This is a genomic window from Jeotgalicoccus sp. S0W5 (assembly GCF_011634875.1).
GTDB classification, from domain to species: Bacteria; Bacillota; Bacilli; order Staphylococcales; family Salinicoccaceae; genus Jeotgalicoccus; species Jeotgalicoccus marinus.
Genome location: NZ_SIRQ01000003.1, coordinates 170,665 through 401,350, shown reverse-complemented (window position 1 = coordinate 401,350; position 230,686 = coordinate 170,665). Strand labels below are relative to the sequence as shown.

The following is a 230,686-nucleotide window of genomic DNA, read 5'->3' as shown; positions in this document are numbered from 1 at the left end:
CTATTAGTGTTTTCTACAATTGTATCGAAGTCATAAGAGCCTTCATCTATTACTTTACCAATCTGTGTCACACGAGAAGTAATTTTAATATCTAGACTGTGTAAGAGTTCCTTACATAGTGCACCAACAGCTACGCGTGCTGTCGTCTCTCTTGCTGAAGAGCGCTCGAGTATATTTCTAAGATCACGATGGTTATACTTCATGCCACCGACTAAGTCTGCATGACCTGGGCGAGGTTTTGTTATAACACGCTTCATTTCTTTTTCTTCATCTTCTGAAATAGGTTCTGCACCCATGATGTTGACCCAATGTTTAAAGTCATCGTTATTGATCTCCAACATGATGGGACTGCCGAGTGTTTTACCATGTCTTATACCTGCACCAAACTGGAAGGTATCCTTTTCAATTTGCATGCGACGACCTCTACCGTACCCACCTTGGCGTTTAAAAAGTTCCTCTTGCATGCGGTCCTTATCAATTGGAAGATTGGACGGAAAGCCCTCGACTATAGCGCTGACCTTAGGACCGTGTGATTCACCTGAAGTTAAAAATCTCATAGTAAGCACCTCTGTTAATTTTTTTTGTATATGAAAAAAAGACTGAGTAATTTCTTACCCAGTCCGATTGATCATTTTAGTAAATCCAAGCGCTATTAGATAGGTTGTAATCAACTAATTCAGATTGGTCAAAGAATAGATTGATTTCTCTTTCTGCACTTTCTGGTGAATCTGAACCGTGTATGATGTTTTTTCCTACAGTTAAACCGAAGTCGCCACGGATAGTACCGGGTGCTGCTTCTTGTGGATTAGTTGAACCAACAACTAAACGTGCTGTTTTAATGACGTTCTCGCCTTCAAGTACCATAGCAAATACAGGACCAGAAGTGATGAAGTCTACTAACTCACCAAAGAAAGGTCTTTCGCTGTGTTCACCGTAGTGTGTTTTAGCAAGCTCATCAGATACTTGCATTAATTTAGCACCAACGATTTTAAAGCCTTTGTTTTCAAGTCTTTCAACGATAGGTCCGATTAGGTTTCTTTGGACACCATCAGGTTTAATCATAAGAAATGTTTTTTCCATTATAATAGCTCCTTAAAAATGTTTTCGTCTTATTTTATCACTATCTATAGGCGGTTTACAAACTAATTACGCCTATTTTTTAACATATCTGCGATTTCTAAAAAATATTCCTTAATTGGAGTCTCAATCTCAGCAACAGCCTCTGTAGCTTGGGTAATGTGATCATGACTAATATCTAAGGCCTTGTTTATGGCATCTGTTTCTAATAGATAGTTTATTAATTTATTGTCATCAGTCTTATAGTTGGAATATGATTCGAGCATCGACTTAAAGGTGGGATCACTGTCTCTTAAAAGTAAGACTGGTAAAGTATAATGACCATTTTTAATATCAGCAAAACGCGGTTTACCGAGCACCTTACTAGATCCTGTAAAGTCTAGACAATCATCAGTAATTTGAAAGCTCATACCGATATGGTAGCCGTATGTGACGAGTTTTGAAATCGTCTCATCATCAACCTTACCTGCATAGGCACCAAGTTCAATACTGAGTACGATTAATAAGGCAGTCTTTCGATATATTTTTTTATAATATTCATCTAAGGTTTGATAAGCATCGAACTGACTATCAAATTGAATCAGTTCCCCTCTAACAATTTCTCGAATTCCTGTGGAATATGTTTCATGAAATTTTGAGCTCTCAATTCTCGCAACAAGTTGTAAGGCAGAAGATAACAAATAGTTTCCTGTATTGACCGCCTGGAAATAGCCGTGATTATGATAGACCGTCGGTTTACCTCGGCGTAAGGCGCTATCATCAATAATGTCATCATGAACAAGGCTCGCCATATGAAGTAATTCTAAACTTGCCCCGGTTTTTAAAACATCACTATATGCATCTGCATCGCCAAGTTGTCCTGATAGAATTGTAAATAAGGGTCTGAGTTTTTTGCCCCCAGAATTAAACAATTCAAAGCTTTGATCGTTGACTAAGATTCCATTAGGCTCAAGCTCTTTCTTTACAATCTTTTTAATTTGAGACAGCTCATCAGACATGAACTTCCTTAAACTTTTCACTCGTCTTCACCCAAAGGTTTATATCCGATGTGGGTTGCGGCAGTGCCAAATGTATGAGGGATTACTTTAACACTGATGTAACCACTATCAAAGAGCATGTCTTTTAATTGAGCTTTTGTTAAAAATTGACTCGTAGACTCGTATAACCATTCATATTCCTTACCACTTCCAGCAATTTTCTGGCCAAGGAATGGCATAATCTTACCAAAGTATATATTAAAGCCAAAGTTCATAAAGGCATTCTCAGGATTAGAAGTTTCTAAAATAACGAGCTGACCACCCGGTTTTAACACTCGGTAAAATTCTTTAATACCAACTGCATAATCCGGGAGATTACGGAGTCCAAAACCGATAGTGATGATATCAAAACTATTATCTTCGTAAGGTAGATTTAAGGCATCACCTTGAACAAGAGAAATATTATTAAACTGAGCTGTTTTTTCATCAGCAACTCTCAGCATATTTTCACTAAAATCAAGGCCGATGACATTGGCATTAGGATTTTCTGCAAGTTGGATTGTCCAGTCGCCAGTACCACAGCAAAGGTCAAGAACTTGTTGATTGTCTTTAACGAAAATCTCCTTATTTGTTTTGTTTCTCCAAATGTTATGTTGATTAAAACTTATGACGTCATTCATGTGATCGTAGTCATCAGAGATTGTATTAAATATATTTTGAATTCTGTTTTCATTTTGCATTAGTCTTCACCTTTAATATTTGTTATGTATGTTAATGCAGTCTTATCGAGTGATTTATAATATTTATCTATCACCTGATAAAGCGTTGATGAGACATAACCATTATCTATTAAATAGAAAAGCGGTGCAAACAACAGATATTTTAATTCATGTTCATCAATCATTCTTGTATTTGCATAGATATCAGATTTTTTTGAGGCAAGGTCCTTTGATATCGTGACCATATCGTAAACGATGTCCATGTGACCACCCTGTGATAAGGCGAAATAGAATTCAGAAAAATAATAATCACCCATCAAAACATGTTTCTCTCGTGCTTGGTTATCTGGTATAATATCGAGCGTATTTAATGCGTATGTAAATAAGAGGACAGCTTCAGCGATATATGTTTCACCGATAATATTATTATCGTCGATAAAGAAGTCTGTGATTTCGTTCGCTTCGAGTGCTTTGACGAGATCGGACAGCGTCTTATAGTCATTTTGCTGTTCCTTTAAATATTTCATAAATATCACCTTATAAATGAATAGACCTAACTCGCGTTAGGCCTAGTAAATGGAATTATTTAACTGCGTCTTTAAGTGCTTTACCAGCTTTAAATGCAGGTACTTTTGATGCTGGAATTTCAATTTCTTCACCAGACTGTGGGTTACGGCCTTTTCTTGCAGCACGTTCACGTACTTCAAAGTTACCGAATCCAATTAATTGTACTTTTTCACCTTTAGAAAGTGAACCTTGAATTGATTCGAAGACTGCGTCTACAGCAGCTCCTGCTTCTTTTTTCGTCAAATCAGCTTTATCGCTGACAGCGTTGATTAAATCTGTCTTATTCATCTGATAGACCTCCTATAATCTGTATAATGATTTTATCATTATGTTTTGACTTTACCATACGACACTAGTGACTGCAACGCATTTAAGTTATTTTTCCTGTAAAAGACACCGAGAAATCAGTTTTTATGAACACTTGTCATGAAAATAGCCTCGTTGTTTTCATCGACAGTCATTTCTGGCGAATAAATCGGCACTATTGGTGTATATTCATATAGGATTTCTCTGATGTCATCGCCTGTTTCAAAGTCTAAGTTTTCATTTTCTATCATCTTATCTAAATCGGGGCGATAATCGATTACAAACTCTTGTCCCCCACTGTAGTATACATTTAATTCCTCACCTGTATAGGGGCTGATTACTGTTGGGTTTTCCTGCAAATTATAAAAGTCTAAATCGAGCTGATAGACGTTTGGTCCAACCTGTTCACCGAGTTCTACATGTTCACCCATACCATTGATTCTTAGAGATAAAGAACGTAGCTCCTCTATTAAGGCAAGATCTGCAAGTTTAACTGTTGGGTTCTCTTCAGCATCTAAAATTACATATTGGAAATTACCCCCATTCTCATATGCAGTTGTGGGGATATCACTTAAGTATTCCGGAACTATACTATTGAAATCAATCTGATATTCAAGATATTCTGCTGTATCAGATTTTGTTTGTATAGGTAGTACCCCGCCTTCATTCTCACTGAAGTTCTCTACCGCACTTTGAACGTTTTGTATATCGGCTTCTGGTGGTATATTATGACCTGCTCTCTCTTCTTCAGGATACAAACAACCTGTTAAAACAAAGAGCGCAATAGTTAATGTGAAAATATAGCCGAACTTACGCATGGGACGATCCCCCAATGACAAGAATCATAAGTAAGAATGCAAGTATGAGAATGAGCCACGCAATAATAGAAACGATTACACTTATAAAGCGAATGGTGATGACAAATCTTGATAAGTAGATCAAAACTGCTGCTAGTGCCATGAAGCCCATTGAGACAAAGGACACCCACATTAAATCCATCCTGGAAATATCAAACATATTTATACCTCAACCTATTTACTATTTTTAATCTGATTTTCTAATAATTGTTTCAATCCTTCAGATTCAGATGTCTTCTCTCTTTGCATTAATGCAGCAAAAGCTTCATCTTCACTGATACCATCAAAGAGATAGCCGTATAAGGTCGTCGTTATCGGCATCTCGATATCTTCAGCAATTGCAAGTTCATGAGCGGCTCTAGTTGTGTTGACGCCTTCAACAACCATGCCCATTTTCTTAGTCGCTTCCTCTAGAGTTAAGCCACTTGCCAACATTTGACCACAGCGGTAATTTCTAGAATGTTGACTGGTTGCTGTAACAATTAGATCTCCCATACCTGTAAGGCCTAAGAAAGTTAATGGATTCGCACCTAATTTTGTGCCAAGACGTGCAATTTCGTGTAAGCCACGTGTAATTACAGCTGCCTTTGGATTGTCCCCAAAACCATAGCCAGATAAGGCGCCAACTGCTAAGGCAACGATATTTTTTAAGGCACCACCGATTTCTACACCGATTAGATCGTGGTTGACATAGACCCTAAAGTATTCAGTCATAAAGACATCTTGAAGTAGCTCTGCACCAGTAGAATTAACTGAGGCAACACTGACAGTTGTCGGTTGCTTTTCTGCTACTTCTTCAGCATGGCTAGGTCCACTAAGTACACCGATGTCGGACACAGTCGAGTCATCGAACACTTCTGTTAGTACTTCAGAAACACGTTTATAAGTATCTAATTCAAGTCCTTTTGCTACATGGACAACTAAGATACGTTTATTAAATGATTTTAGAAGTTCATGAATGTCAGTCGCCATTTTTCTCATGGCAATTACAGGTACTGCTAAAACGATAATTTCACAGTGTTCAACCGCATCACTTAGTGAGGTTGTCGCTTGGATACCATTATCGAGTTGAATATTTTTTAAATATTTCTCATTGGTCTTTAAGTCATTGATTTCCTGAACGGTCGCTTCATTTCTACCGTACATTAAAACATCATGTTTGTTGTCATTTAGTACGATTGCGAGGCTTGTGCCGAAACTACCTGTTCCAATAACCGATATGTTCATGTGAAAACCTCCTAATTTCTTCTACGACTGATGATGTGTATCGGCGTTCCTTTAAAACCAAATGCTTTTCTTAATTGGTTTTCAATATAACGACGGTAGCTAAAATGCATCAGTTCAGTATCGTTAACAAATAATACGAAGGTCGGTGGTTTAACACTAACCTGTGTACCGTAGTAAATACTTAAACGGCGACCAGCTGAATCTGTTGGTGTTGGATTCATGCTGACACTATCAACAAGTACCTCATTTAATGTACTTGATTGAACGCGTTTTATACTCTGATCATATGCTTCCTTGATAAGTGGGAATAAGGTCTTCAATCTGACTTTAGTCATCGCAGAAACAAAAGTAATAGGTGCATAGTCTAAGTATTGGAAGTTATCCTTAATATCCAGTTCAAACTCACGCATAGTTTTTTCATCTTTTTCAACTGCATCCCATTTATTAACTACAATGACAATGGCCTTACCTGCTTCGTGTGCCAGGCCAGCAATTCTCTTATCTTGCTCACGAATACCCTCTTCACCATTTAAAACAACAAGTACAAGATCTGAACGTTCAATGGCACGGCTCGCTCTTAAGACAGAATATTTTTCAGTCGCCTCATAGACTTTACCGCGCTTTCTCATACCTGCAGTGTCAATAAGTGTATATTCTTCATCTTCATAAGTATATTGGGTATCAACAGCATCTCTTGTAGTACCTGCAATATCAGAAACAATGACGCGCTCTTCACCTAGGATAGCATTTACAAGACTAGATTTACCGACGTTTGGCCGACCAATTAGTGACACTTTTATTGAAGTATCTTCTTCTAATTCAGCTTCAATATCTTTAAAGTGTTTAACAACTTCGTCCAATGCATCACCTAAGCCTAGGCCATGACTGCCTGAAACAGGCCATGGATCGCCTAAGCCGAGTTGATAAAATTCATAGATTTCATTTCTCATTTCAAAGTTATCAATTTTATTAACGACTAAAACAACAGGTTTATTAGATTTTTGTAGAATCCTAGCGACGAACAGGTCATCGTTACTCACAGTCTCACGTCCATCGACGACCATCATGATAACGTCTGCTTCTAATATTGCGATTTCAGCCTGCATTTTAATTTGTTGTTGGAAAGGTTCATCTTTAATTTCAATTCCACCAGTATCGATTAAGTTAAAGGTATGGTTTAACCACTCACCTTCTGCATATAATCGGTCCCTTGTGACCCCTGGTGAATCTTCAACTATAGCTTTTCTTTCACCGATAATTCTATTAAAAAGCGTGGATTTCCCCACGTTTGGTTTACCCACTACTGCGATTGTTGGTTTATACATTGTTACCCTCCCTGTATGCACATTTATTTTAACACAAATAAAATAAAGAGCGATAGTAACATCGCCCTTTAGTCATAGAACAAAATTTTATTAATCTACTTATTATAAGTCTAAATTTTTGAATCGATCGCCAAAAACATCACCAAGTGTTGGTGCATCATCTTCGTCATCGTCAGTATAAACTTGAGTATTCTCTTCTTTTCTAGCTTGTTTAGGTTTAGCAGGTGCTTCCTCTAATGCCTTAATAGAAAGTGAGATTTTTTCATTATCCTTATCTAAGCCAATAATTTTAACTTCAATTTCCTGCTCTTCTTTTAGGACATCTTGTGGTACGTTGACGTGGTCATATGAGATCTCTGAAATATGTACAAGACCTTCAACACCAGCTTCAACCTCAACAAATGCACCAAAATCAACAAGGCGTTTAACTGTTCCACTCAATGTATCTCCCACATCGTGGTTATCGATGAATGTATCAAACGGTGACTCTCCAGCTTGTTTAAGGGATAAGCTTATACGCTCTTCATCTGGATTAACGTCAAGTACTTTAACTTTAACTTTTTGACCGATTTCAACTGCATCTTCAACACTTTCAACACGGCTATAGCTTAGCTCAGAAATGTGAGCAAGGCCATCTACGTTACCGATGTTAATGAAAGCACCGAATGAGGTTGTACGTACGACTTCTCCGTCAATAATACTGCCAATTTCTAAATCTTCTAACTCAGCTTGGCGTTGTTTTGATTTTTCACCTTCAACAATGCGTTTTCTATTTAAGATGACTCTGTTCTTCTCTTGGTCAATATCTTCAACTTTAACATCTAAGACTTGACCAGTGAACTGTTCTAAATCTTCAACGTACTCATCAGACAATAGTGATGCAGGGATAAATCCTCTAACACCTACGTCTAATACTAAACCAGCTTTAACTGCTTCTACTACAGTACCTTGAAGTGTCTCGTCATCTGCTTGTTTTTGTTTTAATTCATCATATGCCTTTTGTTCATCAAGTTTTCTAATTGAAACAATGATGTTTTTAGCATCGTTTTCCACTTTGATTACTACTGCTGTAACTTGATCATCTAAAGCGATGATATCGTTTGGATGTTCGATGCGTTTATTTGTAAGCTGACTAATTGGAATAATGCCTTCGTAGTCAGAATTATCCACCTGAACTTTGACAAACTTATCTTCGATGCTAGAGATAGTACCAGTTACTTCATCACCGACTGCGAATGGACCATCTGCAGTCTCAATATCATTCTGTAAATCATCGTTGTTGTCTGGTGCATCATTAACCTGAGTTTCTTCGATGTTTGAATCTTCGTTCTTAATGTCTTCTGTCGCCATGTGCTTGCCTCCAATTACTTTACAATATATATTTAACTTCTTATAATTCGATCGTTTTGTCAAGTGATTATTCTGAAAATAGTAAATTCTTTAGCTGATTTTCTATTTTCAAAGTTAAATCTTTACGATTATTGCCTTCTTCTAAAAATGCTTTAGTGTCAATCGGTTTACCAAAAATGACCGTGACACCTTCTTTTTTATTATAGCTTCCTTTAATGACACATGGTACTATAGGTGCTTCTGATTTTGAAGCAATAAAGCTTGCACCTTCTTGTAAAGGCTGTAATTGAGTCTTATCCCCTTTATTACGATGACCCTCAGGGAATATTAAAAGACAACGACCATCTTCTAATGCCTTAATTGAAGTTTTTAATGCAGCGCGATCACTCTTTCCTCTTGATACAGGAATGGCATTGAATTTAGGGAAAATCTTCCCGATTACGGGTAAGTCAAACAATTCTTGTTTTGCAAAGAAAGATAGCTCTCTTTTAAGACTTACACCGATTAATGGAGGGTCGAAATCATTGATATGGTTTGAACAAATCATTACAGGTCCACTTTGAGGAACTCTGTCTTGTCCAATAACCTTCACTTTAAATCTGAATTTGTAAAATTGATGGACCACAACTTTTGCAATGTTGTATAACATTTATCTAGCCTCCATTTTGATGTTTACGAGTTCTATAATATACTTTTCGACTTCATCAATTGTTAAATCGCTCGTATCTAAAACAATCGCATCATCGGCTTTAACAAGTGGTGATATTTCTCGAGTACTATCGATTTCATCTCTCGTAATAATCTCTTGTGTGAGTGTTTCGAGGCTAACATTGTTCCCTCTAACTTGTTCTTCTTTTAAACGTCTTTCTGCACGCACTTTTGGATCAGCCTGCATGAAAACTTTAATTTCTGCATCTGGTAGTACTGTTGTACCGATATCTCTACCATCCATAACGACGTTAGCATTTTCACTTATCTTACGTTGCATGTTTACAAGATAGGTTCTCACCTTTTCTAAACTTGAGATTCGGCTAACATTTTGGGTCACTTCTTTCGATCGAATTTCTTTACTTACATTAACGTCATTTAAGTAAACTTCATCATTCTCATCGAAGGTTATCGTGACATCTTCTTCAATATTTTCGATTGAATCATCGCCGTGTTTTAAAGTGTGTAAAGTGACTGCACGATACATGGCACCAGTATCAATGTAGAGGTACCCTAGTTTTTTTGCGACGCGTTTTGCAATCGTGCTCTTACCAGCAGCAGCTGGGCCGTCAATGGCTATTCTTAACGTTGTCATGTTGTGTCCTACTTTCATATTACGGTATTATCAATTGTTGGCCGACAGAGATTTCATTTTCACTTATGCCATTTGCCTCTCTAATTCTCTGAACGTTTTCTGAACTACCATCACCATAGTATTGAATGGCAATTCTATAAAGGTTATCCTCAGTGGTTACTGTATGGGAGGCATTGGCATTAGTTGTCTGATTTTCTTCTGTTTCTTGGTTGGCTACTTCTGTTTCTTGATTTGCTTCTGTATTTGCTTCAGTCTGGTTCTCATTGTTTGTTGAATCTTCAGTTTGAGTATCTTCGCTCGCTGACTCTGACTCATTTGAGTTTTCTTCAGTATTACTATCTTCTGTATTCTCCTGGTCGTTACTGCTTGACTCATCAGACTCTTTGTCTTGAATAGCATTTCTAGATTCACTTTCGAGTGCTTCTAGCTCTTCTTCAGAATAATTGACTTCTAAGTCTTCAGAACTTGAAGTATTATTTCGACCTTCGGCTAATCGTCTTTCATGTTCTTTCTTTTGTTCTTCAAGTTCTGCATTGAACTCAGCTGTGTTATTATTTTCTTCGGCTTCATTCGTCTCTTCTGATTCAGAACTTGCGAGCTCAATTTCATCATCTAATGATGGCCAGAAGTTAGAAAATATTAAGAATGCGAGTAATAAAGTAATTGGAATCAATACTAAGAGACCGAGAATCCAAGGTAATTTTCTACCTTCATTGTTATCACTTTTCTTTTTAGTATTCGCTTTTGCTTTAGTTTGGTTACCGATGCCACCTAATTTTTCTTTTGACACTTTAAGCTCGTTCTTAATACGATTTTGATAGCCTTTTAACGTGCCGATAAAAGCAGCTTTTCTCTTTTGATTATTTTCCGAGCTGAAATAAGCCTGAATTTTATCAGTGAGGCTATCTTCATTCTTGTTCTTTTTTTCTTTTGCAGAATTATTTTTCTTTGGATTTCCTTCTTTTTGATTATCTTTATTTTTGTGGCGTGCACTACGACTGAGCGTTTGTCTTTCGCCATCCTTGTTACCATTTTTAGAATCGGTCTTGTCAGGCTTTTCTTCATCTGCCCGCTTATGGTTCATATCTTTATAAAAATCATCTTTCATACCGCATTCTCCTAGTCACAGAATTCTAATTTTAATTATATATTGTTTGTACCAACATTTAAAGAGTTATCAGTCTTTAGTCGTATTGTTGTATGTTCAATTATTGTTCATTGATATATTTTTGATTTTCTCTTAAAATAACAATGAACAATCGTAAAGGTTAAGAGGTGAAATTTTTATGTGCGCTAAGAAATACACAATCGTTGACCAAGATACTTGTATCGCATGCGGCGCCTGCGGAGCAGCAGCACCAGATATTTATGATTATGATGATGACGGTATTGCTTATGTTATCTTAGATGACAATAAAGGCATTACTGCTGTACCAGAAGATCTTCTGGAAGATATGGAAGATGCATTTGATGGCTGTCCGACAGATTCAATTAAAGTTGAAGAAGAACCATTTGATGGTGATCCATTGAAGTATGAATAGATAATATTAAATAAGGATGAGAAATCAAAAGATTTCTCATCCTTATTTTTTCTTTCTTAATTTTGTTTTTGAATTACTGGAATCACCTTAATGTAGATGATATAACATATAATACTCAAAATAATTCCTTTGACTAAGTTGAATGGAATTATTCCGGCAGTAACGACCACTCTTAAGTTATTTATGATGTCTGTTTGATCGACAATCAGACCATAAGCAGGGAGTAGTACAAAATAGTTCAACACTGCTAAAGAAAGAATGAGCATTAAAGTACCTGTTACAAAGCCGTAAATGAGGCGTTTGACTGTTTTCTTCTTGTAGTAAAAAAAGAAGACAGGCAGTAAAAATGAAAATGCTGCTAAAAGGTTCGCAATTGGGCCTATTGGCTCACTGGCAACCAGCAAACTGTACAGCACAATTTTCATAATAATAATTAATGAGCCGCCTAAACCACCAAAAAGTATGAAGCCTATAAAGGCAGGTATATCTGACAAATCAAGCATCAGAAATGGTGGTAGGAATGGTAAAGGAAACTGAATGAGCATTAATATAAATGATAATGCACTCAGGATACTAATATTGATGATTTTTCTTAGTCGTTGTCTATCTATTGATATCAATCCCTTCTAGTTCTAGGCATGGTAATAATAAATGTTGTACCTTTTCCGAAATCGCTCTCTACTGATATTTCACCACCGTGTTTTTCGATGATATTTTTTACAATATACAAGCCTAAGCCGGTTCCGTGTTTACCTCTTGTACGTGCTTCATCGACCTTATAGAAACGGTCAAATATATGTTTCATGTTTTCACGTTTAATGCCAGTTCCCGTATCTGATAGCTTGATGGTAACATGGTTTTCACTATTCTGTTTTGCAGAAATAGTAATCGTATCATTAGCTTTAGTGTAACGGATGGCATTGTCTAATAAATTTGTCAGTACTTGATTCATCTTATCTGCATCGTGTGGGAAAATAATCGGCCCATCTTCAACATCGAAAAGTAGTTTAGTTTCTTTTTCTTTTAATTCGTAGTCAAAGCGGTGACGTAGTTTATCGAGAAGTGGTTTAAAGTCCTGATCGACAATATCATAAAGGACTTCGTCCGAATCCATTCTCGCTATAACTAAAAGTTCGTTTACGAGTTTGTTCATGCGGTCCGACTCATCTTTAATAATCGACACCATTTCTTTTACTTCCTCCGGGTCAGTCACGATGTCATCTAAGAGTGCTTCAGAGTATCCACTAAGCATGACCATTGGTGTTTTTAATTCATGGGAGACATTGGAAATAAATTCTGAACGCATCTTCTCTGTGTTAATTTCATCTGTAATATCCCAAATCAAGACCGTTACACCACTTTGTTCCTCGTTTGATTCCACTGGAGACATAGCAAGTTGTAAGTGCATATCATCTATGTCGAGACGTTCTAAATGTGGTCTATTGTCTCTCGCAACAACTTTAATTAAGGATGAAAAATAACCATTCTGCTCATTCTCTTCGAATAGGCTATAATAATTTAATCCTGCCTGATTACTATAGATTAATTCCGCATTGGTATTTAGGTAAAGAATACCATTCGTTAGTGATGAGAACACATTCTCTCTTAAATTTTTCTCATGTGTCAGCTCTGAAATGGTGCTTTTAATATTATCATTCATCTTATTAAATGCGAGTGTTAACTCCCCTATTTCATCTCGAGATGTTACTTTTAAATTATTGTATTCACCAGTAGCCGTAGAAAAAGCTGAGTTCTTTAAGGCGATTAGCGGCTTGGTAATCCTAGAAATCAAGAAAAATGCAAAGAAGGTTGTAATCAAGAATAAGGTAATTGCACTAATTAGAATAATCATTAATACGGTAAAGAATGACTGATTCAAGGCATCTAAATCACTAAACATAATGATCGCTGTGTCTTCATTAAAATACCGACTTAGATCAGAAACTTTTACCATGAGTTCGTGATTATCTTCATCTCTAAAAATAAAGGTATTTTCTGCAGAGTCTGAATTAATGATTTCTTCATAGATGTTTTCAGCAGTAGATTGGTCTCCAGTAATAACCTGACCATTAGAGTAGATGATTAAATTTTCCTCTGCAGCTAAATATGTTTCTTGTGAGGTTAGAGAATGATTACTTAAGATGACATTCTCTACTCGGCTCACTTCTTTTTCTAATTGTCTCTCTGTAATATCTAAAGAATAATTTCTAAAAAAAAGACTTAAAACGATGGACAATATAATTAAAACTGTAGTCACTATCATTAAGATAGTAAACCACAGTTTTGTTACGACACTGGAGAAAAAACTCATTTGTCGTTTACCTCAAATTTATAGCCGATTCCCCATATTGTATGAATCATCTGGCTTGCCTCTGGAGATACTTTATTCAATTTCTCTCTCAGTCTCTTGACATGTGTATCTACAGTTCTTAAGTCACCGTAGAAATCGTAATTCCAAACTTCTTTAAGCAGTTCTTCACGATTGAACACCTTATCTGGACTTTTAGCCAGGAATAATAGGAGTTCATACTCCTTAGGTGTTAAGTTTACACGCTTATTATCAGCTAATACTCTGTGTGCATCATTGTCGATGACCAAGTGTTCAAAGACGACAATATCCTTTGCAGAAGTATCTTTTTCGATAAAGGCAGTTTCTGAAGAACGTCTCAAAATCGCTTTGACTCTAAGCACAACTTCTCGTGGTGAGAAAGGTTTGACAATGTAATCATCAGCACCGACTTCTAAACCTTCAACACGATCTGCTTCTTCCCCCTTAGCTGTTAGCATAATAATAGGTGTAGATTTTTCCTTACGAAGCTCTCTTGCAACTTCTATTCCATCCATCTCAGGCATCATTAAATCCAATAAGATAACATGGAAATCTTCATTCATTGCAATTGACAAGGCATCTTTACCATTGTCAGCTTCAACTATTTCATAATCTTCTCTTGTTAAATATAGGTTCAGTAACTTTCTAATCCGTTCTTCATCATCAACAAGCAATATTTTTTCTGTCATTGTAACCCTCTTTTCGTATTATGCATATGAATGTAGGCCGGACACAATCATATTGATTGCAATTAAGTTAAACAGAATAAGTAGGAAACCGCCCACTGCTAACCATGCAGATTTTTCACCTTCATAACCTCTGTTAATTCTTAAGTGAAGGAAAATCGTATAGAACATGAAAGTAATAAAGGCCCATGTTTCTTTCGGGTCCCAGCCCCAGAATCTACTCCATGCCATCTGTGCCCAAATTGCAGCGAAGAAGATGCCACCTAAAGCAAATAGTGGGAAGCCGATAATAACCGAACGATATCCAATCTCATCCATTAAGACAAGATCGACCTTCTTAGTTAATGGTTTAAAGAGTGAAAAGATTCGTCTTCTGAGTATTAATCGAACGATTCCATAGACGACGATACCTAAAATAATTGACCACAGGACAGTATTAAGTGAGTCCGCTTTAATTACTGGAGGTAAATCAATACCTAGATGGAAATGTTCAGTTGGTTCAAACTCATTGTTTCCAACGTGTTCTACAGGAATTGCGTCCTGGTAGTTAATTAAACTTGGTAAATGATATTCGGCGATTACTTGTTGTCCAGTTTGATCTGTGTAGTAAAATTCATCATTGTAACCGACGACTTCTTTCATCACGAGTGTTGTTACAATATATGTTGCAACAATTACTAATCCGACCATTATCATTTCTAAACATCTTGCGCGCCATGATTTTTCATCTGCAGGAATGGCTTTAAGTAAGTAAATCAATCCTGCTACAGCACTCATTGAAAGTATACCATAGGATAAGGTTACAGTAATAACGTGAATGGCTAGCCAGCTACTCTGAAGTGCTGGTATTAATGGTTGAACATCTGTTGAGAACAGACTACCGTATCCAAGTAATAATAAGGAAATCGGTATTGCAAATAAACCGAATATTTTAGTTTTAAAGTAATGGTACGTAATTAGATAACCACCGATGAGCATGATTGAGAACATGGCAATAAATTCATACATGTTCGATACCGGTGCATGTCCCGTCGCCATCCAACGGAAAGCGAAATAGCCTAATTCTAAGATAAAGGCAATAATAATCATCCAAAGCGCAATTTTTTCATACTTTTGGGTCTTTGACTTTGACTTGATACTGATACCGAGTGGAATCAGTGCGACGAGTAGCATGATAAACGCGATGAATATGAGTGTATTACTTATTGATAAAAATGTTGCATCCATATATTAAACACTATCCTTTCGAATTCGATTCCTCTTCTTCTTTATCTTTCATAGCCTCGAATTCATATGATTCTAATATTGTATTCATTTCTTTCTTCATACCGTAATAGTTTTTATTCGTATGTGCAGCGATGTTCATTGTGTCACCTTCTGCATTAATCCAAATTCTACGGTGATTGATATATGAACCAATAAAGAGTCCGATTAAGAAGATGATAAAGCCAGCTGCCATATAAGGCATTGCTAAGTCTTTTTTCAAGGTCAGTACACTTGCCATATGATCTTCTGCTTCTACAAAGCGAATGTTGTACTCATTATCTTGTGTAATATCAGTCGAATTCATAATTTGAAGTAGGCTCAGCTCTTGTTTTTCACCATCATCTACTTCAAATACAAAGGCAGGGTTTGTAGGTACAGGTGTTGCCGTAATCAATGTACCGTTGTCATCTATTTCTAAAAAATCTGGTGCATAGGCACGCATATCGATACTAACGTCTTCGGTAATTTGATAAGAATCTTCTGGGTCATCAAGTTCTACCGTGAAGTTGTCACCTAGCGTGTTACCTTCACTATCTTCTAGTCTAAAGGTCATCGATTTCATCTGTGAATTATCGTAAGAAGATTGATAAAGTTGATAATCTTCAAATACATAAGGATGGTTTACTCTAATACTATATTTGTCAACCTCTTCTAGCTCAGGAGATGATCCTACAACATCAGCTGTTTGGTTTTCATAAAATGTAATGTCTGTTTGGAAGTTACTGATGGTCATTTCCATGTTGTTTTGTAGAGATTCATCAAATACTGTTCCACTTTCCTCATCATACGTATCGATTGTGAAACTTTCGTTTTTGACGTAATATTTACCGTTCGTTGTCGGGACACTTACAGTCTCACCTTCTTGAGCGTAGATAATTTCATCAACATATACCCCTGGGAAGAATCTAAGCATACTACCGATGAGTAAAATAATTAAACCAGTATGGTTAATGTATGGGCCCCATCTAGATAAACGACCTTTTTCTAATAGGTAATGATTCCCGTCCTGAGTTAATTTGTATTTTTTGTTTTCAAACGATTTAACAATTTCAGGTGCTTTACTAACATTGTCATAGTTGTTGTTTAAACGTTGGCGTCTAAAGAATGAATCGTGTTTTTTCGCACGTTGATTTTTTAATGATTTGTATAGAGGTACACCTCTATCGACACTCGCTGCAATAATAGATAAAGCCAATAGACCGTTAAGTAAAACAAACCACCAAGAGGAATACAGCTGAGTAAAGCCAAGTTTGTAATACAACATACCAAATGTTCCATATTGTTCGGTGTAGTGCTCTAGTGGGTCTGCACCAATCGGAATAAAGTATTCCTGTGGTAAGATTGTTCCAATAGCAGCAGCAATTGCGATTATTGCAATGATACCGACACCCACCTTAATGGATGTGAAGAAGTTCCAAATCTTATCAAAGATACTTTTAGACTTCACTTTGGAACGTACTGCACTACCGTCATAGCGCATTAAATCTTTAATTTTCTTCTTGTCATAGTTTTCATTAATCATCTTACCGCAGGACTGACAAAGTTGCGTCCCCGGTGGATTGACATGGCCACAATGACTACATGTAATATCATTCTTATTTTCTTTTACTTCTTCATTATTATCTTTAGTGTTCATTAAGTTCATCCTATTCTACAGAAGACTCTATAAAGGCATGTATGTCCTCTTTAGTTAGTTGATACTCCTGTTTTTTCACAACTTCACCATCTTTATTAATCGCTATTGTTGTTGGTAAAGGGCCGATATTATAAGCCTTTGTGACACTACGATTTGGATCGAGTGCAATCGGATAATCCAAGTCTTCAGATAAGCCTGAAATAAATTGTGAAATTTGCTGAGGATTTTCAGAAACGTTGACAGCAATTATTTCATAGTCTTCATGGCCTTCATTATATACTTGGTTCATATCGGGCATTTCTTCGCGACATGGTTTACACCATGTGCCCCAGAAATTTAAGATAACCCCTTTTTCATCAGTAAGTTGTGATAGTTGAATTTCATCCCCATCTAGCGTCTCAAGCTTGAAATCCACTGCTTCGTCACCAACATTTACTGTTTGGGAACCATCTCTTAAGTTTAGGTAAAGTGTTAAACCTAATAGTGCTGCTATTGTAATAATCGTTCCTGTACGAACGACTTTCCTTGTACTTTTTTTCAAAGTTAGGCTCCTTTCAATATATTATAAAACCGCTATAAAATGCGTGCATAGTGCCAATTATAACACAACTCATTTTATGGCGGTTTGACATTATTATGACATTTACGACTTACTTTTTACTGTTAGCGATGAGCTTTTTAACTTCATGTGGTTTTAAGTAGCGATAGTCGCCTTCTTTCAATCCTTCAAGTGTTAGAAAGTCAAAGCGGATACGAGTGAGTTTTGTCACGTTTAAGCCGAAATGTTCGAACATACGTCTTACCTGTCGGTTACGTCCTTCGTGGATAGAAATTTCTAAAATCATGTCCTTACCACTCTTATCTCTGATCACTTTTAAGTCACACGGTGCTGTCTTACCATCACTTAAACGTATACCTCGTCGCATTTCATCTTGTTGATGACGAAGTAAAACGCCATCTATTTTTACTCTGTAAGTTTTCTTCATTTCATATTTAGGATGTGTCATGTGTTGGGTAAACTCACCATCGTTAGTGACGAGTAAGATTCCAGAAGTGTCATAATCTAAACGACCAACTGGGTAGAGTCTCGCATCAATGTCATCAAAGGCATCAATGACAGTTTCACGGTCTTTATCGTCTTCGGCAGATGAGATTTCACCTGTTGGCTTATAGTATAAAATATGCACAGGTTCTTCTTTAGTAATGATGACACCATCGACTTTCACCTGGTCCTTATCTGTTACCTTTATACCAGGTTCTGTAATTTTTTTACCGTTGATTGTTACTCTACCTTCTTCAATTAGATTATCTGCTTTTCTACGGGAAGTAATTCCAGCATCAGCAATTTTCTTATTAATACGTGTACTTGTCATGTGTTTTACTCCTTTAGACTATTGAAGAATAAGTCAATCTCTTCTTGTTCACTAATCATATCATCACTAGGTAAATCACTTAAAGATTTAAGGCCAAATACCTCTAGAAAGTGTTGGGTGGTTTCAAAATGACTAGCGCGTTCATCTTGAATGTTCTTCTTTTTCACTAGTCCCTTATTAATCAATGTTGAAATTGGTCCATCTGACGCAATGCCACGTACAGTTTCAATACCATTTCTTGAAATTGGCTGGTTGTAAGCAATAATAGCTAGAACTTCGAGAGATGCTTGGGACAATTTCTTTTGAGGACGATCGGCAAGTACCCGGCTAATATATTTCTCCATTTCTGGACTCGTCTTCAAATAGTACATATCCCCATGTCTTTCAATAACATACTGTTCTTTACTATATGCATTTACTTCATTTTCAAGTTGGATCTTTGTGATTGGCACGTGCATGATTAAAGCTTCTTCACTTAAACCTAAGTCACCTGCGATATATAAGAGCCCTTCAATAATGTTAATTTTCTCCAAGCTTAAACCAACCTTTCAAGTTCAAAATCATCACTCGTAATCGTGTTGATACGATATAAGTTCTGACTGATGTATTCTAAAATTGTAATAAATACTTGTACAACCTTTGTTTTCGGTTCGTTAAAAGTAAGCAATTCAGTCATTTTTAGTATTTTACGACCACTAAAACTTTTATCGATAAAAGCGACAGCATCTTCTTTTGAATACTCATCAGGACTGACCACAACATATGCGTCTTCAGAAAGGCTCACGCGAGACTTTACTTTGTTATAAGCGTCTAATAAGTCATTCAAGTTAAATGTTAGGTCTTCCCTTTCGTCCCTATCATCTGAAAAATCATGCGGTGCTTTGATGAAATACTTACTCTGTTCTTCTTTCATCTTGTTCAATTCCTCTGCATATTGCTTATAGTTTTGATATTCTATAAGTTGAGTCATCAAGGGACCACGTGGATCCTCATATTCCTCGTCAACATACTGAGGTTCAGGTAGTAGCATATGACTTTTTATTTTAACAAGCTCACTTGCCATAACTAAATAATCACTGGCAACATTGAGCTCTAGTACTTTCATCTGATTGATATATTCCATATACTGTTCAGTAAGAAGTTTCATAGGAATATCGTATATATCAATTTCTAATTCTTTAATAAGGTGTAAAAGTAAGTCCAAAGGACCTTCAAAAACATCCAATTCCACTTTATATGATGACATTATATAACCTCTATTTCAGGAGTGATACCAATTAATAAAAACACTATCATTGAATTCTTTAACGAATTAATTATAAAGCAAGATTACTTTGAATGCCATGAAATCATGGAAGATGTATGGAAAGATAAAGAAAATTTCACAAAAACGGATGCTGAAGTATTCATTGTCTTGATTGTTACAGGTGAATATCACTACAGAAGAGATAATGTAATCGGCGCCACAACGTCATATAAACGCGCATTAAAACTATATGAAGATAATCAATATGATTTGAGTGTATTCGGATTTGAAGATGGATTTATCAATAAAATAGAGAGACGCTATCAAGAGATCCCCAAAAAATCTTTTGTGCCCATGCAATTTCCTGTTCAAGACTGGGTCTGGGAGGCATTATACAATGCGCATGAGAACGAGTTCGATTCCTTTAGTCAATTTATGACAACAATGCTGGCAAATTTCGAAACCAATGTGCAGATCACACACAAACACAGCATGCGAGATCGATCAGACGTGATCCAAAAACGCTTAGAAGCACTGAACAATAAGGTGAATTGAGTTGATTTGATTTTGAGTGGTGATGAAGGATCGTCGTCCCTATCCTAGAGTGTTTGAATGGTGATGAGAACTCAACGTCCCTGTTCTACTTGTTAATCATCAATAATTATCTTTAGGAGGACAGTATTTTTAGTTTTTAGAACAATTATACATATAGTTCTAACACCAGAATTGAAAAATAGTGCTATTAATATATCAAGTCATAAGTTAAAATTTAATTGAGTCATTTCATATCTCTCCCATCAATGTTTGTCTGGTAACTACATTGTATTATAGAGATCTGATTTGACTCATTTCTTTATTACACAATATTATGGACTTAATCCAAAAAAGAGGAATCTCATATACAAGATCCCTCCCTGACTAAAAACCAAAATCAAAAACCAATATTATCTATACAATTACAAACCAGTAAACAAATCCCCAGATTAGACACATCAATAGTATGCCAAAGAAAATAATGTATTTTGCCTTGTTCATTATTTCAGTTCCCCAAGGAAGCTTTTACCGTGTGTTTTATAGTCAACATCGAAATTATCTGCAATCGTTGCAGCGATGTTAGAAAATGTTTGACACTGATTAATTTCACCGTAATTCAAGTCTTTACCTGAAGTGATTAATAGTGGTACATATTCCCTAGTATGATCTGTACCAGTATAAGTTGGATCATTACCGTGGTCTGCAGTGATGATGAGTAACTCATCTTCACCTAATTTAGAAGTAATTTCAGGTAAACGATCATCGAATTCTTTTAAGGCATTACTGTAACCTACTGGATCTCGTCTATGACCATACTCAGCATCAAAATCCACTAAGTTTAAGAATGATAAACCATCAAAATCTCTATTCATAACAGAAAGTAGCTTATCGACACCGTCATCGTTGCTTTTAGTACGCACAAAGTCAGTGATACCGCTACCTGTGAAGATATCGTTGATCTTACCGATCGCAATGACATCCTTGCCTTCATCTTTTAGGGCATTTAAGACTGTTTGTCCAAAAGGTTTAAGGGCATAGTCATGGCGATTTTCTGTGCGCTTGAACTCACCTTTTTTCTTGCCAACAAATGGACGTGCGATGACTCTGCCGACTAAGAATTCAGGATCTTTTGTCATCTCACGTACCTTTTCACAGATATCATAGAGTTCTTCAAGTGGAATCACTTCTTCGTTTGCTGCAATTTGAAGTACTGGGTCATTTGAAGTATAGATAATCAGGTCACCTGTTTCAATTTGATGTTCCCCAAACTCTTCAATAATATCCGTACCTGAAGCAGGCTTATTACCCACAATGCCACGACCTGTTGCTTCTTTAATCTTGTCTAGTAATTTGTCAGAGAAACCATCTGGATATACTTTAAAGGCTGTATTAATATTTAAACCAGCGATTTCCCAGTGGCCAGTCATTGTATCTTTACCTTTTGAAATTTCCTGCATTTTTGTGTAAAAACCTGTTGTTTGATCAACTTGATCTACGCCTGGTAAGTCATCGATATTACCTAAACCAAGTTGTGAGAGGTTTGGCAAAGTATTTGGATGAGATTCTAAAGTGTGACGTAAGGTATGTGTACCCTCATCTCCAAAGTCTTTAGCATCTGGTGCTTCTCCAATTCCAACTGAATCTAGCACGATTAAGTGAATTCTCTTAAACATAAAATTTACCTACTTTCTTGGATGAAACTGCTTATACATCTCTCTAATTTTACCTGCAGAAATTTGAGTATAGATTTGTGTTGTTGAAATGTCAGAGTGTCCGAGCATTTCTTGAACCGCTCTTAAATCCGCCCCATTTTCAATTAAATGTGTTGCAAAGGAATGTCTAAAAGTATGCGGTGTTATATTCTTATCAATACCGCTGTCTCTGACATACTTTTTAATTGCTTTCCACAAGCCTTGTCTCGTGAAACCTTTCCCACGATTCGTTAAAAAAAGTGTATCGATATTTTCGTCTTTTAGCAACTTAAGTCTGTAATTTTTTATGTAATTCGTTAATTTTTTTGCAACATATTCTGTAGTGGGTACAATTCTTTCTGTTTCACCCTTACCATAAACATGTATAAAGCCCATCTCTAAATTTAAATCAGATATATTCAAATTAATCAGTTCACTGACTCTGAGTCCACTAGCGTACAACAGCTCCATCATCGCATTATCTCTAATACCTTGAGTCGTTTGGTCTGGTGACTGCAATAAACGTTCCATCTCTTCAATCGTTAAGACGACTGGCAAAGCTTTTTCTTCTTTTGGTGTTTGTAAGCGGAGTGCCGGATTATTTTCAGTGATGCGTTCAATTTGTAAAAACTGATGAAAATTCTTTAAGGTCGATTGCATGCGTCTGATTGTTTTGGCACTCTTATTTTCTGAAGTCAAAAACTGCAAAAAAGTTACGAGAGTCTCTGCAGTAATTGAGTCTACCCTCGTAACATTTTGATCTTCTAAAAATTGACTATACTTTTTTAAATCTTGATTATAGGAAGATATAGAAGCATCACTAAGTCCTTTTTCTATTTTCAAATACCTTAAATATTCGTCAATATGCGTTTTAAACATGACTATTGCCATCTCTCTCTTGACAGTTTCTGCAAATACCATGGAAAGTTAAACGGTGATCGATAACATGGAAGTTAAATTCATGAGCGATAATCTTCTCCACCTCTGGTAGTAAATCTTCTTCTACTTCTTCCACTGAGCCACATTGTGTACAGATTAAGTGATGATGAAAATGTTTCGCACCTTCTTTACGAAGATCATATCGTGCGACACCATCTCCAAAATTCACCTTATCTAGTACATTTAATTCATTTAATAATTCTAAGGTACGATAAACTGTCGCTAGTCCAATTTCAGGGTACTTATCTTTTACTTTCATAAATACATCTTCAGCACTTAAATGTGAGCTTTCGTTTTCTAATAAGACTCTCACAGTCACTTCACGCTGTGGAGTCAATTTATAGCGAGCCTCATGCAATGCTTCTTTAATTCTCTCTATTCGTTTTTCCACAACAGCACCTACTTAATTTCAATTTCTTATTTATAACAATTATACATGATTGAGAAAGATTTTCAATACTATTTAGAATTATTATAAATAACCTTTTTCGGCGAGCACATGGTGAACTGCAACTAAAGTTTTTCCATCTCTAAATTCACCGTTATGCATACATGTTTTTAGTTCTTGAAACGGTATTTTTACTAGGTCTAGAAATTCATCATCTTCAAGTTCCATATTATCAAATGAAACATTTTTTGTACTATATAAATGAATCAATTCATTAGAAAATCCAGGAGAGACATAAAATTCATATAATTTATCTAATGATTCTGCCGTTGCACCTGTCTCCTCTTTGAGTTCTTTTCTTGCTGTGTCGTCAGGGTGTTCGCCAGTTTCAACCTTACCAGCTGGGATCTCTAACAGTACTTCATCTGTCGATATTCTAAATTGGCGGACAAAGTACATTGATGTATCATCCGTTACGATTAGTGCAACAGCACCTTTATGATAGACGACTTCTCTAAAAGCCTCACTGCCGTCAGGAAGTTCTGCGGTTAGTTTTTTTACATCGATGATTTTACCTTGGTAGATATCTTCCGCTGATTTTGTTTTTTCAATTAAATGTTCATCCGTCATTATAATCCCTACCTTGTAAAAGTTATTATAAATATATCACAATCCCTGTCAAAAAATAAAAATTTATATTTCTAAAACTGATGATATAATAATTGTTGTGAAATGTGAGGAGGTAAGAATTTGAAACAGTATAAATCCTGGTTTTTTATATTGATCTTATCAGTGTTAACTATACTAACTTCTGTTGCTTATTATGCATCAAGTCAGATTATGTTTTTCAAATTAAGAGAAATTGAAATCATAATCAGAAGAGAAACACGCGGTAAGAGAATGAATTTAGAAGTCTTAAAGAATATGCCAAAGAATGAATTGAAAATACCGTCTAAATTTGGTTACGACATTCACTCGACCTTTTACCATCCACATGAGACGAATCATTGGATGGTCCTCCTACATGGTGTATCTGAAAACAGCATAAGTTCAAGTAAGTATGTACATATGTTTACAGATATGGGCTACAATTGTGTGGTTTATGATGCTAGAAGGCACGGGAAAACTGGTGGAATAGATTCAACTTATGGGTATTATGAAAAATTTGATTTAGAATCTGTTATAGAAAGATTGAAGAAAACATATGGGTCAGATATTCGCTTCGGTATTCATGGTGAATCTATGGGTGCTGCAACAATGTTACTCTATGCAGGAGAGCTTTCTAATGAAGCAGAATTTTACATTTCAGATGCGTCATTTGCTCGCTTTAGTGAGCAATTAACATCTGTCTATCAATCAATATCTAAGACTGCCACCGCACCTGTCTTGTTCTTTACCTATCTGATACTTAAACTTAGAAGCCACTATAGTATTTATGAACTCTCACCTATTAAAGTCATCGATCAGATTGAGCAGCCCATTTTGTTCATTCACTCTAAAAAAGACAAATTCATTCCGTATGAATCTACCTTAGCCCTATATAAAAAGAAGAAAGGACCAAAAAAAGCTTGGTATCCAGAACGCGGCGATCATGTAGAATCATTTAACCGCAATCAAAAAAAATACCGCAGCACTGTTCAATCCTTTATTGAACAGTACGCGGGATGGGAAGTTCGAAGTAATCATGAGCAATAAAGACGTTGTCAGGTAATTGTGATTTAACAACTTCGATATCCTGATCGGTATACCGGCTGCTAATATGAACAAACACTAGCTGTTGATAATTTAAATCTTTAAAATTTTGGAGCACTTGATTTAATTCCGAATGGAAATAATCATGTGCTTTTTCTATTTCATTATTTAAAAATGTGGCTTCATGGACAATAAGATTTGCTTGGTACAAATCAGCTAAATAAAGTGGATTATTTATAAGTCTCGTATCCCCATGAACAGCGATTTTTATGCCTTTAGTATCTTCGCCAATGAAATCTTTGGACTGATAAGTAACATCGTCAAAGGTGAACGTTTCACTAGCTTTTATGTGTCCATATATGGGGCCAGGTTTAATGCCAAGGTCAAGCAACTTATCCTTGTTCAAGCCGCCTAACTTGTCGTGCTCATTAAAGAAATAAGCGTAGGACTCAATGCCATGATCTAAAGCGTGTACAGTGACAGTAAAGCCATTTATATCGTAGTTAGCCTTATCTTCAACTTCGATAATCGTTAACGGGTAGTTTAAAGTGCTCTCAGACAATCTAAATGTAACTTCTAACCATTCAGCCAACCCTTTTGGTCCATAGATTGTTAAAGGAATATCTGCCCCACCCTGAAATGCCCTAGACGATAGAAAACCTGGCAAGCCGAATATGTGATCGCCATGTAGATGGGTTATAAAAATATTTTTGATTTTAGCGGGCTTTATATGTGTATGAAGAATCTGGTGTTGTAAGGCTTCTCCAGCATCGATAAGGATATATTCATTATATTCGCTAACACAGTTTATAATAATGCTCTGTGTATTTCTATCTTTTGACGGTAAGCCTGCACCGGATCCAAGAACAGTTAATCTCATTTTGACACCTCAATTTTTCTTGTTTAATTATATCACAATATGACTTGTGGTATGATATTAGGTGGTATGATGAGCAATTTAAAAAAGGTGATAATATGGAAACTATTAGATTTGTAGAAAGATTTATCGTATACATAGAAGATCATTTAAGAGAGAATATAGATTTTTCAGATGTACTAGATAAGATGGGGGTAGAACCAAAGTCTTTTCTCACCATTTTCACTTCCCTAGTTGGTATGACACCTGCTGAATATCAGGAAAAACGTCGTCTGACTGAGATTTCATTTGAAGTATATGAGGGCCACCGCCGGCTTATTGATATTATTAAGTACTATGGTTATAGAGATTTAGAAAAATTTAAAGCGATGTACAAAAAAACATTTGGGATATCAGTGCATGAAACAGATCGTTATTTTAAAGAGATGGATCAACTTGAGCAAATTGCTTTTGAGGTTGTACCATCAAAAAAACCAAAGTATCCATCATATCGAAGTTTTGTAGAAAGTTTTAGGCTCACTGGCATTGCTCAATATTTCGACCTAAATACCTACCGTCCGGAATATAAGCATAAATTTTTGAGAGTCCTAGAAAGAGATGGCTTAATTGATGAACTTTTGAAATACAATGATGGCTTTATAAAAGGTATCTTTGTTCAAGAAAGAACGATTGATGATGAAATGGAAATATTTGTCGGGGTCACAAGTAATCAAAATACACCGTTTGATGAAACTTACACTGAATCTATGAACTATGAGATTTTTGACACCAAAGGCTATCCTTCAACAGTAATTGGGGACGTCTATAAATACATCTTTCGACGTTGGCACTTTAAAGAAGATGTCAATTTGACTTGTGACTTCTCATTAGAATTAATCAAACATACTTATGAAATTGAGGATCCAACAACCAAAATTCAAGTTTGGCAAGCAATCGATGATTAAAATTAAAGAACCGTATATTAAGTTACTTGGCATCATTAACGGCCTATAAACTTAATGTACGGTTCTATTTATAATTTATTTACTTTCATTTTTATGATGAACTTTAACAATCTCAACAATTAAATCTGTCATTTTATAAAGTTCTTCTAATGGCATGCGTTCACTTGTTGTATGGATATATTCGTATCCAACTCCTAAAATAGCTGTCGTCACACCATTTCCATGGAAGATATTACCGTCACTACCGCCACCAAGACTGATGACATTAGGCGTACGGCCAATGTTTTTAATCGCTTCTGAAGCAGTTGTTATAACTACATCGTCTTCTTTTGCATATAGAGATGGATACATCAATTCAACATCAACCTCTGCACTACCACCAAGTTCTTTTGCGGTTTCTTCAAAAGCAGTTTTAATCTTATCTGTCTCACTCTGTAACTTCTCATCAGACAATGAACGAACTTCTGCTAAAATTTCGCAATGGTCACTGACAATATTTGTTGCTTGACCACCCGTAATTGTACCAATGTTTGAAGTTGTTTCTTCATCAATTCGACCTAGGTTCATCTTTGCAATTGCCTTAGCAGCAATGTTGATTGCACTAATACCCTTTTCTGGTTCAATTCCAGCATGTGCTTTTTTACCAAAGATTTGTGTTCTAACTTTTGTCTGTGATGGTGCACGGTTAACCACTGTACCTACTTCACCTGTGCCATCAACCGCATAACCAAATTTACTTTTTATGTTCTGAATGTCTAAAGCCTTAGCACCAACTAAACCAGTTTCTTCACCCACTGTAATGATGACTTCTACATCACCATGTGGAATGCCTTCTTCTTTTAGAACGCGAACAGCTTCTATAATAGATGAGACTCCAGCCTTATCATCTGAACCTAGTATTGTTGTACCATCACTGTAAACATAACCATCTTCAATATGTGGTTTAACACCATTACCTGGTGTCACTGTGTCCATGTGAACCATGAAAGCAACTGGTGGAATGTTACTGTCCCCTTTTAATGTATAAATCAGGTTACCAGCACCATAACCGGTTGTCTTTTGTGAGTCATCTTCAAAACCTTCAAGTCCAAGTTCGTTAAGAAGATTGATTAAATAATCTGCCACTTGTCTTTCTTGGCCAGATTCTGAATCGATTTGGACAATTTCTAAAAATTGCTCTGTAAGACGTTCTTTATTCATAAAATAATGCCTCCAAGTGTTGATATGTTGATTTACCTTCATGTATAGTTATTATAACAATAAATACCGAGGATGGTTGAATAATGCAAAATAAAAACGTTCAAAAATTCATCATATGGTTCATGATTATACTGATTGTTGTTTCAGGACTAATGATGGGCATCTCATATTTAACTTCATTTTAAAAATGAGAAACACCGGTTTGTATCCTAGGACACAAACCGGTGTTTTTTAAACTTCTTTACCGTGTTCTTCAAACCAAGCTTGAATTCCAGTCATTACACTCATTATTTCGTGACCTTCTATTTCATGTCTTTCAATCATATCGACAATTTTTCCATCTTTGAAAAATGCGAATGATGGTGAGGAAGGTAAGTAATCTGGTGCTCTATCTCTCATTTGTTCTGTTGCTTCCTTATCTTGACCAGCAAAAACCGTTAACAATTGGTCTGGACGTTTGTCATAGTTTAAGGAATGGATTGCAGCAGGTCTTGCGATACCACCTGCACAACCACAAACAGAGTTCACCATAACTAAGGCAGTACCTTCTTTATTTAAAGCTTGATCTACATCTTCAGGTGTACGTAATTCTGTGTACCCAGATTCAGTTAATTCATTTCTAGCATTTTGAACGAGATCTTGCATGTATAGGTTAAAATCTAAATCCATACTAAAACTCCTTTTTTGACTCAAGACGAGTCTAGTAATTACTTTTATTCTAGACCGCTAAAAGAAGTTTGTAAAGTTAATAAACTGACGAATGATCTGGGTCAATATTTTCAATTCGTTGTTTAACTGCTTGTAAGAAGTTTCCAGCCATGAGACCATCTAAAACTCTGTGATCAATCGATAGACATAGGTTTACCATGTGTCTTGCTGCTAACATATCATCTATGAAGACTGGTTTCTTTACTATGGATTCAACTTGTAAAATCGCAACTTGCGGTTGATTGATAATACCCATAGACTGCACAGAGCCAAAGGCACCAGTATTATTTACAGTAAATGTACCACCAGCCATGTCTTCACCCGTTAACTTTTTCGTTCTCGCCTTAGTTGCAAGTTCGTTGATAGACTTAGCGATGCCTTTTAATGAACGATCATCTGCATTTTTTATGACCGGTACAAAGAGCTGGTCTTCGTCTGCAACCGCAATAGATAAGTTGATATCTTTATGAACTGTAATTGTGTCACCGTCCCAAGAACTGTTTAACAGCGGGAAATCTTTAAGTACTTCAGAAACAATCTTAACGAAATAAGAGAAGTAAGTTAAATTAACACCTTCTGTTTCTTTAAATTTTGCCTTGTGTTTGTTACGTAAATTTACTAGATTTGTCGCATCGACTTCCATCATGAGCCAAGCATGTGGAATTTCAGTTTTTGATTGTACCATGCGTTTAGCAATTTCTTTACGAACACCTTTAACCTTGATTTTCTCACCAGCTGTTACGCCTGTTTCTTGTGTAGATATATGAGGCGTCTCTTTTGGTGCTGAATCAGTTTTATTTACAGTTTGCTGTTGGTTGTCAGAAGCAATGAATTTTTCTACATCTTTCTTAGTTATTCGTCCCTCAAAGCCTGTGCCTTCTATACTATTGGCATCCAAACCATGTTCACTCAACATTCTCATCACTACAGGTGATAGTCGTTTAGAAGAATTGTTATCTGAACTAGCTTTAACTGATTCTTTATTTTCTGAAGGTACATCATTTATCTCTGAATCATCAGTTTCTTCATCAACTTCTTCTTTAACTGCTGCATTGTCAGGTTCAATTTTATAGATTGGTGTTCCCACCTCTACAGTCTCACCTTCATTAATGAGGATTTCTCTAATTACACCGTCGTAAACAGAAGGAACTTCTGCAGTTACCTTTGCCGTGTTAACTTCACATACTGCATCATATTCATTGACATGGTCCCCAACTTTGACCAACCAATTTTCAATTGTACCTTCTGTGACACTTTCCCCTAATTTAGGCATCGTAATTTCAATCATTATTTCACTCCCTAGTATTCACTTAGTGTGAGCATTTTATTGTATATTTTTTCTGGGTTCATCATAAAGAAGTCTTCCATAGGTGGTGCATATGGCATAGATGGTACATCAGGACCAGCTAATCGCGTAATTGGTGCGTCTAAATCATAGAGGCAATTTTCACCGATGATTGCAGAAACTTCACTCATTACGCTACCTTCTAAATTATCTTCTGTTACAAGTAGCACCTTACCTGTCTTAGAAGCTGCTTTAATAATTGATTCCTTATCAAGTGGATACAATGTTCGTAAGTCTAATATCTCTGCTTCATATCCATCTTTAGATAACTGTTCAGCAGCTTGTACAGCATAATTAACACATAAGCCATAAGTAATGACGGTAATATCATCCCCGCTCCGGACAGTATTCGCTTGTCCAATAGGTACGATATACTCCCCTTCTGGCACCTCACCTTTTAAGAGACGATAAGCTTTCTTGTGTTCAAAATATAAGACCGGATCGTTATCTTTAATGGCAGCCATTAATAAACCTTTTGCATCGGCAGGATTCGATGGCACAACGACTTTTAGACCTGGTGTAGAAACAAAAATTGATTCGATGGACTGTGAATGATACAGTGCGCCGTGAATTCCACCACCAAATGGTGCTCTGATGACAAGTGGCGCATTCCAGTCGTTGTCTGAACGGTATCTAATTTTAGCAGCCTCGTTTAATATTTGATTGACTGCAGGTAAAATATATTCTGCAAACTGAATTTCAGCGACTGGTTTTTTGCCCACCATCGCTGCCCCAATGGCAGTTCCTGCAATATTACTTTCGGCAAGTGGCGTATCTAAAACTCTCATTTCACCAAATTTTTCTTGTAGGCCTTCCGTTACTTTAAAAACGCCACCTTTTTTACCTACATCTTCTCCAAGTACAAAAACATCATCGTCTTGTTCCATGGCAGTAAATAATGCATCTTTTATAGCATCGAGATAAGACAATTTAGCCATTGTTTACCTCCTCATAAACGTGTTTAAGCGCATATTCTGGTTCTGCATAAGGTGCAGCTTCAGCTCTTTTTGTTGCTTGATTGACAGTTTCTTTAATTTCTTTTTCTAATTCTTCTAACCAAGACTCATCGACGATAGATTCACTTAGTAAATATGTTTTAAACGAGTCTATACAATCATTTTTCTTATCTTTCTTTAATTCTTCTGGATCTCTATATTTATCATCATCATCAGAAGAATGTGGGGTTAATCGAATGGATAAGGCTTCGATTAAGGAAGCACCATCGCCGTTAATAGCACGTTCACGGGCTTCTTTCATTACTTTATATACCGCAATTGGATCGTTACCATCTACTTGTTCACCATGCATACCATAACCAATTGCACGGTCAGACAACTTTTCTGCTCCATATTGAAGGCTTGTCGGTACACTAATGGCATACTTATTGTTCTCAATTAGACATATAAATGGTAAATCGTGGACACCTGCGAAGTTTAAGCCTTCATGAAAATCCCCTTGAGAAGTTGAACCTTCCCCTAAAGTGGTTAAGGCAACAGCTTTTTTACCATCCATTTTAAAGGCGTAACTCGCACCTACAGCATGAATCACTTGAGTCGTTACGGTAGAACCTTGAGTTAAAATATTACTTTCCTTTTTAGAAAAGTGTCCAGGCATCTGACGTCCACCACTTTGTACATCAGCACCTCTTGCGAAGGCAGATAACATCGTTTCTTCTGGTGTAATACCGAAGTGTGTCACTAAGGCTAGATCTCTATAGTAAGGGCTTAGAATGTCAACTTCCTTATCTAAAGCAAAGGCAGTACCAGCTTGGGTTGCCTCTTGACCTTGACAAGAAATAACAAAGGGTAGCTTACCTGCACGGTTTAACAACCACATACGTTCATCTAGTCGCCTTGATAAGACCATTAATTTATACATTTCTTTTAAATCCGATTCTGTTAAATCTGTTTCTTTATGTGATAACAATATGTCTCACCTTCCTATACATGGATTGCGATGTCTTCTGCATCGAGTCCGACTTCTTTTATGATTTCACCAACTGATGGATGCGCAAATGTAGCACTAGATAATTCTAGCGTTGATGCATTCATAAATGCTGCAATAGATATACTGTTGATTAACTCAGTCGCATGTGCACCGACAATTGTCGCTCCTAAAATATCACCTGATGGTGACACATTTAGCTTTATAAAACCTTCTCCACCATTTTCAATCACAGCTTTTGCGATTGTTTGTAAAGGTAACTTATGGGTTTTAAAATCTATTCCATTCTCTTTTAGAGCTTCAGTGGTCATACCAATTGATGCAATCTCTGGTGAGGTATAGACACATCTAGGGATCTTATTATAGTCCAAAGTCAGTGGTTTCTGATCTGCTATATGCTCTGCAGCGATAACCGCTTCTTCAATCGCAACGTGTGCAAGTTGAGGCGTATTTATAACATCTCCGATGGCATAAATATGAGATTCTTTAGTCTGATAGTACTCATTAACCTCAATCGTACCTTTACCAGTCACTTGAGCTTTCGTATTTTGAATGCCGAGTTGATCTGTATTAGGTTGTCTTCCAACAGCAACGATAATTTTATCATAGCTTTCTTTTTCACTATTCACCACTATTTCACCATGGTCATCTTTAATCTCTATATCGTCTGGATCCAGTGTAAAACCGGTTAACACTCTGACACCTTTGTCTTTTAAGGATTTTTCAACTGCTTTTGAAGCATCTTTTTCTTCTTGAATTAAGAGTCGGTCAGCCGCTTCAATTAAAGTCACTTCACTACCGAAAGATGATAGGATAGTCGCAAATTCAACGCCTATGACGCCGCCGCCAATCAGTGCAACTTTTTTGGGTATATTTTCAAGATGCATTAAGTCGTTACTAGATAGGACAACCTTATGATCAAATGAAAGGAATGGTAATTCTATTGGCCTTGAACCACTCGCTATAATCACTTGGTCATTGACAAGGACTTCACTTTCCATAGATTCATCTTCATAGGATACGCTGACTGCACCGGCAAGCGGTGAAAAAAGTGAGGGCCCAAGAATCGTTGCCGTACCTTCAATTACATCCACCTTATTCTTATCAAGTAAGTATTTAATGCCATTTTGCATCTGGTTTACAACCTTGTCTTTTACACTATTAATATTTTTAATATCAAAAGATGGTGTATGATTCTCTAAACCAAAACGAGATGCTGTTTTCATATTCTCTATCATTTCTCCGCTCTTTAAAAAGCTTTTTGTAGGAATACATCCTTGGTTCAAACAAGTACCACCGAGCTTACTTTTTTCAACAACAGCAACACTCTGACCAAGTTGACTGAGTTTAATTGCTGCCACATAGCCAGCTGTTCCACCACCGATTACGACGGTATCGTAATTTTTAGTCATTATTGACCACCTGCTTTATAGTATTTTAGCTTGTTATTATCTTGAATTACGGAGTATGCACCGTAGGCTAATGCATCCATCTCCAATTCACCTGGGTAAACGGTCACTGGTCCAATGTAGGCAATATATTCTTTAATGCCATTGATAACATAGTCACTATAACTGACTCCACCTGTTAAGATGATTTGGTCAACCTGCCCTTTTAGAATGGCAGCTTTTCCGCCGATTTCTTTGGCAATCTGGTAAATCATTGCATCAAGTACTTCTTTACTATGCTTATCTCCATTTTCAATATTTTGAACGACAGTGCGTACATCTTCTATACCAAGGTGGGATATTAAGCCACCTGCTTTAGAAGCAGTATAAATAATTGCTTCATCACTTAAATTATTATCGGCTTTATATTTCAATAGTGCATTGACTGGAACTGAACCGACACGTGTTGGACTCATTGGTCCGTCACCATTTAAACCATTATTAACGTCGATAACCTTGCCGTGTTTATGAGCACCAACAGTAATACCTCCGCCCATATGTACGACAATAAGCTTCAAGTCTTTGTAGTTTTTATCAATTGAATCTGCATATTTTCTGGCGACTGCTTTTTGATTAAGTGCATGGAAGATTGATGTTCTTCTAACACCTTTTAAACCTGTATATTTTGCTTCGTCACACAGTTCATCCACGACAACAGGATCAGTAATTACTGCCTTAATACCGTACTGTTTTGTAAATTCATTGGCGAGTATACCACTTAGATTAGAAGCATGATCACCGTATCTCTTAGAAATGAGGTCATCTAACATTTCTTCATTAATTAAATAAGTGCCGCCTTCAATGGGTCTTAATAGGCCACCCCGTGCTGAGACGATATCCAACTCTTCTGCAGTTACATTACACTCTCGTAAAAAGCCCATCACTGTGTCAAAGCGAACTGACTTTTGGTCTATGAGAGGCATTAAAATTAGAGCCTTGTCATGCGAGTAGGTCTTAACTTCTAGGCAAGATAAATCTCGATAGAGCGCGACTTTTGTAGTCGTGCTCCCGAGATTGATTACTAATGATAAAATAGACATTATTTTCTTCTACCACTTAGAATATTTTTATCTTTTTGAGTGAAGACACTTTTGACGTTTTGAATGGCTTCAATGCGACTCTCAGCAAGATGATCAGCTGCGTGTTGAGGTGAGATATTTTGCTCTTTTGCTATCGTAAAAATTTTGTCGATTTGATTGTATACATTGTTAACTTTAGATGTCGCACGTTCTTTGTCATAACCTTCTAGCTCATCAGCAACATTGATTACCCCACCAGAGTTAACGACATAATCTGGCGCATACATAATTCCTGCATCCGTTAACATTTGTCCATGTTTCTCAATGTCTAATAGCTGGTTGTTTGCACTACCACATACTGCTTTAACCTTCAGTTGTGGTATCGTGTCATCATTTAAAATTCCACCAAGTGCACACGGTGCAAAGATATCAGCATCTACACTATATATTTCATCTAAACCTACTGCCTTAGCACCGAAGTTATCTACAGCTCGTTGAACTGCTTTTTCATTAATATCTGTAACAATTAAATTTGCTCCTGATTCATGTAGTAACTCACATAAGCTGTAAGCAACGTTTCCGACGCCTTGAACGGAGATCGTTTTTCCTGAAAGATCATCACTACCAAATGCTTCTTTAGCAGTACGCTGCATTGCTCGGAATAATCCAAGCGCTGTAAATGGGCTCGGGTTACCAGATGAGCCGTATGCCTCAGAAATTCCGCAAACATAATCAGTCTCTTGGAAGATATAGTCCATGTCTGATACTGTGGTACCGACGTCTTCAGCAGCAATATAACGACCACCAAGGTTTTCAATGTAACGTCCTAAAGAACGGAAGAAGGCTTCAGACTTATCTTTTGAAGCGTCACCGATTACTACTGTTTTACCACCACCGAGGTTTAAGCCAGCTGCAGCATTCTTGTATGTCATGCCTTTAGCAAGTCTTAACACATCAGTGATTGCATCTTCTTCCTTATCGTAGTTCCAAAATCTAATACCTCCAAGGGCTGGACCGAGTGTTGTATCATGTATACAAATGATCGCCTTTAAGCCACTTTGTTTATCCTGACAAAATACAAGTTGTTCGTAATCCCCATGTTCCATTTCCGTAAATATCATCTTAAACATCCTCCTAAATTTAGTTGAGCATTTGTAGTGCGAGTTTGATTGAATTGTATTTTTCTACTTTAGTATCTGCCCGAGATGTGAGTACAAATGGGACTTTTAAACCAGTAATTATACCTGCACTATGTGCACCAGCTGATACTGTTAATGCTTTATATAAAACGTTGCCTGCATCAATGTGAGGCATGATGAGAATATCCGCATCACCTGCAACTTCAGATTTATAGCCTTTAATTTCACTAGCAGTAGCTGACATTGCTAAGTCATATGACATTGGTCCATCGACGATCGCATTTGAAAATAAATCAGCTTTTACAATTGTATCATTTGTGACTGTAGAATGAATCTTCTCATTCACTTTTTCAACTGCAGAAATTAAGGCTACTTTTGGTTTATTGATATTGAGATTTTCTGCGACCTCTATTGCATTCTCTATAATATTAACTTTCTTTTCATTGTCGACATCAATGTTCATAGCTGCATCACTGATAATAATAGGCTTGTGATACGTCGGTATGTCGAATAAGGCAACATGTGATAGTACCTTCTTATCTAATAAATCTAATTCCTTATTAAGCACTGCTTTGAGTATTGTTCCTGTCGATATTAATCCTTTCATTAACACACTGGCCCGACCACTGTGAATATCTTTAGCAGCTAGGTCAGCCGCTTCGGTATCCCCTTTAACATCATGTATTTCTATGTCGTAAGACTGATAGTCAAAAGCCATATCTTTAAATGAATTCACTAATAACGATTCATCATCATAGAGGTGCCATTTTATTTCATGTTTTTCGACTGTTTCTCTGACTATTTCTAAGAGCTCATTTGAGTCTGCACGAACCAAAGCTATAGACTGAGAAGGACTCCTGTTGTGATTTAACATGCTGTCAAAATTAATAATAATCCCTCCTACATTCATTATACAATATTTAATATAAAACGCTTGTATCATCCATTGTTTGTAAGCCCTTACATTAAGGATAACTTTAAAATATATAAAAGAAAAGTGTATTACGAATGTTTAATTATTAAGAATATTAGAACTAATAATTTCATAAATTCTTAAATTTTTAAGCTATTATTTAATGTATAATATAACTAGTATTTTAGATTAGGAGCATGTTAATGCAGAAAATTATCGCTTTATTAATACTTGTTATCCCATTTATAATTGCTGGGGTCGGAATCAAATTGATGCGAGACAGCATATTCGGTATCGTAATCGATCCCTTTACTTATACAGCCCTCCAATTTATAGTTGGTTTAATTATGACTATTGTTGGTGTTTGGTTCATTGGGGGTTACCTCCTTCATAGAGAAAGAAAAAATAAACGTGCACAAGAAAGATTTTTAAAAAAACTTAAAGAAAATGACGAGACAAATTAATAGTTTTTTATGGCCTCCAACGGTTACAGACGAGTATGTTAATTGTAACTTTTGGGGGATTTTTATATTACAATTGTATTAAATTCTGTAAATTTTGATAATTTTGTGACTTTACTCTTCTATAATTGCCTTATAAATTAATTGATGGAGGTTACTTTTAATGAAGTACAAGAATCGTTTAATTATCCCAACCCTACTTTCTACAAGTTTACTTGCCTCAACGATGGTCGCTAGTGCAGATGAGATTGATCAAGAAGAGAAAAGTTACGAACAAAATTTAGAAACTTACTATGAAGAAGACGGTGAAGTTGATAATTTACCAGATGACGATACGGATGAAAGTGACGATTCAGAAGAAATTGTTGAAGAAGAAAATACAGAAGAAACTCTAGAATCGGATGAAGAAGCCGCTCCTGAAGATGAAGAAAGTGAAGTTAATGAAGATGTTGACGAGTTAGAGTCAACTGAGTCAGAGAATAGTGAGACAGCGGAAGAAGAAACGGTTGAAGAAGATGTCCAAAGTGAAGAAGAAACTGTTGAAAACACGGCGTCCACTAATGAAAATGTAACAGCAGCTTTTCAAGAATCAGAAGTGACTACTGAGGCAGTAACTGAAGTACCTTCACAAGAAGAAAGTAATCCTGAGACTGAAGAAGAAACGGATACTACATTAGAAAGTACAGAAACCACTGTTGAAGAAACCACAGAAGAAAACTCAGATTCAACGACTGTAAGTGAGCCAGTAGAAGAACCAGCACAAGATGTTGAAGAAGTGACATCAGAAATTGCTGATTCAGAAGCAACTTCTGAGGAAGTAAATGAAGCACCTTCACAGGAAGAAAATAATACGGAAACTGAAGAAGAAACGGATACTACAGAAGTAGAAATCGCTAATTCAACTGTTGAAGAAACTCTAGAAGAAAACGCTGAGTCTACCCCTGAAGTTAAAGCAGAAGAAAACGTAGAATCAGATGAATCTACTGAGGAAGAGACTGTAGAAACCTCAAAAGAAGAAAGTAATCCAGAATCAGAAGAAGCTACTGATGCTACAAAAATAGATGAAACTGATACAAATATTGAAGAATCAATAGAAGAAGCTGAAGAAATTGAAGAGACAGTTGAAGATGTAGAGATCAACAAATCAGCAACTGACGAATCAGAAAAAGCTACATATAAATATGATTCTGAAACACTTACGAGTGAATTAGAAAATAAATCTGCTGAGGAACGTACAGCGTTTATAGAAGAAAATGCTGACAATATTGAAGCTGATGAAGAAACACTGAAGGAATTGACACAAGCCGTTGAAGATGAACATGGTGTTGAGATTGATGAGAATCAGGTCTTTAGCACAATGAGTGCAATGTCAATGTCTCAAGCAATTACGGATATTAATAGTTATATTGCAGAAAATAATTTTGAAGTAGCAGAAATTCAATACGATATTATTGATCATCTACCTCAATATGCTTATGAATCTAACATTGGATGGGAGCCTGAAAACGGTAAAGTTGGCCAACCTTCAGGTGTGGTGTTACATGATGTTGGTAATGATAACTCAACGATACATGGCGAGATTAGTTACATGTCCGAGAATTGGGAAAATGCCTTTGTACATGCCTTTGTAGATGCTGATAACATCATTCAAGTTGCAAATACAGATTATCTCGCTTATGGTGCGGGTCCTGTATCAAATGAAATTCATTTACAAGTAGAACTTGTACGACACGATAACCAACATGACTTCGCAAGATCAATTAATAACTACGCAGACTATATTGCTAATCTACTTTATAAATATAAACTTCCAGCTGAAAGAGCGGATAGTTCAGGAAATGGTACATTATGGTCTCACGTAGAAGTTTCAAACATTTTAGGTGGAACAGCTTCACCTGACCCATATGAATATTTCCAATCACATGGATATGCTTATGAAGATGTGATTAGCTTAATCCAAGGTCGTTACAACAACCTCTATAATAAAGTCACTACGCCAAGCATTTATATGCCTACTTTTGAAGGAGATAAATCAAATCTTGCCGGAAGTATCACTAACCAAAATAGAGGGATTTATGAAAGTATCACAGATGTTAAAACTGCCGATGCCAGCAACTACTTAGGAGAAGATGTTCGAGTGGTTCGCTCTGAAATTTACAATTATGAAGAATACTACCTACTTGAAAATGTCGCAGACGGGTCAACAATCGGCTGGATGTATGCAGGTGATGTTGCCACATCAGCACTACCAGAAGCACCAATTGAAGATGACGATGAAGGTACTGATAACTCAGATGATGATTCTACTCCAGAAGCACCAGTAGAAGATGACAATGAAGCTACTGATAACTCAGGTGATGATTCTACTCCTGAGTCACCTGAAGAAGATAACGATGAAGGTACTGATAATTCAGGTGATGACTCTATCCCTGAAGTACCTGAAGAAGATAACGACGAAGGTACTGATAACTCAGGCAACAGCTCTACACCCGAAGCACCAGTAGAAAATGATAATAAAGGTACTGATAACTCAGATGATGGTTCTACTCCAGAGGCACCTGAAGAAGATGACGACGAAAGCACTGATAAGTCAGGAGATGACTCTACACCTGAAGTACCAGTTGATGATGACGATGAATCTGCTGATGATTCGAATGAAGATACATCTACAGATGAGAATCAAAGAGACGATGATTCTGATGATAGTACTGAAGTAGATTCACCGAGTGATAGTAATGATGAAAATGGCTCAGATGACGAGTCTCCAAATGATTCAAATAGTGATAATATCTCTGATGACAGTACTGAAGATCAACCAGAACAACCAAGTAATGGAGATAATGAATCAGATGATGAATCTGAAGAAGTTGTAGGAAGAGATGAATCAACTGACTTAGATGATGATAATGGTGAAGCAACTGATGATGTTTCATCTTCATTAGAAGATCCAGATACTGCTATTAGAGTTTATAGTGTGTCTGATGAGCTAGTTGGCAAGCAGTTAGAAGTAACTGTACTTAATCCTTCAAATGCCATTGATGCAACACATGATTTATATGATATTCATATTCTAAATAGTGATGGTTCATTATATAACTTGAACAACCCTGTTACAGTTTACCTACCTGCTAATGGATATGTATCAAATCTATATTATCTAGGGGATATTGGTGAAACGCTAGAGGCCATTTCATTCAGAACTGACGATGACTATGTCGTATTTGAAACTTCTAGCTTCAGTCAATATGCTGTAGTTTACGGTGAATCTAACAAAGAAAACACTATTATCCCACCAACATCTGAAAAACATGGTGGAGATTCATCTGATGGTACAAATACTCATTCTAAAGTCTACACAGAAAATGTAGGTCAAGTTGATCAGGCTGAAGGGTCTATATCTAAAAATGAAGTAAAAGAAATTACGCAGAAAGATAGTAATCCAGTGGTAGAAACTACAGATGATCAAGTAGCAGTGTTACCAAATACAGGTGTTAATGAACAAGGCACAACTGTATTTGCAGCATTACTTGCAGCACTAGGCCTAGGCTTCTTAGTTAGAAGAAGAAAATCTGGTGATGAGAAATAAATGTAGGTCTATGTGACTACAGCGTAAATAATAAAGAGGGTGGAAATCTAATTTTTAGATTTCCACCCTCTTCTATTTAGGAAGAAACTTATTCTTTTCCAGTTCTCAGCAATTCTTCTGCATTCAAACGTGCAGCTTCTGTGATCTTAGATCCACTAATCATACGTGCAATTTCTTCGACTTTCTCCTCTTCAGTTAAATAAGATGCTGTAGATTGTGTTCTGTCATCGACATTAGATTTCTCTACGTGAAGGAGGAAATCTGCAGTTGCAGCGGCTTGTGGTAAGTGTGAAATAGCGAGTACTTGTCTTTGCTTACTCAACAACTTCATCTTTTCTACCATACGCGCAGCAACTTGACCACTCACTCCAGTATCTATTTCATCAAATATTATAAGTGAATCATGTTCGAAGTCAGAGAAAATCGTTTTAATCGCTAAACTTACACGGGACACTTCCCCACCGGATGCAATTTTATTCAACGGTTTTAGTGGTTCACCTTTATTGACTGCGATCAAGAATTCAGCGTCTGTGTATCCTAAAGGATTAAATTGTGATTCTTTTAAATTGATTTCAAACTGTACATCTGGCATTTCAAGCTCTGACAATTCATGTCTTAATTTACTTTCAAGAAAATGTTTTCTGTCCCATCGATATTGATGCAATCGTTCTGCTGATGCTTCCATCTTGTCGTAAAGCATTTTTTCTTCTTTTTGAAGTCGATCAAATGACTGTGAAATATTCTCTAAATCATCAATATCTGATTTTAATTGCGTTTGAAATTCTAACAATCCTTCAAATGTTTTAGTATATTTTCTCTTTAATTGATTAATTTGATTTAATCTCGATTGGATTGCATTTAAACGGTCACTGTCATAATCGAGTGATGACAAATCATTTGATACTTGTGAATTCAACTCTGTCAGTAGGTAATATGCATCTGTCAATGTATCTTTATAAGAAATGTATGACTCATCATAACGAGTAATCGTTTCTAACGACTGATTGATATCGTAAAGCATACCTTGAGGTGGATATTCACTGACAAGTAAGGACTTAATCTGATTTAATGCGTCATTAATATTTTCATAGTTCGATAAAAACTCAAGCTCATTTTCTAGTTCTGTCTCTTCGTCCTCTTTTAATTCTAATGTTGATAGTTCACTATATTGATGCTTTAACAATTCAAGTTGTGTCAGTCTATTTCTATCTTTATATTCTAACTCTTCCTTACGAGACTTTACAGATTGATAAGCTTGGTAATCATGAGTATATGTTGTGAAAATATCCTCCTTGACTAAACCAATATATCGATCCAAGTAATCCAACTGCTCGGACTTATCTAACACTTCTCTATGTGTGGATTGAGAATGTATGGATAAAACATGTTCCATAATGTTTTTAAGCTGATTTAAAGTGATCATCTTATTATTTATTTTAATCAAGCTTTTACTATTCGTCATAATTTCTCTACGAACAATATACAACTCATCTTCTTCAATACTTGAGTCAGCTAATAATTGATTTAATTTTTCATTACTTGGAAAATCAAATACACCCTCAATGACAGCACCGGACTTTCCATGCCTGATATCTTCTTGAGATGCACGTTTCCCCTCTAAGTATCCGATCGCTTCAATAATTTTTGATTTTCCGGCACCAGATTCCCCCGTCAATACTGTCATGCCCTTTGAAAAATCAACTTCTATATTTTCTAATACAGCAAAGTTCTGCACACTGAGTCTTAGTAACACATTCAACACTCCAATTAAATGAGATTAAAAATTCGATCTTTAATTAATTGCTGTGATTCTTCATCTCTACAAATGAGTAAGCATGTGTCATCGCCACAAATCGTACCAACGACCTCTTCCCACTCTAGTTGATCGATAATCGCACCAATTGATTGTGCATTACCTGGTAAGGTTTTTAAGACAAGTAAGTTACCAGTAAAATCCAACTTAACGAAACTATCCATTAGATATCGACCGAGCTTTTCTAGTGGATGATACTGTCTATCCTTAGGCATACTGTATACATATTCTCCGCCTGGAGATGGTACTTTAATTAACTGCAATTCCTTGATATCTCTTGAGACAGTTGCTTGTGTAACATTGAACTTGTGTTCATTTAACTTATCTACAAGCTCTTCCTGTGTTTCAATTTTGTTGTTAGTAATAATTTCTCTAATCTTTATTTGCCTGATTGACTTGTTCGACATTGAATATCCCCCTTGGTTAAAATCATGTGTATATTTATACATCATATTATCATAAGTTTATATTCTTGGAAAGCAAAAACAGAAGACATCAACTATTAACAATAGTAGTGATGTCTTCTGTTCTGACTTGATTATTATTTATATCTACATTGCTAAGGTAGCATAAATATTCTACATTACCTTTGGTACCTTTAATCGGTGATTTGTCAAGTGAATACGCATATAAACCAATCTTGTTCGCTTCATCAATCACCCGATTTATAACACTTTCATGGGTCTCTAAATTCGTTATAATCCCATGCGCTTCTCGCTCTTCAAGATAACTCTCAAACTGGGGCTTAATTAAGGCGACAATACTATAATCATGTTTAAACAACACTTCAATATGTCTAAGAATTGGAACAATAGAAGTAAAGGAAACATCAATAGTAATCAATTCAGGTAAACGAGTGAAATCATTAATATCTGTATCTTTAAAGTTAGTCTGTTCCATGACCTTAACACGTTCATCTATTCTAAGGCTATAATCCAGTTGATTTGTACCTACATCCACAGCATAGATATATGAAGCCCCGTGCTTCAATCCACAATCCGTAAAACCACCCGTAGATGATCCAATGTCCAACATGATTTTATTGTTTAAATCGATATTAAAATGACGAATTGCATGTTGTAACTTCAAACCACCACGAGACACATACTCTTTAACATTTTTAAATCTAATATTTGCTTTAGCGGGATCTAACTTATCAGAAGCTTTATAGACTAACTCATTATTATTTAATACTTTTCCCGCCATAATCATACGCTGGATGTCTGTTAATGAGCCGATATTAAAATGTTCAAAAATATACTCATCAGTTCGCATTTTTTTCATGACTATCCTCAACAATACGACGACTTTTATTTACGATATTTTCAACACTGATTCCGATATCATTGAGTAGTAGATCAACATCACCATGTTCAATATATTCGTTATCAATACCTAATCTTTGAATAGTATTTCTATACTTATTATCAGTAAAATATGATGCAATCATAGAACCTAAACCACCTGTCAGCATTGCTTCTTCAATAACAAAGATTGGCATGCTGTTGGCACCTAATTGATCTAAGCAGTCAAAATCTAAAGGCTTAATGAATCTAGCATTAATAACTTTAGCATTAATTCCAAGGTCTTTAAGTGTTGTCGCTGCTTCAGTGAGCATCTGTAAAGTTGGGCCGTAGGAAATTAAAACAATATCATTTCCTTCTTCTAACACTTCCCAACTACCGTATTTAATTGGCGCTCTTTCTTCACTTGGATCTAAACCAAGGACATTACCTCTAGGATACCTAATTGCCATAGGACCATTAGTGTTGAATGATAAATCAATCATGGCTGCAGCTTCTATCTCATCTCTAGGCATCATTAACGTAATATTTGGTAATGGTGTAATGAAGCTAATATCAAAGACGCCTTGGTGTGTTTCACCATCTGCACCAACTAAACCACTACGGTCTATACCAATTAAAACGTCTAAGTTTTGACGGTCAACATCATGTAAAAGCTGGTCGTAACCGCGCTGTAAAAAGGTCGAATAAATCGCTAGATATGGTTTTAAGCCTGCTGCAGCTAAACCACCTGCCATAGTTAAAGCATGTTGTTCAGCGATACCAACGTCAAAGAAACGTTCTGGTAATTCATTTTGGAACTTAGTAAGTTTACTACCAACAGGCATAGCAGGCGTTAAGGCAACAATACGTTCATCTTTTTTTGCATGCTCTAAGACAGTGTTGGACATAAAGCCACTCCAAGACTCCGTTTCCTTTTTACCAAGCACTTCTCCAGTTTCCATCTTATATGGACCTAAGCCGTGCCAAACACCTAACTTATCATGTTCAGCTGGGTGGTACCCTTTACCTTTTTTAGTAATCACGTGAATGATAACGGGGCCATCATACTCTTTTGAAGTTTTAATTGCGGCACCTAAGTCTTCGAAACTGTGACCATCGACTGGACCAATGTATTTAATGCCCAGTTCTTCAAAGAAGACGCCATCAACAAACATGTACTTAGTACTATCTTTTACGCGGTCTGCTAAATCTCTTAAAGTCGTTCCAACTTGTGGTAATTTCTCGATAAAACCTTCAGCACCGTGTTTTAATTTATTATACTGTGTATTCGTACGCATGCGTCCAAGCATGTTGTGTAAGGCACCAACATTTGGTGCAATACTCATTTCATTATCATTTAAAATAATCGTCATATTCGTCTTATCACTACCGATATGATTTAATGCTTCTAAAGCCATACCGCCAGTTAAAGCACCATCACCAATAATTGGGACGACATGACTGTTTTCACTTTTAATATCTCTCGCTTTGGCAAATCCCATCGCTGCAGATAAGGACGTTGATGAATGGCCCGCTTCCCATACATCATGTTCACTTTCTCGCATTTTAGGAAAACCACATAAGCCTTCGTATTGACGAAGTGTAGGAAACTTATCGATTCTACCTGTTAGGATCTTGTGTATATATGCCTGATGTCCGACATCGAAAATCAGTTTGTCAGTTGGCGAATCAAAGTACTTATGAAGGGCAATTGTTAATTCAACAACACCTAAGTTTGCTCCGATGTGGCCGCCTGTAATTGCACATGATTCTATTAGGAATTCCCTAATATCACTTGCAAGTTCTTCGAGCTCCTTATCATTTAAGTTTTTCAGAAATGAAGGCTCTTCAATACTATATATATTCATATAGCAACCACCTTTAAATTTACTATTACTCATTATAACACTATATAGTACTCCCAAAAAGAAAAATGATAATTCATATACCTATGAATTATCATTGGTTTCTGTCAGCAAATATAGAGACAATTTGTCTTAATCCCTCTATGGAAATGTCTCTTTCTAAAGTTTCAAGTATCATATTAGCCTGGTCAACTTTTTCTGCTAATGCCGACTTCGCACCATCTAATCCAAGTTCACTCACATAAGTAACCTTACCTTTTTTAACATCTGAACCAGAATTCTTACCTGTGAGTTCAACCTGTCCCTCTATATCTAGAATATCGTCTTTAATTTGAAAGAGCACACCGATAATTTCACTAAATCGTTCAAGTTGTAAACTAACTGATTCACTTGCATTAGCGATGATACATGCAGAAAGGACTGGCGCTTTTATTAGAGCACCGGTTTTAAAGGAATGTATAATTTCTAATTCTTCTAATGAAGTAATCTTCTCTTCTGCTTCAATATCTAACATCTGACCGCTTATCATGCCGGACTGACCACTGGCAGTTGAGATTGTCTCAATTAATTTGATTCTCACTTCAGCAGATAATGACTCATCTTTACTAATGACATTGAAACTTTCATTTAGTAGATTATCACCTGCTAATATCGCTGTCGCTTCACCAAAAACGATATGATTGGTTGGTTTACCGCGTCTTAAGTCATCGTTATCCATGGCTGGTAGGTCATCATGAATAAGTGAATATGTGTGAATCATCTCGATAGCAGAAGCAGCACTTAAGCCTTTCATAGGCGTTTCGCCAAGCGCGTCTAACACAGTAAATAAGAGTGTCGCACGTAGACCTTTTCCCCCTGCTTCAATGGAATATCGACTCGCATCAAATATAGTTGTTGAGTGTTTGGAGTATTCGAGATGAGCTAATATATTTTGTTTTACTTCATCTATATATTTATTCTTCATCTTCTGAATCTCCAACTAGCTCTTCTACTTTTAATTCTGCATTTTTAAGAATATCATCACATTCTTTGGAAAGCTTGATACCTTCCTGATAGAGTTCAAGTGACTTTTCTAAAGATAAACCATCTTCATCTAGAGATTTTACGATTTCTTCAAGTCGTGTCATTTTCATTTCGAAGGTTGCTTCATTTTTTGTCATCTTCATTCACCTCTATAACTTCGGCGGTCACACTGCCGGTACTAAATGATATATCTACAAAATCGCCCTTATTTAATTCCTTTGCATCTGAGACAATTTTATTATTAAATGTTGTAAAAGAATAGCCTCTTTTTAGTATCTGTGTCGGACTGACAGACTCTAAAACTTGAATATTATTATTTAAGGACTCCGTTTTTTGTCTATGAACTTTTCTAACACCACGATAAAGTCCATCACGATAACGATTTAAGTCCTGCTGATACTTATTAATACTCGGTGACGGACTCATATAAGATAAGCTAGTATTTAAGCGGTCCAGCTGGTGTTTAAATAGGGTTAGTTGCTTGACCATCGAACGCTCTATATTCTTATTGAAGTCATGTAGTTTTTCAGTCTGTTCAATGTACAGTAAATTAGGGTTCTTAAACTTATAATATGATGCAAGATTCTCTAGTTGTTTTCTATCAGTGGAGATTTTATTTTTTAATTGATACGTCGTCTGTCGATTAAACTCTTCTAATTTAACCTGTAAATCTCTTTGATTTGGTACAGCTTGTTCTGCAGCAGCCGTCGGTGTTGGTGCTCTTAGGTCACTCACAAAATCGACGAGTGTAAAGTCTGTTTCATGACCGACTCCGGTGATAATAGGAGTTTTTAAATTAGCAACGGTCATGGCAACGTCCAACTCATTAAAAGTCCACAAATCTTCAATTGATCCGCCACCACGGGCAAGAATAATTGTATCTACACCGAGTTTATCTGCTGCCATTAAATTATTAATAACACTCTGTTTACTAAGACCACCCTGAACATATGTATTGTAGAGCGACACTTTGACGAGAGGATATCGTCTTGTCAATGTCGTAATCATATCTTTAATGGCTGCACTCGTACTTGAAGAAACAATTGCAATATGTTCTGGAAATCTTGGAATTGTTTTTTTTAAGTCCGCTTTAAAATACCCTTTCTCCTCTAGGTACTTTTTATTCTCTTCAAGCTTTAAAAATAATTGTCCGACACCATCAATCTGCATTTCCTTGACATATAGCTGATACTGCCCTCTTTTTTCATAGATTGTGATGTTTCCAGAAAGTAAGACGTTTTGTCCTTCTTCCGCTTTAAAATCTAGTTTTTCTGCATCATATCTAAACATAACTGCATTGATTACTGATGCGTCATCTTTAACTGAAAAGTAGATGTGACCATTTGAATGGTGCTTTACATTCGATAGCTCACCTTTAAGAAAGACCCGTTGTAAATACGGGTCTTTGTCAAATTTATATTTAATATATTTTGTTAAAGATTGAACAGTTAAATACTTATTACTATCCATATAACTTACCCTTCATTTTGTACGGCAAAGTTCTTAAGTACACCATTTACAAAACGATGACTATCCTTATCTCCGTAATTTTTTGCAAGTCTGACAGCTTCATCAATAACGACTTTTACAGGTGAATCATGAACTTCCAACTCACTGATTGCGATACGTAAGATATTGCGTTCTACTTTAGATATTCGGTCGATCGTATATCCAGTTAGGCTGGATGAAATCTTACCATTTATACTTTCATCATTTGCGAAATAATAATCTACTATGGCTTTTATAAACATCTCACTCTGATATATTTCATAATATTTAGCATTCGTTAAATCTACAATATCTTTGTCCGTTTGAAAAAGTAATTGGAATGCCTTTTGTCTTTGTTCATGTCTTTTCATGCTTACACCTAAACCTATCTGTATACTATTTTATAATGTTGACAATGTGCACGTTTACTTCATTGACAGTCACTTCTAACATATCATTTACTGTCTGTTTAACATTGTTTTGGATGCGTTCAGCCACGTTATGCACATTTCGGTCAGTCGATAAAACAACATAGATAGAGATATGAATTTTGTCATCTTTTGTTTCAACCCTGACACCGCGGCCTCGAAACTTCTTACCAATCTTTTCGATATTACCACTGGCAAAGTTATTTTGCAATGAGTGAACACCTTTAGTCTCTTCTACTGCGATGCTGGCAATTACTTCTATCACTTCACTAGAAATTTCAATATTGCCTAAAGCTGTACTATGATTTTCTAAAATCATTATGATCACCTCACATCAATATTATACCATGACATTTCTGCTTATAAAAATAGTTTGACATTAAAATCGGACGCACACTACGTTTTGTAATATACGTCCGATTTTCATTTTGATTATAGTATTTATTTCATAATGTCTTCTTCTACTAAGAAGTTAGTATTGTAATTATTATCTATAAATGACTGGTTCTCTAAAAGATTTTGGTGAAATGGAATTGTTGTATCAATCCCACCAATTGTAAATTCTTTTAAAGCTCTACGTGCAATACTTAAGGCAGCGTCACGGTCTTTTCCATGGACGATAAGTTTTGCAATCATTGAGTCATAGAAAGGTGGAATCACATAACCTGAATAAGAGGCTGTATCCATCCTTACACCAAAACCACCAGGTTGTAAGAACTCTGTGATCTTACCTGCAGAAGGCATAAAGTTTTTATGAGGATTCTCTGCATTCACTCTAAATTCAAAAGCATGACCTTCAAAGTTAATATCACTTTGTTTGAATGGGAGGGGTTCGTGCATCGCAACTTGTATTTGTGCTTTGACAAGATCGACACCTGTAATCATTTCTGTGACTGGGTGCTCAACTTGTATACGCGTGTTCATTTCCATAAAATAGAATTTATGATCGTTTAAATCGTATATAAACTCTATTGTTCCAGCACCAATATAATCGATACTTTTAGCTGCACGTACAGCAGTTTCACCCATCTCTTGACGAGTTTTTTCACTGATTACGGGACTTGGTGCTTCTTCAACAAGTTTTTGCATCCTTCTTTGAACGGTACAATCCCTTTCACCTAGATGGACAACATTACCATGATAGTCACCTAGGACCTGAATCTCAACGTGCCTAAAGTTCTCAATAAATTTCTCGATGTATAAACTCTTATTACCGAACGCACTTTCAGCCTCTTGTTCTGTCAGCTTATAATTTTGTGTAAGTTCATCTCTGTTCCTTGCAACACGTATACCTTTACCGCCACCGCCATAGCTCGCTTTAATAATTATTGGATAACCGATGTCATCTGCAATAGAATAAGCATCTTCTAATGATTTTACGACGCCGTCACTACCTGGTACAGTCGGTACATTTGCTTCTATCATAGTTTGTTTAGCGACATCTTTAACACCCATTAATGAAATAGTTTCAGACATTGGTCCTATAAATATTAAATTGGATGTCTCACACATTTCCGCAAAATCGCTATTTTCAGCTAAGAACCCGTAACCAGGATGTATTGCATCACATCCTGTTGACTGCGCAATAGTGATAATACCTATCATGTCTAGATAACTATCCTTCGATAATTTAGGTCCGATGCAGTATGATTCTGTAGCTAGTTTCCGGTGTAAACTATCCTCATCTGCTTCTGAATAAATACTAACAGTATCAATACCTAATTCGTGACAAGCACGAATAATTCTGACCGCAATTTCTCCACGGTTTGCAATTAATACTTTTTTTATCATTTCAATCTGAATAATGGTTGATTGTATTCAACCATTTCTCCATCATCTACTAAAATCTCAACAATTTCACCGGATACTTCTGCCTGTATTTCATTAAATAGTTTCATAGCCTCTAAAATACAAACGACTGAAGAGCTTGAAACTTTGTCTCCAACTTTAACGTAAGCATCTGCTTCAGGTGATGGTGATTTATAAAATGTTCCTACCATCGGAGCCTTTATAGTTATTCCTTCATCTACAGGCTGTGTACTGCTGGATGTTGTAACTTCTTGTTTTGGAGTTTGAACTATTTGTGGGCTTTGTACCTGAGTCGGTGTCAGCTCTCTTTTAAGTTTTATATCCACGTCTTTATCTTTATATGAAATTTCAGTAAGTGACGCACGTTCCATTTTTTCGATTAAAGAATCGACTTGTTCTAAATTCATTCGTAAACTCTCCCATAAAATAATATGTTAAATATTCTACACCGGTGGTCGTACCAATTCAAGTTAATTTTAAGAGCAGGGAAAACTGCTCTTAATTTTTTTATGCTCTAGAAACGTATGACCCTTCTTCTGTGTTAACGACTAACACGTCCCCTTGGTTAACAAAGAGTGGGACTTGTAGCGTCACACCAGTTTCAAGTGTCGCTGATTTTGAAGCACCACTTGCCGTGTCACCTTTGATGCCAGGCTCTGTTTCGACTACTTCAAGTTCAACAGTTTTAGGTAGCTCTACCCCAAGTGTTTCACCTTCATACATCATAATTGAAACAGACATATTCTCTTTTAGGTAGTTTAATTCATGTTCTAATTGGTCTGCAGGGATTTCAAGTTGATCATATGTGTTGTTATCCATAAATACATGTGAATCGCCATCTGCATATAGGTACTGCATTTTATTGTTATCTATTTGAGCACGAGCTACTTTTTCACCAGCTCTAAATGTTTTCTCTTGTGTTGCACCAGTTCGTAGGTTTTTGAGCTTACTACGTACAAAGGCAGCACCTTTACCTGGTTTTACGTGTTGGAAGTCTAAAACTTTCCATATTCCTCCGTCTGTTTCAATTGTTAAACCTGTTTTAAAATCGTTTACTGAAATCATAATATTCCTCCTATGCTATTCAATTATAAATAATTCTTTTCTGCTATGTGTTAATTTTTCTAGACCATTTTCGGTCACTACTGCGTCATCTTCAATACGGACGCCACCGAGGCCATCTACATAGATACCAGGTTCTATAGTAATACACATTCCCGGTTTTAACACTGTATTACTCTTTTGTGATAATCCAGGTTGTTCATGTACTTCTAGTCCAAAACTATGGCCAAGTGAATGACCGAAGTTTTTGCCATATCCATTAGCACTGATAACGTCTCTTGAAATTGAATCGGCTTCCTTACCTGTCATACCCGCTTTAATTTCAGCTAAAGCCTTTAGCTGAGACTCTAATACAATATTATATATGTTTTCCATTTCAGGAGAAACAGCGCCGACACCAAAACTACGAGTAATATCTGATGCATAGCCTTTATAGTATGCACCAAAATCTAGTGTGACCATATCACCTGACTCAATTACTTTATCAGAAGCGACACCATGCGGTAAAGCACCTCTATATCCGCTTGCAACAATCGTATCAAAGCTCGGTCCACTTGCACCAAGTTTAGTCATATGCGCTTCAAGTTCATTTTTAACTTCCAACTCCGTCATACCTGGTTGTACAAAAGTTAAAATGTGTTCATAAGATTGATCTGCAATCCTACATGCTTCTTTAATTAATTTCAGCTCTTCTGAATTTTTAATCATACGTATTTCTTCGATTTCACCAGTCAGTGCAATGAGCTCAAAGGAATCATTTAGTAGTTTGTATGTATTATAATTTACATGTTCCCCTTCAAAACCGACTCTTTTTGCACCTGTTTCATTAAGTAAGTTTACAATAGATTCTAATAGACCCTTTTCTTGTAAGACAAATTCAAATTCAGTCGCCTCTTGTTGAGCTTGTACATTATATCTAAAATCAGAGAGTAAGTAACGCTGATTACTCGTAATGACCAAGGCACCGCTTGAACCAGTAAATCGGCTTAAATACCTTCTGTTATGGTCACTCATAATGATTAATGCATCGAGATTTTCTCTTTCAATTAAAGCTTGAACTTTGTCAAATTTGATCATTTCCCAGTCACCCTTTCCTTTACATCTTACATTAAAATAATTTCCATTTCATTTTCTTTTTATATTTTAACGCTAACATGTTAGAATAGTCTAATGATATATAGGAGAATGTGCAATGAAAAAAAGCCTCACTGCGGCTGCATTTTTTCTGCTTCTAGCAGGATGTTCAGCTAACAGTCCAGAAGAATCTTTACAAGAACAAGAAGAATATAAAAGTGAACTCGAAAGTCTATTACAAACTGAGCAAGTCAGAAACCAACAATTATCCTTACATTTAGAAAACCTGGATACAGATATCGCGAATTTTGAACGCGACATGGATAACCCTAATGTCGAGCAATATGTTAGCATTGTTGAGACTTATAGTAATCGTTTGACCGAAGACTTAGAAAAACTCGATGCTTTTATTTTGACTTATCGTAATGATGAGGAAGTAAAAGCTGGAGAAGTGGTAAAAGTTCGGGATTCAATTAAAGAAACAATTGAAACTTTTGATGATTCAGTCAGTGACCTAGAATTAACAGATGTATTAGAAAGAGAAAATGAAAATATTGTACTTGCTAATGAAGAGATTGATGAGGCAGTTACTGATATAGCAGATGCAATTGCCAGTGACGATGTTGAGCTTTTAGACACTGCCGTCAATCAACTTAAACAGGCAACTGAATACCTATAAGAGGGATGGCTTAGATGACTAAAAATATTTATGGTGGTCAGGCAGTACCAGAAGGTGTCATGTTCCAGTCTACAGATCATATTGCAACAGCGATCAGACGCACGACTGGTGAAATTGAATACTTTGATATGCCAAGACCCAAGAACAAAAATTTAATTAAACTGAAAAAAATCCCTTTTATAAGAGGTATTGTTGCGATTTTTGAGGCAGTCGTATACGGTATGAAGCCGATGGACTTTGCAACAGATCGCTATGAACGTGACCCTAAAGACGACTACAAAATAGAGTCTGAAAAAAATAATACAAGTACAGCTAAAGTTGCGATTACTACAGCAATTATTGCAATTCTCACTTTCTTATTTGCAAAATTTGTACTCACTCTAGTACCGGTCTTTATTGCAGAAGTATTTTCAGGTGTAATTACTGGTAAATTTGGTCAAGTATTCTTAGAAACATTAATTAAACTCATCATTTTACTCGGTTATATCTATCTCTTATCATTGACCCCAATGGTAAAAAGACTCTTTCAATATCACGGTGCAGAACATAAGGTCATTAACTGTTATGAAAATGACTTAGAATTGACAGTAGAAAATGTACAAAAGCAATCACGACTTCATTATAGATGTGGTAGTTCTTTTATATTATTTACTGTACTTGTTGGCTTTGTGATTTATATGTTCGTTCCGATGGAACCCTTTCATGTAAGAATAATTAACCGAATTCTTCTCATTCCCGTTGTACTCGGTTTGTCTTTTGAGGTTTTACAGATAACAAATAAATTGCGTAGCGTACCTGTGTTAAAATATTTAGGGCAACCAGGATTATGGTTACAATATTTAACAACTAAAAACCCTAAAGATGATCAGGTTGATGTTGCGATACATTCTTTTAATCACCTATTAAGGAGTGAAAAATAATGAAAAGAGCCATTTTAATTATCATTCTCGCTATTGCTGCTATCGGTCTTTTGATGAATTTAGATGCTGTCTTAAGCATGATTGTTAGTTCACTCATATTCCTATTAGTATTAGGTTTGGTCTTGTATGGCATTTACTATTTCTTCATCTTAACTGAAGATCAAAGGAAATATAGAAAAGCCCTTAGACAGGCAAAGAGAAGAAGAAAGAAAAAATAAATATAGATTTTAAGGAGAGTTTAAAGTGGAAAGTTGGATTATTGCATTAATTATCTTAGCAGTTATTATCATCGCGCTTGTTATCAATGCTTATATTAGCATGCGTGGTGTGAACATGTTATCTGAAGAAGAATTTGGTAAAGATCTAAGAAAGGTTCAATTGATTGATTTAAGAGAAAAAGATAAATTTAACCATGGTCATATTCTTGGTGCAAGAAATATTCCCCTTTCTACCTTCCAAATGAAAAAAGGTGGCATTCGTAAAGATCAACCAGTTTTTCTGTACGATCAAAACGGAAGAACAGCACTAAGAGCAGCACGTATGTTGAAAAAAGATGGTCATAAGGATATCAATATTTTAAAACAAGGTATCGCCAAATGGACGGGTAAAATCAAATCTAAGACTAAATAAGAAAAATCCAGCGATTAAAAATCGCTGGATTTTTTATAAATACTATACAAAGATAATATATTAGTTTTTGTGGAATGGTGATTTTACAAATTTAGCAGGTACTTCTTTTTTACGAACTTGAACAACAAATTCCTTATCCAATTCGTAGAAGTCAGTATCAACTAAAGCAAAGCCAATTGAACGTTTACTTGTTGGTGACTGTGTACCACTTGTAACATATCCAACTTTGTTGCCTTCTTTATCGAAAACTTCATAGTCAGTACGAGCAATACCTTTGTCTGTTAACTCAAAAGCAGAAAGACGACGTGGTGCACCGTTTTCTTTTTGGTCTTTCAAGACACTTTGTCCGATGAAATCTCCCTTATCTACTTTAACGGCAAAACCAATACGTGCTTCAATTGGTGATATTTCAGGTGTTAAGTCTTGACCATGTAATGGTAGACCAGCTTCAAGACGAAGTGTATCTCTCGCACCCAGACCACATTCAACTGCACCATTTTCAACAAAAAGATTCCATAATGCTAGTGTATCTTCGGGTTTGCAATAAAGTTCAAAACCATCTTCACCAGTGTAACCACTTTGTGAAATAATTACTTCTTTACCATCTACTTTTCCATCTTTAATGAAATTGAACATTTTAAGTTCAGATAGATCTGAATCAGTAAATTTCTGTACTAAAGCTCTAGCATTAGGTCCTTGTACAGCAAGTTGACCATATTCACTAGAAACATTTTCTACAGTTACATTGTAACCTTCTACAGATTTCAACCATTCAAAATCTCCATCAGTGTTACCTGCGTTTGGAATAAGAAGATATTCATTGTCACCAAGTTTATAAATGACTAAGTCATCAATTACGCCACCATTTTCATTTGTGATTGTCGTATATTGAGCTTTAACGTCTGTTAGCTTAGTAACGTCATTTGTAAGTGTGTAGTTTAAGAATGCTTCAGCATCTTCACCAGTCACGCGGATTTCACCCATGTGACTTACATCAAAAATACCGATATCTTCTCTCACTGCAGTATGTTCTTCTTTGATACTTGAGAATTGTACAGGCATTTCCCAACCACCAAAATCAACTAGCTTTGCACCTTGTTCATGATAGTATTCATTTAAAGGTGTTCTCTTCAATTCACTCATTCAAAAATCCTCCTTAAATAAAATAACAGGTCAGTTTAATGCTGGCCTGTTGAAAATCTCTTCAGGATGACGTCCAAACACTGTCCTTTTGCCTGAGAGATTCACCAGTAGTGGCTTGCTCCTTCGGCGGCATTTTTATGCACTCTCCAATGTTTTTCAATCGTCTGTATATTATTGAATCCGTATTCATTATACTCATATTTTATTCATCTTTGCAAGCTGCAAAGCTTATTAGATAAGCATTCAATACAAATTAGCTAGAATAATATCAACTGTTTCATCAATAGACTTATCTGTAGAGATTTCATGATCACAAAGTGCTCTATATTTATCAAGTCTAGATTCATATAAGGCTTTTACTTTTTCCTTTTCTTGATTACCTAAGGGACGTGTTTTGTCATTATAAATTCTTTCATACATGTCATCAAATGGCGCATTCAAGAAGAATATTTTTAAATTATTTTGCTTTTTTAATAATTCAAAAGACTGATCAAAAGAGACAATACCCCCACCAGTTGAAAGGATTATATCTTCTCTTAAATTTAAACTGAGTGCTTTATATTCATATTCTCTAAATGTTTTTTCTCCAGATGCTTTAAAGATTTCAGGTATACTCTTGTTTGCAAGTTTTGGTATAACATCGTCTAAGTCCACTAATTCTTTATTGAGTGTATCAGCCAAAGCGTTACCAATCGTTGTTTTTCCAGAACCCATAAAACCGATTAAAATCATTCTAAAACCCCTTAATATATTAACTTACTGATTTGATTGACGTAAATTTCGATTAGATTCATACGAATATTAAGAATTAATTGAAATCTTTCATAATAATAATAATATACACCGATTAAATAAATAAGTACAAAGTATACTGATAAACTAAAAAATCCTTTAGCGTTTAAATTCAAGTTTTTCATTTTGTACACCTTCTATATTTATGACAATACTCGACTTAGATTCTTCGACGTCAAAATTTTTAACATTATACATAAGGGTAACAAAACCACTGTTATCTATACTTTTAATGATTCTGTTAGCGGAAAAATGGTAACTTACAATTCTGTTATCACTTATAAAGTTAACGCTCTTACTATTGTTAACTTCAATATCGTCTGTTGATTGGTATGTGTTTCCAATATCTAGTATGAAGACATCGAAGTCATAATTATCTTCATGCAATTTAATATTGTTTAAGGTTGTCAGTAATTGAGGTAATGTGAATGTAATTAAAGTAATCACCATCAGTGATAATAATAATTCGACATAGCTAAATCCCTTCATGGACATAAATCACTTAATTTTTCTTTACACTTTATTTCATTTATTTTATGTTCATTCTTTGCATAGTTTATAAATTCATCCTCTTCCATTAATAAACTTTTAATATAAAGGTGTCTGTAAAACTCGACTTGGTTTTGGCTATCGTCATCTATTTTTTGAATATGTAAAATAGCAGGTATTAGCATTAATAAGGTGCTAAAGATGACTAAGGATAGTATGCTGTCAAAAAGTAAGAAACCATCATTTTTCAATTCTAAACCTCCCCTTTTGAATCTGCATCACGATTTTGACATTTTTCTTATCACATATCATATAAACTGTGCCAAAAGCTGTAGTATCACCTAAAGTATTATAGGAGAACTGCTCTAATCCGTAATTTTGCAGTTTACAGATATCCAATTTATAGCCATTCACTTCGTTTCTCTTTGCGTCTCTTACAATAATTTTATTGTTTTTCCTATCAAAATTTACTGTAAATGAACTGGACTCAGCCTGTGCCTTCATCTGAGTCCCTTCTAATAGGTAGCTCATATTTAACAATTCGTCATCAACCGACTTGACCTTGTATTTTGGTAGACTACCGAAAGATAAAGATACTAGAATGCTGACGACCATTAAGGTCATCAGCATCTCCACCATTGTAAATCCCTTATGAACGGACAGCTGTGCCATTAGTAATTGTAATAGAGTCACCGTTTTGGCAACTGATTTGATCTGTAGACAGATAAGTCGGCACAAGTGTATCTACACTGGTCGGCGGCGATCCTTCATTTAAAGTATAGGCTTCTATTTGACTTTGCACCATTTTAACTTGAGCATCACAACCTGTGTCTTGTACATTACGACTCTGTGCAGCGATATTGGGAATGATTAAAATAATCAGAACCGAGATAACAAGCAATACTAATAACATTTCAATTAAAGTAAATCCATCTTCTTGATCTTTAAATCTTCTTATAAATGCACGTCTCATTTTATTTCCTCCTAAGATATTGTAGATAACATATTAAAGATTGGCATAACGATTACGAGGTATAAACAGATGATCAAGAGCCCTAGAATTAAAAATATTATCGGTTGAATTTTCTGTGTCATTTTTTCAATTTTAAGAATGATATTTTCTAATGTGTATTCACTATAGATAATTAGTTCTTTACCAACATTACTGTTATACTCTCCGTGATTCACGAAGATACTCAGCCTATGATCTAAGAGTGGTATAGATTCTATGGACTTACCAAGTGTATTTCCAATTAATAGTTCTTTTTCTATTACATTAGCTGTAAAAGAGAGATATCGATTAATAGTTTGAGTCTTAAATAAAAGGATGATTTCCTTTACTTCAAGACCATTATTTAGAAAATAGCCAAATTCTCTAGAAAATCGATATGTTATATAGTATTTAAAATAAGTTTTTACAAGAGGAATTTTAAGTAGAATTGAAACTGCCATTTTAGTATTTTTTAGCTTGAATACAAACCAGATATATATAATAAAAATGAGAAGGAGTCCCACAATAAATAAAACAACGTGTGGAAGATATTTTAAAACCAGAGTTAATATATTAACTAAAAATGATTTTTCAGCCTGCATGGCTGTATATAATTCATTAAATTGGGGAATTACGGTGTAATTTAATAAGATCAACATAATAATGAATATGCCTGTGAGCACTAAAGGATACTGAATCGCCTTTATCAACTTTTCTTTTGTTTGTCTCCTCCGCTGTAAATAAGCACCAGATTCATATAAATTTTCAATGATTTCACCATGGATTTCAGCAAACGATACTTGCATGATAATTGATTTTGAAAAACCTAAACGCTTAAGTAAAGTTGATATTGATGCACCTTCTTCTAGTAAATTTAATATTCCCTCTCTATCTTTCTTTGTTAAAACCTCGTATTGCTCAAGTAAAAATTTCATAGCTTGGTACATGTTAAAACCGCTACTCAGTAAATCTCCGAGTTTAATTAAAAAGTGAGAATCGTGCTTTTTTAACTTATTGGAGGATCCGATGGTAATATTGATATTCTTCATCATTCATTCCACTTTCTTGATGGATAAGTGCTAATTTATCTATTAGGGTGTCATACTTAACCGTTTTACCTTTCAAAAAATCCTCAACATCTTTACTTTCGATATATTCACAAATAATAAAGCTTCTTTTTGCTGTATGAATCAGCCTTTGATTTACGATTAAAGAGATACTCTCAGACAATTCTTCTTTGAATAAGCCATAATCCTGAAGTCTAACTAGTGTGCCGAGCGCACTTTTACTATGAAAAGTACTCAGTACTAAATGACCAGACAAGCTTGTTTTAATAAGCTCTTCAGCAATGGTTTTATCTCTAATCTCTCCAAACATAATAATATCCGGATCACAGCGTAAGACACCGCGGATTAAAGGCGCATATTCGAGTTTTGCTTTTTCATTGATTTCAACTTGAACGAGCCCCGGTACTTCATATTCCACAGGATCTTCAATACTGATGACGGCTTTTAACCCTTCATCTGCAATTTCCTTAATCAAGCGGTACATCACTGTACTTTTGCCTGAACCAGTTGGCCCAGTAAACAATATAAGTCCCTGAGCCTTTTTCATATACTCAGATAAAAAGAGATAATCCTTTTTATCATAAAATAATTCTCTTGAAGTTTGACGATCATTATTGTTCAAAATTCTAATGACAACCGACTCCCTTAGAATTGTCATAGGTAAGGTGCTTATTCTGACGCTGATTTCACCATGTTCTAATTGAACTGTTGTTCGACCGCTTTGTGGTACTTTGTGTTCATTGATATCTAATTCTGTAATAAACTTTAAATAATTAATCAATCGCTTGAACGTATCACCGTCTAATAGTTGCAATTGAACCATCTGACCTTTGACTCTTAATTTTACTGTGCCACCGGACTCGTCCAATGTGATATGTATATCACTCGCTGAATGGGTGTGAGCTTCTGTCAGAATACTTTCAACTAAAGATTTCATAAAATACACCTCCTACCCTATATATACGAAAAAAATGCTCATTTGCTTTTTTTCAGACACTTAAATACAATCTTTATAAAACCGCTTTACTTTTTACACAGTTTAACTGACAATTGTAATTAAATGACTAGAGAAAATATTGAAAGATGCTTAATTCCTATTTACTTTATTCGAGTACTTATCTATAATTATATTTAATGATATGTGAAATTATTCAGGTGGGAGGACGTATCACATGGATAAAGTATTTAAAATGCTAGGCTTCTGGACAGCAATGTTTGCTATTCTTTTCTACGTTGGAGACATGGTCACAATGACTATTTTCTTTGTCGTACAAACTGGCTTGTTCGTTCTACTTGGCTATATGAAATTAACTGAAAGAATGTATATGTATATTTTTGCAGCGTACTTGATTTTATTCTTCGTTGGCTTTACATACTATACAACATTCCTATTAGAACCATCATTTGGAAACCAGCACTAAAAAAAGGCAGGAACGAAATCTCGTTCCTGCCTTTTTATAATGACTTATCTTACATACGGATTATTTTGTTTTTCTTCCCCGATTGTTGTCGGTACATTGTGTCCAGCATAGACAGTGGTATCTTCATGGAGCTTGAAAAGTTTCTCTTTAATAGAATACTGTAAATCATCATTAGAACCACCAAATAAATCTGTACGCCCTACACCATTTCTGAATAAAACGTCACCAGATACAATAAAGTCATCGAATTTATAAGACAGAGATCCTGGTGAATGACCTGGCGTATGAATGACTTCAAAATTAAAGTCTGCAATAGAATGCTTGCCTTCATTCAGTAACTTAGGTGCTGCTTTAGAAGTAATTGGATACTTATAACGTACTGAACCATTCTTTTCGATATCAGTAAGCCAAGTGCGTTCTATATCAGACATATAAACATCTGCTCCACTGTACTCAATCACATCATCTAAAGCACCAAAATGATCATAGTGAGTATGCGTCAGTAAAATTGCACTGACTGGTAAGTTGATGTCTTTAAGTTTACTAAGAATTACTTCAGGTTCTGCTGATGGATCAAAAACTAACAACGATTTGCTATCACTTAAAATATAGCAGTTCGTTGCAAGATCACCTAAAGGTAAACGTGTAATATTCATATAATCATCCTCCAAAAATATACTCGACAAATCTATTTATTAATTATACAATATTCTTAAGTGATTGTTTAATGAGAAATATTAGGGGGTCAATTCAATGCCTTTCTTCGATACTGGAGAATTATTCACAATTGGTGGCGTAACAATAAGAATTGGTATTAATGCGCTAGCAATCTTAATGGGCTTAGTAGCAGTATTTGGTATCATTGGTCTTTTAAACTCAATGAAAGCTAAAAACTTCTTAGCTGCTGGATTCAGTGGTCTTACATTTGTCGTTTTTGGATTATGGACAGTAGCTACTATATTTACATTTGGTTATCCTGACTTAGGGTACTAAGTTCAAAAAAGCCGTTCCATTTAAAAAATGGAGCGGCTTTTTTATGTGATTCTTTCTCTTGCAAGTTTTAATTGCACTTTAACTGCTTCAGTACCAGTTGAACCATAAGATATACGACGATTAACTGAGACTTTTGCGGATAAAATATCATAAATATCGTTCTCGATGACTGAGGACGCTTTCTTATATTCCTCAAACGGTAAATCTTTTAAGTAAATTCCTCTGTTAATACAAGTCAGGACTAATTTCCCTACAATTTCATGTGCATCCCTAAAGGGAATCTCTTTTTCAACTAAATAGTCTGCTAGTTCGGTAGCATTTGAAAAATCATTAGACACAGCTTCCTCCAGTACATCTTTATTAACGGACATTGTACTTAACATGCCATCCATTATTTTAAGCGCGCCCTTAATGGTCTTCACTGCATCAAATAACCCTTCTTTATCTTCTTGCATATCTTTATTATATGTTAACGGTAAACCTTTTAAGAGCATTAACATACTCATTAAGTAACCACTCGTACGTCCACTTTTACCTCTAATCAATTCAGCCATATCTGGATTTTTCTTTTGAGGCATCATTGATGAGCCTGTCGTAAATGCATCACTTAAAGTAATGAAGTTCGCTTCATCTGTCGACCAAAATATGAGTTCCTCCGATAATCTTGATAAATGAACCATCGTTAATGAAATGTTAGATAGTGTTTCAACAATATAATCACGGTCACTAACTGCATCCATACTGTTGTGATATATATCGTTAAAGTCGAGCGCTTTTTGAGTTTGGTGACGGTCTATGTCAAATGTTGTCCCACTAATTGCACCTGCACCTAACGGTGAGATATCAATACGTTTTAAGGCATCTTTAAATCTTGCTTTATCTCTTTCTAGCATCCAAAAATACACGAGTATATGGTGAGAAAACAGTATGGGTTGTGCCCTCTGGAGATGTGTATAACCTGGCATAAGAACTTCAATGTTAGACTCTGCTAACTCGACAATGGTACCTTGCAAATACTCGATGGTTGAGATAATATCTATTACTTCTCTTTTTACATATAAATGCATATCTGTTGCGACTTGATCGTTTCTGCTACGTGCGGTGTGTAGTTTACCGCCTATTGGACCAATTTTTTCAATTAGTAGTGCTTCAATATTCATATGAATATCTTCTCTTTCAATTGAAAATGTGATCTGCCCTTTTTGGTATTCTTCAAGGATTTCTTTTAATCCTGCCTCAATTTTTTTAAATTCATCTTCTGTTAGAATACCTTTAGTTTTTAGCATATCCCCATGAGCAATACTGCCTTTAATATCTTCTTCGATCAGCACTTTATCAAAATGGATGGATGCATTAAAGTCATCCACCCATGATATTGAATCGTTAGTAAATCTTCCACCCCAAGCTTTTTTAGTCATCCACTGACACTCCCTGATCTAACATTGCTTTTACTTTTGCCGGTAGACCAAAGATTTCTATAAACCCAACTGACGCAGCTTGGTTAAAAGCATCTTCTTTTGTATAGGTTGCAAGTTTTTCGTTGTAGAGACTATTATTCGACTGACGTCCTTTAACAATAACATTACCCTTATAAAGCTCTAAACGGACTTCACCATTCACAGGTGCTTGCATATCTTTTAGCATTGCTCTAAGAGAATCGGATAATGGTGTAAACCATTGTCCGTTGTATACCTGTTCAGTATATTTTTGTTCGATTACTGGTTTAAAGTGCGCAATATCTTTAGTTAGGGTTATCGTTTCTAAATCATGCTTTGCAGTGAGAATCACTTTAGCAGCGGGTGTTTCATAAATTTCTCTAGACTTTATTCCAACCAGTCTATTTTCAACGTGATCAATACGCCCAATACCGTGCTTGCCTGCAACATCGTTTAATTGAAGAATTAATTCGTGTAAGTCATATTGTTTACCGTTCAATTTAGTTGGTAAACCTGCTTCAAAAGTGATTAATAATTCTTCAACTTCATCGGGTGCATCCTTAACATTAACGGTTAAATCATAAGCATCTTCTGGAGGTGCTGCCCAAGGATTTTCCAATATACCGCACTCATTACTGCGTCCCCATAAATTTTGGTCTACTGAGTACGGTGAGTCTAGGTCGATTGGAATCGGTATGTTATGTGCTTTAGCATACTCAATTTCCTCTTCTCGTGACCATGTCCATTCTCTAACCGGTGCGAGTACCTTGATAGTTGGATCTAAAGATTTTATTGCCACTTCAAATCTCACCTGGTCGTTACCTTTACCTGTACAACCATGCGCAACAAAATCTGCAGAAGTTTCATGGGCAATTTCTACAAGTTTCTTAGAGATTAACGGACGACTGAGCGCTGACACTAAAGGATATTTTTCTTCATACATAGAGTTTCCATATATTGTATAACTGACAAATTCCTCTGCAAATTCCTGTTGAGCATTGACTATATGACATTCACTTGCCCCCATTTTTAAGGCTTTGTCATGGATTAATTCAAGATCCTTACCTTCACCTACATCAAGGCAAACAGCTACAACGTCAAATCCTTGGTCAATAAACCATTGAATCGTTACGCTAGTATCTAAACCACCAGAATATGCTAAGACAACTTTCTTTTCGGACATATCAATCACTCCATAAGTTTATTTTTATATGATAGTTCATAGCATATCATTATAAAATTACGTAATCAAGTATATTTATACATAATATTAATTAACTTCTTCAGCAAGTATTTTAAGTCCATCATCTTGTATGGGTTTCTCAAGTTTATCTAGTGCTTCTTTCATACTATCGTAATCCTGTCTTTTTCTATAGGCGATTATCTTATCCTTAGCGGTTAGTTCATTGGAAGGATCCATCTCATAGCTCTGATCTATCAAGCTTTGCCCCTTTTCTTCGTCACCCGATTCGATATACAGTTCTCCAAGAATATAATAAGTAAGTGGTGTTTCCACCTCTTTATTAAATGAATTATTAACAACTTCTAAGGCACGTTCATATTCACCTTGTTCATAATACGTCATTGCCTCATCATCCATCGGGTGAATAGAAGTTTGCTGATTCATTGCATAATGACTATATAAAGTGAATAAAATGATAACTACGAGCGCACCAACCGAATATTTTATACCAGTCTTTTTAATATTATAAATTACACCAAGTAAGGCACCGATGATTAATCCTGCTGCATGTGCAAAATGATTTATATTTGCTGTAAGCATAGATAGTGCTGAAACTACCACGAAAATCACTAGTATCTGCATAATTAATTTAGCCTTTATCTTTCGATTAACTAAGAGATGTACAATAATTACGCCTAGTAATCCATATACTGCCCCACTTGCCCCGAGTGATATACCTTCAGTAATAAACCCTAAAGAGAACATACTCGCAATCACACCACTAATAATATAGGTGATGAGTAAATGCCAGCCTGAATATAGTCCTTCAACAAATTTACCTAATATGAATAGTGCAAAAATATTCATAAGAAAATGGCTAACACCTACATGTAAGAATGAGGACGATAAAAGCCTGTAATACTCACCAGATGTGACTTCATAATGAATCACAGCAAGTAAATGCGTTAATTCATTGCTATTAAATAAATGAATAAATAGTATATTTATTAGGAAAACTAGCGTATTTAAAGTGACTAAAAGTAAGGTCATCGGCGTAAATTTAATCATATATTTCTCAAAAGGATGTCTAGAAGTTAATCGTTTTTGATAGTACGAATCATCCTTAGATTTTTTATACTTAATGTCAATCTTATAAAATGGATTTGATATAATCTTCTCTAAGTTATTGATTGCTCTATGATTTACCTTAAGTGTTTTAGATTTAAATTTTCTAGTAAATTTCTTATCGGTTAGATGGTAGACATTAATGGCCTTAATAGTAAAACCTGCCAGCTTGTTAAGATGGTCCTGAGAATTAAAAATACTGTCTGTCACATCTTCTAATTCAGTATCTGTCAAATCGACATCCACTAAACAGAGTAAAGTTCTTTTCTTCTGATCCTTTAACCAAATAATTTCTGGATTTGTATCGTGATGGAAGAAATCGTAATTTGTGTATTTAGCTACTTCATAGGCAGCCTGCCATTTATTTCTCATCGGCTCTCACTGACTTTACATCAAATAGTGCTTGATCAGTAATGATCGTATCGACAGGAATATCATGATCATCTACTATTGTTTGGCCGATTTGTTCTGAAAAGATAAGGGATACTGTATCATTCTTAAAAGTGCTTAGGAAGCGATCATAAAAACCACCACCATAGCCAATTCTATAGCCATTAGTACTAAATATTAAGCCTGGTACAACTAGGAGATCTATATCATTATTAATAGGCTGATTAGGGTCTGGTATTGGAATATTCTTCTCATCACTTTCTACTTCATTTCTAGAGTTTAACCTATGAAAGTTCATAGATTTATCTACGTAGTTGCACTTTGGTGCATACACCTCAATATTTTCTTCTAAAAGCTTATCGATTAAAGTCCATGTATCATATTCAATAGACATAGGTAGCACTATACCAACACTTTGATAATTATTTTCTTTTATAAAACCAACAGCGCGTTCTGTAATATTTCTTGTTGCAGCGAGTTTCTTATCTGCTGGTAGATTTTTTAAAATTGAAATCATTTCTTTACGCAATTCTTTTTTTGTCATAACACTTCTCCTCACACAATATTCTTATTACTAGTTTATATGAATATAGAAAAAACCTCCAGATATCTGGAGGTTGAATATTATTCTCTTGACCCTTTTTCAAAGGGAGTTCCTGTTTCAGTGTAATAGATATGTTCAGCAATGCTCTTTATATGATCGCCGATACGTTCTAAATACTTAGCTGTTAACTGGATTTGACCGGTTAAGAATGCATCAGACTCTTCAAAGATATCTGAAGTTGTAATCTGAACGAAAACAGCATCTATATCCTTATCACGTTCTATAATTTCACGGATAAGATCCATATCACTTTCTTTAAATGCTGTATAAACATCTTCTAACATAAGTGATGCTAAACGTTCCATGGTTTTAAATCTTAAGAGTGTACGTTCATTAGTAATTTTTATACGTTTTCTAACTTCTGCAATATTACTGATGTTATCCCCTATTCTCTCAAGATCATCAGCAATTTTAATGCATGAAATAATGGTACGTAAATCACTAGCAACAGGTGCTTGAGTGGTAATTAAATTAATTGCATGGGCGTTAATCGCTGATTCTAACTGATTAATTTCTGAGTCAGCTTTTACCAGTTTTCTAGCTTCTTCTATATTATCAGTCACAAGAATTTCTACAGCCGTAGATAATCTGTTATGACATGCTTTACCAAGCGTAATGCATTCTTCAATCAGAGAAGTAAGATCTTCATGAAACTTCTCACGATAAACTGTCATCTATTAACCGAATCTACCTGATACGTAATCTTCTGTACGCTTGTCATTAGGGTTTTCAAAGATAACATTAGTATCATCTGATTCAACAACATAACCTTGGTAGAAGAAGGAAGTTCTATCTGACACACGTGCAGCCTGTTGCATATTATGAGTAACGATAATAATGCTGTAGTCTTTCTTAAGCTCTTGCATTAAGTCTTCAATCTTAGTTGTTGAGATTGGGTCAAGGGCACTTGTAGGCTCATCCATTAGGATAACTTCAGGTTCTACTGCAAGTGTACGAGCGATACAAATTCTTTGTTGTTGACCACCAGATAAGCCATAAGCGTTATCGTTAAGACGGTCTTTAACTTCATCCCAGATAGACGCACTACGTAATGATTTTTCAACGACTTCATCGAGAATAGATTTTTTCTTAATACCGTGAACTCTCGGTCCATATGCAACATTATCATAGATTGATTTAGGGAATGGATTTGGTTTTTGGAATACCATTCCGACTCTTGTTCTTAATTCTTCAACAGACATACCGCTTTTGAAGATATCGTCTCCTCTAAATTCAATGTTACCTTCTGTACGTACAATAGGTACAAGTTCTGTCATACGGTTCATTGATTTAACGAAAGTAGATTTACCACAACCTGATGGGCCGATGATTGCATTGATATCATTTTCATGGAAAGTTAAGTTGATATCCTGCAAGGCATGGTTGTCACCATACCAAAGGTTGAAGTTTTTCGCCTCGAATACTACTTTTTTGTCTGTTTGAATAATTGAGCTAGATTCAGTTTCCTTATTGTCTACTGTATCTTGTTTGTTAACTTGAACGTTTTTAAGTTCAGCCATATATAAAACTCCTTTAAAAATTAATATCTTTTAGAAAACTTATTACGGATGAAAATAGCTGCTGAGTTCATCAGTAATAGAACCACTAACATAATAATGATACCTGCAGCTGCGATATACTGAAATTCTTCATTAGGCATTTTAACCCAGCTATATATTTGCATTGGCATAGCTTGGAAAGAATCTAAGAAACTACTCGGTGTGACAAGTAAAGTAGTTGGAACACCAATTACAACTAGAGGTGCTGTCTCACCAAGTGCACGGGATAAGGCTAAGATAATCCCAGTGATAATACCAGGTATTGCTGCAGGTAAAATAATCTTAGAAACTGTTTGCCATTTCGTTGCACCCATACCGATTGATGCTTCTCTAACAGATGCTGGGACTGTTCTAATCGCTTCCTGTGAAGCAACAACGATAACAGGAAGAATCATTAGTGCTAAAGTTAGACCCGCTGCTAAAACTGAGTTACCTAGTGCTAAAGCACGAACAAACATCGCTAGACCTAGTAGACCAAATACAACTGATGGTACACCTGCAAGGTTAGAAATATTAATTTTAATGAATTCAGTAAATTTGTTTTTCGGTGCATATTCTTCTAGATAAAGTGCTGTACCAACTGAAAGCACAATAGCGACAGGGGCTGTGACAACCATTAACCAAAGTGATCCAATAATCGCACCATAGAAACCAGCACTTTCTGCTCTACTTGAGTTAAAGTTTGTTAGGAATTCCATATCTAGACTATCCCAACCATCAGCAACTGTGTCTGCAATTAACATAATGAGGACCATGAGTCCAAACATAGTACAAAGGAAGAACAACCACTTTAAAATTGAGTTTCTGGTTTGTCTACCAGAACGTTTGTTGGCAATGATATCCTTATCAATCAATGTCATTTTAGTATTCCTCCTTGAATCTGTTTGTTAACCATGAAGAAATTATGTTCATAATTAATGTCATGACAAACAATGCCATACCTACAGCGAACAAGCTGTAATATAGATTTGTCCCGAATGCTGCATCACCAGAAGTAATCTGTACGATAAAACCAGTCATAGTTTGTAATGGTTCTGTTACATCAAAGCTTGCATTAGGTGTTGAACCTGCTGCAATCGATACGATCATCGTCTCACCAATTGCACGAGAAATTGCAAGTACAAATGATGCAATTATCCCAGAGAATGCTGCAGGAATAACGACTCTAACCGCTGTTTCTAATCGAGTTGCTCCCATACCTAACGAACCTTCTCTCATTGAGGCAGGTACAGAGCTCATCGCATCTTCACTCAGACTTGCAATCATAGGGATAATCATAACACCAACAACAAGACCAGCAGATACGGCATTATATAGACCAAAACCATCATAAATAGATTGAAGGATTGGGTTAACAAAGTTAATAGCGAAGAAACCATAAACTACTGTAGGAATACCTGCCAATACTTCTAGGATTGGTTTAATCAATCGTCTAACCTTATCAGATGCATATTCACTTAAATAAATAGCGGCACCTAGTCCAATTGGAATTGCAACAATTGCTGCAATTACTACAATTTTCATCGTTCCCATTATGAGTGCCCAAATTCCCCACTCACCATCTCCTACGTATGGTTGCCAAGTTGTAGATAAGAGAAATTCAGTTATCGGTACTCTTGAAAAGAATTCAAAAGACTGTGAAATTAATGTATATAGAATACCGATTGTAGCCACGATCGATACTAAAGTTATCACTAATAAGATAATTGGAATAATTCTTTCAAACGTATTTGATTTATTTCTTGTGTTCTCTACTACTTGTTCACGAATTTTATTATTACTCATCTTAAACCTCTCTTTACTTTAAAAATGGACGGGGATATACAAATCATCCCGTCCATTGTTATAAGATTTTTACTTATTGTTCTAAGTTTGGAAGTTTAGAAAGTTCTTCTTCAAGTGCGTCGTCTTCAAGAGGTACATATCCAACTTCTTCTGCAGCTGATTGTGAATTTTTAAGAGTGTATTCCATGAATGTATGGAATGTTTCATTCTCTTCTAAAGCTGAGTTATTAGCGTAAACGTAAAGTGGACGAGATAATGGATAAGAGAAGTCCATTACGTTTTCAAATGATGGTTCAACAGCTTCTTCACTGTCTGGACCAACAATGTTTACAGCTTTAAGCTGATCAGCATTTGCTTGGTAGAAGCTATATCCGAAGAAACCAATTGCATTTTGATCTCCTACTACAGAAGAAACAACTTGGTTAGTGTCTTGGATTAATTGTCCTTGAACACCTTCTTCTTCCATAACTTCTTCATTGAAGAAATCGTGAGTTCCGTGTGATTGGTCAGGACCGTATGCAGTGATAGGTTCTTCAGGGAAGTCTTCACGAACATCAGACCAGTTTTCAGCCTCACCTGAGTAGATTGTTTGTAGCTCTTCAAAAGTTAAATCTTCTACAAAGTCGTTAGCTGGATTGACAGCAACAGTTAGTCCATCAGTTGCAACTAAAAATTCAGTGTACTCGATTCCTGCTTCTTCAAGTGCATCGATTTCTTCTTGTTCAATTCCACGTGATGCGTTAGCGAATTGAGCAGAACCGTCGATTAATGCACTGAAACCAGATCCAGTTCCGTTACCACCTAGTTCAACAGCAACACCGTGATCAGCATTGAAGTCTTCAACTAGTAAGTTTAGAATCGGGAATACTGTTGAAGAACCTTCACCAGCGATTTGCTCATCATCTTCGTTTACAGAACCTGTAACTTCTGCAGATGATCCGCTTTCTGAACTTTCATCTTCAGATCCTTCTTCAGTACTTTCGTCTTCAGACCCTTCTTCAGTAGTCTCTTCAGAACCAGTATCTTCTTCAGTACTAGTGTCTTCTTCAGAGCCAGAACCAGAACATGCAGCTAGAATGAACATTAAGCTCATTAGTAGCGCAGCAAGAAATAAATTCTTCTTCATCGCCAAAATTCCTCCAATTAAGTATTAATTATTGTTACATTCATATTCTAAGGAAGTATTGTAAATCTAAAATAAATGTAGTGTTAAGATTATGTAAATACAAAAATACCCGAATAAATTCGGGTATTAATAGCTGCCATATTCAAGTTCTTGATAAAATTCTGACGCATCGTAATTATGAAGTGGTTCTTCATCTTGACCATAGTAGATCTCGTAGTATTTTTGAACAACATCCTGTCCCATGTATTGGGCAGGGAAGAATGGTACTGTACTTGGCAATGTTGGGAAGATAATTGAGAATGCCATATCAGGATCATCATATGGTGCATAGCCTAAGTAAGTTTGGTTCAAGACAGGATCACCATCTCTAAAACTTTCCGCCGTTCCTGTTTTACCAGCGGCCTTAGGTTCCAGTTCGTGATATGCATCCCAACCTGTTCCATACATATCTCTTGCTTGGTCATGTGTGTTAAACACATCATAGAATCCTGCTTGAATTTGTTTTAGTTGTTCACTTGTAATCGGTATCGTATTCAATACGTTAGTGCCATATGAACGGATGACTTGTCCTTTATCATTTGCATTTGAACCTCTGACTTCTTTAGCTAAGTGTTGCTGGACACGTTTGCCATCATTTGCAAATGTAGACATGTACTGAGATAACTGTAGTGCAGTATATGTGTCATATTGGCCAATTGCTAAGTTTAAAAGATTTGTTGCGTTAAGCTGTGGTGAAAGACCTGTCGCTTCATTCGGTAGGTCTATACCTGTTGAAATACCTAGACCAAACTGATTGAGACCATTTCTTAAATCATAGCCTGCTTGATCGATATCTGTAGGTAATGCCATATTCTGTGAATAATCTAGACCTAGTAAACCAAGTGCTACCTTAAACATATAAGTATTGGATGATACCATTAATGCCCTTTGATCATCTACAGGTTCTCTACCATCTGGATTAAAGAATGAAGCTCTCGGTTGGTCACTCGAAATATAGAGTGGTTCATCGATAACGACTTCGCCTACTTCAAAAACATCCTCTTGATAGCCAGTCGCAACTGTTGCCCCTTTAATAGAAGAACCTGGTACATAGGTCGCTGTTAAGGTGCCATAATCGTAATCGACAATATCTCCATCTTCATTGATAGTCTTACCGACCATCGCTAAAATATCACCATTATTTGGATCTTGTACGACTAGTTGAACTGTGTCGATGTATTCAGGAATAATTGTATAATCGAGATCTCCTCTTGTTTCATCCATTTCAACAATTTCTTCAGCGAGATTTCGAATTCCAGTTAAGTGGTGTTCTGCAATCTCCTCAAGTTCCTTTTGAAGTTCTATATCGATTGTGAGATAAAGATCGTCTCCAGCTTTACCCTCTTCTATAGTTTCTTCACCGATTATCCGACCGGATTTATCTGTAGTGTATTTCACTTGAGGTTTCTTGCCGCGAAGTACATCCTCATATTGGAATTCTAAATAAGACTTACCGACCCTATCATTTCTCGAGTAACCAAGTGCCTGATAGTATTCAACGAGCTCTCTTGGCAACCCTTCTTCATTTGTTGATACTTCTCCTAGTATCGTTCTGAGAGAGTCATCATACGGATATGTTCTTTCCCAATCTAAGCCTGTTGTTATCCCGGTGAGTTGATCTAAGTCTTCATTAATAGAAGCAAATTCTTCTTCCGTCACATCTTCACTTTTTACGATGACAGGATTGAGTTCGCTTGCTGATGCCATTTCAACATAGATTGCTATAATATTTAAATCTTCTTCTCTTAAGACAGAATCAGCAAATTCTTCATCAATCATTTCATATGCTTCTTCATTGAATTCATTCTGAGAAATACCACCATTTTCTAGTAAAGCGACCTGTTCAGACATCACTTGTTCGAGCTCATTTGGATAATTATTTATAATAAAGTCTTGTTTATCTCTAAGAGATAAGCTACTCGTATCCATCGTTAGGTATGAACTTAACTCTTCAGCTACATCCATAATTTCAAAATTAGACATGTTTCTATGCCTTGTGAAATAGATTGCTTGTTCAGCCGAGTTTCCAACGAGTAAGTTACCATTTCTATCGTATATTTCTCCTCGTGGAACACTCTGATTGATTTCTACATATTGCGCATTTTCAACTTGTTCTTGATATGTATCACCTAAGACAATTTGTAAGTATCCAAGTCTAATAATGATGATTAGAAATAAACCAAAAATTACTAACATCAAGATGTTAATTCTTGCTCGAAGCACTTGTTTATTTATAGCATCTAAGCTTTTTATTTTTGCACGTTTCACACAAATCAAACCCTTTAATAAAGTCCACATCATTTTAACATATTTTTAAGTATATCCGTTAAATAAAAAAAAGACGAGGAAAAATCCTCGTCTTTAAACTATAAAATATTATTTAGCTGCTTGGTAAAGTTCGTTAACTTTGTCCCAGTTAACTACGTTCCAAATTGCACTTAAATATTCAGGGCGTTTGTTTTGATATTTAAGGTAATAAGCGTGTTCCCAAACGTCTACACCAAATACAGGTGTTTTACCTTCTGTAAGTGGGTTATCTTGGTTAGGTGTTGTAACGATTTCTAATGAACCATTGTTAACAACTAGCCATGCCCAACCTGATCCAAAGCGCCCAGCTGCAGCAGCTTCAAATTCTTCTTTAAATTTGTCAACTGAACCAAATGCTGATTCAATTGCATCTTTAAGTTCACCACTTAATTCTTTTTGTTCTGGAGATAATAATTCCCAGAATAATGAGTGGTTGTAGTGTCCTCCACCATTGTTACGAACAGCAGTCTTGATGTCTTCTGGTACAGAGTTTAAGTTTTTAACAATTTCTTCGATAGATTTAGACTCAAGATCAGTACCTTTAACTGCATCGTTTAATTTTGTTACATAAGTGTTATGGTGCTTAGAATGGTGAATCTCCATTGTTTCTTTGTCAATAGTTGGTTCTAATGCATCATAAGCATATGGTAATTCTGGTAATTCAAAAGCCATAAATAAAAATCTCCCTTCAAAATTGTTTACATCCTAAATATAGCAATTTGATGTTAGAATAACAATTAGATTGCTTAAATCAAAATAAAATAAGACCTTAGTCCTATTAAATAATATTAAGGATGATAACATGAAATATTTTGAGTTTCTTAAACGTTTACTAACGTTTAAAAAGTACCCACTCTTTAGAACTCTACCCTTTAGATACTTGCTTTTAAACATACTTTTAGTATCTATTTTAATTTCTTTACCCTACATAAGTTCTATGTTTTTGACTGCTAATACCTTTGGTGAGCTGGATGAAATTCAAAATGAAATTCCTGACTTTACCATAGAAAATGGGCAGTACCACGGCGTTGACAAAATAATTAACTTAAACGGTGACTCAGTACTATTTACTGAACAAATCAGTCAGGATAATGTTGAAGAAATTAGTGATGATGTGCTCATTGGGTTTTTATCTGATGGTTTATATATTGCTGATTTTCAAAATGGGACGTTTTCCTATAGTTTAATCGGTGATATAAATGATAAGGAAAGTTTAGAACATTTTATCACGACTCAGATGTCTAGTTTGTATTTCTACATTATTATGTATGTTACAATATATGTCATTGTAATATATTTCTTTGTCTTTACATTAATGTTGATACTATCATTTATATTTAGTGGATTAGCCAAGCTCGGTAATAAAAAGACAGACTATATGAACTGGTTTAAAATCGGCTCATATGCAATTTTAATACCCGCTTTAATTATTGGCATTATCCAAACGACCACAGGTTTGTTTCTCTGGCAGATATTTATTCTTGCTTTAATTCCTTTCGTGTATTATTATAAAAAGCTACCTGTGAAAAATAAAACACAAAGCTAAGGCTTCAAGGTTACATTCCACAGATTTTTTTATTATAATGAAATTATAAAATGAGTAAAATAGATTAGGGGCTTGTATATGTCTGAAATTACACATCGTACAAAAACTAGAAAAGTTAGAGTTGGCGATCTTACAATCGGCGGTGCCGATGAGATTATTATTCAAAGTATGACAACGACAAAAACACACGACGTTGAAGCAACAGTTGCACAGATTAAAGAACTTGAGGAAGCAGGTTGTCAGATTGTTCGTGTCGCATGTCCGAAAGAAGAAGATGCATTAGCGATTGCTGAAATTAAAAAGCAAATCAACATACCGCTAGTTGTCGATATACATTTTGACTACAAGTTAGCTTTACTTGCCGTTGAGGGCGGTGCGGATAAAATCCGTATTAATCCTGGTAATATTGGACGTAGAGAAAAAGTTGAAGAAGTTGTTAAAGCATGTAAGGCAAAAGGTATTCCAATTCGTATTGGTGTCAATGCCGGAAGTTTAGAAAGACACATCATTAAAAAATATGGCTACCCTACTGCTGAGGGTATGGTTGAAAGTGCCTTACATCACATTCAAATTCTAGAAGAATTAGACTTCCATGATATTATCGTTTCAATGAAAGCTTCTGATGTTAACTTAGCAATTGAAGCATATGAGAAAGCATCTAAAGCATTTGACTACCCATTACACATTGGTATCACTGAAAGTGGTACATTGTTTGCTGGTACAGTCAAGAGTGCCGCAGGTTTAGGTACAATTATTTCTAAAGGTATCGGAAATACAATGCGTATTTCATTATCTGCAGATCCTGTTGAAGAAGTAAAAGTTTGTAAGGAACTGCTGAAAACATTTGGTCTTGCATCAAATGCTGCAACACTTATTGCATGTCCTACATGTGGACGTATTGAAATTGACTTAATTTCAATTGCCAATGAAATGGAAGAGTACATCTCTACAGTAAAAGCACCACTTAAAGTTGCTGTACTTGGATGTGCTGTAAATGGTCCAGGTGAAGCACGTGAAGCTGATATCGGAATCGCAGGTGCACGTGGTGAGGGACTACTGTTCATGCATGGTAAAACAGTTAGAAAAGTTCCTGAAGAAACAATGGTAGATGAACTGAAGAAAGAGATTGACATCTTAGCTGAAGAATACCATGAGAAAAAGCGTTTAGAAAAAGAAGAATTAAAGAGTAACTCATAAAGAAAAGGTGGAGATCGATATTGATCTCCACCTTTTTATATACCATATTCTATGAATACTCAAAACTAGGCACATTTCTCGCATAGGCCATACAATTCAACTTTATGACTGTTTATAGTCAGACTACCTAATTCTTTTTGCCACTCACCAACAGGACAATAGTTAATTACTTTAGTTTCACCACATTTTTCACATATAAAGTGATGGTGATGATGATCTGTACAAGAAATTTTGTACTGCATCTCGCCTGAAAATGTTGTTTGTTCGAGTACATTAATATCATTTAAGGTATGAAGGTTACGATAGATTGTATCGTAACTAATACCTGGATATTCTTCATTCATGCTTTCCTGAATTTCTTTAGCGGATAAATACCGCTCATCCTCCATAAAAATTTCAATCATTCTAAGTCGTTTCTTTGTAACTTTAAAATTTGCCTCTTGTAACATCGCTTTATAATCATTGAGTTCTTTGTGCATTTTTAACAACTCCTACACGGTTTAATAATAAGGTAATTAGCAGGATTAAAATAGATACAAGTACTATTGTGCCTCCTGGTGAAATATCTAAATGATAACCTAAAAATAAACCTGCAATTACTGAAATCTCGCCAAAGATAATACTGACTATCATCAACTGCTTGAAACTTGAAGTTATTCTCATGGCACTTGCAACTGGTAAAGTCATCATGGCACTTACAAGTAAGATACCAACAATCCTCATCGAAGCACTGATGACAAGTGCGACGAGTACAATAAATATAATATGAATATATTTACTTAGTTTCATCACTCCGGCGTACTCTTCATCAAAGGAAATAAAGAACATCTCCTTATAAAGTAAGAAGACAAAAGCTAAAACAATAACACCAATAATACTTATCAGTATTAAGTCATTAAAGCTTACTGCACTAATGCTACCAAACAAGTAGCCAAATAAATCTTGATTAAAGCCATTTGCTAAAGATAAAAATAAGACACTTAGAGCAATACCAAGGCTCATAATAATCGGAATGGCAATTTCTGAATAATGTTTATATAAACCCCTTAGCTTTTCTATTCCTAGAGCGCCAATGACAGAGAATATAACGCCTGAAATCACTGGATTGATGATGATATTAAAAATCGATGAAATATACACCCCGAATGCAATACCACCTAAAGCAACGTGACTTAGGGCATCGGCAATCAATGATAATCGTCTTACAACAATGAAAGTACCTAATAGTGGTGCAATTAATCCAACTATGAGCCCACTAACAAAGGAATATCTCATAAAATCATAATTTAAAATTGCTTCTATCAATTACAGCACTCCCTTTGGTGATTATGTGAAACCAACTGAAGTGGAAAACCGTAAATTTTAGATAGCTCTGCTTCACCTAGGTTTTTAAACTCTTCGTTAGTACCATGAAAATGTAAGTGCTCATTCAAACATGCCACTCGGTCTGCATTATCTACTACAACTCCTATATCATGAGTAACAAGTAAAATCGTCACATTCTCACGTTTTAATTTAAGTAAGACATTATAAAAATCTTTTACATGTTGACTATCAATACCTTCAGTAGGTTCATCCATAATTAGAACCGAAGGCTTATTGACTAGTGCCCTTGCAATAAATACACGCTGTGTTTGACCACCAGATAAGTTAGATACATTTTGATTTTTTAAGTTCTTAATATCCAGTAACTCCAACACTTCATCTAACCGTTCATAATCTTTTTTAGAAAATCTTTTAAATAATCCACGTTCTTTAGTTAAACCACTTAAGACAACTTCCTTAACCGTCGCTGGAAATCCCTTAGCATTCGCTGCTGCTTTTTGAGATACATAACCGATCTCTTGCCAGGCATTGAATGACTTCCTCTGATTGCCATTAATTAAAATTTCACCTTCTTGTAATTTATACACCCCAAGAATCAATTTTAATAAGGTAGATTTACCTGAGCCGTTTGGTCCGACTATAGCTAGAAATTCACCTTTGTTAATGGCAAAGGAAATGTGCTTTAAAGCAGGTGTCGCTTCCAATTTATCTTTATATTGAAAACTGACATTTTTAAGTTCAAATACTGGTGTTACCATATCTACACTCCTTTATCTACCTTGGTTATTATAATGGAATGGTTACGATTTGTAAATAGGAATGATTACGAAAAAACTGTACTTGGTCATAAATTGACTAAGTACAGTTTTAGTTTCTTAATTGTTTTACTCTAACTCTGCAACCGCTGGATTGATTTTAGTGAGAAGATTTGGATCAAATTCTCCACTTCTAATCATCTCAATCTCATGTTTATATGGTGCTAAGCGATTTGACTTATCTGGACCAACAAAAGGCGTTTCTAAGATTTTAGGAATATCTTTAAACTCAGGATGATTAATAATGTAAGATAAGGCATCAAAACCTAGATATCCAAATCCAAAGTTCTCATGTCTATCTTTGTGAGCGCCAACATCATTTTTAGAGTCATTCATGTGTAAGACCTTAATACGGTCGATACCAATGATCTTATCAAATTCATTTAAAACACCATCGAAGTCATTCTTAATATCATAACCTGCATCGTGAACGTGGCAAGTGTCAAAAGTAACACTCAGTCTTTCATTGTTTGTGACACCGTCAATAATCTGTGCCAGTTCTTCAAATGAGCGTCCGATTTCGGTACCTTTTCCTGCCATGGTTTCTAAGGCAATTTGTACATTATTCTTATTTGTTAAGACTTCATTAAGTCCTTCAATAATTTTCTTAATTCCGGCTTTACTACCTGCACCGACGTGTGATCCTGGATGTAGGACAATCTGACTAGCTCCCAGTGCTTCAGTTCTTACTATCTCTTCTTGGAGAAAATCCACACCTAGATTAAACACATTCTCTTTTTCTATATTAGCGATGTTAATAATATATGGTGCATGAACGACAAAGTCACTAATACCAAGTTCTGTCATCTTTTGATGCCCTTTTTCGATGTTTAAATCTTCGATTTTTTTACGTCTCGTATTTTGTGGTGCACCAGTGTAGATCATGAAAGTATTCGCGCCATAAGATGCTGCTGTTTCTACAGATTCTTCAAGCATCTTTTTACCACTCATTGATACGTGTGATCCGAGTAACATAGTTATCCACCCCTACTTATTTTCTCTTTGTTTACGTTTCTTTTCATTTCTTGATTTAGCCTTGGCGTAACGACGTCTTTCTTGACGTTCTAACTCTTCTTTTTGGTACTTAATTTTTTTCTTATAACCTGGTTTTACTTTTTTAGGACTACGTACTTTATAGTTCTGTGTCTTATTCGTTTTAGAACGGTTGGTTCTAGACTTTCTAGTTGTACGGTCCTTGATTTCTTTAAGTTCCCCACCACGTAGGTCTTCATGATTAAAGATGTAACCTTTACTTTCCAATTCATTGATTAAGTTTTCTTCAGATGGTTCATACAAGGTAATCGCGACACCAGTGTAAGTACCACGCCCTACACGCCCTGAACGGTGTGTAAAGAACTCAATTTGTTTAGGAATATCGTAGTTAATCACATGTGAAGCACCGTCGAAATCTAGGCCACGTGCTGCTAAATCACTTGCAACGACCCAGTGATATTTCAAACCTTCAATATTTTTAATTTCCTGGCTTCTTTCACGTGGTTTTAAACCACCGTGGAAAATCCCTACATTGATACCCTCTTCTTTTAAGTAGGCATACAATTCATCTGCACGCTCACGTGAGTTAGCAAAAATTAAACCGATATAAGGCGTAATGGTACGTGTCAGTTCTAATGTCTTTTCTAACTTTGAACTACCCTTAACCGGAACTAAGCTGTAGTGAATAGACGCTTTATTTTTAGGTGTGTCAATGACGATGATTTCAGTCTCGCCAATATACTTCTCTAAGAAGTGTTTTAACGGTTCTGGAATGGTCGCAGAGAAGACTAAAAATTGACTCTGGTTAGAGATGCGATTAGAAATGTAATCCACATCATCCATGAACCCTAAGTCCACCATCAAGTCTGCTTCATCAATGACAATATTATTTGCATTATGAATATCTAAAGCTTGATTGTCGATTAAATCCCTCACTCGTCTCGGTGTACCGATAACGATTTGTGGTTGCTGATTCGCTCTATCTTCATCGCGTTTTAAATCTGTACCACCGATGAAGGCTCGGACAGTCACACCTTCAAGATGTGCTATAACTTTTTTAGCCATGTTCTCTAATTGTTTGGCTAATTCTCTAGTTGGTGCTAAAATAATTGTTTGTGTAGATTTCTTTTCATGGTCAATACCTTGAATCAAGGGTAAGAGGAAAGCGTGACTTTTACCGCTACCTGTCGCAGACTGTGCAACAACGCTTTGACCTTTCATTACTTTAGGAATTACACGTTCTTGTACTAAAGTTGGATGGGTAAAACCGATTTTCTCTATTGCATTTAGCACTGTGTCATCAAATTCAAATCTTTTAAATGCTTTGGACATATTTGCCACCTGTTCCTTTCAAACTCTACATAATTATAACTAAAATTCACTAATTACGCTATAGAATTACAATAGTTGACTTGATGATTTGAAAGTGAATCAAAATCAAGTATAATCTTTATTAAGGAGGAGTTTCATTTATGGATATTATTAAAATTTCACCGCGTGGGTATTGTTATGGTGTCGTTGACGCAATGGTCATTGCAAGAAACGCATCCTTAGACAAAACTCTACCGCGTCCTATATATATTCTCGGTATGATCGTACACAATAAACATGTAACGGATGCTTTTGAAGAAGAAGGTATCATTACATTAGATGGCCCAAACCGTTTAGAAATTCTAGAACAAATTGACCACGGTACAGTAATATTTACTGCACATGGGGTATCACCACAAGTTAAAGAGAGAGCCAAAGAAAAAGGTCTAGTATGCATAGATGCGACATGTCCAGACGTAGAATTCACACATGATTTAATTAGAGAAAAAACAAAAGATGATTATCATGTGATTTATATTGGTAAGAGAAATCACCCAGAACCTGAAGGTGCTGTCGGTGTTGCGCCCGGTCAAGTACACCTAATTGAAACACCTGAAGATGTAGGGAATTTACCAGATTTCCTTTCTGATAAAAAACTCATTGTTACTAACCAAACAACAATGAGTCAGTGGGACGTCAGCCACTTAATGGACGACCTTAAAACACGTTACCCACACATCGAAGTGCATAAAGAAATTTGTCTTGCAACACAAGTAAGACAAGAAGCAGTTGCTGAACAAGCAGGAGAAGCTGACTTACTTATTGTAGTCGGTGACCCTAAGAGTAATAACTCAAACCGTCTCGCACAAGTGTCTAAGGAAATTGCACATACTAATGCATACCGCATTAGTTCCTTAAATGAATTGGACAATTCTTGGTTAGAAGGCGTAGAGAAAGTTGCAATTACTGCCGGTGCTTCGACTCCGACACCGATTGTTAAAGAAGTTATTGATTACATTAAGAACTATAACATCGAAGAGCAAAAGACACCTGAATCTGTTGTACCGATGAGAAAAATCTTGCCGAAAATTAAAAATCCTACTCCAGTTAAAATTATGGAATAGTGAAATACGAAAGCGCTTGGGACAATGATCCCAAGCGCTTTTACTTTGTTATTCAAATGGATTAGTATTCACGCTTGATGCATAGACTGTGACATCACTATACTTTTCTATCAATGATTGTAAACCATCAACCATCACTATTTCTAAATAGTGTCCAGCATCTATAATATTCCATCCGGCTAGTTTTGCATCATATGCTTCATGATATTTAACGTCACCTGTAATTAAAACATCAACGTCTTTTTTAAATACATCATTTACATAGGACATACCGGATCCACCGATGATTGCGACCTTGTTTATTGGATTATCATTTGCTTTAACTAGGTTAACAATCTTTCTATCCATTACGGCTTCTAGTCTGTTTACTAAATCATCAAGAGATTCCCCAAATTGAAAACTCACACCAAGTCCTTCGTTCTTATTCATATCAATAGAAATAATATCAAAAGCTGGAGTTTCAAATGGATGGTACTTATAAATTGCAGAAACGACTGCTTCAGTATCTTTAGCATCGAATATACACTCTAGGACAAATTCTTCTACATGTTCTAGCTCACCACTCTTACCTATCGTTGGATTGGCATTTTGACTCGGTTTAAATTGGCCTTGGACCTCATATTCAAAACTCACTTCAGAATATTCGCCCATCTTACCAACAGGTGCATTTTTAAGCATATTTTCCTTGAACTTCTCTTTTTCTTCACGTGTAATATTAATTCTAAGCTTTTTAAAATTTCCAGCTAGTGGCAGTAACACTTCCGTGTCTTCAAAGCCAAGTTTACATGCAATCATGTGACTTACACCATTTGTCTGATGATCAAGATTCGTATGCATGGCTATTAGGTTAATATCATGTTTAATTAAATTTCTAATAATCTTCCCAATGCCAGATTCAGTTACAGATGATAATTTTGAAAAGATGAGTGGGTGGTGAGCAACAATAACATTAGCACCTAAGTCTATTGCTTCATCGACAGTGGATGTGTGACAATCGAGTGTTGTCAAAACACCCGTCACCTCGTTATTCATATCTCCGACAAGTAAACCTGTATTGTCCCAAGTTTCACTATCATTAAAGGGGGCTATTGTATCAAGAACTTTAAATAAATCTTTAACTGTGGTCATGATCAATCACCTCATTTAAAACTTGTAACTCTTTTTTTAGCTCAGTAATTTTACCTTTATTTTGTTCTGTTTCTTTAATACCAAGAAGAATTTTTTCAATATGTTGTTTTTCACGTTTTAAATCATCGATAAACAAATCTGTTCTTCTCACTAAGTTTAAAGGACCAAATCTCAGTTCTCTCTCACTATATGACGGCTTATCAGGACAATAATCAAAAACAATAATATCGTAAAAATGTGGACCATCTTTATATTGTCGTTCATCACTTACTTGGTAGTTAAGTCTAGACATAACTTGTCTTACCTTGTAAGGGTAAGTATTTGCCTGAGCGATAATTCTTGGTTTCCCAGATACGTTTTTAAAGCCAGTCTCAATAATAGATGCAATCAGTGGTCCACCCATACCACATATTGTAATAGTATCGACTTGATCCGATTCATTTAAAATTTTTAAACCATCACCAAAGCGGACTTCAATCTTATCATCCATGTTTTTTTCTTTCACATTTTTTACTGATGAATCAAAGGGGCCCTCTACAACTTCTCCACAAATTGCAGATTGACATAAACCATTTTCAATCGCATAAATCGGAAGATATGCATGGTCTGAACCAATATCAACCAATGTATTACCAATAATATAATCTGATACTAATCTCAATCGTTCATTTAACATAAATTCGCTCCTATACAGAAAAAGACTCTCAAAACTTGAGAGTCTTTTAAAAATAATTATTGTTCAGAGAAGAATTGATATAAAGCAGTAAGTTCTTCATCTGCAATTTGATCAGCTGAGAATGCAGGCATTGAACCTCTACCATCACGAACTGTCGTTGTGAAAGTTTCTTCATCTAGGCTAGTACCAGCTAAAGCAGGCCCCATACCACCAGAGAAGTCTTGACCGTGACATGATGCACAGTTATCGCGAGCGATACCCTCAGCATCTACGTCACCGCTTGATGCCTCTTCGCCGCCACCTGATTCTTCTGAAGCACCTTCTTCGGATGCTACATCTTCTTCACCGTCATCAGTCGCCCCTACACCTGAAAGTAGGAAAACAAGTCCAACTCCTAAGAAGATAATCAGTAAAAATGGAATTATAGGATTTTTATTCAATTTGTTACCCCCTCAATACATGGATTTAATCTCATATTCAATTGTATCTCAATTTGTGACAAAGTCAAAACAATTTTGAGAAAAAATTACACATATTAGTCCATAAAATCTTTTAATTTTTTACTTCTTGAAGGATGTCTGAGTTTTCTTAAAGCCTTCGCTTCTATTTGACGAATTCGCTCTCTTGTAACTCCAAATACCTTACCAACTTCTTCAAGTGTTCTCGTACGTCCATCATCTAAACCAAATCGTAGACGAAGTACATTTTCTTCACGGTCCGTCAATGTTTCTAGAACATCTTCAAGCTGCTCTTTTAATAATTCATAAGCAGCATGATCGGAAGGACTTTGTGCCTCTTGGTCTTCTATAAAGTCACCAAGGTGGCTGTCATCTTCTTCACCAATTGGTGTTTCCAGTGATACAGGCTCTTGGGCAATTTTTAGAATTTCTCGAACCTTATCAGCTGGTAAATCCATCTCTTCACCGATTTCTTCAGGTGTTGGTTCACGACCTAAATCTTGTAATAATTGACGTTGAATACGGATTAATTTGTTAATCGTTTCAACCATGTGAACTGGAATACGAATTGTTCTAGCTTGGTCTGCAATTGCTCTAGTAATCGCTTGGCGAATCCACCAAGTTGCATAAGTGGAGAATTTGAAACCTTTAGTAAAGTCGAATTTCTCAACAGCCTTAATTAGACCCATATTCCCTTCTTGAATTAGGTCTAAAAATAACATGCCACGACCGACATAACGTTTAGCAATACTAACAACAAGACGTAAATTCGCTTCAGCTAGACGTGCACGTGCAACTTCGTCGCCTTCCTCAATTTTTTTGGCAAGTTCAACTTCTTCTGAAGCTGATAAGAGATCAACACGCCCAATCTCTTTTAAATACATTCTAACTGGGTCATTAATTTTAACACCTGGAGGTGCACTCATATCATGAAGATTAAGTTTCTCATCTTTATCAGATGCATCTTTTTCATTGACCATTTGAATGTCATTTTCATTTAAATCATCGAAAAATTCATCCATGGCATCGGAATCAAGTTCAAAGTTGGCAAGCTTATCGGCTACTTCTTCGTGAGAAAGTTGACCTTCTTTCTTACCCTTATCTAACAGATAAGTTTTAACCTGCTCAATGCTAGTAAAATCAATATCTTTTGTATCAGCAATAGCTGCTTTTTTGTTCGCCATATTGTGCCTCCTAGTTATAAAAAACTACATCTTATGAATTCTATTCAGTTCTATTATTTCCTGAGTGAGCTTAAGTTGTAGTTCTACATCATTGTCACGCTCTGCTAATTCCAATTGACGAGATAAAAGCTCAATTTCGTTTTCATTATTTCTTATACCACTTAAGTCTTCTAAGTAATCATTTATTTCACTCTCTGACACATCCTGATGAATCCTCATATTATCTAAGTCAATCAGTGTGTCTGTCAGTGCGCCGTCTAGATAGTTAAGGGCTAAAGAAATATCAAACACTTCATGTGTTTCAAAATAAACACAAAGTCCTCTAACTATATCATAATATGGTTGATAAGTTAAGATATTTTCATCGAGCTTTTCACTGTATGTCTTCAAGTATTCTGGGTGAGACATCATGATGCGTGTTAGATATCTTTCTTTTTTCTGCCTGAGACTTAAAGTCCTTCTATTGACTTCAGGTTCAGTATAGGTAGCTTCCTGTGTAACCATTGTTGATGGCATTCTGTTTTTAAGCGCATCTTTGTCAATATCGAAGATAGATGATATTACAGTAACCAACCGTTCTCTAGTTAGTGAATCTCTTACAAATTTTAAATCCTCAATCACTACACTTAGGTTCTGATTGATTTTCATGTCGTTGGCTCCAGCATCCGATTTAAATTTTTCCGCCTTAAATTGAAGATAGTGCTGCATCCGTTTTTCGATAAAATTCTCAAAACTCTCAGTACCGTATTTTTCTATATATTCATCAGGGTCCATTCCCTCAGGCAGTTTTTGAACGTACACATTCAGGCCTTCATGTAAGAGTGCGTCGCCGACCTTTAATGTTGCATTTTGCCCGGCCTTATCACCATCAAACATAATCGTAGTGTTTGATGACAATCGTTTTAATAAGGTCAAATTCTCTCGACTCAACTCTGTTCCCATGGTCCCAACAATATGTTGAACATTAGTCATCTTAACCTTTAGCACGTCCATATGCCCTTCCATAAGAATGACATTATCCATTTTTCTAATGTGTTTCCTTGCATCAGACAAGTTGAAGAATAGTTCTCTTTTTTTAAATATATCTGTTTCTGGTGTGTTTAAATACTTCGGTTCACTACCATCTATGCTCCGAGCTGTAAAACCAATGTGATTACCTTGATGATTCTTAATCGGAATCATAATCCGTCCGACAAATCGATCATAGTAAGAAAAATTTTCTTCATTTCTAGACAGTAGCCCTGCTTGGTAGGCCGATTCTTCATTATATCCTTGCTCTAGCAATGCATTTTTTGCAAAGTAAGACATCGCAGGAGCAAAGCCTATTTTTTCTTGTCGAATCAGGTCCGTTGTAAATCCTCTATCAAGTAAATATTGTAGAGGTTGATTTCCTTCATTCGTATTCATTAACAGATGATGGTATAAGTCAGTCATATATTCATGCATCTTGATCTGTGACATATCACCTTGATCAACTTCAACTTCACCAGTTTCAATCTTAATGTCTAATGGTTCACCGAGTTTTTTTGCCGCTTCTGTAAAACTAATATTTTCAATTTCCATTAGGAATTGAAAAACATTACCACCCTTTTTACAGCCGAAACAATGTGCAATCTGTTTGTCCGGACTTACTGAAAAGGATGGTGTTTTCTCGTCATGAAACGGGCACAGACCAACATAGTTACGCCCGCGTCTCTCAAGTTTTATATAGCTTGAAACTAAGTCTATTATGTCGGTCTGTGTTCTTATGTTTTCAATTGTTTCCTCGGGTATTTTCAAATAATCACCCTCTGATATTACTTTCGCTATCTACATATCTCATGATAGCATTCGCAGTTTCTTCAATGGCCTTATCAGATACATCAATTACTGGACAGCCTATTTTTCCAATTATTTCATCAAAATAAGATAGTTCCTCATCTATTCTTGAGCCATTCGCGTACATCGCAGTATCTTTTAGGCCAAGCTGTGATAGTCTTTCTTTTCTGATTCTATTTAATGTTTCTGGATTAATTCTAAGGGCCACACACTTTTTAGGATTGACCTCAAATAATTCTTGAGGGGGTTTAACTTCTGGAACTAGTGGAACATTCATAACCTTATATTTTTTTAAGGCTAAAAATTGAGATAATGGGGTTTTCGATGTACGAGATACACCAATTAATATGATATCTGCCTTATCTAAGCCGCTCGTATCCTTGCCATCATCATATTTAACTGCAAATTCAATTGCTTCAATTTTTTTAAAGTAATCTTCGTCTAAGCGGTGGACTCTTCCCGGTTCATTTAATGGTACTTGGCCAGTTGCATTAGAGATTTCACGTATTAATGGGCCCATAACATCAATATAAGAAATTTCTTCTTGAACCATTTCAGCATCTATGTACTCTCTTAATGAAGGGGTGATTATAGTGTATACAACTAAAGCATCTTTACTTTTAGCTAAATCAATGACATCATCAATATCTTCAGTAGAGTCTACATAAGGGTAACGAATTATAATATTATCTGGAGCATCAAGATCGAATTGTGAGAGACAAGCTTTTGTGACTAGTTCACCTGTTTCTCCTACAGAGTCTGATGCAACGATTACTTTTAAGTTTGTCATATATAATCACTCCATTAAGTTTACGAATACTTTTGTAATATTAGTTTTAGTGATTCGACCGATGACTTCTAAATTATCATCTACGTCTTTAACGACTGGTAGAGAGTCAATTTGACGGTCAATAAGCTGTTTTGCTGCGTACAAAAGTGAATCATCAGCGTAACATACAGTTATATTAGGCTTTCTCATCATAATTGTACTAACCGAAGTGTTTTCAATATCACTAAAGCTCATCGTGCCTTTGAGTAAGTCTTTTCTTGAAACAACACCTTGCAACGTTTTTACTTCGTCAATAACATACAATGTACCAACATCCTCTAAAAACATTTTAACGATTGCATCATAGATTGTTGTTTCAGTTGTAATAACTATTGGTAAGCTTTGCACATCTTTAACGAGTAAATTATTTACCTTGAGAGAAATGACATCATTAGTTTCTTTCCCTGTATAGTAATAACCGACTCTCGGCCTAGCATCTAAAAATCCTGACATCGTTAAAATTGCCAAGTCCGGTCTCAATGTCGCTCTTGTTAAAGACAATTGTGCAGCGATATTACTTCCTGTAATGGGACCATGTTGCTTTACAATGTTTAGTATTTTTTCTTGTCGCTCATTCAGTTCCACGTTCTCACTCCCAACATAAATATTATATAATATTTATCGAGATAAAGAAATATGATCGCACTTGCATTCCAAACTAGCCGATTATATAATAGCATTAAGCGAGTTAAGGATGGTGTAAGCTTAACAACAAATTTGGCATTGAAATAACTTATAAAATAACTTTATATATAAAAGCGAGTTTTCTTACTAAATTGGGTGGAACCGCGGGCTACGCTCGTCCCTGGATAGCATATATTATTGCTGTCCAGGGATTTTTCTATATCAAAGTTAAAAATAAAAGGAGTTGCATTTATCATGAATATGGATACGATTGTAAACTTAGCAAAAACGAGAGGCTTTGTTTTCCCCGGTAGTGAAATCTACGGTGGTCTTGCAAATACTTGGGACTATGGTCCACTTGGAATCGCCCTTAAAAACAATGTTAAAAACGCATGGTGGAAAAAATTCATTCAGGAATCACCATACAATGTTGGTATTGACGCTGCCATCTTAATGAATCCTAAAACTTGGGAAGCATCAGGTCACTTAGGAAACTTTAATGACCCAATGATAGACTGTAAAAACTGTAAATCGCGTCACCGTGCAGACAAATTGATCGAAGATGTCATGCAAAAAGAAGATGACACTTTTGTTGCTGATGGTTTATCTTTCGATAGAATGAAAGAAATAATCGAAGAAAAGAATATCGTTTGCCCGACTTGTGGTGCCAACGATTATACTGAAATTCGTCAGTTCAACTTGATGTTTAAAACCTTCCAAGGTGTAACAGAAGGTTCAACAAACGAATTATTCCTCCGTCCAGAAACTGCACAAGGTATCTTTGTAAACTACAAAAATGTTCAAAGAACAATGCGTAAAAAATTACCATTTGGTATCGGACAAGTTGGTAAATCATTCCGTAATGAGATTACCCCTGGTAACTTCACTTTTAGAACACGTGAATTTGATCAGATGGAACTTGAATTCTTCTGTAAGCCAGGGACTGAAATTGAGTGGCAAAACTACTGGAAAGATTTCGCTGTTAACTGGTTAAAAGACTTAAATCTTAAAGAAGAAAACACTCGTCTTAGAGACCATGATGAAGATGAATTATCACACTACTCTAACGCAACGACTGACATCGAATATAAATTCCCATTTGGCTGGGGTGAGCTTTGGGGTATTGCAAGTCGTACAGACTTCGACCTTCGTAAGCATATGGAGCACTCTAATGAGGACTTCAATTATCATGATCCTGAAACGAACGAAAAGTATGTGCCATACTGTATCGAGCCATCACTTGGTTTAGACCGTATGACTTTAGCATTCCTATGTGATGCTTACGACGAAGAAACGCTTGAAGGTGATGAGAAACGTACAGTATTACGCTTCCACCCGACACTTGCACCGTTTAAAGCAGCTGTTTTACCACTATCTAAGAAATTAAGCTCTGAAGCTATGGAAGTTTATTCTAAACTTGCGGGCGACTTCAACATAGAGTTCGATGAATCTCAATCAATCGGTAAACGTTACCGTCGTCAAGATGAAATTGGTACACCGTACTGTATTACATTTGACTTTGATTCATTAGAAGATAAGAAAGTGACCATCAGAGATCGTGATACGATGGAACAAACACGTATTGCAATCGACGATGTCCATGACTTCTTATCATCAAGAATCAAATATTAATCAAAGGCACCTTAGGGTGCCTTTTACATATAAGGGGGCGTCACCCGTTGAAACGATACTTATTATTATTTCTTGTTATAATCCTCTCATCGTGTTCAAACGACATAGAACCCAATTCATATTATGGTAACACCTTAAAAGATTTTGAAGCAATCAATCAAGATGGGCAAAGTTTTACACGTGATAACATGGAAAACAAGGTATGGCTCGTCAATCAGATCTTTACAAACTGTGTGACTGTTTGTCCTCCAATGACTGCCAATCTAGCCGAATTAACACTAGAACTTAAAGATAATAATCTTACCGATGTAGGGCTGGTCAGCTTTTCTGTAGATCCAGAATACGACAGTCCAGAAATACTCAGTGAATATATCAGTTGGTACGACAAAGATGAAAGTATCGAATGGCAATTGCTCACTGGCTATGACTTTGAATATATTAGAGACTATGCACTTAACAATTTTAAATCTGTCATCAAAGCACCACAAGACGGTGGCAACCAGGTTTTACATAGTACAGCCTTATATCTTGTAGACGAAGATGGCGTGCTAATAAAAGATTATTCCGGTGTAGACGTTGGAGAACAAGAATTCAATTCTGATGAAATAATTAAGGATTTAAAAAAGCTAAATTAAACATATAAACGTCCCTAGCATTAGCTAAGGACGTTATTTGTCTATTAATTTTTTACTTTTAAAATATACACCACTATATTCATCATAAAGCATCTCTATAAATCGTAGTAATTGCTTACCTATGTCTTCTGAGATATGAATACTTTTTACATCTCTAATTTTAACGTGCTTTAAATATAGTGAAAAATATAGCACCTTATTCGATATTGCAACTGCCCGTTCTAGACTTTCTTCACTTAAACAACGATTGCAGATTACACTGTGGTATTTAAATGAATAGTGACTATAGTTTTGATAATTAGACTCGCCGCAAATCGCACAAGAATCAACATTAAGTTCGCCACCGTAGGCAGGTAACATTTTAATAAGTACTAAACTTGTAACTGAATAGCGTTCATTATTATCATCTAGAAGGTCATAGGCTTTCCTTAAAAGATTGTAGTAGGCACTTTCAGCATAGTCCTCATCCAGTGCTCGACTGATAACTTCTAATATATAAGAACCATGTGTATATAGCTCAAAGTTACTATTTAAATTTGTATAACGCTCGGTCACATCAACATCATTTAAAGTACCCATACCTTTGAAACGATTATATGTAAACAGCGCTTCTAAGAAACCTTGTCTCAATACAGTAAAAGGGCTTTTCGGTTTGTTAAAGCCTCTAGCCATCAAGGGAACTTGTTCCCCACTCTCTGTTAATATTGTTATGATACGGCTAGTCTCACTGTAATTTGTCTGCCTGATCATCATGCCTGTTTGCTGATAAATCATTTACTCACCTATTTTTAATATTCTTCATCCTTATAGCCGAGTGAGCGAATAAATTGTGGTTTATTTCTCCAATCTTTCTGGACCTTAACCCATAGCTCAAGGTACACCTTACTACCCAATAAGTTTTCTATGTCACGACGCGCCTCTTGTCCGATTTCCTTAAGCATCTTACCACCCTTACCGATAACCATGCCTTTTTGTGAATCGCGTTCTACAAAGATGGTTGCCTCGACGTGGACTTTGCCACCATCATCTTGCCCTTTCATCTTCAATACTTCAACACCAATTGCATGAGGCAATTCTTGACTGAGGCGATGCAAGGTCTTTTCTCTAATCAATTCACTAACAATAAAGAACTCAGGGTGGTCTGTAATTCTATCTTTTGGATAGTACATTGGCCCTTCTGGTAAATGGGTTTCGATTACACTGAGTAGACGGTCAATGTTGTTACCCTGTAAGGCTGATATTGGGACGATATCACTAAACTCTAATTTATCTTTGTACACTTCAATTTGCTTTAATAGCTCATCTGGGTGGACAAGATCAATCTTATTTAAGACAAGAATAATCGGCGTCTTTGTATGTTTTAACATATCAATAATGTATTCATCACCGCGACCAATTTCTTCTGCAGCATTTATGATAAACAAGATGACCTCTGTCTCACGTAAAGTGTTTCTAGCAACCTTCATCATGTGTTCACCGAGCTGATGCTTAGGTTTATGGATACCAGGCGTATCAATAAAAACGATCTGACAATCATCCTTTGTATAGACTCCCTGCACCTTGTTTCTTGTTGTCTGTGGTTTATCAGACATAATTGCAACTTTTTGACCGAGTACCTTATTCATAAAGGTAGACTTGCCGACATTTGGTCGACCTATAATGCTGACGAAACCGGATTTAAACCCTCCAAAATCCATTACTCCATATCCTTTCCACTAAAACCGAGTGGTAGTAAATCATCTACTGTGCGCTCGATCACTTCCCCACTTGGGCTGACTAAAAATACTGGCATGTCATCATGGCATAACTCTTTCATAACCTGTCTACAAGTACCACATGGGCTAGCAGGTTCTTTAGCATCTGTAACGACAACAATCGCCTTAAATTTTCTTTTATTATTTGCATAGGCACTAACTAGGGCCGTTCTTTCCGCACAAATTGTTGCTGGGTAAGCAGCATTTTCAATATTAGCACCGTAAATATACTCATCTTCATCTGTAATTAGTAACGCACCGACGTTAAAGTTTGAATAAGGTGTATAGGCATTATCTTTCGCCTTTAAAGCTTCTTCTAACCACTCAGATTTGAATTCCATTCGTTTCCTCCTAAAATATCTGAATTATATAAGGTATAAACACAGTAAAACCAATCACTACAGCATAAATACATGCAAGCACTACAGCAAAAGCTGCAACGTCTTTAGCGTATTTTGCAAATAAATTATAAGAATCTGTCGATAAATCTACAGCGTATTCAATAGCCGTATTCAATACTTCAACTATTAAAACCATAAAGATTGCTGAAGTGACAAATAACCATTCGACCTTAGATATATTAAAACAGAATCCAAAGCCGATCACTAGTGCTGCAATGATTAAATGAACTAAAAAATTATGATCTTTTTTTAGTAATCGGTACAATCCCTGGAGAGGATACTTAAATCGACTAGGATTAATCTCTTGTCACTCCAAAGGCAGTTAATATTTCTTCTTGTTTTCCATTCATTTCTTTTTCCTCATCGCTCTCCATGTGATCGTAGCCAAGCAAATGTAGAAATCCGTGTAAGCTTAAAAATAACAACTCTCTACGGTAGGAATGACCGTAATCTTCTGCTTGTTCTTTAGCACGGTCTGTAGAAATAATAATATCACCCAATGTACGTGGTGCATCTTCATGAATTAAGTTGAGTTCATCTTCTTCAAGTGCAAAGGAAATCACATCTGTAATACTGTCCTTGTCACGGTAGTCACGATTAATATCTTTAATCTCTTCATTAGATACGAAAGATACCGACACTTCTGCAGGCCCTTCTTCTTTTAAATGTTTATACGCAAATGATAAGAGGTCACTAATATCGTTTTGTTCTTCAGTTGTAACAAAACTACCTTCATCGATGAAATCTACATTAATCATAAGTTCGCATCCTTTTCGTAGGCAACTATAATCTTAGAAACAAGTGGATGTCTGACAACATCACTCTCGTCCATTCGATTAATTGCAATACCTTTAATATTCTCCAATCGCTTAACAGACTCAACTAAACCACTCTTTGTAGAACCAGGTAAGTCAATTTGAGTTTCATCACCAGTGACAATCATTTTTGAACCAAATCCGAGACGTGTTAAAAACATCTTCATCTGCATCTCAGTTGTATTTTGTGCTTCATCAAGTATGACAAAGGCGTCATTCAAAGTACGTCCACGCATGTACGCTAAAGGTGCCACTTCAATAATGCCTCGCTCAATTAGACGGTCTGTTGTTTCAGCACCTAATACGGCATGTAAACCATCATACAATGGTCTTAAATATGGATCTACCTTTTCCTTTAAATCTCCTGGTAAGAATCCGAGGTTCTCCCCAGCTTCAACTGCAGGTCTTGTAAGAACAATACGTTTAACTTGGTTTTCTCTGAGCATCTGACAAGCGATTACCACAGCTAAAAAAGTTTTTCCGGTACCAGCCGGGCCAATTCCAAAAGTTAAATCGTGTTTTTTAATATTATCGACATATACTCTCTGACCTGTTGTTTTTGCTTTTATACTCTTACCTTTAGAGTCTTTAGCTATTTCTTCATTATAGAGATCTTGTAAATATTCAATGGTTTTATTTTTAGCCATCATTGCAGCAGATTGAACATCTCTAAGAGAAATACTCATTCCCCGCTGAATTATTTTTAATAAATGAAGCAACACATCTTCAACAAGTTCGACTTTTTCTTCATCTTCTCCGCTCACAGTAATTTCATTACCAAGCGTGTGAATTTTTACGTCAAACTCTTCTTCAAGATAAGTGATGTGTGAATCATTTGCGCCTATTAAAGCTTGAGCTTCATCTAGGCTATCAATATTAATAATATTAGGCATTTACAAACCCCTTTTTAAGTAGTGTTATTCTATTTAAATTTACCACTATAAAAGTACTACTGCAATTAAGAAGTCGTAAAAAAACATGCAGGTGGTTACCTGCATGTTCTTAATTACTGCTTAGATTTTGGTTTACCGAGAATTTCCGACATAATAATACCATTCACAACAGATTTAGAATCAAAACTGATATCACCACTTGTAATATTTGTTTCCTTGATTCTATCTTTATTTTGTCTATTATTTTGTCGTTCCTCAATCATATCTTTTGTAAGACCTTCATCCATTGTTATACGCTCATCATAAGCCTCAGTGAGCACTTTCTCTTTAGCTTGATTTGCTCTGTTTGAATGTCTAGAACGGTCTGTCTTACGTTTTTCATAATCAGATACATTTTGTGAAGTATTTTGACGATTGTTAGAGCGTTGAATTGTTTCTCTAGCTTGTCTTTCTGCCGTTTGTGTTCTAGACTGATTTTCAGCTCTTTTTCTAGGTTCTGTTTGAGGTTGTCCCTCTATTTCTTTCTCAAAATTCTTCATTTCCTTCTCAAAATTTTCTTGTAAGTTTTCAAAAAATCCTTTATTCTCAGTTGTTTGGTTTTGTTGATCTTGACGTCTTCTTGGTGCAGTTTTTGACTTACGATCTAATTTAGAAGGATCGATATTACGTTTTTCTTCATTCTTTTTGTTTGATTGACTACTGATCATTGAAGAAATAATACCGAGTACAATTATAACGATTGGAATTAATTCCATTACTCATCACACCCTATTCTTCGTCGTTGTAGCGTGTAGGGTTCGTCATCTTATTAATAGAGTCTCTCATACTTGTATCAGCTTCTACATTTTTAAGATTGTAGTAATCTGAAGCACTGATATTGCCATCTTCTAATGCTTGAGCAAAGGCAAGTGGTACACGTGATTCTGCTTCTACTACTTTCGCTCTCATCTCTTGAACGCGTGCTTTCATTTCTTGCTCTTGGGCAACGGCCATTGCACGACGTTCTTCGGCTTTCGCTTGTGCAATATTCTTATCTGCAACAGCTTGTTCCGTTTGTAGATCTGCCCCAATGTTCTTACCGATATCAACATCTGCAATATCAATCGAAAGAATTTCAAAGGCAGTACCTGCATCGAGGCCTTTCGATAGTACAGTTTGTGAGATTTTTTCTGGGTTTTCTAGTACTTCAGCGTGTTTAGTTGAAGAACCAATTGTAGAAATGACACCCTCACCAACGCGGGCAATGATTGTTTCTTCACCAGCACCACCGACTAGACGTTCGATGTTTGCTCTAACTGTAATTCTAGCTTTAGCTTTAACCTCGATACCATCAACTGCAACACCTGCAATGAATGGTGTTTCAATAACTTTAGGGTTTACACTCATTTGTACAGCTTCAAGTACGTCACGTCCTGCAAGGTCGATTGCAGCACAACGTTCGAAAGTTAAATTGATGTCCGCACGTTGGGCAGCAATAAGCGCATCTACAACTCTGTCTACATTACCACCTGCTAAGAAGTGTGACTCAAGCTGGTTCGTTTTTAATTGAATTCCGGCTTTGTGTGCTTTAATCATTGGTTCAATTACACGTTTTGGTTTAACACGTCTTAGACGCATACCAACTAAAGTGAAAATACCAACTTTAACCCCTGCAGCAATTGCAGAAATCCATAAACCAATTGGTACAAACGATAAAATAATTGCTAGGGCGATAAAAATAACAACAATAATCAATAGTGTTATTATTGTCCCACCAGTAATAAATCCTAATGCCATATGTTTCTCTCCTTTGTTTTACTGTTCTTCTAACGGTCTAACGACAACTCTAGTACCTTCTACATAAATAATTTTCACCTTTACTCCACTCGCGATATAGGCGCCTTCAGCTACTGCATCAATCCGTTCATCACCGTGTCTAATTGTTCCAGAAGGTCTTAGAACGGTATGAGTAACCGCCTCTTCACCAACTAGGTGAGAGCGATCATCAAACGATGTATAACCTGACTCCTTATCAGTTGCATCATCTAAAATGAGCTTACTTAAAAAAGGTATTCTTCTTTTCTTATGTTTCACAAATATCACCCACTCTACTACTGCTAATATAAGTATTACAGCTAAGAAAACGGCATATAAACCGGGATCTTCGCTTACAACCAAAATACTCGCAGCAAATAAAATTACACCAAATATTCCTAGAATCATGCCGATCACAAAAAATTCTACAAGAATTAAAAATGCACTCAGCAAAATAAGAATTAAAGCAGTATAATTTCCACTACCTGTAAGAAAGTGACCTGTAAAGAATACAAATATTGAAATGATACTTAAGACACCAATAATATTAATTCTTTCAGAAAAGAGTTGGTAGATTACACCGAGGAAGAACAATGCTAATAATAGAAATGCGATGGGTGGTGATGTAATAATATCTACATAGTTGTTCAATATATTATAAATGTTAGATAAATACACATTAACCATGCACATCCCTCCTACTTTCGATTATACATGACAATTATGGAATTGCGATAATAAAACAAAAAAACAGCGTACATTTTTGTACGCTGTTTTATATATCACTTATCAGAGGGAAGAGTGATATTACTTGAACTTACGCTTACGCGCAGCTTCAGATTTTTTCTTACGTCTTACACTAGGTTTTTCGTAATGCTCTCTTTTACGTGCTTCTTGTAGAGTACCGCTTTTAGAAACTGTACGCTTAAAACGTCGTAAAGCATCTTCTAGTGGTTCGTTCTGTTTAACAACAGTTTTTGACATGTGTTTTCCCTCCCTCCGATAATGCAAAAGGCTAATTCACATAGTAGATACTATGTACTTTAGTATTATAATATATTGTGATTGTTTCAGTCAATATTTAATTAATAATCATTATCCGAAACTGCACCATTAACAATCGCTATCCCACTAGATGCACCGATTCTTGTTGCACCAACTTCAATCATTTTCTGGGCATCTTCAAGTGAGCGTACACCACCACTTGCTTTAACACCCATCTCTTCACCGACAGTTAAGCGCATCAATGTAACTGCTTCAACGCTTGCGCCACTGCCATTAAATCCTGTAGAAGTCTTAACAAAGTCCGCACCTGCTTCTTTACTTAATTTAGATGCAGTCACGATTTCATCTTCAGTCAATAAGGCAGATTCAATAATAACTTTAACTAAAGCATCATTATCCGCAGCATCAACTACACTTTTAATGTCTGTTCTCACGTAATCTTCATTTCCATCTTTAAGTTGACCAATGTTGATGACCATGTCGACTTCATCTGTACCATTTTCAATCGCATTTCGCGTCTCAAAAGCTTTTGTTTCTGAACTTGTCGCACCATGCGGGAAACCGATGACAGTACAAACTTTTACTTCACTGTCTTTTAATGCTTCACTTGCTGTACTCACCCATGATGGCTGGATGCATACACTAAAGAAGCCATACTCGTCAGCTTCCTTGGATAATTTTAAGATTTCTTCCTTAGTCGAAGCTGGACTTAGTAAAGTGTGATCAATATACTTTGCAATGTTCATAAGGACACTCCTAATAATTAATTTCGAGCATAATAATAATAGCACATTTTCTTTATTCGAAATAGTTACCAATTACAGATAATGCATACAATGGTGCAGTTTCAGCTCTCAATATTCTATGCCCTAAGCTGACATTTGAATCATTCTTAAATAATTCGACCTCTTTAGATGTAAAACCACCCTCTGGCCCGAAGATGAATGCAATATTTTTGGCATTTGAATGCTCTAAGACAGAAGTAATTGGTATACCAGAAATATTGTAATCCTCATAAGCGAAAAGTACCAAATCATAAGAAGAAAAATCGATTGTCTTTAAGCGACCATCAAAAGACACTTGGGGAATAACAGTTCTCTTACTCTGTTCTGCAGCCTCTCTTACAATTTTTTCAAACCGTTCTAAGCGGCTCTTTTCCTTCTTTTGATCTAGCTTAACGACACTTCTATCCGCCTTGTATAATACGAAATCAGAGGCACCTAACTCAGTAGATTTCTGTAAGACAGTATCCATCTTATCACCTTTTAAAAGTGGACTAAACACAGTGATTTGAACAGGTAATTCCACATCACTCGTCAATTGTTCCAACACTTTATATTCAAGCGGTTCGATTGAGATCAACTGAACAAAATAAGCGGTGTTCGTACAATCTACAACAGTGAAAGTATCATCTACATTAGAACGCATGACATTTCTAATATGATGATGATGTGTAGGGTCCATCTCATAAACTCCACCTATTGAAACTTCTATTTCAATAAAATAACGTTGCATTATTTCACCTTTTTCGCAAGTATTGCCACCCAGCCATCTTGTTCTAAGACATCTTCAATATTAAAGCCAACTCGCTCCATATGCTGAACAATACTATCTCTCTTTTCTGTAATAATACCAGAAGCAATAAAACTACCATTCTCTTTTAAGGTATTATAAGCATCATCGATCATCACATCGATAATATGCGCTAAGATATTTGCTACCACAACATCATATTTGCCATCTTCAGTAGTCAATAAGTCTGCACTTTCTACTTTGATTGCATCACTGCATTGATTCAGCTCAAAGTTCTCTTTTGAAACTTGTAAGGACAGATCATCAATGTCAGTTGCCTTAATATTTTTAGCGCCTAAAAGATGTGCCCCAATGGATAAAATCCCAGAACCTGTACCAACGTCAATAACATCATCGCCTTTTTGTACTACATCTTCCATCAAAGTTAAACACAGGCTAGTTGTTGCATGGTCACCGGTACCAAAAGCCATACCTGGATCAATTTTAATGACCTTATCCTCACTTTGGATATTCACGTCATCAAACTCCCATGATGGTATGATAAAGAAGTTTTTACCTACTTTAAAGTTATGAAAGTGTTTTTTCCATTCATTTTCCCAGTCAGCTTCATTGATGATTGTATGATTGATTGTAATATTTTCCTTGTCGAATAATGATCCAGTGGCTATAAAGGAGTTTATTTCTTCTAATTTATCATTAATATCTATGGTTTCATCAAAATAAACTGTAATAGTTATATCACTTTCAGGATAAACATTTGGATCTAGACGGAATTTATCGTCAAAATCAGTTACACCTTCACGTAGTATATCTAGAGCATATTCAATAGAAACACCCTTGGCTATTGTATTTAAAAACATAGTAAGAGTCTCTTCATTTTCTTTTTTGGTACCAATTGTGATCTCATGCCATTTCATCATTTACTCACCTTTGAAAAATCGTTTTGTTTTATCGAAAATGTTTTCTTGTTGCTCGTTGATATCTTCACCATTTACTTTTGCTAACTCTTTAAAAATATCTCTTTCTTCTTCAGAGAGTTTTGTAGGTGTCACCACAGTTACTGTTACGAATTGGTCACCATAACCAAATCCTTGAACATTTTTAACACCTTTTTCTTTTAATCTAAAGCGTCTACCTGATTGTGTACCTGCAGGAATCGTTAACATCACAGATGAATTGATTGTCGGAACTTTCAACTCGTCACCTAAGGCTGCTTGAGCAAATGAAATTTTTAGTTCGTAATGAATGTCATCGCCATCACGCGTGAATTTCTTATCTTGTTTAACTCTAAAGACAATATATAAGTCACCTTGTGGTCCACCATTAATACCTGGCTCACCTTCACCAGAAAGGCGGATCTGTTGTCCGTTATCAATACCCTCAGGAATTTTCACTTCAATATCAACATTCTTACTTAATGTACCATGACCGTTACAGTTATCACATGGATGTTCAATTTCTTGTCCTGTACCTGCACAAGTTGGACATTCTCTTTGTGTTTGAACTCGCCCAAATGGTGTGTTTTGTTCTACAGACACATGACCTGATCCTGAACATGTTTTACATGTCGATTTAGAAGTACCAGGTTTTGTACCATCACCATGACACACATCACATGTTACATCTTTTTTGATTGTCACAGTCTTCGTTGCACCAAAGACTGCTTCTTCAAAAGTAATCGTCATTGTATACTGCAGGTCGTCACCCTTACGTGGTGCATTAGGATCACGGCGTGCACCACCACCAAAGAATGAAGAAAAGATGTCTTCGAAGCCGCCGAAGCCACTACTGAATCCACCGCCGCCAAAGCCGCCTTGTGAGTTCATACCTTCATGACCAAAGCGGTCGTACTGCGCACGTTTATTATCATCAGATAGTACTTCATAAGCTTCTGAAACCTCTTTAAACTTTTCTTCAGAGCCTTCTTTCATATCCGGGTGATATTTCTTTGATAGCTTACGATATGCTTTTTTAATTTCATCCTGACTTGCATTTTTATCTAAGCCTAATATTTCATAATAGTCTCTTTTAGCCACAATTTTTCCCTCCAACAGTCAATATAATACCATTTAAAAAGTCAAAGCCAAACACATTGGCTTTGACTTTTTTGGTCAACTATATTATTTCTTATCGTCTTCGTCGTCTACTTCTTTGTAGTCAGCATCGATAACATCATCGTCTGCCTTTTGTTCTCCTGAACCTTCAGCACCTTCTGCATTTGCTTGTTGCTCTTGTGCCATTTGTTCATAAAGTTTTGTTGTGATTGCGTGTAAAGCTTGTTCTAACGCTTCTTTTTTCTCTTTGATTGCGTCTAAATCAGAACCTTCTAGAGCAGTCTTCAAGTCTTCTTTAGCAGTGTTAATTTGTTCTTTTTCTGATTCTTCAACTTGTTCACCAAGATCTTCAATGCTCTTATCAGCAGAGAAAATCATTTGGTCTGCTTCGTTTCTAAGGTCTGCTTCTTCTTTTTTAGCTTTATCAGCATCTGCATTTTCTTCAGCTTCTTTAACCATTCTATCGATATCGTCATCTGTTAAGTTAGAGCTTGATTCGATAGTGATTTTTTGTTCCTTACCAGTACCTTTGTCTGTCGCTGTAACATTCACGATACCATTTTTATCGATATCGAATGTAACTTCTATTTGAGGTTGACCTTTTGGTGCTGGTGGAATATCTGTCAATTGGAAGCGACCTAATGTCTTGTTATCACTTGCCATTGGTCTTTCACCTTGTACGACATGAATATCAACTGCTGGTTGGTTATCCGCTGCCGTTGAGAACACTTGTGATTTACTTGTTGGGATTGTTGTATTTCTTTCAATGAGTACTGTAGATACGTTACCCATAGTTTCGATACCTAATGATAGTGGTGTAACATCAAGTAATACAACATCTTGTACATCACCTGTGAGTACCCCACCTTGTACTGCAGCACCCATAGCGACAACTTCGTCAGGGTTTACACTACGGTTAGGCTCTTTACCTAATTCCTTAGTGATTGCATCTTGTACAGCTGGAATACGTGTTGAACCACCAACTAAGATAATTTCATCAATTTCTGATTTAGAAACACCAGCATCTTTAAGTGCTTGACGTACAGGGCCCATTGTTTTTTCAACGAGTTTGTGAGTTAACTCATCGAATTTCGCACGTGTTAATGTTGTTTCTAAGTGTAAAGGACCTGCTTCTCCAGCAGAAATAAATGGTAATGATACTTGAGTTGAAGATACACCTGATAAGTCTTTTTTCGCTTTTTCTGCAGCATCTTTAAGACGTTGCATTGCCATCTTATCTTTAGATAAGTCAATACCATTTTCTTGTTTAAATGAATCTACTAGGTAGTCAATGATGATGTCATCAAAGTCGTCCCCACCTAATCTGTTATCTCCTGCTGTAGCTAGTACATCAAATACACCGTCACCAAGTTCAAGAATTGAAACGTCGAATGTACCACCACCAAGGTCAAATACGAGAATGTTTTCTTCTTTTTCAGTCTTATCTAAACCATATGCAAGTGCTGCTGCTGTTGGTTCGTTAATGATACGTTCTACTTCTAAACCAGCAATTCTACCAGCATCTTTAGTCGCTTGGCGTTCTGAGTCGTTGAAGTAAGCAGGTACTGTAACAACCGCTTTACTTACTTTTTCACCAAGGTAACTTTCAGCTGTTTCTTTTAAGTTTTGTAAGATCATTGCTGAAATCTCTTGAGGTGTATATTCTTTGTCTTCAATTTTCTCTACATGCTCAGTACCCATGTGTCTTTTAATTGACAAGATTGTGTTAGGGTTTGTAATCGCCTGACGTTTAGCTACTTCACCAACTTGTCTTTCACCATTTTTAAATGATACAACAGAAGGCGTTGTACGGTTACCTTCAGCGTTTTGAATTACTTTTGGTTCTCCACCTTCTAATACTGATACTACTGAGTTTGTTGTTCCTAAGTCTATTCCAATTACTTTACTCATAATTATATAGCCTCCATTATATTAAATATTATTACTCGCTCACTTTGACCATTGTAGGTCGAATGACACGGTCTTTTAAAATATATCCTTTTTGGAATTCTTCTACGACTAAACCAGCATCCTTACCTTCCACAGCTTCTGTCATCACTGCTTGATGGAAATTAGGATCAAATGGCTGATCTAGTGCTTCAATTGCTTTAATATCATGGTTTTTTAATGTGTCTAATAAGTTATTATAGACCATTTCAACACCCTTATTTAAAGCTTCAAAACTCTCAGTATCGCCTTCGATGCTGAGTGCACGTTCTAGGTTATCAATGACCGGCAAGAGATTTTCAGCAAATTTTTGATCTTTATATTTGTTGTTAATCTCAGCTTCTTGCCTAGTACGGCGTTTGTAGTTTTCAAATTCCGCATAAAGTTTTAAATACTTGTTTTCAGTTGCTTCAACTTCATTTTTAAGTTCAGCAATTACATTTTCTTGTTTTTCTTCTTCAGATTCATTCGAGACAGCTTCTGTTGTATTATCATCAGTTTCAGTGGAAACCTCTACCGATTCTTCCTTAGCAGAATCAACTGTCTCCGTGTCAAGTTCTTCTGAAGTGACATCCTTCTTCTCTTCTGTCAAAGTCTACACTCCTTTTTTAAATGAGTGAAGTAAGTTAATGACGTGCTTGTACCCCATTAATTCCGGGCCAATCACCATCAAATTACCACTCAGTCCTTGATGCTCAAAATTAGTTGTAATGACTGAAACAGCCTTGTAACTATCATCCAACTCATCACCAAAATAAATACTTACATCATTAGATGATAACTTTTCTACAGTTTGTTGCAATGATTCTGACTCAATATCCTCGTAAATATGTTCTAAGGTCTCTACTTCATCTTTCATATCACTCAAGAGATAGTTAAAACCTGCATAGCCGACTGTACGCTTTGGCTGTTCTACAGCAGCAGCGATTTGTGCAGTCAACTGATCATATAAATTTCGGATTTCATGCGGTACAACTGTATGCTCATTTAAAATAAACAATGAATCATCTAAACGCTTATCTTTAAGTAAACTAGAAAATAGATTACTCAGTTTTGATAAATCGTCAACTGAAACATGTTTTCCCGTCCTTACTGGAAGCTGTTTTACACTCCCTGTATTCAAGACGATAATCGCAATACCCGCACTGTCGGTTAGAGGTGTGATGTACATACCTTTTACCTTTTCATCATCAGAACTTGCTGATACTTGAGTTAAATAGCCTGTTTCTTTACTTATAGATGTTGCAAGCGTCTGTGTAAAAGCCTCAATATCATCCACCGAACTGACAATTTCTATTGTCTGTGGCGGTGATGCCTTAATCATAGCTTTTTGTTCTTCGATGTAGAATTTCAAAGCTTTTCTCGATGGCATTCGTCCCGAAGACGTGTGAGCCTTTAGTAAAAATCCTGCTCTTTCAAGTGCTGCCATTTCATTTCTTATTGTTGCACTCGATACATCAAATTTGTATTTGTCTAATAAATACTTTGAACTAATAGGTGTCATTACATCCAAGAAATCATCTACGATAAATTTCAAAATGATTTGCTGCCTGTTCGTTAGCAAGTAATCACCTCATTAGCACTCTTCTCTCTTAAGTGCTAATAATAATTTATCAAATAGGTCAAAGTATGTCAAGGGTAAACGTTTCTTCTTTTTTAGAGCAAGAATTCAGCGAATACATCATTACCAATCATACGTCCTGACTCAGTTAAACTTACAAATCCACGACTTTGAATAATCAACTGTTTGGACTTCAACTTATCTATTGTTGGCCCGTAAACATCCTCTATAGTCAAACCGTACTTTTCAATAAATCTTTTTTCGCTAACACCTTTATTTAACCGAAGGCCTAAGAACATTTCTTCTTCATACTTATCATTTAAAGAAAGATCTAATTTTTCTTTAACTACAGAACCTGTTTCATTCATGCTTTTTATATAGTGTGGGACAGGCTTAATGTTGTAATATCTATACTCACCAGTGTAGCCGTGGCTACCAGCTCCTGCGCCAATATATGGTTCATTTAACCAGTAAGTCTTATTATGGGTCGACTCATGCTCTAAAGTTGCGAAATTAGAGATCTCATATTGTGGATAACCGAGTGCAGCTAAATCATTTATCACCTTATTATATTTTTCGCCCTCTTCTAAACTTCCTGCAATGGACATCTTACCTTGCCTAATTTTGTTATAGAACACTGTATGTGGTTCAATGATCAATGAATACCATGAAATATGTTTAGGTTTCAGTTCTTTTACATACTTTAAACTCATATCGATATCTTCAAATGTCTCCCCAGGTAGATTGTACATTAAATCTAAAGAATAATTAGATAGTCCAATTTTCTCTAGGTGATTTATACTTTGAAAGATATCGTCAAAGCTATGTGTACGTCCAAGTACTTTCAATAATTCATTATTAAAGGTCTGCACACCGAGACTAACTCTGTTGACACCGTAATTTTTTAATATATCTAACTTAGTACTCGTCAGCTCATCTGGATTAGCTTCAAATGTAAATTCCTCTGTCACAGTAAACTGTTCAGTAACAAAGCTGAGTAGTCTATCTAACTGAGTTTCATTTAGAGCGGTCGGTGTACCGCCACCAACATAGATTGTTTTTAAAGTTAACTTGCCATAAGTTTTCAACTCTAAAATTAATGCATCTATATATTCATCAACAGGCTGATTTTTAATTAGTACCTTATTAAAATCACAATAAGTACATATGCGATTACAAAAAGGAATGTGGATATACATGCTATCCATATGCGTCCTCCTAAAACTAAAGGAGAAATCCGTCGATTTCTCCTTTGTTCTGATTAATTTATTCGTCATCCATTTTTAAGACGGCTAAGAAAGCTTCTTGTGGGATTTCAACATTACCCACGGCTTTCATTTTCTTCTTACCTTCTTTTTGTTTCTCTAACAATTTCTTCTTACGGGTAATATCCCCACCATAACATTTAGATAGGACATTTTTACCCATAGATTTAATGTTAGTTCTAGAGACAATCTTTTGTCCAATTGCAGCCTGAATTGGTACCTCAAATTGCTGTCTTGGAATGATATTTTTTAATTTCTCTACGATTGCCTTACCTCTATCATAAGCAAAATCTTTATGGACAATAAAGCTAAGTGCATCGACTTTTTGAGAATTTAATAAGATATCCATCTTAACCAATTTAGACTCTTTATATCCAATTAAATCGTAATCTAATGAAGCATAACCTTTAGTATTCGATTTTAATTGATCAAAGAAGTCGAATACAATTTCCGATAAAGGAATTTCGTAGATTATATTTACACGCACATCATCTAAGTAATCCATCGTTAAAAAGTTTCCACGTTTCTTTTGACATAACTCCATGACTGATCCTACGAAATCGTTCGGCACCATAATTTGTGCCTTGACATAGGGTTCTTCAATCTTGGTCACTTTTTGTGGATCTGGCATTTGTGCAGGGTTGTCGACATTGATAACTTCACAGTCAGTCATTTCGACACTGTAAATAACAGAAGGCGCTGTAGCAATCAATTCAATACCAAATTCTCTCTCAATTCGTTCTTGAACAATCTCCATATGAAGTAAGCCTAAGAAACCAGTACGAAAACCAAAACCTAGCGCCTGAGATGTTTCCGGCTCATATTGTAATGATGAGTCATTCAATTCAAGTTTCTCCAATGCTTCTCTTAGGTCATTGTACTTATTGGAATCAATCGGATACATACCACAATATACCATCGGATTCATCTTCTTATATCCTTGTAGGGGTTCAGTTGCAGGGTTATCTGCATTCGTAATTGTATCACCTACTAAAGAATCCCCAACTTTTTTAATCGACGCGATGATATAGCCCACATCACCTGCAGATAGATCATCAACAGGTAATTGCTTTGGTGTATTAATGCCGACTTCTGTCACTTCAAATTCCTTACCACTCGCCATCATACGGATCTTATCCCCTGCTTTGACCGAACCTTCCATAATTCGAATGGAAGAAATTACACCTCTATAGGCATCAAAGGAAGAATCAAAGATAAGCGCCTTAAGCGGTGCATCGATATCACCGTCCGGTGCAGGCACAGCATCTACAATACGCTCTAATATTTCCTCGATACCTATATTTGCCTTTGCTGAGGCATAGATAGAGTCTTCTTGAGGTAAGCCGATTACATCTTCGATCTCTTCTGCAACTCTATCAGGTTCAGCTGCAGGTAGATCGACTTTATTGACAACAGGAATGAGTTCTAAATCGTTGTCTAAAGCCAAGTATACGTTAGCTAATGTCTGTGCCTCAATTCCTTGAGCTGCATCGACAACTAAGATTGCCCCTTCACATGCTGCCAATGAACGAGAAACCTCATATGTAAAATCGACGTGACCCGGCGTATCGATTAAATGAAAGGTATACTCTTCTCCGTCTTTAGCTGTATACTTTAAACGTACTGCGTTAAGTTTAATGGTAATACCGCGTTCTCTTTCAAGATCCATAGAATCAAGAAGTTGTGATTTCATATCTCTCGCATCAACACTTTTAGTATTTTCTAATAATCTATCAGCAAGTGATGATTTACCATGGTCAATGTGAGCGATGATTGAAAAGTTCCTTATATTCTTTTGTCTTTTTAACCGTTCCTGTTTATCCATATAAAAATCCAACTTTCCTCGTGTTTGCAATGCTATAATTATATCAATGCTGCACATTAACTTCAATTCATTTCGGATTGATTATTGCATAAGCATCGTATATTTGGTAAAATATCTTGTGTTGCAATAAAAGTTGTACAACTTTATGTCGGAGGTGACATTATGCCTAATATTAAATCAGCTATCAAACGTGTGAAAACGAACCAATCAGCACAAGAAGCAAACATTGCACAAAAAAATGCAATGCGTACTGCTGTAAAACGTGCTGAAACAGCTAAAGCTGAAAATGCTGAAAACACAGACGCTTTAGTATCACAAGCTGTAAAACTTATTGATAAAGCTGTGAAAAACAATCACATTCATGCAAACAAAGCTAACCGTGTAAAATCTCAATTAATGGCTAAATAAGCACAAAACCTTCTTATCATTAAGAAGGTTTTTTTATTTTACCTATATTTCTAATATAAATAATTCAAATAAAGTATTCCGATCTAAATACGATGACTTAAATTTATAGTCAATATCTCGGCATAGCATCATCTTAGATAAGAGATTTTCTAAAGGGAATTTTCTAACGTGTCTAAGCGCCAACTTCACCCTGTAGGGATGCACTTTTAATGCTTTGGCGATATTGTCCTCTTGATAACCCTGTTGATTTAAAATCTTCACTTGGTAAAACAAACGGAACTGTCCTATGATTAGATGTAACAATTTCATCGGCTCTTCTTTTTGAAGTATGAGTTCGCGTCCAAGTTGTACTGCTTTTTCCTTTTCATTTTTCAAGATAAATTCTGTCAGTAAAAATACATTTTGTTCAAGGGAAATACTAACAACTTCTTTAACATCCTCTAAAGTAATGTCACCATCTGTATAAAGCAACAGTTTTGAAAGTTCATTATGAACATTTTCATATTTATAGCTCGTTCTTTCTAAAAGCAGTTCCAATGCCTCACTATGTATCTCAATGTTTTCTTGGTTAAGGACACTTTCAACATATAAAGAAAGCTCACGTTCAGTCATTTCATTAATTTCAGTGACCTTACCTTTTTCCTTTAAGACTTTCGTTAGTTTTTTTCGGTTATCAAGCTTCTCTGTGTACACAGTAAAAAGAATCATTGTATCATCATTCTTTTTTGTTAAATAATCAAGTAACAAGTCGATATTATGATTGACAGAACCTGTATTCTTGTTTGCAGTAAATATAAGCGCATCATCAATGACCAACACTTTTCTATCTGTCAAAAATGGTAAGGTTTGAGCCTCTTCTACAACCGTTTCAATAGATGTTTCTTTTAGATTCAAACGAGTGAAATTGAAGTCATCTAAGTCACCTGCATAACTTTTAGCGATTTTTTTAACCTCATCTTCAATCCGTATGATATTGGTGCCGTACATTAATTGTAGCAATTCCATTTATAAGGCTCCTTTAAATTTATAAATATATTATAGCTTTTTTCTTTAATTTATCCTATACTATAGGTAAGTGTTTAGGGGGTAATTACATGAATAAATTTGAAAAAAATGTACAATCTAAAAATAATGATGTAATTGATTCAGGCCTCGGTTTTATCGTAGGATTTATTGGTTTTACTGTAATCTACATCATTCCTCAAATTTTCTCTATCATAGCAGGTTAAGCTAAGCTTATTTAGAGCCGTTAACTGGCTCTTTTTTTATGTCTTTTTGTAAGCAAGACTGTCGTTGAGTTAATTTTTCATGAGTACATATTGTACCATCTTTAATGCCGAACTTCACCATACCGCTATCAGCTGTTAAATAAGTTCTTATGCCTTCTAAATTTTCTATCACGCTATTATGCGGATGACCATAACGATTATTAACACCAGCTGAAATGAGTGCGATATCTGGCTCTACTGCCTCTATAAAATCTAAAGATGACGAAGTATCACTACCATGATGTCCGACTTTTAATATGTCACTTTCTAAATTATATTTACCAACCAAATCCGCTTCACGTTCAATTCCTATGTCACCAGTAAACAGTACTTTAAACTGATCTAAGGTCACTTTCAACACGACGGATTGGTTATTTGAATCATCAAGCACATCCATACTATACAGATGTTGAATGTATATCGTACCCACCATAAAATCCTCTATATTTCGACTATCTATTATTTTACTTAGGTATTCTTTAGGGATACTACTCGACCACTCCTCAAACTTCTCATCATTAGTATTCATAAGGATATTTGTTGAATCTATCTTAGATAAAATATTTAACAATTCACCACTGTGATCAATATCTAAATGACTGACTACAATCAAATCAAGTTTATCAATACCTTGTTCTTTTAAATAAGGTAGTACTGTTTTTTCACTTAAGGGAATTACTTGTTTGTTATGTAAGAATTGCCCTCCAGTATCAATTAAAATGGTCTTATTTGCTCTATAATCCTCAATTATAAAGGCATCCCCTTGTCCAACGTCTACCATGGTAAGTGTGTAATTTTGTGTAAAATTTTGATGATTTGTATATAAGACAATCGTCATCATTACAGTAGCAGTAAATATTTTAAAATACGATTTTTTTAAAGTGAAAATAATCAAACCATAACTTAAGATAAAGAGGACTAGCGTACTTAGAGGATGTAAATTTTTAATTGGCATTCTATGTTTAAAACTATGGCTTAGAAAATCAATCAAACGCTTAATACAGCTGAAAGTAAAATTGTAAATTTCGTCCATAAATACAGGTAGATGTATAAAGCTTAAAAAATTAAAGATGAGTACACTAGGGAAAATAATAAAAGAAAAGAACGGCACAAAAATAATATTTAATATTAAGCCACTTAAACTTATTTCATTAAAATGTAACAGTACAATAACAATCGTGGATAATTCACATATAACTGTAATAATGACAAGTTGACCAATACTTGAAAACTGCATGAACAGTGGCCGAGTTAAAAGAATAAAATAAGTGGTTACATATGATAACTGAAATCCTGCATGGTACATTACTGACGGATTTATAAGTACTTGAACCAAGGCACTTAATGAAATTATCGTCATATAAGGTTTTTTATCGAAGAAGGAGCAAACCAAAAGGCATACACCCATAAAAACAGCTCTTAGGACACTCGGACTGAAAAAATTAATTAAGAAGAAGCATAGTAAGACGATAATCAATATAATTTTAATGTAGTGCACTGGTGTTCTGATCATTTTCAATGCACCATATATAAAAGCACTTAAAAACGCAACATGCGTCCCCGATATAACATAAAGGTGATATATACCTAACTTTTGTAAAGCATCAAAAAATTCAGATGTTATGTAAGACTTATTTCCAACTGCCAATGTGAGCATGTCAAATTTATAGTCGTATTCAGTAATATTCAAAACCTTACTCATATAAATAAATCTAATTTGATTTATTTTTGTTTTTAAGTTGAGATCCGCTTCCTTACACTCTACACCAGATAAATTGTCTAAATAAATTCGTCCACTTAACTCATTTAAAATTAAAGATGTTCGACTATCCTTCTTTACAAAATTTCTTTGTTCTTCAGGAATACTAGTATTAAAACTCCCTGTACACTTAGAACCAAGTGGTATTATATCTAGACCTTCTTCAATATATAGTTCATATGTTTCATTGTTATTTTCTACTATGTAGTGAATACTATCTTTATAATATTTGTAGTCTATGATGTGCAAGTAATCAATTCTCTTTTCTTCTAACGTCACGTCTAGCTGATTAATTAATAAGATAACAACAATAATGACTATTGACAGGAAACTTAAAAATTTTAAGGAGAATCTATTCACTCGACTACTCCACATTAAAATTGCATAAAAAAAGAAGCCCAAAAATGGGCTTTCTAAAAAGATATAACCAATGACAACAGCTAAGAATATGTATAGTAAGACCATTACAAGGCTTCGAAATAAGCTTTTACTTTTTCCGTGTCTGTTTCTATCAGTTCATAGTTTATATTATTCTTTTCTAATAACTCTATCGCATAAGGATGGTTTTTATAATTTTCCCGATAATAAATGTTACTGATACCTGCCTGAATTAATGATTTTGTACAATGCACACATGGGAAATGTGTCACATACACTGATGCACCTTCAGTTGAGACACCAAATTTTGAGCATTGGAGCAGTCCATTTATTTCAGCATGGATGGTACGTATACAATGACCATCCTCTACATAACATCCTTCATCTATACAGTGAACTTCACCTGAAACCGAACCATTATAGCCGCCTGCTATAATGCGATTGTCTTTGACAATCGTTGCACCTACACTTAATCTCTGACAAGTTGAACGAAGGGATAATAACATTGCTTGGGCCATAAAATATTCATGCCAATTTATTCTCATAAAGCACCTCATTCTATTGTAATATGTGGTTCTAAAGTTAGAAACGTCTTATCACCAATACCTGGAATGTTCTTTATATCTTCCAATTTCATAAAGACCCCCGTCTCTTCACGGTATTCTATAATCGTTTGTGCTTTTTTCTCACCTATACCGTTTAAGGTCATCAATTCATCCAAACTTGCTGTATTGATGTTAACTTTTGCCTCACTCGTCTCTTCCGCGCTTGGTACAGTCATGGCATGTTTGATTTCCTCATGATTAATTTCACCCTTGAATGGGATATAAATGACCATTTCATCAGTTAGCTTTTTAGACTGATTAACGGTGAGTAGATCTGCATTTTCAGAAACATTTGCGATATCTAGGGCATTCTTTACCCTAGCATCAACTGGAAGTTCATAGACACCTGGTGAGTTAACTGCACCCTTCACTTCAACGTACACCGTCGTCTCTATGTTTTCTAGGTCAGCTACTTTAGCATCTACTTCACTGCCCTCAATATCTTCACTGACGTTCATAGAGATATCCTCAATAGCCACAGTGTCTTCTTTCATAAAGATAAAAAGAACAATGACCAAACCAATGAATAATCCCCCACCAGCAAGGTAAAATTTATACTGTTCGAAAAAGGTTTTGAGTTCCAATCCATCTCCTCCTTAAAATAGCTCTCATACTATATATATTAAAAAAAGATGGATTTACTTTTTATCGGACAAGTTATTTAATTTACCTAGAGTCGTTTTAGAATATAGAAATTCCTTTCAGCTACTTCTGTTAATGGATTATCAATATCAAAATCACTAAAAGAGTGATGGATTGTAAAGCCGGCCTCATTAGCTAACTGTAATATGTCACTATGCTTATAAGTTTGTTGATAATGTGTTTCTTCAAATTTTTCATAGAGATCATTTTGAACTTTGATGAAAAATGTCAATTCATGCCAGACACTGAGTTCCGCTTCACCCGGTATCGTCTGCCAAGTATAGAATACATCATCGTTAGAATCAGAATACAGTTCATAGTTAAAATCTGTTTTCATCTTATATTCTGTATGAACATCAAAGATAAAGACGCCGTCTTTGTTCAAATGTTTGTATGCATTTTGAAGTACATTACCAAAGGCTGTTACATCTTTTGCATAATTGAGTACATCTGCTGTTGCTATGATCATATCAAAGGATTCACTCAAGTCGAATTGAGTCATATCGTCACAAAAATACTCGGATGTTGGATCATTTTCTCTAGCAATTTCCACCATTGTTAATGAATTATCGATACCAACTTTCCTTGGTACTTTTAATGCATTTAAAACAGTCCCCGTACCTGAGCCTATGTCTAAAATTGAGTTTACATTTTCACCGTAGTATTTAATGATATCGAGCCATAAGTTATATGGCATCTCATCATTAAATAAGTCGTAAACTTTAGAAAAATTTTCGTATTTAGGCACGTCCAAGGTCATCACCAGCATCCTTGAATAAACGTTCTAAATTGTAGTATTCTCTTTGAGTTTTTATAAATACGTGAACAATCACGTCTCCTACATCACAGAGAATCCACTGCCCTTCTTTATGGCCTTCAATTTTTACATCAAGGTTATTCTTAAAAGCGACATCTCTGATTTCATCAGAAATTGCTTGCGTTTGTCGTTCTGAATTACCGTGACATATTACAAAATAATCTGTCACAGGACTATGATCTTTTACATCGTAAACTTTTATGTCGAGGGCACGTTTATCATCCACGGCCTCAACCATTAAATCTAATAGCTTATTGCTATCCATACTTTCACTCCTTAGCCATATTGTAATAATTCAAGCACTCTAATGTTTTATAATAAATGGTTTGATCTTTTTCTAGTAAATGCTGCATATTTGCTTTAGTAATCTGATATACAGCTCGGTCAATATTTTCTTCTTTATAAATTATATCCCTGATGAAATCTACACCTGGCTGACTTCTTTCGGGCTCAATATAATCCGCAACAAATATAATTTTTTCAATGATACCCATCTGCTTTGCCCCAGAGGTATGGTGGGTAATTGCTAAAAGTACATCTGGGTCATCTAGACCAAATTTATTCTTAACTTTAACTGCTGCAATCGGACCATGTAATACTTCTGATTTGTACTCTAATAATTCAGGATCTAAGCCTTCAGATTGAACAGTTTGATACATCTTGCCAAGGTCATCATACTTGGAATAATCATGTAATACACCTGCAAGATATACTTTATCTTTATCTGCGTTAAAAATCTTTGCCATTTTTTCTGCAGTTTCAGCTACCCTTTGGCAATGTTTAAAACGTTTTTTTGGTAATTTTTCTTCTGAAACTTTTAAAGCTTCCTTACGTTTCATAAATACGCTGCTCCTTTATAAACTTAAATACGTTTGGATTAACAAGGTGTTGTATTTCTGTATTCGTCTTAAGTCGCTCTCTGATTGTTGTAGATGATACTTCAACAATATTTGTTTTTAAATATTTGAATGGTGATTTAATTTCAAGGTTTGAATCATCACGATTAATGACCACAAATTGAGCTAAATTATGGAGTGCTTCTGAATGCGCCCATTTGTCAAAATTTAAATAATGATCTGTACCAATAATGAAATACAAGTCATCATTAAGATATTTTGACTTTAAAGTGCTTAAAGTATCAAAAGTATAAGTGACTTCTGCACGTTCTAATTCACTTGTATCAATAGAAACAAATTCGAAAGGTTCAACGGCAAGCCTAAGCATTTCTAAACGCTCAGAATCACTTGAATTTGCCGAATTTTTTAAAGGTGAAACATAAGTCGGAACGATAATGATCTGGTCTAAATTCAGACCAATATATGCTTCCACAAAGGCATTGATATGTCCATTGTGAACAGGATCAAAAGTTCCGCCGAAAATGCCTATTTTCATGGTAATTCTATCTCTTTATGTTCATCAGATTCTCTATATAATACGATAGTATTTCCCATAATTTGAACAATTTCAGCACCGGTTGCTGATTCTAGCGCTTTTGCAATAGAATCTTTATCTTCTAAACAATTTTGTAGTACAGAAATTTTAATTAATTCTCTTTTGATCATGACATCGTCCACTTGTGCAATAAAATTCTCAGTCACACCATTTTTCCCAATTTGAAATAGTGGTTTTTCATGATGAGCGAGTGATCTTAAGTAGCGCTTTTGTTTTCCTGTCAATGTCATTATGATTCCTCCATATATTTTTCTAATTTGTCTTTTACTGATTTAGTGTCACCAGTTTGCCCTGTCCAAATTTTATAGGCATCCATCGCTTGATTAACTAGCATATCTAACCCATTAATACTGTGCTTAAAATATGTCATGAATGGTGTTGTTTTCGGATTATAAATTAAATCCATACCCACTGTATCATCATCAATAAATGATGGATCAATGCCCATTGTTTCAAATACATCTTCATGATTTAACCCTATAGGTGTAGCATTAATGACAGCATCATAATGCCGGTTTGTAAAATCGTTTGTCACAATACCTGTAAAATCATCAGACTTAAACGTAGCAAAACTTTCAAGTCTTCTAGCAACAATTGTAACAATATCACCATGATCAATATGTGCTCTGTGGACTGCTTTTGCTGCACCGCCAGCACCTAGAATTAAGATATGACGTTCTTTTTTTTTCCCAAATGCTGCATTAAAGGCAGCTATATATCCTGTTACATCGGTATTATACCCATGTAATTCACCGTCTTTATAATGAACAGTGTTCACAGCACCAATTTTTATCGCCTTAGGATCGATATAGTCTAAGTGAGCCATGATGGTTTCCTTATGTGGCACCGTCACATTAATGCCCGATAATTCACTGTCCATGATCCATTTTTTTATATCTTTAATGTCTTCTGCTAGGACTTCATGGGCAGTATAAGTCGACTCATTTTTTAAGGCGTCAAAGTTTGTTTGGTGTATAAGTGGTGACATGGTATGTTTTATAGGATAACCGATTACAGCATAGTTCATCTTACTGCACTCCTTTAAAAATGGTCGGTCGTACGGTAACATTTACATCTTTAGGTACTCGAACACTTACCTTCGCTTTCTTTGCCACAGAAATAAAGGCTAGACCACTAATCAATACATCACTCGCACCATGTAAATCGAATTGATATTCGTCGTAATTTGACGTTAAGAAATCTTCTTCTATGGTTGGGGGTGCCAACAATTCATTGAAATGCTTACTGTAAAAGTCATAGGCATTTGTCGTTTTAGTTCGGTGAACGGTAAGGTGTTGACTACAGTAGACAGAAAAACTATTTGAGCCACCTTCTGTATAGTCTATACGTCCAAGATTACCGATAAACAGAGTTTGATCACTATTCAACTGAAAAGTCTTTGATTTAATCTCTTTTGTTGGAGATACAAATTTTAAGTCACTTGCTTTTACAAAATGTGAGATTTGTGAATCCACAACAATACCTGGTGTGTCATACATCGTTTGATTATCACCGAGAGGAATATCAATCATGCCAAGTGTAGTCCCTGGAACATTGCTTGTCGTGATCACATGTTTTAAGCCCGTATTATCTTCTAGTAGTTTATTGATTAAAGTAGATTTCCCAACATTTGTCGTACCGACAATATAGACATCCTTACCTTGTGCCATACTACTTATCTTTTTCAATAATTCATCTAAGTGTTTTCCTTTAAGTGCACTGATTGCTATCGTATCATTTGCAGTTATACCTTCGTCCTTAAGCATTTTTTTGGCACGTTCAACTAATCTAGATGTATTCGTTGATTTTGGCAATAAGTCAATTTTGTTAATGACTGCTAAGACCTGTTTTTTTCCGACGATTCGATTAAATGATGGTATAATACTACCCTCAAAATCAAATACATCGATGACCTTTACAATTAAGCTATCTGTTTCATAAAGTGAATTCAACATGGTTAAGAAGTCGCCAGAATCCATAGAGACTTCTTGTACCTCATTATAATGTCTTAAGCGGTAACAACGCTGACAAATAGGTTCATCTTTCTTTAAGCCAGACTCTGTTATATAACCTTCTTTATTCTTATCATTGGTTTGGAGTACACTGCCACAACCGATACATTTTATGTCTGTCAAATTAATCCTCCCAGGTAATCATGTTCTTTTTCTTAAAGTACTTCATTATAACACGTTCTATACGGCGGTTTAAGTAGGTCGCCCATCCATCTTTTTCTTTGACAGGGATAACGAGTACACTTTTTATGCCAACCCGATTTGCACCCAGTACGTCTGTCATTAACTGGTCTCCGACCATCACAGTATTTTTCTTTTTAGTACCTAATAATTTCAAGCCTTTATGAAAGTTTGCAAGCATTGGTTTTCTAGCACTATCAATATAATCTATACCATGCGGTTCAGCAAATGCTTTTACTCTCTCATGACGTCCATTTGATAAGATGAGCAACTTGATATTGGAAGCTTCAAGTGACTGAATCCACTTAAGCACATTATCATCTGCATCCGCTTCGTCAAAAGCAACCAAGGTATTATCTAAATCCGTCATGACAGCACTAATATTATGCGCTTTTAAAAATTCAACAGTAATATCTTCATATCTATTCACAAAATGGCTAGGTAAAAATTTATCTTCAATAATTGTCATAAGCTCTCTCCAAATTAGTGATAATACACAAAAAAAGCACCTTAAATAGTTTAAGGTGCGCATTTTACTACTCGATTATTTCAGGGTCTTCCGTTTCAGTTTCTGTGTAAACAACAAAGCCAATAATAACCGTAAATACAATTGCAAGAATCATTAAGAATAACATAGCTACCTCCACATTACAGTTCTCTTAATATTGATTTTACAACTTCAGAAGAATGAACACAAGCCCGAGCTAAAAATTCATCATAACTCATGTCCGCACTATCATCCGCTTTATCACTCATCGAACGCATAATTAAAAATGGTGTCTCAAATTGATAGCAAGTTTGTGCAATACTACTTGATTCCATATCTACACAAAGTGCATCAGCAAAATTACTAAGAATGTTATCTTTTTCTACTTTACTATCGATAAATGAATCACCACTTACAACTTGACCACATTGTCCTTTAATCTCTTCGTTATTGTCGATTATAGATAGGGCGAGTGCTTGAAGCTGATCATCACTATGATAAACCTCTGGCATGCCAGGAACTTGGCCCAATACATAACCGAAGGCAGTTGCATCCACATCATGATGTGTGACATCTGTTGAAATCACCATATCTGTTACGTTTAATTTATTTGATAAAGCACCAGCGACGCCAGTGTTTATTAAATAATCTAAATCATAGCGCTCAATCATTAATGCCGTAATGATACTCGCATTCACCTTACCAATCCCAGACTGGACTAAGACAATATTCTGCCCATTCAACTGTCCAATACAGGCAGTAGTGTGAATAAGCGATTCTTCTCTCTCTATTGTCATCGCCGTTTTTAACAAGGCAACTTCAGGTTCCATTGCACCTACGATACCGACTGTAAACTTAGTCAATTTTCACGATTTTCACTTTCATTGAGTTACCATTTGGTAAGGGTACATCGACTTCGTCTTTTAATTTTGCACCTAATAGTGCTTGTGCCATTGGAGATTCGTTCGAGATTTTTCCTTCAAACGGATCCGCTTCTGCACTACCAACGATCTGATATGATTCTTTATCACCATCAGGCACTTCAGTAAATGTTACTGTATTACCTAAACCAACAGTGTTTTTATCTCCATTATCTTCAATGATAACAGCGTGTCTAATCATTTCTTCAATTTTAGTAATCTCTTTTTCAACAAAACCTTGTTCATCTTTAGCTGCGTCGTACTCTGAGTTCTCAGATAAGTCACCGAAACTACGTGCAACCTTTATTTTCTCAACCACTTCTGGTCTTTTAACTGTTTTTAATTCCTCTAGTTCAACTTGTAATTGCTCAAAACCTTCTTGTGTCATTGGGTATTCTTTTTTGTTTTCCATCGTAATCCTCCGTTAAATATAAATCTTTTATTCGTTGATTAAAGTTCTAATCTTCGTTGTAATGATATCGATTGCCACCATATTTTCCCCACCTTCAGGAATAATAATGTCACTGAAGCGTTTGGTAGGCTCAATAAATTGAAGATGCATTGGTCTAACAACTGATAAATACTGATCGATCACTGAATCTAGTGAGCGACCACGTTCTTTGATATCACGTGCCAAACGACGTAAAATACGAATATCTGAATCCGTATCTACATAAAGTTTCACATCCATAAGATCTCTAAGCGTTTCATTTTCTAAGGCGAAAATACCTTCAATGATGATTACTTCTTTAGGTTCTACCCTTATCGTTTCAGTACTTCTTGTATGGTTAGCATAATCATAAGTCGGTATATCAATCGTTTCCCTATTTATCAGCTGGTTGATATGTTGAATCAGTAGATCATTATCAAAAGCAAATGGATGGTCATAGTTGGTTTGTAATCTTTCATCCATGGTCTTCTCACTCTGATCTTTGTAATAGTAGTCCTGTTCGATAAGAACAATGCTGTGTCCTTCAAGTGATTCCATAATTTTTCTAGTAACTGAAGTTTTACCAGAACCTGAACCCCCAGCAATTCCTATTATCGTCGGTTTTTCCATTTGCGTACACACCCTTAGTAAATGACTAGTAAGCCGTCTCCGATATTTAAGTATGAAGTCGAATACTCACTATCTTTCATATTCTGATTGAATTCCCTAACCTTATCACGAAGTTTTCTTTTGTTTTTATTCTCAATTTCATCTTCAGTGATTAGCCCACGGATAAAAATATTGTCTACAATGATCAGTGCATCATCGGATAAATAAGTCTTATATTTATCGAAAAAGAATTGATTGTTTCCTTTTGATGCATCTATAAATAGAAAATCAAAATCTTTTTGATTTAGTTCAACTGTTTTAGCATCGGCTAGGATCGTTGTAATTCTATCCTTATATGGGCTGTTGTTGATATTTTCATTTGCAATATTATGACTCGCTTCGTCCTTTTCGATCGTTGTCACGTGAATATCGTCATCAACGCTTGCAAAATGCAAAGCACTATAGCCAATAGCCGTTCCAATCTCTAAGATGTTTTTTGCACCTTTAATAGATATGTACTGTTTAACAGCATTTAAGGCATCGCCATCAATGATTGGAACATGGTGCTTAACTGCGTAGTCATATATATCTATAAATATCTCAGCCTCTGTATTCAATTCTCTAATATATTGTTTTAGTTCCATCTGATCACCATATACAAAAAATACAACTGATAACAAAGTTATCAGTTGTTCATCCATTACGATAGATAATAACACATTTCAATTAATTTGAAAAGCGCATATTATTCTCCATCAATATATTTCTCTCTATTTTCGTTATGCTCTTCATAGGTTTCTGCAAAGTGGTTATTACCTTCACTATCCGCTAGGAAGTAATAATAATTAGTATCTGATGGATTTAATGTACTTTGAACAGATTCTAAACCTGGTGCAGCAATAGGTCCTGGTGTTAAGCCGTTGTGAATGTATGTGTTATAAGGATCATCAACCTCAAGATCTTCATACAAGACCACTTCTTGGTGTTCCCCAAGTGCATAAAGTACAGTGGGATCTGTTTGTAGTGGCATTGTTGGAACGGATGCCATGCGATTTAAAAATACACTCGCGATTCGTGAACGGTCCGCAAGGGAGGTCGCTTCTTCTTCAATTAATGATGAGAACGTCAAGAATTCATGGAATGTTAAAGTACGCGATTCACCTTCATAAGTAATTGTATAATCAGGTGACGATGTATATAAGTTATAACTGTTCTCTTTTGTTGCATTCAGCATATTTCTCACCAATTGTTTTAAGTCTGGTTCTTCTGTTGTAATATCATAGGTTGCAGGATAGAGATACCCTTCAAGTGCATACTTAATATCTTCTTCCTTAATTTCATCCGTTAGCATCTCTGGGTACTCACTTATCAATTCATCAATAAATTCCTCATCATTCATGAGTTCTAGGAATTCATCTGCTGAAGCAGGTGTATTGCTTTCAATCTGGCCAGCGATTTCTTCAATTGTATAGCCTTCTGGAACTGTTAATCTATACTGAACTTCCTCATATATCGTACCGGTTTCTAATGTTCGAGCGATCTGCTCGAAATCCATTGCGGGTGACATTTGATATGTACCTGCTTGATAGCTAGAAATACTATTTAAACGTAAGTATAACTCAAACATCGTACCATTCTTAACAATGCCTTCACTTTCTAATAAATCCCCAATGTCACTAGCAGAATAGCCCTGTTCTATGGACATTTCAATTGTTTCAGTTGAATCCTCATCGACGGGTTGTAAACCACTTCTAATATATAAAAAGGCTGAAATAATACCGACGATTAAAATAACAACTAAAATAATTACGATAAAAAGTGTGAGGTAAGACGATACATTTTTTGAAAATTTAACATCATCGTATTTACTCATAGATTTATCCTTTCTGAAAAAATAGCTTCCAATATTTCTATTGGAAGCTGGAGGGTATTACTCGTCGTAATCATCCATTTGTGTGTTTACAACTTCTTCGATCATGTCCCATTCATCGTCAGTTTCCACTGGTAGGAATTTACCGCCGTCGCCTTCTTCATCGGGAACGTTAATCATTGGGATAAGCTCGATATCCTCTTCTTCGTCACTAAAGTTTCCTTCTTCAGCAAGGATAACGTAGTTCTTATCAAATTCTGGGTGATAAAATTCGAGCATTTTTCTGTAAAGTACTTCAGAACCATCCTCATCATAAAGCGTAAGTAGTTCTTCTTCTTTGTTAAATTCTGTATTCTCGCTCGTCATATTCATGCTCCTTTATGCGGATTATCTAAGTAGCCTTGTAGTATAAATACTGCAGCCATCTTATCAATAACCGCTTTTCTTTTTTTGCGTGATAAATCAGCTTCTAGTAATGAACGCTCGGCAGCGACCGTGCTTAAGCGCTCATCCCACAGAGTTATTTTAACATCTGTGAGTTCAAGAGCAAGTGATTCGGCAAAATGTTGAGATCTTTCTCCACTTTCCCCAATCGTATTGTTCATATTTTTAGGTAAACCTACAACCACTGTATCTACTTCATACTTTTTAACAATGTCTACAAGTTCATCTATGCCGTAATCATCTTGATGCGTGTCTATTTTTAGTGTAGTCAGTCCTTGAGCAGTCCAACCTAAAGCATCGCTAATGGCCACACCAATTGTTTTTGTGCCTACATCGAGCCCGAGAATTCTAACCATTTATCTCTTTGTCGACATAATTCTTCACTAAAATTTCCATAATCTCATCACTTTCAACGTGTCTAATCTGATTACGAGCTTCATTATGGCGAGGAATATAGGCAGGATCACCACTTTGCAGATAACCGACAATTTGATTAATAGGATTATAGCCGCGTTCTTCCAAAGTGTTATAAACGTTAGTTAAGACTTTTTTAACGTTCTCTTCCTTACGTTCATCTACACTGAACTTCATAGTTTTATCGAACTGGTCCACTAAAAGCACTCCTATTCATACATCTATATTTGGTTCATATTATAACATTTTACAGCGTTTTATACATTATCTTTAATATACTCTTCAACAAATTGTAATGCTGCTGTTATACTCTCAGGGTTTGTTCCCCCTCCCTGAGCCATATCAGGACGGCCGCCGCCTTTGCCGCCTACAATTTCAGCCATGCCCTTCATAATTTGTCCAGCATGGAATTTTTCTGTCAATTCCTTAGGCACAGTGACAACTAGTGATACTTTGTCACCCGTTATTGCACTAAGCGCGATAACCGCATCCTGATTTTGTGATTTTATGACGTCCATTTGTTCACGTAATTCTTTGGCATTTGATGCCTCAACTTCTTGGCGAATTACATTGATACCGTCAATTTCAACTGTTGATGCAGATAAATCATTGAGTTTGGTTTCTTGAAGTTCACGTTTTAACCCATCATAAGCAATCTGTAATTCTTTTTTATCTGTTAATAGTGTTTCTAGTTTGTGAACCGTATTTTCTGGTTTTGATTTTAGTAATTGATCAATTTGTGATAGTTTATCTTCTTCTTCCTTATAGACATTGACTGCAAATTTACTTGTAACTGCTTCAATACGACGAATGCCGGCGCCAATACCACTTTCTGAAACAATTTTAAATACACCGATATCAGAAGTATTACCAACGTGTATCCCACCACATAGTTCGACTGAATAATTATCTATATTTACCACGCGTACAATGTCACCATATTTCTCACCAAAGAGCGCCATTGCACCAAGCTCTTTCGCTTTATCGATTGGCATTTCTTTAATAACAACATCTAAACCTTCATAGATTTTTTCGTTTACAATGTCTTCAATCTGTTGTAAATCTGCCTTAGATATCGACTCTAAATGAGAGAAGTCAAAACGTAAACGTTCAGCTTGTACAAGTGATCCCGCTTGGTTGGCATGTTCACCAATAACATCCTTCAATGCTTGGTGTAATAAGTGAGTTGCAGTGTGATTTTTAATTACAAAACGGCGTTTTTCTGTGTTTACTTGAAGTTGATAACTTTCTCCTTTGGTTAAGCGACCTTCTACAACATTAATCACATGAACATTTTGACCATTTGGCGCCTTGTAAACGTAGTCGACCTCTGCTTTACCAAACTGGTTAGAAATAATACCAGTATCTGCAATTTGTCCACCACTTTCACTGTAGAATGGAGTTTCACTGAATATGACTTCAACTTTACCTTCTTCAACTGAATCAACGAGTTGATCATCTTTTACAATATAATCTAAAGTTGATTCAACATATGTGGTCTCATAACCTTTAAATACACTTGGGGAGGTAATGCTATGGAAGGTTTCAGACTGCACTTGCATAGAGTCCCCGCTCTTTCTACCTTGTCTTGCGCGTTCTTTTTGTTGAGCCATCTCTTCATTGAACACTGCTTCATCAACTGTTAAACCATCTAAGGCGGCATATTCTACTGTTAACTCATAAGGGAAGCCGTAAGTATCATAAAGTTTAAATGCATCCTTACCATCAATCACACCATTCGTTTGTTTAGCACGATCACGTAATCCTTGATAGATTTTGATACCTTCATCAAGTGTTTGCAAGAACCGTTCCTCTTCACCTTTAATAACTTCTTTTACAAAGTCTTTTTTCTCAGAAACATTTGGATAGAACCCACCCATAACTTCACTTACAACATCCGTCAACTGGTACATAAAGGCTTGGTTAATATCCAAGTCTTTACTGAATCTCACAGCTCTACGAATTAAGCGACGGAGGACATAACCACGTCCCTCATTCGATGGTAGTGCGCCATCAGCAATCGCAAATGCAACCGTTCTAATATGGTCAGAAATGACCTTAAATGCAGTATCGTAAGTATCATTTACACCGTAGTCTTTCTTAGATACCACTTCAATTTCTTTAATGATTGGTGTAAATAAATCAGTATCGAAGTTTGTTTTCGCATCTTGAATAACGCTCGTAATACGCTCTAAGCCCATACCCGTATCAATATTTTGCTTTGGAAGTGGTGTATAAGAACCGTCTTTATTATGGTTGAACTCACTAAATACTAAGTTCCAAATTTCTAGATATCGCTCGTTCTCTCCACCAGGATACATTTCGCTTTCTGGGCTTGTCGTATCGTAAGCTTCACCACGGTCATAGAAGATTTCACTGTTTGGTCCACAAGGGCCTTCTCCTATATCCCAGAAGTTCCCTTCAATACGGATGATTCGTGATTCATCTAGCCCAATCACATCTTTCCATAGATTATAAGCATCGATATCTTCCGGGTGAATCGTCACATAAAGTAAATCTGGATCGAAACCAATCCAATCTTCATGCGTTAAAAATTCCCAGGCACGAATAATTGCTTCTTTTTTAAAATAGTCACCGATTGAAAAGTTCCCTAACATTTCAAAGAAAGTATGGTGACGAGCTGTAAATCCAACATTCTCTATATCATTTGTACGGATTGCCTTTTGTGCATTAACGATTCTCGGTTTTGTAGGCACTGTACGACCATCAAAATATTTTTTTAAAGTTGCGACACCTGAATTAATCCATAATAGTGAATCATCATCGACAGGTACTAGTGACGCACTTGGTTCTACCATATGATCATGTGACTTAAAATAATCTAAAAACATCTGACGAATTTCATTACCAGTTAACTTCTTCATCATTATCACTCCTGTTATTTTATAAAATAAAAAAATCGTCCCTTGTAAAAAAGGGACGATAGTTACCGCGGTACCACCCAGTTTATGACATAGTCATCACTTTAGCATTATTAGTATAACTGGAAAGTAGCACATAGACGGGGTCTCATTGCTTGCACCAACCGCAATGTCTCTAAAAAAACAATCCGTATATTTAAAATTCCAGTAAATTTAAATCAATTATAAAATCTTAAGGTTTAAGTGTCAAACAAATTCATACGGGGTAATACCCTCCATGCCAATCATTGGATCTACTAATTCTTTGTTGACGACTTCTTCCGTTAGATAGTCTGGCAAGGCTGTCGGTTGTAAAAAGGTTTTACAATACGTTCTTAGAAATTCCTCTAACATCGTATTTCTTTCTATTCCTTCTCTATTAATTGCACTGTAAAAAGCATTAGGGTCCCCACATAAGACCAAGGACTCCTTTGCACGTGTAATACCTGTATATACAATGTTCTTCAACAACATATGGTAATAACTAGAGACGATAGGCATAATGACAATAGGATATTCACTACCCTGTGCTTTGTGAATACTCGTACAGTAGGCATGTGAAAGCTCCATCAAATCTTTTCTTTCATAGGAGATATGTCCAGTTTCAAATTCAACGACAATTTTGTCCTTGTCAGTTTCGCCGTAGGATTTTAAAAAGATGTTGGAAATTATGCCAGAATCACCATTAAATACATTATCTTCTGTTCGATTAACAAGTTGAATGACCTTATCACCTTTACGAAATACTTTATCACCAAATTCTATTTCGGTTTTGTCGTCACCTTCAGGATTTAGAATACCTTGGAGTAGTTGATTAAGGGTATTAATGCCTGCAGGTCCTCTGTAAATCGGGGCAAGTACCTGAATATCTCTCATGTCATAACCCTTTTCAACAGCTCTTGTAGCGACCTTATCTACTACTTCTACAATTTGGTTCGCATTTGCAGGGAAAAACACCCTGTCTTTAAACTTATCTGTGATATTCATAGGATTACCATTAGCAATATCGTATGCAAGACTAACGATAGACGAACCTTCGCCTTGACGGTAAACTGTGTCGAGAATTGTCGTATTTATAACATTAGACTTAATTAAATCTTTAAATACTCGACCAGGACCAACTGACGGTAATTGGTCACTGTCTCCTACAAAAACGAGTCTGGTATGTGGCATTACATTTTGCATCAACTGATAAAATAACCATGTATCGACCATGGACATTTCATCAATAATTATTAATTCTGCATCAATCTCATTATCTAAAATCTCGTCAGCTTCAGTATCTTGACCCCAGCCGATCATCCTGTGAATCGTCTTCGCTTCTATACCTGAAGTATCCGCCATCCGCTTCGCTGCACGACCTGTTGGTGCCGCAAGTTTAATAGGATATTCCCCATCTTCATATTCACTGAAATTTTTATAGTCATACATTTCCTTATACAGGGCGATAATCCCTTTAACTATTGTTGTTTTACCAGTACCCGGTCCCCCCGTAATTATCGAAACCTTTTCAGTGATTGAATTTAATATCGATGTTCGCTGTTTGTCACTATAATTTATATCGAATGATTTTTCGATTTCTTTAATGGTATGTCTAGCTTCATCCACATCAATCTCATCGATTTTAAAATCCATAATATGAGAAAGCTTATTCGCTGCTTTATACTCAGAATGATAGATATTCGGCATAGTGACACGTTGATCTTTTAAGATTAGCTTCTTGTTTAAAGCTAAGGTCTCAAGCGCCACATCAATATCACTCTTGGTAAAGTAATTTTTTGATGTATTTAAGAGTGTTAGGGTTTTATCTTGTATTAAATCAACAGTCGTATAAGTGTGACCGACCGCATTGATTTCATCGCTAATCGTATACATGACACCAGCAACCAAGCGCTCTGGATCATCCGCATTAATACCTGAATTCAATGCGATTTGGTCAGCCTTTTTAAAACCTATGCCAAAGATATCACTGACGAGTTGATAAGGGTGATTTCTCAATATATTTAAAGTATCACTCTTATATGTATCAATAATTTTAGAACGCTTAGATGGTTCTATATTTAAATTAATCATCAACAAATAAGCTTCATCTGATAGGTTAGACTGTCTAACAGTATCAGTTATCATCTGTCTTTTTTGTTTTGTTAAACCCTTAACCTTATTTAGAGCATCGTCATCATTTGTAATGATACTAATGGCTTCTAAACCAAGCGTTTCAACAATTTTTTCTGCTGTTTTAGTTCCTACACCAGGAAACTTATCACTAGAGAAGTATTGAATCAGCCCTTCATTAGTATCTGGAATTTCCTTATGAAAACTATCTGCTGCAAATTGCTCACCAAATCTTTGGTGGCTTGTTACCTTACCAACAAAACGGTAACTTTCACCTTCTTCAATTTCATGAAAGAATCCAGTGACTATACCATCATCACGGAACTTAGTATTTGTCTTTGTAATATTAACTTTCAATACATGAAACCGCGAATCTTCGCTCATGAAGATAACGCGGTCCACATCACCGATAATATAAAGTTCGTCATATATTGAAGTTTGTCCGTGATCAGCCATAGAATCTACTCCAACTCATTAAATTTTTTTAAGGCGTGATGACTTAGATGATGATCTGCTTGAATTTCAGTCGCCTTCTTAAAATGTTCAGTTGCCTTACTCTTATCCTCAGTTAGCATGTATATTGCAAGTCCTAGATTATATTCAGCATCTGCATGATCGATTTTTTCTGTCACTGCAGATAATAGTTTAACCGCAGGTACATATTGTTCGACTTGACACAATGCTAAACCATAGTTAAACAATAAATCTGTGTCATCTGGCATGCTTTGATATGCTTTTTCAAAAAATGGGATGCTCATTTTAATTTCACCGGTATTGACGTGTGTGCGACCTAGCATGAAATTTAAATCTCCATCATCCATTTTACTACCATAAGCAGTTAAATAAACTGTTCTTGCTTCATTATAACGCTCAGCATCAAAATATAAATTACCAAGCGTATATAAGGCACTAAAACTATCTGGATTAATCACTAGTGCTTGTTGTAAAAAACGTTCTGCTTCTTCTATTTTACCTATAGTTGACAAAACAACGGCACCGTTTATATAGTGTGTGTCTTCTTTTGGAGATTCATCTATCGCTTTAAAAATTTCTTCTAAAGCTGCTTCATAGTCCCCTTTTTCAATGAGCGTCTTATATGCAAACATTAAGCCAGATACTCCAATCTCTCATCATTTCTATATACTGAATCAATCGTCGCCCCGCCAATTACAGTATCACCGTCATAGAGTACAACTGCTTGACCTGGTGTGACAGCATTTGCTGAATCGTAAGTGACCTCTATCTGATCGTCGCCCATCACTCTAACAGTTACCGGCACATCTTTTTGTCTATAGCGGAATTTCGCTGTTGCTTCAAAAGTATCTTCAACTGGGTTTATAAAGTTCACTTCACTTGCAAGTAGTCTCGTTGAAGTTAAGGCATTCGACCCATCACCTTGTACAACGTACAATTCGTTTGTTTCTAGGTTTTTACCTGCAACAAAATAGGGCCCACCATCTCCACCAATACCAAGACCTTGTCTTTGTCCTATAGTGTAGTACATTAAGCCATCATGACGTCCTTTATCTTCACCAGTTTCTAAGTTAATCATTCTTCCCGGATTTGCTGGTAAATAGTTACTTAAAAATTGTTTAAAGTCTCTTTCTCCGATAAAACATATCCCTGTTGAATCTTTCTTATCTTTAGTTGCTAGATCGTATTGATGTGCTAATTCACGCACTTCTTTTTTCTCAAGGTGACCGAGTGGAAACATCACTTTAGAAAGTTGTTCTTTAGATAATTGATTCAAGAAATAAGTTTGATCTTTATTATTATCTACCCCACGAAGCATACGTACATTTTCACCATCATGCTCAACTCTAGCATAATGACCAGTTGCTACATAATCTGCTCCAAGTTTCATTGCATGGTCTAAGAATGCTTTAAATTTAATTTCTTTGTTACACATCACATCTGGATTAGGTGTACGTCCTTTTTTATATTCGTCGAGGAAATACTGGAATACACGGTCGTAATATTCCTTTTCAAAGTTAACAGAGTAGTATGGTATACCGATTTCTTCGGCAACCAACCTCACATCTTCGTAGTCCTCAGTTGCTGTACATACACCAAACTCATCTGTATCATCCCAATTTTTCATAAAAATACCGATCACGTTATAGCCTTGTTCCAATAAGAGTTTCGCTGTGACTGAAGAGTCTACACCACCGCTCATACCAACGACTACAGTTGTGTCATTATTAGACATTTGTAAATCTTCCTTTCTTTTTCTTTAGCTTAAATAAAGCCGTTTTCATTTAAATTATTATATATTTTACTTAAAGCGCTCGAGACTGTTTTTATATCTGAGGGGGATAGTTGTTCTGAGAAACTAAAACGTAAAGAATGCTTGCTACGGTCTTTGTCGTACATGGCTGTAATAACATGTGAGGGGACGACTGTACCCGCATTACAAGCTGAGCCACCAGAGGCATATACACCTTTCATATCTAAGGCAGTTAACAAGTATTCCGATTCACTCCACGGGAAATATAAATTCAATATATGTCCTGTCTGATTAGAAATGTCTCCATTGATTTCAAATGGCACCTTATCATCTTCTAGTGACTTAATGAATGAATCTTTTAATAGATTAAGTTGCTCTGTATTTCTCTCTCTATTTTCAGCTGCCTTTTCTACCGCTAAACTCATTGCATAAGCATATAAAGTATTTTCGGTACCCGCTCGACGTTCCCTTTCCTGGGAGCCACCAGTAATCATGCGTTTAATATGTGTATTGTTTTTCACATATAAGACACCTATACCTTTAGGCGCATTTAATTTATGTCCACTTAAGGTGAGGAAGTCACAAGATAATGCCTTAACATCAATAGGTAGTTGCTTAAATGCTTGGACTGCATCAATGTGGAAAAGAGCATCAGTTTCATTCAAGACATTCGCGATCGCTTCAACAGGTTGAATCGTACCTGTTTCGTTGTTTACCATGATTATCGAGACGAGCTTTGTTTCTGGTCTAAGTGCGGCCTTTAGCTCATCGACATCTATTAAACCTGTCTCGTTGACATTCAAATAAGTAATATCAACATTCTCTTTTATATCATCAAAAGTTTCCTTAACAGAAGCATGTTCAACGTTCGTTGTAATAATATGAGGTTTTTCATAAAAACCACTAATCCCACGAATGACAAAATTATTTGCCTCCGTGGCACTCCCCGTAAAGACAATTTCGTCAGCTCTAGCATTTAGATGTTTGGCAACTCGTTGTCGTGATTGTTCATAAAAAGCTTTCGCTTCTTTACCAATCCGATGAATACTTGATGGATTTCCAAACTTATCCGCATTATTTAGCATCTCTTGTAATATTGATTCATCAATTGGTGTTGTCGCTGCATAATCTACATAAATTGACATACTATCCCTCTTATCTCATACATAATTCTTATAGATTTTATCATGTTCGAGCAGATATTTATACTTTTCTGTTTGGATATAAGAAAATGTAATAAATAATATAAATTCATGGAGGTTCACAAATGTCGAAAAACATTAATATATCTGTATTAAATTTAGTTCCTGTAAGAGAAGGTTCTAATGCTACAGGTGCTTTTGAAGATATGATTACTTTGGCTAAACATGTGGATAAAACAGCCTATCAAAGATACTGGATTTCAGAACATCATAATATGAGATCTCTTGCATCCAGTGCGACTAGACAACTCATCCAACATATCTTACAAAATACTGATGAGATTAGAGTAGGATCTGGAGGGGTCATGCTACCTAACCACTCTCCTTATATTGTTGCAGAGGAGTTCGGTACACTCCATGCAATTTTTGGTGATCGTTTAGACTTAGGGCTTGGTCGTGCACCAGGTACAGATATGTTAACTGCTAATGCAATTAGACGCAGTAATCACGAAGGTGTATTTTCATTTAAAGATGAAATAGAAGAGCTCCGTCGTTACCTAGCGGATAACGGGGCTGCCTTAGTTGCATATCCAGGTGAAGGATCAAACGTCCCCTTATATGTATTGGGCTCTTCAACAGACTCTGCCCACATTGCGGCGAAACTCGGCTTACCTTATGCCTTTGCTTCACACTTTGCACCTGCTCAGATGAATGAAGCCTTTATTATATATGAAAATAATTTTGTGCCGAGTGCCCAACTCGACAAACCGTATAAAATGGCATCAGTTAATGCTATTTTAGCTGAAACGACGTCTCAAGCAGAGCATCTAGCAACGACACATTACCAAACTATTATTGGACTAATTAGAAATAAAAGAGAACAACTTCAACCACCTGTTGATTCCATGGAAGGATTATGGACACCAATGGAAGAAAATACGATTAAGCAGCAGTTCCCAATTCAGTTCTTAGGTGACAAGGCGGACGCGATGGCGAGTTTAGAAAAATTCCAAGAGAAATATAATGTAGATGAGTTGATTGTTGCTTCGTATATTTATGATATGGATGCATTATTAAAATCCTACGACCTGTTTGCTGAGGTTGCAAGCGAATATAACAAACTTTAATAAAAGACAAATGTGCACCTGATTTTAAGTCAGGTGCACATTTTTTATTTCTGATAGACATTCACAATTCTATGCTCACAGGAGTGAATAGTTTGTAGGTGTTTTAAAACAGCCCTTGTATCATTTTCTTCAACTAATGTTAGAACTGTCGGCCCTGCGCCACTGATTACTGTGGCTAAGGCACCATTTTTGAGTGCCATTTCCTTAATTTCTTCAAATTCCTGAATTAATGGTTGTCTATAGGGTTCATGAAAGCTATCTTTCATCATTAAATGACCCATTAACTGATAATCTTGGTTTTGTAGTGCGAGAATCATCACATTGGCAAGGGCATTTTGCGCCACTGCCTCTACTCTTGTATAGGCATTTGGTAATACTTCTCTAGCCTCAATAGTATTAATCTCATAATCCGGCACACTAATAATTATTCCAAGTTCCCCAATATCGATATGATAATAATACAATTCATTATTTAAGTAGTAGCCCACAAAAGCACCGCCCGTTATACATGGGCCCACATTATCTGGGTGTCCCTCTATCTGACAGCCGATTAGTACTTTTTCGTGGTCACTTAAATTTAAGTCTAAATAATGATTTGCAATTTCTATTCCTGCAACTATTGCACTAGAAGAAGATCCTAAGCCATGTGAAAGTGGAATATCACTATCCATAATCATATGGATTGGTGGCAATGTTCGCTTATAATCTTTCGCTATTTTTAATGCAGTTTCAAAGACTAGATTGGTCTCATCAGATGGCAATACTTCTAGTTCTTTAGATTTAAATTCCACTTTAAACGCATCTGCTAAAGTGGTTTCAATAGTTAAAAACAGATCAACTGCAACACCGATTGAGTCAAAGCCGAGTCCTAAGTTAGCACTTGATGCGGGTACTTTGAATGATAACTCGCTCATATTATTGACCTAAACTCTCAATATAATCAACAATCGCTTGTTCATCTAATGGTAGTTTCTTCGGTTTTTCCATAGCTGTATCAATCGCTGTATCTGGGTCTTTAAGTCCGTTTCCTGTAAGTACAGTAACGACTGTTGTGCCTTTTTCAATTGACCCGTTATTCACTGATTTTATGACACCTGCAAGAGAAGCTGCGGACCCTGGTTCACAAAAGACACCTTCAGTTTGTGCAACTAATTTATAAGCGGATAAAATTTCATCATCTGTTACAGCATCAATTTTACCTTTTGATTCATCTCTCGCTTTTTCAGCCTTAGTCCAGGAAGCTGGATTACCGATACGAATCGCTGTACCAATTGTTTCTGGATTTTCAATAACTTTCCCTTTAACAATTGCAGCTGACCCTTCTGCTTCAAAGCCAAACATCTTTGGTAAACCAGATTGTTTTTGTTCATGGTATTCTTTAAATCCTTTCCAATAAGCAGCAATATTAGCTGCATTACCGACCGGAATTGCTAAATAATCTGGTGCTTTCCCTAATTCATCAACCACTTCAAAAGCTGCAGTCTTTTGACATTCAATACGGTATGGATTCAAGGAGTTTACTAATTCTACACCCTCATTTTTCAGAGCGATCTTACGCACAATTTTTAAGGCGTCGTCGAAATTACCATCAATAGATACCGTTTTCGCACCAGCCATCATCGCTTGTGATATTTTCCCTGCTGCTACCTTACCTTCAGGTAACACAACAATTGCATTAAGTCCTGCCCGAGCTGCATAGGCTGCAGCTGAAGCTGAAGTATTTCCTGTAGACGCACAGATTACAGTGTGTGCACCCTCTTCTTTAGCTTTTGCAACTGCAAGTACCATACCTCTATCTTTAAATGATCCTGTAGGATTCAAACCTTCGAATTTAGCATATAAATCGATGCCTAAAGTATCGGAAATTTTTTCTAATTTTACTAAAGGCGTGTTACCTTCAAATAAAGTGAGTTGAGGTGTCTGTTCTGTAATTGGTAAATATGCTCCGAATGCTTTAATTAGACCTTGCCATGCCATTATAAATCAGCCCCTAATATTTGGTATGAAACTTTTAATGTTAACTTGTTTGTAACTGTTATAAAAGATGATTCATCATCAACTGTTAAAATACAAACAGAGTTTTTATCATCTAAAATCTCATATGAAACGTTTTCACCATCTAGAACATTTTGAACTGTCTTAATGTCTTCACTAAAACGAATGTAATAATCTGCTTCAACTATGCTATTATTAATAACAGCAGTCGTTGTAGGTAAAGTTAATTGATTCACATCGATATTAAAGACGTTAATCATGTCACTTAGAACTGCTGAGGCCGTCTCTAAACTCCCTGCACCTGGTCCATAAAACATTGCTTCACCGATGCCATTACCTGTAATGTACACTGCATTTTTTTCATTTTTAACACTGCTCAGTTGATGGTTATTTGATATCAGTATTGGTGAAACAGATAAGTGATAAACCTCATTTACCGCTTCAGCTACCCCAAGTAACTTTAAAGTAAAGCCATTAGATTTAGCGATGTTAACATCTTTAATATCCACACCAGATATACCAGACATTGTGACTTGATTGAAGTCAAATTTCTTATGAAAGGCTAGTCTTGCTAACAATAAGATTTTTCTTCCGGCATCTATACCTTCAACATCTGCTGTAGGATCTGCTTCTGCATATCCAATATCTTGAGCTGTAGAAAGGGCTAATTCATAATCCCAACCCTCGTCTCTCATCTTAGTTAACATATAGTTTGTCGTACCGTTTAAAATTCCCATTACTTTATTAACTTTGTTACTGTTCAAGCTATATTTCATACTATTGATAATTGGAATACCACCAGCTACTGCCGCTTCATAAAGAATCTTAGTATTCGCTTCTATAGCTTTTTCCTCAAGTTCATCTATGTGTATTGCCAACATATCCTTATTCGCAGTGACGACAGGTATGCCTAATTCTAAAATCTGTAGTAAAAGGTCTTTAGTATCATCGATACCACCCATCACTTCAACGACTAAATCAATGTTATCTAAACTAATTTCTTCAATATTATCGGTCACATGAATGTCTGATACATCTACGTCTCTTACTTTTTTCGTATCAGACACTAAAATGTGTGTAATGGTAAAGGTAAGACCTGTTGTTTCTTTAATCAAGTCTTCATTTTCTCTGAATAGTTTGATCACACCACTACCAACGGTGCCCATTCCAAGTAAGGCAATTTTCTTTTCCATAATGACCTCCAATAATCTGTTATAGATTCTCATATTAGATGCGTTTTGAAAAAATTTCAAGACATTATTCAGAAAACTCTACACTTTTCTAAACTTTTCTTGTAATATAATAAACTAATAAAAATATATAAAAAAAGGTGTTAAATATGAAAGTAGCTAAATTCGGTGGAAGTTCCTTATCAAATGCAAGTCAAATTAACAAGGTTGCAGCAATCGTTAAAGGAGACAGTGACATTAAAACCATTGTCGTTAGTGCGCCTGGTAAACGTTTTGATGATGACGTTAAAGTCACAGATCTACTTATTGCGCTTTATACAAATAAAGTCGCAAATATGGATACTTCTAAGATAATAGATGAAATCATGGATCGCTATCGTTCAATCGCTGAAGAACTTTCTTTAGAGACAAAAATAGTCGAAAGTTTTGAGGCCATCTTAAATGACCGTTTAAACAATATAGAGGAACAAGCATATTTACTCGATGCGCTTAAATCATCTGGTGAAGATTTCAATGCTCAATTAATTAGTACATACCTCAATACGCTCGGCTTATCGAGTAAGTACGTCTCTCCAAAAGAAGCGGGTATTATCGTTTCAAATACACCTGCTAACGCACGCTTACTCCAATCATCTTATGATGAAATAAAAAAACTTAAAGACTATGAAGAAGATGTCTTAGTTATTCCAGGATTCTTTGGCTATTCAGAAGATGATGACATCATCACTTTTGCGAGAGGTGGATCAGATATAACTGGTGCGATCATTGCCCGAGGACTATCTGCAGATATTTATGAGAACTATACGGATGAGTCTTATATTTTTGCAGCACACCCAGGTATTATAGATAATCCTTATAAGATTAAAGAAATCACCTATAAAGAAATGCGAGAATTAGCCTATGCAGGTTTTGGTATCTTCCATGATGAAGCGCTTGAACCACTCTATCAGGAAAAAATCCCTGTCATGATTAGAAATACAAATGATCCAACTGTTGAAGGAACAAAAATTGTTGCCGAAAGAGCTTTAGATCCAAAAGTTCCGGTAATCGGCTTTTCATGTGATGAAGGTTTTATTTCCATAAACTTACACAAGTATCTTTTAAACAAGGAAGTCGGATTTACAAAGCGGATTTTACAAATACTTGAAGATTACAACATATCTTATGAGCATATGCCTTCAGGAATTGATGATATTTCAATCATCATACGTTCCAATCAATTTGAAGGCAACGACAATTTAGAACGTGTCATTGAAGATATCGACACACAACTAGAGCCTGAATGGATTGAAGTCGAAGATAATCTTAGTCTCTTATTCATTGTCGGACTTGGTATGGCTCGGCAGGTCGGAACCGTTCAGCGAGTGACTACCGCACTTGCTGACAGCAATATAAATATTCGTATGATGAATCAAGGTTCGACTGAATATAGTATGATGTTTACCATACAGTCACAGGATCATGTCCCTGCGATTAAAGCATTATTCAATCAGTTTTTCTAAGTCCTATACTTTAACTATTACTTTAGTTTATTCTATAATAGACTTAAGCGTTTTTTCATATAGGAGTGATGGTTTATGAGTCTGCAAACACGTGTGTCTTACATTAATCGCTACAGAGAAATTGCAATTGCAATTTCAAAAAGTGGCTTTGGTTATATTATTGAGGAGCTCGGCCTAGATAAGGTAATTTCCCTACCAAGAAGATTACTAATTCGTCAAAAAGATGATGAAGTTCAAGAATTAACCTATGCAGAGAGAATTCGCTTGTTTATCGAATCGATGGGGACCACCTTTATTAAGCTAGGTCAAATTGCTTCTACACGTGGTGACTTACTCCCACCAGAGCTCATTAAAGAACTTGAAAAACTACAGAGTCACGTGCCAAGTTTTCCGAGTGACAATGTGAAGACGATTATTGAAGATGCACTCGGCGCTCCAATGGATGAAATATTTATGATCTTTGATGAAGATCCAGTCGGGTCTGCCTCAATTGGTCAAGTTCACCGGGCAATGTTATTAAGTGGTGAAGATGTTGCCGTTAAGGTGCAACGTCCAAATATTGAAAAGACTGTCCGCACAGACCTTGAAATTCTCAGGCATTTAGCAACACTCGCTGAGTCAAATCTTGAGTGGGCAAGAAACTATCAAGTTACCGATATGATCGATGAATTTTCAACCGCTTTAATCAATGAATTAGATTATACGATTGAAGCGAGAAATATGGAACGCATAAGTAAAACTCATAAGCATGACAGTCGTGTAATCATCCCTGGTATTCATTGGGATTATACGACTAAAGAAGTTTTAGTGATGGACTTTATAAAAGGTACACCTATAAACCAATTCGATAAGCTCGATGCATTAAATATTGACCGAAGTAAAGTGGCAGACACACTAGCTAAGTCAATTTTTAAACAAATCTTTGAAGATGGCTACTTCCACGGTGATCCGCATCCAGGTAATGTCAGTGTGTTAAATGACGGCAGTCTCGTCTTTTTAGACTTTGGAATGATTGGTCGCTTGACAAGTGATTTAAAAAATAACTTTGGTTCATTACTGATTTCATTAATGAAAAAAGATGCATCAGGTGTTGTTAAATCTATCGTAAAAATGGGTGTTGTCCCAGCTGATGTCTCAATGAAAAAGTTAAATCGTGAAGCGGAAATCATGAGAGATAAATATTATGATGTTCCCTTATCCAAATTGAATTTCTCTGATGCAGTCAATGATTTATTTGGCATTGCGAATAAGTATAAAATTAAGTTACCTCAAGACTTCACAATACTAGCGAAGACACTCTTAACTCTAGAAGGTGTCGTCAGTAAGCTGGATCCAGACTTTAGTATTATGGACGTTGCTGAACCGTTTGGTAAGGCTTTATTACTTGAAAGATATAACCCTAAAAACTTAATCGATTTTCAAATCGATGAGCTCCAGCAAATTGGTACAGAACTTAGAGATGTAACTTCTAATGTGCACCAGTTTTCTAAAGGCTTAAAAAACTCTAATTTACCGATTGAAATTGATGTTAAAGGCCGTTCCCAATTTTCAAAACATCTAGATAGAGTCATTAACCGACTTAGTTTCTCTATTGTTTTACTTGCCTTTAGTATTGTCATGGTAGGACTTATAGTCGGCTCAGCTATACTCGGTGAAGGTAGTATTATTTTTAGAATACCTATCATTGAAATTGCAGCTATTTTTGCAATGGGCATGTTTATTTGGCTCCTCTGGTCAATCGTTAAATCAGGTAGGTTCTAAAGAATAGGTATATAAAAAATGCCCTTAGATTTTTTAATCTAGGGGCATTTAACATTTAGATATAAAACATATATCCATCAAATTCATCTGTATCATTGTCGATAATATCGTGTAAGGTCGTGTGATCTAACACATCGTTAACGGCATTACCAATACGTTTCCACAAGAAGCTTTCATTTTTACTCTCATGATCGTCGGAATCAACCACCATGACATTTTCTTCTACTGCAGAGAACACTTGCCCTACTGTTATTTCTTTTGGTGGATAATTTAGTTCATATCCCCCGTACGCACCTCTTGTACTTTTAACTAAACCATCTTTCTTTAAGTTAGCAACAATCTGTTCTAGATATAAATCACTAATATCTCTTTCTATTGCTACTGATTTTACACTACGTTTTTTTATGCCATATTCTTTTGCTAATGTCAGCATAAAATATAATCCATATCTACCTTTAGTGGATATTTTCATTGTTACACCTCTAAAATTTAAGTTCATAAAGATTTTGTATTATAATTAAATATAACATATCTTTAAAGTAAGGTGAAAAACTATGAATAACCAACCGTTAAGCTATCGAATGCGTCCTCAAAATATTGATGAAGTCCTAGGTCAGAACCATCTCGTCGGCCAAGGTGGTATTATAAGACGTATGGTCGACGCAAAAAGATTGTCATCAATGATTTTATATGGCCCACCGGGTATTGGTAAGACCAGTATAGCAAGTGCCATTGCTGGTTCAACTAAATATAAATTCCGCACTTTAAATGCGGTGACGGATACTAAGAAAGATATGCAGATTGTGGCAGAAGAAGGTAAAATGAGCGGGAGTGTCATCTTACTCTTAGATGAAATCCACAGGCTGGATAAGGCTAAACAAGATTTTCTTTTACCTCATTTAGAGAAAGGTACGATTATTCTAATTGGGGCGACAACCTCCAATCCCTACCATGCAATTAATCCCGCCATTCGCTCAAGAACTCAAATTTTTGAACTAAATCCATTAGAAACAGAGGATATTAAAACCGCAATCCAGAGAGCTCTTAACGATAGTGAACGTGGTTTAGCTGATTTAAATATAACAATTGAAGACGATGCAATTGAACACTTTGTTTCCTCTTCACATGGTGATGTAAGAAGTGCTTTAAATGCTCTAGAGCTTGCTGCCTTAAGTTCTAACAAAGAAGATGGTACTGTTAACATCACCTTGCAAGATGCCTTAGATTGTATGCAAAAATCAGCATTCTTACACGATAAAGACGGTGACATGCATTATGATGTAATGAGCGCCTTACAGAAATCTATTCGTGGTAGCGATGTCGATGCAGCGCTTCACTACCTAGCACGTTTAATTGAAGCTGGTGATTTGGTTACAATTGCAAGACGTATACTCGTCATTGCTTATGAAGATATTTCCCTTGCAAATCCAAACATCGCATCAAGAACACTTGATGCGATAATTGCTGCAGAACGACTTGGTTTTCCAGAAGCGCGTATTCCCTTGTCACAAGCTGTAATTGAGCTCGCCTTAACACCTAAATCAAATACAGCAATTACAAGTATTGATCAGGCATTATCTGACATACGTAAAGGAAAAACCGGTGCAATACCTCGCCATCTAAGGGATGGACATTATAAAGGTGCTAAGGAATTAGGTAATGCCATTGGCTACAAATACCCACATGATTATCCTAACCATGTTGTTAGTCAACAATATCTACCTGATGCGATTAAAAATAAGAGATATTATAAAGATGATGGCATTAGTAAATACGAGCAAACTTTAACCGAAACCTATCGCAAACTTAAAAATTTAAATAAATAAAGCGGTGTGGAAAATCCACACTGCTTTTTCTCATAAAAAATAACCACCAAGAAAACTTGGTGGCTACCGAAATACCCAACATAAGCCGTGTGTTATTGTTGATTATTTTGGCCTGCTATTTGCAGGTGGGTGCCCTGTTCCCAACTCCAAACGTCCTATTGCGTTCATAGGCTTGTTTTTCGAAGGAAAACCAATTAGGCTCCCGTTTAAAAAGGTGTTAGGTCAAAATATAATTCAACACATCACGAACTCTTCAGGAATTTCTATTAATATAATAATACCACAAAATATATAGAAGTAAACTAAAAAGTCTGAAAGCGCTTTAAAATACTTGGCAAACATCTATATGACAGTCTTCACAATTAATCATATGTCGTAGTTTTTCGATGTTATGTATTGTAATTACTTTATTTTCTATTGTAATCAATTCCTGCTGAATTAATTCTCTCAATAATCTATTAACGACCTCTCTAGAGGTTCCACACAATTGCCCCATCTCTTGGTTTGTAATCTTTGTTTTAATTACAATCCCTTTTGAAGTCTTTTCACCAAATGAATTGGATAAGCGAATTAAAGTTGAACAAAGTGCCCCAATTTTACCGTACATGATATTGTCTCGCATTTTAGTAATTGAGCGTTGTCGATCAATCTCTACCCAGTGCATCCATTCTGTTTTTATATCTTCATTTTCTAATATTAGAGTCTCAAATCTCTTTCTAGAAATTTTATAGATTTCTGTATTTACTTTTGCCTTAGCGTAAGTTGCATGAACTTTCGGTCCACAAAAGAGTGTTACAGCACCAAATATGCCTTTCTCACTAATTAAATTTGTGGCCAATTCAACACCTTCTGGTTGCATACGACTAATAAATACTTGTCCTTTTTTAATGGTGCATATGTAGGTTGTTTCATCACCTGGATAATAAATATAATCGCCTTTGTTAAAGCTCATTTTTGAGCCGTGAGTTTCTATAAGACTAATGAGTTGGTCAGGATAAAAAATTGTATTATTCATCATAATTTAACCTCCAGTCATTTGAGTAAATTTTATCATAAAGTGTGACAAATATCACTTTTTTCTGAGGCCTACTCGCTTACAATTTATGTATAGAAAACATTCGTAAAGAAGGTGAAAGTATGACTGAGAAGAAAAATTTAGACAAAAAGAACGAAGAAGATAGCCATCAAAATATGGATTTAAGAGGCACATTTATGATGGTACTTTTTCTCGGAGGTTTAATGTTACTCAGTTGGTTCGGTGCATTTATTTTATTCATGGAAAGGATGTAGGTTAACACATGCACAAGTTTGAGAAAATTTGGATTACGCTTGGGACCGGTTCTCTTGCGATATTTTTAATTATTTTAGGTATATCTGCAGTCCATGGTGGGCACACACCTGCTGCAAGTGGTATTGAAACTATAAATCCTGAACATGTCAGAGATGATGAACGATTTAAAGAGCCCGGACTCGTCGAGGCAACTTCTGGAGATCATGATTATGATTTATATTTTGTTGCGAGTGCTTTTATGTATGAACCAGGTGAAGTTGAAATTCCTGTGGGTTCTAAAGTTAAAGTCCATGTCACCAGCCCAGATGTTGTTCACGGCTTTCAAGTCGTTGGGACAAATATCAACATGATGGCTGAACCGGGTCTAATTTCCACATATGATATGACCTTTGATGAGCCTGGAGAACATCTAATACTCTGCAACGAATATTGTGGTGTCGGTCATGCTGATATGACATCTAAATTGAAAATCGTAGATGGAGGTACAACGAATGACTAATTTCACAACTGCTCAAATGTTTGCACCACACACTAAGGTAGATTCTAAAGATAGTAAACTTGTTTTAGCAAACATGTTTTGGGTTGCATTCGCCTTACTTATCGGTGGATCTGCTGGTCTCCTGCAGACCTTAGTACGTTCAGGTCAATTCGAATTACCTTTTGGTATCGGTTATTATCAACTTTTAACATTACACGGTGTTATACTTGCCTTAGTCATGACATTCTTCTTTATAATGGGCTTTCAAATTGCTGCGCTTTCAAGAACTGCAGGTCCGTTAAACAACAAAGAACGTCGACTCGGTTGGATTGGCTTTTGGGTAATGACTGTCGGTACGCTTATGGCCGCGGTGATGATTGCGACTAATGAAGCTTCAGTTTTATATACTTTTTATGCACCGCTTCAAGCACATGTTATTTTCTATATTGGATTAACGCTAGTCATCGTTGGTACATGGTTGTCTGCTTTAGGCCAAATGATGCGTTACTTCCGTTGGCGCAAAGAGAATAAAGGACAAAAGACACCTTTACTGAGCTATATGACAGCTGTAAATAACCTTATGTGGTATGTCTGTACAATAGGTGTTGCAACAACAGTACTATTCCAATTTATTCCTTGGTCCGTTGGTTGGGTTGAGACAATAAATATTACACTAAGTCGTACCTTATTCTGGTATTTTGGTCATGCCTTGGTTTACTTCTGGCTCTTACCTGCTTACATGGTATGGTACGCAGTGATGCCAAAAATATTAGGTACAAAAGGATTCTCAGATAAACTAGCGCGTCTTGCTTTTGTATTATTCTTATTCTTCAGTATCCCAGTTGGTATTCACCACCAACTCGTTGATCCTGGTATTGATGCATTTTGGAAAGGACTACAAGTTGTTCTAACTTTCATGGTTATTATTCCATCCTTAATGACTGCCTTTAGTATGTTTGCTGTATTTGAAACTTATGGACGTAACAAAGGCGCCACTGGTTTATTAGATTGGTTTAAAAAATTACCATGGTCTGATGCACGATTTGTGCTGGTATTTATAGGTATGCTCTTCTTCGTTCCAGGTGGACTTGGAGGTATTATTAATGCATCCGGTCAAATGAACCAATTGGTACACAATACGATTTGGATTGTGGGTCACTTCCACATCACAGTAGGTGCACCTGTCGTACTTACCTACTTCGCAGCAATGTTATTTTTACTTCCACATATTACAGGACATAAAATCGACCGCATTGCGAACAGATTGGGACTGATGCTCGCTTACACATGGGCACTGGGTATGGGTATTATGTCTGCAGCTATGCACTTTGCAGGATTAAGAGGCGCTCCACGTCGTTCAACCTTCTCTGAATACGGCGGTGCGCCAGTCGCAGAAGAATGGATTACTTATCAGGTCATGCAAGCCGTCGGGGGTTCTTTCTTATTCATTGCAATTATTATCGCAATACTAATGTTCCTGAAATTGATTACTGGACCAAAAACAGATGAAATTGAAGAATTTCCTGTCGCAGAATTCCTTGATCAGAATGATCCGCCAGTCAGATGGGTCGATAATTGGAGGCTGCTCTTTATAATTACAGCCTTTTTAGTACTAATTGCCTACACGGTACCAATCACACAAATGTTTACAGAGAACATTCCAGGTGCTAAAGGCTTTAAGTTATGGTAGCAAAATAAAAATGGTGTGAACATCTTAAACAATGGATGTTCATACCATTTTTTATATTGCCTGCTTGTTTTTCATAAATAAAGTTTAATTTTCTTTTAATCGACTCTTTGTAATATAACGGAACATTGGTATAACTGATTGTATCAGTATGCCGACAATAACAAAACCAAACATCACACCAGAAAGTGTAATAATATAATATTCGAACTCTCCTAAGTCTTGCCAGAATGGCCGGTCAATAGTGTAGAAGTAATTACTACCTATTGATTTATTTAATAAGTGTGCAACTGTCATATATACCATAAAACCTAATGCAGAAATTATTGAACCTTTGATATTAGGTACAAAGCCATTAATGGCATGTCTGATATATGGATATACGATAATTAAACTATGCAGGATAAAGAATGTTACACCAAGCATGTGGAATGGTGATGAGATGCCTACAGGATAGATGAATGATGCGTAAGCAAAAATTCCCCAATAAAAAATAATTTGATCCAACCAAGCTTTGTTTACAAAGAACTGAATGATAATCAGATAGCAAACTAAACGGCAAATGTGCAATGGTAAGGACTCAGTTAATGAATAATCAGTGAATCCGACAAAGTAAATGACACTCAGAACGCGCTGTAAAACGGCAAATGAAAGTATTATCACCATTGCCTTTTTTGGTTCTTCTTTTACCCACCATCTGTTCTTGATTAAAAATGCAATAACTAGGGCAAATCCAATCAAATAAATGATGTGCTCTAAACTGCCGAGTTCAATTGTCGCTGCATTTGGATCAACGAATGTTTGCATTCCCCGCCTCCATAATTTTAAAAATAGACTGAGATGAATTCATCTCAGTCTAAGTGTAAACAATTTTCGTCTTATTTGCCAATGTCTAAATCAATATTTAACTCTTTTAATTGAGCTTTAGAAACTTCAGAAGGTGCTTGCATCATTAAATCACTTGCATTTTGCGTCTTAGGAAAGGCAATAACATCTCTGATATTATCAGATCCTGTTAATAGCATTACAAAGCGGTCTAACCCATAAGCAATACCACCATGTGGTGGTGCACCATATTGGAAGGCTTCAATTAGGAAACCAAACTGTCTGTCTCTTTCCTCATCAGTAAATCCAAGTGCTTTAAACATTTTTTCTTGAAGACTTGAGTCTGAAATACGAATCGATCCACCACCGAGTTCATAGCCGTTTAAAACAATGTCGTAGGCGTTTGCTTTTACTTCTTCAGGTGCTGTTTCTAGTTTATCAATATCTTCTTCTCTAGGTGAAGTAAATGGATGGTGGGCCGCAAAATAACGTTCAAGTTCTTCGTCGTATTCTAGTAATGGCCAGTCGGTTACCCATATGAAGTTAAATTGTTCTGGGTCGATCAATCCTAAATCTTTACCTAATTTATTTCTTAAGTTACCTAGGCTTGCATGTACAACAGAAGTTTTATCTGCAACGAATAGGACAAGGTCATCAGTTTTAAGGTCAAGTTTTTTAAATAATTCCTTTTGACTTTCATCATCAAAGAATTTTGCAATTGGACCTTGTAACCCTTCTTCACTGACCTTCAACCAGGCGAGACCCTTAGCACCGTAATTTTTAACGAATGCTTCAAGCTTATCAATATCCTTACGTGAATAGTTTTTAGCTTGGCCCTCTAGTACTAAAGCATTCACCATACCTCCGCTTTCTACTGCAGATGAGAATACTTTAAAGTCTGATGTCTTAGCAAATTCACTAATATCTTGTAGTTCTAAAGCAAAACGCGTATCGGGTTTATCTACCCCGTATCTCGCCATTGCTTCATCGTAAGTGATTCGGCTAAATGGTGCAGGCACATCAATATTTTTAACCTTTTTCATAACAAACTGAATTAACCGTTCATTCATCTCAATCATATCTTCTATGTTAGTAAATGATTTTTCAATGTCTATCTGTGTAAATTCTGGCTGACGGTCTGCTCGTAAATCTTCATCTCTAAAGCATTTAACGATTTGGTAATACCTTTCTAGACCAGACAACATTAATAGTTGCTTATAGATTTGTGGCGATTGTGGTAGTGCATAAAATTCTCCTGGATGTACTCTAGAAGGTACAAGATAATCTCTCGCACCCTCAGGAGATGATTTAGATAAAACAGGTGTTTCAATATCCATGAAATCTTCTTTATCTAAGAAATTTCTGACAGCTTTATTAATTTTATATCTCGTACGTAAAATATTTTGTAGTTTTTTACGACGGAGGTCAATATAACGATATTTTAACCGTGTATCTTCATTTACCTTGTCTTCGCTCACTTGAAACGGTGGCGTCTTAGCTTTTGCTAAGATTTCAATGTCACTCGCTAAAATTTCAATGTCACCAGATGGAATATTTTTATTCACTTGAGATTCATCTCGTTTGATTACTTCACCATGAATACTCACAACATATTCTGTGCGGATTGTATCTGCAATCTTAAGCGCTTCAAGAGACACATCTGGGTTGAAGACGACCTGCACTTGCCCTTTTAAGTCACGCATATCAATAAAAATTAATCCACCTAAATCACGACGCTTTTGTACCCATCCTTGTATATGAACCTGCTCACCATCCTTGTCTAAGGTCACTTCATTTGAAAATATTCTTGTCATTTATTGGTCCTCCAAAAATTGTATTAATTCGTCGAATTTCACATTTTTACTATTGCCAGTATCCATCTCTTTGATATCAACCGATTCACTACTTAACTCATCATCACCTAAGACGATGGTATAACGTGCATTTTTTCGGTCTGCGTCTTTCATCTGAGCTTTCAGTTTTCGATTTTCATAATCCATTTCTGCACTAATATTGTTTTTTCTAAGCTTGTGAAGTAAAGTACTTGCAACATCACGCGCTTCATCAGTCATTGTACAAATGTATAGTTCAATGCCACTTTCATCTGGAATTGTGATACCTTCAGCTTCTAGTGCCAAAAGTAGACGTTCAATACTTAAGGCAAAGCCAATACCCGTTTTTTGTGGCCCATCTAACAGCTCTAAGAGTCCATTATAACGACCGCCACCACATAAAGTTGTTATGGCTCCGAATCCTTCAGAATCACTCATTAACTCAAAGGCAGTATGCGTATAGTAATCTAAACCACGTACGAGATTATAATCTACTTCGTACTCGATATCTAAATCATCTAGTTTGTTTTTTACTGCCTCAAAGTATGCTTTTGATTCGTCATTCAGATAATCGTACATTCTCGGAGCCGTTTGAACAAGTTCATGGTCCTTATCCTTCTTACAGTCTAGAATTCGCATTGGATTGGTGTTAATTCTGCTTTGACAATCACTACAAAATTCACCAATTCTTGGAGAAAAATGCTCAACCAAGGCTTTATTATATTCATTTCTAGAATCGATATCACCAATTGAATTTATCTTAAGCTTAAGCTTTTTCAAGCCAAATGATTGGTAAATATTCATCAACATACTGATGACTTCAACATCGATTAATGGATCCTCTACACCAATTGCTTCTATACCAAATTGAACGAATTGACGATATCTACCTTTTTGCTTTCTTTCATAACGAAACATCGGTGCTAAATAATAAAGTTTTGTGGGTTGCTCAACATCATGTTGCATCTTATTCTCTATATAACTTCTTACCACGGGAGCAGTACCTTCAGGGCGCAATGTTAGACTACGATCACCCTTATCTTGGAAGGTATACATTTCCTTATTGACGATATCAGTTGATCCGCCGACACCTCTGACAAAAAGTTCAGTTGATTCGAACACAGGTGTGCGAATTTCTTTATAGTTATAACTTTTAGCAACTTCAGCTAGTTTTTTTTCTATAAACTGCCACTTATAAGATTCCGACGGTAAAATATCTTGGGTACCTCTTGGTACTTGAATCATATTATCTCTCCTAAATAAATTATTTAAATACAAAAAAACCTTATACCAAAAATGGTATAAGGGACGAAATGGTCGTGGTGCCACCCTATGTTCAGTACGAGTATCGTACTCTCAAGACAGATAACGGTTGTTGCCGCTTATTTTCAGATGTGTGAGCAAAGTGTCGGCCAATATCTTTTTAAGCATTCACTTCCAGCCTAGGTGAATTTCTCTATTGCTTTTTATATAGATACTCTCTTTGCAAAATTAATTATTTATAATTAGTCTCTTAATAATAGTCAGAATTATTGTTTATGTCAAGTTATCTATGAACATAAGAATTAATACCTTCTATTAACGCTGTCACCATCTTATCTTGATATTCCGTTTCATTTAAGATATAGTCATCAAACTCATTTGAAAGATAACCGAGTTCAACTAAAACCCCAGGATAATCTAACTGCCATGTGACCTGATAGTTCATCGTTTGATTCCCACGATTATAAAGGAATGAATGTCGATCTAAGGCTTCATTTAAATGTTGACCGAAGGCTTCTTGTTCTGGATAAGTATAAAAAGTAGTAAAACCAGATATAGCAGGATCATCAAAAGCATCACTATGTAAGCTTATAAATAAATCTGCTTCAACCTTCCTATCGTCTAAACTCTTCGTTTCTTCTTCGCCGCGTGTCATAATGACTTCAGCACCTGAATCCTCTAAAGTGGTCTGTAACTTAGAAGCAATCGAATAGACAACATTATCTTCATTTTCACCGTACTGACTTGGTGCACCCGGATCTTCACCGCCATGGCCAGGATCAAGCGCCACAGTGACCCCACTTAAATCATAGGTTGGTGCTTCTGTTTCATTTGAAAAATCCATTGTAATTGTTTGTTCAGGTTCATGAATCACCGTTCTGTATATATAAACAGCTAAATATAAAATTCCAACTGCAATAATTAAAATGAATAAAGGCTTTACATATAAATGTTTTTTATATTTTAAGAAATATAAAATATTCGATACTACTTTTTTAAAAAATGCTTTGATTGTATCCATCAGACTATTTTTCCATCCACAGCTTCATAGATGAGTGTAATCGGACCGTCATTCACAATTCTAACGTCCATATGTTCACCAAAGAAACCTTCTTTAACTATGAGTCCCTCATCTCTTAAACCTTCATTGAATGCTTGATATAAATCTTTTGCCACGTCACCAGATGCAGCATCGGTAAAGCTCGGTCGATTCCCTTTTTTCAATGAAGCATATAAGGTGAACTGAGAGATACTTAAGATTTGACCGCCTACTTCTTGGATTGATCGATTGATTTTACCTTCTGCGTCTTCGAACACACGAGCACTGGCAATTTTTTTAGCGAGTGCCTTGGCATCAGCTACAGTGGATGATTGACTCACACCTACTAATAAGCAATAGCCATCATTGATCTCATTATACATTTCGTTATTGCTAACTAATGCATGTGATACTTTTTGTAATACAATCTTCATCGTCATCCCTCACTTAAATACGCGTTCAACGCTGTATATATCTTGTAATTGTCTAATTCTATCTACAACACGGTGTAAGTCATGTTTGTTCGGTACCATAATCGATAAACTTACCCTAGCTTGTTTTGTTTCATCAGCTAAGCCATTTACTCTCGTAATTGGCACTTTTAAGCTTGAAATTAAATTTAGTATTTCATTGACTAGGCCATTTCGGTCATAACCAGTAATTTCTAAATCAACTTGATATCGCTTGTTCTCTTCTTTGTTTCCAACCCATTCTACATCAATTAAACGCTCAGTTTCATTGATAATGTTTGGACATGTACTAACGTGTACTTTCACACCGTGTCCCTTAGTAATGTAGCCGATAATGTCATCACCAGGAATTGGATTACAACATTTGGATAAGTTGATCAACATATTATCCATGCCTTCAACATAGACACCGGATTCAGTTGCTATATCTTTATATTCCTTAGTTCTGTCTATCTCTTCAACATTATTGGATTTAAGTTCTGCTTCTTTTGCCTTAACCTTTTCTAATAAGCGGTTAGTCACTTGGTTAGCAGTTACTCCTCCAAAACCGATCATCGCGAAAAGGTCATCAGCCTCACGTAAATTATAGCGGTCTAAGACGGCATCAATATAATTTTCTTTCCATATTTCATCAGGATTATAACCACGTTCTTTGATTTCTGCCTCTACAGCAGTTCGCCCTTTTTCTATATTTAAAGCCTTATCTTGTTTCTTAAAGAATGACCGTATCTTATTTCGAGCAGAAGATGTTTTTACCATCTTAAGCCAGTCAATACTTGGACCATATGATTGTTTACTTGTTCTAATTTCTAAGATGTCACCAGTTTCTAACTCATGATCAATCGGAACAATTTTACCATTCACCTTCGCTCCAACCATCTTATTACCCACTTCTGAGTGAACCTGATAGGCAAAATCAATCGGTATGGCACCTTTAGGTAATTCAATGACATCACCATCTGGTGTAAAGACATATACTTTATCACTCAATAAGTCAGTTTTTAAGGCTGCCATAAATTCTTCGGCATCTGGATTATCAGAAACATTTCCTACTATTTCTTTAAACCAGTTTAGCCTAGAATCTAGCGATACTTTCGATGCATCAACACCTTCTTTATAGGCCCAATGTGCAGCGACCCCGTGCTCAGCAATTTCATGCATTTCATGGGTTCGAATTTGTATTTCCAATGGATCACCATTCGGCCCAACGACCGTCGTATGTAGCGATTGATACATATTCGGTTTCGGCATAGCAATATAGTCTTTAAATCGTCCTGGCATCGGTCGCCATATAGTATGAATAATACCAAGTGCTGCATAACAATCCTTCACATCGTCTACTAAGACACGAATTGCAAGTAAATCAAAGATTTGCTCAAAATTCTTTGCCTGTTTTTGCATCTTTTTATAGATACTATAGATGTGTTTAGGTCGTCCAGACAGATTATGATTGACTTGACTATCTGTAAGCTCAAGGTCAATCTTTTCAATTGCTTCATTGATAACATTTTCTCTCTCACTACGCTTTTTCTTCATCAGGCTAACAATACGGAAATATTGACCAGGTTCAATGTATCTTAGTGAAGTATCTTCTAGCTCCCATTTAATACTTGAGATACCAAGTCGATGTGCTAGTGGTGCATAGATTTCTAATGTTTCCTTAGAAATTCTCACCTGCTTTTCCTCAGGCATTGCCTTTAGCGTTCTCATATTGTGTAAGCGGTCTGCCAGCTTAACTAAAATAACTCTTATGTCTTTAGCTATTGCAATGAAGAGCTTACGGTGGTTTTCAGCTTGCTGCTCTTGATGAGAACGATATTTTACTTTTTCTAATTTTGTTACACCATCTACAATAACCGCAACTTCTTCATTAAACATCTCTGCAAGATCATCAAATGTATACGGCGTATCTTCTACGACATCGTGAAGAAAGCCTGCGATAATTGTTGGTGCATCTAGTTTTAATTCTGTTAAAATGCCTGCAACTTGGACAGGATGTGCAATGTACGGCAGACCATTTTTACGGAATTGCCCCTCATGAGCTTCTTTTGCAAGACCATATGCTTTTTTAATAAGACGGACATCGCTGTCATCTATGTATTCACTGCACATGTTGAATACGTCTTTCGCACTATATGGGTATTCCTTATCCATGATCAGACCGCCCTTCTTAAATTAGATATAGCATAATAATACTACAAATAAACGTTGAATAAAACATTTGCTATATAAAAAAGCCTGTATAAACAGGCTTTAACTTAATCTTCGTAACTTATTAAGGAAATGGTATCATAACCTTCTAGCAGTTCCATACCATTTAAGTATTTTAGTTCAATTAAAAATGCAATTCCCGCAACAATACCACCAAGTGCCTCCACAAGTTTGATTGTCGCTAAAATCGTCCCACCTGTAGCAAGTAAGTCATCAGTAATTAAGACGCGTTGGCCAGGTTTGATTGCATCCTTATGCATCGTTAGTACGTTTGTACCATATTCTAGCTCATATTCATATTCTAACACTTCTCTTGGTAACTTACCTTTTTTACGTACCGGTGCAAAGCCAATTTCCATGCTGTAAGCGACTGGACATCCGATAATAAAGCCACGTGCTTCTGGTCCAACTACAACATCGATATCTTTTTCTTTCGCATAAAGAACAATCTGATCAGTGGCATACTTATATGCTGGACCATTATCCATTATTGTTGTAATGTCTTTAAAACTGACACCTTTTTTCGGCCAGTCTTCTACTTCTGATACATACTGTTTTAAATCCATAATTTCCTCCACATTTACGTCGTAATTAATGTCCGTAAATAATCTTTCATTTTAATCCCAGATGACATTTTTAATTTTGCTTCCGCTTCAATTTTATCAGTCAAGCGTCTTAAATGCACGCTCTGTTCAATATCAATATCATCTTCGATTTTATCCTTATATACTATACCATGTTCTAACGTAATACGGCTTAAATCCACTAAAATATCTATAATATTTTTCAAGTTCTTCATAGATATATCAAGTTTACTAGCTAGGTACGGTGCATGAATTGTAAGATCGATTGAGCCATTCTCCGCTTTTTTAATGACTGCATCTGTCTTTTCAATAATTTGTTTACTAGGTAAACCTTCAAAGAAGAGCTCATTTTTATCGTTAAAAATAACGATGATTTTAGAGGCTTGAATACCGGATAAACTTTCTTTTAGTGCCGAAAGGGAGTAAGGAATATCTCTAAGTACAAGTGTGTCCATTGCTAAAGGTAATTCCTCACCGTAAACAAAATAGTTTCCTTTTTCCGTCTCATTTACATCAGACGTTAGAAAGGTATCTTCTTTAGATACTAGTGAGAAGTCTTGGTCATTTTTCGCCCTCATATCTAATATCTGTAGGTCATCCACTCTTGCATCTGAAAGAATCATCTGAAGACTTCTCTTATGATTGAATTCATTGATATCTAAAGTGCCGATAAGAGAAATCCGGTCTCCTACTTGTACTTCATTATATAAGTGACCAAATTTAAAACCTATGATATCAATATCCGTATCATCTAAATTAATTTTAATATGTGTCTTATCTTTACCAACTTGGCGAATGCTCTTGATTGTTTGATTAGTAATCATGAATGTGGGTACGTTAAAGTCTTTACCAAACGGTTTGAGTCTAGACATTCGTTCAAAATCTTTCATGGTCAAATTATCTTTAGTAATTTTATAATCTATAAATTTAACTGGTTTTAACTTCAAGTTCAAATTGTTGAAGTGGTCAGTAACGGTCGTTTTAAATTCTTCTGCCCCACTCTCGTAAATCGCTAGACCGAGTGCCTGAGAGTGTCCACCCAGGGATTCGAAATACTCAGGGTACTTCCTCAACGCTTCAAGTAAGTTTACACCGTCTATAGACCGTGCAGAGCCTTTAAAAAGCTCAAAGTCTCGGCTTAAGACGATAGCTGGTTTTCCAAAAGCATCGGTGAGTCTAGAAGCGACTATACCTAATACACCATGATGCCAGGTCTCTCCAATAACAATATTAATTTCATTACTCTCATCTATCTGTTGTACCGCTTCATTGTATATAGTTTCTACAAGTGCCTTACGCTCCGTATTTAAACCATCAACCACACTTGACAGTTCATAAGCCTGGTTTTCATCCTCGGTGAGTAGGAGTTCTACACCAATAGAAGCCTCATCGATTCTACCTGTTGCATTCAGTCTAGGTGCGATTGTAAAACCTATCGTCTCTTCATCAATCAATCCACTGTGATTACTCGTTTTAAGTAATGATTTTAATCCAAGTGGAAGTTGTTCGTTCAGCACTTTTAAGCCTGCTTTTACTAACATTTTGTTTTCATCTGTCATTGAGACAATATCTGCCACAGTACCAATAGCAAGTAAACCGAGATATTGGTCTTTCATTAAGTCTAAACCTTCAATCACCTTGTATGTCACACCTGCTGCTGCGAGTTCCTTAAAGGGATAGGCACTCTCTTTATAGTCAGTGTGAACAATGGTTGCATTTGGAATTTCTTCTGAAAAACTATGGTGATCAATAACGACAACTTCAATGTCATTATCTCTTAATAAACCGATCTCTTCACTGTGTGCCACACCATTATCTACAGTAATAACTAAATCGACGTTGCCCACAACTTCAAATTCAAAAAAATCATAGTTCGGCCCATAACCATGTTCTATACGGTTTGGAATAAAATAAGATACATTGTCACTTTTACCTCTTAAAGCGTCATACAGCATAGCAGTAGATGTAATACCATCAGCATCGTAATCTCCATAAATTAAGATGCGACTATTATTTTCAAGATGGGTATTAATTATATTGATAGCATGCTGGATGTTCGGGATATATTGCCAATTATAAGTTTGTGGATTTAGAATTGTCTCCACTTCAACGCTTGATGTATAGCCACGATTTTCTAGTAATGTCTGCTCTAAATGGTTTAATTTATATTCTTTAATTAGCTGATCTTCAATTTGGCTCGTTCGTTCTCTTACTTGCCATGTAAATTTTGACGTAAACACTCAATCACCTCTTAAAAAACGCCCGGCGTAACCGGACGTTTGAATGTACTAATGTTATACTACCACTTTATCATCATTTTTTGGTTTATCAGTATAGACAACTAATTCTCCACCTGCTTTTCTAAGCTGTCTACGTTTAAGCACTCCCCATAGTTGAATAGCAATGAAGAATGAAGAATATACACCACTGATTAAACCAATGAGTAAAGCTAGTGAGAAGTTAAAGATTGAAGTCGCTCCAAATAGTACCAAGAGGACGACAACTATAATAACTGTCAATACTGTATTAATTGATCTTGTCGCTGTCTGTCTTAAGGAACGATTGATGACTTCATTAATTTCAGCTTCACTTCGGTATACTTTAACTTTTCTATTATTTTCCCTAATCCTATCTAAAGTAACAATTGTATCATTGATACTATAACCAACGACGGTCAATACTGCTGCAATGATAGTTATATCAACCTCAAGCCTTAAGATAGAGAAAACTGCAATAATTATAAAGACGTCATGTAAGAGCGCAAGTACTGCTGGAAGCGCCATTCGCCATTCAAAACGAATCGACGTATAAATGATAATACCAATCGAAGCAATAATTAAGGCTACTATTGCATTTTGTACAAGCTCCTGACCAATCACAGGACTCACCGTACTAATCATTGGTTCTGAACCATAAAGTTCATTAAAGTGATTTTGTAAGTCAGTGACTTCCTCTTGACTCAAATCAGTCGCATAGCGTGCTACAAATGTATCCTCACCTGACATTGTAATTGACTCTGCTGGAACCCCTAGGTCACTGAGCTCTTCTGTGACTTCACTTTCAGTCACATTACCATCTGTCGTAATATCAGCACGTGTCCCGCTTGTAAAATCGATACCTAAATTTAATTTAAAAATAAAGAGAATCACAATACCCGCTACAATCATTAAACCACTAAGGGCAAAGAACTTGTTGGCATGTTTGACAAAGTCAAAACGGTCCCAAATTGATGAAAGATCTTCAATGTCTTTACCTTCAGTAATATTATGAATGTTCTTTTTAGCTACACCAAACCAAGATATTTTTTTATTAAAGTAATTTGAATTAACGATTAAATTCATAAGTACTCTCGTTAAGACTACTGCTGTAATAAAACTCATTAGAATTGATAAGAGTAGCATTGTTGCGAACCCTTTAACACTACTAGTACCAAATATAAAGAGCACAATAGCAGCGATTAATGTTGTTAAGTTCGCATCTACAATCGTCCATAGGGATGAAGATGCTGCTTTTTTATAAGCTTGTTTTAAGCTTCGGCCAATCCTAATATCGTCTTTTAATCGCTCGTATAATATAATGTTCGCGTCCACAGCCATACCAACACCCAGTATGATTGCCGCAATACCTGGGAGGGTCAATGTACCACTGATTGCATTAAAGCCAACTAATGTAAGATAGATATAGATTGTTAGAGTAATCGCCGCAATGATGCCAGGTACTCTATAGAAGAAAATCATAAATATAAATACTAAAGCAACACCAATCAATCCAGCAGTGACCGTTTCATCTAGAGCTTGTTCACCAAACTGTGCACCAACTGAAGTCGAATAAATCTCAGTTAATTTAACAGGTAATGAACCAGAGTTTAATAGTGCTGCAATATTTTGTGCACGTTCTACACCTTCTTGACCGTCAAATCCGCCAGAAATCATGACATCTGAAGAATTAATCGGTTGTGAAACAGTCGGTGCAGAGATAAATTTAGGGTCTTCCTTTTGAACTTCTTCGGCGAATGAATCTTCACCTTCTACAAAGTCCATCCAAATCACCATCAGGTTTTCACCTTGTGGTTTAGAAGAAATTTCCTCAGTGACTTCTTTAAATTTATTACTATCACGTAGTTCAAGTGACACCATTGCATTATTCAGTTCATCATAGCCCTGAGATGCGCCGCCCTGAACTAAGTCTTTACCAGAAAGTAAAACATTATCATCAACATCACGGATGGTCAGTTCTGCCTGTGTACTTAATAATTCACGTGCTTCTTGCTGATCTTCTACACCTGCTAGCTGTATTCTAATTCTATTATTATCCTCGATTTGAATACTTGGTTCTGATACACCGAGCACGTTAACACGTGAATCTAACGTTGATGCGGTCGATTCAACAGCACTATCGTCAATCGTATCCCCCTCTTCTAAAGGATCAACTTGATAAAGTACCTCGAAACCACCTTGTAAATCCAAACCTAGATTGACGTCTTTTAAGACATCTTTTAACGTTAAACCAATTGCCGTAAAGGACACGACAACAATCATTAATGCGATTATTATTTTATTAATTTTCTTTTTCACTACTACACCTCTAGTTTCAACAGTGAGTTCATTATAACGCTAATGAAAAGAAAGATAAATATAAAAAAAGCCGACTACAGTCGACTTTATTTTCATTATTTAACTACTTCTTTTAAGGCAATACGGTCAAATTTAATGACAACTGATTCATCTGTACGCACGTACATATGTTTTTGGTCAAATGATTCAATTGTACCGTGCATTCCACCAATTGTAATGATGTCATCGCCTTTTTGAAGATTAGCTTGCATGTTTTGAACTTCTTTTTGTCTCTTCTGTGCCGGGCGAATCATCAAGAAGTACATAACAAGTACTAAGACGATTATCGGCGCTAATGTAACTAATAATTCCATCTAGCTGCTTCCTCCTGCTTAGAAATTTTTCGGATTTTCTTTATTCAATCCGTAAGATTCGAAAAATGCTTCTTTAAAATCTAGTAAGTTATCATTTAAAATTGCAGTTCGAACATCTTTCATCAAGTTTAACAGAAAATACAAGTTATGATAAGTAGTAAGTCGTAAACCGAGAATTTCATCCGCCTTGAACAGGTGACGTATGTATGCTCTCGTATAATTCTTACAAGTGTAGCAATCACAGTTCGGGTCTAGCGGTGTAAAATCTCGCTCATAGACTTTGTTCTTAACTACGACTCGTCCTTGTGATGTCATTGTAGTACCATTTCTAGCGATGCGTGTCGGTAAGACACAGTCAAACATATCCACACCACGAATGACACCTTCGATTAAAGCGTCTGGAGATCCGATACCCATCAAATATCTTGGCTTATTTTCAGGTAATAAGGGTACGGTTTCTTCAAGGACTCTATACATCGTTGGTTTGGGTTCTCCAACGGATAAGCCTCCAATTGAATAGCCTGGAAAGTCCATAGACACTAAATCTTTGGCACTTTGTTCACGGAGGTCTTTATATTCTCCACCTTGGACGATACCAAAGAGTGCCTGGTGTTTATCGTGTCCTTTTTTAATGTGGTGATTCAAGCCTCTTTCAGCCCATCGAGATGTTCTTTCTACAGACTGTTTGACGTAATCATGTGTTGATGGAATCTCAGCACACTCATCAAAACTCATCATGATATCTGAACCGAGGTCATGTTGGATATCCATAGCACCTTCAGGTCCTAGGAATAAGTTTCTACCGTCTAAATGACTTTTAAAGTGCACACCATCTTCAGTAATTTGTCTTCTATGACTCAAACTAAAGACCTGGAAACCACCAGAATCAGTAAGGATTGGCTTATCCCAGTTCATAAATTTATGAAGGCCACCCGCTTCTTTAACAATTTCATTACCCGGACGTAACCAGAGGTGATAAGTGTTCGATAAAATAATCTGTGAGCCGATATCAGCGAGTTCTTCCGGTGTCATCGTCTTAACTGTTGCGAGTGTGCCAACTGGCATAAAAATTGGCGTGTCGATAACACCATGCGGTGTATGAAGCTTTCCTAGACGTGCACCAGTTTGTTTACAAGTTTTTATATGTTCATAACGTATAGCCATTTTGTCACCTCTTTAATATAAAATCATTGCATCACCAAAACTAAAGAAACGATATTCTTCATTTACTGCATGGTGGTAAGCATTTAAAATATTATTTTTTGTCGCAAATGCGGACACTAACATAACTAACGATGACTTAGGTAAATGGAAGTTAGTAATCAATACATCGACAGCTTTATATTCAAAACCTGGGTAAATAAAAATATCAGTAAAGCCTGATGCTGCCTTAAATTCCCCGTGATCATGCATAATAGTCTCAAGTGTTCTTGTACTCGTCGTACCCACACTGATTATGTTATTTCCAGCTTGTTTTGCTTCATTTAAAGTTTTTGCTACACTGTCAGTCATGGTGTAAAACTCACTATGCATAACGTGATCTTCAACCGTGTCTACTGAAACAGGTCTAAAGGTACCGAGACCAACATGTAAGGTAATGTAGACAATTTTTATGCCTAATTCTTCGATTTCACTAAGTAAGTCTTTAGTAAAATGTAAGCCAGCAGTTGGTGCAGCAGCAGAACCTGACTCACGTGCAAAGACTGTTTGGTAGCGGTCCTTATCTTCTAACTTTTCTTTAATATAAGGTGGTAGAGGCATCTCACCGAGTTCATCTAAGACATTTTCTAAAATGCCATCATAGCTCAACTTCATATGGTGAATACCTTCATCAAATTTCTCGACACACTCCGCAATTAAACGCCCTTCACCAAAGATCACTTTCGTTCCCACTTTAACCTTTTTAGAGGGTTTTAGAAGCACCTCATAACCTACTTCTATCGGTTTTAAAAGTAGCATTTCAACTTTGGCGTGAGTATCTTCTTTAACACCAAATAGACGTGCCGGTAAGACTTTTGTGTCATTTAAAACGAGCACGTCACCACGCTTAAAGTAATCCGTCACATTATAAAAATGTTTGTCTGAAAGTTCACCTGTCGATTTATTGACTGCGAGTAAACGAGAATGTGTACGCTCTTTTAAGGGTGTCTGTGCAATTAAATTTTCAGGTAAGTCGAAATCAAATTCGTCTAACTTCATGTGTATCCTCCACTTTAACTTAGTTCGTTTTGCTGTCTTTAAAATATTCGAAGGATTTAGCAGTCGCTTTACGTCCTCTCGGTGTACGTTCTAAAAATCCTCGTTGAATTAAATAAGGCTCGTACACATCATTTAATGTTACAACTTCCTCACCAATCGAGACTGCAACTGTTTCTAGTCCAACTGGACCGCCACCGTATGTTTCAATAATCGTCCGCATTATTTTGTGATCCACTGGTTCTAAGCCTTCTGGATCAACCTCTAAAACTTTTAAAGCATGGTTCGTAGTCTCTAAAGTAATCTCATCCTCTTCTTTTACCATAGAAAAATCTCTCACACGTCTGAGTAGACGATTGGCAATTCTAGGCGTACCACGAGAGCGTCTCGCAAGTTCATTCATACTATCTAGCGGCAAGGTGACTTCAAATATATCTGCAGTACGTTCGATGATATGTTTAAGACTTTCAAGATCGTAATATTCTAATCTAAGTTGTACCCCAAAGCGGTCTCTTAACGGCGCAGATAAAGAACCGAAGCGCGTTGTGGCACCAACCAGCGTAAAAGGCGGCAAGTCAATTCTTATACTCCTCACTTCATCCCCACTACCGATAACGATATCGATGAAAAAGTCTTCCATAGCTGAATATAAGACCTCTTCAACGACTCTCGGAATTCTATGAATCTCATCTATAAAGAGGACATCGCCAGGTTCTAGACTAGATAATATGGCAGCAAGATCACCTGCTCGTTCAATTGCTGGTCCTGAGGTGGTCTTGATGTTTACATCCATCTCAGCAGCAATAATGTTTGCCAATGTCGTTTTACCTAAACCTGGTGGGCCATGTAAGATGACGTGATCAAGTGCTTCTTCACGCATCTTTGCTGCTTTTATGAAGACATTTAAATTTTCTTTAATGGCATGCTGTCCGATATATTGTGATAATTTAACCGGCCGTAGCGAGAGTTCTAAGGACGCTTCATCACCGTGTTCATGTTCATCGAGAATACGTTCATCCATAATGTCACTCCTACCATTAGTTTAATAATAAGTTTAAGCCTCGTTTTACGTTAGCATCAACTGATTCCAATGATTCATCAGCAAGTTTCTTTTCAACTCTTGTCAGTTCTCTCTTCGAGTAGCCTAAAGCCTCTAGGGCTAAGAGTGCTTCACTTAGATAATCATTAGTAGTCACAGACTTATTGGTCTCTTCAACATTGTCAGTAATTTGCAGTTTGCCTTTTAAGTCTAAGATAATTTGACTCGCCGTTTTTTTACCGATACCAGGAAACTTCTGCATAAAGACACTATCTTCGTTTTCTATGGCACGAATGATATCACTCGGTGAAGCCGACGCAAGAATTGCAAGCGCACTCTTCGGACCAATTCCAGTTACTTTCAAGAGTGAATTAAACAAGGACTTTTCATCCTCAGCCATAAAACCGTATAGTAACTGTGCATCCTCACGCACTATAAACTCAGTGTAAATTTTAACTTCCGTATTAATATACTGCTCTAAACGAAATGGATTCGCGACTAATAAATGATAGCCAATACCACTGTTTTCGACAGTGACACCTGTCGGTTTTACTTCTGTGAGTTGTCCTTTTATATATTGGTACATTATATTCACCTATTCTACAAATTCAAACTCTCCGCCTAATATACGAACGATATCTCCTGCTTTAATGCCACGTTCACGAAGGGCATCATCAATTCCCATTGTACGCATCTGTCTTGCAAAACGACGTACCGCTGCTTCTCGGTTAAAGTCAGTCATCATGAAGAGACGTTCAATCGAGTGTCCAGATACGACATAAGCACCGTCGTCATCTCTAGTAATTTCAAAGCGATCAGGATCTTTTTCGTGTCGGTAAATTACACGGCTTTCCGTTTCGATTTCTTCTTTCACTACAGGTTGACTCTCAAGTAAGCCTGCAACTTTATAAAGTAATTCATCTAGGTTTTCACCTGTTGCTGCTGATATTTCCACAATATCACTATCTGAGTCAATGCCAGCCTTAAAATGATTGATAATTTCATTATCGTGATCGATTAATTCAACTTTATTTAAAGCAATAACTTCAGGAAGATTTAGAAGTTCTGCATTAAACAGTTCCATCTCTTGGCGAATCGTCTTATAGTCACTAATCGCATCCCGACCATCTACCTCAGCAATATCAATAACATGAACGAGCACTTTTGTACGCTCAATGTGTCTCAGGAACTGATGACCAAGACCAGTACCATCTGATGCACCCTCAATTAATCCCGGCATATCTGCCATGACAAATGTACGTCCATCCTGTGTAGACACTACACCTAAGTTGGGTTGTAAGGTTGTGAAATGATAGTCGCCTGTTTTGGGTTTAGCTTGTGATACAGTTCCAAGCAATGTTGATTTACCTACACTTGGAAAACCGACTATACCCACATCTGCCATCATTTTAAGTTCCATAGTAACTTCTAATTCTTCTCCTGGTTCACCGTTTTCGGCAAAATCAGGTGCTGGATTACGACTGGTCGCAAATCTTGAGTTTCCACGGCCGCCGCGTCCACCTTTAGCGATGACTGCTTGTTGACCATGTTCAACTAAGTCAGCAAGTGTCTCACCTGTTTCTTTATTTTTAATAATTGTACCTGGTGGTACTTTTAATACTAACGGTGCACTATTTTTTCCGTGCATATTAGAATTCATACCATTTTCACCGTGAGTTGCTTTAAAATGACGCTGGAATCTAAAGTCCATCAAAGTTCTAAGACCTTCGTCAACTTCCATGATAATGTCTGCACCATTACCACCATCACCACCTGCTGGTCCACCCAGCGGTATATACTTTTCTCGGCGGTAAGCAACTAAGCCATTACCACCATTACCAGCCTTTAAAAAGACGGATACGTAATCTATAAACATAGATTCACCTCCATGTATTTTTCTCTAATTTATATTATAGCACTCATAAAAAAAGGCATCAGCAGAAGCTGATGCCACAATAGTCTTATTTCGCTTCCTGGTATACAGAAACACGTTTTTTGTCGCGTCCAACACGTTCGAATTTAACAACACCATCGATTTTAGCGAATAGTGTGTCGTCTCCCCCGCGTCCTACGTTTTCACCTGGGTGAATTTTAGTTCCGCGTTGACGGAAGATAATAGATCCTCCAGTTACGAATTGACCGTCTTGTCTTTTGACACCAAGGCGTTTTGATTCTGAGTCACGACCGTTTCTAGTCGAACCTACACCTTTTTTCGATGCGAAGAACTGTAAGTCTAATTTTAGCATGTAAATACACCTCACTTGTATTCAAGTTTTATAAATTCCGTATATTCTGATTCAATAGTCTTCAATGAAACAATCATAGTTTCCAAAATCAATTGAACTTTGTCGTCATCCGGATTTTCAAGTTTCATACTTAAGTATCCGCCATCATCCGCCATGTCGACGTCAGGTTCACTTGCAGTGAGTGCAAATAGTGCATTGACACAACCGAAAACAACTGCCGAAGCACCTGCACAAACTAGATCCTTACCGTGGACATCATAGTCCGCGTGACCTGTCATAGTAAATTCGGTAATCTGTGACTCACTGTTACGTGCGATGATAACTTTAATCATTATGCGTTGATTTTGCCGATTGTTAATTTCGTGTACGGCTGACGGTGACCTTGCTTACGGCTATAGTTCTTTCTACGTTTGAACTTGATAATGTTGATTTTCTTGCCGCGACCGTGTTTTTCAACCGTTGCTTCAACAGTAGCACCTTCAACTGTTGGGGCACCAACTTTAACACTGTCTCCACCAACAAAAAGTACTTTGTCAAATGTGAATGAAGCACCTTCTTCAGCGTTGATTTTTTCAACGAAGATTGATTGTCCTTCTTCAACTTTTACTTGTTTTCCACCTGTTTCGATGATTGCAAACATACTTACACCTCCTATTTTTTAAGACACGCCATTATAGGTGGGTTTCCCGCTTAGACCTATATATGAGCGGTTGATGTTCACTTTTCATCAACTACTGTATTATACAAATTTTGTACCACCATGTCAATTGTTACTACGTAATTCTTTTCTCACTTTTGCTGTTTGTATGGCTAAGACATATATAATTGTAAACATAATCGCATTAACCAATACACTCGGTATTGCTCTTAAGGCAATATAATCAAAGAATGGCATAGAAATAAATTCTAAAATACGATAGATAAGATACTGATATAAATCAAAGAAAAACGAATTCAGCAATACAACAAAAGCCATAGCTACAAAGTCACGGTAAAATACGCGAAATGCTGTTTGCATGAATATAACAAAAGCAATAAACCCAAAACTATAGATCCCATAAATCGAACCGATATAGACATCGAGCATGACGCCGAACAGTAGCGCGAAAAACATGCTTACTTTTGGTCCCGCATAAATAGTGAGAAGTAAAATATACATAAATAAGAACTTAGGTACAAAGTATACCTCAACACCAAACAACATCATGGGACTAAAAGCTGTAAATGTCATATCGATGTACATGAGTATAATTCCCAAGATGAAGATGACAATCATCTGCATGATTTAGTCCTCCAATGATTCAGGATCTCGTTTTAAAACAAACACCGTATCCACGTCATTTAAGTCGCTGTTCATTTGGACGTAAGCATTTTGACTCAGACCATACTCATCATTTTCTACTTCTACTACCTGACCGATTACAATACCTTCAGGTAAAGAACCTGTTAATCCAGAAGTATAGACCTCATCACCTTGTTCTATCGTTACCTGATTTTTAATGTTTTCGATGACTAAAACATTTTTGTCTGTATCAAAATTTCTAATGTTACCATAAACTGTCTCGTCACCATGTTTGACCTCTACAGATAGGTTATTTTGAGACGCATTGGATGAAATAATCTCCACAAAGGCTGAACCACCGTTCACCCTATTAACAATACCAATCAATCCCTTAGAAGTCGATACAGCCATACCTTCTTTTAGACCATCTTTCTCACCCTTATCAATAGTAAAAGAGTTTAACCACTGGTCAGGGGACCTTGAAATGACATTTGCATTAATTGTTTCATAATCCATATTAGAACTAACGTCTAGGGCTTCTTGAAGCTTTTGGTTCTCTTCAGTTAACCGCTCATTATCCGCCTGTAGTTGCGGTAACATATCTAGTTGTTTTTTTAATTCTTCATTCTCTTCAACTGCACCAAACATATTAAAAAAATTTGAAAATATATTGCCGATAAAACCAAATGGTGCATTAACGGTTTCTTGTGTAGTTGCGACCGCATCGCCAGTAAATTGTTCAGCTTTTGTCGTCGTACTACGGTCTGTTAATGAAAACCCTATTAAGGCAATCAAAACAATGATCCCAAATAATACGATGAGCAAGCGGTTTCTATTAAAAAACTTAGTCACTCTCCGTCCGCCCCCAATAAAATATATCTGAAATAAATAATAACACATTTAATAAGGGACTAGCACTAAACTTACCAGAGATTTTTAATCTCTTTTAGCCTGTCGACAAAAGTTTGTAATATCGAATCCTCTACGGCTAAAGATATTCTAATATAATACGTCCCTCGGCTACCGAATGGAATACCCGGCGTAGTCAAAATCGACTGATCCTTTAATAAATACTCAACGAATGTTTCACCTGTAAATCCGTCCGGTACTTTAATCCAACCAAAGATACCCCCGTCGATATGCTGAATTGGAATATTTAATGCACTTAAAGCTTCATTAATATATGTCTTTCTCTTGTTAAAGATTTCATTTTGTTTTGGTATCAGTTCATCTGCATGATCTAAGGCTGCCACTGCTGCATCCTGAGTGACACCAAAGACACCAGCATTTGTATGATCTTGGAATCTATTAATGCTTTCAATCATGTCCTTATTGCCGACAGCAAATCCTATACGATAACCTGACATATTAAATCCTTTTGACAGTGAGTAGACTTCAATGGATTGTTCAAGATTTTTATCACTCGTTAATATGCTCGGATGTTGTTCGTTAAAACCAAATGCTGCATAGGCGAAATCATGAAGAATCTTTACATTCGTACCTCTGAAGCGATCAATTGTTTCGTCGAAAAACTCTTTTGTTGCAACTGCACCGACTGGATTAGAAGGATAGTTTAAATAAATTAAATCCGTCTCTTTAAGTTCTCTTTCTAGGGCATCGAAATCTGGTAGATAATCATTTTCTTCAAGTAAAGGCATATCAATGGCCTTTGCACCAGCTAATTCAACAGCTGTAATGTAATCGGCATATCCTGGGTTTGGCAACATAATTCCAGAACCAGGATTTAAATGTGCGAGTGGGAAATTAACCAAGCCGTTTTTAGTACCAAATAAAATTGCGATATTCTCATCATTTAAATCGACATCATAAGTTCTCTTGTAAAAGTTTTTAATACTGGTTTTCAATTCTTCTTTACCACGAAAAGCACCATATTTTTGGTTTTCTTCCTTATCAATCGCAACCTTAACAGCATCAGTAATAACTTTTGGTGTTAGACCATCAGGGATACCCACTGCTAGATTTAAGAGTGGTTTTTCCCCTGTTTCTAATTTTTTGTTCATCATGCTAGAAAAGTAGCTCGGACTTAAACTATTCAATAAATCACTCGCCATTATTCATCCTCTTTTGGTTTATCGAAACCTTGGAAATCCGCATCAATGACTTCATTAAATTCGTCTGATTCTACAGCATTGATAAGGTCTTCCTCCATTTTGCTACCAGCGTCTTCACCATTAATCACTATTTGATTTCTAAAATATTCGTTCATATTCTCTAATGACAAAGCATCTTCTAGCTTCATATCACTCGCAAGTGCAAAGTTCCCAGGCACTAGAGACAGACCAATCTGATCGACACTTCTAGGAAGTTGACCAGCATCTTGGAAGATAAATTCTAAGTTTTTCTTGTTATCAATAATGTCTGCTTCTTCAATAGCAAACATATCAGCATCTTCACTAATAGTTATGAGGCCAGCATCTTGTAAAGTTAAGAAACCTCGTGAAGCATTAACAGGGTCTAAAGGCAGAGCCACTTCACTTCCCGAAGTAATACTTTCTATACTGTCGAATGTTCCACTGTATAGCCCCATGGGCGCCGTAGGTACTTGAATGATATTCTTTAATTCAGTATTATTTTCTTCATTATAACTATCCATAAAGAGAACATTTTGGAAGAGGTTCGCGTCAATATCACCATTGGCTAGAGCATTATTGGGTTGAATATAGTCACTGTACTCAATAACTTCAACTGAATAACCTGAATCTTCCAGTACTGGTTTTAAAGCATAGGTTGCCATATCAGCAAATGGTCCACTAGATGCACCAATAGTAATCACTTCACCTTCATCCTCATGGAGTAAAACTGTTGTTAGAACGATGACAAAAAGTGTACCAATTAAAAATGTTATAATACCTCTCATTACTTATCCTCCGCTCTGTTTGCAAGTCGGTCGCCGACCCACTGAACAATTTGTACGATAATGATTAAGACAACCACTGTCACAATCATCGTTAATGTGTCATAACGGTAATAACCGTAGCGTATGGCTAGGTCACCTACACCACCACCACCGACAACGCCTGCAGTCGCTGAGAAAGCAATAATTGAAATAATTGTTAGCGTAATCGCTTGGGTAATACTCTTTTTCGCTTCTGGTAACAAAACATCCGTAACGATTAAGAAAATTGAAGCGCCACCAGCAATACACGCTTCAATCACTCCGTCCTTAACACCGTTGAAACTAGATTCAACGAGTCGGGCAAATAGTGGTACTGCAGCTATTGATAAGGCCACACTTGCAAATACTGGCCCATGTGAATCATTGACTAACCAAGTTGCAAAAGGCATTATCGCAACGATTAAGATAATGAAAGGGAATGACCGTATAATATTCATCACCCATCCAAGAACACTGTTTAAAGATTTAATTCTAAAAAGGAGTGGATGCTGTGTAATATATAAAAGGATACCAAGTGGTAAGCCTAATAACACTGCAAAAAATATTGAAATAGAAACCATTTGTACGGTCTCAAGTAATGCTTTATATAAAATTGGCCATAACTGACTGAAACTATCCAATGTAACCCACCCTTTCTATGCCGTTCGTCTGGTCAATATGACTTTTCAGTCTATTAATTTCTTCTTCTTTACCAGTCACTTGGAACATTAAAAAACCAAGTGGTTGATCCTTAATGTATTCAATACGTCCATTTAAGATGCTTATGTTTAAATCAAAATTACGGTAGAGTTTGTTGAGATAATTTTCCTCTGCATTTTCACTGAGAAACTGTATTGTAATCACTTGATTCTCACGCGTTGCCTTAAACTGATTAGGGACTTCAAAATTATAAATTTCTTGAACAAAGTCTTTAGTAATTTCATGCTTAGGATGACTAAAGACATCGTAAGTATGACCCATTTCTAAAATTTCGCCTTTAGACATTACACCGACCCGGTCTGCAATCTCTTTGATGACTTCCATTTCATGAGTAATAACGATAATCGTAATACCTAAATCCTTATTGATTCGATTCAATAATTTAAGAATACTCTTAGTCGTGTCTGGATCTAAGGCACTTGTTGCTTCATCACAAAGCAAAATGTCAGGATCATTTGCAAGTGCACGAGCAATACCGACTCTTTGCTTTTGCCCTCCACTTAAATTTGATGATTTAATTTCAGCCTTGTCTCCAAGACCAACCAGTTCCAATAGTTCTTTGATACGGGCTGTTCTGTTCTTTTTATCAAATTTTGAAGCTTTTAAGACAAACTCAATATTTTCATAAACGGTCTTAGATTCAATGAGGTTAAACTGCTGAAATATCATGCCAATTTTCTGTCGTTTCTGTCTGAGTTCATGCTTAGTGAGCTTTGTTAAATCTTCACCAGCAACTGTTACAGAACCCGTTGTTGGTTGTTCTAATAAGTTGATTAGTCTAACAAGAGTAGATTTACCTGCACCTGAATATCCGATTAAACCAAAAATCTCACCTGATTTAATTTCTAATGATGTTTCTTTTAATGCTTCAACCTTACGACCTTTTAATTGATAGGTTTTTGAAACGCTCTCCAATTTTATGCTCATGATCTACCTCCTCTTTAAAATAAAAAAACCATTCATCATGTAGACAAATGGCGATGTTTGATTATCTTCCAAGCCGATGCCTGCAGGATTTAGCACAGTACTTAAATAAGCCCGCTGCTGAGACTTCATAGGGCCCGACCCTCCATCTCTCTTGATAATTTCATATTCAATTTAGAGTAATACTATATGATTTAATTCTAAAAGTCAATATAAGGCGACTCATTACTTTGACCGAGATAAGCAAATCTCGAATGACAACCTGCACAGACATACCGCTTCTCATAGCCCTTCATACGTTTAGTAAATTTATAATTACAGTGCATACATTGATAATGATGTAAAATGCCTTTGTATCTATAGGTTCTTGTTAATGAAATGTTGAGCTTCTTGAGTGTATTCTTAAAATAATCATCTTGATCTCGGTAAGGTTTGTTTAGTCGATATAGACAAAAATGCACACATTCATGGTGTAGGACATCAAGAATTACGTGCCTCGGATTATTGTCAATAAAGGTTTTCGACATGACAATCTCTTCGTTAATAACCCTGTTGTGTCTCGTCTTAATTACAAAAGCGCCAAGCTTTGCAGTCATTCTATTTGAGATTCTTAGTGAAATATTAAAATCCACATTAAAATGCTTCTTAGAGAATGCTACTGCATATTCTAATAATTCTTTTTCGTCCACCTTACTCACCACTACTTATAAATAGTCATAAAAAAAGAGAGACTCGAAGTCTCCCTAACAGATAAATAATATAATATGATATCTAGGCCAAAGGCACTATCAAAGAACGATTGAGCTAATAATATGAAGTATAGCTATAAATTAATAGGTCGTTCTGTTATGTATTTCTTAATATATTTTCATTATATTTTAATCTTTGGGTTATTTCAAGCCTTAATGTGAAATAATTATGTTTGTAATATCTTTGTAATATAAGCTCAAATATTTCAAATAATAGCCCATAAACAGTATTATAACGCAGTTTGATAAGATTACAATGACAGTTATTTCAATATTTCGCTTGAATAATGTGTAAATCTACAGTAATTATTTTACTGCTTGTTTCAGTAAAATCTTTAATCTCTTGCTGACTTACGTGCCAACCGAGCGGGGTCATCTTTATTAAATCTTTTAAAGCGACGCTAGCCAGTTCAACTTCATATGTTATTCTCTCTTCGGAAATAACATCTACTTTATTTCTCATTAATTCCAAGGTATCCGTATTCTCATATTCTTGACTATCACCAGCTAAAGTTTCTCTAATTTCTTTTAAGTACTTGCTACCCGGAATAACTTTGATCAGTATGCCGTTCGGCTTTAAAATACGTTGAAATTCTTCATAATTCGCAGGAGATAAGTAGCTTAAGATTACATCTATACTACTCTCTTTAAACGGTGTACGACTTAAATCTCCGACCACCCAGTTTTCATGACTATAGTTTTTACTCGCGAGTAAAACACCATCTTTTGAGATATCTAATCCAATACCATGAGTGTTATCTTTATCAACTAGTTTTATAATTGAACGTAAATGTGAACCTTCACCAGAACCTGCATCAAAAATAAGGCGGTTTTCATTTGGAAGTGCATTAATTATATCAGCAACTTTTTGATGAATTATTTTGTAAAGATTATGAACTGATATAATATTATACCTCGCATCAAATAAGTCTTGATCATACATCGAAGATACTTGTTTTTGCAGCATATTGACGTAGCCTTGTTTTGCTAAGTCATAACTATGACGTTTTACACACACTAAACGATTTGAATCGACGACATTTAAATCAGCACTACAAATCGGACACTGTAGATTCGATTCTAATTTCTGAAAACCAAGCGCTGCAATTTCTCTCTTTTTCATTAATTCACCTACTTTATTTCAATTACATTATGAATTGTAAAAGAATATAAATTTCTATAGTACTCAATAACTTTAAATGGTATTCTACACAAAAACAAGTTTTTAAGGAGGATTAAATGAAGCGATTCATGCTATTACTTGAAATATATTTAGTGTCCACAAGATTAGGCTTAACTTCTTTTGGTGGACCCTCTGCACACCTCGGTTACTTTCATACCGAGTATGTCGAGCGTAAAAAGTGGATGGATGAAAAGAGTTATGCTGATCTTGTCGCACTTTCTCAATTTTTACCTGGTCCCGCGTCCAGTCAGGTAGGTATCGGAGTCGGTGTCATGCGAGGTGGCGTTTTAGGTGGTATCATCTCATTTTTAGGATTCACCTTACCTTCAGTCATTGCACTAATTATTTTTGCTAGTCTTTTAACAACCTTCAATATTGCTGATGCAGCTTGGATTCAAGGCTTAAAAATTGTTGCAGTAGTCATCGTCTTACATGCAATACTTGGCATGGCTAAAAATTTAACGCCTGATTTAAGTCGAAAACTGATTGCGCTCTTAGCCGTTGTTATTATACTTATCTTTCCATCAGTTATTACACAAGTTGGCGTCATTCTAATTGCTGCACTGCTTGGATTTTTAATATTTAAGGACCATGAAGCTGATACGAAAAGAACTTTGTTCCCAGTTAACAAAACTTTTTCTATCATCTGTTTAAGTTTATTTTTTATATTGTTATTCTTACTACCCATGTTAAGAGAATTTACGGGAAATTATTGGGTATCTGTTTTTGACAGCTTTTATCGTGCTGGCTCCTTGGTTTTTGGAGGTGGTCACGTTGTTTTACCACTTCTAGAGCAAGAACTTGTACCAATGGGCTGGATTTCACAAGAGGCATTTTTAGCAGGCTATGCGGCAACTCAAGCAGTTCCAGGACCGCTTTTCACCTTCGCTTCATACCTCGGCACTGTTATGAATGGCTGGCTCGGTGGCTTATTTGCAACATTCGCAATATTCCTACCAGCATTTTTACTTATTTTAGGCAGCCTGCCCTTCTGGGATATGATAAGAAATCATGCTAAAACTAAAGGGGCTGTAATGGGGGTTAATGCAGCAGTGGTTGGTATTTTAATTGCTGCACTTTACACACCAATCTCAACTTCTGCCATTAATCAACCAGCAGATTTCGCCTTAGCTGCAATACTATTTGTCATGTTGAATTACTTAAAATCTCCACCTTGGCTCATTGTGGTTAGTGGTGCAATTGGTGGTATATTAATTTCTTTCTTATAAGGTAAGTCCCTGAATACCAATATTGGCATTCAGGGATTTTACATTCACTCTGGTGTCTTTGATTTATTCATACCAATCACAATATTGATATCAGTATGATCCACAATTTTATTTTGACTTCCATCAAAAGCTTCAATGATTCTCATATCAGCACTGTCTAGATTAAAATCGTGGATATCTAGATTTTCAATCATTCTATCTTTATTTACAGACTTAGGAATAATAACGATACCATTATCGAGGTGCCATCTAAGGATGACCTGTGCAACGGTTTTTTTATGCTTCTGTGCGATATCTTGTAATTCTTTTTCTTCTAAAATACCATGTTTAGCTTCTGCTAAAGGGCCCCATGACTCTACTTGAACGCCATATTCTTTCATCACCTTGATTGCTTCTTTTTGTTGTAAAAATGGATGTAGTTCTATTTGATTAATCTGAGGTACAATCTCATTATTCATAATCAAATCAACTAATCGTGCGGAATCAAAGTTTGAAACCCCAATCGCTTTAATTTTTCCTTGCTTATACAATGCTTCCATAGCACGGTATGAACCATAATAATCCCCGAATGGCTGATGAATTAAATATAAATCTAAATAATCGGTCCCTAAACGCTCTAGGGATTTCTCAAATGCCTTTAAAGTTGATTCATAACCTTGATCTTCCACCCATAATTTACTAGTAATAAATAAATCTTTACGATCAATACCTGATTTTTTAATTGCAGTACCAACACCACGTTCATTGCCATAGGTGGCTGCTGTATCAATGTGTCTATATCCAACTTCTATTGCATCTAGTACACACTTCTCAGTTTCTTCCGGTTCAATTTGAAAGACACCAAAACCTTCTATTGGCATCTCAACACCATTATTTAATGTCACGAATTCCATATTTTCTCCCACCTTGCTTATGTTTACTATTATTATACAATATTAAAGACCAAGTACTTTAAATTTTAAGAACTTGGTCATAATTATTTCATCCTATTCGTATATCTCGTCAGGAACAGTTATACCATCATCATCAAATTTTCCATAATCTTTATATATACCAGACATTTCTAAGTGTATTGCACCCTCACCATTCTGAGATGGTGCTGTAGAGATATAGGTTACTTGACTCAATTCATTTGTTTCCTTATCTAAAACACCAACGATGGCATTCACTTGTTCATCTTCAACACCATTATTGATTTCTGCTCCAAATATCTGACCAAATGTATCATGAATTTCCATATCATTTGAGATGTTATAAAGATAATAATAGTCATCATCTACTTTAACATCGAGTAGTTCCTGGTTTTCCATGAAGACATCATACATATTACTATATGTGGGATTATAAACGTCTTCTACATTCCCTTCTGTAGACAGATCATTCCATTTACTTCCATCATATTGGAAATAAATTTCTTCACTTGCATAAACAGATGGTTCTAAGTCCTCGCCATTATTCGCAACTTCAGAGTAAACTTCTAATTCATCTTCGACTTCATAAATTTCAGCAGTTGCTTTAACCGTTTCTTCCCTCTGTTCATCATCAGATTCACCGATTAAGCGTACCATTGCATCAAACTCTGAGTAATAAGAATAAATCTCGCTTTTATCTTTAAAGATTTCATCAATTTCAACATCCGTATCTTCAGCTTCTTCAAGTGCTGTTGATAAGCCTTGGTTATTTTCTTGAACAGAATTAATTTCTGCACCATCTTTACCTGTCAAAGTTTCTCCTTCAACTTTTCCAGTACTCGATGCATCAACACCACTTCGATTTTCGCTACTCTGTTCACCAACTTCAATTTCCTCACCTTCAGTAGGTTCTGTCACACCATCGTCGTAGTCGCCGTAATTATCAAACTTAGCAGCAACTTCGATTTGTAGTTCTATCCCTTCAGCTAAACCTTTGGCATTACTAATGTAGGTGAGGTCACTAACTTCATTTGAGTCTTTATCAACTATTGCAAGTACTGCATTATTTTGTGATTCCTCATCTGCATTTTGGAACTCGACTTCATAAATCGAACCAAATGTCTCATGAAGGACTTCTTCTTGACCGACATTAATTAAATAATAATTATCATCATCTTCAAAAATTTCTATGACATCCTCACTTTCCATTAATGCATCGTAAACGCTTGAATACGTACCGTAATATATTTCTTCTGCTTCAGCTTCACCTGTTATATCCGTCCATTTATCCTCAGTTATATAAAGTAAAGTGTCACTATCTGCATATGCATATGGGTAGATGAACTCATCTTCTTGATACCACTGACCTGAGTAAACTTGAAGTTCATCCTCTTCGTTGATTTCTGCAGTCAAACCAATTAAATCTGTATCAGCTGGCTCATCAGACTCAGCTTCAAATGCGTTAATCAACATGAAAGTTTCAGAATAATAGCTTGTGACTTCATCTTTCGGTTTTAAGACATCTTCAAGGTCTACATCCGCTTCCTCCGCATCTTCAAATGCCTCAATCGGTTCAGCATTATTTTCAAAAAGTGCTGTAATTTCCTTATCATCAGGACCAGTTAAGGTAGTTTCTGTCATTTCACTAGATACTTTTCTTGAACCGACGACTCCAGTTTCTTGGTCGGCTTCATCCTCAGCTTCCTCGTCTTCTTTAGAAGCTTCTGTTTCCTCACTTTCATCATCTTTGTTGTCTAGCTGTTGCACCAAAATGTTTGAAGTGTTATCACTGTCACCCTCTCCACCGAAAAACCAGAAACTAGATAGTAATAGAACCAAGTATTTAATGGCAAACATCCCCTTTTAATATTTTAAAAATACACTTTTATATTAAATAATCCCCTAAATTTCTATCTAACAAACCAGAATTATCACATTTTTGACATATTTCATTCATAATTGATTATATTCATTTAAAAAGACCCGTGTAGATGGTGTTCTACACTGGTCTTTATCCTACCAATTGGATGAATAGTATAATTTATATTTACTGTAGTCTATGAATTTTGCATGATAAAAATCATTAGCTGCTTGGTTTATATAAGAGTGATATAAACGATCGTAAGTCATTCGTCCAAAAAATGGACCAGCATAGGTGGGTAGAATTAAATTTGCTTTTTCTGGTGCATAACGTATTTCGTTTAACCTGATATAGACATCATTAATTATATCCATCGTAAGTTCTATGACCCCAGGATTTTCAATATTATAATTTGATTCAAAGTAACCCTGCAGTGCGTTAAATTTCCTATAATATGCATACTCAATTTGCTCTTTTGTCGTTCGATCTTCTAGTACTAAATACATATCTAATCCCATAGTATACTCCTTATATATAAGACATTTCTTTTAAGGAGATGTATTTACCATCTCCAATTATAATATGATCTAAAAAATCCACACCAATAAGGTCTCCACAATCTTTTAATCTTTTTGTTACTTCAATATCTTCCTTTGATGGAGTCGGATCTCCGCTGGGATGATTGTGCACACAAATAAACGCTGCAGCACTTCTTTTCACTGCTTCACGAAAGATTTCTCTTGGATGTACAATACTTGAATTCAAAGATCCTATAAATAAAGTTTTTTCTTCAATGACCATGTTTTTAGTCGTTAGAAATAGGACGATAAAATGCTCTTGATTATAGAACCTGACTTTTTCCATCAATATATCTGATACATCTTTAGGTGATCGAATAAATTTTTCTTCCTCTCTAGAATGTGTATGCATACGAATAGCAAGTTCTATAAATGAAAGTATTGTAATCGCCTTTACCTTGCCAATTCCTTTAATTGAGGTTAGTTCTTCATAAGTCAGTTCTCTTAATTCTCTAATAGAAGGTAAATCTTTAAGTATTTTTGCAGCTAAAGATAGACTTGATTCATTTTTATTACCTGTTGCAATGAGTATTGCGAGTAATTCCTGGTTAGTAAGTTTATCCGGACCATATAAGAGCAATCGCTCACGAGGTTTATCGGAATCATGCATTTCTCTAATCATTAATTCGCTGGTCATAGGTGTCCTCCAAAGTAAATATCATTGTAGTCAATATATAGGAAGAAAGTAATGATAAGGCTCGTCGCAATAAAAGGAACTAAAGGCACTTTTACAAGGCGTTTTTTAGAGATTAAATCTAATACAATAACGGCAATCCCACCGATAATATAGGTAAACAAAAAGGAAAAGATAAAAAAATCTAGAGGGGTAATTACAGTCAAGACAGAGAACAGCTGTATGTCACCATACCCAATCTTATCTTTTAAAATGAAATAAAAGATATGGAGTAAGCCAACGATTATCAAGTCAAGGAAAGGATCAAAGTTTATAAAATTCGTGAGGAACAAACCGGTAACTAACAATATTAAAAGCATGTGCAAGGGAATTAACATCGTTTCATAATCATATATTGAGAGTGGTATTAATATACTGACGAGTAAGTAATATAGAACTAAATTATCATAGGCTAATGGCGTAATAGTCGGCAATAAAAACAAACTGATCATTATAAGCTCAACAAAGAAATAGTTGATTGATATTTTTGTATTACATGCTTTACATCTCCCTCTGTTTATTAAAAAGCCGACAACTGGAATAAGATCTATTACGTTTAAAGTTCTGTCACATGAATCACATGAACTCCGTCTAGTTAAAAAGTTGATATGACTATTTTGAGTTAAAGCATACATAAAAGAAGCTAACACACCACCCATTGTCATGATTAAAAGCATAAATGTCCTCCTCTAATTGATTTAAATCCAATATATTCTCTATTTAAATTGTTGTAAAAAAGCAGTAATTCCAAAATTGTATGAAAAACACTACAGTTTCATTGTTTTATCTAAAAATCACGACAATTTTCTTAAAATTACAGACAAAAATAGAAATATTGTTATTTTTAAATATATTATTCAAATATAAAGAATTATTTGTCTATTCTAAAATCCAGTGATAGACTAAATTCATAAATATAAAGGAGGATATACAAATGAGTTTGAAAGACAAATTATTTAAAAAATTAGAAGAAAGTGAAGCAGCTATGATTGAAACAAGACGTCATCTGCATGCTAACCCAGAACTTTCTTTTAAAGAGGAAAACACTGCCAAGTATATTGAAGATTTTTATAAGGGTGAAGATGTTAAAGTTACGACCCATGTTGGAAACGGTTACGGCATCATCGTTGAAATAGAGGGTAATGGCCCTGGACAAACAATTGGACTACGTGCAGATTTTGACGCGCTACCTATACAAGAAGAAGCAGATGTTGAATTTAAATCGACAAATGATGGTGTCATGCATGCGTGTGGCCATGATGTACATACTGCTTACCTACTCTATTTAGGTAAGGCGTTAATCGAATTAAAAGATGAGTGGAAAGGCAAAATTAAGCTTATTCATCAACATGCTGAAGAAGTGCCACCAGGTGGTGCCAAAAGTATTGTGGAATCAGGTATTTTAGATGATCTAGATGAAGTTTACGGCATTCATATCTTCCCAATGTTAGAACTTGGTGAAATTGGTCTTATATCTGGTAATGCTATGGCAGGCCGCTCAAACTATGATCTTAAAATTCAAGGTTATGGTGGTCACGGTGCCATGCCACACACAACACATGATGCACTCGTTGCTGGTGCATATTTTGTCGCTGAGGCACAGACTATTGTCTCTAGACGCATGGATCCGATGGATAGTGTCGTCGTTTCTGTCACTGCCTTTGATGCACCAGGTGGTTATAATGTGATTCAAGATTCAGTCACCTTAAGAGGAACAGTCCGTTATCTAGATGAAAAGAATAAGGTACCTGCTTATGAGGCAATGAAGAAAATTGCTACAGGTATTGAAAGTTCATTTGATGTTACTTGTGAATTAGATTATGTCTATGACTATCCAGTGACTTATAATCATCCAAAAGAGACAGAGCAAGTCGAAGAAATTTTAAGTGAAAACGTCGGTGACTATTTCGATACAATTTCTCATCCTAAACCTTCAAGTGGTTCAGAAGACTTTTCATTCTATACTCAAAAAATACCAGGCACTTTCATCCAAGTCGGTGCCAAACCAGATGGTGTTGAACTAGAGGATGTTTATCCGAACCACCACCCTAAATTTAAGGTGCACGAGGGCTCACTCTTAATCAGTGCAAAAGTACTTGGTCAAGTTGTCTTAGATCGCTTAGAAAAATAAAACATATAGATAAACAAAGGGGCGTCTTAAATGACAGGAATGGATTTCGCTAATTCACCAGTTGTATGGACTTTTGCTGGTGCAATAATAGTCTTGGTAATATTTCAGGCAATCAAATTTTTATCCTTATCGAAAAAAGCAGCTCGAGATGTTGGTATTTCTGAAACAGATATTAAACGTGCAGTAAAGACTGGAAGTATAACAGCTATCGGACCTTCTATTGGTATTATTATCGTTGCTGTTTCCTTAATATCACTCATAGGTAATCCATTAACGATGATGAGAATTGGTGTGATTGGCTCTGCACCAATCGAAAGTATGGGTGCGCAGCTATCCGCGCAATCTGCAGGTGTGACCTTAGCAGGTGATGGTTTCTCTCCCGAGATTTTTAACCTTGTAGTATGGACCTTATGTATCGGTGGCGCCGGTTGGATGATCTTTACTTTCTTTGCGACACCATACTTAAGTAGGATTCAGACTAAGTTAACTTCAAAACCCAAAGGGGAATATCTGATGGGGATTGTGGCAAGTGGTGCAATGATTGCAGTTTTCGGTTCTCTAACAGGAGCTGAAATGATTAAAGGCGCACCATATATATTCACTGCAATTGTAGCAATTATCTCATCGTTAACATTTAACTATATTGCCAATAAAAAAGGAATTAACTGGCTAAAAGAATGGTCATTAGGATTCTCTATCCTCATTAGTTTAGTCGCAGTTTACTTCTTTATATAAATGGAGGTTAATCATGCAGGAATTTAGAAATGCCTCACATAAATGGGGAAAAATCACATTAGGCATTGCAATTTTAATATCATTTGCATTGCCTATATATATATCTTTTGTGATGGGTTATCATCCAGGTTTCTCATTAATATTAAATAGTTTTCTTGCCTATGCTGCGGTCGTTGCAATTGTATGGTTCCTAGAACCAATTATGTACTTCCCTGTTCTCGGGGTTTCTGGTACCTACGTTGCTTTCTTTACAGGTAATATTTCAAATATGTGTTTACCTGCAGTTGCATCATGTCAGGAAGCTGTCGGTGTAAAACCAGGTACAGATGAAGGAGAGATTATTGGTACTCTAGGTATAAGTGCCGCCTCTCTTGTAAATAAGATTATTTTGATTCCAGTTATACTAGGTGGACTTTGGCTACTAACTGTCATTCCAGAAAGTGTTCAAGAAGTCTTTCCATTTGTCCTACCAGCAATTTTCGGGGCTGTACTTGCTCAATTCGCTGGTAAGTTTCCACTCTATGGTGTACTCGCATTAGTTATTGGAATTCTTATTAATGCGGCCCCCATTCCACTATTTACGAAAAATGTACTCTGCATTATTATATTAGTCGGGATCATGCTCTTAATAGGGAAAATTAGGAACAAAGATAACACTGCAAGTGAATAAATAAATAATAGATGGTGATAAGTGATCTGACTAGTGCTCACTTATCACCACTTTTGTTTGTTTTGGTGATAAGTCCTTTGAATTGTGCTCATTTATCACCGCTTTAATCCTTTTCGGTGATAAGTCTTTTAAAAAGTCCCCCTTTATATTCATTCCTATAATTTTTGTTACATCTGCACAAAAAATATTGTTATTTTTTTCACATAAAGTCTTCCCAAAAAGTATAATCCAGTATAGAATACTAAGTGAATTAAACATTGTGAAAAAAATAACAATATGAGGAGGAAACACAATGAACCTTTGGGAAGTTATCGTCTTAACATTTACTGATATGGGCTTCTTAAGTGCCATCGCATCAACTATTCTTATTATTTTACTTGGATTTTTCTGTAGAAAGCGAGGCATTTTCAATGAGAATGTCGGTAAGACGTTATCAAAAATTGTCTTAACTGTTGGTCTACCTACCCTAGCCTTTACGGCATTTATGACAGACATTGATGGCGAGCAACTCGCACAAGGCTTAAACGTTTTAATCTGGGGAATATTAATGTATATCGTATTAATGTTTGCAATGAAACCATTCTATGCAAAATTTACTGGAGACCGTAAAACGACTTTAGAAGTATTATCTATTTTTGGATCAACAACATTCTTCGGGATTCCGATTGTCAGTGCAATACTCGGTCCTATCGGTGTAATCTATGCAAATATCTTTAACATTGGATACCGTATTTTCCTATATTCTTATGCATATATCCGTATGAGCGGCTTAAAAATGGAGCTTAGAAACTTAAAAACAATGTTCTTAAACCCAATTGTTATTGCAACATTCTTAGGTCTTGCAATCTGGCTTTTACAAGACTACTTACCACAAGTTACAGTTGCAGCAACTGAAACTGAAACTGCAAGGGAAGTTGCATTCTTAAGAATTGACCAAACACTACCTTGGTTGTATGCACCAATGGAATACTTAGCACGTCTCGCATCACCACTCGCCTGGTTATCAATCGGGGCAACTTTAGCTGAAATTAATATTTCACAAGCTGCAAAATCTAAAGCTTCTTGGTACTACGCAGGTGTTAAAACAATTGCAGTGCCTGCCATTAACTTAGCAGTATTCTTTTTAACAACTCTAACTGGCATTTTAGTGTTCGATATTGATGCAGTTACAACAATGATTGTAATGATGGCAACCCCTGCTGCTACAGTAGCAGTCGCCTATGCAATTAACTTTGAAAAAGAAGCAATACTCGCATCTAACGCTTCACTTTTATCTACACTAGCGGCAGTTATAATGATACCAACTTGGTTGGTAGTATTAAACATCATTGGTAACTTAGGCATATTTTAAAATCTAAAATTAGAAAGGAATTTATATAATGATAAAACTAATCGCATACGGTGTTAGACCGAATGAAGTTGAATATTTTAAGCAATTAAATAAATATAATTTCGAATTAACTCTAATCGAGGCGCTATTAACTGATGATAACTTAGACACAGTAAAGGGACACGATTCTGTACTCCTAAGAGCAAACTGTAAAGGTGACCGTCAAGCCCTAGAATTTATGAAAAACAAAGGCATCAACTACGTCTTCACAAGAACTGTTGGGTACTCTCACATAGATTTAGATGCTGCAAGAGACTTAAATATCAAGGTCGCAAGAGTACCGAGATATTCACCTAATGCTATTGCAGAACTTGCTGTTATGTTAGCGATGAATTTACTTAGAAATCTTCCGTTCACACTAGATCGTACCAAAGAAAAAGACTTAAGAGTCGTACCAGAAATGTTTAGTAGAGAAATTAGAAACTGTACAGTTGGCGTATATGGAACTGGAAAAATAGGTCTAACAGAAGCAAAATTATTCAAGGGCTTAGGGGCTAAAGTCTTCGGTTTTGATCTATATCCTAGTGAAGCAGCAAAAGAAGTCGTCGAATTTGTTTCAGCTGAAGAATTGCTTAAAAATAGCGATATCGTCAGTATGCACATTCCACATATTCCAAATGAAAATGATGGTATGATTAATGAAGATTTCATCAGTCAGATGAAAGACGATGCAATCTTAATTAATACAGCACGCGGGGAACTCCAGGATAATGAAGCGATTATAAAAGCAATTAAAAATGATACACTTCGTGGGTTCGGAACAGATGTTATGCCAAATGAACAAGATGTCTTCTTTAAGAAATTCACTGATGAAAATCCGCTTCCTGATAAAAGCGTTGAGGATTTACTTGCACTCTTCCCTAGAGTACTCGTCACACCACATATCGGTTCAAACACTGACGAAGCCCTATCTAATATGATTGAAACTAGCTTTGAAAACTTCTATGAAGTCATAGAAACAGGACAATGTGATAACTTAGTTTAATATTTAAGAAAAGAGTGGCTAGATTCTTAATGAACCTAGCCACTCTTTATCTTTACAGATTTTAATTTTCACTGTTGTAGTCAACTAATTTTTCAACATCTGAAACAATTTCTTCTAATGGGAATTGATTATCTCCAGAATCAACACCAGCGTAGTCTTTAAGTATCGTTCCATCTTCATCGATTAAGTAAAATGATGTACCGTGTGTAACTTGGTTACTACCTTCTGGTGGTGGTGCAACGATAGTCTTAAAGTTATCTTCAGCAAAACCTCTGATGAAGTCGTAATCATAATCCGTTAAAAATTGCCATTCTGTACTTTCTGGTATATCGTACCAGCTCGAATACTCTGTTAATACATCAGGTTGATCGGTTTCAGGATCTACCGTAAAGCTCATTACTCCATAGTCTTCAATGCCTTTTTCTTCAAGTGCATTTGTTACATCTGTCATATTTTGAGTCATCGGCGGACATACTGTAGCACAGTTTGTGAACATAAAATTCATCAGCCAAACTTTTCCATCCATGTCTTCACGTGTGAAGGTCTCATCGTCCTGATTCGTCACTTCAAAATCCTGAATTTCATCGCCATAGCGGCTCATTGGTTCAATCGCACCTGAAGTACAAGCCGATAAGATTAATAAGACCGGTAAGATGACTAGTAACCACTTTTTCAAGTGACTCCCTCCTCAGTTTCATATCTAAATTAATTTTATCAGAATTCTAGAATACAAGAGGGTCAATTTTACTATATTTATGACTTTTCATTGACTATAAGCTTGTGATAGATACTGTACTCTTCCCATTTTCCGGACTGACCGTTAAAATGTTCTCCATTCTATCTTTAAGTTCTTCAACATGTGAAATAATACCGATTGTTTTGCCTGACGTTTGGAGGTCTATTAATGTTGTTATCGCAACCTCTAAAGTTTCCTGGTCTAAAGTACCAAAGCCTTCATCAATGAGCATAGTGTCCAGTTGAATACCACCAGACTCTTGTTGGAGTGCTTCGTTTAGAGCAAGTGCAAGAACAAGAGATGCTTGGAAAGTTTCCCCGCCAGAAAGTGTGTTTATATTACGTTCTTGGTTATTGTAGTAATCAAACACTTCAATATCTAAGCCACTATAACGATTCGTCCGCTTCGTACTTCTTTGTAATTTATAACGATGATTGGTCATCTTCAGTAAACGAATATTGGCAATATCTAGAATACGATCTAGGTAATAAATTAAGACATAACGCTCTAATGACACCTTCTGGCCTTTTTTTCCTTGAATTGCTTCTGTCAGTTCTACTAATTTCATATAGAACTCATAAGATTGACGATGTTCAGTGATTAAGTCAGACAGTTTCACTTTAATATCTTCGTTTTGCTGACGCTTGGTCCTGACTTCTGCATAAAATTCTCTTGCCCGACTTAAGGAATCATCCGCTTCTTTTAAGGCGGCCTGATCTCCTTCAATATTGATAGAATCCTTACTTGTCAGTACGCTTTCAACTTCTTTGATGTAGGCTTGTAAGGTCATTTTCTGATCGTCATACTGCTTGACCTCTCGCCTTTTATCTTCAATATTTGGATTATGAACAAGGTCGTATAATTCCTCTTCTTCGTTAAAATCACTTGAGGTTAGGAAATTATTAATAGTGGTGGAGAGTTTATCTTGTTCGATTTGGTACTTCACTTTTTCTTTTTCATTTGATTCAATCTTAGACTTAGCTAATTTTAAACTTGAAGAAAGCTGGTTGACCTCATCCTTCACCTCAGCGTAATTTTTCTGATAGGCATTTAGCGTTTCATACTCACTATCCATATGATTTTTAAAGGATTCATAGTCTTCAAAATCTGTGACTTCAGTGAATTCAGCTTTCTTATTTTGTTCGTTTTTTAAGTCAGCTTCTTTTTGAGAAAGAGATTTTGTCAATTGATCTTCCTCTTCTTTTAAGCCGGCAACTTCTTGACTTAAGGCTTCTTTCTCCTTAAGTTTCTCTTCAATCGTTTCCACTTGATTGACTAGCTTCTCTTTGTCAGCACTTAATTTATCTCTTTCTTCTTTAAACACACTCGAATCATGGTATTCACTTGAATTTAATAATTCTTCAATGACATCGAGACGATTAACGAAAGACTGATTCTCTTTTTCTATCGCCTTTAAGCGTTCGCTGAGTGCATTAAACTCTTCCTTATGCTGCTGAGTGAACTCACCGTGCTCAGGCAATTCGATGACGGTCTGCTCACAGACTGGGCAAGTCAATCCAACTTCTAAGTGACTAACCAGGTGATTGATGACAGACAAGGTGTCTTCATCATAATTTTCAAGCTTTGCTGAAAAACTTGCGAGCTCATTTTTACGCTCCTCAATTTCCTTATTATTATCACTTAGTTTGGCCTCAATATCTTGCCTCTCTTTAACCAAGGCTTCAGATTTTTCAGCCTGTCTCACCTTATCCTCTATAGCTTCAAGTTTATGACCATTGTCAGTCAACAAACTCTTAGATTCAAAAAAGTCAGCTTCTTTATAGCTAATCTGTTCTATCACATCATTTTTCTTACTAATTTTCTCTTGATGAATTTTAATCTCTTCGTATCTTGCCTGAACATCTTTAGTCAACCGCTCTATAACATCGTTTAGGTTTCGGTAGGTATCAGTTAAAAACCTTTCATGCTTATAATAGACCTTTTCTCTATCATTAATTTCAGGTCTTTCTCGTTCTATACTTTCAAGCGTCTCAGTCTTAGTATTCAATGTATCCGTAATATTCGCATGAACACTAACCGCTTCATTCAATGCTTCCTTATTTTCACTTATCGCTGTCTCAAGCTCTTTTTTTCTTAATAGTTCATATTTGATTTTAGACGTCTCATCAAACTGTTTAACTGTCTGACGATTTTTTTCGATAAAGTCCGACTGTTCAACTAAAGTAGTCAATTGTCCTTTATAATTGTTTAGACGGTCAATTTGTTCATTATGTTTAATTTTTTCTTGCAGACGTCTTGATAGCTCATCTGCCTCTTCTTTTCTTTTAGTACCGAGTGTTCTTAATTCTTCGAGTTTTTTATCGTATGAATAGATGACCCCGTCGACATAGTCCACAACCATATCGTAATTCGGAAATTCAGTGACCTCATCAATATCAATTTCTTCAGTGTTTATATATTTAATCAGCTCAGAAATTCGAGTATCAAGGTGGGCTGCTGCACTCGAGCGTTCCTTTAACTCATCTCTAAGATTATTCTCAAAATCTAAGAAGCGTTCTGTTTGAAAGAGTGTTCTTAATATGTCTTGTTTTTCCTGACTTGTTGAGACCAGTAGTTCCTTAAATTCACCTTGAGGTAAAATTAAGATTTTTCTAAACTGAGCTTTTGTTAATTTTACAATATCTTCGATTGCATCCCTCACATCAGTTAAGGATGATGCGATGATTTGCCCTTGGTCATCATATAAGACAGCCTTCGGTGGTGTGGCTGATTTGTTACCTGGTTTTTGATACTTAAGGACACGCTCTACTGTATAGGCGCGGTCTTTAACTTCAAATTTCAGACTTACTTCACACGGCGCATCGTCTGGTGCGAATTGGCTTCTTAGAGATTCCTCATCCCGACCTGTCGTTGATGCTGAACCATAGAGGGCCGTAACAATCGCATCAAAGATCATCGTTTTACCAGAACCTGTTCGTCCGCTGATTAAAAACAACCTATCGTTTAGACTATGAAAATCGACAACTTCTTTTTCAAAAGGGCCGAAATATTTCATTGATAATTTACTCAGTTTCATTGTCTTCACCTGCAAAGTGTTGATCGAACATGTCCTTATCAAAGTCAGTCATTGTTCGGTCAAATGTGTGTTCTATAAATGATTCATAAATTTCAATATCAGAAGTTGTAGAAATATCCACCGCTTCAAGGTCACTTGCCACGTCTTCAATTAATGGTTTTAACTCTAAAGTGTTCGGATATAGTAGCTTAATTTTACTCATCGGCTCATTGACATAAGACATATTGGATAGCTCAAACTTAAAATAGGCTTGGTCATCGTCGAAAGTCACTTTTTGCTTGATTAAATCCTCATAATCTCCACTGTAAACCTTCACTTCATGTAGCGGTTTTATGGGTGCGAAGGTCACTTCTTTTTTCTTAGTGTCAATAATTCTATAGCCCTTCGGCTGATTCGTTTCAGAAAATGAGTACTTCAGTAAAGACCCACTATAAAATGCAGTCCCATGATCCACTGCAAAAGGATGGTGTAAGTGACCGAGTAAGGTGTAGTCAAAATCACTAAAGACATCCGCACTCACTGCCTCACTCAGCCCCATAGATAAAGGTCTCTCAGAGTCACTTTCTATACTTCCATTTAGATATAAATGGCCAACTAAAACATTTGTCTGTTCTTTATTCATATGTTTATTAATTTCTTTTACGATATTTTCATATGCATCTTGATGAGTTTGGATCGTATCATCATTAAAATACACTCGTGCTTCTAGCACTTCAACATGCGGTACAAGATAAAAATCAACATCGTCAATTGTCACAGGCTCAGCAACCTTAGAAAGGTCTGTATTTATATAAAAATCAGTTGCTTTAAACCACTCACTACCGTAATTGATTCTTTCACGGCTGTCATGATTTCCTGATATAACGATAAGATTTTTGCCGAGTTCTATATTTATTTTATATAGCGTATCGTTAGCTAGCTTTAAAGCGCTTTGTGAAGGGTTTACACGATCAAATATATCACCAGCAACGACAACAGTATCAATTTGATTGTCTTCGATCGCTTCTTGTAGTTGGTCTAATATATAACGCTGGTCATCTATTAAATCTAAACCATTCATTTTTCTACCGATATGCCAGTCCCCAGTATGTAATATTCGCATGATGGTCACCTCTTACAGTCATTATACATATTTATATGTTTAAACGATATGAAGATATATAAAAAACCACACTCAATATATTATTGAATGTGGCGTCGTTTATTTGAGACTTTGAATCGTAATAATTAAATCATCCAATTTGTTTTCCACTCTGTGGAGTAAAAAGAATGTAATGACCGCAGGGAAGCCCAAATCACTGACGAATGGTAACCAATCCATTATTTAAGGACTGTTGTTGCAGTGTTTACAATTTTAGCTGAATATAGAGAAACTGGAATGCCTTGATTTGGACGTAGGATATCTTCATCAATAATCTTTTGTGCCTCAGCTTCAACCTCTGCAGCCGTAATACCTTCTTTAGGGTTATTAATCGTTAATGTAAAACGTTTGTCTTCGTTAGTGGTAAATACTAATACTAATTTTTCAGTCATTTTAATTTCTCCTTTTTATTTTTTAGACTACATGAGTGATAACTTTTTCAATGTTGTAATAAGATTCTCCTGTTAAACTTTCATAGACTGCAGCTAAGGCATTCAAATTCGCATCTGTACCATCAGTGTTCAGGTTGTTCAAACTTCTTGATTTTGTCACATCTTTACCCGACTCATCTGTGACAAAATGAAACATTTTAAGGCTCATGTTCTTTATCATGTCTTCACCTCCCTTCACTCTATATATCGTCACAAATTATTAAATGGACAAAAAGATTTTAAAGACGGTATAATGTGAGATAAGTGAGAGGTGAAGAAGATGTCATTTGATGTTTTTATGATTCTAATCGCAATCTGGACCTTTATCATGTTGGGCTTAATGACCATTGGTGGATTTTTCATGTTCCGAAAGTTTCTTCGCAGAATGCCAAAAGGTGACGGCTACTCAGAATTAGATTGGCAGGACTATTATATTGAACAGGCGCTTCCCTTATGGAATGAAGATGCTAAAGCCTTGTTGAATGAATTAGTCAGTCCAGTTCCAGAGCTCTTTAGAGATGTCGCTAAAGAAAGAATTGCCGGTAGGATTTCTAAGATTGCACTAGATGAGAAAGTTAAAACAATAGAACTCGATCAGATCATGAAGGGTTATATTATTGCAACACCTAAAAAAGACCATAAGTTCATGAAGAAAAAATTAAAGCAACTTGATATAGATTACACACCGTACTTAGATCTCTTTGAATATGCAGATGATGAGAAACAGAAGTTCTCTATATTCGAACAGACAGAAAAAATTAACAGCAGACCCTCATAGGGACTGCTGTTTTTTGAATTTCATTAATTTCATTAACATGGATAACCGCCACAATAGAATCATTACAAAGGCAAGTAAGAAAAACATGCCGCCCATTTCTCCTGGTGTCGTGGACAGTGAAAATATATATTTTAAAGCAATTCTTAGAATTAATAATGACATTAAAATAATTGGAAAAGCTTTTGTCGTTCTCACATATAAATCATCAGCCTTAACTTCATACTTCGTCGTCCATATAATAACAATAGAAAATAAGAGACCGATTAAAACTGACTCAAAGATATGAAGTGGTGATAATCTAAAGTATGGGAAGACAAACATTAATGCACCAGTTGACATTGCAACAGGTGGAATCAGTATCTTCTTCATTGTCAATGGCGTCTTACTTGCCTTTTGGCGAATGACAATGACTAGGATACCCATCACGACTGCACCTAACGATGCAATCATGAACAATGTATCTTCAATTGATTTTAAAAATTCTAGCATCTTAGAATCCTTGGAATTCTCCAAAGAATGGCTGTAACCAAATGATAATTTGAGTTAGACCATCAAAATATAACAAGATTCCCATTAAGATCATGATGACGCCACCAATTTTCATAATCTTACCAGAATACTTGAGCATCCATCTCGTCTTAGATACAAAGAAACTTAAGACAAAGAATGGAATACCAAAACCAACACAATAAACGAGCATTAACATCAAAGCATTGTTAGGCTCAGTTGCACTCATGGCGAATATTGCACCAATAATTGGACCATTACATGGTGTCCAACCTGCACCAAAAGCCATACCAATTAATATAGACCCGATAAATCCTGACGGTCTATTTTTAAATTCCACCTTGTGGTTTTTCATTAGGAAATCAAACTTTAAGACTCCGCTAATCACTAGACCGAAAACGACGATAAGTATTGCGCCAATTTGTCTAATGAGATTTCCGTACTCAACTAAGTATCCACCTAAAAATGATGTTCCAAATCCTAAGGCAATATAGATTAAGCTAAATCCTATTAAGAAAAACAATGTATGTAAAATGGCTCTTCCATTGAATTGCTGTTTCTCAATCTCGTTATAGCTCATCCCGGTAATATACGACACAAATGCAGGAAATACCGGCAGTACACAAGGGGACACAAAGCTTAGCACACCAGCACCAAAGGCGAGAAAGAATGTTACTTCTGAACCCATTAAAAATACCCCCATTCAGAAATAGTATATCAAATCTAAAGGGGGTGATGAATGCTTATTCGAGCTTATTTATGACAAATTATTGTTGACTGTTTTGTAATTGATACATTTTAAAGTAAATACCATTTAATTTCACCAGTTCATCATGGTCGCCTCTTTCAACTATTTCCCCCTTGTTTAAAACAAGTATCTCATCAGCATCTTGAATTGTAGAAAGTCGGTGGGCAATCGCCAAGGTCGTTCGTCCCGTGCGCATCTTTTGAAGAGATGTTTGTATGACGGTTTCTGTCGTTGAGTCAATGTTCGCTGTTGCTTCATCCAATATTAAAATTTTTGGTTCCTTAGCCATGGTACGTGCAAAGGCCAGTAATTGACGTTCCCCACTAGAAAAGTCAGTACCTTTCTCCGTGACCTTTTCATCATAGCGGTTCGGTAGCTTATTAATGAAACTATCAGCATTAACAAAATCTGCTGCCCATTGAACTTTATCTATAGTCATTTGACTATCATACAATTCTATATTTGAACGTACTGTCCCGTAAAAGATAAAGGGATCTTGTAAGACGAGACCGATGTTATTCTTCATGTCTTGTTTGTCGAATGATTTAATCGATGTGCCATCAATTGAAATTTCACCTTGATTAAATTCATAAAAACGCATGATTAAATTAATAATCGAACTTTTACCAGAGCCCGTATGACCGACAAGTGCAGTTGTCGTCCCTTTTGGAACGGTGAAAGTTATATCTTTTAACACATCATTCTTACCATCATAAGAGAATGTCACATTTTTAAACTCGACCACTCCATCAGTAATTTGTCCTGTTCCCTCATTATTTTGAGCGGGTTCTAGTCTGTCATCATCCATTAAGGTAAATACCCTACTCGCTGCAACAAGTGCCTGCTGGAAAATATTTAAACTCATACTCACCTGATTAATCGGTTCAAAAAAGCGTTCCATATACTGAATAAAGGCGAATATTACACCAGCTGTAACAGATGTTTCAAAACTTAGAAAACCAAAATAAGTCAAAATGACAATGATTGATAGAATATAAATCATATCGATGGCTGGTCTTAATAGAAGCCCATCGAGCTTTATGTTTTGCATATTATATTTATAGTGAGATTCATTGATTGCTTCAAACTCCTGTTGTAAACGTGCTTCCTGATTAAATACTTGAATGATCTTCATACCTTCTATTGATTCTGCAATCTTCGCATTCATATCACTTAAAAGTGCTCTAGCATGCGAGAAATATTTAGCAGAATATTTTCTATAGACGAGTAAAATCAAGATGATTAATGGCATAAAAATTAGTCCAATAAATGCGAGCTTTACATCTAATATAAACATCATCACAAAAGATGAAACGACCATAAACAATGCCATTAGGAATGTTCCAAGTACATTGGTAAACATATCAACGATGGCCTGGGTATCGTTGGTTAATCTAGAAACCACACTACCTGACGGCACTTTATCGAAATACTTCATACCAAGGTTACCGACCTTTTCAAACGTATCAATTCTCAGTTGTTGTATAACTTTTAAGGCCAGTTTTTGCAAATAGTAGATTTGAGCGTAGGTTGTGACGATTGCAATGAGGTTTACCATAATAAAAGCAATAATCAGCCACATTATATCCGCTTCAGGAAAATATGATAATGTTAAATAATTATCAATAAAAATCATGACCAAATAAGGGGTCATTACACCCATGACTGTGGATGTCACGAGCATTAATACACAAAGTGCGATTAATCCTTTAAATGGAAGTGTATACTTTAGTAGTCTTAACAAGACTCTCAGCTGATCTTTGAGTGTTAATGTAAGGATTTCAGTTTGTGCTTCCATTAATCTCTCCCCCTTTCTAGAGAGTCATTTAGCGCATCATTTAAACTTTCTTTTAATGACTGGGCACGGAAGGTTTCTTGATACCAACCATTGTTCTGCATCAGAGCTTCATGATTGCCGCGTTCAGCAATGTGTCCATCCTCCATGACTAATATTAAATCTGCATCTCTGACTGCACTCATCCGGTGGGCAGTAATAATATTTGTCTTATCACTTCTTACCTTCTTAATATTAGCTAAAATCGCCTTTTCAGTTTCCGCATCGACTGCAGATAAGGAATCATCAAGGATTAAAATATCAGGTGATTGAATCAGTGCTCTCGCAATTGAAATTCTTTGTTTCTGACCTCCCGACAAGGACACACCACGTTCACCAACGATGGTTTCGTAACCGTTGTGAAAATCCATAATATCATTGTGAATATATGCTAAATCTGCTGCCTTATGGATCGTCTTATCGTTTAATGTTGGATCAGTAAAGGCAATATTATTTCTTATGGTTGTTGAGAATAAGAAATTATCTTGTGGTACATAACCAAACTTCTCTCTTAAACTAGAAATCTCAATATCTTTAATATTGACGCCACCTATAGAAATAAGACTATCTGAGTCGGTATCATATTCTCTTAGTAAAAGTCTGATAATCGCACTCTTTCCAGACCCCGTTCTACCGACTATCCCTAAAGTTTGACCCGGCTTTAATGTGAAGGATATATCCGTTAAAGCACTGTCATCAGACCCATCGAACTTAAATTGATCAATATCAAATACGATGTCGCCCTTAGGTAGCTGACGCGTAGTAAAATTCGTTCCTATGCCACTTTTTGTTTGAAGCACCTCTTCGATTCTGTCGTAAGAAGCTTTTCCACGTTCCATTAGATTAAAGAACCAACCGAGTGCTAAAAGCGGCCAAATCATCATACCTAAGTAAGTTGTAAAAGTGACTAATTGACCGAGACTAATTTCTTCATTGATTACCATCCTCGCCCCGAAAAATATGGATAGGAAATAAGAAATTGCAATAATTAAAGTAATCGTTGGATCAAATAATGCATCTACTTTCGCAACTTTTAAGTTTTTATTTACCACATCTTCAGATAAGTCTTCAAAGTCTTTCAAATCATCTTTTTCATATCCGAATGTTTTAATCACTTTGACACCCGCGACAGATTCCTGACTTTTATCGTTCAGTGAAGAAAAAGCAGCTTGTGCCACTCTGAATAAACGGCTTAATACTGAACCATAGTAACTCGTTAGTATGACCATAAAGGGAAGTGGAATCAAAGCAATTAAGGTCAATTTAGGACTCACTGTCACTGCCATTGTGACTAAGACTGCAGTGCCCATAATAATTGAGTCCGCTATGGTTAATATGCCTTGACCTGCGGTCATTTGAACAGCATTAATATCATTTGTTGCATGTGCCATTAAGTCACCCGTACGTCTTTTACCAAAAAATGTCGGAGACATATCAGAATACTTTTTGAATAAGGTCTTTCTTAACAATTTTCCCAGTCTATTTGCCGCACCAAAAATCATGACCCGCCAGAAAAATCTAAATATGTATGCGAGTATTGCAACTAACAGCAATATACCGGCGAACATGAACAATGTATTTACTGTGAGCGTCTCCATTGTAATACCATCTATAAAGCGACCGATAATCTGAGGTGGTACCAGTTCTAATAAAGCGACTAAAATCAGCATCAATAAGCCTATCAAATAACTTTTTTTCTCACTTGAAAAAAACCACCATAAATCCTTGAATACTCTCATGAAAACCATCCCCTTTTTAACCCCAATATCACTTCAAATTTTACCATATATTTCGGATTATGAAATAATACTTGAGATGGATATTCTGTATTTTGCCAACATTATTAAAGTGGACCTTCGTCAAGGTCACTAAATCAGAATACGTGCCGTCGTTTCTCTATCCCAGCACAGCTAATGCTTGAAACAAAAAATCCCACCTGGTAATCACCAAGTGGGAAAAACTTTAATATGAAATGCTTGCACCTGGTCCAAATGGAATACCAAATAGATACCAAACAACAAACAAGATAATCCAAGTAATTAAGAAAATAATTGAGTATGGAAGCATGAGCGACACAACTGTACCAATACCGTTGTTCTTACCATATCGTTGTGCGAAAGCGACAATTAATGGGAAGAACGGCATGAGTGGTGAAACAACATTCGTAGTTGAGTCTCCAATTCTATATGCGGCTTGACTCACTTCCGGAGCGATACCAAGCTGCATAAACATCGGCACAAAAATCGGCGCCATAATTGCCCATTTAGCAGAGTCTGCAGCGATTACGATGTCAATAATTGCAGAGACCAAGATAAATGTAACAAGCACAGGAATCACACCAATATCCATGCTTTCTAAAAGTTGTGCACCATTAACAGCAATAACTGTACCTAAATTCGAATAAGTAAAGAGTGCAACAAACTGTGCGGCAAAAAATATCAAGACAATAAAGCCTGCCATAGTCGAAATAGATGAATCCATTAGCTGTACTGCGTCTTTATCGTTTCTAATCGTCTTATTAATAAAACCGTAAACCAAACCTGGTATTAAGAATACTAACATCATAATGAAAATGATACTTGATATGAACGGTGAACCGATTATGCCGCCGTCATCACCACGTAAAGGTGAATTAGGGAAGGCAACAAGTGCAAGTATTCCGATTATAGTTAACACTGCAGCTACATTCGCCCATCTTAATGCTTTAGTTTCTCTACTTGTAAGATAATCATCTGGGCTATTTTGATCTTTATCAAAATTATAAGCACCTAATCTTGGTTCAATTACTTTATCTGTAATAATTGTACCTAAAATTACAACTAAGAAAGTCGATGCAAACATAAAATACCAGTTATCAGTCGCTTCAACAATATATGAAGTATCTAAAATTGCTGCCGCTTCTGTTGTAATTCCTGCTAAAAGCGGATCATTTGTACCGATGAGTAAGTTTGCTGAATAGCCGCCTGCAACACCTGCAAAGGCTGCTGCAAGTCCTGCTAATGGATGACGTCTAAACCCTAGGAAGATGATTGCTCCAAGTGGCACTAAAACAACATAACCTACACTTGCTGCAACGTTGGACATTACACCCATAAAAACAACAATTGGTGTGATAAATATCTTAGGTGCTTTCGTTACGACATTAGTCATTAAGGCACTTATGTAACCACTTTTCTCAGCTACTCCAACACCTAACATAGCCACAAGTACAGGACCTAAAGCGACGAAAGTCGTAAAGTTCTCAACAACACTAGTAAAAATATAGCGAATGCCATCAGTGGTTAGTAGACTAACGACTTCAACATTAAGTTTCTCTTGATTTCCAGTTTCAGGATTTACACCTGTATACGATACAGTGACTCCAAATAGATAAGCAATATGAGAAATAATAATTACGAGTAATGTAAAAATTAAAAATATAGTAACAGGATGCGGTAACTTATTTCCCCCATATTCAATCCAATCTAAAATAGAGCGTTTTTCTTTAAGTGAATTATTCATAGAAAGCTCCTCATTATTAGAATACTAAATTATTATACACAGGGCACTTACTTTTCGCTACTAAGTAATACTATGTTAATTGTTGAATACGTTTTCTAGAGTTAAATAGGTATACTATTCTCAATAACAAAAACTCTCGACGACCTGTTCGGTTATCGAGAGTCTTGTTACACTTTTTAATTAAATGATACATTATCAAAGTGAATTCGACCTGTCGGATCAATCTCCACCCCACTCACTTCTGTGCTATTATAACCAACAGCAAATTGAGCATGGAAAAGATATGATGCTGGAACTTCTTCGACTAAGATTTCTTCGACTTCAGTATAAACTTCTTGGCGGGCAGCTTCATCGACTTCAGCACGGCCAGCGTCTAATAATTCATCGACCTCATCGTTTGCATAGAATGAACGGTTCCCTGCAGCACCAATATTCTTAGAGTGGAACAAGGCATATAGACCATAGTCCGCATCCCCTGTAACAGTCGTCCATCCTAGGATGAACATATCGTGATCACCATTTGCTAAGGTCTCAAGATATGCACCCCACTCAAATTGCTCAACTTGAACATCGATATTGAGCTCTGAAAGTTTGTTTTGGATATAAACAGCTGTATCAATAATTTGCTGATCATCATTTACCCAAAGCGTTGTTGAGAATCCATCTGCCACATCTGTTTCAGCTAGTAGTTCTTTCGCTTTTTCTAAATCAAATTCAACACCTTCAAGGTCTTCATTATAGCCCCATACATCAGGCGCCAATGGTCCTTTCGCTGGAATTCCCATACCATCATACACACCGGCTACGATTTCTTCACGGTCAATAGCGTATGAAATTGCTTGTCTTACTTTTGGATCATTGAAAGGCTCTTTCTCTGTATTAAATCCTAAGTATGACATACGTACTGAATCTTTAATTTCTAAAGCTGTGTCTGATCCATTTTCAACACGGTCTACGTTTGAAGAATCAATATCTGTCGCTATTTGAATACCACCTGTTTCTAATTCTGCAATTCTAGAACCAGTTTCAGGAATGACTCTAAACTCAACAGTTTCAAAGTAACGATCGCCACCTTGGAAGTCGTCAAAGCGCTCAAGTGTTACTGAATCTCCTGCACTACGTGATACAAATTGCATATGGTTAGTACCGTTAGGTTCAGAACCAATTACAGTACCTAAGTGCTCACCTAAGTCATCCTTAATTTCTTCATATGCGTCACTTCCACTATCACGTGCTTCATAATACTCTTCTAAACTCATATCATTTCCAGCCGCATCTAGGGCTGCTTGATAATCACTATCGATTAATTCTTTAGGCATAATTCCCGCAGTACTATGTGCTAAGTGGCTAGCTAATGGTGCAAATGGAATTGTGGTATGTATATTGATTTCATAATCATTGACTACTTCAATTTCATCAATCATTTCATACAAGAATAAAACCGGTGAAGCAAGTGCTTCATCCCTCACTCTGTCAAAAGTAGCAACTACATCTTCAGCAGTAAAGTCTTCACCACCATGGAAAGTTGTCCCTTCACGTAATTTGAAATTCCATGTTGTTTCATCGACTTGTTCAAATTCTGTTGCGAGCCCTGGTTGTAATTCCATATTCACATCTTGATTTAATAATCTTTCATAGATATTTGTTCTTACCTGACTTGATGCAGAGTCGTTAGAACCATGTAAATCTAGCGATACAACATCCGCCAATGTCCCTACAGTTAAATCACCCGTGTTTCCACCTTCAGCCCCTTCTTCACCGCTTGCTGCTTCATCTACATTTTCATCACTCGAACATGCTGATAAAATAAACAAGAAAGCGATTACAAAAAACGCCAAAAACTTTTGCTTATTCATTGCTGTTTTCCCCCTTTTGCTTGATAATCTATTATATGCATGTTTATTACCAATTTTCAATATATTTGTAAAATTCACAGAAGTAAATATAATAGAATGAAAGAAGCCCTGAAATCCATACGGATTTCAGGGCTTCTTTTACGCATGAGCCTACTCACTCATTTTAATTTACTTTTTTGTGCCTTTTTTTGCTTGTTCAGATGATTTATTCATCATGCTCAACATCTGATTAATTTTCTTCTGAGATGGTTTTTGTCCCATTTGCATCATCATGATTCTGAGCATGTCTTCATTAATAGGAGGGTTCTTCTCCAAATAATCCATCATGTATTTTCTAGAGATCCAAAATCCTAATGCAAAACCACCAATGAGGGCTACAATTACAATTAGTATCCATATCCAAGTCGCCAAAATGCTCACCTCTTTCCCGTGTAAACCACTATTTAGTTTACAATATCAAACATCTAAATTCAATGTTTATTTGTCACGGATAATGCGAGCTAAGTTATCGACTGTGAATCCGTAACGTTCTACAACTTCACCGCCAGGTGCACTCGCACCAAAAGTATCAATCGTCAGTAGTTTTCCTTTGATACCAACAAATCTATGCCAACCATGACTTGCAGCCATTTCAACTGCTGTACGATTTTCAATATTTGTATTTAGAACTGACTCAATATAAGCTTCGTCTTGTTGTAAGAATGCTTGAACATTAGGTATAGATGCTACTTTAATATTCATGCCTTCTTCTTTAAGTTGTTTCGCTGTATTAACAGCTAAGGCCACTTCACTACCAGTCGCAAAGACAATCCCATCATCACCACCATCATAGACGATATAGCCACCTTTTTGAACACCTTCAGATACAGCTTCACTTGATACATTTAACACTTCGATATCTTGACGTGTTAACACCAATGCTGTCGGTGTATCTTCTGATTCCAATGCAACTTTCCATGCTTCACGTGTTTCATTGCCATCAGCTGGACGAATCACGTTTAAGTTTGGAATTGCACGTAAGCCTGCCAACTGTTCGATAGGTTCATGGGTTGGTCCATCTTCCCCTACAGCAATTGAATCATGTGTTAATACATAAGTTACAGGTAATTTCATTAAGGCACTTAAACGTACCGCTGGTTTTAAGTAATCAGAAAATACGAAGAATGTACCGCCGTATGGATAAACGCCACCATGCGCAGCCATACCATTTAAGGCAGCCGCCATTGCAAACTCTCTCACACCAAACCAAACATTACGCCCAGCGTAATTGTCTTTTGAGTAGTCTGTTGCATCCTTAACATTTGTTTTGTTACTACCTGCTAAGTCCGCTGCACCACCGAAGAAAGTTGGGATTGATTTAGACAATGCTTGAATCATATCTCCAGAATTACCACGTGTTGCCTTTTTACTTCCTGCTTCATAAGTTGGTAGTTCATCACTGTAGCCTTCTGGAAGCTTACGGTGAATTGCATCCATAAATTGTTGATGAAGATCACTATTTTCATTCTTAAAGTTATCCACTAATGAATTCCATGCGTCTTCTTTTTCCTGACCTCGAGCAGCTAACGTCTCCTTGAAACGTTCGTAAACACTGTCATCAGCGACAAATGTTTGTGTGTGATCTAGGCCGTATGCTTCAAATGCACCACGACGCTCATCTTCACCAAGTGGCGCCCCGTGTGAATCTGACTTACCAGACTTCGTCGGTGCCCCGTAGCCAATTACAGTTTTCACTTCAATTAATGAAGGTTGATTTGTTGTTTTAGCCTGTTCAATAGCACGGTCAATTTCATCTAAATCATTACCATCATTGACTCGGATATAGTCCCAGTTGTAAGCTTTGAAACGCTCAGCTACGTTCTCTGAGAAACTCTTGTCTAAATCACCATCTAAGGAAATATCATTAGAATCATAAAGGACGATTAATTTACCTAAACCTAGGTGACCAGCTAGAGAAGCAGCCTCATGAGAGATCCCTTCCATTAAATCACCATCAGATGCAAGTACATATGTATAGTGATCAACAAGTCCATTATTATCCTCAGAATTAAATGTTGCAGCTAAATGAGTTTCTGCCATCGCCATACCGACACTCATTGCAAAACCTTGACCAAGTGGGCCAGTCGTTACCTCAACACCTTCTGTATGTTTAAATTCAGGGTGTCCTGGCGTTTTAGATTCATACTGTCTGAACTCTTTTAAGTCATCCATTTCTAGAATACCCGATAAGTGTAATAAGCTGTAAATCAACATTGAACCATGACCAGCACTTAACACAAAGCGGTCTCTGTTAAACCAATTTACATTTTTAGGGTTGAAGTTCAAGTGCTTCTGCCATAATACGTAAGCCATTGGTGCCGCACCCATAGGTAAACCGGGGTGACCTGAATTTGCCTTCTCAATTGCATCAATGCTTAAAGATCTAATGGTATTTATTGCGAGTAAATCCGTCTTATCAAATGACATATCATTTGTCTCCTTTATCACTATCATTGTTTTTTTGTGCTTTTATATCTTTGACCTTTTGGGGCGTAACATCATTACCCTCAGGATCAATGACCTTAGTACTTTCAATGTGATTTCTAAAAGAATTTCTAAAGTTTGATAGATATTCTTTTCTCAATTTAGTCAGCTCTCGCATTTCAGATTCAGAAATATTATTTTCCTTTTTCTTTCTTGCAAGTGAATTGAGGTTTTTAATCTTGTCATCATCTAACATAAGCGTCATCCTTTCTCATATAATTTACCACAAAAAGAGTGCAGAAACCAAACGGTCCTGCACTCTTTTTGAGAATAAACTCACAATATATCTATTTTACACTCGAAACCTCATAATTCATGAAGTGTTCTGTCATTCGATTTGCCAATAGACCTGTATGAACCACACCACTCACGAGTTCTTCCTCTAAGATATTTTCATTTGCTTCAGACACCAAAGTGTTCGCTTCTTGTTCGCTATCCATTTCATTTACAACTTCTGTACTCGCTGTAGTTTCAGAAGAATAAACGTTCTCTCCCTCTACTTGTTCCGTATTAGTAAAACTATATAAAAGCACTAGACTCAACGTCACGGTAAACAATCCCATCAATGATTTCAATTCTTTAATTGTCATTTACATTCTCTCCTTCGAACAAATGTTTGTATTAATAATATAACAGAACACTTGTTCTTAGTCAACAATTATACGAACAAATGTTTGTAAGCGTACTTACAATATGGTAAAATTTAATTAACATAAGGTTGGAGGTAAAATGATGAAAGATTTAACAGAGAGACAAAAAGATATATTTCAGTTTATAAAAAGAAACGTTAACGATAAGGGATATCCACCAAGCGTTAGAGAGATTGGTAATGCAGTAGGTCTACAATCCAGCTCAACCGTACATGGGCATCTCGCTAAACTAGAAAGTAAGGGCTACATTAAACGTGATCCTACCAAACCACGTGCGATTGAAATCGTGCAAGAATCAGATGTAAATGAATCTCCGGTTATTCACGTGCCTGTCCTTGGTAAGGTCACAGCTGGTTTACCGATAACAGCCGTGGAAAATGTTGAAGAATACTTCCCCCTCCCAGAACATTTTACTGCCAACCATAATAGTGAAATCTTCTTATTAAATGTTGTTGGTGATAGTATGATTGAAGCTGGCATACATGATGGTGACAGAGTCATTGTTCGCAAGCAAAACATTGCACATAACGGTGAAATTATTGTTGCCATGACTGATGAAGATGAAGCAACAGTTAAACGTTTCTATAAGGAAAAAGGGTACTATCGTTTACAACCTGAAAATTCTACAATGGAACCAATATTCCTTGATAATGTGAGTGTCTTAGGCAAAGTGGTTGGTTTATTTAGAGAATTTATTTAACAAAAAACACTCAGAATCTTAAAGAAAAGATTCTGAGTGTTTCTCTATACATTATTTATTATTGTAAAAAGTTTTCAGTATAAAAAGGCACTTGTTCCTGATCATACTCAATCCCTATGCCCACTGATGTGAACTTATCATTTAAAATATTCACTCTGTGAGATGGTGAGTTTAAAAGACTGTGGTGAGCGAATATTGGAGAAGTATGTCCTGTTGCGATATTTTCACCAGCATAGGTATACCTCACATTTTCTCTTTCCAACCTTTCCTTTAGACCATTTCCATCAGGATTATCATGATTAAAGAACTTACGTTCCGCCATGTCTACACTGTGATAGTAAGCAACATTATCCACTTCGGCATTTCTATCTAACATGCCATAGCCGTATTCATAACGTGTAGCATTTAAGAGATAATAGTGCATGAGTTCATTATCTTCTATTGATGGATGGTTATACAGTTCACTGATATCAATAATCTCGTCCTTATGTAAGACAAGCATACCATTGGCTTGATAGCCTTCATGAATATCATAAAAGAAGTAGACATAGTAATTTCCGACATCAAAGACATCATATTCTTCATTTTCTACTTTCAGTCGTTTCCACTGCTTTCTAACATACTCCACCGGTTCACCGTAAGTTTCTCTGGCCTTTTCTCGAGTCATCTTGTCTATACTCATCTTGCCGAGTGATACGTTTGGTGAATTAGTATATCCACCAGTCAGTTCTCCGTCTCTTACGAGTAACATGTGAAAAGCACCAGGCTCATTTTTAATCACAAAAACACCTTCGTACTCGGAGTTTAAAACAGTTTCCCCTTCTGTCGTCACTGAAGAACCTAAGGAATAATCAATGTTGGTTTCTTGACTACCATAAACCTTTTCAATCTTCGTCGTATCATAACTGGGTATGAAGTGGCCTTCAAACCAATGACTGAAGTAATCTTCGTTCAACCCATTTCTAAAATCATAAGATTGAATGACTGGTACGATAAAAACCACTACCAAATATAAAATTACTAATCCAAGTGCGCGTCGTATCCAATTCATTCAAACTATTCCCCTCTAAATACTGACGTATAAATTATCGATGAGACGTGCTTTAGAAAATTGTACCGCTATGAATATGATAACATCACTGTCAATTTCATTAAGTTCACCAAGATTATCAGCCCTGTAGATTGCTAAATCATCAATTGACCCACTCGTATTTTGTTCGATATGGATCTTAATCAATGATTGGATTTTATCGACATTGGTTTCACCGTCTTTAATTTTCAGACTCGCCATCTTTAATGCTTGGTAAATGTTCGGTGCTTCTTGATATTCCGTTGCTGTTAAATTCACATTTCTTGAACTTCTTGCAAGTCCACTCTCTTCTCTTTTTGTTGGAACGTCTTGAATTTTAACTGGCACATTAAAATCTTGAACATAACGTTTGATAATCATAAGTTGCTGGCGGTCCTTCTCTCCAAAAAACGCCATAGCTGGTTGAATAATATTAAACAACTTACTCACTACAGTGACGACACCTTCAAAATGACCCGGACGTTTTACACCATCAAGTAGATTTGCCATTGATTTAATACCGATGTTAAATTCCATTTCACATGGGTACATCACCTTTTCACTAGGTGCAAAGACAAGATCCACGCCGTAGCTTTCACATAAAGCTAAGTCTCCTTTTAAATCTTTGGGATAGCTTTCAAAATCTTCATCTGGTCCAAACTGTAAAGGATTTAAAAAGATACTGACGACAACGATATCACAAGCTTCTTTGGCAGCTTGGATTAAGGCTCCGTGTCCTTCATGTAGTGCGCCCATTGTCGGAACAAGGCCAACAGTCTGACCCTTATATTCACTTAAAATTTCTCTAGTTTCGTCAATCATTACACTGTGTTTCACGCTTCGTACACCCGCTTCTTATAAGTGGTTTCTTCATCTGGGAAAGTGCCATTCTTTACTTCATCTCGGTAGGCTTTTAAGCCGGACACCGCTGGTTCTGTTAGATTACCAAATTTTTTAACAAACTTCGGTAATCTGTCTGACCCATACTGAAGTAAGTCATGGTAGACAAGTACTTGTCCATCTGTGTCAACACCTGCACCGATACCAATAGTCGGTATTCTGACTGCCTCTGTCACTCTTTTAGCAAGATCGCTCGGAATCGCTTCTAAAACCATCATTGATACACCAATTGACTCTAAAGTTTTCGCATCTTCTATTAATTGTTCAGCCTGATCTGTATCTCCAGCCTGCATTTTAAAGCCAGTAATACCGACATGTTGCGGCGTTAAACCTAGGTGTCCACATACCGGTATGCCTGCCTTAATTAGACCTTCAATAACATCAACACGCGCCGAACCTTCTAATTTAAGCATGTTCGCATTCGATTCCTGGTATAGCTGTATACCATTACTAATCGCTTGATTAACATCACCATGATAAGATCCAAAAGGCATGTCTGCAATAATATATGTGTCATTTGCACCACGGCGTGCTGCCTTAGTATGGTGAATCATGTCAGCCAAGGTCACCTTAACAGGAGAATCATAACCAAGCACTACCATACCTAGTGAATCTCCAACAAGTATAATATCGACACCAGCCGCCTCACAAGACTTAGCTGAAGGATAGTCATAGGCAGTTACCATGACAATTTTGTCATCGTGCTTCATGTTGATTAAGTCCGCAGTCGATTTCATAGTTTCCCTACTTTCTGAAATTAGTTATACTTAATTTTACCACATAATCACTGGAAACAAAGAACGGAGTGACCGTATGAAAATAGGTATAATCGGTGCTGGCGCTGTCGGAGCTATCATCGCAACTGAGCTATCAAATCTAGATGTCGAATTAAAACTAATGGCAAGATCTAACCGTGATGGCTTAACTATAAAAACTGGTGAAACCGTGCAGTATCACAAGATACCAGTTTATGATATTGACACAGTCGACGACAAATTCGATTTAATATTTATTGCCTCAAAGACCCCCGCCTTAAAAGATTTACAAGATAAAATCCCGACGCTCATGCATGAGCATACTGAGATTGTGTTCGCCTTGAATGGTATGGGTTATGACAATATGTTTTCACATGGTGTTCCAGCTGTTGTGTATATTAGCGGCCAACAAAAAGAAGATTACATCGAACACTTCTTAAATAAAAAGTTGCTTATTGAAAATAAACAATATAAAGCGCTTGATACACTCATTGAACAGATGCAGGAGAATCCTTCAGTCGAACTTCAAATAGTAAAGACTGAAGACTTTAAGCGAATAAGATATGAAAAACTCATTGTCAATACAGGCGTTAACACTGTCACTGCACTCAGTCAAAACACTGCTCGTATATTTAAAGACCAGTCTGTCGTTATGTTTACAAGACAACTCTTAAATGAAGCAATCGATATTGTTAACAATTGTAATCCGGATGGTGTCATCATTGATGAGAATTTTATCGACACGGCAATGAATATGTATTTAGGCTATCCAGCTCATATGGGCACGAGTATGTATTACGATGTCATCCAAGACAAGCCAACTGAATTTCAATATATTCAAGGATTTTTAATGACATTAAAGGGAAATTGTCCAATCCATACACCTATTTTAGATACTGTAACATTGTTACTAAAAGCTTATGAAATTAGGGACAATTAAAAAGTACACTTGGCTATGTCAAACCAAGTGTACTCTATTTAACTTCTCGCTTTTTTCTTCGGTCTATAATAAAAGAACCAGATTAAGAAGGCGATACCTGCTACAGCTATAATGACATATGCGATATTTGAATACACATCCATTACGCTAACGATGTCCTCCCAGTTTTCACCTACTGAAGCACCGAGATATACAAGAACGGTATTCCAAATCAGCGTCCCAACTGTTGTCAAAACTAGAAAAAGTGGCATAGACATTTTACTCATCCCTGCAGGAATGGAAATGAGGCTTCTTATCAGTGGAACGAAGCGACAGAAAAATACAGTCCAACCACCATACTTACCGAACCAATTATAAGATTTTTCAATGTCATTTTCTGTCACACGTAGCCACTTACCATATCTTAGGACAATACGCTTCATTTGGTCTTTGCCGAGGATACTCCCTAGATAGTAAAGGACAATAGCCCCACTAACTGAACCCACAGTCGAGGCGATGATGACGCCAAAAATCGACATTTCGGTATGCGCTGTCATAAAGCCACCAAAAGTCAGGATGACTTCTGATGGGATTGGTGGAAAAATATTCTCTAGAGCAATCAAAAAGACAATCGCAAAATAGCCAAACTGATTAATTAAATCTTCTAAAATACTCTGCATTTATTTAATGTCCTCATTCTTTATTTAATCATGTCCCGCAATATGTTTTAAAGTTCGGATCGATATCATCATCACCAGGTGCATCTGTATATTTGCCCCCGATTTTATCATTATAAGGTTTAGACACTGCCTTAAGCAATTGCTTAACCTCACCGTAATGTCCTTCTATTGCTTGATCTAATGCTTCTTGAACGATGTGATTTCTAGGTACCATACTCGGGTTTCTTTTATTCATTACTAGCTCGATCTCATCTTGCTTAGCAGTTTGACTTTTCTTTCTAGCCTGATATTTTTCAAACCATAAAATAAAGTCACTATCATCAAACATAGGTAAAAGATGATAATTTGTAAGATAAAAATCACGAAACGTTCGAGTATAATCTGCCTTATGTTTAAACATAAGCTCTAGAAAATCATTGATTAGACTCTGATCATAAACATCCTCATGGTTCATATCTAATATGCCTAACTTCTCACCCATTAAAGAAATATACTTTCTATTGTAGTACTGTGGGAAATGATTTAAGGCATTTTGTGCAAGCTTAACCGCTTCTTCTTGTTCATCTGCTAATACCGGAATTAAAGATTCACCGAGCTTACTTAAATTCCACTGAGCAATTGAAGGTTGGTTTTTATAACGATAGCGACCGTTTGTATCAATAGATGAGAAATAGGTATCTGGATCATAAGTGTCTAAAAAGGCACAGGGACCGTAATCTAAAGTCTCACCTGCTATCGACATATTGTCAGTGTTCATCACACCATGAATAAAGCCGAGCGCTTGCCATTCTGCTACGAGTTCCGCTTGTTTTCTTATGACATGATCGTAGAACAACTCGTAGCGTTTAGGTGCTTCAATATCTTTTAAATATGGGTAATGACGTTCAATGGCAAAATCAATTAAAGTCGTCAACTTATCTCTAGACTGATGGTATGCAAACTCAAAAGTTCCGACCCTTAAATGAGATTCTGCGACCCGAGTCAAAATTCCGCTTTTAACGATGGACTGACGTTGTAAATATTCTCCTGTTTCAACGACGGCAAGCGCACGCGTTGTTGAAACACCAACATTCGCCATGTATTCACTGATGATATATTCTCTTAGCATTGAATCGACGGGTGCACGTCCGTCCCCATTCCTAGAGAACTTGGTTGCCCCAGATCCCTTTAGAACAATATCCAACTTTTCATCTTCAGGTGTATTATGCTCACCTAAGAGGACGTTTCTGCCGTCACCCAACATATTCAGTACACCAAATTGGTGGCCCATGTAACTTTGAGCAATCGGTGTTGTTTCATCAGGTAGATGGTTGCCAGAGAAAAATTCTGCATCATCACTTAAAGCCTCATCCTCAAGCTTTAATAGCTTGGCAAGGTGTTTATTAAATAAGATCATTTTAGGCGCTTCACATTCTTCAGGTTCATAAGGTGCCCAAAAGGTACGTGGTAATGTTTTGTAGTCATTGCTAAAGTTCAAGCCTTTATACATAGGAAACCTCCTAATATTTCTATAGTAGACAAGTATACTATAAAATGATTTTATTTTTGTAAAATTCAGCTACGGATAATTGAATTTTGTTATAATATATGTGTAATAATATAGTAACATTTTAAATTATATTGGAGTTGGAATCATGTCAAACGGATTAAGAAGAGCGTCTTGGAAGTATGCTTTTGCCTATACTGGTATCGTTGTTGGTGCTGGTTTTGCAACTGGCCAAGAAGTACTTCAGTTTTTTTCAAGCTATGGCTTAATTAGTATTATCGGCGTCATACTAACAGGACTCATTGTAATGTTTATTGGACGCCAAGCAGCAAAACTTGGTTATTCTACAAATGCTGAATCACATGTCCTACCGCTTAACACCTTATTTGGTGTCAAACTTGGTAAGGTCGTAGACATCATCCTTGCATTCTTTCTCTATGGTTTAGCCGTTGTAATGATTGCAGGTAGTGGTGCAACTTTCAATGAAGGTTTTGGCCTCAACCCGCAAGTGGGTGCGATTTTCTTAATTATTGTTGCCTTCGTCACCTTACTAATGGATTTCGATAAGATTATCTCAATTATCGGTTCTATTACACCTGTATTAGTCATCGCTTTATTTATTATTGCAATCTACAATATATTTAACCCTATGGTGCCTTTTTCTGAAGTGAATCAATATAATGATACTAGCCACACACCAACAGGTAGCTGGTGGTTTGATGCAATAACTTATTCAGGCTTTACACTAGCGACAGCCTTCAGTTTTTTATCCATAATGGGTTCAGAAAGTGCACGTCAATCCATCGTAAGACGCGGCGCAATATACGGTGGACTCTTAATCACTTTCATTATGCTCTTGATTAATTTTGGTATATTATCTATTATGCCAGCAGCATATGATGTTTCCTTACCGACAATGCAGATGGCGAATAATCTATCACCGTGGATTGGTACAGCATATTCTATTATTATTATCTTACTAATCTTTAACTCAGTAGTCGGTTTCTTATATCCATTCTTAAGTCGATTTACTAAACCACAATCTGGGAAATATAAGATACTCTTGATATCATCGTTAGTAATTGGTTATCTAGCGACATATGTGGGATTCGTAGAACTTGTTAATATCATCTATCCATTGTTTGGTTACGTTGGATTGACCATTGGAATTATGTTAACTGTAAGATGGATCTTCTTAAAACGTAAAGCTTATCATTTAGCTGAAAAAATCTCAGATGAAGACTAATATAAATCACTCTATAGTTTGTATATTCGTAAACTATAGAGTGATATTTATATATATATGTATTTTTACAACTATACTATGTTTATTAGTCGCTTAGTTGTTTATATTAGTTATGTAAACAAGATAATAGGAGTTGTGAGAATGTCAAACGGAAAGAACAGAGCGTCATGGCGAATTGGATTCGCCTATGCCGGTATCGTTGTCGGTGCCGGATTTTCAACAGGACAAGAAGTCCTGCAATTCTTCGCCAGCCATGGATTGATCAGTATTGTCAGTATCATCATGGCTGCATTTATATTAATGTTTGTCAGCCGTCAGGCTGCAAAACTTGGCCATAGACTCGATGCAGAGTCACATGAAGGGCCAGTTAAAGCTTTATTCGGTAGGCGATTGGGATTAATTATCGACTACACTTTAGTCTTCTTTTTATATGGAATTGCAGTCGTAATGATTGCCGGTAGTGGTGCTACCTTTAATCAAGCATTTGGTATCTCACCTGATATCGGAGTCTTAATATTGATCGTCATAACTGCAGGAACCTTACTTCTTAATTTCGACAAGATCGTCAATATAATCGGAGGTATTACGCCCCTATTGATCATCGCTGTCGTTATTATTACAACCTATAATATTTTAAATCCAACAGTACCTTATTCTGAAGTTAATAATTATGTTGATCCAACACGTGCACCGTCAAAATTTTGGTGGTTCGATTCAATCACATACGCTGGTTTAGCTTTCGCAGTCGCGTTTAGCTTTTTATCGATTATGGGCGCTGGTGCTGCCAAACACGCTATCGCAAGACGTGGAGCAATCTATGGCGGTCTGATCACCCTCTTATTAATGGTACTCGTTAATGTTGGTGTACTCTCCATTATGCCAGATGCCAATGAAGTCCCATTACCAGCAATGTTAATGGCAGAAAATATGGCACCCTGGTTAGGAACAGTATACTCCATCATAATCATACTGTTGATATTTAATTCAGTCGTAGGTTTAATGTACCCGTTCCTTTCAAGATTCACCGAGCCCTACTCAGGCAAGTACAAAATGCTCCTAGTTGTGTCACTCATTGGAGCCTTCTTAATTTCTAAAGTCGGTTTCGTCGAGCTCGTCAACATCGTTTACCCAATACTCGGCTACATCGGGCTCGCCATTTCACTTGCCCTGTTTATTCGCTGGCTTATTAACAAGAACACTAAGAAAAAACTACTCTAATGATTTTCTGGCTTGGTGCCGACCCGAGGAGGGTCGGTTTTTTGTTGTGTTTTGGGGGTTTGAACGATGCTCCTCTTCGTTTTTATTTCGAAGCGGAGCTATAACCATTCATCAGCTTCGTTGTTATTTCGAAGCGGAGCTACACCCATTCATCAGCTTCGTTTTTACTTCGAAGCGGAGCTACAGCCATACATTAACCCACCACCTCAACACCAGCCATATACCTACACAAAAAAAGCCAACGACCGAGCGGTCGTTGGCAATCCACTAAAATCTTATAGTTTAATTCTTGTACCTGCTTTACCTTCTAGGGCAAGAACAGCTTCATCTAGTGAGCAAATGATACCTTCTTTACCTTCGTGTTTAGCGAAGGCAATTGCAGCTTCAATTTTAGGAAGCATTGAACCTGCAGGGAATTGTCCTTCTGCAACGTATTGTTCTGCTTCTGCTACTGTAATTTCTTCTAATTTTTGTTCGTTTTCTTTACCGAAGTTGATGTAGACGTTTGGTACGTCTGTAAGCATCATGAATACGTCTGCATCAGTTTGTTCTGAAAGTTTTAAGCCAGAACGGTCTTTATCGATAACGGCTTCAACACCGTTGATTTGACCTTTTTCGTCACGGTAGATTGGAATACCCCCACCGCCTGATGATACGACGATTGATGTTTCAATAAGAGATTTAATTTCGTCCACACCGTGGATGACTTTAGGTTCTGGTGAAGGTACAACACGGCGGAATCCGCGTCCAGCATCTTCTGCCATTTGGTAACCTTTTTCTTCTGTTAAGCGTTTAGCTTCTTCTTCGTCGAAGAATACACCTACTGGTTTTGTTGGGTTTTCAAATGCTGGATCATCTTTGTCTACTTCTACCATAGTCAGTAGAGTCACAACGTTTGTATTGTCTCCACCTTGGATTAAACGGTTTTTCAATGCTGATTCCATCATATAACCGATCATACCTTGAGATTCAGCGTTGTTAACGAAGATTGGCATTGCAGGAATTTCTTCTTTTGCCGCTTCGTTTTGAGCGATGATGTTTCCGACTTGTGGTCCGTTACCGTGAGTGACTACGATTTTGTGACCTGCTTCTGAAATTTCAACCATACGGTTTGCCGCATTAATTACGTTTTGGTATTGGTTTTCAAATGTTGCTTCTTGTTTTGGTTGTAAGATGGCGTTACCACCTAAAGCTAAAACTACTTTTTTACCCATTATTTCATCTCCTATTTAATGTCATATAGATTCCGTAGAGTGTGTCATGGCCAGAAGAAGATCCTAAAGCAACTAAGGCCTCAACGGCTTCCTTACTTGGGTTCTCACCAAGTGCGGTAATCTTCGAAGAAAATATACCTTTTAGAGCGAGCTTAATAAAATTTTCACTGACTATAGTCGTCACCGTCTCCGATAGATATGAAGCTAAGGAATTTTTATGCACTTCACTGATAAAGGGATCTAGTGCATCCACATATAAAATACCTGTAATCATATCATCACCAGATGGTGTTAATCCAGATCCTCTCCCCACTAAGTATTTAAGGGGGAAGATTGAGTTTTCATCAGCCAATGCGTCTAATATCTCACTCATTTTTTCAGGATAAAAATCACTATCATTAAATTTTTCAAAATCAAAGTCGATCACTACTTTTTTTATAGCAGTAGTGTCTCCGGCTTCAACCTTATCATATTTAACTAAGTCAGCCTGATTCAACATAATCATAAAATCTTTATGGTCAATACCACGTTGGCTCACCTTGACTATATGACCAACAGACAAAAATTCCTTAGCATAATGCATGGTGTTTTTATCGATTGTGACACCGAATGGAAAATATCCATTTTTAGTCGTTCCAACGAAGATTAAGTCGTTAGATTCATTAACAATATTAAAACCATTGTTGAAAATACTATGCACACGCATGTGATTGTTCTGATTTAATAAGTCAAGTGCGATCGATCCGACCGCACTTGCTTGGTATATCATTAAGCTTCAAAACCTAATTTCTTGGCATAAGCTGTGATTGCTTTTTCGAAACATTCGATTGGAGGGTTTACTGTACCCGCACCAATTTGTCCAAAACCAGCAACTTTGTGTGCAATACCTGTGTTGATTACAGGAAGGATTCCACTTTCAACAACTTTACGTGCATCGATTCCGGTTGGTGCACCTTTGAAGTCCCAAGTAGGAATGATGAAGTTAGGGTTTTCTTGTTGAGTGATCTCAGCCATGTTGTTTGAAGTTTCAAGTGCGTCATTGAAACCACCTGAACCGACGAAACGTGTAACTGCTGGAGCAGCGATCATTGACATACCACCAACACCGATTGTTTCAGTAATTGCTGAGTCACCGATATCTGTGTTTGCATCTTCAGCTGAGTAACCAGTGAAGTATAGACCTTGTGGTGTGTTTACTGGCGCAGTGAACCACTCGTCACCCATACCAGCGATACGTATACCGAAGTTTTCACCGTTACGGCACATTGCTGTAACGATTGTTCCGTGTTCGATTGTACGTGCAGCATCTGTCATTGCTTTACCCGTAGCCATCGCAATGTTTAAGAAGAATTGATCAGTATCAGCTAAGAACTGCATAACTGCTTCTCTGTCTTCTAGAGATACATCTTCTAATGATGTAATTGCTGGTGCAACTTCTTTTAAGAATGCTAATGAAGCTGCAATGTTTCTTTGGTGGAATTCGTCACCCATTGCAATTGCTTTAGCAACTAGAACGTTAACGTTAAGTCCTTCGTCCATAGTTTTAAGTGCTTTAGATAAAACTGGAGCTAGGACATCTTTCATCCAGTGTAAACGGTTGATAACTTGGTCGTTGAACGCACCGAAGCGTAGTACCGCACCGATACCTTCGTTCATTGTGCAGTATGCTTCGTTACCGTGTTCTTTGTTTACAACGACTACAAGTGGCATGTTCATTGAAGTGATACCACCCATTGGACCAACAGCGTTTACATGGTGACACGGAATGAAAGTGATTTTGTCATTTTCTAATAATTCACGTGCACCTGCTTCGTCTTTTGCCCATCCTTCAAAAAGGATTGCACCGACACAAGAACCTTGCATAGGATCAGTCATGTTTTCATACTTGATTGGTGGTCCAGCGTGTAAAAGAACGTGTTCTTTTAATTCTGGGATTACCGTGTGTGCAGGCACAACATCAGTTAAGAAAGGTGCTGCACCAATCATTTTTTGAACGACTGCTTTATTTGCTTCTTCGATATTTTGGTAAGCCATTATACATTCTCTCCTTCATAATTGTTTAAGAATTGAAGTACTTTCATAAGCTTCTCATCTCCACCAGCAACTGGGCGCCAGTTGAATTGAACAACTTCTGCTCCACTGTTTTCAACAGCTTCTGTAAAGCTTTTCAGACCGATGTTGATTACGCTTGGGTTGTTTGAAATTAGGCTCATCATTTTTTCATCTACTGATAAGTCTTCTGAACCTTTGTCAAAGTTCTTAGTTTCAAGTATTGGCTGTTCAACTTTACCACCAACAAGTTCAATAGCAGTACGAACCATTTGGTCGTTAGTATCACAAAGAACTGCACCAGCTTCTTCTAAGATTTGACGTTGTTTATCGTAACCTTGAGCATCTTTGTCAGTACCTACAACAGTTGCAAGTACTACAAGTGAACGCTCTTCTGATTTAGCTTTGTCAGTGATACGTTTAATAGTCGGAGCAAGTTCAGAAGCCATGTCAGCATGAGAACCATAACCAATAACGTTGTCTAACATAATAACAGCTGTATCTTCACTGTCAGCAGATGTTTCTAATTTTTCAATACGTTTTTCAGGGTCGATCATTGGGTGAGGTTTACCTTGAGTGTACATATCATCACCTAGGTCAATCACCTCGTGTGAAGTAGATTTATAAGTGAATCCTTCATCTTTAACTTCTTCTTCACCAAGTGAATGTCTAATCATCATTGCCGCTTCACTTGCTAGCGTACCACCTGAGTAGTATGCTTTGATTCCTTTTTGGTTCGCATCAAAGTCTACAGATAAGCCTTCAATTGTAGATGGTTTGAAGTCAACTGTTTCACCATTTGAAAGTTGTACAGACGCAACTGCCGCTTCTTCAAGTGTATAAGCATGATAAATTGCATCCTCTTGATATTCTGGTTTCGCACCTAAGAATAGAGCAACAACTGGTTTGTCGATTGAACGTAATACGCTCTCAACTTTTTCTTGTACTTCTTTAGCTGGTGGCTTAGAAATTACAGTAATGACCTTAACTTTAGGGTCTTGGTTAAGTGCTTTAATGCTATCTAGCATAGTAATCGCACCAACTTCTGTTGAAAGGTCACGTCCACCAGTACCGATCGCATTTGTAACACCTTTGCCCATACGGTCAACAATTGTTGTTACTTCTTGGATACCTGTACCAGATGCACCAACAACACCAATGTCACCTTGTGCAACAGTGTTTGTAAATGCTAATGGCACGCTATGGATAATACCAGTACCACAGTCAGGACCCATTACAAAAAGACCTTTTTCATGAGCGAGTTCTTTAAGACGAACTTCGTCTTCTTTAGGTACGTTATCTGAGAACATGAATACGTGAAGACCGTTACGTAAAGCATTTTCTGCTTCCATCGTAGCGTATGTACCAGGGATGGAAATTAATGCAAGGTTAGGATTGTTTGCAAGTTCTAAAGCACGTTTCCAGTTATGAGCTTCTGAAGATTTTTGACTGTCGTCAGAACCGCTACCACCAGCAAGTTCAGTTTCAACTGCTTGGTCAACTTCATCAACTTTAGACTCATCGTCAGTATCGATAACAATAACAATGTCATTTGCACTTGCATCTTCTAATTCAGGTGTACCTAAACCAGATCCTTTGAAAATGTCTTTGTTAGCAGGTGTCCCCATCATTACTGATGCTTTGTTGACACCTTCCATAGCACTAAGTTTTTGACTTAAAAGCATAAGCACGATGGAATCTTGATAAGTGTTTCCCTTAATAATTGTATATAACATCATAAACCTCCATTAATATTTATTCTGCAAATCTATTTTTACCGTGATAACGATCAAAGTGAATGTTGTCACTCACGAGATAATCATATATATCATCAACAATTTCAATGCCATCTTCATCATATTTTTCGGCACGTTGTTTTCCGCGTTCTCCTGGGAAGTTAACTTCAGAGAATCCTGGTGCAGGTGACTGCTCTTTTAGTTCATCTAGCATTGTAGATAATTGTTTTTTGAAAGCTGTCACATCTGTGAAGTACGCCGGATTAATGACAATATGTAGCTGCCCTAATTGACGACCAGCAGTCAAGTCCTTGTACATACTTGAGACATGCACACCGTGCGGCAAACCAAGTAAGGAACCAGAAAGAATATCAACCATCATCATCAGCCCATAACCTTTAGGTCCAGCAACTGGAACTAATGCATGAACATCACGAGAGTTTGTTGTTGGTTCACCTTTAGCATTTACTGCCCAAGTATCTGGAATATCCTGCCCTTTAGAACGGGCATCTAAAACTTTACCCCATGCCTGTACAGTAGTCGCCATATCAAAAGTGATGATTCGTTCATCATTTGTCGGTGCTGCAAAAGCGATTGGATTTGTACCAAAGTAAGGTTCAGTACCGCCAAATGGTACAACCATAGGATCCGACTGACACATTGATAAAGCAACCATATCTTGTTCTGCTGCTTTTTCAACGAAATAGCCGAGTGCACCTGAGTGTGAAATGTTCGTCATTCCAACGACAGCTACACCATTCTCTTTAGCCATTTCAATGGCTTTGTCCATGCCAAGTTTAGCAACTTGGTGACCGACACCATTATCTCCGTCAAGTAATGCAGTTGATGGTCCTGTTTTTTCAAATTTAAATTCTGGGTTATTAGTTATGCCGCCCTTAGCGATACGTTCAGCGTAGTATTCTACACGTACCGCACCGTGAGAGTGGATACCGCGGTGGTCAGCGAAAGTAAGTACATCGCTGACAGCATCTGCAGCCTCTTCTGTAAGACCAGCTTTAGCTAATTTAGTTTTCATGAGTTGAAATAGTTCATCTTTTGAAACACGCATTTCTTACATCCCACCTTTTAGTATGGTGTATTTGATTTTAAGAATTCCATGATGTCTTTAGGAATTGGAATACCTGATTTTTCGTACTCAGCCTTTGTAACTTCCATTAACTCACCTGGGTAGTACACTTGATCGAAACCTGTTGCAGGTTTGTTAGCATGTAACTCTTCAATCATCGTTTCCATCTTCTCTTCCATTGCTTCTCTAGTTGAGAAGAAATCAGGGTTGATGACTAAATGGAACTGTCCTAGACGACGATATTCACTTAAGTCTTTGTACATACTTGTTACATGTTTACCGTGATTTAATCCCATCAGACTACCTGATAAGATATCAACCATCATCATCAAGCCGTAACCTTTAGGTCCAGCAACTGGTAAGAGTGCGTTTACTGCGTAAGGGTCCGTCGTTGGGTTACCGTCTTTATCGACTGCCCAAGTATCTGGAATATCCTTATTCTTACTTCTTGCATCGAGGATTTTACCCCAAGCTTGAACGGTTGTCGCCATGTCGAAAACGATTGGAGACTGTCCATCTTTTCTTGGTGCAGCGAAAGCAATTGGGTTTGTACCAAAGTAAGGATCCGAGCCACCAAATGGTACAACCATTGGATCTGATTGACACATTGATAGAGCAACCATGCCTTGTTCTGCAGCATGTTGTACGAAGTAACCAATCGCACCAGAGTGACTCATTTCACTTACACCAACTGCACCAATACCAGATTCCTTAGCAAGTTTGATTGCTTCTTCCATCGCTTCAAAAGCGACGTAATGACCGACAGAGTTATCACCGTGGTAAACACCAGTTGACGTACCAGTTTTTTCAAATTTAAGCTCTGGCTCTAGGTTAAAACCACCTTTTGCACAGCGCTCTGAGTAGTACTGCATACGAACTGAGCCGTGTGAATGAATACCGCGTGCATCTGCCCAAACCAGAACATCTGCAGCACGATCTGCAAATGTTTCAGGCATACCATTAAGGACAAATTTGGCTTTAAATAGTTCACGCAGTTCTTCTGAATTAGAAATGACTAATTCTTCTGACATGCCATAACCTCCTATCTCTTTATGAATGTTTTATAGTTCAACGTCTCTGTTTGCATCTTTAGAATAGATGTAAGCAAATGGCTCATCTAGGCCGACTGCATAAGTTGCTTGTAATGCATAAGCACCCATGAAGATATAATCACCTTTATCAACTGGCATCCAGTTGTTATCAAGGTTGTACATGCCGCGACCACTTAAGATATAAGCACCGTGTTCTTGTACGTGTGTTTCAACATAACCATGTGACGCACCTGGTTTGAATGATAAGATGTGGAAGTTCATGTCATAAGCAATATCTGCTGGTAAAAGGTCTTGTACAAGTACTTCATCCATACCTTCGTAAGCTTTTTGTTCGATATCGTTAACATTACCTGTCACAACTTCAGGTTTACCTACACCTTTAGCTTCTTGATAGCGTTTCTTGTAAAGGAAGAGGCGGCTATCTTCACCGTTGTTGTTGTTTTCAAATGTAAGTTCTAAGTGTGGTGGCACATAGATGTATCCACCCTGTGAAAGATTATAAGATTGTCCATCTGCAGTTGCAGTCACGTTTCCGTAAACAACATATAAGAAAGTTTGAATACCTTCTCCGCCGAATCCTTGTCTGTTACCACCATTGTTTTTAACTGTAACTAGGTAGTCAACAAAACGTGCACCCATTCTTGGTGAACCTAAGATTGACATATCGCAATCTTCAAACCCAGGAACAACGTTATTAACGAGTCCGTCTGGAGTTAATACTGCAAAATCATCCTTCTTAACGATTGAACGTGTTTCTAATAAGCCTTCTCTATATCCTTGTTGATGGTTTAAGTAACCCATTTATATATCTCCCTTTCTCTTAAATTAAGTCTATTTATATTAATAAGCTAATTTATAAAGTGTCTCAGCAAGTACTTCAATACCGTTAACTAAATCTTCGATTTTTGTTTCTTCTTCAACGTTGTGTGAAATCCCACCGATTGATGGTACGAACACCATACCTGTTGGCATGTAATTAGAGAATATTTGAGCATCATGTCCTGCACCAGATGGCATTACTTTATATGAATCACCGACAACTTTGTCTGCAGATTCTTGAATCATGTTGACAATACTTTCATCCATCAAGGCTGGAGATTGTTCCATCCATAAGTTGATGTCCGCAGCCATACCGTACTTGTCAGCAACTTCGTTGATTGTGCCTTCAACAGTTTTCGCAAAATCGTTTAATTCCGCTTCATCGATGTGACGTGTATCAACTGAGAATTCAACCTCACCAGGTACAACGTTAACAACACCAGGAACTGGTTTAACACTTCCGAATGTTACAACAAGTGGATCACCAATCTCTTGTGCTTTTTGTACAAGTGTTTGTGCGATTTCAGTAAAGGCTACAACCGTATCTTTACGGTAACCCATAGGTGTTGTTCCCGCATGGTTTGCTTCACCTTTTAGGTTGATAGTGTAACGTTTTTGACCAACGATACCTGTAACAACACCGATTTTCTTCTCTTCTTTTTCAAGGATTTGACCTTGTTCAATGTGCACTTCGATAAAGGCCTTGATGTCATCACGAACCTTATCATCTGTTCTAAAGTCAAAACCAGATTCTCTCATTGCATCAACGAATTTAACACCTTCACCATCAGTGATGTCTTTTACGTCATCATTGTTTTGAAGGTTGAAGAAGTTTTTAACACCCCAGAATGTGTATGGGAAGCGAGAACCTTCTTCTTCTGCAATAGATAGTACTTCTAATGTACGTTTTGGTTGACCATATTTTTCTTTCAAGTAAAGTGTTGCAATTAATGCACTTAAAATACCGAACTGTCCATCAAGGTGTCCACCTTCTACAACAGTATCGATGTGTGATCCTGACATAATTGTTTCTTCAGGCTTTTCTGAACCAATTAGTCGCCCTGAAACGTTACCTACAGCATCACTTGATACTTCTAGTCCGTTTTCTTCAAAGATTTCTTTCAAAGCGTCAACTGCTTTGCGCCATTCTTCTGAATAAAGTAGGCGTGTAATTCCACGAGGGTCTAAACCGCCATAACTTGTAAACTGTTTGTCCAGTTTTTCAAAAGTTTCAAGAATGTCCATTATAAATCCACTCCACTCATTATTTTTCAATTACAATTATAAAATTAGTACCATCAACTAGCATTGACAGTTTCAACAATCATGTCTATTCAAATTATTCACTTTAGACAAATACACTAAAATTGCTTAGTCTGTATAATGATTAATGTAAAGGAGACATGCTTATGGAAACTGTAACAATTAAGATTGCTGACTCATATACGCTTTTAGGCGATTATTACAAAAGTACTGCTGTAAATAGCCGAGATGTTTTAGGTACTTTAATCTACTTACATGGTGGTGGTTTAGTTTTTGGTGAACGCACAGACCTCCCTAATGAGTATATTGAAATACTACGTAAACGCTTCGAAGTCCTTTGTGCCGACTATCGTCTCGCACCTGAATCTACTATCGATGATATTTTCATCGATTTACAAGACATATATCACTTCGCTACAACTTTGAAACACGAAAAAATATATATTATGGGACGCTCTGCCGGTGGTTACTTAAGCTTAATGATGGCACGCGATTTTAATATTGAAGGCATCATCAATTTTTACGGTTACTTTAATTTCAGTCATAGTGACTTCAATTACCTACCACACGATCAAAAGCACCTAGCTTCAATGCTGACTGAAGATATTGTCACACCAAACATACGTGACTATGTGACCGTCAAAGAAAATCCAGATCCAAGATATCTTTTATATCTTTACTATAGGCATATTGGTGAATGGGCAAAAACCCTTGGCATCGATTTAGAGAACGATAAATACCGATTAACCAATGAGGATATAAAAGCATTGCCACCTATCTTTGTCGCCCATGGGAAGGGAGATCCTGATGTACCTGTTTTCTTCAGTCGAAAGTTAAATAAAAATGCACCAATTGTAAAATTTGTTGAGGTCGATACAAATACTCACAATTTTGATCAAACAGTCAATGAAAACAATATCAAACTCTATGAAACAGCAGTTACTTTTATGAATGACCAGCATACATAAGAAAAGTCAGGGAGGCGCCTCCCTGACTTTTTATTTATTTATAGAATTGTCCAATTTTAAGATCACTTACACCTTGATCTAGTGAATAAATTTCTTCACCACGTAAAATAGTACCGGCAACTTGCGCACCAATTTCACGTCCAATATAAGGACTAATCTTATTGCGATATTCTAATGCTTCTTTTTCTACAGTATAAGGTGAATCACCTTTAATTAATACGAAATCTGCGTCGTAACCGACTTCAATACGTCCTTTTCCTTTGAGCTCAAAACGGTCTGCGACATTTGATGCAATGATATCTGCAAACTGCGTCAGTGACATACCACGTTTTTGTACAGCTTCATCAAATAAAAGATCGACATTATTTTGGATACCGGAAATTCCACCCCAAGCTTTAAAGGCATCATCTGTGTCTTTAAGATCTGGTGTACATGGAGAGTGGTCACTCGTAACGAACATCACTTTACCGTCAAAGACGCGTTCCCACATACCTTCTAAACGTGATTTTTCACGGATTGGTGGTGAACATTTAACCACTGGTCCGATGTCATCAAGTTCTTCTTTATAGAAGTATAGGTAATGCGTACATGTTTCACATGTAATATCAACACCTTCATTTGCAGCTTCATTGATTAAATCAATTGCTTCAGCATTGGCAACATGTACGATATGCACACGACAACCTGTTTCTTTAGCAAATAAAATAATCTTTTGAATCGGTTCAACTTCAGTAAATACAGGTCTTGTATCCACATAAGCTGCTAGTGATTTTTCACCACGTTCTTGTGCTAATTGACCAAGTTTATCTGTTATTGGACCATTTTCAGCATGGATTGATAAAATTTTACCTGTCTTAGCAATCTGACGCATACCTTCATATAAAGAGTAGTCATCAACATTCATAAAGTCTCCTTCGATTGAACGGTCACCAGCTGTTGCAACAAATGCCTTATAAGCAACTACACCGTCTTCATCCAATTCTTGAATGCCGCCGTCTAAATTAAAAGGTACTAGACCGCCATAACTATATACATCAACTGATAACTTATCGTCACCGGCTTTGAATTTTTCTTGAATTGAATCGTGATCGACTGTAGCTGGAATCTGGTTTAAAGGCATTTCGATAAATGATGTTACCCCACCTTTTGCTGCTGCACGCGTACCTGTATCATAGCCTTCCCAGTGGTCACGAATGCCTCCACCTGGTTCACTAATGTGAACATGTGCATCAATCATACCTGGGGAAACAACTAAACCTTTAGCATCAACAACGCGAGCTTCACCTATTTCAATATCAGTACCAATTTGAGCGATTTTTCCATCAGTAACAGCGATATCAACTTCTTGTTCGCCGCCAGGAAGTATAACCAAACCATTCTTAATTACTAAATCATAAGCCATTTTTAAGTCCTCCTACACTAGGTGTATAATAACGCAAAACAAGATAATAGCATACTTTAGGCAATACCCATGTTGCACGCTCTAAAACATACTATTAGTCAAATATATTTACGTTTATTTTGTTATTAGTGTACTATTAAGTGGAGAAATATAAATTGTCTAAATTATAATGTTAACAATTTATTTTTGTGCATTTTGTACAAAAACCTATTTTTAAAATACAGGTGATTAATAGATGGTAACAATTAAGGAAATTTTATCTTTGGAGCGCTTTAGTAATTTTAAAGTAATTAATCATAAAGCGGATCTCGAGAGAACCGTCACCAATGTCGATATAACAGAGACTCCAGATGTCAAAGATTACACTACGGAGCACACAATCCTCTTAACGACAGCAATGACATTTAAGAATGACCCAGATGGACTGATTAAATTCATTAGAGATTTAAACGATGTACCTGTTGCTGCACTGGGAATTAAATTATCACGCTTCATTCATGAGATTGATCAGAGCGTAATCGACTACGCAAATAATCTCGGTTTCCCATTAATTGAAATTCCAAACAACTGGAAACTCGGTCAAGCGACTCATAGTATCGCGACATATATTTCACAAGATGAAACTGAAAAATTGTATTATGCCTTAGAAGTACAACAACGCATGAACTCAATGTTAATCAAGGAGTTTAGTGTTGAGCGTATGGTCAACCAACTCAGTCAGTTTTTAAGATTGCCGATTATATTAATTAACCCTTTTTACAAGGTAGATGTAATGAGTAATAATTTTAAAAACGACCAGAAATTATATAAAGAGAGCATACGATATTTTAATGATGTCTATTTGAATAACCAAGAAGACTTCACCAATGACTTCAATACGAAAACTGCAGTATTTAAAGTGCCTGCCTTCACGTATTTCCCTTACTATTTAATCGTTTCAAATTTGGATAAGATATCTTATCCGTTTAGCCATTTGGCAATTGAACAAGCGATCAATACCTTGTCGTTTGCAATTTATAAGGATTCTAAAATTAGAGCAACAGAACAAGAAGATGTGAACTTACTGTTTAGCTCTATTATCAATTCAACAGATGGTACGCCTATTAATTTAAATTCTCATCCAGAATTTTTTGAACGTTATCATTTAATCGATTCGTCATACTACCAAGTCATGATTTGCGGAATCGATAAAACCGATGAAATAGAAAACTCAGAATATGTAAATGAACGTTATCAACTCACTTTTGAATGGCTACAAAACGCGCTCGTCTCACTCGACCCAAATATCAGTATATTCGGTTTTGGTGACTCCAATCGCTTTGCGATCTTGTTACAAGAACGTCATGAATATTACCAAGCATACTGTCGACATCTTCAAAAAGAGTATAAGAAGTTCTTTAGGGAATCCTTATCATTCGGTATAGGAAATGAAGTGTCTGATTTCACCCAAATTCATTCGTCATTTGTCGAAGCAGAAGAGACTTATGATATTAGTCATAACCTCGGTGACAAAGAGTTCTTGGAAGTTTATCGTCCGAGAAATTTTGAGGAACTGTTACAACTGATCAGTCCAGATAAGGTTAGGCCCTTTGTAGTAAATACTCTAGGGGACCTCGCTTTTCCAACGAACACCAAGGATAAGGAACTTAAGAAGACTCTACAAATATATATGGATAATCAGTGCGATATTACGAAGACTTCAAATGAAATTTTCGTACACCGAAATACTGTTAAATATCGTATAAATAAATGTGAAGAAATGTTAAGAGTGAATGTCATGGATCCTGTTCATTCATTAAATATTAGGTTGGCATTGTTCATTTCCCAACATATCCAAGATGCTTAAAACTTGTTCACATCCAATAATTATAAGAAAATTATAGTTGCCTTAGTCTTTGGTTGGGTAGCAATTTGGATATATAGAACAATCTTGACTCCAATTTACCCACAAATCCAAGATGCACTAGGTAATGCATCGAATGCAGAAATCGGTTTAATCGCTTCTGTTTACTTCTTTGCGTATACAGGTATGCAGATTCCTGCAGGTGCCTTGGTCGACAAGTTCGGTCAAAAAACAGTCTTAATTCCAGCATTTATTGGTTTCGCGGTTGGTGCAGTTGTACTTGGTACTTCAACAACTTTACCGCAAGTATATATCGGTTCATTGATTGCAGGTCTAGCAACAGGTTCTTACTACGGTTCGGCTTATAGCTTGTCTGCTAAGCATGTACCTAAAGAAAAGAAAACTTTTGCTAATGCGGTAATCAACTCTGGTTCTGCTGTCGGTATGGTGATCGGTCTAATCGGTTCATCGGTACTTGTTGGTGGCTTGAACGTTGAGTGGAACTGGATGCTTTACGGTACTGCACTTATCATCTTAGGTATAACATTTGTATTTTACATCAACATCAAGAGTGATAAGCAACTTGAAGCTATGGAAGATCAAACTGCAAAAACAACAACAGATACAAAAAATGTTGTTAAAGAAGATGATGGTGTGTCATTATTCTCAAGTAAACACCTAACAATTTACTTCGTATACTTCGCTGTTTGTTACGGTTACTACATGATTGTAACTTGGTTACCTTCATTCCTAGTAGCAGAAAAAGGATTCGCACAATCAGACGTTGGTTATGTTTCAGCACTTGTTGCTATCGCAGGTATTCCGGGCGCTTTAATTTTCGCTCGTATTCTAGACAGAAGACAGCAAGATCGTTTGAAATATATCTTAGCCCTATTAATCATTGCTGCAGTCATGATTCGATTGACAGTGTACTCTCCATCACCATGGATTCTGTACATCGCATTAATCCTTTATGGACTATTTGGTAAACTAGCAATAGACCCTGTATTAATTACTTATGTTTCAGATTCTCTACCAGAACACAAAACAGCTAAAGCACTTGGCTTGTTTAACTTCTTCGGTATGGCATCATCAGTTGTCGCACCATGGTTAACTGGTTTCATTGGTGATACTACAGGTTCACAAATTATTGGTTTCTATATTGGAACTGTTTTACTATTAGTTGCAGCACTGCTTTTCTTCTTAGTAATCTACCTAAGAGATGGCAAAAATTCACAACACGCATAAGACAATATAAAAATAAGCACTCAAGAATTAAATTTCTTGAGTGCTTATTTATTTAAAATGGAAATGCAAGTAAGTCAATACCGTAAACAACCGGTACCCAAAGGTAAACGACGATAATAATCATAAGTGCAGCAATAATGTTTAAACCGAATCCTGCTTTCATCATCTCACCAATTGTTACCTTACCTGTACCAAAGACAATTGCGTTTGGCGGTGTTCCAACCGGTAACATAAAGGCAGAGTTTGCAGCCATAGCTGCAGGTACCATTAATGCTAATGGGTGAACGTCTAAAGCAATAGCTAGACCAGCTAGAACTGGTAGAATCATCGTAGCTGTTGCTGTGTTTGATGTGAATTCTGTCAAGAACAAAATAAGTAGTGCAACGATTGCAATCATTAAGATCAATGGCATACCGCCTATACCTGAAAGCATTTCACCGATCCATTGGTCGACACCAGTTTCAACAATTGAACCAGCAAGCGCTAAACCACCACCGAAGAGTAATAGAACACCCCATGGTAGATCTTTTGCAACACCCCAGTCGAGTACACGACCATTTTGTCTCTTAGAAGGGATGATAAATAGTAATACTGCAGCGAGCATTGCAATTGAGCCATCACCTAATAACTCTGTGAATGCAAACTGATCAAAGAAGAAGCCTCTAAGGATCCAAAGTGATGCAGCTAAAATAAATACTGCAAGTACCCATTTTTCTTCCTTTGTGATCTTCCCTAACTTATCTAACTCATCAACAATAATTTTTCTCCCACCAGGTAATTGATTCATACCATGTTTGAACTGGAAGAAGTTCATGTATGCCCATGCTAGAGCCAGTAACACAATAACAACTGGAACTCCGACCAACATCCACTGGGCAAAGTTCATCTCAACATCAAAGATTTGTTTCATCTGACCAGCTAAGATAATAAGTGGTGGTGTTCCAATTAAAGTTCCAAGTCCACCAATCGTACCTGCATAACCGATCGCAAGTACTAGAGATTTCTCAAAGATTTTAACATCCTTTTGAACACTTGGCGTTGATAAAGAGTGCGCCTCTTTAATAATTGCGAGCCCAATAGGAATCATAATCATAACTGCCGCTGTATTCGATACGAACATTGATAACAGCGCTGTAGAAATCATAAAACCTAACAAAATTGTCGCTGTTGTCGTACCAATTGCTTTAATAATAGAAAGCGCGATACGTGTATGTAAGTTCCACTTCTCCATTGCAACTGCTAATAAGAAACCACCTAAGAATAAGAATACAATGTCATCCCCATAAAAACTTGCCGTATCCTGATTCGTCATTATTCCTCCCATCGGGAATAATACTAAAGGTAGTAACGATGTAGCTGGTATCGGAATCGCTTCCGTTACCCACCAACTTGCAATCCATAAAGCCGCTGCAACGACAAAAATTCCATTCTGATCTAAGCCTTCAGCTTGTAAAAACAACAGAGTTAATACAAATAATAATGGTCCGAGCAGAAGTCCGATCAGCTGAACCTTAGTATATGATGTTGCATTAGGATCAGGCGTTGGAGCCCCTGTTGCTACGTCCCTTAAATCTTTTGCACTAAAAAACTTCAGTAATGATTTTGTTCTTTTGGATTCACTCCATAAGTTATCATAACTTTTCTGAACGATATTTTTATCTTTAAATTCGCTCACAAATACCCCTCCTTAAATAAAACATATTAATAATATATCACAATTATTCTGATTAATATATAGAACGTTTAAGTATAACGATAAGTTTAACTTATAATATATACATTGTAAGCGCTTATATGTAATAAATATCCATTTTATGTGGTGCTTATGCGAGTTTGGTTTGGAGGTTGATTTGAGTAGGTGAGCTTCGTTTTTATTTCGAAGCGGAGCAATCCCATTCCATTGAAATCACCCAACCCACATACACCAGCAAATAACAACTCTCCCAACCAACTAAACAAAAAACACTGAAACCGTAAGGTTTCAGTGCATCACTACATCAGTTCTTCTTTATATTTTAGTTAATTTTCTCTATATCTACGACTCTTTTATATCCTGATTCATCAATGAAGAATACTGCAATGACTGCAATCAAAAGTAAGCCACCTGCTAAGTAGAATCCCATATCTAGGTTACCAGTCACGTCTGTTATGAAGCTAGTAATGTAAGGTGCCAGTATTGAGGCTGACATTCCGATAAAGTTATAAATACCAAATGATGTTGCCAGTCCGACACGTGGTGCGTTGTTTGCCACTACTGCGATCAATACCGGGTTAGTTGATAATTTACAGACAATACCGTATAAGATTAGAGCGACAAAGAGTACCCACATTTGATCAAATAGCACTATAGAAATTGTTGAGATAAATGCTAACGGTACCATTACGAGTAGTACTGGTCTTTGTTTACCTAGCTTATCTGATATCCAACCAAATAGTAACATACCAAGAATTGATGCCCAAGGTACTAGTGAAGATACAAACGCTACGCTAGTTCCTGAAATGCCTCTTGCTGTTTCAAGGTAATATGGTAACCAAGTTAAGATTACGAAGAAACCGTAAATCGAACAGAATATAGTAATAAATGCTAGAAGTAAGTTTCTATTTTTAAATAGCTCTGAAACTTTCAGTTTCTCTTGTTCTCCTGTAATTTCACTTGGTGCTTGATAACCTGGAGGATGTTCTTTTACAACAATCCACATAATAATACCGATGATGATAACGATAACACGCATAATCCAGAACGGTGTTCTCCAAGATAGGTCCATCTCTTGAACTGTAATACTAGAAATTCAGTAACCTGCTGACATACCAAGCGCCATACCGGAGTTAATAATAGATGAACCGATTGTTAAACGCTTTTGTGGTATTGCCTCTGAAGATAGACCATATTGTGGTCCATAGAATACCCCTTGGAACATCCCTGTCATAAACCACATTGTTAAGAACATGTAGAATGTGAACATTTGTCCAGATAAAATTGCTAAAATACCAAAACCGATAAATGCTGGGATGATCATTTTCTTACGATCGAATTTATCCCCTAAAAACCCTGATGGAATCTGTGTAGCTGTATAACCTAGGAAGAATAAACTTGAAATTAAACCTAGTTGTGCAGTCGTAATTACAACCTCACTTTGGATGTTTGTCATGATTGGGTTTAAAATTGTACGTGTTGCATAAATTGCGACCCAACCGAGTGTAAACACGATAACAATTTTAATCCAGTAATTGTTTAAAAGCTGTTTGTTCTCCAATATTTTCCCTCTTTTTTCTTTAATACTTCTTTTATCACTTTTAATTATACTGTTTCTCCTCAATCAAGACATTATCCAATATGTATAAATTCACTTTTATATTATGTTCAATTTATCACAATTTTAGATTTATTGTTTGCCATCTCACGATAACGGTTATATTATATAGAAATAAAAATTAAAAAGGATGATAGAATATGTCAAGTTTAAAAATAAACAGAAGATTAATCATGACCCCAGGACCTGTTGCAGTTGACCCTCGTGTTTCACAAGCGATGAGCAACTCCATACTTGGCCAATTCGATCCCGAATTTACAAATATTATGAATGAAACGATGGATTTAATTCGTGATTCATTTAAAACAGATAATAAATGGTCATACCCTATCGATGGTACGAGTCGTGCAGGTATAGAAGCAGCGATTTCATCTATTGTAGAACCAGGCGATAAGGTTCTCGTTCCAGTTATCGGCCGTTTCGGTAATTTACTAATCGAACTCGTTGAACGTGTTGGCGGTGAAGTTCACACAATTGAAGCACCGATGGGAGAAGTCATCCCTCAAGAAGACATCATTAAAGAAATGGATAAGGTTGAGCCTAAAGTTTTAGCGCTTATACACGGTGAAACATCATCTGGTCGCTCACAACCGATTGATCAATTAGGTAAGGCTGCTAAAGAACGTGGTGTCTTCACTGTTGTGGATGCTGTTGCGACTTATATGGGTCAAGATATTCCAGTCGACGAATGGGAACTTGATGCTGTTATCGGTGGCTCACAAAAATGTCTATCAGTACCATCTGGTATTACACCTATTACTTATAATGACCGCTTCAGCGAAGAAATTAATAAACGTAAACGTGTTGAAAAAGGGATTCGTACAGAATCGGATGAAGAAAATCAATTAAGCTTTATTACAAGTAACTACCTAGACTTAACGCAACTAGAAGGTTATTGGTCTAACCGACGCCTTAACCATCACACTGAAGCCACTGTTAATGTTTACGGTTTATATGAAGGTTTAAAACTTGCACTTGCCGAAGGTGTAGAACAAAGAGCGAAGCGTCATTCCTATCACCATGAAGCAATGAAGCAAGCAGTGACTGCTATGGGGCTTGAAATATTCGGTGACCAAGAACATGAAATGCAGATGGTTGTTTGTGTTAACATCCCAGAAGGTGTTGAGGATGCTGTCTTCCGTAATGAATTACTCGAACGTTTCGGAATTGAAATTGCAGGAACATTTGGTGCAGTTGCAGGTAAAATTTGGCGTATTGGTACGATGGGATATGTTGCTGAAAAACAAAATCTTTTAAACTTCATTTCAGCTTTCGGTGTATTCCTTGAAAGTAAAGGAGTAAAAAATATAGATGCTTCAGCTGGCCTAAAAGCCTTAATCGATTTTTACGATAACAATGAGCTGTAAGATCTAGATACAAGCATATAGGTTATATTTAATAGTTTGTCCATAACTCATAACTTGAATCATGAGTTATGGACAATTTTTCATGTTTTTCTATTCAACGAAGTTTTGAACAAAATATTTTAGATATTTAAACATTTTATTTATACAAAAAGCCGTGAAATCTCATTATCAAGATTTCACGGCTTTTGGAATGTTAAATTATATTTCTTTCAACAGTTGAGTCTATAAGATTACCAGTATATTCATTAATCACTGCGCTTTGATAAGTTAATGGATTACTATCTAAATCATTATAGTGACTTAAAATACTCTCTATACTCTCTTCTAACATGATTAAACCATTTTTAGCTGTCATATAAGTATCATCTTCACTACTGAAGAGACGGTCATAATCAATTTGCCATACATTTGTTAGTTGTCCATTATCATTTATAAGTCGCTTAAACGGCTTCGTAATAAATGATTGATGTGGATGGACAGTCATCGCTGTTACATGCTGGGCTAGTCTTTCGTCTATCTGTACCTGAATCTTATAGGTCCCTTCATCAATCACACGTTCACTTGTCAGTTCAAAAGGAACATAGTTTAATTCTTTAATTCCACTTATTTTTTCATTATTAAATGATAAAGATTTAACAGAAGGTGAGACTTCTATATTATTATTCAAGATAGACTTAATATATTGTGACGGATGATTCCCATATTCAACAAAATCCGGCATATTCATATTGTTAAATGCATTTGCCACCATCATAATCGCAGTGATTTGACTATGATCTATTGCCTGGTCAATTTGATGCTGGTATGAGGCTCTTTCTTCATTGTCTAAATAGAACATCATACTGAGATTATTCTTACTATCATCTTTTGCCTGATCTAAATCTTTTGATAAATCTTTTATACCTTCGGCAATTATGACATCATCGCTATCATCTCTCGTAACAACAACACTCTTTGCATCAATGTTTTCAGAAAGATATTTCAAAAGCATATATGTGAATTCTTCTGGTGTTAAGTCTTCTAAATTCACATCTAAAGATTTCATAAAGGCTTCTGTATCATTCATTTTAAAAGTCGTGTTGACAACGTTAGTGAGATGTTTTTCTAACTGTGCTTTGTCATCAGCTTTTTTATAAGCATCGCTCACGCCTTTTTGGAAGTTTACAGGCCGTTGTTTTTCAATCTCGACCTCTTCTTCAACCTGTTTTTCTACAACTGGTTGTTCAGGTTCGATATATTTAGGCGCCTTTTCTACAATTTCCTCTTCTGGTTGAACCGGTTCTGTTACAGGTTCTTCAGGAACTTCATTTTGTTCTGGTTGTTCTTCAACAACTTGTTCTTGTTTTTCAACCGGTTCTTTAGATTCGTCAGTTTCTTCAGCATTATCAGTTTCAGACGGTTTCTCTTCTACATCATCTCTATTTTCACTATCATCATTTTCTGTATCAGTGTCCTGTTCAGACTGTTCGTCTTCTACTTCATCCTCTTCAATATCTTCTTCAGATTCGGACTCATCGTTATCTTGTTTTTGATTTTGATCTTGTTGATTTTCTTCTTCCTCAACTTCTTCTTTTTCCTTACGCTCAGCTTCCTCTTGTTCAGCCTGCTCTTTTTCTGCTATTTCCTTTGCTTCTTGCTCAGCCTCTTCTGCTTCAGCTTTTTGTGCTGCTTCTTTTTCAGCTTGCTTTTTAGCGGCTTCCTCTGCTTTTAATCTTTCCGCTTCAGCTTTTTTAGCCTCTTCTTCTTTTAATATTTCTTGATAGATTGCCTCATCTTCTACAATGGCTTCTTCAAGAATGATTTGTACTGTTTCAATGTCAGATGCGACTTCAACTTCACCAAGATAATATGCCTTGTTTTCATCTGAAATACTTTCTAATTCTGTGATGAGTTGCTCTGCATTTTCTTGTTCTGCCAATAAAGCTTCTTCTTGTTCAACAAGTTCGGCTTCATTTGTCTGATCTTCCTCATTTTTATTTTCTGTCTCTGTCCGTTCCTCAGTTTGAACTCCATCTACCTTATTTTTCTCAGAGGCATAGGTATCGAAACTGAATCCAAATATTAAGAACATGCCAACCATGACTGATGACACAGACTTTTTATATTTACGAATAGAGAATCGATGTTTTGCTTGAATGACATTTGCATGCTTGTTCATCTTTCTATTTTTCATCAGTTTCACCTCCATTTATAGATTAAGCCCAATATATAATAATAATTCAATTATACTATGTAAATGTTTAAAATACATACTATATTTGTTTAAATTCTGTTAAGATTTTTGAATTTTTAAGTATTTACTAGCAATTTCGATTTGTATATCTCTTTCTCTTGAACTGGCGTCACAATCACTAATCAAATTCTTTACCTTCACTGCATAATCAGAGGAAACAATCGCATGTCCACGCATATGTCCTGTCGAAATTGCTTGAGCAAATACTCTTGCTGAACACTTACTAATATCATTTACTGATTTTTTAGCAAGAGTGTTCGCTAAAAATCCGGCCTGTCTTAAGTGATAATCGTTCACTTCATTATTAATTCTTCTAAATAAAATTTCTCGACTACTTTGTATTATTGAGTACTTAAAATCCTCATTGTCTATATCAATGTATTCAATAAATCTTTCAGCATTTTCTATAGCCCATCTTGCCAGTTCTCTTTGAGGTAAAGTTTCTAAAATATGTAGATACTTATCTAATAAATATAATGTTCCAATTCCTAATCAGGACCAATTGATTATGGGCATTCACTCCACTTATTATCTTGGTTCTAGTGAACCATTTTCACACTATCTCGTTTTCGATAAAAAACAGCAGTTCCTAGACAACGTACAATTAGAATTCCCATCGTTCTACGATGATTTACAGTCCTATGTGAAAGAATTCCTAGACAATAATAGTAAGTGTGATCCAGATATAGTAAATCACATGATTTACACATTCATGACACACTGGGAAGATTTATTTGTTCACTTGAGAAAAACTAAACCGAAATATGATGTATTCTTTATGAGTAATAATGATTACGAACATGCTACAATGTTGGCGAGTATAATTTCAGATGAGTTTCATTCACAACTTAATGCATATATCGGATATGATATATCCCAAATCAAAGATATTTGCCCGAGTGGTAAATACGACTTAGTCGTAACGAATTTCCCATATGAAAACATTTATAAGACCCCGGTAGTTTGTGTTGAGAATTATCCTACACCTAAAGACATATTAACAATAAGAAACGAACTAGTTATGATTTCAAGTGAAAAACAGGCATAGATTTGTTCAAAAAAAGGAGCGGCGAACACCGCTCCTTTTACGTATTCTTTTATATACTCTTAACTTCGATAGATGTTACTAGCTTTAAATTAATGTAAATCTCTTGGCCGCTTCGGTTCGGTAGGCTAATAAATTGTCTTTGCCTCTCTGTGCCTTCTAAATGATGGAGTAAGGTATCGACCGCTTCTGTCTTATTGACTTCTATGTTCGAGCCACCAATAAAATGAATCGTAATGATTTTTTTCATTTATTTCACCTCTTTGTAACCTATACCCAAATTTTAATACTTTAAAAAATGTTAAAATTTTTATATTGAGGGGGAATTATATGTCACAAGGAGAACGTGAGTTACAAGAAAAGTTTGGTACGAAACGACGTGCAAAAGCTTTTTATGATAATCAGATGATTGATTATATTAATGAACAGATGAAGGATTTTATAAAAAATCAACAGTTCATGTTTGTATCAACAAGTGATAGACATGGAAACTGTGATTCGACCTTTAGATCAGGACAAAAAGGTTTTGTCTATGTGATCGATGAACA

The 230,686-nt window shown here is 36.3% G+C and carries 240 protein-coding genes, 1 other RNA gene, 1 pseudogene, 2 riboswitches and 1 other annotated feature (2 of these 245 running past the window's edge); of the genes and pseudogenes, 44 read left to right on the top strand and 198 right to left on the bottom strand.

All coding sequences use genetic code 11. The features are described 5' to 3' along the window. The 14 genes from aroC to EYB29_RS04310 all read right to left on the bottom strand — a co-directional run. Positions 1-557 carry the 5' portion of a chorismate synthase gene (gene aroC, locus EYB29_RS04375; protein ID WP_166626678.1) on the bottom strand. 610 nt of this gene lie to the left of the window's left edge, so 557 of the gene's 1,167 nt are visible here — the first part of the coding sequence; its start codon is at positions 555-557; its stop codon lies beyond the left edge, outside the window. A gap of 76 nt (positions 558-633) precedes the next feature. Next, complete coding sequence (gene ndk / locus EYB29_RS04370) at positions 634-1,080, bottom strand: nucleoside-diphosphate kinase (RefSeq protein ID WP_026866326.1); 447 nt, start codon at positions 1,078-1,080, stop codon at positions 634-636. Positions 1,081-1,142: 62 nt separating this feature from the next. Then, positions 1,143-2,096 carry a polyprenyl synthetase family protein gene (locus EYB29_RS04365; RefSeq protein WP_026866327.1) on the bottom strand — a complete coding sequence of 318 codons (954 nt, stop codon included), beginning with the start codon at positions 2,094-2,096 and terminating at the stop codon, positions 1,143-1,145. Then, positions 2,093-2,794 (bottom strand): demethylmenaquinone methyltransferase, encoded by a 702-nt coding sequence (locus EYB29_RS04360; protein WP_026866328.1) that lies wholly within the window; start codon positions 2,792-2,794, stop codon positions 2,093-2,095. The genes EYB29_RS04365 and EYB29_RS04360 overlap by 4 nt, the downstream gene beginning before the upstream one ends. Then, positions 2,794-3,300, bottom strand: coding sequence for a hypothetical protein (locus EYB29_RS04355; protein WP_166626677.1), 507 nt, complete (start codon positions 3,298-3,300; stop codon positions 2,794-2,796). Before EYB29_RS04355 ends, EYB29_RS04360 begins: the two co-directional genes overlap by 1 nt. 55 nt (positions 3,301-3,355) lie before the next feature. After that, on the bottom strand, positions 3,356-3,628 hold the full coding sequence (locus EYB29_RS04350; RefSeq protein ID WP_026866330.1) for an HU family DNA-binding protein: 273 nt from the start codon (positions 3,626-3,628) through the stop codon (positions 3,356-3,358). 116 nt (positions 3,629-3,744) lie between these two features. Further along, positions 3,745-4,464 carry a hypothetical protein gene (locus EYB29_RS04345; protein WP_026866331.1) on the bottom strand — a complete coding sequence of 240 codons (720 nt, stop codon included), beginning with the start codon at positions 4,462-4,464 and terminating at the stop codon, positions 3,745-3,747. Next, complete coding sequence (locus EYB29_RS04340; protein WP_026866332.1) at positions 4,457-4,663, bottom strand: DUF2768 family protein; 207 nt, start codon at positions 4,661-4,663, stop codon at positions 4,457-4,459. The genes EYB29_RS04345 and EYB29_RS04340 overlap by 8 nt, the downstream gene beginning before the upstream one ends. A 14-nt stretch (positions 4,664-4,677) precedes the next feature. Then, positions 4,678-5,730 carry an NAD(P)H-dependent glycerol-3-phosphate dehydrogenase gene (locus tag EYB29_RS04335; protein ID WP_166626676.1) on the bottom strand — a complete coding sequence of 351 codons (1,053 nt, stop codon included), beginning with the start codon at positions 5,728-5,730 and terminating at the stop codon, positions 4,678-4,680. Between the two features lie 11 nt (positions 5,731-5,741). Next, complete coding sequence (gene der, locus EYB29_RS04330) at positions 5,742-7,055, bottom strand: ribosome biogenesis GTPase Der (protein ID WP_166626675.1); 1,314 nt, start codon at positions 7,053-7,055, stop codon at positions 5,742-5,744. A 102-nt stretch (positions 7,056-7,157) separates the two neighbouring features. Beyond that, complete coding sequence (gene rpsA / locus EYB29_RS04325; protein ID WP_166626674.1) at positions 7,158-8,405, bottom strand: 30S ribosomal protein S1; 1,248 nt, start codon at positions 8,403-8,405, stop codon at positions 7,158-7,160. Between the two features lie 67 nt (positions 8,406-8,472). Beyond that, positions 8,473-9,054 carry a lysophospholipid acyltransferase family protein gene (locus EYB29_RS04320; protein WP_166626673.1) on the bottom strand — a complete coding sequence of 194 codons (582 nt, stop codon included), beginning with the start codon at positions 9,052-9,054 and terminating at the stop codon, positions 8,473-8,475. Further along, the gene (cmk, locus tag EYB29_RS04315) at positions 9,055-9,708 is read right to left on the bottom strand and encodes a (d)CMP kinase (RefSeq protein ID WP_026866337.1); all 654 of its coding nucleotides are present in this window, start codon (positions 9,706-9,708) and stop codon (positions 9,055-9,057) included. 19 nt (positions 9,709-9,727) lie between these two features. Continuing rightward, positions 9,728-10,816, bottom strand: coding sequence for a LysM peptidoglycan-binding domain-containing protein (locus EYB29_RS04310; RefSeq protein WP_026866338.1), 1,089 nt, complete (start codon positions 10,814-10,816; stop codon positions 9,728-9,730). A 178-nt stretch (positions 10,817-10,994) separates the two neighbouring features. Between EYB29_RS04310 and EYB29_RS04305 the strand changes: the two genes are divergently transcribed. Then, positions 10,995-11,249 (top strand): ferredoxin, encoded by a 255-nt coding sequence (locus tag EYB29_RS04305; RefSeq protein ID WP_026866339.1) that lies wholly within the window; start codon positions 10,995-10,997, stop codon positions 11,247-11,249. Between the two features lie 56 nt (positions 11,250-11,305). Here the strand turns inward: EYB29_RS04305 and EYB29_RS04300 are convergent, their stop codons facing one another. The 9 genes from EYB29_RS04300 to EYB29_RS04260 all read right to left on the bottom strand — a co-directional run bounded on the left by EYB29_RS04300 (position 11,306) and on the right by EYB29_RS04260 (position 19,785). Further along, on the bottom strand, positions 11,306-11,869 hold the full coding sequence (locus EYB29_RS04300) for an ECF transporter S component (RefSeq protein ID WP_235678887.1): 564 nt from the start codon (positions 11,867-11,869) through the stop codon (positions 11,306-11,308). After that, positions 11,866-13,560: a HAMP domain-containing sensor histidine kinase gene (locus EYB29_RS04295; protein ID WP_166626672.1), complete on the bottom strand. Its 1,695-nt coding sequence runs from the start codon at positions 13,558-13,560 to the stop codon at positions 11,866-11,868. The genes EYB29_RS04300 and EYB29_RS04295 overlap by 4 nt, the downstream gene beginning before the upstream one ends. Continuing rightward, entirely contained in the window at positions 13,557-14,267 is a 711-nt protein-coding gene (locus tag EYB29_RS04290) for a response regulator transcription factor (protein WP_166626671.1), read from the bottom strand. Before EYB29_RS04290 ends, EYB29_RS04295 begins: the two co-directional genes overlap by 4 nt. A gap of 18 nt (positions 14,268-14,285) precedes the next feature. Further along, complete coding sequence (ccsB, locus tag EYB29_RS04285) at positions 14,286-15,491, bottom strand: c-type cytochrome biogenesis protein CcsB (protein ID WP_166626670.1); 1,206 nt, start codon at positions 15,489-15,491, stop codon at positions 14,286-14,288. Positions 15,492-15,501: 10 nt separating this feature from the next. Continuing rightward, complete coding sequence (locus EYB29_RS04280; RefSeq protein WP_051220461.1) at positions 15,502-17,166, bottom strand: cytochrome c biogenesis ResB family protein; 1,665 nt, start codon at positions 17,164-17,166, stop codon at positions 15,502-15,504. Between the two features lie 10 nt (positions 17,167-17,176). Further along, positions 17,177-17,707, bottom strand: a complete 531-nt coding sequence (gene resA, locus EYB29_RS04275; protein WP_026866345.1) for a thiol-disulfide oxidoreductase ResA — start codon at positions 17,705-17,707, stop codon at positions 17,177-17,179. 109 nt (positions 17,708-17,816) lie between these two features. After that, entirely contained in the window at positions 17,817-18,539 is a 723-nt protein-coding gene (locus tag EYB29_RS04270) for a pseudouridine synthase (protein WP_166626669.1), read from the bottom strand. A 5-nt stretch (positions 18,540-18,544) separates the two neighbouring features. Further along, complete coding sequence (gene scpB / locus EYB29_RS04265; protein ID WP_026866347.1) at positions 18,545-19,072, bottom strand: SMC-Scp complex subunit ScpB; 528 nt, start codon at positions 19,070-19,072, stop codon at positions 18,545-18,547. A gap of 2 nt (positions 19,073-19,074) precedes the next feature. Further along, positions 19,075-19,785, bottom strand: coding sequence for a segregation and condensation protein A (locus tag EYB29_RS04260; protein ID WP_166626668.1), 711 nt, complete (start codon positions 19,783-19,785; stop codon positions 19,075-19,077). 21 nt (positions 19,786-19,806) lie between these two features. Here EYB29_RS04260 and EYB29_RS04255 point away from each other — a divergent pair, with 21 nt between their 5' ends. Beyond that, positions 19,807-20,340, top strand: a complete 534-nt coding sequence (locus tag EYB29_RS04255; RefSeq protein ID WP_166626667.1) for a DUF309 domain-containing protein — start codon at positions 19,807-19,809, stop codon at positions 20,338-20,340. 479 nt (positions 20,341-20,819) lie between these two features. Here EYB29_RS04255 and deoB read toward each other — a convergent pair whose 3' ends face one another. From deoB to EYB29_RS04235, 4 genes are all read right to left on the bottom strand, one after another. Continuing rightward, positions 20,820-21,992 carry a phosphopentomutase gene (deoB, locus tag EYB29_RS04250; RefSeq protein ID WP_166626666.1) on the bottom strand — a complete coding sequence of 391 codons (1,173 nt, stop codon included), beginning with the start codon at positions 21,990-21,992 and terminating at the stop codon, positions 20,820-20,822. 9 nt (positions 21,993-22,001) lie between these two features. Continuing rightward, a complete protein-coding gene (gene xerD / locus EYB29_RS04245) occupies positions 22,002-22,889 on the bottom strand; it encodes a site-specific tyrosine recombinase XerD (protein ID WP_166626665.1) in 888 nt (295 codons plus the stop codon). After that, positions 22,882-23,340, bottom strand: a complete 459-nt coding sequence (gene fur, locus EYB29_RS04240) for a ferric iron uptake transcriptional regulator (RefSeq protein ID WP_026866352.1) — start codon at positions 23,338-23,340, stop codon at positions 22,882-22,884. The genes xerD and fur overlap by 8 nt, the downstream gene beginning before the upstream one ends. 81 nt (positions 23,341-23,421) lie before the next feature. Further along, positions 23,422-23,967, bottom strand: coding sequence for an NUDIX hydrolase (locus EYB29_RS04235; protein WP_240921827.1), 546 nt, complete (start codon positions 23,965-23,967; stop codon positions 23,422-23,424). Between the two features lie 120 nt (positions 23,968-24,087). On the opposite strand from EYB29_RS04235, the gene EYB29_RS04230 reads away from it, so the two are divergent. Further along, entirely contained in the window at positions 24,088-25,032 is a 945-nt protein-coding gene (locus EYB29_RS04230; RefSeq protein WP_240921826.1) for an alpha/beta hydrolase, read from the top strand. Here EYB29_RS04230 and rnz read toward each other — a convergent pair. Then, on the bottom strand, positions 24,983-25,909 hold the full coding sequence (rnz, locus tag EYB29_RS04225) for a ribonuclease Z (protein ID WP_166626664.1): 927 nt from the start codon (positions 25,907-25,909) through the stop codon (positions 24,983-24,985). The two genes, EYB29_RS04230 and rnz, sit on opposite strands and share 50 nt — an antisense overlap. 95 nt (positions 25,910-26,004) lie before the next feature. On the opposite strand from rnz, the gene EYB29_RS04220 reads away from it, so the two are divergent. After that, entirely contained in the window at positions 26,005-26,850 is an 846-nt protein-coding gene (locus EYB29_RS04220) for a helix-turn-helix domain-containing protein (RefSeq protein WP_166626663.1), read from the top strand. A gap of 75 nt (positions 26,851-26,925) precedes the next feature. Here EYB29_RS04220 and EYB29_RS04215 read toward each other — a convergent pair whose 3' ends face one another. Continuing rightward, the gene (locus EYB29_RS04215) at positions 26,926-28,050 is read right to left on the bottom strand and encodes a M20/M25/M40 family metallo-hydrolase (protein ID WP_166626662.1); all 1,125 of its coding nucleotides are present in this window, start codon (positions 28,048-28,050) and stop codon (positions 26,926-26,928) included. 83 nt (positions 28,051-28,133) lie between these two features. Here EYB29_RS04215 and prli42 point away from each other — a divergent pair, with 83 nt between their 5' ends. Continuing rightward, positions 28,134-28,235, top strand: a complete 102-nt coding sequence (prli42, locus tag EYB29_RS04210) for a stressosome-associated protein Prli42 (protein WP_156889134.1) — start codon at positions 28,134-28,136, stop codon at positions 28,233-28,235. Positions 28,236-28,281: 46 nt separating this feature from the next. Here prli42 and EYB29_RS04205 read toward each other — a convergent pair whose 3' ends face one another. From EYB29_RS04205 to EYB29_RS04170, 8 genes are all read right to left on the bottom strand, one after another. Next, positions 28,282-28,719: a BrxA/BrxB family bacilliredoxin gene (locus EYB29_RS04205; protein WP_026866358.1), complete on the bottom strand. Its 438-nt coding sequence runs from the start codon at positions 28,717-28,719 to the stop codon at positions 28,282-28,284. 76 nt (positions 28,720-28,795) lie between these two features. Continuing rightward, entirely contained in the window at positions 28,796-30,043 is a 1,248-nt protein-coding gene (locus EYB29_RS04200) for a dihydrolipoamide acetyltransferase family protein (protein WP_166626902.1), read from the bottom strand. A gap of 14 nt (positions 30,044-30,057) precedes the next feature. Further along, complete coding sequence (locus EYB29_RS04195) at positions 30,058-31,041, bottom strand: alpha-ketoacid dehydrogenase subunit beta (protein ID WP_026866360.1); 984 nt, start codon at positions 31,039-31,041, stop codon at positions 30,058-30,060. Further along, positions 31,034-32,029 (bottom strand): thiamine pyrophosphate-dependent dehydrogenase E1 component subunit alpha, encoded by a 996-nt coding sequence (locus tag EYB29_RS04190; RefSeq protein WP_026866361.1) that lies wholly within the window; start codon positions 32,027-32,029, stop codon positions 31,034-31,036. Before EYB29_RS04190 ends, EYB29_RS04195 begins: the two co-directional genes overlap by 8 nt. 14 nt (positions 32,030-32,043) lie before the next feature. Then, positions 32,044-33,459, bottom strand: coding sequence for a dihydrolipoyl dehydrogenase (gene lpdA, locus EYB29_RS04185; RefSeq protein ID WP_166626661.1), 1,416 nt, complete (start codon positions 33,457-33,459; stop codon positions 32,044-32,046). Continuing rightward, positions 33,459-34,535, bottom strand: a complete 1,077-nt coding sequence (buk, locus tag EYB29_RS04180) for a butyrate kinase (RefSeq protein WP_166626660.1) — start codon at positions 34,533-34,535, stop codon at positions 33,459-33,461. Before buk ends, lpdA begins: the two co-directional genes overlap by 1 nt. Then, positions 34,535-35,635: a Leu/Phe/Val dehydrogenase gene (locus EYB29_RS04175; RefSeq protein WP_026866364.1), complete on the bottom strand. Its 1,101-nt coding sequence runs from the start codon at positions 35,633-35,635 to the stop codon at positions 34,535-34,537. The genes buk and EYB29_RS04175 overlap by 1 nt, the downstream gene beginning before the upstream one ends. 19 nt (positions 35,636-35,654) lie before the next feature. Continuing rightward, positions 35,655-36,563, bottom strand: a complete 909-nt coding sequence (locus EYB29_RS04170) for a phosphate acyltransferase (protein WP_166626659.1) — start codon at positions 36,561-36,563, stop codon at positions 35,655-35,657. A gap of 206 nt (positions 36,564-36,769) precedes the next feature. Here EYB29_RS04170 and EYB29_RS04165 point away from each other — a divergent pair, with 206 nt between their 5' ends. Both EYB29_RS04165 and EYB29_RS04160 read left to right on the top strand, forming a co-directional pair. After that, positions 36,770-37,030: a DUF2627 domain-containing protein gene (locus tag EYB29_RS04165; RefSeq protein ID WP_166626658.1), complete on the top strand. Its 261-nt coding sequence runs from the start codon at positions 36,770-36,772 to the stop codon at positions 37,028-37,030. Positions 37,031-37,190: 160 nt separating this feature from the next. Continuing rightward, entirely contained in the window at positions 37,191-40,613 is a 3,423-nt protein-coding gene (locus tag EYB29_RS04160; protein WP_166626657.1) for an LPXTG cell wall anchor domain-containing protein, read from the top strand. An 88-nt stretch (positions 40,614-40,701) separates the two neighbouring features. On the opposite strand, the gene recN is transcribed toward EYB29_RS04160, so the two are convergent. From recN to EYB29_RS04095, 13 genes are all read right to left on the bottom strand, one after another. Continuing rightward, complete coding sequence (recN, locus tag EYB29_RS04155) at positions 40,702-42,366, bottom strand: DNA repair protein RecN (RefSeq protein WP_166626656.1); 1,665 nt, start codon at positions 42,364-42,366, stop codon at positions 40,702-40,704. A gap of 14 nt (positions 42,367-42,380) precedes the next feature. Further along, positions 42,381-42,833: a transcriptional regulator AhrC/ArgR gene (gene ahrC / locus EYB29_RS04150; protein WP_026866369.1), complete on the bottom strand. Its 453-nt coding sequence runs from the start codon at positions 42,831-42,833 to the stop codon at positions 42,381-42,383. An 88-nt stretch (positions 42,834-42,921) separates the two neighbouring features. Then, positions 42,922-43,710 carry a TlyA family RNA methyltransferase gene (locus EYB29_RS04145; protein ID WP_166626655.1) on the bottom strand — a complete coding sequence of 263 codons (789 nt, stop codon included), beginning with the start codon at positions 43,708-43,710 and terminating at the stop codon, positions 42,922-42,924. Beyond that, positions 43,691-45,580, bottom strand: a complete 1,890-nt coding sequence (gene dxs, locus EYB29_RS04140) for a 1-deoxy-D-xylulose-5-phosphate synthase (RefSeq protein WP_166626654.1) — start codon at positions 45,578-45,580, stop codon at positions 43,691-43,693. Before dxs ends, EYB29_RS04145 begins: the two co-directional genes overlap by 20 nt. 91 nt (positions 45,581-45,671) lie before the next feature. Further along, on the bottom strand, positions 45,672-46,541 hold the full coding sequence (locus tag EYB29_RS04135) for a polyprenyl synthetase family protein (RefSeq protein WP_166626653.1): 870 nt from the start codon (positions 46,539-46,541) through the stop codon (positions 45,672-45,674). Next, positions 46,531-46,737, bottom strand: coding sequence for an exodeoxyribonuclease VII small subunit (gene xseB / locus EYB29_RS04130; RefSeq protein ID WP_026866373.1), 207 nt, complete (start codon positions 46,735-46,737; stop codon positions 46,531-46,533). The genes EYB29_RS04135 and xseB overlap by 11 nt, the downstream gene beginning before the upstream one ends. Next, a complete protein-coding gene (gene xseA / locus EYB29_RS04125) occupies positions 46,724-48,070 on the bottom strand; it encodes an exodeoxyribonuclease VII large subunit (RefSeq protein WP_166626652.1) in 1,347 nt (448 codons plus the stop codon). The genes xseB and xseA overlap by 14 nt, the downstream gene beginning before the upstream one ends. A gap of 5 nt (positions 48,071-48,075) precedes the next feature. Further along, on the bottom strand, positions 48,076-48,459 hold the full coding sequence (nusB, locus tag EYB29_RS04120) for a transcription antitermination factor NusB (RefSeq protein ID WP_166626651.1): 384 nt from the start codon (positions 48,457-48,459) through the stop codon (positions 48,076-48,078). Between the two features lie 25 nt (positions 48,460-48,484). Further along, positions 48,485-48,835, bottom strand: a complete 351-nt coding sequence (locus EYB29_RS04115) for an Asp23/Gls24 family envelope stress response protein (RefSeq protein WP_026866376.1) — start codon at positions 48,833-48,835, stop codon at positions 48,485-48,487. Between the two features lie 122 nt (positions 48,836-48,957). Next, positions 48,958-50,304: an acetyl-CoA carboxylase biotin carboxylase subunit gene (gene accC / locus EYB29_RS04110; protein WP_026866377.1), complete on the bottom strand. Its 1,347-nt coding sequence runs from the start codon at positions 50,302-50,304 to the stop codon at positions 48,958-48,960. Then, positions 50,304-50,732 (bottom strand): acetyl-CoA carboxylase biotin carboxyl carrier protein, encoded by a 429-nt coding sequence (accB, locus tag EYB29_RS04105; RefSeq protein ID WP_026866378.1) that lies wholly within the window; start codon positions 50,730-50,732, stop codon positions 50,304-50,306. The genes accC and accB overlap by 1 nt, the downstream gene beginning before the upstream one ends. A 100-nt stretch (positions 50,733-50,832) precedes the next feature. After that, entirely contained in the window at positions 50,833-51,390 is a 558-nt protein-coding gene (gene efp, locus EYB29_RS04100; RefSeq protein WP_026866379.1) for an elongation factor P, read from the bottom strand. Between the two features lie 15 nt (positions 51,391-51,405). Continuing rightward, a complete protein-coding gene (locus EYB29_RS04095) occupies positions 51,406-52,464 on the bottom strand; it encodes a M24 family metallopeptidase (protein WP_026866380.1) in 1,059 nt (352 codons plus the stop codon). 115 nt (positions 52,465-52,579) lie between these two features. Between EYB29_RS04095 and EYB29_RS04090 the strand changes: the two genes are divergently transcribed. From EYB29_RS04090 to EYB29_RS04075, 4 genes are read left to right on the top strand one after another with little or no spacing between them, the layout of a single operon-like run. Beyond that, a complete protein-coding gene (locus EYB29_RS04090; RefSeq protein ID WP_026866381.1) occupies positions 52,580-53,140 on the top strand; it encodes a hypothetical protein in 561 nt (186 codons plus the stop codon). 14 nt (positions 53,141-53,154) lie between these two features. Beyond that, a complete protein-coding gene (locus EYB29_RS04085; protein WP_026866382.1) occupies positions 53,155-54,060 on the top strand; it encodes a DUF1385 domain-containing protein in 906 nt (301 codons plus the stop codon). Next, positions 54,060-54,278 (top strand): SA1362 family protein, encoded by a 219-nt coding sequence (locus EYB29_RS04080; protein WP_026866383.1) that lies wholly within the window; start codon positions 54,060-54,062, stop codon positions 54,276-54,278. Before EYB29_RS04085 ends, EYB29_RS04080 begins: the two co-directional genes overlap by 1 nt. 25 nt (positions 54,279-54,303) lie before the next feature. After that, positions 54,304-54,690, top strand: coding sequence for a rhodanese-like domain-containing protein (locus tag EYB29_RS04075; protein ID WP_026866384.1), 387 nt, complete (start codon positions 54,304-54,306; stop codon positions 54,688-54,690). A gap of 60 nt (positions 54,691-54,750) precedes the next feature. Here EYB29_RS04075 and gcvT read toward each other — a convergent pair whose 3' ends face one another. The 8 genes from gcvT to comGA all read right to left on the bottom strand — a co-directional run bounded on the left by gcvT (position 54,751) and on the right by comGA (position 60,109). Beyond that, positions 54,751-55,833, bottom strand: a complete 1,083-nt coding sequence (gene gcvT, locus EYB29_RS04070) for a glycine cleavage system aminomethyltransferase GcvT (RefSeq protein WP_026866385.1) — start codon at positions 55,831-55,833, stop codon at positions 54,751-54,753. A 70-nt stretch (positions 55,834-55,903) separates the two neighbouring features. Further along, positions 55,904-55,993: riboswitch (glycine riboswitch) on the bottom strand. Positions 55,994-56,076: 83 nt separating this feature from the next. Beyond that, positions 56,077-56,565 carry a shikimate kinase gene (locus EYB29_RS04065; protein ID WP_026866386.1) on the bottom strand — a complete coding sequence of 163 codons (489 nt, stop codon included), beginning with the start codon at positions 56,563-56,565 and terminating at the stop codon, positions 56,077-56,079. A 159-nt stretch (positions 56,566-56,724) separates the two neighbouring features. Next, a complete protein-coding gene (locus EYB29_RS04060; RefSeq protein WP_156889137.1) occupies positions 56,725-57,120 on the bottom strand; it encodes a competence type IV pilus minor pilin ComGF in 396 nt (131 codons plus the stop codon). Then, a complete protein-coding gene (locus EYB29_RS04055; protein ID WP_026866388.1) occupies positions 57,111-57,365 on the bottom strand; it encodes a hypothetical protein in 255 nt (84 codons plus the stop codon). The genes EYB29_RS04060 and EYB29_RS04055 overlap by 10 nt, the downstream gene beginning before the upstream one ends. Further along, positions 57,355-57,786 carry a competence type IV pilus minor pilin ComGD gene (comGD, locus tag EYB29_RS04050; protein ID WP_084145707.1) on the bottom strand — a complete coding sequence of 144 codons (432 nt, stop codon included), beginning with the start codon at positions 57,784-57,786 and terminating at the stop codon, positions 57,355-57,357. The genes EYB29_RS04055 and comGD overlap by 11 nt, the downstream gene beginning before the upstream one ends. After that, positions 57,764-58,087: a competence type IV pilus major pilin ComGC gene (gene comGC, locus EYB29_RS04045; RefSeq protein WP_026866390.1), complete on the bottom strand. Its 324-nt coding sequence runs from the start codon at positions 58,085-58,087 to the stop codon at positions 57,764-57,766. The genes comGD and comGC overlap by 23 nt, the downstream gene beginning before the upstream one ends. A gap of 11 nt (positions 58,088-58,098) precedes the next feature. Next, positions 58,099-59,157: a competence type IV pilus assembly protein ComGB gene (gene comGB / locus EYB29_RS04040; RefSeq protein ID WP_026866391.1), complete on the bottom strand. Its 1,059-nt coding sequence runs from the start codon at positions 59,155-59,157 to the stop codon at positions 58,099-58,101. Beyond that, the gene (gene comGA / locus EYB29_RS04035) at positions 59,117-60,109 is read right to left on the bottom strand and encodes a competence type IV pilus ATPase ComGA (RefSeq protein WP_026866392.1); all 993 of its coding nucleotides are present in this window, start codon (positions 60,107-60,109) and stop codon (positions 59,117-59,119) included. The genes comGB and comGA overlap by 41 nt, the downstream gene beginning before the upstream one ends. A 235-nt stretch (positions 60,110-60,344) precedes the next feature. Here comGA and EYB29_RS04030 point away from each other — a divergent pair, with 235 nt between their 5' ends. After that, positions 60,345-60,593: a DUF2626 family protein gene (locus tag EYB29_RS04030; protein WP_026866393.1), complete on the top strand. Its 249-nt coding sequence runs from the start codon at positions 60,345-60,347 to the stop codon at positions 60,591-60,593. Between the two features lie 44 nt (positions 60,594-60,637). On the opposite strand, the gene EYB29_RS04025 is transcribed toward EYB29_RS04030, so the two are convergent. After that, a complete protein-coding gene (locus EYB29_RS04025; protein ID WP_026866394.1) occupies positions 60,638-61,249 on the bottom strand; it encodes an MBL fold metallo-hydrolase in 612 nt (203 codons plus the stop codon). Positions 61,250-61,346: 97 nt separating this feature from the next. On the opposite strand from EYB29_RS04025, the gene EYB29_RS04020 reads away from it, so the two are divergent. Beyond that, entirely contained in the window at positions 61,347-61,586 is a 240-nt protein-coding gene (locus EYB29_RS04020) for a DUF2759 domain-containing protein (protein ID WP_026866395.1), read from the top strand. Between the two features lie 41 nt (positions 61,587-61,627). Here the strand turns inward: EYB29_RS04020 and argH are convergent, their stop codons facing one another. The 11 genes from argH to EYB29_RS03965 all read right to left on the bottom strand — a co-directional run bounded on the left by argH (position 61,628) and on the right by EYB29_RS03965 (position 73,812). After that, a complete protein-coding gene (gene argH / locus EYB29_RS04015; protein ID WP_166626650.1) occupies positions 61,628-63,004 on the bottom strand; it encodes an argininosuccinate lyase in 1,377 nt (458 codons plus the stop codon). Beyond that, positions 62,997-64,205, bottom strand: coding sequence for an argininosuccinate synthase (locus EYB29_RS04010; RefSeq protein WP_166626649.1), 1,209 nt, complete (start codon positions 64,203-64,205; stop codon positions 62,997-62,999). Before EYB29_RS04010 ends, argH begins: the two co-directional genes overlap by 8 nt. Positions 64,206-64,292: 87 nt before the next feature. After that, positions 64,293-65,702: a rhomboid family intramembrane serine protease gene (locus EYB29_RS04005; protein ID WP_026866398.1), complete on the bottom strand. Its 1,410-nt coding sequence runs from the start codon at positions 65,700-65,702 to the stop codon at positions 64,293-64,295. Further along, on the bottom strand, positions 65,692-66,264 hold the full coding sequence (locus EYB29_RS04000) for a 5-formyltetrahydrofolate cyclo-ligase (protein WP_026866399.1): 573 nt from the start codon (positions 66,262-66,264) through the stop codon (positions 65,692-65,694). The genes EYB29_RS04005 and EYB29_RS04000 overlap by 11 nt, the downstream gene beginning before the upstream one ends. Positions 66,265-66,344: 80 nt before the next feature. Then, positions 66,345-66,998 carry a phosphate signaling complex protein PhoU gene (phoU, locus tag EYB29_RS03995; protein WP_026866400.1) on the bottom strand — a complete coding sequence of 218 codons (654 nt, stop codon included), beginning with the start codon at positions 66,996-66,998 and terminating at the stop codon, positions 66,345-66,347. A 3-nt stretch (positions 66,999-67,001) separates the two neighbouring features. Then, the gene (gene pstB, locus EYB29_RS03990) at positions 67,002-67,844 is read right to left on the bottom strand and encodes a phosphate ABC transporter ATP-binding protein PstB (protein ID WP_026866401.1); all 843 of its coding nucleotides are present in this window, start codon (positions 67,842-67,844) and stop codon (positions 67,002-67,004) included. A gap of 20 nt (positions 67,845-67,864) precedes the next feature. Continuing rightward, positions 67,865-68,743 (bottom strand): phosphate ABC transporter permease PstA, encoded by an 879-nt coding sequence (gene pstA / locus EYB29_RS03985; protein WP_166626648.1) that lies wholly within the window; start codon positions 68,741-68,743, stop codon positions 67,865-67,867. Between the two features lies 1 nt (position 68,744). Then, entirely contained in the window at positions 68,745-69,668 is a 924-nt protein-coding gene (pstC, locus tag EYB29_RS03980) for a phosphate ABC transporter permease subunit PstC (RefSeq protein ID WP_026866403.1), read from the bottom strand. A 73-nt stretch (positions 69,669-69,741) separates the two neighbouring features. After that, entirely contained in the window at positions 69,742-70,794 is a 1,053-nt protein-coding gene (locus EYB29_RS03975; protein WP_026866404.1) for a phosphate ABC transporter substrate-binding protein PstS family protein, read from the bottom strand. Between the two features lie 126 nt (positions 70,795-70,920). Continuing rightward, entirely contained in the window at positions 70,921-73,101 is a 2,181-nt protein-coding gene (locus EYB29_RS03970; RefSeq protein WP_026866405.1) for a peptidoglycan D,D-transpeptidase FtsI family protein, read from the bottom strand. Between the two features lie 108 nt (positions 73,102-73,209). Then, positions 73,210-73,812 (bottom strand): superoxide dismutase, encoded by a 603-nt coding sequence (locus EYB29_RS03965; protein ID WP_166626647.1) that lies wholly within the window; start codon positions 73,810-73,812, stop codon positions 73,210-73,212. A gap of 130 nt (positions 73,813-73,942) precedes the next feature. Here EYB29_RS03965 and EYB29_RS03960 point away from each other — a divergent pair, with 130 nt between their 5' ends. After that, positions 73,943-74,686 carry a DUF1189 family protein gene (locus EYB29_RS03960; protein ID WP_166626646.1) on the top strand — a complete coding sequence of 248 codons (744 nt, stop codon included), beginning with the start codon at positions 73,943-73,945 and terminating at the stop codon, positions 74,684-74,686. A gap of 78 nt (positions 74,687-74,764) precedes the next feature. After that, positions 74,765-75,883 (top strand): flavodoxin-dependent (E)-4-hydroxy-3-methylbut-2-enyl-diphosphate synthase, encoded by a 1,119-nt coding sequence (ispG, locus tag EYB29_RS03955; protein ID WP_026866408.1) that lies wholly within the window; start codon positions 74,765-74,767, stop codon positions 75,881-75,883. Positions 75,884-75,948: 65 nt separating this feature from the next. Here ispG and EYB29_RS03950 read toward each other — a convergent pair whose 3' ends face one another. The 5 genes from EYB29_RS03950 to EYB29_RS03930 form a co-directional block, all read right to left on the bottom strand. Next, positions 75,949-76,362 carry a Fur family transcriptional regulator gene (locus tag EYB29_RS03950; protein ID WP_166626645.1) on the bottom strand — a complete coding sequence of 138 codons (414 nt, stop codon included), beginning with the start codon at positions 76,360-76,362 and terminating at the stop codon, positions 75,949-75,951. After that, positions 76,343-77,188, bottom strand: a complete 846-nt coding sequence (locus EYB29_RS03945; protein ID WP_166626644.1) for a metal ABC transporter permease — start codon at positions 77,186-77,188, stop codon at positions 76,343-76,345. The genes EYB29_RS03950 and EYB29_RS03945 overlap by 20 nt, the downstream gene beginning before the upstream one ends. After that, a complete protein-coding gene (locus tag EYB29_RS03940) occupies positions 77,185-77,967 on the bottom strand; it encodes a metal ABC transporter ATP-binding protein (RefSeq protein ID WP_166626643.1) in 783 nt (260 codons plus the stop codon). The genes EYB29_RS03945 and EYB29_RS03940 overlap by 4 nt, the downstream gene beginning before the upstream one ends. A 126-nt stretch (positions 77,968-78,093) precedes the next feature. Then, positions 78,094-78,999 (bottom strand): deoxyribonuclease IV, encoded by a 906-nt coding sequence (locus tag EYB29_RS03935; protein WP_166626642.1) that lies wholly within the window; start codon positions 78,997-78,999, stop codon positions 78,094-78,096. A gap of 12 nt (positions 79,000-79,011) precedes the next feature. After that, positions 79,012-80,349, bottom strand: coding sequence for a DEAD/DEAH box helicase (locus EYB29_RS03930; protein ID WP_166626641.1), 1,338 nt, complete (start codon positions 80,347-80,349; stop codon positions 79,012-79,014). 140 nt (positions 80,350-80,489) lie between these two features. On the opposite strand from EYB29_RS03930, the gene EYB29_RS03925 reads away from it, so the two are divergent. Continuing rightward, the gene (locus tag EYB29_RS03925) at positions 80,490-81,452 is read left to right on the top strand and encodes a 4-hydroxy-3-methylbut-2-enyl diphosphate reductase (protein WP_026866414.1); all 963 of its coding nucleotides are present in this window, start codon (positions 80,490-80,492) and stop codon (positions 81,450-81,452) included. 48 nt (positions 81,453-81,500) lie between these two features. On the opposite strand, the gene EYB29_RS03920 is transcribed toward EYB29_RS03925, so the two are convergent. From EYB29_RS03920 to ccpN, 7 genes are all read right to left on the bottom strand, one after another. Continuing rightward, complete coding sequence (locus tag EYB29_RS03920) at positions 81,501-82,580, bottom strand: Nif3-like dinuclear metal center hexameric protein (RefSeq protein ID WP_166626640.1); 1,080 nt, start codon at positions 82,578-82,580, stop codon at positions 81,501-81,503. After that, positions 82,567-83,256: a tRNA (adenine(22)-N(1))-methyltransferase gene (locus tag EYB29_RS03915; RefSeq protein WP_166626639.1), complete on the bottom strand. Its 690-nt coding sequence runs from the start codon at positions 83,254-83,256 to the stop codon at positions 82,567-82,569. Before EYB29_RS03915 ends, EYB29_RS03920 begins: the two co-directional genes overlap by 14 nt. A 56-nt stretch (positions 83,257-83,312) precedes the next feature. Then, positions 83,313-83,696, bottom strand: coding sequence for a c-type cytochrome (locus EYB29_RS03910; RefSeq protein WP_026866417.1), 384 nt, complete (start codon positions 83,694-83,696; stop codon positions 83,313-83,315). Between the two features lie 95 nt (positions 83,697-83,791). Then, positions 83,792-84,898 carry an RNA polymerase sigma factor RpoD gene (gene rpoD, locus EYB29_RS03905; protein WP_026866418.1) on the bottom strand — a complete coding sequence of 369 codons (1,107 nt, stop codon included), beginning with the start codon at positions 84,896-84,898 and terminating at the stop codon, positions 83,792-83,794. Between the two features lie 24 nt (positions 84,899-84,922). Then, on the bottom strand, positions 84,923-86,677 hold the full coding sequence (dnaG, locus tag EYB29_RS03900; protein WP_166626638.1) for a DNA primase: 1,755 nt from the start codon (positions 86,675-86,677) through the stop codon (positions 84,923-84,925). 4 nt (positions 86,678-86,681) lie between these two features. Then, the gene (locus tag EYB29_RS03895) at positions 86,682-87,506 is read right to left on the bottom strand and encodes a pyruvate, water dikinase regulatory protein (protein WP_026866420.1); all 825 of its coding nucleotides are present in this window, start codon (positions 87,504-87,506) and stop codon (positions 86,682-86,684) included. A gap of 6 nt (positions 87,507-87,512) precedes the next feature. Then, the gene (ccpN, locus tag EYB29_RS03890; RefSeq protein WP_026866421.1) at positions 87,513-88,130 is read right to left on the bottom strand and encodes a transcriptional regulator CcpN; all 618 of its coding nucleotides are present in this window, start codon (positions 88,128-88,130) and stop codon (positions 87,513-87,515) included. A 294-nt stretch (positions 88,131-88,424) separates the two neighbouring features. Here ccpN and EYB29_RS03885 point away from each other — a divergent pair, with 294 nt between their 5' ends. Together EYB29_RS03885 and EYB29_RS03880 are read left to right on the top strand one after the other, a co-directional pair. Beyond that, positions 88,425-89,801 carry a glycine--tRNA ligase gene (locus EYB29_RS03885; RefSeq protein WP_026866422.1) on the top strand — a complete coding sequence of 459 codons (1,377 nt, stop codon included), beginning with the start codon at positions 88,425-88,427 and terminating at the stop codon, positions 89,799-89,801. A gap of 47 nt (positions 89,802-89,848) precedes the next feature. After that, the gene (locus tag EYB29_RS03880) at positions 89,849-90,436 is read left to right on the top strand and encodes an SCO family protein (RefSeq protein ID WP_166626637.1); all 588 of its coding nucleotides are present in this window, start codon (positions 89,849-89,851) and stop codon (positions 90,434-90,436) included. A gap of 33 nt (positions 90,437-90,469) precedes the next feature. On the opposite strand, the gene recO is transcribed toward EYB29_RS03880, so the two are convergent. From recO to lepA, 19 genes are all read right to left on the bottom strand, one after another. Continuing rightward, positions 90,470-91,210, bottom strand: a complete 741-nt coding sequence (gene recO, locus EYB29_RS03875; protein WP_166626636.1) for a DNA repair protein RecO — start codon at positions 91,208-91,210, stop codon at positions 90,470-90,472. A gap of 14 nt (positions 91,211-91,224) precedes the next feature. After that, positions 91,225-92,133 carry a GTPase Era gene (gene era / locus EYB29_RS03870; protein WP_166626635.1) on the bottom strand — a complete coding sequence of 303 codons (909 nt, stop codon included), beginning with the start codon at positions 92,131-92,133 and terminating at the stop codon, positions 91,225-91,227. Beyond that, positions 92,133-92,531: a cytidine deaminase gene (gene cdd, locus EYB29_RS03865; RefSeq protein WP_166626634.1), complete on the bottom strand. Its 399-nt coding sequence runs from the start codon at positions 92,529-92,531 to the stop codon at positions 92,133-92,135. Before cdd ends, era begins: the two co-directional genes overlap by 1 nt. Before the next feature lie 10 nt (positions 92,532-92,541). Then, on the bottom strand, positions 92,542-92,892 hold the full coding sequence (locus EYB29_RS03860) for a diacylglycerol kinase family protein (protein ID WP_166626901.1): 351 nt from the start codon (positions 92,890-92,892) through the stop codon (positions 92,542-92,544). Beyond that, positions 92,888-93,349: an rRNA maturation RNase YbeY gene (gene ybeY / locus EYB29_RS03855; RefSeq protein WP_026866428.1), complete on the bottom strand. Its 462-nt coding sequence runs from the start codon at positions 93,347-93,349 to the stop codon at positions 92,888-92,890. The genes EYB29_RS03860 and ybeY overlap by 5 nt, the downstream gene beginning before the upstream one ends. After that, a complete protein-coding gene (locus EYB29_RS03850) occupies positions 93,346-94,299 on the bottom strand; it encodes a PhoH family protein (protein ID WP_026866429.1) in 954 nt (317 codons plus the stop codon). The genes ybeY and EYB29_RS03850 overlap by 4 nt, the downstream gene beginning before the upstream one ends. A 113-nt stretch (positions 94,300-94,412) precedes the next feature. Then, a complete protein-coding gene (locus tag EYB29_RS03845) occupies positions 94,413-95,054 on the bottom strand; it encodes a hypothetical protein (RefSeq protein WP_166626633.1) in 642 nt (213 codons plus the stop codon). A gap of 13 nt (positions 95,055-95,067) precedes the next feature. Beyond that, positions 95,068-96,075, bottom strand: a complete 1,008-nt coding sequence (gene floA, locus EYB29_RS03840) for a flotillin-like protein FloA (RefSeq protein WP_035856001.1) — start codon at positions 96,073-96,075, stop codon at positions 95,068-95,070. Positions 96,076-96,093: 18 nt separating this feature from the next. Further along, entirely contained in the window at positions 96,094-96,780 is a 687-nt protein-coding gene (locus EYB29_RS03835; protein ID WP_240921824.1) for an NfeD family protein, read from the bottom strand. Positions 96,781-96,900: 120 nt separating this feature from the next. Continuing rightward, positions 96,901-97,077, bottom strand: a complete 177-nt coding sequence (gene rpsU, locus EYB29_RS03830; protein WP_026866433.1) for a 30S ribosomal protein S21 — start codon at positions 97,075-97,077, stop codon at positions 96,901-96,903. Positions 97,078-97,178: 101 nt separating this feature from the next. Continuing rightward, complete coding sequence (gene deoC, locus EYB29_RS03825; RefSeq protein WP_166626631.1) at positions 97,179-97,844, bottom strand: deoxyribose-phosphate aldolase; 666 nt, start codon at positions 97,842-97,844, stop codon at positions 97,179-97,181. Positions 97,845-97,896: 52 nt separating this feature from the next. After that, positions 97,897-98,613, bottom strand: a complete 717-nt coding sequence (locus EYB29_RS03820) for an RsmE family RNA methyltransferase (protein ID WP_026866435.1) — start codon at positions 98,611-98,613, stop codon at positions 97,897-97,899. Continuing rightward, on the bottom strand, positions 98,613-99,548 hold the full coding sequence (gene prmA, locus EYB29_RS03815) for a 50S ribosomal protein L11 methyltransferase (protein WP_166626630.1): 936 nt from the start codon (positions 99,546-99,548) through the stop codon (positions 98,613-98,615). The genes EYB29_RS03820 and prmA overlap by 1 nt, the downstream gene beginning before the upstream one ends. Before the next feature lie 3 nt (positions 99,549-99,551). Further along, complete coding sequence (gene dnaJ / locus EYB29_RS03810; RefSeq protein ID WP_026866437.1) at positions 99,552-100,667, bottom strand: molecular chaperone DnaJ; 1,116 nt, start codon at positions 100,665-100,667, stop codon at positions 99,552-99,554. A gap of 84 nt (positions 100,668-100,751) precedes the next feature. Then, positions 100,752-102,596: a molecular chaperone DnaK gene (dnaK, locus tag EYB29_RS03805; RefSeq protein ID WP_026866438.1), complete on the bottom strand. Its 1,845-nt coding sequence runs from the start codon at positions 102,594-102,596 to the stop codon at positions 100,752-100,754. Between the two features lie 31 nt (positions 102,597-102,627). After that, entirely contained in the window at positions 102,628-103,224 is a 597-nt protein-coding gene (gene grpE, locus EYB29_RS03800) for a nucleotide exchange factor GrpE (RefSeq protein WP_166626629.1), read from the bottom strand. A gap of 3 nt (positions 103,225-103,227) precedes the next feature. After that, positions 103,228-104,196 (bottom strand): heat-inducible transcriptional repressor HrcA, encoded by a 969-nt coding sequence (hrcA, locus tag EYB29_RS03795; protein WP_166626628.1) that lies wholly within the window; start codon positions 104,194-104,196, stop codon positions 103,228-103,230. A 92-nt stretch (positions 104,197-104,288) separates the two neighbouring features. Further along, positions 104,289-105,401 (bottom strand): radical SAM family heme chaperone HemW, encoded by a 1,113-nt coding sequence (gene hemW / locus EYB29_RS03790; RefSeq protein ID WP_166626627.1) that lies wholly within the window; start codon positions 105,399-105,401, stop codon positions 104,289-104,291. Positions 105,402-105,459: 58 nt separating this feature from the next. Further along, positions 105,460-107,283, bottom strand: coding sequence for a translation elongation factor 4 (gene lepA, locus EYB29_RS03785; protein ID WP_166626626.1), 1,824 nt, complete (start codon positions 107,281-107,283; stop codon positions 105,460-105,462). A gap of 162 nt (positions 107,284-107,445) precedes the next feature. Here lepA and rpsT point away from each other — a divergent pair, with 162 nt between their 5' ends. Next, a complete protein-coding gene (gene rpsT, locus EYB29_RS03780; RefSeq protein WP_026866443.1) occupies positions 107,446-107,691 on the top strand; it encodes a 30S ribosomal protein S20 in 246 nt (81 codons plus the stop codon). Positions 107,692-107,733: 42 nt separating this feature from the next. Here the strand turns inward: rpsT and holA are convergent, their stop codons facing one another. After that, complete coding sequence (gene holA, locus EYB29_RS03775; RefSeq protein WP_166626625.1) at positions 107,734-108,696, bottom strand: DNA polymerase III subunit delta; 963 nt, start codon at positions 108,694-108,696, stop codon at positions 107,734-107,736. An 89-nt stretch (positions 108,697-108,785) separates the two neighbouring features. On the opposite strand from holA, the gene EYB29_RS03770 reads away from it, so the two are divergent. After that, the gene (locus tag EYB29_RS03770) at positions 108,786-108,920 is read left to right on the top strand and encodes a YqzM family protein (RefSeq protein WP_084145711.1); all 135 of its coding nucleotides are present in this window, start codon (positions 108,786-108,788) and stop codon (positions 108,918-108,920) included. 7 nt (positions 108,921-108,927) lie between these two features. Here EYB29_RS03770 and EYB29_RS03765 read toward each other — a convergent pair whose 3' ends face one another. From EYB29_RS03765 to EYB29_RS03650, 24 genes are all read right to left on the bottom strand, one after another. Continuing rightward, positions 108,928-111,183, bottom strand: coding sequence for a DNA internalization-related competence protein ComEC/Rec2 (locus EYB29_RS03765; RefSeq protein ID WP_166626624.1), 2,256 nt, complete (start codon positions 111,181-111,183; stop codon positions 108,928-108,930). Continuing rightward, positions 111,183-111,641, bottom strand: coding sequence for a ComE operon protein 2 (locus EYB29_RS03760; protein WP_026866446.1), 459 nt, complete (start codon positions 111,639-111,641; stop codon positions 111,183-111,185). Before EYB29_RS03760 ends, EYB29_RS03765 begins: the two co-directional genes overlap by 1 nt. A gap of 8 nt (positions 111,642-111,649) precedes the next feature. Continuing rightward, complete coding sequence (locus tag EYB29_RS03755) at positions 111,650-112,285, bottom strand: ComEA family DNA-binding protein (RefSeq protein WP_166626623.1); 636 nt, start codon at positions 112,283-112,285, stop codon at positions 111,650-111,652. A gap of 86 nt (positions 112,286-112,371) precedes the next feature. Next, the gene (locus EYB29_RS03750) at positions 112,372-113,091 is read right to left on the bottom strand and encodes a class I SAM-dependent DNA methyltransferase (RefSeq protein WP_026866448.1); all 720 of its coding nucleotides are present in this window, start codon (positions 113,089-113,091) and stop codon (positions 112,372-112,374) included. Next, positions 113,084-113,425, bottom strand: coding sequence for a ribosome silencing factor (gene rsfS, locus EYB29_RS03745; RefSeq protein ID WP_026866449.1), 342 nt, complete (start codon positions 113,423-113,425; stop codon positions 113,084-113,086). The genes EYB29_RS03750 and rsfS overlap by 8 nt, the downstream gene beginning before the upstream one ends. A gap of 4 nt (positions 113,426-113,429) precedes the next feature. After that, positions 113,430-113,999 carry a bis(5'-nucleosyl)-tetraphosphatase (symmetrical) YqeK gene (gene yqeK, locus EYB29_RS03740; RefSeq protein ID WP_026866450.1) on the bottom strand — a complete coding sequence of 190 codons (570 nt, stop codon included), beginning with the start codon at positions 113,997-113,999 and terminating at the stop codon, positions 113,430-113,432. Then, complete coding sequence (nadD, locus tag EYB29_RS03735) at positions 113,989-114,552, bottom strand: nicotinate (nicotinamide) nucleotide adenylyltransferase (protein WP_166626622.1); 564 nt, start codon at positions 114,550-114,552, stop codon at positions 113,989-113,991. The genes yqeK and nadD overlap by 11 nt, the downstream gene beginning before the upstream one ends. Continuing rightward, complete coding sequence (gene yhbY / locus EYB29_RS03730) at positions 114,549-114,842, bottom strand: ribosome assembly RNA-binding protein YhbY (RefSeq protein ID WP_026866452.1); 294 nt, start codon at positions 114,840-114,842, stop codon at positions 114,549-114,551. Before yhbY ends, nadD begins: the two co-directional genes overlap by 4 nt. After that, positions 114,842-115,639: a shikimate dehydrogenase gene (gene aroE / locus EYB29_RS03725; RefSeq protein WP_166626621.1), complete on the bottom strand. Its 798-nt coding sequence runs from the start codon at positions 115,637-115,639 to the stop codon at positions 114,842-114,844. The genes yhbY and aroE overlap by 1 nt, the downstream gene beginning before the upstream one ends. A 1-nt stretch (position 115,640) precedes the next feature. Further along, the gene (yqeH, locus tag EYB29_RS03720; RefSeq protein WP_166626620.1) at positions 115,641-116,747 is read right to left on the bottom strand and encodes a ribosome biogenesis GTPase YqeH; all 1,107 of its coding nucleotides are present in this window, start codon (positions 116,745-116,747) and stop codon (positions 115,641-115,643) included. A 1-nt stretch (position 116,748) separates the two neighbouring features. Beyond that, on the bottom strand, positions 116,749-117,273 hold the full coding sequence (locus EYB29_RS03715) for a YqeG family HAD IIIA-type phosphatase (RefSeq protein ID WP_026866455.1): 525 nt from the start codon (positions 117,271-117,273) through the stop codon (positions 116,749-116,751). 179 nt (positions 117,274-117,452) lie between these two features. After that, entirely contained in the window at positions 117,453-118,154 is a 702-nt protein-coding gene (locus EYB29_RS03710; protein WP_026866456.1) for a 5'-methylthioadenosine/adenosylhomocysteine nucleosidase, read from the bottom strand. Next, positions 118,147-118,623 (bottom strand): transcription elongation factor GreA, encoded by a 477-nt coding sequence (gene greA, locus EYB29_RS03705; RefSeq protein ID WP_166626619.1) that lies wholly within the window; start codon positions 118,621-118,623, stop codon positions 118,147-118,149. The genes EYB29_RS03710 and greA overlap by 8 nt, the downstream gene beginning before the upstream one ends. Before the next feature lie 27 nt (positions 118,624-118,650). Continuing rightward, the gene (gene udk, locus EYB29_RS03700; protein WP_026866458.1) at positions 118,651-119,271 is read right to left on the bottom strand and encodes a uridine kinase; all 621 of its coding nucleotides are present in this window, start codon (positions 119,269-119,271) and stop codon (positions 118,651-118,653) included. 14 nt (positions 119,272-119,285) lie between these two features. After that, a complete protein-coding gene (locus tag EYB29_RS03695) occupies positions 119,286-119,951 on the bottom strand; it encodes an O-methyltransferase (RefSeq protein WP_156889139.1) in 666 nt (221 codons plus the stop codon). A 44-nt stretch (positions 119,952-119,995) separates the two neighbouring features. Then, positions 119,996-121,123, bottom strand: coding sequence for an endolytic transglycosylase MltG (mltG, locus tag EYB29_RS03690; protein ID WP_166626618.1), 1,128 nt, complete (start codon positions 121,121-121,123; stop codon positions 119,996-119,998). Between the two features lie 57 nt (positions 121,124-121,180). Further along, entirely contained in the window at positions 121,181-121,492 is a 312-nt protein-coding gene (locus tag EYB29_RS03685) for a DUF1292 domain-containing protein (protein WP_370545384.1), read from the bottom strand. Then, positions 121,489-121,920, bottom strand: a complete 432-nt coding sequence (ruvX, locus tag EYB29_RS03680; RefSeq protein WP_166626617.1) for a Holliday junction resolvase RuvX — start codon at positions 121,918-121,920, stop codon at positions 121,489-121,491. The genes EYB29_RS03685 and ruvX overlap by 4 nt, the downstream gene beginning before the upstream one ends. Then, positions 121,913-122,176: an IreB family regulatory phosphoprotein gene (locus EYB29_RS03675; protein ID WP_166626616.1), complete on the bottom strand. Its 264-nt coding sequence runs from the start codon at positions 122,174-122,176 to the stop codon at positions 121,913-121,915. The genes ruvX and EYB29_RS03675 overlap by 8 nt, the downstream gene beginning before the upstream one ends. A 59-nt stretch (positions 122,177-122,235) precedes the next feature. Next, complete coding sequence (gene alaS, locus EYB29_RS03670; RefSeq protein WP_166626615.1) at positions 122,236-124,863, bottom strand: alanine--tRNA ligase; 2,628 nt, start codon at positions 124,861-124,863, stop codon at positions 122,236-122,238. Between the two features lie 243 nt (positions 124,864-125,106). Next, positions 125,107-127,467: an SF1B family DNA helicase RecD2 gene (gene recD2 / locus EYB29_RS03665; RefSeq protein ID WP_166626614.1), complete on the bottom strand. Its 2,361-nt coding sequence runs from the start codon at positions 127,465-127,467 to the stop codon at positions 125,107-125,109. Between the two features lie 5 nt (positions 127,468-127,472). Next, complete coding sequence (locus EYB29_RS03660) at positions 127,473-128,117, bottom strand: tetratricopeptide repeat protein (RefSeq protein WP_166626613.1); 645 nt, start codon at positions 128,115-128,117, stop codon at positions 127,473-127,475. After that, positions 128,117-129,220 (bottom strand): tRNA 2-thiouridine(34) synthase MnmA, encoded by a 1,104-nt coding sequence (gene mnmA, locus EYB29_RS03655; RefSeq protein ID WP_026866467.1) that lies wholly within the window; start codon positions 129,218-129,220, stop codon positions 128,117-128,119. The genes EYB29_RS03660 and mnmA overlap by 1 nt, the downstream gene beginning before the upstream one ends. 29 nt (positions 129,221-129,249) lie before the next feature. After that, positions 129,250-130,383 (bottom strand): cysteine desulfurase family protein, encoded by a 1,134-nt coding sequence (locus EYB29_RS03650; protein WP_026866468.1) that lies wholly within the window; start codon positions 130,381-130,383, stop codon positions 129,250-129,252. Between the two features lie 122 nt (positions 130,384-130,505). Here EYB29_RS03650 and EYB29_RS03645 point away from each other — a divergent pair, with 122 nt between their 5' ends. After that, positions 130,506-131,507, top strand: a complete 1,002-nt coding sequence (locus EYB29_RS03645; RefSeq protein ID WP_026866469.1) for an LLM class flavin-dependent oxidoreductase — start codon at positions 130,506-130,508, stop codon at positions 131,505-131,507. A gap of 44 nt (positions 131,508-131,551) precedes the next feature. On the opposite strand, the gene thrB is transcribed toward EYB29_RS03645, so the two are convergent. From thrB to EYB29_RS03630, 3 genes are read right to left on the bottom strand one after another with little or no spacing between them, the layout of a single operon-like run. Beyond that, entirely contained in the window at positions 131,552-132,421 is an 870-nt protein-coding gene (gene thrB / locus EYB29_RS03640; protein WP_026866470.1) for a homoserine kinase, read from the bottom strand. A 1-nt stretch (position 132,422) separates the two neighbouring features. Further along, complete coding sequence (thrC, locus tag EYB29_RS03635; protein WP_026866471.1) at positions 132,423-133,484, bottom strand: threonine synthase; 1,062 nt, start codon at positions 133,482-133,484, stop codon at positions 132,423-132,425. Beyond that, positions 133,484-134,695, bottom strand: coding sequence for a homoserine dehydrogenase (locus EYB29_RS03630; RefSeq protein WP_166626612.1), 1,212 nt, complete (start codon positions 134,693-134,695; stop codon positions 133,484-133,486). The genes thrC and EYB29_RS03630 overlap by 1 nt, the downstream gene beginning before the upstream one ends. A gap of 146 nt (positions 134,696-134,841) precedes the next feature. Here EYB29_RS03630 and EYB29_RS03625 point away from each other — a divergent pair, with 146 nt between their 5' ends. Both EYB29_RS03625 and EYB29_RS03620 read left to right on the top strand, forming a co-directional pair. Further along, entirely contained in the window at positions 134,842-136,194 is a 1,353-nt protein-coding gene (locus tag EYB29_RS03625) for an aspartate kinase (protein WP_166626611.1), read from the top strand. 75 nt (positions 136,195-136,269) lie between these two features. Further along, positions 136,270-137,955 carry an ABC1 kinase family protein gene (locus EYB29_RS03620; protein WP_166626610.1) on the top strand — a complete coding sequence of 562 codons (1,686 nt, stop codon included), beginning with the start codon at positions 136,270-136,272 and terminating at the stop codon, positions 137,953-137,955. A gap of 55 nt (positions 137,956-138,010) precedes the next feature. Here EYB29_RS03620 and EYB29_RS03615 read toward each other — a convergent pair whose 3' ends face one another. Then, positions 138,011-138,427 (bottom strand): RrF2 family transcriptional regulator, encoded by a 417-nt coding sequence (locus tag EYB29_RS03615; RefSeq protein ID WP_026866474.1) that lies wholly within the window; start codon positions 138,425-138,427, stop codon positions 138,011-138,013. Positions 138,428-138,509: 82 nt separating this feature from the next. On the opposite strand from EYB29_RS03615, the gene EYB29_RS03610 reads away from it, so the two are divergent. Continuing rightward, entirely contained in the window at positions 138,510-139,781 is a 1,272-nt protein-coding gene (locus EYB29_RS03610) for a replication-associated recombination protein A (protein WP_166626609.1), read from the top strand. Between the two features lie 68 nt (positions 139,782-139,849). On the opposite strand, the gene ssrS is transcribed toward EYB29_RS03610, so the two are convergent. Both ssrS and EYB29_RS03600 read right to left on the bottom strand, forming a co-directional pair. Continuing rightward, a non-coding RNA gene (ssrS, locus tag EYB29_RS03605) (6S RNA) lies at positions 139,850-140,044 on the bottom strand. A gap of 59 nt (positions 140,045-140,103) precedes the next feature. Beyond that, a complete protein-coding gene (locus EYB29_RS03600) occupies positions 140,104-140,799 on the bottom strand; it encodes a Crp/Fnr family transcriptional regulator (RefSeq protein WP_051220472.1) in 696 nt (231 codons plus the stop codon). Positions 140,800-140,918: 119 nt separating this feature from the next. Between EYB29_RS03600 and EYB29_RS11565 the strand changes: the two genes are divergently transcribed. From EYB29_RS11565 to EYB29_RS03585, 3 genes are read left to right on the top strand one after another with little or no spacing between them, the layout of a single operon-like run. Continuing rightward, a complete protein-coding gene (locus EYB29_RS11565; RefSeq protein ID WP_240921823.1) occupies positions 140,919-141,071 on the top strand; it encodes a cytochrome c oxidase subunit 2A in 153 nt (50 codons plus the stop codon). A gap of 8 nt (positions 141,072-141,079) precedes the next feature. Further along, positions 141,080-141,571 carry a cytochrome c oxidase subunit II gene (locus tag EYB29_RS03590; RefSeq protein ID WP_026866477.1) on the top strand — a complete coding sequence of 164 codons (492 nt, stop codon included), beginning with the start codon at positions 141,080-141,082 and terminating at the stop codon, positions 141,569-141,571. A 16-nt stretch (positions 141,572-141,587) separates the two neighbouring features. Continuing rightward, the gene (locus tag EYB29_RS03585) at positions 141,588-143,240 is read left to right on the top strand and encodes a b(o/a)3-type cytochrome-c oxidase subunit 1 (protein WP_026866478.1); all 1,653 of its coding nucleotides are present in this window, start codon (positions 141,588-141,590) and stop codon (positions 143,238-143,240) included. A gap of 84 nt (positions 143,241-143,324) precedes the next feature. Here EYB29_RS03585 and EYB29_RS03580 read toward each other — a convergent pair whose 3' ends face one another. The 26 genes from EYB29_RS03580 to EYB29_RS03455 form a co-directional block, all read right to left on the bottom strand. Continuing rightward, entirely contained in the window at positions 143,325-144,044 is a 720-nt protein-coding gene (locus EYB29_RS03580; protein ID WP_166626608.1) for a YwaF family protein, read from the bottom strand. A 71-nt stretch (positions 144,045-144,115) separates the two neighbouring features. Further along, the gene (gene aspS / locus EYB29_RS03575; RefSeq protein WP_166626607.1) at positions 144,116-145,876 is read right to left on the bottom strand and encodes an aspartate--tRNA ligase; all 1,761 of its coding nucleotides are present in this window, start codon (positions 145,874-145,876) and stop codon (positions 144,116-144,118) included. Continuing rightward, positions 145,877-147,139: a histidine--tRNA ligase gene (hisS, locus tag EYB29_RS03570; protein WP_166626606.1), complete on the bottom strand. Its 1,263-nt coding sequence runs from the start codon at positions 147,137-147,139 to the stop codon at positions 145,877-145,879. Between the two features lie 301 nt (positions 147,140-147,440). Beyond that, positions 147,441-148,178, bottom strand: coding sequence for an N-acetylmuramoyl-L-alanine amidase family protein (locus EYB29_RS03565; RefSeq protein WP_166626605.1), 738 nt, complete (start codon positions 148,176-148,178; stop codon positions 147,441-147,443). Further along, complete coding sequence (dtd, locus tag EYB29_RS03560; RefSeq protein WP_166626604.1) at positions 148,178-148,630, bottom strand: D-aminoacyl-tRNA deacylase; 453 nt, start codon at positions 148,628-148,630, stop codon at positions 148,178-148,180. Before dtd ends, EYB29_RS03565 begins: the two co-directional genes overlap by 1 nt. 9 nt (positions 148,631-148,639) lie before the next feature. After that, entirely contained in the window at positions 148,640-150,820 is a 2,181-nt protein-coding gene (locus EYB29_RS03555; protein WP_166626603.1) for a RelA/SpoT family protein, read from the bottom strand. Positions 150,821-150,924: 104 nt separating this feature from the next. Then, positions 150,925-151,443 carry an adenine phosphoribosyltransferase gene (locus EYB29_RS03550; RefSeq protein ID WP_166626602.1) on the bottom strand — a complete coding sequence of 173 codons (519 nt, stop codon included), beginning with the start codon at positions 151,441-151,443 and terminating at the stop codon, positions 150,925-150,927. A gap of 14 nt (positions 151,444-151,457) precedes the next feature. Continuing rightward, positions 151,458-153,701 carry a single-stranded-DNA-specific exonuclease RecJ gene (gene recJ / locus EYB29_RS03545; protein WP_166626601.1) on the bottom strand — a complete coding sequence of 748 codons (2,244 nt, stop codon included), beginning with the start codon at positions 153,699-153,701 and terminating at the stop codon, positions 151,458-151,460. A gap of 54 nt (positions 153,702-153,755) precedes the next feature. Continuing rightward, positions 153,756-156,035: a protein translocase subunit SecDF gene (gene secDF, locus EYB29_RS03540; protein ID WP_166626600.1), complete on the bottom strand. Its 2,280-nt coding sequence runs from the start codon at positions 156,033-156,035 to the stop codon at positions 153,756-153,758. 95 nt (positions 156,036-156,130) lie between these two features. Next, the gene (gene yajC, locus EYB29_RS03535; RefSeq protein ID WP_026866488.1) at positions 156,131-156,388 is read right to left on the bottom strand and encodes a preprotein translocase subunit YajC; all 258 of its coding nucleotides are present in this window, start codon (positions 156,386-156,388) and stop codon (positions 156,131-156,133) included. Positions 156,389-156,406: 18 nt separating this feature from the next. Then, the gene (gene tgt, locus EYB29_RS03530; RefSeq protein WP_026866489.1) at positions 156,407-157,552 is read right to left on the bottom strand and encodes a tRNA guanosine(34) transglycosylase Tgt; all 1,146 of its coding nucleotides are present in this window, start codon (positions 157,550-157,552) and stop codon (positions 156,407-156,409) included. A 12-nt stretch (positions 157,553-157,564) separates the two neighbouring features. Next, entirely contained in the window at positions 157,565-158,587 is a 1,023-nt protein-coding gene (queA, locus tag EYB29_RS03525; protein ID WP_166626599.1) for a tRNA preQ1(34) S-adenosylmethionine ribosyltransferase-isomerase QueA, read from the bottom strand. Between the two features lie 19 nt (positions 158,588-158,606). Then, a complete protein-coding gene (ruvB, locus tag EYB29_RS03520) occupies positions 158,607-159,605 on the bottom strand; it encodes a Holliday junction branch migration DNA helicase RuvB (RefSeq protein ID WP_166626598.1) in 999 nt (332 codons plus the stop codon). Between the two features lie 16 nt (positions 159,606-159,621). After that, positions 159,622-160,209, bottom strand: coding sequence for a Holliday junction branch migration protein RuvA (gene ruvA, locus EYB29_RS03515; protein ID WP_166626597.1), 588 nt, complete (start codon positions 160,207-160,209; stop codon positions 159,622-159,624). Between the two features lie 9 nt (positions 160,210-160,218). Beyond that, on the bottom strand, positions 160,219-161,499 hold the full coding sequence (gene obgE, locus EYB29_RS03510) for a GTPase ObgE (protein WP_026866493.1): 1,281 nt from the start codon (positions 161,497-161,499) through the stop codon (positions 160,219-160,221). 85 nt (positions 161,500-161,584) lie between these two features. Next, positions 161,585-161,869 (bottom strand): 50S ribosomal protein L27, encoded by a 285-nt coding sequence (gene rpmA / locus EYB29_RS03505; protein ID WP_026866494.1) that lies wholly within the window; start codon positions 161,867-161,869, stop codon positions 161,585-161,587. An 11-nt stretch (positions 161,870-161,880) separates the two neighbouring features. Further along, entirely contained in the window at positions 161,881-162,201 is a 321-nt protein-coding gene (locus EYB29_RS03500; protein WP_026866495.1) for a ribosomal-processing cysteine protease Prp, read from the bottom strand. Then, complete coding sequence (rplU, locus tag EYB29_RS03495; RefSeq protein ID WP_026866496.1) at positions 162,201-162,509, bottom strand: 50S ribosomal protein L21; 309 nt, start codon at positions 162,507-162,509, stop codon at positions 162,201-162,203. Before rplU ends, EYB29_RS03500 begins: the two co-directional genes overlap by 1 nt. A gap of 11 nt (positions 162,510-162,520) precedes the next feature. Further along, positions 162,521-162,591, bottom strand: a sequence feature (ribosomal protein L21 leader region). Between the two features lie 41 nt (positions 162,592-162,632). After that, positions 162,633-163,151: a rod shape-determining protein MreD gene (gene mreD / locus EYB29_RS03490; RefSeq protein WP_026866497.1), complete on the bottom strand. Its 519-nt coding sequence runs from the start codon at positions 163,149-163,151 to the stop codon at positions 162,633-162,635. A gap of 3 nt (positions 163,152-163,154) precedes the next feature. Then, complete coding sequence (gene mreC, locus EYB29_RS03485) at positions 163,155-164,003, bottom strand: rod shape-determining protein MreC (protein WP_166626596.1); 849 nt, start codon at positions 164,001-164,003, stop codon at positions 163,155-163,157. Between the two features lie 71 nt (positions 164,004-164,074). After that, positions 164,075-165,223 carry an aminotransferase class I/II-fold pyridoxal phosphate-dependent enzyme gene (locus tag EYB29_RS03480; protein ID WP_371807494.1) on the bottom strand — a complete coding sequence of 383 codons (1,149 nt, stop codon included), beginning with the start codon at positions 165,221-165,223 and terminating at the stop codon, positions 164,075-164,077. Then, a complete protein-coding gene (locus EYB29_RS03475; RefSeq protein ID WP_166626595.1) occupies positions 165,223-166,029 on the bottom strand; it encodes a MetQ/NlpA family ABC transporter substrate-binding protein in 807 nt (268 codons plus the stop codon). The genes EYB29_RS03480 and EYB29_RS03475 overlap by 1 nt, the downstream gene beginning before the upstream one ends. Next, positions 166,029-166,628, bottom strand: a complete 600-nt coding sequence (locus EYB29_RS03470) for a methionine ABC transporter permease (RefSeq protein WP_084145725.1) — start codon at positions 166,626-166,628, stop codon at positions 166,029-166,031. The genes EYB29_RS03475 and EYB29_RS03470 overlap by 1 nt, the downstream gene beginning before the upstream one ends. 52 nt (positions 166,629-166,680) lie before the next feature. Then, positions 166,681-167,694: a methionine ABC transporter ATP-binding protein gene (locus EYB29_RS03465; RefSeq protein ID WP_026866502.1), complete on the bottom strand. Its 1,014-nt coding sequence runs from the start codon at positions 167,692-167,694 to the stop codon at positions 166,681-166,683. Between the two features lie 58 nt (positions 167,695-167,752). After that, a riboswitch (SAM riboswitch) is annotated at positions 167,753-167,855 on the bottom strand. A 36-nt stretch (positions 167,856-167,891) separates the two neighbouring features. Next, the gene (locus EYB29_RS03460) at positions 167,892-168,380 is read right to left on the bottom strand and encodes a SprT-like domain-containing protein (RefSeq protein ID WP_026866503.1); all 489 of its coding nucleotides are present in this window, start codon (positions 168,378-168,380) and stop codon (positions 167,892-167,894) included. A gap of 328 nt (positions 168,381-168,708) precedes the next feature. Continuing rightward, a complete protein-coding gene (locus EYB29_RS03455; protein ID WP_166626594.1) occupies positions 168,709-169,563 on the bottom strand; it encodes a putative RNA methyltransferase in 855 nt (284 codons plus the stop codon). A 116-nt stretch (positions 169,564-169,679) separates the two neighbouring features. On the opposite strand from EYB29_RS03455, the gene chrA reads away from it, so the two are divergent. Continuing rightward, positions 169,680-170,852 carry a chromate efflux transporter gene (gene chrA / locus EYB29_RS03450; protein WP_026866505.1) on the top strand — a complete coding sequence of 391 codons (1,173 nt, stop codon included), beginning with the start codon at positions 169,680-169,682 and terminating at the stop codon, positions 170,850-170,852. Positions 170,853-170,896: 44 nt separating this feature from the next. On the opposite strand, the gene EYB29_RS03445 is transcribed toward chrA, so the two are convergent. The 5 genes from EYB29_RS03445 to EYB29_RS03425 form a co-directional block, all read right to left on the bottom strand. Then, positions 170,897-171,745, bottom strand: coding sequence for an aldo/keto reductase (locus EYB29_RS03445; RefSeq protein ID WP_026866506.1), 849 nt, complete (start codon positions 171,743-171,745; stop codon positions 170,897-170,899). A gap of 93 nt (positions 171,746-171,838) precedes the next feature. Beyond that, complete coding sequence (locus EYB29_RS03440; RefSeq protein WP_026866507.1) at positions 171,839-173,620, bottom strand: hypothetical protein; 1,782 nt, start codon at positions 173,618-173,620, stop codon at positions 171,839-171,841. A gap of 159 nt (positions 173,621-173,779) precedes the next feature. Beyond that, on the bottom strand, positions 173,780-174,142 hold the full coding sequence (locus tag EYB29_RS03435) for a hypothetical protein (RefSeq protein WP_026866508.1): 363 nt from the start codon (positions 174,140-174,142) through the stop codon (positions 173,780-173,782). 10 nt (positions 174,143-174,152) lie between these two features. Next, positions 174,153-174,839: a RadC family protein gene (gene radC, locus EYB29_RS03430; protein WP_035856037.1), complete on the bottom strand. Its 687-nt coding sequence runs from the start codon at positions 174,837-174,839 to the stop codon at positions 174,153-174,155. Continuing rightward, positions 174,836-175,552, bottom strand: coding sequence for a prepilin peptidase (locus tag EYB29_RS03425; RefSeq protein ID WP_026866510.1), 717 nt, complete (start codon positions 175,550-175,552; stop codon positions 174,836-174,838). The genes radC and EYB29_RS03425 overlap by 4 nt, the downstream gene beginning before the upstream one ends. 257 nt (positions 175,553-175,809) lie before the next feature. Here EYB29_RS03425 and EYB29_RS03420 point away from each other — a divergent pair, with 257 nt between their 5' ends. From EYB29_RS03420 to EYB29_RS03400, 5 genes are all read left to right on the top strand, one after another. After that, entirely contained in the window at positions 175,810-177,006 is a 1,197-nt protein-coding gene (locus tag EYB29_RS03420; protein WP_026866511.1) for an amidohydrolase, read from the top strand. 30 nt (positions 177,007-177,036) lie between these two features. Beyond that, complete coding sequence (locus tag EYB29_RS03415; protein ID WP_026866512.1) at positions 177,037-177,741, top strand: DUF5058 family protein; 705 nt, start codon at positions 177,037-177,039, stop codon at positions 177,739-177,741. 13 nt (positions 177,742-177,754) lie between these two features. After that, on the top strand, positions 177,755-178,411 hold the full coding sequence (locus EYB29_RS03410; RefSeq protein WP_051220473.1) for a hypothetical protein: 657 nt from the start codon (positions 177,755-177,757) through the stop codon (positions 178,409-178,411). A gap of 292 nt (positions 178,412-178,703) precedes the next feature. Further along, positions 178,704-179,762 carry an AEC family transporter gene (locus tag EYB29_RS03405; protein WP_166626593.1) on the top strand — a complete coding sequence of 353 codons (1,059 nt, stop codon included), beginning with the start codon at positions 178,704-178,706 and terminating at the stop codon, positions 179,760-179,762. Between the two features lie 28 nt (positions 179,763-179,790). Further along, positions 179,791-180,786, top strand: a complete 996-nt coding sequence (locus tag EYB29_RS03400) for a 2-hydroxyacid dehydrogenase (protein ID WP_166626592.1) — start codon at positions 179,791-179,793, stop codon at positions 180,784-180,786. Between the two features lie 61 nt (positions 180,787-180,847). Here EYB29_RS03400 and EYB29_RS03395 read toward each other — a convergent pair whose 3' ends face one another. The 6 genes from EYB29_RS03395 to EYB29_RS03370 form a co-directional block, all read right to left on the bottom strand. After that, complete coding sequence (locus EYB29_RS03395) at positions 180,848-181,462, bottom strand: SCO family protein (protein WP_026866516.1); 615 nt, start codon at positions 181,460-181,462, stop codon at positions 180,848-180,850. A 94-nt stretch (positions 181,463-181,556) separates the two neighbouring features. Beyond that, on the bottom strand, positions 181,557-184,538 hold the full coding sequence (locus EYB29_RS03390) for an AAA family ATPase (RefSeq protein ID WP_205710590.1): 2,982 nt from the start codon (positions 184,536-184,538) through the stop codon (positions 181,557-181,559). 7 nt (positions 184,539-184,545) lie between these two features. Next, on the bottom strand, positions 184,546-185,661 hold the full coding sequence (locus tag EYB29_RS03385; RefSeq protein ID WP_166626590.1) for an exonuclease SbcCD subunit D: 1,116 nt from the start codon (positions 185,659-185,661) through the stop codon (positions 184,546-184,548). A 99-nt stretch (positions 185,662-185,760) separates the two neighbouring features. Further along, positions 185,761-185,880 carry a YvrJ family protein gene (locus EYB29_RS03380; protein WP_084145719.1) on the bottom strand — a complete coding sequence of 40 codons (120 nt, stop codon included), beginning with the start codon at positions 185,878-185,880 and terminating at the stop codon, positions 185,761-185,763. Continuing rightward, complete coding sequence (locus EYB29_RS03375) at positions 185,880-186,092, bottom strand: DUF2922 domain-containing protein (protein ID WP_026866519.1); 213 nt, start codon at positions 186,090-186,092, stop codon at positions 185,880-185,882. The genes EYB29_RS03380 and EYB29_RS03375 overlap by 1 nt, the downstream gene beginning before the upstream one ends. 22 nt (positions 186,093-186,114) lie before the next feature. Beyond that, positions 186,115-186,312, bottom strand: a complete 198-nt coding sequence (locus tag EYB29_RS03370) for a DUF1659 domain-containing protein (protein ID WP_035856043.1) — start codon at positions 186,310-186,312, stop codon at positions 186,115-186,117. 99 nt (positions 186,313-186,411) lie between these two features. On the opposite strand from EYB29_RS03370, the gene EYB29_RS03365 reads away from it, so the two are divergent. Next, positions 186,412-186,909, top strand: coding sequence for a DUF2621 family protein (locus EYB29_RS03365; protein ID WP_026866520.1), 498 nt, complete (start codon positions 186,412-186,414; stop codon positions 186,907-186,909). Here EYB29_RS03365 and EYB29_RS03360 read toward each other — a convergent pair. From EYB29_RS03360 to EYB29_RS03315, 10 genes are all read right to left on the bottom strand, one after another. Continuing rightward, on the bottom strand, positions 186,904-187,398 hold the full coding sequence (locus EYB29_RS03360) for a CcdC family protein (protein WP_166626589.1): 495 nt from the start codon (positions 187,396-187,398) through the stop codon (positions 186,904-186,906). The genes EYB29_RS03365 and EYB29_RS03360 overlap by 6 nt on opposite strands. A gap of 1 nt (position 187,399) precedes the next feature. Continuing rightward, positions 187,400-188,104, bottom strand: a complete 705-nt coding sequence (locus EYB29_RS03355; RefSeq protein ID WP_166626588.1) for a cytochrome c biogenesis CcdA family protein — start codon at positions 188,102-188,104, stop codon at positions 187,400-187,402. Positions 188,105-188,183: 79 nt separating this feature from the next. Beyond that, entirely contained in the window at positions 188,184-189,962 is a 1,779-nt protein-coding gene (locus EYB29_RS03350) for an ABC transporter ATP-binding protein (protein ID WP_166626587.1), read from the bottom strand. Then, entirely contained in the window at positions 189,962-191,737 is a 1,776-nt protein-coding gene (locus EYB29_RS03345; protein ID WP_166626586.1) for an ABC transporter ATP-binding protein, read from the bottom strand. Before EYB29_RS03345 ends, EYB29_RS03350 begins: the two co-directional genes overlap by 1 nt. Before the next feature lie 223 nt (positions 191,738-191,960). Beyond that, positions 191,961-193,499, bottom strand: coding sequence for an AbgT family transporter (locus EYB29_RS03340; protein ID WP_026866525.1), 1,539 nt, complete (start codon positions 193,497-193,499; stop codon positions 191,961-191,963). A gap of 176 nt (positions 193,500-193,675) precedes the next feature. Continuing rightward, positions 193,676-195,355 (bottom strand): glutathione ABC transporter substrate-binding protein, encoded by a 1,680-nt coding sequence (locus EYB29_RS03335; protein ID WP_026866526.1) that lies wholly within the window; start codon positions 195,353-195,355, stop codon positions 193,676-193,678. Positions 195,356-195,523: 168 nt separating this feature from the next. Then, a complete protein-coding gene (locus EYB29_RS03330) occupies positions 195,524-195,766 on the bottom strand; it encodes a YneF family protein (RefSeq protein ID WP_026866527.1) in 243 nt (80 codons plus the stop codon). A gap of 66 nt (positions 195,767-195,832) precedes the next feature. Continuing rightward, the gene (gene tkt / locus EYB29_RS03325; RefSeq protein ID WP_166626585.1) at positions 195,833-197,821 is read right to left on the bottom strand and encodes a transketolase; all 1,989 of its coding nucleotides are present in this window, start codon (positions 197,819-197,821) and stop codon (positions 195,833-195,835) included. A gap of 1 nt (position 197,822) precedes the next feature. After that, positions 197,823-198,074, bottom strand: a complete 252-nt coding sequence (locus tag EYB29_RS03320; RefSeq protein WP_026866529.1) for a DUF896 domain-containing protein — start codon at positions 198,072-198,074, stop codon at positions 197,823-197,825. A gap of 91 nt (positions 198,075-198,165) precedes the next feature. Continuing rightward, complete coding sequence (locus tag EYB29_RS03315) at positions 198,166-198,468, bottom strand: hypothetical protein (protein ID WP_026866530.1); 303 nt, start codon at positions 198,466-198,468, stop codon at positions 198,166-198,168. A 142-nt stretch (positions 198,469-198,610) separates the two neighbouring features. Here EYB29_RS03315 and lexA point away from each other — a divergent pair, with 142 nt between their 5' ends. Continuing rightward, the gene (lexA, locus tag EYB29_RS03310) at positions 198,611-199,228 is read left to right on the top strand and encodes a transcriptional repressor LexA (protein ID WP_026866531.1); all 618 of its coding nucleotides are present in this window, start codon (positions 198,611-198,613) and stop codon (positions 199,226-199,228) included. Positions 199,229-199,286: 58 nt separating this feature from the next. Here the strand turns inward: lexA and EYB29_RS03305 are convergent, their stop codons facing one another. Genes EYB29_RS03305 through panB form a run of 3 tightly spaced genes read right to left on the bottom strand, consistent with a single transcriptional unit; the run spans position 199,287 to position 201,934 of the window. Further along, positions 199,287-200,279 (bottom strand): CAP domain-containing protein, encoded by a 993-nt coding sequence (locus EYB29_RS03305; protein WP_166626584.1) that lies wholly within the window; start codon positions 200,277-200,279, stop codon positions 199,287-199,289. Positions 200,280-200,294: 15 nt separating this feature from the next. Continuing rightward, positions 200,295-201,134, bottom strand: coding sequence for a pantoate--beta-alanine ligase (gene panC, locus EYB29_RS03300; protein ID WP_026866533.1), 840 nt, complete (start codon positions 201,132-201,134; stop codon positions 200,295-200,297). Next, entirely contained in the window at positions 201,131-201,934 is an 804-nt protein-coding gene (panB, locus tag EYB29_RS03295; RefSeq protein WP_026866534.1) for a 3-methyl-2-oxobutanoate hydroxymethyltransferase, read from the bottom strand. The genes panC and panB overlap by 4 nt, the downstream gene beginning before the upstream one ends. Before the next feature lie 76 nt (positions 201,935-202,010). On the opposite strand from panB, the gene EYB29_RS03290 reads away from it, so the two are divergent. Further along, positions 202,011-202,892, top strand: coding sequence for a ketopantoate reductase C-terminal domain-containing protein (locus tag EYB29_RS03290; protein WP_166626583.1), 882 nt, complete (start codon positions 202,011-202,013; stop codon positions 202,890-202,892). A 38-nt stretch (positions 202,893-202,930) separates the two neighbouring features. Here EYB29_RS03290 and EYB29_RS03285 read toward each other — a convergent pair whose 3' ends face one another. Continuing rightward, positions 202,931-203,551, bottom strand: coding sequence for a DedA family protein (locus EYB29_RS03285; RefSeq protein WP_166626582.1), 621 nt, complete (start codon positions 203,549-203,551; stop codon positions 202,931-202,933). A gap of 28 nt (positions 203,552-203,579) precedes the next feature. Continuing rightward, on the bottom strand, positions 203,580-205,040 hold the full coding sequence (locus tag EYB29_RS03280) for a protein adenylyltransferase SelO (protein WP_166626581.1): 1,461 nt from the start codon (positions 205,038-205,040) through the stop codon (positions 203,580-203,582). Positions 205,041-205,185: 145 nt separating this feature from the next. On the opposite strand from EYB29_RS03280, the gene EYB29_RS03275 reads away from it, so the two are divergent. Together EYB29_RS03275 and EYB29_RS03270 are read left to right on the top strand one after the other, a co-directional pair. Then, positions 205,186-206,283, top strand: a complete 1,098-nt coding sequence (locus tag EYB29_RS03275; protein ID WP_166626580.1) for a YkvI family membrane protein — start codon at positions 205,186-205,188, stop codon at positions 206,281-206,283. A gap of 141 nt (positions 206,284-206,424) precedes the next feature. Further along, positions 206,425-207,501, top strand: a complete 1,077-nt coding sequence (locus EYB29_RS03270; protein ID WP_166626579.1) for a YkvI family membrane protein — start codon at positions 206,425-206,427, stop codon at positions 207,499-207,501. Between the two features lie 275 nt (positions 207,502-207,776). On the opposite strand, the gene arcC is transcribed toward EYB29_RS03270, so the two are convergent. The 8 genes from arcC to allC are packed head-to-tail and all read right to left on the bottom strand — an operon-like array spanning position 207,777 to position 216,703. Beyond that, positions 207,777-208,715 carry a carbamate kinase gene (gene arcC, locus EYB29_RS03265; protein WP_166626578.1) on the bottom strand — a complete coding sequence of 313 codons (939 nt, stop codon included), beginning with the start codon at positions 208,713-208,715 and terminating at the stop codon, positions 207,777-207,779. A 4-nt stretch (positions 208,716-208,719) separates the two neighbouring features. Continuing rightward, positions 208,720-209,484 carry an oxamate carbamoyltransferase subunit AllH family protein gene (locus EYB29_RS03260; RefSeq protein ID WP_166626577.1) on the bottom strand — a complete coding sequence of 255 codons (765 nt, stop codon included), beginning with the start codon at positions 209,482-209,484 and terminating at the stop codon, positions 208,720-208,722. Then, a complete protein-coding gene (locus EYB29_RS03255; RefSeq protein WP_166626576.1) occupies positions 209,484-210,749 on the bottom strand; it encodes a YlbE family protein in 1,266 nt (421 codons plus the stop codon). The genes EYB29_RS03260 and EYB29_RS03255 overlap by 1 nt, the downstream gene beginning before the upstream one ends. Then, positions 210,749-212,500, bottom strand: coding sequence for an acyl-CoA synthetase FdrA (gene fdrA / locus EYB29_RS03250; protein ID WP_166626575.1), 1,752 nt, complete (start codon positions 212,498-212,500; stop codon positions 210,749-210,751). The genes EYB29_RS03255 and fdrA overlap by 1 nt, the downstream gene beginning before the upstream one ends. 19 nt (positions 212,501-212,519) lie before the next feature. Continuing rightward, positions 212,520-213,569: an ureidoglycolate dehydrogenase gene (gene allD / locus EYB29_RS03245; RefSeq protein ID WP_166626574.1), complete on the bottom strand. Its 1,050-nt coding sequence runs from the start codon at positions 213,567-213,569 to the stop codon at positions 212,520-212,522. 17 nt (positions 213,570-213,586) lie between these two features. Continuing rightward, on the bottom strand, positions 213,587-214,618 hold the full coding sequence (allD, locus tag EYB29_RS03240) for an ureidoglycolate dehydrogenase (protein WP_026866544.1): 1,032 nt from the start codon (positions 214,616-214,618) through the stop codon (positions 213,587-213,589). A gap of 30 nt (positions 214,619-214,648) precedes the next feature. Next, positions 214,649-215,440: a (S)-ureidoglycine aminohydrolase gene (gene allE / locus EYB29_RS03235; protein WP_166626573.1), complete on the bottom strand. Its 792-nt coding sequence runs from the start codon at positions 215,438-215,440 to the stop codon at positions 214,649-214,651. Positions 215,441-215,479: 39 nt separating this feature from the next. Beyond that, positions 215,480-216,703: an allantoate deiminase gene (allC, locus tag EYB29_RS03230; RefSeq protein WP_166626572.1), complete on the bottom strand. Its 1,224-nt coding sequence runs from the start codon at positions 216,701-216,703 to the stop codon at positions 215,480-215,482. A gap of 164 nt (positions 216,704-216,867) precedes the next feature. On the opposite strand from allC, the gene EYB29_RS03225 reads away from it, so the two are divergent. Next, positions 216,868-217,689 carry an alpha/beta hydrolase gene (locus tag EYB29_RS03225; protein WP_166626571.1) on the top strand — a complete coding sequence of 274 codons (822 nt, stop codon included), beginning with the start codon at positions 216,868-216,870 and terminating at the stop codon, positions 217,687-217,689. Between the two features lie 34 nt (positions 217,690-217,723). On the opposite strand, the gene allB is transcribed toward EYB29_RS03225, so the two are convergent. Continuing rightward, the gene (gene allB / locus EYB29_RS03220) at positions 217,724-219,091 is read right to left on the bottom strand and encodes an allantoinase AllB (RefSeq protein WP_166626570.1); all 1,368 of its coding nucleotides are present in this window, start codon (positions 219,089-219,091) and stop codon (positions 217,724-217,726) included. Positions 219,092-219,326: 235 nt separating this feature from the next. On the opposite strand from allB, the gene EYB29_RS03215 reads away from it, so the two are divergent. Next, on the top strand, positions 219,327-220,937 hold the full coding sequence (locus EYB29_RS03215) for a PucR family transcriptional regulator (RefSeq protein WP_166626569.1): 1,611 nt from the start codon (positions 219,327-219,329) through the stop codon (positions 220,935-220,937). Between the two features lie 3 nt (positions 220,938-220,940). After that, positions 220,941-222,182, top strand: coding sequence for an MFS transporter (locus EYB29_RS03210; protein ID WP_166626568.1), 1,242 nt, complete (start codon positions 220,941-220,943; stop codon positions 222,180-222,182). Positions 222,183-222,234: 52 nt separating this feature from the next. Here EYB29_RS03210 and EYB29_RS03205 read toward each other — a convergent pair whose 3' ends face one another. After that, positions 222,235-223,833 (bottom strand): SLC13 family permease, encoded by a 1,599-nt coding sequence (locus tag EYB29_RS03205; protein WP_205710597.1) that lies wholly within the window; start codon positions 223,831-223,833, stop codon positions 222,235-222,237. A 364-nt stretch (positions 223,834-224,197) separates the two neighbouring features. Beyond that, positions 224,198-225,388: pseudogene (locus EYB29_RS03200) on the bottom strand (MFS transporter). 245 nt (positions 225,389-225,633) lie between these two features. Between EYB29_RS03200 and EYB29_RS03195 the strand changes: the two are divergent. Next, complete coding sequence (locus tag EYB29_RS03195) at positions 225,634-226,860, top strand: pyridoxal-phosphate-dependent aminotransferase family protein (protein WP_166626567.1); 1,227 nt, start codon at positions 225,634-225,636, stop codon at positions 226,858-226,860. A gap of 193 nt (positions 226,861-227,053) precedes the next feature. Here EYB29_RS03195 and EYB29_RS03190 read toward each other — a convergent pair whose 3' ends face one another. Both EYB29_RS03190 and EYB29_RS11700 read right to left on the bottom strand, forming a co-directional pair. Continuing rightward, positions 227,054-229,033: a YSIRK-type signal peptide-containing protein gene (locus EYB29_RS03190; protein WP_166626566.1), complete on the bottom strand. Its 1,980-nt coding sequence runs from the start codon at positions 229,031-229,033 to the stop codon at positions 227,054-227,056. Between the two features lie 99 nt (positions 229,034-229,132). After that, the gene (locus EYB29_RS11700) at positions 229,133-229,543 is read right to left on the bottom strand and encodes a putative immunity protein (RefSeq protein ID WP_371807497.1); all 411 of its coding nucleotides are present in this window, start codon (positions 229,541-229,543) and stop codon (positions 229,133-229,135) included. On the opposite strand from EYB29_RS11700, the gene EYB29_RS03180 reads away from it, so the two are divergent. After that, positions 229,542-230,141 carry a M protein trans-acting positive regulator PRD domain-containing protein gene (locus EYB29_RS03180; RefSeq protein WP_166626898.1) on the top strand — a complete coding sequence of 200 codons (600 nt, stop codon included), beginning with the start codon at positions 229,542-229,544 and terminating at the stop codon, positions 230,139-230,141. The genes EYB29_RS11700 and EYB29_RS03180 overlap by 2 nt on opposite strands. Positions 230,142-230,190: 49 nt before the next feature. On the opposite strand, the gene EYB29_RS03175 is transcribed toward EYB29_RS03180, so the two are convergent. Then, on the bottom strand, positions 230,191-230,388 hold the full coding sequence (locus EYB29_RS03175; protein ID WP_026867662.1) for a hypothetical protein: 198 nt from the start codon (positions 230,386-230,388) through the stop codon (positions 230,191-230,193). Between the two features lie 80 nt (positions 230,389-230,468). Between EYB29_RS03175 and EYB29_RS03170 the strand changes: the two genes are divergently transcribed. After that, positions 230,469-230,686 carry the start of a pyridoxamine 5'-phosphate oxidase family protein gene (locus tag EYB29_RS03170; RefSeq protein ID WP_166626564.1) on the top strand. 361 nt of this gene lie beyond the right edge of the window, so 218 of the gene's 579 nt are visible here — the first part of the coding sequence; it begins with the start codon at positions 230,469-230,471; its stop codon lies off the right edge, out of view.

Excerpts from the sequence above, each read along its gene's own strand:
- chrA (WP_026866505.1), top strand. The coding sequence starts at position 169,680 with ATGAAGCGATTCATGCTATTACTTGAAATATATTTAGTGTCCACAAGA.
- EYB29_RS03335 (WP_026866526.1), bottom strand. The coding sequence starts at position 195,355 with ATGAATAAGCAAAAGTTTTTGGCGTTTTTTGTAATCGCTTTCTTGTTT.
- prmA (WP_166626630.1), bottom strand. The coding sequence starts at position 99,548 with ATGAAATGGCATGAGATCACAATTGGTACCAAAAAAGAAAATGAAGAG.
- hisS (WP_166626606.1), bottom strand. The coding sequence starts at position 147,139 with ATGATTCAAGTACCAAGAGGTACCCAAGATATTTTACCGTCGGAATCT.
- EYB29_RS04355 (WP_166626677.1), bottom strand. The coding sequence starts at position 3,300 with ATGAAATATTTAAAGGAACAGCAAAATGACTATAAGACGCTGTCCGAT.
- aroE (WP_166626621.1), bottom strand. The coding sequence starts at position 115,639 with ATGAACTATGCTGTAATCGGTTATCCTATAAAACATACCATGTCACCA.
- EYB29_RS03195 (WP_166626567.1), top strand. The coding sequence starts at position 225,634 with ATGTCAAGTTTAAAAATAAACAGAAGATTAATCATGACCCCAGGACCT.
- comGD (WP_084145707.1), bottom strand. The coding sequence starts at position 57,786 with ATGGCACAGCTGTCCGTTCATAAGGGATTTACAATGGTGGAGATGCTG.
- rpmA (WP_026866494.1), bottom strand. The coding sequence starts at position 161,869 with ATGCTAAAATTAGACTTACAGTTCTTCGCATCGAAAAAAGGTGTAGGT.
- EYB29_RS03270 (WP_166626579.1), top strand. The coding sequence starts at position 206,425 with ATGTCAAACGGAAAGAACAGAGCGTCATGGCGAATTGGATTCGCCTAT.
- EYB29_RS04335 (WP_166626676.1), bottom strand. The coding sequence starts at position 5,730 with ATGAACATATCGGTTATTGGAACAGGTAGTTTCGGCACAAGCCTCGCA.
- prli42 (WP_156889134.1), top strand. The coding sequence starts at position 28,134 with ATGCAAAATAAAAACGTTCAAAAATTCATCATATGGTTCATGATTATA.
- lpdA (WP_166626661.1), bottom strand. The coding sequence starts at position 33,459 with ATGACTAAAAATTACGATACCGTCGTAATCGGTGGTGGAACAGCTGGC.
- EYB29_RS03770 (WP_084145711.1), top strand. The coding sequence starts at position 108,786 with ATGAATAAATTTGAAAAAAATGTACAATCTAAAAATAATGATGTAATT.
- EYB29_RS03585 (WP_026866478.1), top strand. The coding sequence starts at position 141,588 with ATGTTTGCACCACACACTAAGGTAGATTCTAAAGATAGTAAACTTGTT.
- EYB29_RS04170 (WP_166626659.1), bottom strand. The coding sequence starts at position 36,563 with ATGAATGTAGGAGGGATTATTATTAATTTTGACAGCATGTTAAATCAC.
- EYB29_RS03435 (WP_026866508.1), bottom strand. The coding sequence starts at position 174,142 with ATGGGATTAGATATGTATTTAGTACTAGAAGATCGAACGACAAAAGAG.
- ruvB (WP_166626598.1), bottom strand. The coding sequence starts at position 159,605 with ATGGATGAACGTATTCTCGATGAACATGAACACGGTGATGAAGCGTCC.
- era (WP_166626635.1), bottom strand. The coding sequence starts at position 92,133 with ATGGATTTTGGAGGGTTTAAATCCGGTTTCGTCAGCATTATAGGTCGA.
- EYB29_RS03590 (WP_026866477.1), top strand. The coding sequence starts at position 141,080 with ATGCACAAGTTTGAGAAAATTTGGATTACGCTTGGGACCGGTTCTCTT.
- EYB29_RS04005 (WP_026866398.1), bottom strand. The coding sequence starts at position 65,702 with ATGAGAAATAAATGGCAGGCTGCCTATGAAGTAGCTAAATACACAAAT.
- lepA (WP_166626626.1), bottom strand. The coding sequence starts at position 107,283 with ATGGATAAACAGGAACGGTTAAAAAGACAAAAGAATATAAGGAACTTT.
- EYB29_RS03365 (WP_026866520.1), top strand. The coding sequence starts at position 186,412 with ATGTCATTTGATGTTTTTATGATTCTAATCGCAATCTGGACCTTTATC.
- pstA (WP_166626648.1), bottom strand. The coding sequence starts at position 68,743 with ATGACATTGATTGATAAGGATATCATTGCCAACAAACGTTCTGGTAGA.
- EYB29_RS03715 (WP_026866455.1), bottom strand. The coding sequence starts at position 117,273 with ATGACAATTATTGAAGATAAATTTTTACCTAGCCATTTTGTGAATAGA.
- EYB29_RS04235 (WP_240921827.1), bottom strand. The coding sequence starts at position 23,967 with ATGACGGATGAACATTTAATTGAAAAAACAAAATCAGCGGAAGATATC.
- EYB29_RS03470 (WP_084145725.1), bottom strand. The coding sequence starts at position 166,628 with ATGGTTTCTATTTCAATATTTTTTGCAGTGTTATTAGGCTTACCACTT.
- dnaK (WP_026866438.1), bottom strand. The coding sequence starts at position 102,596 with ATGAGTAAAGTAATTGGAATAGACTTAGGAACAACAAACTCAGTAGTA.
- EYB29_RS03615 (WP_026866474.1), bottom strand. The coding sequence starts at position 138,427 with ATGAAAATATCCACTAAAGGTAGATATGGATTATATTTTATGCTGACA.
- EYB29_RS03215 (WP_166626569.1), top strand. The coding sequence starts at position 219,327 with ATGGTAACAATTAAGGAAATTTTATCTTTGGAGCGCTTTAGTAATTTT.
- EYB29_RS03885 (WP_026866422.1), top strand. The coding sequence starts at position 88,425 with ATGAATATGGATACGATTGTAAACTTAGCAAAAACGAGAGGCTTTGTT.
- phoU (WP_026866400.1), bottom strand. The coding sequence starts at position 66,998 with ATGACAGTTTATCGTGAGAAGTTTCATGAAGATCTTACTTCTCTGATT.
- EYB29_RS03850 (WP_026866429.1), bottom strand. The coding sequence starts at position 94,299 with ATGCCTAATATTATTAATATTGATAGCCTAGATGAAGCTCAAGCTTTA.
- EYB29_RS04345 (WP_026866331.1), bottom strand. The coding sequence starts at position 4,464 with ATGCGTAAGTTCGGCTATATTTTCACATTAACTATTGCGCTCTTTGTT.
- EYB29_RS03645 (WP_026866469.1), top strand. The coding sequence starts at position 130,506 with ATGTCGAAAAACATTAATATATCTGTATTAAATTTAGTTCCTGTAAGA.
- EYB29_RS03315 (WP_026866530.1), bottom strand. The coding sequence starts at position 198,468 with ATGACAATTAAAGAATTGAAATCATTGATGGGATTGTTTACCGTGACG.
- EYB29_RS04165 (WP_166626658.1), top strand. The coding sequence starts at position 36,770 with ATGCAGAAAATTATCGCTTTATTAATACTTGTTATCCCATTTATAATT.
- cdd (WP_166626634.1), bottom strand. The coding sequence starts at position 92,531 with ATGGAATTCAAATCTGAGTGGTTAGAAGAAGCTTTAAAGGCGAAAGAT.
- EYB29_RS04270 (WP_166626669.1), bottom strand. The coding sequence starts at position 18,539 with ATGACAAGTACACGTATTAATAAGAAAATTGCTGATGCTGGAATTACT.
- EYB29_RS03820 (WP_026866435.1), bottom strand. The coding sequence starts at position 98,613 with ATGCAACGTTATTTTATTGAAATAGAAGTTTCAATAGGTGGAGTTTAT.
- EYB29_RS03255 (WP_166626576.1), bottom strand. The coding sequence starts at position 210,749 with ATGGCTTACCAAAATATCGAAGAAGCAAATAAAGCAGTCGTTCAAAAA.
- EYB29_RS03625 (WP_166626611.1), top strand. The coding sequence starts at position 134,842 with ATGAAAGTAGCTAAATTCGGTGGAAGTTCCTTATCAAATGCAAGTCAA.
- EYB29_RS03375 (WP_026866519.1), bottom strand. The coding sequence starts at position 186,092 with ATGACTGAAAAATTAGTATTAGTATTTACCACTAACGAAGACAAACGT.
- ahrC (WP_026866369.1), bottom strand. The coding sequence starts at position 42,833 with ATGTCGAACAAGTCAATCAGGCAAATAAAGATTAGAGAAATTATTACT.
- yqeK (WP_026866450.1), bottom strand. The coding sequence starts at position 113,999 with ATGAAACGTAAGGAAGCTTTAAAAGTTTCAGAAGAAAAATTACCAAAA.
- EYB29_RS03360 (WP_166626589.1), bottom strand. The coding sequence starts at position 187,398 with ATGCTAGAATTTTTAAAATCAATTGAAGATACATTGTTCATGATTGCA.
- EYB29_RS03405 (WP_166626593.1), top strand. The coding sequence starts at position 178,704 with ATGAACCTTTGGGAAGTTATCGTCTTAACATTTACTGATATGGGCTTC.
- recD2 (WP_166626614.1), bottom strand. The coding sequence starts at position 127,467 with ATGGCTGATCACGGACAAACTTCAATATATGACGAACTTTATATTATC.
- EYB29_RS03440 (WP_026866507.1), bottom strand. The coding sequence starts at position 173,620 with ATGTTTGCCATTAAATACTTGGTTCTATTACTATCTAGTTTCTGGTTT.
- EYB29_RS03390 (WP_205710590.1), bottom strand. The coding sequence starts at position 184,538 with ATGAAATATTTCGGCCCTTTTGAAAAAGAAGTTGTCGATTTTCATAGT.
- ccsB (WP_166626670.1), bottom strand. The coding sequence starts at position 15,491 with ATGGATGCAACATTTTTATCAATAAGTAATACACTCATATTCATCGCG.
- dxs (WP_166626654.1), bottom strand. The coding sequence starts at position 45,580 with ATGAATATATATAGTATTGAAGAGCCTTCATTTCTGAAAAACTTAAAT.
- comGA (WP_026866392.1), bottom strand. The coding sequence starts at position 60,109 with ATGAAATCTTTAGTTGAAAGTATTCTGACAGAAGCTCACACCCATTCA.
- panB (WP_026866534.1), bottom strand. The coding sequence starts at position 201,934 with ATGAAATCGACTGCGGACTTAATCAACATGAAGCACGATGACAAAATT.
- EYB29_RS03275 (WP_166626580.1), top strand. The coding sequence starts at position 205,186 with ATGTCAAACGGATTAAGAAGAGCGTCTTGGAAGTATGCTTTTGCCTAT.
- EYB29_RS04010 (WP_166626649.1), bottom strand. The coding sequence starts at position 64,205 with ATGTCCGAAAAGAAAGTTGTCTTAGCATATTCTGGTGGTTTAGATACT.
- pstB (WP_026866401.1), bottom strand. The coding sequence starts at position 67,844 with ATGGCTGAACTTAAAAACGTTCAAGTTAACAAACAAGATACAGTAGAC.
- EYB29_RS03445 (WP_026866506.1), bottom strand. The coding sequence starts at position 171,745 with ATGGAATTCGTGACATTAAATAATGGTGTTGAGATGCCAATAGAAGGT.
- EYB29_RS03695 (WP_156889139.1), bottom strand. The coding sequence starts at position 119,951 with ATGGATGAACAACTGATAACTTTGTTATCAGTTGTATTTTTTGTATAT.
- EYB29_RS03305 (WP_166626584.1), bottom strand. The coding sequence starts at position 200,279 with ATGAATTGGATACGACGCGCACTTGGATTAGTAATTTTATATTTGGTA.
- yhbY (WP_026866452.1), bottom strand. The coding sequence starts at position 114,842 with ATGACATTGACAGGAAAACAAAAGCGCTACTTAAGATCACTCGCTCAT.
- lexA (WP_026866531.1), top strand. The coding sequence starts at position 198,611 with ATGAAAGATTTAACAGAGAGACAAAAAGATATATTTCAGTTTATAAAA.
- EYB29_RS04360 (WP_026866328.1), bottom strand. The coding sequence starts at position 2,794 with ATGCAAAATGAAAACAGAATTCAAAATATATTTAATACAATCTCTGAT.
- recO (WP_166626636.1), bottom strand. The coding sequence starts at position 91,210 with ATGATTTATCAGCAAACAGGCATGATGATCAGGCAGACAAATTACAGT.
- allC (WP_166626572.1), bottom strand. The coding sequence starts at position 216,703 with ATGGACATTCTTGAAACTTTTGAAAAACTGGACAAACAGTTTACAAGT.
- queA (WP_166626599.1), bottom strand. The coding sequence starts at position 158,587 with ATGAAGTTAGACGAATTTGATTTCGACTTACCTGAAAATTTAATTGCA.
- xerD (WP_166626665.1), bottom strand. The coding sequence starts at position 22,889 with ATGTTTAAAACGCATATTGACGAATATTTAAGGTATTTGAAAATAGAA.
- mltG (WP_166626618.1), bottom strand. The coding sequence starts at position 121,123 with ATGAGTAAATACGATGATGTTAAATTTTCAAAAAATGTATCGTCTTAC.
- EYB29_RS03455 (WP_166626594.1), bottom strand. The coding sequence starts at position 169,563 with ATGAAAAAGAGAGAAATTGCAGCGCTTGGTTTTCAGAAATTAGAATCG.
- EYB29_RS04065 (WP_026866386.1), bottom strand. The coding sequence starts at position 56,565 with ATGATTTTAATCGGTTTTATGGGTTCTGGAAAAACAACGATTGGTAAC.
- allB (WP_166626570.1), bottom strand. The coding sequence starts at position 219,091 with ATGGCTTATGATTTAGTAATTAAGAATGGTTTGGTTATACTTCCTGGC.
- EYB29_RS03965 (WP_166626647.1), bottom strand. The coding sequence starts at position 73,812 with ATGGCTTTTGAATTACCAGAATTACCATATGCTTATGATGCATTAGAA.
- nadD (WP_166626622.1), bottom strand. The coding sequence starts at position 114,552 with ATGAAAATAGGCATTTTCGGCGGAACTTTTGATCCTGTTCACAATGGA.
- EYB29_RS03225 (WP_166626571.1), top strand. The coding sequence starts at position 216,868 with ATGGAAACTGTAACAATTAAGATTGCTGACTCATATACGCTTTTAGGC.
- EYB29_RS03465 (WP_026866502.1), bottom strand. The coding sequence starts at position 167,694 with ATGAGCATAAAATTGGAGAGCGTTTCAAAAACCTATCAATTAAAAGGT.
- EYB29_RS04025 (WP_026866394.1), bottom strand. The coding sequence starts at position 61,249 with ATGAATATTACACGTTTACCTTTAGGTGATCTTGCAACGAACTGCTAT.
- EYB29_RS04340 (WP_026866332.1), bottom strand. The coding sequence starts at position 4,663 with ATGTTTGATATTTCCAGGATGGATTTAATGTGGGTGTCCTTTGTCTCA.
- allE (WP_166626573.1), bottom strand. The coding sequence starts at position 215,440 with ATGGGTTACTTAAACCATCAACAAGGATATAGAGAAGGCTTATTAGAA.
- EYB29_RS03580 (WP_166626608.1), bottom strand. The coding sequence starts at position 144,044 with ATGCAAACATTCGTTGATCCAAATGCAGCGACAATTGAACTCGGCAGT.
- deoB (WP_166626666.1), bottom strand. The coding sequence starts at position 21,992 with ATGTTTAAGAGAATTCACTTAATCGTGCTAGATTCAGTTGGAATTGGA.
- EYB29_RS04145 (WP_166626655.1), bottom strand. The coding sequence starts at position 43,710 with ATGAAAAAAATGCGAACTGATGAGTATATTTTTGAACATTTTAATATC.
- EYB29_RS04290 (WP_166626671.1), bottom strand. The coding sequence starts at position 14,267 with ATGACAGAAAAAATATTGCTTGTTGATGATGAAGAACGGATTAGAAAG.
- EYB29_RS03415 (WP_026866512.1), top strand. The coding sequence starts at position 177,037 with ATGACAGGAATGGATTTCGCTAATTCACCAGTTGTATGGACTTTTGCT.
- EYB29_RS03950 (WP_166626645.1), bottom strand. The coding sequence starts at position 76,362 with ATGCACAAAGAACTCAATGATTATAAAGCGATGTTACAAGAGGCAAAT.
- rsfS (WP_026866449.1), bottom strand. The coding sequence starts at position 113,425 with ATGGATAGCAATAAGCTATTAGATTTAATGGTTGAGGCCGTGGATGAT.
- EYB29_RS03940 (WP_166626643.1), bottom strand. The coding sequence starts at position 77,967 with ATGGTAACACCAGTATTTGAACTTAAAAATGTCAGTTTTCAATATAAA.
- EYB29_RS04060 (WP_156889137.1), bottom strand. The coding sequence starts at position 57,120 with ATGTCCATGAAGGGATTTAGCTATGTCGAATTATTATTATCACTGATG.
- EYB29_RS03935 (WP_166626642.1), bottom strand. The coding sequence starts at position 78,999 with ATGTTACTCGGATCACACGTATCAATGAGTGGTAAAAAGATGCTTGAA.
- ispG (WP_026866408.1), top strand. The coding sequence starts at position 74,765 with ATGTCTGAAATTACACATCGTACAAAAACTAGAAAAGTTAGAGTTGGC.
- EYB29_RS03760 (WP_026866446.1), bottom strand. The coding sequence starts at position 111,641 with ATGAGAATAAATTGGCATGAATATTTTATGGCCCAAGCAATGTTATTA.
- EYB29_RS03960 (WP_166626646.1), top strand. The coding sequence starts at position 73,943 with ATGAAATATTTTGAGTTTCTTAAACGTTTACTAACGTTTAAAAAGTAC.
- EYB29_RS03895 (WP_026866420.1), bottom strand. The coding sequence starts at position 87,506 with ATGACAAACTTAAAAGTAATCGTTGCATCAGACTCTGTAGGAGAAACA.
- deoC (WP_166626631.1), bottom strand. The coding sequence starts at position 97,844 with ATGAACATTGCAAAGTATATTGATCACACTTTACTAAGTCCAGCTTCG.
- rnz (WP_166626664.1), bottom strand. The coding sequence starts at position 25,909 with ATGAGATTAACTGTTCTTGGATCCGGTGCAGGCTTACCGTCAAAAGAT.
- EYB29_RS03930 (WP_166626641.1), bottom strand. The coding sequence starts at position 80,349 with ATGTCCAAAGCATTTAAAAGATTTGAATTTGATGACACAGTGCTAAAT.
- cmk (WP_026866337.1), bottom strand. The coding sequence starts at position 9,708 with ATGACAACGTTAAGAATAGCCATTGACGGCCCAGCTGCTGCTGGTAAG.
- comGB (WP_026866391.1), bottom strand. The coding sequence starts at position 59,157 with ATGATGAAGAATATCAATATTACCATCGGATCCTCCAATAAGTTAAAA.
- yajC (WP_026866488.1), bottom strand. The coding sequence starts at position 156,388 with ATGGAATTATTAGTTACATTAGCGCCGATAATCGTCTTAGTACTTGTT.
- udk (WP_026866458.1), bottom strand. The coding sequence starts at position 119,271 with ATGGAAAAACCGACGATAATAGGAATTGCTGGGGGTTCAGGTTCTGGT.
- buk (WP_166626660.1), bottom strand. The coding sequence starts at position 34,535 with ATGTCTATTTTATCATTAGTAATCAATCTCGGGAGCACGACTACAAAA.
- EYB29_RS03600 (WP_051220472.1), bottom strand. The coding sequence starts at position 140,799 with ATGATGAATAATACAATTTTTTATCCTGACCAACTCATTAGTCTTATA.
- accB (WP_026866378.1), bottom strand. The coding sequence starts at position 50,732 with ATGAATTTAGAACAAGTCGATTCTTTAATCGAAAAAATGGAACGTGCG.
- dtd (WP_166626604.1), bottom strand. The coding sequence starts at position 148,630 with ATGAAGATTGTATTACAAAAAGTATCACATGCATTAGTTAGCAATAAC.
- EYB29_RS03915 (WP_166626639.1), bottom strand. The coding sequence starts at position 83,256 with ATGTTAAATGAACGATTGAGATTAGTATCAGATTATATTATTGGTAAT.
- EYB29_RS04195 (WP_026866360.1), bottom strand. The coding sequence starts at position 31,041 with ATGGCTAAATTGTCTTATCTCGATGCTATAAAAGATGCATTATTTACT.
- mnmA (WP_026866467.1), bottom strand. The coding sequence starts at position 129,220 with ATGTCTAATAATGACACAACTGTAGTCGTTGGTATGAGCGGTGGTGTA.
- rpsU (WP_026866433.1), bottom strand. The coding sequence starts at position 97,077 with ATGTCAAAAACTGTTGTTAAACAGAACGAACCACTAGAAGATGCTTTA.
- nusB (WP_166626651.1), bottom strand. The coding sequence starts at position 48,459 with ATGAAAAGACATGAACAAAGACAAAAGGCATTCCAATTACTTTTTCAA.
- EYB29_RS03175 (WP_026867662.1), bottom strand. The coding sequence starts at position 230,388 with ATGAAAAAAATCATTACGATTCATTTTATTGGTGGCTCGAACATAGAA.
- EYB29_RS03410 (WP_051220473.1), top strand. The coding sequence starts at position 177,755 with ATGCAGGAATTTAGAAATGCCTCACATAAATGGGGAAAAATCACATTA.
- comGC (WP_026866390.1), bottom strand. The coding sequence starts at position 58,087 with ATGAGACGTGCATTTATAAGAAGATTTAAAGATCAAGAAGATGGATTT.
- xseB (WP_026866373.1), bottom strand. The coding sequence starts at position 46,737 with ATGACAAAAAATGAAGCAACCTTCGAAATGAAAATGACACGACTTGAA.
- rpsA (WP_166626674.1), bottom strand. The coding sequence starts at position 8,405 with ATGGCGACAGAAGACATTAAGAACGAAGATTCAAACATCGAAGAAACT.
- EYB29_RS04090 (WP_026866381.1), top strand. The coding sequence starts at position 52,580 with ATGAAAAAAAGCCTCACTGCGGCTGCATTTTTTCTGCTTCTAGCAGGA.
- ybeY (WP_026866428.1), bottom strand. The coding sequence starts at position 93,349 with ATGATTAATGTAGATTTCATCGATGAAGGTAGTTTTGTTACAACTGAA.
- EYB29_RS03340 (WP_026866525.1), bottom strand. The coding sequence starts at position 193,499 with ATGAATAATTCACTTAAAGAAAAACGCTCTATTTTAGATTGGATTGAA.
- allD (WP_026866544.1), bottom strand. The coding sequence starts at position 214,618 with ATGTCAGAAGAATTAGTCATTTCTAATTCAGAAGAACTGCGTGAACTA.
- EYB29_RS03290 (WP_166626583.1), top strand. The coding sequence starts at position 202,011 with ATGAAAATAGGTATAATCGGTGCTGGCGCTGTCGGAGCTATCATCGCA.
- EYB29_RS03630 (WP_166626612.1), bottom strand. The coding sequence starts at position 134,695 with ATGGAAAAGAAAATTGCCTTACTTGGAATGGGCACCGTTGGTAGTGGT.
- EYB29_RS03320 (WP_026866529.1), bottom strand. The coding sequence starts at position 198,074 with ATGTTAGATGATGACAAGATTAAAAACCTCAATTCACTTGCAAGAAAG.
- EYB29_RS04280 (WP_051220461.1), bottom strand. The coding sequence starts at position 17,166 with ATGAACACTAAAGATAATAATGAAGAAGTAAAAGAAAATAAGAATGAT.
- EYB29_RS03920 (WP_166626640.1), bottom strand. The coding sequence starts at position 82,580 with ATGACCACAGTTAAAGATTTATTTAAAGTTCTTGATACAATAGCCCCC.
- hemW (WP_166626627.1), bottom strand. The coding sequence starts at position 105,401 with ATGGATAGCATGTATATCCACATTCCTTTTTGTAATCGCATATGTACT.
- EYB29_RS03620 (WP_166626610.1), top strand. The coding sequence starts at position 136,270 with ATGAGTCTGCAAACACGTGTGTCTTACATTAATCGCTACAGAGAAATT.
- rpoD (WP_026866418.1), bottom strand. The coding sequence starts at position 84,898 with ATGGCGAACAAAAAAGCAGCTATTGCTGATACAAAAGATATTGATTTT.
- EYB29_RS04305 (WP_026866339.1), top strand. The coding sequence starts at position 10,995 with ATGTGCGCTAAGAAATACACAATCGTTGACCAAGATACTTGTATCGCA.
- EYB29_RS03610 (WP_166626609.1), top strand. The coding sequence starts at position 138,510 with ATGAATAACCAACCGTTAAGCTATCGAATGCGTCCTCAAAATATTGAT.
- obgE (WP_026866493.1), bottom strand. The coding sequence starts at position 161,499 with ATGTTTATAGATTACGTATCCGTCTTTTTAAAGGCTGGTAATGGTGGT.
- pstC (WP_026866403.1), bottom strand. The coding sequence starts at position 69,668 with ATGAGTAATAATAAAATTCGTGAACAAGTAGTAGAGAACACAAGAAAT.
- aspS (WP_166626607.1), bottom strand. The coding sequence starts at position 145,876 with ATGACAAGAATATTTTCAAATGAAGTGACCTTAGACAAGGATGGTGAG.
- tkt (WP_166626585.1), bottom strand. The coding sequence starts at position 197,821 with ATGTCATTTGATAAGACGGATTTACTCGCAATAAATACCATTAGATCT.
- EYB29_RS03385 (WP_166626590.1), bottom strand. The coding sequence starts at position 185,661 with ATGCGAATATTACATACTGGGGACTGGCATATCGGTAGAAAAATGAAT.
- EYB29_RS04295 (WP_166626672.1), bottom strand. The coding sequence starts at position 13,560 with ATGAGTTTTTTCTCCAGTGTCGTAACAAAACTGTGGTTTACTATCTTA.
- allD (WP_166626574.1), bottom strand. The coding sequence starts at position 213,569 with ATGCGTGTTTCAAAAGATGAACTATTTCAACTCATGAAAACTAAATTA.
- EYB29_RS03550 (WP_166626602.1), bottom strand. The coding sequence starts at position 151,443 with ATGGATTTAAAACAGTATGTATCAGAAGTAGAAGACTGGCCGAAAAAA.
- ruvA (WP_166626597.1), bottom strand. The coding sequence starts at position 160,209 with ATGTACCAATATATAAAAGGACAACTCACAGAAGTAAAACCGACAGGT.
- rplU (WP_026866496.1), bottom strand. The coding sequence starts at position 162,509 with ATGTTTGCAATCATCGAAACAGGTGGAAAACAAGTAAAAGTTGAAGAA.
- EYB29_RS04310 (WP_026866338.1), bottom strand. The coding sequence starts at position 10,816 with ATGAAAGATGATTTTTATAAAGATATGAACCATAAGCGGGCAGATGAA.
- EYB29_RS04350 (WP_026866330.1), bottom strand. The coding sequence starts at position 3,628 with ATGAATAAGACAGATTTAATCAACGCTGTCAGCGATAAAGCTGATTTG.
- EYB29_RS03370 (WP_035856043.1), bottom strand. The coding sequence starts at position 186,312 with ATGATAAAGAACATGAGCCTTAAAATGTTTCATTTTGTCACAGATGAG.
- argH (WP_166626650.1), bottom strand. The coding sequence starts at position 63,004 with ATGACTAAAAAAGCTTGGGGTGGAAGATTTACTAACGATTCAATATCA.
- thrC (WP_026866471.1), bottom strand. The coding sequence starts at position 133,484 with ATGGCATGGCAAGGTCTAATTAAAGCATTCGGAGCATATTTACCAATT.
- EYB29_RS03925 (WP_026866414.1), top strand. The coding sequence starts at position 80,490 with ATGGATATTATTAAAATTTCACCGCGTGGGTATTGTTATGGTGTCGTT.
- fdrA (WP_166626575.1), bottom strand. The coding sequence starts at position 212,500 with ATGTTATATACAATTATTAAGGGAAACACTTATCAAGATTCCATCGTG.
- EYB29_RS03845 (WP_166626633.1), bottom strand. The coding sequence starts at position 95,054 with ATGGAATTAATTCCAATCGTTATAATTGTACTCGGTATTATTTCTTCA.
- EYB29_RS04115 (WP_026866376.1), bottom strand. The coding sequence starts at position 48,835 with ATGATTTTAGAAAATCATAGTACAGCTTTAGGCAATATTGAAATTTCT.
- EYB29_RS03765 (WP_166626624.1), bottom strand. The coding sequence starts at position 111,183 with ATGGTCTTACTATACATATTCTTAGCTGTTGTCATTGGTTATATCTTT.
- EYB29_RS03285 (WP_166626582.1), bottom strand. The coding sequence starts at position 203,551 with ATGCAGAGTATTTTAGAAGATTTAATTAATCAGTTTGGCTATTTTGCG.
- ruvX (WP_166626617.1), bottom strand. The coding sequence starts at position 121,920 with ATGGTTAGAATTCTCGGGCTCGATGTAGGCACAAAAACAATTGGTGTG.
- EYB29_RS04030 (WP_026866393.1), top strand. The coding sequence starts at position 60,345 with ATGGATAAAGTATTTAAAATGCTAGGCTTCTGGACAGCAATGTTTGCT.
- EYB29_RS03280 (WP_166626581.1), bottom strand. The coding sequence starts at position 205,040 with ATGTATAAAGGCTTGAACTTTAGCAATGACTACAAAACATTACCACGT.
- alaS (WP_166626615.1), bottom strand. The coding sequence starts at position 124,863 with ATGAAGAAGTTAACTGGTAATGAAATTCGTCAGATGTTTTTAGATTAT.
- thrB (WP_026866470.1), bottom strand. The coding sequence starts at position 132,421 with ATGAGCGAGTTATCATTCAAAGTACCCGCATCAAGTGCTAACTTAGGA.
- EYB29_RS03685 (WP_370545384.1), bottom strand. The coding sequence starts at position 121,492 with ATGAATATGACGAGCGAGAATACAGAATTTAACAAAGAAGAAGAACTA.
- EYB29_RS04215 (WP_166626662.1), bottom strand. The coding sequence starts at position 28,050 with ATGAATAAAGAACGTCTTACAGAGCAATTTTTAGAAATTGTCCAAATC.
- tgt (WP_026866489.1), bottom strand. The coding sequence starts at position 157,552 with ATGGCTATACGTTATGAACATATAAAAACTTGTAAACAAACTGGTGCA.
- EYB29_RS03420 (WP_026866511.1), top strand. The coding sequence starts at position 175,810 with ATGAGTTTGAAAGACAAATTATTTAAAAAATTAGAAGAAAGTGAAGCA.
- rpsT (WP_026866443.1), top strand. The coding sequence starts at position 107,446 with ATGCCTAATATTAAATCAGCTATCAAACGTGTGAAAACGAACCAATCA.
- EYB29_RS03500 (WP_026866495.1), bottom strand. The coding sequence starts at position 162,201 with ATGATTAAAGTTATCATCGCACGTAACAGTGAGTCACAGATTACCGAA.
- EYB29_RS04260 (WP_166626668.1), bottom strand. The coding sequence starts at position 19,785 with ATGTCATCATATAAAGTGGAATTGGATGTTTTTGAAGGTCCTTTGGAC.
- EYB29_RS03425 (WP_026866510.1), bottom strand. The coding sequence starts at position 175,552 with ATGCTTTTAATCATGACAATGGGTGGTGTGTTAGCTTCTTTTATGTAT.
- EYB29_RS04205 (WP_026866358.1), bottom strand. The coding sequence starts at position 28,719 with ATGGATTTAGATTTTAACCTATACATGCAAGATCTCGTTCAAAATGCT.
- EYB29_RS11565 (WP_240921823.1), top strand. The coding sequence starts at position 140,919 with ATGACTGAGAAGAAAAATTTAGACAAAAAGAACGAAGAAGATAGCCAT.
- EYB29_RS03480 (WP_371807494.1), bottom strand. The coding sequence starts at position 165,223 with ATGGCGAGTGATTTATTGAATAGTTTAAGTCCGAGCTACTTTTCTAGC.
- EYB29_RS04320 (WP_166626673.1), bottom strand. The coding sequence starts at position 9,054 with ATGTTATACAACATTGCAAAAGTTGTGGTCCATCAATTTTACAAATTC.
- EYB29_RS03260 (WP_166626577.1), bottom strand. The coding sequence starts at position 209,484 with ATGATATACCAAGCAAGTGCGGTCGGATCGATCGCACTTGACTTATTA.
- EYB29_RS04160 (WP_166626657.1), top strand. The coding sequence starts at position 37,191 with ATGAAGTACAAGAATCGTTTAATTATCCCAACCCTACTTTCTACAAGT.
- arcC (WP_166626578.1), bottom strand. The coding sequence starts at position 208,715 with ATGGGTAAAAAAGTAGTTTTAGCTTTAGGTGGTAACGCCATCTTACAA.
- gcvT (WP_026866385.1), bottom strand. The coding sequence starts at position 55,833 with ATGAGTGAATTGAAGAGAACACCTTTAAATGAATACTATCATGAACAA.
- EYB29_RS04175 (WP_026866364.1), bottom strand. The coding sequence starts at position 35,635 with ATGATATTTACGGAAATGGAACATGGGGATTACGAACAACTTGTATTT.
- EYB29_RS03345 (WP_166626586.1), bottom strand. The coding sequence starts at position 191,737 with ATGAGAGTATTCAAGGATTTATGGTGGTTTTTTTCAAGTGAGAAAAAA.
- holA (WP_166626625.1), bottom strand. The coding sequence starts at position 108,696 with ATGGAATTGCTACAATTAATGTACGGCACCAATATCATACGGATTGAA.
- EYB29_RS03350 (WP_166626587.1), bottom strand. The coding sequence starts at position 189,962 with ATGGAAGCACAAACTGAAATCCTTACATTAACACTCAAAGATCAGCTG.
- floA (WP_035856001.1), bottom strand. The coding sequence starts at position 96,075 with ATGGCATTAGGATTTATTACTGGTGGGACAATAATAACACTATTGATT.
- EYB29_RS03650 (WP_026866468.1), bottom strand. The coding sequence starts at position 130,383 with ATGTCAATTTATGTAGATTATGCAGCGACAACACCAATTGATGAATCA.
- EYB29_RS03565 (WP_166626605.1), bottom strand. The coding sequence starts at position 148,178 with ATGGATACAATCAAAGCATTTTTTAAAAAAGTAGTATCGAATATTTTA.
- EYB29_RS03475 (WP_166626595.1), bottom strand. The coding sequence starts at position 166,029 with ATGAGAGGTATTATAACATTTTTAATTGGTACACTTTTTGTCATCGTT.
- EYB29_RS04000 (WP_026866399.1), bottom strand. The coding sequence starts at position 66,264 with ATGACAAAAAAAGAATTGCGTAAAGAAATGATTTCAATTTTAAAAAAT.
- EYB29_RS03975 (WP_026866404.1), bottom strand. The coding sequence starts at position 70,794 with ATGAAGAAGAATTTATTTCTTGCTGCGCTACTAATGAGCTTAATGTTC.
- EYB29_RS04220 (WP_166626663.1), top strand. The coding sequence starts at position 26,005 with ATGGAAACTATTAGATTTGTAGAAAGATTTATCGTATACATAGAAGAT.
- EYB29_RS03555 (WP_166626603.1), bottom strand. The coding sequence starts at position 150,820 with ATGGATAAGGAATACCCATATAGTGCGAAAGACGTATTCAACATGTGC.
- xseA (WP_166626652.1), bottom strand. The coding sequence starts at position 48,070 with ATGGATAGTAATAAGTATTTAACTGTTCAATCTTTAACAAAATATATT.
- EYB29_RS03355 (WP_166626588.1), bottom strand. The coding sequence starts at position 188,104 with ATGGGTTCAGAAGTAACATTCTTTCTCGCCTTTGGTGCTGGTGTGCTA.
- EYB29_RS03380 (WP_084145719.1), bottom strand. The coding sequence starts at position 185,880 with ATGGATTGGTTACCATTCGTCAGTGATTTGGGCTTCCCTGCGGTCATT.
- EYB29_RS03835 (WP_240921824.1), bottom strand. The coding sequence starts at position 96,780 with ATGGTTAATGTGTATTTATCTAACATTTATAATATATTGAACAACTAT.
- ndk (WP_026866326.1), bottom strand. The coding sequence starts at position 1,080 with ATGGAAAAAACATTTCTTATGATTAAACCTGATGGTGTCCAAAGAAAC.
- EYB29_RS04080 (WP_026866383.1), top strand. The coding sequence starts at position 54,060 with ATGAAAAGAGCCATTTTAATTATCATTCTCGCTATTGCTGCTATCGGT.
- EYB29_RS03400 (WP_166626592.1), top strand. The coding sequence starts at position 179,791 with ATGATAAAACTAATCGCATACGGTGTTAGACCGAATGAAGTTGAATAT.
- EYB29_RS03660 (WP_166626613.1), bottom strand. The coding sequence starts at position 128,117 with ATGTTTGCATATAAGACGCTCATTGAAAAAGGGGACTATGAAGCAGCT.
- der (WP_166626675.1), bottom strand. The coding sequence starts at position 7,055 with ATGTATAAACCAACAATCGCAGTAGTGGGTAAACCAAACGTGGGGAAA.
- efp (WP_026866379.1), bottom strand. The coding sequence starts at position 51,390 with ATGATTTCAGTAAACGATTTTAAAACAGGTTTAACAATTGAAACAGAC.
- radC (WP_035856037.1), bottom strand. The coding sequence starts at position 174,839 with ATGACCAGCGAATTAATGATTAGAGAAATGCATGATTCCGATAAACCT.
- greA (WP_166626619.1), bottom strand. The coding sequence starts at position 118,623 with ATGGAAAACAAAAAAGAATACCCAATGACACAAGAAGGTTTTGAGCAA.
- EYB29_RS04135 (WP_166626653.1), bottom strand. The coding sequence starts at position 46,541 with ATGAAGAATAAATATATAGATGAAGTAAAACAAAATATATTAGCTCAT.
- EYB29_RS03190 (WP_166626566.1), bottom strand. The coding sequence starts at position 229,033 with ATGAAAAATAGAAAGATGAACAAGCATGCAAATGTCATTCAAGCAAAA.
- EYB29_RS04095 (WP_026866380.1), bottom strand. The coding sequence starts at position 52,464 with ATGATCAAATTTGACAAAGTTCAAGCTTTAATTGAAAGAGAAAATCTC.
- EYB29_RS04085 (WP_026866382.1), top strand. The coding sequence starts at position 53,155 with ATGACTAAAAATATTTATGGTGGTCAGGCAGTACCAGAAGGTGTCATG.
- mreD (WP_026866497.1), bottom strand. The coding sequence starts at position 163,151 with ATGCAGATGATTGTCATCTTCATCTTGGGAATTATACTCATGTACATC.
- EYB29_RS04020 (WP_026866395.1), top strand. The coding sequence starts at position 61,347 with ATGCCTTTCTTCGATACTGGAGAATTATTCACAATTGGTGGCGTAACA.